Here is a 230,686-nt window from a genome sequence, read left to right on the forward strand (position 1 = left end):
CTCCGTGCACGAGCACGTCGAGCTCGAGCGACTCCTGTTCGCGGACGCTGCGTTCGATTTCAGCCTTCATTGCCATGCGATAGCCGGCTTCATCCAGCGCACCTGCCTTGAACTGGCTGCGCGCCTGGCGGATTTCGGCGGTCTGCGGGAACGAGCCGATCGTCGTCGTCGGGAAGGCCGGCAGGTTCAGCCGCGCCGACTGCTTCGGTGCGCGCTGCGTATACGGACTCACGCGCTTGCCGAGCTGCGCGTCGATGCGCGCGATCGCGGCCTTCACCGCCGGGTTGTTCACGCGCGGCGAGCGGCGGCGCGAGTCGATCACGGCGGCGTTCGCGGCAAGCGCATCGGCCACCTTGTCGCGGCCTTCGTTCAGCGCGGTCGCGAGCACCTTCAGCTCGTCGAGCTTCTGCAGCGCGAACGCGAGCCACGAACGGATCTCCGCGTCGAGCTTCTCCTCGCTCGCGAGATCGACCGGCACGTGCAGCAGCGAGCACGACGGCGCGAGCCACAGGCGATCGCCCAGTTGCTTCGCGAGCGGTTCGAGCCAGTCGAGCGTCGCGCTCAGGTCTGTCTTCCAGATGTTGCGGCCGTTGATCGCGCCAACCGACAGCACGCGCTCGGCGGGCAGCTCGCGCACCAGAGCGTCGATTTCGTCGCGTGCATTGATCGCGTCGACATGCAGGCCGTCGACCGGCAGCGAGCTCGCGAGCGTCAGGTTGTCCTGAAGCTGGCCAAAGTACGTGGCAAGCAGCAGCTTGATGCGGCGCGTCTCCAGTGCCGCATACGCGGTGCGAAATGCCTGCCGCCATTCGGCGTCGAGTTCGGTGACGAGAATCGGTTCGTCGATCTGCACCCATTCGACTCCCTGCGCGGTCAGCGTATCGAGCAGCGCGCCGTACACGGGCAGCAGCTTCGGCAGCAGCGCGAGACGGTCGGAATCGTCCTTCTCCTTGCCGAGCCACAGGTACGTGACGGGGCCGATGATCACCGGCTTGGCATTCACGCCCTGCGCGTTCGCCTCGGCCAGTTGCTGCAGCAGGCGCGACGGGTCGAGCGAGAAGTTCGTGTCCGCGTGGAATTCCGGCACGATGTAGTGGTAGTTCGTGTCGAACCATTTCGTCATTTCACCGGCCGCGACGCCACCGCAGCACGCCGCATGCTCTTGCGCCGACTGCGCCGAACGGCCGCGCGCAACGCGGAAATAGTTGTCGAGCACGTCGCCGTGGAAGCCCTGCACGCGCTTGGGCAGGTTGCCGAGCGTGAAGCTCATGTCGAGCACCTGGTCGTAGAACGCGAAATCGCCGATCGGCGCGAGATCGAGATCGCGCTGGTCGTGCCAATGGCGCTGGCGCAGCCCGGCGCCAAGCGCCTTCAGCTCGTCGCGCGACGATTCGCCCTTCCAGTAGCGTTCGAGACCGAACTTGAGTTCGCGCTTCGCGCCGATGCGCGGAAAACCGAGGTTGTGTGTCCTGACCATGAAGCTGCCGTCCAGATGAAATAGAAGATCCGGCAGCCATGATAGGGATTTCAAACCATGAAATAAAATGGCATTATTTCATTCATCCATTAAATTTGTTCATGCATCTGTTAGATAAGCGATATCCATGCTGGAACGATTCCATCTCGTCGTCATTCGTGAAGTCGAGCGCCAGGGCTCGCTGACCGCGGCCGCCAATGCGTTGCATCTCACGCAATCGGCGCTCAGCCACACCGTCCGGAAAATCGAGCAGCAGCTCGGCACGCCGATCTGGGATCGGGAAGGACGCGGCCTGCGGCTCACGCAGGGCGGGCACTATCTGCTGAAGCTCGCGAACCGGCTGCTGCCGCAGTTCGAGCTCGCCGAGGAGCGGATGAGGCAGTACGCGAAGGGCGAGCGCGGCACGCTGCGCATCGGGATGGAGTGCCACCCGTGCTACCAGTGGCTGCTGAAGGTCGTGTCGCCGTATCTGTCGCGCTGGCCCGACGTCGACGTGGACGTGAAGCAGCGCTTCCAGTTCGGCGGCATCGGTGCGCTGTTTGGCTATGACATCGACGTGCTCGTCACGCCCGATCCGCTGAACAAGCCGGGCCTGCGCTTCGATCCCGTGTTCGACTACGAGCAGGTGCTGGTGGTCGCCGACTCACACCGGTTCGCGAACGCCGACTACGTGACTCCCGAGCAACTGACCGACGAGATCCTGATCACGTACCCGGTCGAAACCGACCGGCTCGACATCTACAACCAGTTCCTGACGCCGGCCGGCATCGTGCCGAGGCGGCACAAGTCGATCGAGACGACCGACATCATGCTGCAGATGGTCGCGAGCGGGCGCGGCATGGCCGCGCTGCCGAGATGGCTCGCCGACGAATACGCGGACCGGATGCCGGTCGTGCCGGTCAAGCTCGGCAAGCAGGGGATCGCGAAGCAGATCTTCCTCGGCATCCGCGAAGCAGATGCATCGATCGACTATCTGGCCGCGTTCGTCGCGCTTGCGCGCGAATCGACGTGGAACGCGCCGCGCATGCTGCGCTAGGCGTGCCCCGTCGCGATACGTGTCAGGCGGCGCGCATGCCGATGCGTTCGCCGCGCTCTACCCATGCGCCGAACAGCAGGCCGATCGTCGTCCACATGATCGCCTGCATGCCGATGGCCGCGACGCGGAACTTCCACAGCACGGCGGCCGGGAACGCGGCCGGCACTTCGTCGATCGACGGCAGCCCGACCTGCACGGCCGCGATGATCGCGATGAACACGAGCCCCGCGACGATCGACGCATTCCATTGGCCGAGCTTCGCCAGCAGATGGCGGCGCACGCTGACCGAGAACGCCATCGTCGCAATCGAGATCGCGATCATCAGGAAGAACAGGCCCGTGCGATAGCCGATCGTGTCGGGATCGCCGACCGACGGCGGATTGGCCGGGTACTTGATGTTCGGCACGATCACGAGCGCGACGAACGCCGCCAGCGCAAGCCACGCGGCCAGCGGCCGTGCCGGGAGACGGCCGCCTCGCCCGTATGCATACGCAAAGACCAGCGAGAACAGCCCGCCGAATGCCGCGCCGTAGGTCACGACACCCGTCAACAGGCCGAGGCCGGCCTGCGTGTCGCGGCTGACCAGTTCGTGCTCGTGCTCCGGCACGTCGCCTTTGGCGGCCTCGAGCTTTTCTTCAAAGGAAATCGCCTGATCGACTTGCGGTTCGCCGACGATTTTCGCGAAACCGAACGTGAGGAGGCCCGCGGCGATGCCTGAGAGCATCCCGCGCATGAGCAGCTTTCCGACCATCGTGTACTCCGCGTCAGTGGCAGGGAAAGCCGAGCAGATGGCGGCCGTCGTGGACGAATTCATGCACGTACATGCCCGGCACGAGCGACGTCGCGCCTTGTTCCGCGCCGACGAAATAGAGTGCGAGCAGCAGGATCAGGCCGACGAACACGGCCCACGGCAACAGTTCACGGACGGGGATGGGTGCCGGCACGGCAACCGGCTTCAGCACTGCTTCGCTCATGGATGCACCTCAGGGGAATCGCGCCCCGACAAATGTTGGATGGGTACGAAGGCAGGTCTGGCTTCCGGGATCGGGATTCCCCGGTTACAGTGGCGCGACCGCGCCGGGATTGCACCGGCTTCCGCGTTTCGTATCGGGCGAATTGTACGCGCGAACGTCCGCGTATTGAAGTGAAGGTCTGCGGACGACCGCACAACCGCCCCGGCCCCTTTCGAAAACCGACATCAACATGCATGCCTCGCTGCGCCTGATCGCACACGCATCGACCCGGGCAATGCGCACCGGCGCGTTTCCCGACGACGATCCGCTCGACGCTCACGGGCTCGCGAACGCCGCTGCGCTGCGCGACCGGTGGGCAGGCGTCGCCGGCTCGCTCGTGCTGTGCAGCCCCGCACGCTGCGCGCGGCAGACCGCCGATGCGCTCGGGCTGCATGCCGACGTCGATGACGCGCTGCGCGACATCGACTACGGAAACTGGCGCGGCAAGCGGCTGCACGACCTCGCACGCGACCTGCCGGACGAACTGGGTGCATGGATCGCCGATCCATCCGCGTCACCGCATCGCGGAGAGTCGTTCGAAGCCGCCGCTCGCCGCGTCGGCGCATGGTTGAACGCGCTGCCGCCTGGCCGCGACATCGTCGCGGTCACCCACGCGGCGATCGTTCGCGCGGCCGTCGCACACGTACTGCGGATGAATCCCGACGCTGCAACCCGCATCGACGTCGCGCCGCTGTCGTGCATGACCTTCGTTGCATCACCGCACGGCTGGGCATTGATGACGAACGACGATCGGCGCGACACCGATGCGTAAGTCCCTGCCGTGTCGTGTTCACTATCTGGGCCGCGATACGGGCCGACGTGTCGCATCTCGGTCGCGCGCCGACATTCACCTTACGTCGCCGTAAGACATACCGTTCGTCATCCCGATTGTCATCAAACTGACTGCTGGCCGCAGCTAGGATCGGACGCGGTTCCCTCACGAGATGCCGTCATGAATCAACCTGCTTCGTCCGCCGCGAACAATCGCGGCTCCGTCGAGCGCAACCGGCAGGTCGGCTATGCCTTCTTCCTGCTGGTGCTCGCGATCGGCGCCGTCTATATCGCCACGCACCTGATCGACGATCTGTCGCCAGTCCGCGAAGGATCGCTGTTCCCGTACCTGATGCTCGGCGCCGCGCTGCTGATCGCGCTCGGCTTCGAATTCGTCAACGGTTTCCACGACACCGCGAACGCGGTCGCCACCGTGATCTATACGCACTCGCTGACACCGAACGTCGCGGTGATCTGGTCCGGCATGTGGAACTTCCTCGGCGTGATGGTTTCGAGCGGCGCCGTCGCGTTCGGCATCCTGCAGTTGTTGCCTGTCGAACTGATCCTGCAGGTCGGCAGCGGCGCGGGCTTCGCGATGGTGTTCGCGCTGCTGATCGCCGCAATCGTCTGGAACCTCGCGACCTGGTATTTCGGGTTGCCTTCGTCGAGCTCGCATACGCTGATCGGCTCGATCATCGGCGTCGGGCTGATGAACCAGTTGATGCACGGGCCGTCGGGCACGAGCGGCGTCGACTGGGGCCAGGCGCTCGGCGTCGGCAAGTCGCTGCTGCTCTCGCCGATCGTCGGTTTCCTGTGCGCGTCGCTGCTGCTGCTCGTGCTGAAGGCCATCGTGCGGATTCCCGAGCTGTACAAGGAGCCGCCGAAGGACCAGCCGCCGCCGTTCTGGATTCGCTGCCTGCTGATCCTCACCTGCACGGGCGTGTCGTTCGCGCACGGTTCGAACGACGGGCAGAAAGGAATGGGCCTCATCATGCTGATCCTGATCGGCACGGTGCCGACCGCGTATGCGCTGAACAAGGCCGTTACGCCCGCCGAATCGCAGACCTTCGTTGCGGTCGCGAACCAGGCCGCCGCGACGTTCGGGAAATACACGAGCGGCGTCGCGCCGTCCGCGAACCCGCGCGCCGACGTCGAGCACTACGTGCAGCGTCGCGAGCTGACGCCCGCCGTGCTGCCGGCCGTACAGCAGTTGTCGACGTCGCTCGCGACTGCGGTCGGCGCGTCGGGCTCGATGGCAGCCGTGCCGCAGCGCGACGTCGACAACGTGCGCAACACGATGTATCTGGTATCCGAAGCAATTCGCCTGATCGAGAAGTCGGGCCAGCCCGCGTTCGCCGCCGACGACAAGCTCGCGATCGACAACTATCGCAAGCAACTCGATCACGCGACCAAGTTCATTCCGACGTGGGTGAAGGTCGCCGTTGCGATCGCACTGGGCCTCGGCACGATGGTCGGCTGGAAGCGGATCGTCGTGACCGTCGGCGAGAAAATCGGCAAGCAGCATTTGACGTACGGTCAGGGCGCGTCGGCCGAACTCGTCGCGATGCTGACGATCGGCGCCGCCGACGTGTACGGGCTACCGGTTTCGACGACACACGTGCTGTCGTCGGGCGTCGCGGGCACGATGGCGGCGAACGGGTCCGGGTTGCAATGGAGCACGGTGCGCAGCCTCGTACTCGCGTGGGTGCTGACGCTGCCGGCGTCTATCGCACTTGCGGGCGGACTCTACTGGTTGTTCCGGTTGCTGGCCTGATCGGGGACGGGGCGGGTGGCCGGCGGAAGCCGGCCGCCTGCTGTTGGAGATTCGACCCTCGCTTCTTCGCTCCGACGTGGACGCATTCGGTGCGTCCATGCCACATCGCGAGCTTTCCTCTCTTCCTTTTCCGAATTGGAGCGCAAGATCTGGAGCGCGCCGGCGCACGGAAGTCGCTAGACTGGGTTCATCAACTTTCTTCGTGGACTCGACTGTGCGCGCGACGTTTCCTGAGCATTCCGAGCGACCGCACGGCGCCACACTGCTGACGAACGAGGTACGCCCGTGAACATCGCCGATCTGCAACCTGCCGTCGAATCGCTGGACATCGCGCAACGCGCCGACACGGTCGACTGGACGGCCGTCGATGCCGAACTCGATCGCTACGGATGCGCGCGCGTGCCGGGCCTGATCTCGGCAAGCGAGTGCGATGCGCTCGTATCGCTCTATCCGCGGGATGCGCTCTATCGTTCACGCATCGTGATGGCGCGACACGGATTCGGGCGCGGCGAATACAAGTATTTCGCATATCCGCTGCCCGCGATCGTCTCGGAACTGCGTACGACGATCTACCCGCATCTCGCGCCGATCGCGAATCGCTGGAACCAGGCACTCGGAATCGACGTCCGCTATCCGAAAGACCATGCTGCCTTCCTTGACCGCTGCCACGCCGCGGGACAAACACGACCGACGCCGCTGATCCTGCAATACGGTGCCGACGACTACAACTGCCTCCATCAGGATCTGTATGGCGAGCACGTGTTTCCGCTGCAGGTCGCGATCCTGCTGTCGGCGCCGGGCCGCGATTTCACGGGAGGAGAGTTCGTGTTGACGGAACAGCGGCCACGCATGCAGTCGCGTGCGGAAGTGGTGCCGCTGACGCAAGGCGACGCGGCGATCTTCGCCGTGCACGGCAGGCCCGTGCAGGGAACGCGCGGCGTCTATCGCGTCAACCTGCGCCACGGCGTAAGCCGGATCAGAAGCGGCCATCGCCACACGGTCGGCATCATCTTCCATGATGCCCAGTGACGGTAATCGGGACGAGCACGATACGGTCGTGCGGTTGATCGCACCAACGGGTTCGCGCGAGGAGCACCTCGCATCTGTCGCGCCAGTCGCGCGCGATCATTCCGGGGGCGTTACGACCACGCATCGCCGTGCGATCTGCCCGCTCGTCCGCTTTGACGGATGACAGCTTGCGCTCCCCGGCAAGTCATCACAGCCATGACGATTCGACGTTGCTGGCGAGCGACAGGAAACAAAAGCACTCACCTGTCGCGACACAAACGCGATTAGCCGTCCGTCCTACCCTCGCGCCACATTCGCCCGCAGCCGATCGCCTGCATCGGAGGCCAATCGCGCGTAGCCCGGCAACGTCAGCAGTGCGAGCACGCCCGCCGCGACGAATGCACAACGGAAATCGTCGAGCACGTAATGCATGCCGGCCGCATCGCCACGCACCAGTGCCGCGAGCCGCAGCGACAACGCGCCGAACGCGATCCCCATCCCGATCGTCATTTGCTGCGCAGCGCTCCACAACGTGCTGGCCGCGCTCGTCTGGTGAGCCGGGATATCCGCATAGGCCAGCGTCGCGAGCGTCGTGAACTGCATCGACCGCGTCAGCCCGTAGACGAATACGACGAACAGCGTGATCGCCAGCGGCGTCGATGCGGTCAACCAGCCGCACGCAATCGTGAAGATGCCGACGATCGTCACGTCGACGAGCGCGACGCGCCGGAATCCGTAGCGGTCGAGGATCCACGACGTTCCTGCCTTCATGCCGAGATTGCCGAGCGCACTCGCGAGCAGCAGCAAACCGGACTGGAACGGCGACAGCCCGAAACCGATCTGGAACAGCAGCGGCAGCAGGTACGGCACGGCGTTGATCGCCATCCGCGTGATCGAGCCGGTGATCACCGTCACCGAGAACGTCGGTATCTTCAGCGTCGTGAAATCGAGCAGCGGATGCACGCAACGCCGCGCATGCAGCCACGCAGCCATGCCGAACAACACGCTCGCGCCCACCAGGACGGCCGCGCGCGTGAAGTGGACGTCCTGCTGGCCGGCCGCCTCGGTGCCGATCAACAGACAGGTCAGTGCTCCGCCGGCCAGCACGAAGCCGACCCAATCGAGCGGCCGCTGCTCGTCGGCCCGCGTGTTCCGGACGATCAGCCAGGTACAGACGAGCGCGGCGATGCCGAACGGGACGTTCAACAGGAAGATCCATCGCCAGGACGCATAGGTCGTGATGAAGCCGCCGATCGGCGGCCCGACGACGGGCGCGACGATGCCCGGCCACGTGATCGTCGCGATCGCACGCATCAGCTTTGCTTTCTCGGTGCTGCGCACGACGATCATCCGCCCGACCGGCACCATCATCGCCCCACCGACACCCTGCAGCAGCCGCGCAGCCGTGAACGTCACCACGCCATCCGATAGCCCGCACAGCACCGACGCGCCGGTAAAGACGACGATCGCACTGGCGAACACGGTGCGCGATCCATATCGATCGGCAATCCAGCCGCTGATCGGGATGAACACCGCAAGCGCGAGCATGTAGGCTGTCATCCCGAGGCTCAGCGCGTTCGGCCCGACACCGAACGAGTGCGCCATTTGCGGCAGCGCGGTCGCGATCACGGTCGTGTCGAGGTACTCCATGAAGAACGTTGCGGCGACGAGGTACGGCAAGAAGTCGGTCGTCCGACCACCTTGAGCAGGGCTGTCAGTCATGAACGGTGCAGGAGACGGAATGCGGAAAACACCGACCGCCAATCGGCGCAGACAAGCACCGGGGGATCGGGGCGAATGGCGATATTACCTTGAAGGGCTTGGTCTCCGCTTTGCCGACTCATGTCGCACGACTGCACTTTATGCGCATAGATTTCCGGGACGGTTTCGTGCTGCGCTCGCCGAGTGACGCCCCCGGACAGTGAGGCTCGCCCAACGATGTCGACGCGCTCGATGCGTTGCTGGACGACGATCTGGTGTTCACCGTTCCAACCGGACAGGTCATCTCGAAGGAGGACGATCTGTCCACGCATCGCGCGAAGCTGCTGCGTCTCGACAGACTCGATTTCCATGAAACGCATGCACGCGCGATCGGCGAGATGATCCTGACCACGACAAAGGCGACGCTCGCCGGCCGTTTTAACGGCGCTGCGTTCGACGGCACGTTTGCCTATACGCGCCTGTGGCGTCGATCGGGCGCCGGCTGGCGCATTGTCGCCGGGCATGCATCGCAGATCATGTAACCCTCGCCAGATAGGTGAGGGAGAGGGAAGCGATATGGCTCACCGTGTCGCGCTCGAGAGAACCGAGGCGACCGACGGTCGTGAGTGAGTTGCTGTTGATGCGACGAAAAGGGCGCGCTACCCCCTGCGGGACGCGGCACGCATTTGCGCCGCGCCAATGCAAAAACCCCCGCCTTTTGGGCGGGGGTTCCTGGCTTAGGGAGCCTGACGATTACCTACTTTCACACGGGAATCCGCACTATCATCGGCGTAGAGTCGTTTCACGGTCCTGTTCGGGATGGGAAGGGGTGGGACCGACTCGCTATGGTCATCAGGCAAAGAGGGTTGTCGCGTTGCTTCGCAGCGCGACCAATCGGGAAGAAGCAGTAATTTTGGGGTTGTGAGGTTGTATCTCACACGTACGCGGCACTTCAACCGTCGTACGTCGAGTGCCTCGCACTCGACGCTCGATATCCGTAAGCGCTGAAGCGCTAACGGCTATCGAGACAGACTTGTTATAGGATCAAGCCTTACGGGCAATTAGTATCAGTTAGCTGAACGCATTACTGCGCTTACACACCTGACCTATCAACGTCCTGGTCTCGAACGACCCTTCAAGGGGATCTAGTCCCCAGGGATATCTCATCTTAAGGCGAGTTTCCCGCTTAGATGCTTTCAGCGGTTATCTCTTCCGAACATAGCTACCCGGCGATGCCACTGGCGTGACAACCGGTACACCAGAGGTTCGTCCACTCCGGTCCTCTCGTACTAGGAGCAGCCCCCTTCAAATATCCAACGCCCACGGCAGATAGGGACCAAACTGTCTCACGACGTTTTAAACCCAGCTCACGTACCTCTTTAAATGGCGAACAGCCATACCCTTGGGACCGGCTACAGCCCCAGGATGAGATGAGCCGACATCGAGGTGCCAAACACCGCCGTCGATATGAACTCTTGGGCGGTATCAGCCTGTTATCCCCAGAGTACCTTTTATCCGTTGAGCGATGGCCCTTCCATACAGAACCACCGGATCACTATGACCTGCTTTCGCACCTGCTCGACTTGTCGGTCTCGCAGTTAAGCACGCTTATGCCATTGCACTATCAGCACGATTTCCGACCGTACCTAGCGTACCTTCGTACTCCTCCGTTACGCTTTGGGAGGAGACCGCCCCAGTCAAACTGCCTACCATGCACTGTCCCCGACCCGGATCACGGGCCAAGGTTAGAACCTCAAACAAACCAGGGTGGTATTTCAAGGACGGCTCCACCGAAACTAGCGTTCCGGTTTCATAGCCTCCCACCTATCCTACACAGATCGGTTCAAAGTCCAATGCAAAGCTACAGTAAAGGTTCATGGGGTCTTTCCGTCTAGCCGCGGGTAGATTGCATCATCACAAACACTTCAACTTCGCTGAGTCTCGGGAGGAGACAGTGTGGCCATCGTTACGCCATTCGTGCAGGTCGGAACTTACCCGACAAGGAATTTCGCTACCTTAGGACCGTTATAGTTACGGCCGCCGTTTACCGGGACTTCAATCAAGAGCTTGCACCCCATCATTTAATCTTCCGGCACCGGGCAGGCGTCACACCCTATACGTCCACTTTCGTGTTTGCAGAGTGCTGTGTTTTTATTAAACAGTCGCAGCCACCAGTTTATTGCAACCCCTTCACCCTCCTGGCGCAGGCCAGTCAAGCTACAAGGGCGTACCTTATCCCGAAGTTACGGTACCAATTTGCCGAGTTCCTTCTCCCGAGTTCTCTCAAGCGCCTTAGAATACTCATCTCGCCCACCTGTGTCGGTTTGCGGTACGGTCATCGTTAGACTGAAGCTTAGAGGCTTTTCTTGGAACCACTTCCAATTGCTTCGCTCCCTAAGGAGCTCGCGCCACACCCTTGAATTACGCGCCCGGATTTGCCTAAGCGCCTTCTCCAATGCAGCGACCGGGACTTCCAACACCCGGACAACCTTCCGCGATCCGTCCCCCCATCGCATCTAACAATGGTGCAGGAATATTGACCTGCTTCCCATCAGCTACGCATTTCTGCCTCGCCTTAGGGGCCGACTCACCCTACGCCGATGAACGTTGCGTAGGAAACCTTGGGCTTACGGCGAGGGGGCCTTTCACCCCCTTTATCGCTACTCATGTCAGCATTCGCACTTCCGATACCTCCAGCACGCTTTTCAACGCACCTTCGCAGGCTTACGGAACGCTCTCCTACCATGCGAGCAAAGCTCGCATCCGCAGCTTCGGTATATAGCTTAGCCCCGTTACATCTTCCGCGCAGGACGACTCGATCAGTGAGCTATTACGCTTTCTTTAAAGGGTGGCTGCTTCTAAGCCAACCTCCTGACTGTTTTAGCCTTCCCACTTCGTTTCCCACTTAGCTATATTTGGGGACCTTAGCTGGCGGTCTGGGTTGTTTCCCTCTTGACACCGGACGTTAGCACCCGATGTCTGTCTCCCGTGATTGCACTCTTCGGTATTCGGAGTTTGCTATGGCGGGGTAATCTGCAATAGACCCCCCAACCATGACAGTGCTCTACCCCCGAAGGTGAGACACGAGGCACTACCTAAATAGTTTTCGGAGAGAACCAGCTATTTCCAAGTTTGTTTAGCCTTTCACCCCTATCCACAGCTCATCCCCTAACTTTTCAACGTTAGTGGGTTCGGACCTCCAGTACGTGTTACCGCACCTTCATCCTGGCCATGGATAGATCACTTGGTTTCGGGTCTACGCCCAGCAACTGAACGCCCTATTCGGACTCGCTTTCGCTACGCCTGCCCTATACGGTTAAGCTTGCTACTGAACGTAAGTCGCTGACCCATTATACAAAAGGTACGCCGTCACCCCTTACGAGGCTCCGACTGTTTGTATGCATGCGGTTTCAGGATCTATTTCACTCCCCTCCCGGGGTTCTTTTCGCCTTTCCCTCACGGTACTGGTTCACTATCGGTCGATCACGAGTATTTAGCCTTGGAGGATGGTCCCCCCATCTTCAGACAGGATTTCACGTGTCCCGCCCTACTTGTCGCACACCTAGTTCTTTCATACTGTTTTCGCCTACAGGGCTATCACCTGCTATGGCCGCACTTTCCAGAGCGTTCGGCTAACAATACAAATAAAGAGTGCAAGGCTCATCCCATTTCGCTCGCCACTACTTTGGGAATCTCGGTTGATTTCTTTTCCTGCGGTTACTTAGATGTTTCAGTTCACCGCGTTCGCTTCGCTGGACCTATGTATTCAGTCCAGGATGACCCAAAAGGGCCGGGTTTCCCCATTCGGACATCTACGGATCAAAGCTCGTTTGCCAGCTCCCCGTAGCTTTTCGCAGGCTACCGCGTCCTTCATCGCCTGTGATCGCCAAGGCATCCACCACATGCACTTGTTCGCTTGACCCTATAACGAGTCTGTCTCATCGACAGTCGCTACAGGTTGAGTTCTCGCGTTGTGCCGTATTCCAAATTGAGTCAAACATAGAGTTCGAATCATCTTGAGATACATCGATACAATCACAACCCGGATAACTTCCACGTCCATCTCAAGACGCTTCCGCTATCCAAATTACTTACTTCTTCCAGATTGTTAAAGAACGACAGCCGATACCTACTACGTATCACTCTGACTGGCTCAATCGCCAATGCAAAATTCTCGGTTCAGTCTCTGAACCAAGCCCTTAGCGTTGGTGATTGGTGGAGGCAGACGGGATCGAACCGACGACCCCCTGCTTGCAAAGCAGGTGCTCTCCCAGCTGAGCTATGCCCCCATATACAGAGAACTTCAGGGTACTACCGCCAGACAATGGTGGGTCTGGTTGGATTCGAACCAACGACCCCCGCCTTATCAAGACGGTGCTCTAACCGACTGAGCTACAGACCCCTGAGTCTGTCTTTAATTTACAGCCGATAAGCGTGAGCGCTCAACTTCGCGAGATAGCTCTGGAAAGGAGGTGATCCAGCCGCACCTTCCGATACGGCTACCTTGTTACGACTTCACCCCAGTCATGAATCCTACCGTGGTGACCGTCCTCCTTGCGGTTAGACTAGCCACTTCTGGTAAAACCCACTCCCATGGTGTGACGGGCGGTGTGTACAAGACCCGGGAACGTATTCACCGCGGCATGCTGATCCGCGATTACTAGCGATTCCAGCTTCATGCACTCGAGTTGCAGAGTGCAATCCGGACTACGATCGGTTTTCTGGGATTAGCTCCCCCTCGCGGGTTGGCAACCCTCTGTTCCGACCATTGTATGACGTGTGAAGCCCTACCCATAAGGGCCATGAGGACTTGACGTCATCCCCACCTTCCTCCGGTTTGTCACCGGCAGTCTCCTTAGAGTGCTCTTGCGTAGCAACTAAGGACAAGGGTTGCGCTCGTTGCGGGACTTAACCCAACATCTCACGACACGAGCTGACGACAGCCATGCAGCACCTGTGCGCCGGTTCTCTTTCGAGCACTCCCGCCTCTCAGCAGGATTCCGACCATGTCAAGGGTAGGTAAGGTTTTTCGCGTTGCATCGAATTAATCCACATCATCCACCGCTTGTGCGGGTCCCCGTCAATTCCTTTGAGTTTTAATCTTGCGACCGTACTCCCCAGGCGGTCAACTTCACGCGTTAGCTACGTTACTAAGGAAATGAATCCCCAACAACTAGTTGACATCGTTTAGGGCGTGGACTACCAGGGTATCTAATCCTGTTTGCTCCCCACGCTTTCGTGCATGAGCGTCAGTATTGGCCCAGGGGGCTGCCTTCGCCATCGGTATTCCTCCACATCTCTACGCATTTCACTGCTACACGTGGAATTCTACCCCCCTCTGCCATACTCTAGCCTGCCAGTCACCAATGCAGTTCCCAGGTTGAGCCCGGGGATTTCACATCGGTCTTAGCAAACCGCCTGCGCACGCTTTACGCCCAGTAATTCCGATTAACGCTCGCACCCTACGTATTACCGCGGCTGCTGGCACGTAGTTAGCCGGTGCTTATTCTTCCGGTACCGTCATCCCCCGACTGTATTAGAGCCAAGGATTTCTTTCCGGACAAAAGTGCTTTACAACCCGAAGGCCTTCTTCACACACGCGGCATTGCTGGATCAGGCTTTCGCCCATTGTCCAAAATTCCCCACTGCTGCCTCCCGTAGGAGTCTGGGCCGTGTCTCAGTCCCAGTGTGGCTGGTCGTCCTCTCAGACCAGCTACTGATCGTCGCCTTGGTAGGCCTTTACCCCACCAACTAGCTAATCAGCCATCGGCCAACCCTATAGCGCGAGGCCCGAAGGTCCCCCGCTTTCATCCGTAGATCGTATGCGGTATTAATCCGGCTTTCGCCGGGCTATCCCCCACTACAGGACATGTTCCGATGTATTACTCACCCGTTCGCCACTCGCCACCAGGTGCAAGCACCCGTGCTGCCGTTCGACTTGCATGTGTAAGGCATGCCGCCAGCGTTCAATCTGAGCCAGGATCAAACTCTTCAGTTTAAACCTGTTACTGTTTTCGGTTCTTTCGAACCGGTCGCTCACTCAAAGCTGACAGGAATATGAATTGCTTCATAAACCTGACTTACTTTAGTGTGAGACTCTTGATACTTTCGCTATCTGATCCGAGGATCAGCTCGCTTCCATCAAGCGCCCACACTTATCGGCTGTTAATTTTTAAAGAGCATTTCTGCGAGAAACTTCGTGTTTCTCAGCAGCGCTGCGTTTTCAGCAGCAGAGAAGCGAGATTATGAACCGTGTTTCGCAGCTCGTCAACAACTTTTTCAACCACTTCGTTGCGACTGCGGGGTTCATCTTCCTGCGCCAGCCGTGCACCCAACCTGCTGCACACCACCGGCTTCGCTTCCCCTCTTCCGCGCCGCGTTTCCGTTAGCGCGAAAGAGGCGTGATTCTATGCACCCCGCGTCGATCGCGCAAGGGGTTTCGCAAAAAATATAAGGCCCCGCACGCTGCCGCGTGCGGGGCCTTATATAGAAGCAACCGAACCGTCAGGCCGCGCGCACCTGGCGCGCGACGATCTCCATATAGTGATCGAGATTCGGCGTCACTTTTCCTGCTTCCTTCGCCGTATCGTCCCAGCGGCGCAGACGCAGCGCGTCCTCCGCAAACGGGCGCTGCAGGAACGCCGCCGTCTCCTCTTCGCTGAAGATGCCGCCCTGCAGCGCGAGGCTGCGCACCGAGTCCGGCGACAGGCTCTCGAAGTAGCGGGAGTCCGTGCGGCACAGGTAGCGCTTTGCATCGACGTGCAGCCGGATCGGCTCCAGCACCGCGTCGGAAAACAACGGCCGCAGAAACGGCAGCACGTAATACTGATGCAGGTCGTCGATCCCGCGCGCGCTCGGCGTCTCGCCCTGGCGATTCAGCAGATGCCCGAGGTCGTGCAAGAACGCCGCCGCCACCAGCGCTTCGTCGGCCCCCGCTTCTTCCGCCAGCAATCCGCTTTGCAACGCATGCTCGAGCTGCGTGACTGGTTCACCGCTATAGGCCGCATGGCCGTGCTCGCGATACAGCCCGTGGATCTCTTCCACCGTCAATGCCATTCGTTCACTCCCAGGGCAGCGAAAACGTCTTCAGGTTCGTGAAGCTCTTCATCGCCTCCTGAACGCCTTCCTTGTAACCGAGCCCCGAATCCTTGATCCCGCCGAACGGCGACAGCTCGATCCGATATCCGGGCACCTCCCATACATTCACGGTGCCGACGTTCAACTCGTTCACGAATCGCACGACGGCTGCCGTGCTGTCCGTACAGACACCCGACGACAGCCCGAACGCCGTCCCGTTGCTGATCCTGATCGCGTCGTCGATCGTGTCGAATGCGATGACGGGCGATACGGGGCCGAACGTCTCCTCGCGCACGAGCGCCATCGACGGATCGACGCTGTCGAGGACGGTCGGAGCATAAAGCGCGCCGCGCCGCACGTTGCCGGTCAGCAGGCGCGCGCCCCGCGCAACCGCCTCGTCGACCCGCGCCTCGAACAGCCGCGCTGCCGCCTCATCGATCACTGTGCCCATTTCGTTCGCGGGATCGAACGGATCGCCGTACTTCCACGCGCGCGTCTTCTCGACGAGCAGCTCGGTGAACGCGGGCGCGATCGAGCGCTGCACCAGCATCCGCTTGACGGCCGTGCAACGCTGGCCCGAATTCCGGTACGAGCCGACCACCGCCAGCGATGCCGCTCGTTCAAGATCGGCGTCTTCGAGAACGATCAGCGGATCGTTGCCGCCCAGCTCCAGCACGACGCGCCGGTAGCCGGCCCGCGCGACAATCGCCTTGCCGATTGCAACGCCGCCGGTAAACGTGATCAGCGATGCATGCGGATGCGTGACGAGTTCGTCCGCGATCTCGCGCGGATCGCCGGTCAGCACCTGCAGCATCGGCTCCGGCAGCCCGGCCTCATACAGCAGATCGGCCAGATAGAACGCCGACAGCGGCACCTTCTCCGACGGCTTCACGATCACGCGGTTGTTGGTCGCGATCGCCGGCGCGATCTTGTGCGCAACCTGGTTCATCGGATGATTGAACGGCGTGATCGCGACGATCACGCCGTCGAGCGGCTGCCGCTGCGAGAACACGCGCCGCGCCTTGCCGTGGGGCGTCAGGTCGCACGAGAAACTCTGCGCGTCGTCGCGCAGCGCCTCGACCGCCGCGAACTTCAGCACGTCGGCAACGCGGCCGATCTCGTAGCGGGAATCCCGTTTCGACAGCCCTGATTCGAGCGTGATCAGGTCGGACGCTTCCTCGGTGCGCTCACGCAGCAGCGCGGCAGCACGTTCGAGGATCTGCGAACGCTCGTAGCGCGTGAGCTTCGGCCGGTAGGCCATCGCATAACCGAACGCGGCGCGCACGTCGTCGACGCTGGCGAGCGGCGCAGTACCGACCCGGGCGCCCGTATAAGGATCGTCGATATCGAAGGTGCGCTCGCGCGTCGCACGCGTGCCGCGCCAGCGCAGCGCCGCGGCGCGAAACTCGGGATGGTCTTGCCGGGGGTGGGCCATCATGTCGCGATCCTGTTCAGCACGAAATCGAACACGTCGAAGTTGCGCGGGCGACGCGCGGGATCGTCCCGCTCGATGCGGCGATTGAACAGCAGCGGCACTTCCTGCTCCGACACGCCGCCATGCGAACGCAGCGGCACCGTGAGGCCCGACAGGTCGTGTTCGCGCTCGCGCGTGCCGAGCGTCATGTCGCGGCGGCCGATCACGACGAGATCGCCGATCCGGTCGGCCGGCAGCTCGAAACGTGCGGCGGCTTCCGCGTTGTCGAGCACGAGCTCGACACCGTCGAGGCCGCCGACGCGCCACATCGCCTCGGCACGGTCGACGCCCGGCGCCAGGTAGACGGTTGCAAACGAACCCAGCGCGCCGTGGTGCACGACGTACGGATCCGTGATCGGCAGAATCACGCGCGCAGCCTGAGCGCCGTACCAGCCGTCGAACGCATCCTGCAGATATACCACGTTCGGGCGGCCAGTCGCGGGATCGTGCTTCGCGTTCATCCCGTGGTCGGCCGTGAGCCCGATCGCCCAGCCGAGCGCGTCGAGCTGCGCGAGGTAACCGTCCATCATCGCGTAGAACGCGTTCGCGCCGGCGCTGCCCGGCTCGCACTTGTGCTGCACGTAGTCGGTGGTCGACAGGTACATCAGGTCGACCTGCCGCGTCTGCGCGAGCCGCACGCCGGCCGCGAATACGAATTCGGACAACGCCGCGCTGTAGACATCCGGCGACGGCAGGCCGACCCAGTCGAGCACGTCGGCGATGCCGTTTTCCGCGAGATTCGCCTGCGCGGCCTTCTCCGCGGAAAAGCAGATGCCGTTCATCTGCCAGCCGAGCAAACGGCGCAGCTTGTCTTTCGCTGTCACGACGGCCACCCGCGCTCCGGCGTCGGACGCCGCCGCGAGCAGCGTGCCGGCCCGCAGATAGGCCGGGTCGTTCATCATCACTTCGGCGCCGCGCCCGCCGTCGGCGGCCGCGTCCCAGAAATAGTTGCCGCAGATCCCGTGGACCGACGGCGGCACGCCGCAGACGATCGACAGGTTGTTCGGGTTGGTGAAGGTCGGCACGACGCAATCGGCGCGCCACGCCGTGCCTTCCGCGATCATCCGGCCGATGAACGGCGCGACGCCCGCTTCCACCGCACGTTCGAGATAGTCGTACTCGCAGCCGTCGACGCAGACGACGACGGTCGGCTCGACCGGCAGCCGGTAGCGCCGGCCGTTGACGTCGACCGAGCGTCCCGCGAGATCCGGCGAAGAGCCGGTCGCGGACGCTTCATCGGGACGGCGCAATGCGAACGCGGCGTTCATGATGCAGCCCGCGTGCCGCGCGGCACGCGCGCGGCGATCAGCAGCAGCGCCGCGAGCGACGCGCCGAGCATCAGCAGCGACAGCGCCGATGCCGGAAGGTAATAACCCCGCTCGACCTGGCCAATCACGACGATCGGCACGGTCGCGAAGCCGGGCGGATAAACCGTCAGCGTCGCGCCGAGCTCGCCGAGCGACAGCGCGAAGCCGAGCGCGAGGCTCGCGCGCAGCGCCGGCACGAGCTGCGGCAGCAGCACGCGGCGCAGCACCATCGCGGGCGGCGCACCGAGGCTCGCCGCGGCTTCGCGCAGCACGGTCAGCTCCGGACGCAGCGCGGCGGCCGCGCAGCGATAGCAGAACGGCAGAATCAGCGCGAGCTGCACGAGCACGACGATCGCCGCCGAGCTCGACAGGTCGACAGGCTTCTGGTGATACGCGATCAGCACCGCGAGCCCGAGCACGACGCTCGGCACACCGTTCGGCACCATCACGAGCGCGTCGACGACCGCGCCAAGGCCGCGCCGGTCGCGCCCTTCGAGCGCAAGCGCAAGCCACAGCCCGACGATCGTGCCGATCGCCGACACGCCGAAGCCGATTTCGAGGCTTGTCAGCAGCGCGTCGTATTCCGGCGAGCCGAGCCGCTCGAACCAGCGCAGGCTGTAGCCGGCCGGCAAGATCGTGCCAGACCATTGCGTCGACACGCTCGACAGCGCGACGACGATGACGGGCAGCGCGAACAGCCAGAAGCATGCGAACGCGGCCAGCGCGAGCGCGGCGCGCGACGCATGCTTGAGCAGCGCGTCGCTCCAGCCGATCCCGTGGCGCGGCACGGCCTGCCCGATACGGAATTCAGCGGACATCGCTCCCCCCATCGCACGCCGGTTCACCCGGCGATAAACCGTATACAGCGCCAGCGACAGCGCGAGCATCACGACCGCGCCGGCCGACGCGGTCGGCAGGTCGAGATCGACGGTCGCGCTGCTGTAGATCGCGACCGGCAGCGTCACGAGCCGCGCGCTGCCGAGCACGAGCAGGATCCCGAATTCGTTCAGCGTCAGCAGGAAACACAGCACGGTGCCGGCAGCGATGCCCGGCCACGCGATCGGCAGCACGACGCGGCGAGCGAGCATCCAGCCGGGCGCGCCGAGGCTGCGCGCGGCTTCGATCAGCCGCAGGTCGAGCGTCGCGAACGACGCGAGCGTCGGCCGCACGACGAACGGCGTATAGAACACGGTCTGCGCGAGAATCACGCCGCCGATGCCGAACAGGAAATCGAGCGGCGGATTCTCAAGATGGAACAGGTGCTGCAGCGCGATGCTGATCGACCCTTGCGAGCCGTACAGGAAGATCAGCGTGAACGCGACGAGGAACGACGGAAACGCGACGTACAGTTCCAGGAAGCGCGTGACCAGCGATGCACCCGGAAACGGCTTGAAGAACAGCAGCGCAGCCAGCAGCACGCCGAGCACCGATGCAGTGCCGGCGCTCGCGAACAGCACGCCGAGCGTCGTCAGCAGCACGTTGCGCGTGTCGGGGTTGCCGAAAAAGGTCCGGTACGCGGCAAAACTCAGCCCGTGATCGCCCGATACGCTCAGCAGCACGAGCCGCACCAGCGGATAGACGACGAGCGGGCCCAGCACGACGACCGCGAGCGCGGCCAGGTGCAGGTCGCCCATGCGCTTGCGGCGCCGCGCGACGGCAGCGTGCGCGGCGGCCGACGCGAGCACGTGCGGCGGCAGGCCAGCTTCAGGGCTCGATAAGGACGACATCGTCTGCCTCGCAGTGCAGGGAAACGCGCGCACCGCGCTCGGGAGCCGCGCCGCGGCCGCGTTGCATCGTGACGCGCACGGGTTCGTCGGGCGCCGCGTCGATCACGACCGCGATCGACAGGTCCGCGCCCTGCCATTCGACCGACGACACCGTGCCGTGCAGGCCGCCCGCCGCGAGCGGCATCACGGTCAGGCGCTCGGGACGCACGCACGCGACCTTGTCGCGCACTTCGTGACGCGGATCGCCCAGCGGGAAAATCACGCGCGGCGGCAACAGGTTCGCCTGGCCGAGATAGCGCGCGACGTAGCCGTCCTGCGGCGCGTCGTACAGCTGCTGCGGCGTGCCGAGCTGCGCGATGCGGCCGTCGCGCAGCAGCAGCGCGCGGTCGGACAGCACGAGCGCGTCGTCGCGGTCGTGCGTCACGCAGACGACGGTCAGGTTCGGTAGGCGCTCGTGCAGTGCCTTCAGTTCGCTGCGCACCGATGCGCGCAGGTTGGCGTCGAGCGCCGACAGCGGCTCGTCGAGCAGCAGCACGTCCGGCTCGATCACGAGCGCGCGGGCCAGCGCGACGCGCTGCTGCATTCCGCCCGACAGTTGCGCGGGCAGGTGGTGGCCCGCATCGCCGAGCTGCACGAGCTTGAGCGCGTCGGCGACGCGTCTCGTCACTTCCGACGACGCCATCCCGCGCGCGCGCAGCCCGAATGCGACGTTCTCGAACACCGACAGGTGCGGGAACAGCGCGTAATTCTGGAACAGCAGACCGAGATTGCGCTTGTGCGGCGGCGCATAGGTCAGGTCGCGTCCGGCAACGGTCAGCGTGCCTGTCAGGCCGTCGGCCTTCACGAACCCGGCGATGAAGCGCAGCAGCGTGGTCTTGCCGCAGCCGCTCTTGCCGAGCACGGTCAGAAATTCGCCGGCGCCGATCGACAGCGACAGATCTTCCAGCACCGTGCGTGCGCCGTAGCGCACGCTCAGGTGCTGGATCTGCACGCCGCCCGGCGCGCCGGACCGCAGCGTCGCGTGCGGTTCGGCGGCTCCGAATGCGCCGGGATGGGTCAGGGTGGTTTCCACCGGGTTCATCCTCTTGCTCGCTGATACAGGCGGCGTGCGCCGATCACTTCGGCTTGACGACGTCGAGCTGCTTGCCCGAGCTGCCGATCACGTCCTTCTTCCAGCGCTCGATCCACACCGGCTTCTTCGCCATCACCTGGGCCCAGTCGACCGGGATCAGCTTCACGCCGGCGATCGCCTTCTTGACCGCCTCGCCGTTCTTGCCGGCCAGCGGCACGTCCGTGCGGCCCGGGATGCCGTACATGTCCGGCACCTTCGACTGCACTTCCGTCGACATCAGGTAGTCGATCAGCTTCTTGCCGGCGTCCTGGTTCGGGCCGCTCTTGATCAGGCCGATGCCGTACGGGAGCTGGAACGTGGTCGGCTGGTCGCCTTCCTTCGCTGCCAGGAAGATCGGCTTGACGGACAGCGCGCCGTGTTCGGCATCGTCGAGGTCCATCTGCAGGTCGCCGTTCGCGACGCTGATCTCGTTACGCGACAGCAGCACGTTCAGGTAGCCCGTGCCCTTCGTGTGGAACTTCACGCTCTGCGACAGCTTCGCGAGGTAGTCGAACGCCTTGTCCTCGCCCATCAGCGAGGTCGTCAGGATCAGCACGGCCATCCCGTCGCCGGCCGTGGCCGGGTTCGAGTACGCGACCTTGCCGGCGTAGCTCGGCGACAGCAGGTCGGCGAACGTCTTCGGCTGGTTCTTCACGACGTCCGGGTTGATCGCGAACGAGAAGTAGTTGTTCACGAACGTCGCCCACGTACCGTCCTCGGCCTTCGCGATCGCCGGCACGTTCTTGTAGTTCACGCTCTGGTATGCCTGCAGCAGGCCCATCTGGCCGGCCTGCTGAATGAACGGCGGCAGCGTGACGATCACGTCGGCCTTCGGGGAATTCTTCTCGATGTTCGCGCGGTTGACGACCTCGCCGCTACCCGCCGTCACGATGTTGACCTTGACGCCTTCCTTCTTCTCGAAGGCCGGCAGCACATCGCGATAGAGGTTCTCGAGACCGTCCGCCGTATACAGCACGACCGCGTTTGCCGCATGCGCCGGCAGCGCGGCACCTTGCAGCAGACCGGCGGCGCAGGCGGCCAGCGCGAGCTTGCGGAACGCGCCGGCAGCGGCGCGCGAGGAATTCTGCAGTGTCATCTCACTTCTCCGTAGGCGGAATACCAAACGGCCGGGGCATGTCCGGCGCTGTCGGCCAGAGTCGTCGCTTCAGCACTTACCCTGGCCCCATGCTTCGCGGTCGGCCGGCGTTGGCGCTTCCGCACTTCCTCCGATCCCATGCAAGGCCTGTCATCTCCGGGCAGGCCGATAAGCGGCCCGCCTCGCCGCCGCGCTGCGATTGGTTTCGCGCGGCAACCGAAGGATCACAGCGTTCAATGACAAACCCGTGACGAGCGCCACAATTTCCAAAAAATGACACATTTTGCCAATATCATGCAAGTCATTCGGAAATGCCGCCCGGCGTTTCGTTCGCCCTTTGCTGGAGAAAAACCATGCCAGATCCGATCCTGCTCACGCCCGGCCCGCTCACCACGTCCGCCACAACCCGCCACGCGATGCAACATGACTGGGGCTCGTGGGACACCGCTTTCAACCAGATGACGGCCAGCGTCTGCACGGACCTCGTCGCGATCGCGCGCGGCGGCGGCGACTACGTGTGCGTGCCGATGCAGGGCAGCGGCACGTTCTCGGTCGAGGCCGCGCTCGGCACGCTGGTGCCGCGCGGCGGCGTCGTGCTCGTGCCCGACAACGGCGCGTATTGCGCGCGCATCCTGAAGATCCTCGGCCGGCTCGGCATCGATGCGATCGCGTTGCCGTTCGGCGAGGACGCGGCCGTCGACGCGGCCGCGGTCGAGGCCGCGTTCGCACGCGAGCCGCGCATCACGCACGTCGCCCTCGTGCACCTGGAGACGAGCGCCGGCATCCTGAACCCGCTGGACGCGATCGCGGCCGTGTGCCGGCTGCACGGCAAGCGGCTGATCGTCGATGCGATGAGTTCGTTCGGCGCGCTGCCGATCGCGCTGGCGGACAGCGGCATCGATGCGCTGATCTCGGCGAGCGGAAAATGCCTCGAAGGCGTGCCGGGGATGGGTTTCGCGATCGTGCGGCGCGACGCGCTCGACGCGAGCGAAGGCAACGCGCGGTCGCTTGCGCTCGATCTTCACGATCAATATGCGTACCTGCGCAAGACGGGCCAGTGGCGCTTCACACCGCCGACGCATGTGATCGCCGCGCTGCGCGCCGCGCTCGACCAGTACCTCGCCGAAGGTGGCCAGCTCGCGCGCGGCGCGCGCTATGCGGAGAATTGCCGGACGCTGGTCGAATCGATGCGCACGCTCGGCTTCGTGCCGTTCCTCGACGAGAGCGTGCAGGCACCCGTGATCGTCACGTTCCACGCGCCCGACCATCCGGCCTACGATTTCCGCCGCTTCTACGACGCGGTGCGCGACGCGGGTTTCATCCTGTATCCGGGCAAGCTCACGCAGCTCGAGACGTTCCGCGTCGGCTGCATCGGCGCGATCGATGCCGACGATATCCGGCGCGCGGTCGCGGCAATCGCGCAGGCGGTCGAATCGCTCGGCATCACCGTGCGGCGCGCATAACGCGGCACGGGAGCCGGGACTCAAGCCGGCACACCGGCGGGCGCCCATACAAAAAAGCCCGGCGGCCAACCGGCCGCCGGGCGAACGCACGAGATGTGCGTGGAGTTTGTGCTTACAGCTCGATCCGCTTGATGTCGCCGACGACGAAGATGTACGACAGCGCACCGGCCAGCGCGATCACGCCGATGAACACGAGCGCGCCGACGAACGAGCCGGTCGACGCGACGATGAAGCCGACGACGAGCGGCGTGACGATCCCCGCAAGGTTTGCCGCGAAGTTGAAGATGCCGCCCGTGACGCCGAGCAGGCCGTCCGGTGCAATGTCCGACACGAGCGTCCAGCCGAGCGCGGCCATCCCCTGCGCGAAGAATGCGACCGACATGATCGCGATCACGGCCTCGTTGCTCTGCACGTAGTTCGCGAGAATGATCGTCGATGCGAGCAGCAGGCCCGCGATGATCGGCAGCTTGCGCGCGAGGTTCGCGGACTTGCCGCGGCGCAGCAGCCAGTCGGAGAAGATCCCGCCGAACATCACGCCGACCGACGCGGCGATGAACGGCATCACCGCAAAGAAGCCGATCTTCAGCCAGCCCATGTGGCGCTCGGTCGCGAGATAGGTCGGGAACCAGGTCAGGAAGAACACGAGCGTCGAGTTGCCGGCGAACTGGCCGAGGCAGATGCCCGCGAGCTGGCGCTTCTTCAACAGCTGGCCGGCCATCGCCCAGCTGAACTTCTTCTGCTCGCCCTTGCCGCCGTTGTTGCCGTCCTTGCGTGCGCCGTGCACGAGACCGCCGCCCGCCTCGATATACGCAAGTTCCTCCGGGTTCGCGCCCGGATGATCACGCGGCTCGTGATAGAACTTCCACCAGACCAGGCCGAACGCGATGCCGACCGCGCCGACGACCCAGAACAGCGAGCGCCAGCCGAACGCGCCCATCAGCGCGAACAGCACGGGGCTGAAGAACGCGAGGCCGATGTACTCGCCGACGGTATAGGTGCCCGTCGCCATCGCGCGCTCGTTCTGCGGGAACCACGTCGCGACGACGCGGCTGTTGGTCGGGAAGCACGGCGCCTCCGTCACGCCGAGGCCGAGCCGGCATGCGAGCAGCGTCGCGATGCCCGGCACGAAGCCCTGCAGGAACGTGCACAGCGACCACAGCGTCATCGACCAGTAATAGGTGATCTTGCTGCCGAAGCGGTCGAGGAACAGGCCGCCGGGCACCTGCATCGCGACGTACGTCCACGAAAACGCGGAGAACATGATGCCCATCACGGCCGCGTTGATGCCGAGCTCCTTGGTGAGCTGCGGCGCAGCCACCCCCAGCACGGTGCGGTCGAGGTAGTTGATCATCGTGCCGATCGCAAGCAGCGCGAGAATCTTGTAGCGCGCCGAGGTGCGCCGGACCGTGCCGGCCGCCTGCGCCGGCGCGGCACTCGTATGGGTGGTGTGCTGCATGGTCGTCTCCTGGTCTTTCTTTCTATAAGGGGGTCAGCGCGCGACGAGCGACTGAAAGTGATCGAACATCCGCTCGGGGTCGGGCGTGCGTCCGGTGAAGATCTCGAACGCGTCGACGGCCTGATAGACGGCCATCCCGCCACCTGGCAGCGTGGCGCAGCCGGCCGCGCGCGCGGCGCGGATCAGTTCGGTTTCAAGCGGGAAATACACGATGTCGGCTACCCACATGCCCGCGTGGAGCAGCTCGGCCGGCAGCGGCAGGCCCGGGTGCTTGGTCATGCCGGTCGGCGTCGCGTGGATCAGGCCCGTCGCGGCGCGCATCGCGGCCGCGAGATCGTCGCCGGACGGAGCGCCGCCCGATGCAACGCGCGCGGCCGGGAAGCGCTGCTGCAGCTCGCCCGCGAGCGCGGTGGCGCGCGCGCCATCGACATCGAAAATCGTCAGTTCGGCCGCGCCCATCTGCAGCGCAGCATGGGCCACGGCCGCGCCCGCGCCGCCCGCGCCGAGCTGGACGACGCGTTCGAGCGACGCGCCGGGCAGCCCGCGGCGGAACGATTTCGCGAAGCCCGACCAGTCGGTGTTGTGGCCGATCCGCTTGCCGTCCTTGAACAGCACGGTGTTTACCGCGCCGAGCGCACGGGCGTCGTCCGACAGTTCATCGAGGTGTTCGATCACACGCTGCTTGCACGGGTGCGTGATGTTGAGCCCGTTGTAGCCCATCCGCTGCGCAGCATCGAGCAGTTGCGGCAGCGCGTCGGCGGTCACGCCGAGCACGTCGAGATCGATGCGTCGGTAGACGTAGCCGAAGCCCTGGCGAAAGCCTTCTTCCTCGTGCATCGCGGGCGACAGCGAACCGCCGATACCCTGGCCGATCAGGCCGATCAGAAACGACGGGCGGCTCATCGCGCGGCTCCCTGCGCAAACAGCGTCGACAGACGCTGCAGCGCGAACACGTAGCCTTCGGTGCCGCAGCCGCAGATCACGGCTTCGGCGACCGCCGACACATAGGAATGGTGGCGGAACGCCTCGCGGCGATGCACGTTCGAGATATGCACTTCGATCACCGGCTTCGCGATCGCGGAAAGCGCATCGGCCAGCGCCACCGACGTATGCGTATAGGCGGCCGGGTTGATCACGATGCCGTGCGTGTCGTGACGCGCCGCATGCAGCCAGTCGATCAGTTGGTGCTCCGCGTTCGACTGACGGAAATCGATCTCCAGCCCGAGCCCGTCGGCCGCCGCGCGGCAGCGCTGCTCGACGTCGGCGAGCGTTTCCGCGCCGTAGATATGGGGCTCGCGTGTCCCCAGCAGATTCAGGTTCGGGCCGTTCAGCACCAGCACCTTGTGCTTGCTCATGGTGATTCTGCTCCTAAAACGGGGGCGAATCGCTAGTCGACTTCGCACCCTGACGTCAAGATTTGGCGCTAGTGTGCGCTTGCGAAAGCGCAATGTCTTTTCGGGTTTTCGCTAATTTGTACCATCTAGTTAGTTTGTATAATCCATGTCACCTACCCAGTAAATTCGGGATATGGCGTGCGCCCGGAACTCAATGACTGGTTCATTCAGGGCCGGTTCGACCGACGCCATGCCCCGCTCGTCCGCAGGATTCGCCCATGCAGCGCTCGATCGCCACCGTGTCACTGTCCGGCACGCTCGCCGAGAAGCTCGCCGCCATCCAGGCCGCAGGCTTCGACGGCGTCGAAATCTTCGAAAACGACCTCGTCTACTTCGACGGATCGCCGGCCGACGTCCGGCGCATGGCCGCCGATCTCGGTCTCGACATCGTGCTGTTCCAGCCGTTTCGCGACTTCGAGGGCGTGAGCGCGGCACAGCTCGCACGCAACCTTGATCGCATCAAGCGCAAGTTCGACGTGATGCACGCGCTCGGCACTGACCGCATCCTCGTCTGCAGCAACGTGTCGGCCGACACGATCGCGGACGACGGGCTGCTCGTCGACCAGCTCGGCGTGCTCGCCGAAGCCGCCCGGGAGGCCGGCGTGGTCGCCGCGTACGAAGCGCTTGCGTGGGGCCGTGTCGTGAACCGGTACGGCCATGCGTGGAAACTCGTGAATGCGGTGAACAATCCGCATCTCGGCCTCGCGCTCGACAGCTTCCACACGCTGTCGCTCGACGATTCGCCGGATGCGATCGCCGCGATTCCCGGCGACCGCATCGCATTCGTGCAGATCGCCGATGCGCCGAAACTCGCGATGGACGTGCTCGAATGGAGCCGCCACTACCGCTCGTTCCCGGGTCAGGGCGACTTTGACCTCGCGCGCTTCACCGCGCGTGTGATCGAATCGGGCTACACGGGGCCGCTGTCGCTCGAGATCTTCAATGACGGCTTCCGCGCGGCGCCGACCGCGATCACGGCCGCCGACGGCCATCGCTCGCTGCTCTATCTGGAAGAACTGACACGCGCGCGGCTTGCGCAGGACGGCCGTGCGCCGGCCGCCGGCCAGCCGCTCTTCGCGCCGCCGGCGCCGCCCGCGCACGTCGGGTTCCAGTTCATCGAATTTGCGGTCGACGCGCAGGCGGCGGCGACCGTCGGCGAATGGCTTGGCAAGATGCGCTTCCGGCTCGCCGGCCGGCATCGCTCGAAGGACGTGACGCTGTTCCAGCACGGCGCCGCGTCGATCGTGCTGAACGCGGAGCGCGACTCGTTCGCCGATGTGTTCTTCCAGCGGCACGGGCTGTCGCTGTGCGCGTCGGCGTTCCGCGTCGACGACGCGAAAGTGGCATTCGAACGCGCGGCCGGCTTCGGCTATGTACCGTTCTCCGGCCGCGTCGGGCCGAACGAGCGCGTGCTGCCGAGCGTGCAGGCACCGGACGGCAGCCTCGAGTATTTCGTCGACGAAGCGCCGAACGCGCCGACGCTGTATGAATCGGACTTCGTGCTGACCGACATCGACGGCCCGAGCGAAGTCGGCCCGCTGACGGGCATCGACCATGTGTGCCTCGCGCTGCCGGCCGACGCGCTCGACACGTGGATCCTGTTCTTCAAGACGGCGTTCGGCTTCGAGGCCGAGCGCAGCTGGCTCGTGCCCGATCCGTACGGGTTGATGCGCAGCCGTGCGGTGCGCAGCGCCGACGGCTCGGTGCGGATCGCGCTGAACGCGTCGGTCGACCGTCACACCGCCGTCGCCGAATCGCTCGACCGTTACCACGGCACGGGGCTGAACCACGTCGCGTTCCGCACCGACGACATCGTGAAGACGATCGCCGCGTTCGCGGCCGACGGTGTACCGTTCCTGCGCATTCCGCCGAACTACTACGACGATCTCGCCGCGCGCTACGCACTGCCGGACGAACTGATCGACACGCTGAGCGCGCACCACCTGCTGTACGACCGCGACGAGCACGGCGGCGAATTCCTGCACGCGTATACGGAACTGGTCGACAACCGCTTCTCGCTCGAGATCGTCGAGCGGCGCGGCGGATACGACGGCTACGGCGCGGCGAACGCGGCCGTGCGGCTCGCCGCGCAGGCGCAGCGCAGGAAATAAGGGAAGGACGCGAATCAAGGGCTTGGGGCCGGAGCACGTCCCGGCCGCGGCCGACTCAAAGGGCCGCATCCGACATGCACCATCGTGGCGAATCGGGCGGCCGAGCACCAGCCCGCGCGGCTAACCGCGACCCGGCCGGGAGCCGCACTCCGTATGACGTTACATACGGTAACCCGTACCGCAGCGCAGCATCGCGTCGCCCGCCACGGTTTTAAGAATCGCTTAAGTCTTCGACGGCACCATCCGCAACCAGTACCCGATGGTTATCTCGAAAAGGAGCAAAGCGATGAGCGCCGTAGAAGCACCCGCGGGCCGCCAGGCCGCGCCCCCTGCAAAGAAGACGATGCTGCGCCGCCTGCTCAGTCATCACGAAATCGCGACGCTGCTCGTGCTGCTGCATGCACCGATCGGCGCGAACGCCAAAGCCGAATTGCCTGCGCTGCAGGAAGCCGGTCTCGTCGAGATGGTCAAGCTCGACCCCGATACGGCCCCGAGCTTTCGGCTGACCGAAGACGGCACGGCCGTCCTGAAAGGGCTCGGCTACCGCTGAACCGCAGCTGTTCCGCCCGCTCCCCGGTTTCACGCCCCCTCCCGCCCATTCGCCGCGTCGGCTTCGCCGGCCGGCACCTCGTCACCCCGCCCGCTCCTGCAGCATCAACCGGTATTCCGTCGGCGTCACGCCGACCGTCGCCTTGAACTGGCGCGTGAACGCGCTGTGATCCGTGTAGCCGCATAGCGCCGCGACGTCGGTCACCTTGTCGTGCGTGACGAGCAGCGCGGTAGCCGCATCGAGCCGCGTCTTCAGCAGCACCTGGCGCGGCGTCAGGTGGAACACCTTGTGGAAATAGCGTTCGAGCTGCGCGACCGACATCCCGGCCATCTGCGCGAGATGCTTCAGGTTCAGCGGCTGCACGTAGTGATCCTGGATATGCTGGACCACGTCGGCGAGCTTGCTGTAGGCCGGATGCGATCCCTCGTGCGCCTTCAGGTCGCGCGAGATGCCCGCGAGGCCGACCACCCTGCCCGCGGCGTCGCGCAGCGGCTCCTTGCAGGTCAGGCACCAGCCCGGCTGGCGGCCCGGATACAGGTGCAGCTCGAGCTGGTCCATCAGTTGCTGGCCGGCGTTGATCGTCGCCATGTCCTGCTCGAAATAGCTGCGGCCGAAGCGGCGCGGAAACACTTCGTCGGTCGTCTTGCCGAGCAGGTCGCGCTTGTCCTTGTAGCCGCAGCGCATCGCCAAAGTGCGGTTGACGAGCGCGTAGCGGCCGCTCGCATCCTTCACGAAGAACGCGACGTCCGGCAGCGCATCGAACACCGGTTCGAGCAGGCGGAAGTGCGCGAGCATCGCGCCGAAATCGGCGTTGTCGGGCTGGTAGCGCAACGTATCGGACAGGCTCATGGGCGGTACGGCAAGCAAGGTCGTCATCCCGGCATCCGCGAGGCGAGTGGCAGATGGCGTCGATTATAGGATCGCCCCTTCAATCGCGTCGCGCCGATCGCTGGGGCGGGCAAGCTGGCGGCAGCCGTCGCATCGCGCCGCCGATCGGCCGGCATCGGCAAGCGACATACGTTGCGCGCGCAACTACTGCGCTGCGGCTACGGCGGCCGGCCGCGAATCCGCATGCGCCGCCGCATTCAGCCACGCATGCGCCGATGCCGACCTGCCGTGTTGACGCACCGGCAACGCGCGCCCGAATCCACCATCCTAAAAAACATGGACGCACAGCGTCTTGGCGCGTTTGCGCACTCTGCATGACGATTTCGGCATATATCAGGGTTATCGACGATATGCCGATATCGTCGCCGGCCGCGCACCGAACGCGCAAGACGCGCGCATTTTCGCTGTCTAGACTTCGCTTCACGGTCACGAGACGACACCGCGCCGCTGCAGCAATCGGCGCGCACGGCCCGCCGCATCACCCGCAGCGCACGCCGATTCCGGCACAGCCCAGGCTGCATGCGACGAGTGGGTACGGCCCTCGCACCGGCCTGCCGACCGAGACGTCTCGCCCGGTTTACCGGCGCCGGCCCGCTAGCCGGCGGCGGCCCAACCACGCCATCAAGGGGAAGTGAAAGTGAAGCTGAAGGTATCGCACGTCGCGCTGGCTGCCGCCTGCGCACTGTCGGGCACGCACGCCATCGCCGCCGACGTCGTCAAGATCGGTTTCGCCGCACCGCTGACCGGCCCGCAGTCGAACTACGGCACGGACATGCAGAAGGGCGTGCAGCTCGCGATCGCCGACTTCAACGCGACGCGTCCGACGATCGGCGGCAAGCCCGTCACGTTCCAGCTCGACTCGCAGGACGACCAGGCCGACCCGCGCACAGGCACGACCGTCGCGCAGCGGCTGATCGACGACAACGTCCGCGGGATCATCGGCCACTTCAACTCGGGCACCAGCATTCCAGCATCCGACCTGTACGATCGCGCGGGGCTGCCGCAGATCTCGATGGCGACGTCGCCGCAATACACGGCGCGCGGCTACAAGACGACCTACCGGCTGCTGACAAGCGACGCGCAAGCGGGCCGCATCGTCGGCACGTACGCGGTGAAGACGCTACGCTTCAAGCGCATCGCGATCATCGACGACCGCACGGCCTACGGGCAGGGCATCGCCGACGAATTCGCGAAGGCCGTGGAGGCGGCGGGCGGCACGATCGTCAAGCGCGACTTCACGAACGACAAGGCGCTCGATTTCTCGGCGATCCTGACCAACCTGAAGGGCGTCAATCCGGACGCGGTCTTCTACGGCGGCGGCGACGCGCAATCGTCGCCGATGATCCGCAAGATGCGTCAGCTCGGGATGAAGTCGGCGTTCGTGACGGGCGAGATGTCGCGCTCGCCGACGTTCCTGAAGGTCGGCGGCGAAGCGGCCGAAGGCGCGATCGTGTACATGGGCGGGCTGCCGAAGGAAAAGATGCCGGGCTTCGCCGGCTACGCGGCCCGCTACAAGGCCCGCTTCAACGAAGACGTGGTCACGTACTCGCCGTACTCGTATGACGGCACGATCGCGCTGCTCACCGCGATGAAGGACGCGAACTCGACCGACCCGAAGGTATACACGCCGTATCTCGGCAAGGTGTCGGTCAAGGGTGTGTCGGCCCCCAGCATCGCGTACGACACGAAGGGCGACCTGAAGGATGCGCCGGTCACGATCTACAAGGTCGAGCACGGCACGTTCAAGCCGGTCGATACGATCGCCGGCAACTGATACGCGAGACCTGCCCCGCGCGGCGCGTGAGCGGCTCACCGGCCGCCCGCGCCGCGCACGCTTCGACTGGACGTCCGAAGCCTTCCTCGGCGCACGCCCGCGCTCGCGCATTTCGCGCTCCTGTAGAATCCCCCCACCCGCTTTGACGCTTCGTCTGCGCCGCGCCCCATCCCGGTGCGGCGGTGTGTGTTTCGTGCCCCATCCGGCACCCGGCACGCCTCGACGACGCAAGCCGCGCCTTGTCAGTCCATGCCGATAGCGGGCCCTGGAGACGCAGCACCGACAACAACATTCGAAAACCGATCGTCCTGACCATGCAAGCTTCCGAATTGAGCGGCGTGCCTCGCGCCGCCGAACGCGCGCTCACGCGCAGCGACTACAAGACCCTTGGCCTCGCCGCACTCGGCGGCGCCCTCGAGTTCTACGACTTCATCATCTTCGTGTTCTTCGCACCGGCGATAGGGCAGCTGTTCTTCCCGCACGACATTCCCGACTGGCTGCGCCAGTTGCAGACGTTCGGCATCTTCGCGGCCGGCTATCTCGCGCGTCCGCTCGGCGGCGTGATCATGGCGCACTTCGGCGACCTGTTCGGCCGCAAGCGGATGTTCACGCTGAGCGTGCTGATGATGTCCGTGCCGACGCTGCTGATGGGCCTGCTGCCGACCTACGACTCGATCGGCATCCTCGCGCCGGTGTTGCTGCTGCTGTTCCGCGTGCTGCAGGGCGCGGCGGTCGGCGGCGAAGTGCCGGGTGCGTGGGTGTTCGTGTCCGAGCATGTGCCGTCGCGCCATATCGGCTATGCCTGCGGCACGCTGACCGCGGGCCTCACGGCCGGCATCCTGCTCGGCTCGCTCGTCGCCGCCGGCATCAACAGCCGTTACTCGAGCGCCGAAGTCGGTGCGTTCGCCTGGCGCATCCCGTTCCTGCTCGGCGGCGTGTTCGGGCTGTTCTCCGTGTACCTGCGCCGCTGGCTGCATGAAACGCCGGTGTTCGCCGAGATGAAGGCGAAGAAGGCGCTCGCGGCCGAGATTCCGCTGAAGGCCGTGCTGCGCGACCACGGCCGCGCGGTGATCGTATCGATGCTGCTCACGTGGATGCTGTCGGCGGCGATCGTCGTCGTGATCCTGATGACGCCCGCGCTGCTGCAGAAGCAGTTCCACCTGACGCCCGCGACGACGCTGTTCGCGAACAGCGTCGCGACGCTGTGCCTGACGGCCGGCTGCATCACCGCGGGTTCGCTCGCGGGCTGGATCGGCGCGAAGCGCGTACTCGGCATCGGCGGCCTCGGGCTCGCTGCGTGCTACTACCTGCTGTTCGTGCAGGTCGCGGCCGACGCGTCGACGCTGCCGCTCTACTACGGGATCGCGGGTTTCATGGTCGGCACGATCGGCGCGGTGCCGTTCGTGATGGTCAAGAGCTTCCCGGCCGTCGTGCGCTTCTCGGGCATCTCGTTCTCGTACAACGTCGCGTATGCGATCTTCGGCGGCCTCACGCCGGTGATCGTGTCGCTGATGATGAAGTCGAATCCGCTCGCACCGGTCGTGTACGTCGCGGCGATCTGCGTGCTCGGCGCGATCGCCGTGCAGTTCTCGAAGGATGCGAAGGACGTGAAGGACGCGCACTGAACGCGGCGCACGCGCCCGTCCCATGAACAAAGGGCCGAATCCCGCGGCGTGCGGGATTCGGCCCTTTCGTTTTGCGTCAGCGCAACGGCGCCCGCGCGATCAGCGCAGGCCGCCGTACGACGAACTCGGACGACGCAGGCCGTCGATGCTCGCGCCGCCGGCGCCGGTGACGAACAGCAGCAGGAAACCGCCGGCTATCGAGATGTTCTTCCAGAAATGGATCACCATCTCGTGCTGGACCGCGGCGTCCGTCGCGTCCCAGAAATTGTGCCCGACCATCGCGGTCGCGACCGTATAGAACGCCATCAGCAGCGCGAGCGGCTTCACCTTGTAGCCGACGATCAGCAGCAGGCCGCCGAGCCCCTCGATCGCGACGACGATCGGTGCGACAACCTGCGGATACGGCACGTTCAGCCCGTGCAGGTAACCGACGAAATCGCCGTAGCCGAGCAGCTTCATCACGCCGCCCCACAGGAACAACGCCGCCAGCGCCAGGCGTGCAAAAAAAATGACGCCGGAATCGACGGAACGCGTCATGCCTCTCTCCTCGTATGCAGTTCGGCCGGCCGGACGTGGCGCGCCCACGCGGCTCGGGGCCGCGCGACCCTGCGGCGTCCGCGGCAAATGGGCCAGCATAGAGGGTCTTTCGGCCGTGTCCAAGAAAAAGGTTGTAGCAAATCTTTACACTGCGGCGGCCGCGCGGCCGGTGGTCGCGGCACGAAAACAGCGTTTAGCCCGCGTCGCTCAACAGCACGCCTTTCTTGAAGATGAAACAACCGTAGCCGCGCAGCTCGCCGGTGACGATCACCGCATACGCCTGCTGCGCGCGCTCGTAGAACGCGAAACGCTCGATGCCCGTGAGCGGCACCGCGCGCCCTTCCGCGCGGTCGATCTCGGCCTGCACCTCGCGCTGCACGGGCGGCACCGCGGCCGCGTCGCCGACGACTTCCATCCGCCATGCGGGCGTGTCGACGTACGTGTCGAGCGGCAGCACGGACAGCACCGCACGCGCGACGCGCGCCGAATCGGCGCCGTCGATCCGCAGCGCGCGGCCGACCACCGTGTGCTCCGCGACGGATTCCGCCGGAAAATTCGCGTCGCAGATCGCGATTTCGTCACCGTGGCCCATCGCGCGCAGCGTGTGCAGGATGTCGGCGTGCAGCAGCGGGTCGAGATTCTTCAGCATGTCGGCTTGTCTCCGGGATCAGGAACGAACGCATAACGTTACCCGATCCCGATCGCCGCCGGGCAGGTATCGCTCGCGTCACGACGCCGTGACCGGCATTTCGTCGATGAAACCCGTGACCGATGCGAGACGGCCTGACGCGTCGACGGTGCCGAAGTCCGAGCCCTTCACGATCGCCGCGCCGTCGGGCGACACGAGCGTCCACGAGAACCGCAGATGCTGGCCGAACGCGTCGACGTCGGTCGTGCGGCGGAAGCGGTACGCGGGGAAACGCTCCTGCACGGCCGCGATCATCGTGTCGATGCCCGCGTGGCCGTCGCCGGCCATCAGCGGATCGCGATAGGTCGCATCGCTCGCGTAGGTCGCCTCGATCAGCGCGCGGCGGCGCGCGACGTCGGGTTCGTTCCATGCGTCGAAGTAGCGGTCGATCAGGTCGGCGTGAGCGGACTGTGCGGATTGGGTGGTGTTCATTGCGAGGCTCCTTGCGTCGATGAGGGGACGATGTCGCGAACGTTTCGTGTCCGCGTGCAGCCATCGTCGCCGGCCTCGCGCGGGCGGTCGATTACGTGCGAGGTAAGGAATTCGCGCCGGCCGCGTACGACACGCATGCGCCGAATCGCGAACCAGCCGCCACAGCGAAAACGGGCGCCCGTGGGCGCCCGCATCGTCTGCCGTCACCACCGCGCGGTCAGGTCACCGGCGCCGGATTGAACAGCGTCAGCGCATTCGCGAGCTTCCATTGCTCGGCCCACGTGCGGCGCTTGCCGCTCGCGACGTCGAGCATCAGCCGGAACAGTTCCCAGCCCACGTCCTCGATCGTGGCCGCGCCAGTCGCGATCTGCCCGGCGTCGAGATCCATCAGGTCGTGCCAGCGGCGCGCGAGATCGCTGCGCGTCGCGACCTTGATCACCGGCACCTGCGCGAGACCGTACGGCGTGCCGCGGCCGGTCGTGAACACGTGCAGGTTCATCCCCGCCGCGAGTTGCAGCGTGCCGCAGATGAAGTCGCTCGCGGGCGTCGCCGCGTACAGCAGCCCTTTCTGCCGCGCGCGATCGCCGGGGCGCACGACGCCTGCGATCGGCGCGCTGCCCGACTTCACGATCGAACCCATCGCCTTCTCGACGATGTTCGACAGGCCGCCTTTCTTGTTGCCGGGCGTCGTGTTCGCGCTGCGGTCGACGCGGCCGCGCTGCAGGTAGCGGTCGTACCAGTCCATCTCGCGGATGATCTCGCGTGCGATATCCTCGTTCGCCGCGCGCGACGTGAGCTGCGCGACGCCGTCGCGCACTTCGGTCACCTCGGAGAACATGATCGTCGCGCCCGCGCGCACGAGCAGGTCGGCCGCGAAGCCGACGGCCGGGTTCGCGGTGAGCCCCGAGAACGCGTCGCTGCCGCCGCATTGCACGCCTACGACGAGATCCGACGCGGGGCACGTCTCGCGGCGACGGCGGTTCAGCCGCTCGAGATGCGATTCGGCCATCGTCATGATCGAGTCGATCATCGAGTTGAAGCCGACGTGCGCGGCATCCTGCAGGCACACGACGCCGCCGTTGTCGGTCGCACCGTCGGCGGCCACCGGAATCGTGCCGGGCGGCAGCAGGCGCTCGGGCTGCAGCTTCTCGCAGCCGAGGCTCACGGTCATCACCTCGCCGCCGAAGTTCGGGTTCAGGCTGATGTTGCGCAGCGTGCGGATCGGGATGTCGGCGTCGGGCGCATCGATCGCGACGCCGCAACCGTACGTGTGCTCGAGCCCGACCACGTCGTCGACGTTCGGGTAGCGCGGCAGCAGCTCGGCCTTGATCCGCTTCACCGCATGCTCGACGACGCCCGACACGCACTGCACGGTGGTCGTGATCGCGAGGATGTTGCGCGTGCCGACCGAGCCGTCGGCATTGCGGAAGCCCTCGAACGTATAACCTTCGAGCGGCGCCAGCGGCGGCGCGGCACGCGTCGCGAGCGGCAGGTCGTCGAGCCCCGGCGGCTCGGGCATGCGCATCGTGCGCTCGTTGACCCAGCTGCCGCGCCGCAGGTCGGTCAGCGCATAGCCGATCACCACGTTGTAGCGGACGATCGGGTCGCCGGCCGCGAGGTCGGCAAGCGCGACCTTGTGCCCCTGCGGCACGCCTTCGCGCAGCGTCAGCCCGTCGGCGAACGTCGCACCTTCGCGCAGGCCGCCGTCGTTGACGACGATCGCGACGTTGTCGTCCGGATGCACGCGGATATAAAGAGGAGAAGCAGTCATCGGAATTTCCTGGAAGCGGCCGGTCATATCGTTAGTCATCATACGACATTCGACATCAACCGGGGATTCTGCGTAAACCCGTATCCGGAAAGACCCTACTATCGGACGACCAGCAAACCGCTTGCGCCACCTTTTCCCTCGTTGTACGATGACATACAACGACATCGCCAATGTGGCTCGTATGCCGTTCCCGACGAACCCAGCACTCGCGCTAGACGGACGACCCCAACCATGACTTCACCGCAAGAACTCAAACAGATCATTTCCCACGGCCTGCTGTCGTTTCCGCTGACCGACTTCGCCGCCGACGGCAGCTTCCGCCCGACCACCTATGCCGAGCGCCTCGAATGGCTGGCGCCGTATGGCGCGAGCGCGCTGTTCGCGGCCGGCGGCACCGGTGAATTCTTCTCGCTCACGCAGCGCGAGTATTCGGACGTGATCCGCGTCGCGACGGAAACCTGCAAGGGCAAGGTGCCGATCCTCGCCGGCGCGGGCGGCGCGACGCGCGTCGCGATCGAATATGCTCAGGAAGCCGAGCGCCTCGGCGCGAGCGGCGTGCTGCTGATGCCGCACTACCTGACCGAAGCAAGCCAGGAAGGGATCGCCGACCACGTCGAGCAGGTGTGCCGCGCGCTGAAGATCGGCGTCGTGGTGTACAACCGCGCGAATTCGAAGCTGAACGCCGACATGCTCGAGCGCCTCGCCGACCGTTGCCCGAACCTGATCGGCTTCAAGGACGGCGTCGGCGAAATCGAAAGCATGGTCACGATCCGCCGCCGCCTCGGCGACCGGTTCGCGTACCTCGGCGGCCTGCCGACGGCCGAAGTCTATGCCGCCGCGTACAAGGCGCTCGGCGTGCCGGTGTACTCGTCGGCCGTGTTCAACTTCATCCCGAAGACGGCGATGGAATTCTACGAAGCGATCGCGAAGGACGACCACGCAACGGTCGGCCGCCTGATCGACGATTTCTTCCTGCCGTACCTGAAGATCCGCAATCGCCGAGCAGGTTATGCGGTCAGCATCGTGAAGGCGGGCGCGAAGCTCGTCGGCCACGACGCGGGCCCCGTGCGCGCACCGCTCGTCGACCTCACCGACGATGAAGCGGCGGAGCTCGACGTGCTGATCAGGAAGATGGGCCCGCAGTAAGCGGGGGTGGCCGGCGCGGCGCTTTTATCGGCGCCGCGGCCGGCTGTTCCTGCGTCGCGCGCCGGTTTGACCCTGCCGCGACCGTTTATATCGGTAACCGTGCACGCATCCGCCACGATGTGCGCTGCCCCCGCCGCTCCGTCCGACGCCGCCCCGCTTCGCAGGCCGGCCGCCTCCGTCACATCTGCGCGATGATCCCGACGATGCGGTAGCGCACGTTCCCCAGCTTGACCCGCGTTGCCTCGATCTGGTCCTGCGCGCCCGTACGCGCGCGCGCCTTCGATTCGCCGTCGAGAATCTGTCCGAGCACGTCGCGATCGACGACCGCATCGAAGAACCGGCCGACCGTGATCGTCGCCGACTGCTTCGCGGTCGCGAGCTGGCTGTTCGCCTGCGTCAACGCTTCGGCACGCAGGCCCTGGTCGCGTTCGTCGATGCTGCGCCGGTATTGGAGCGCGAACACGAGCGCTTCCATGTCCTGCCGGAAACGTCGGACGGCCTGCCCGAACATGAGCGAATGCGCGTCGGCGCCCGTGACGAGCCGCCCCTGGTTGATCGTCAGGTCGAATTCGCTGCCGCCCAGGTCGCGCTGGAATTCCAGCAGCGCATTCGCGAGCACGCGCCCTTCGCTGTATTGGCCGATCTGGGTGCGCACGGATTTCGCGACGTCGCCGATCGCTTTCCACAATCCGGCCGCGAACAGGTGATCGCCACGCTTGTTGATGTTCATCGGAGGGTTCCCTCGTTGTCTTTTGTCGGTCTCTCAGGCTCGCCCGCGGACCGGGCGGTCCGGGGCTTCGCTACTGTATGAGAAATTCGACGGACGCGGAAGACGGCAAGATCGACGTCGTGCCGCTTCATGGGCTCGGCATCGGTTACGTCGACGCACACCGGCTCGCTTCGGTTCGACTGACCAGCGGGCAGAGAGCTGTGGACACGCGACCGGCACCTGCTGGCCGCAGCCGACCGCCTGCAGCTCGCCGCTCACCCCGCCCACTGACCCGACGAGATCGGCGGCACGAACACCCGCCATGCAAAAAGGCGGAAGCGGCCCACCGGCCACTTCCGCCTTTCTGTTTCTCTGCCCCGGCGCACCGACCACCGGGTATCGCGCCGTCAATCGATCCGGCCCGTCACTCCGCCTTCCCGTCCCGCAGACGCGGAATCGCGAGCGGATTGCGTTCCTGCAGCCCTTCGGGCAGCAGGTCGTCCGGGAAGTCCTGGTAGCACACGGGCCGCAGGAAGCGCTCGATCGCCGTCGCGCCGACCGACGTGACGGCCGGGTTCGACGTCGCGGGGAACGGCCCGCCGTGCACCATCGCATCGCACACCTCGACGCCGGTCGGATAACCGTTGACGAGCAGGCGCCCGGCCTTGCGTTCGAGGATCGGCAGCAGCCGGCGCGCGAGCGGCTTGTCGCCGGCGTCCATCTGCAGCGTGGCCGTGAGTTGGCCTTCGAGCGCGTCGAGCACGCGCGCGACTTCGTCGAGATCGCAGCAGCGCACGATCAGCGACGCCGGCCCGAACACCTCGTGGCTGAACGCCGGCTCGGCCAGGAACGCCTGCGCGCCGACTTCGTACAGCGCGCCGCCCGCCTGGCATTCGGTTTGCGCGGCCTCGCCCGCGCCGATTTCGCGTACGGCCGGCAGTTCGGCCAGCTTGCCGCGGCCGTTGCGATACGCATCGGCGATGCCGCGCGTGAGCATCACGCCGGCCGGCTTCTTCGCGAGCGCCTGCGCGGCGACAGTCTCGAAGCGGTCGAGGTCGGGGCCGTCGATCGCGAGCACGAGGCCGGGGTTCGTACAGAACTGGCCGACGCCGAGCGTCAGCGAATCGACGAAACCCGTCGCGATCGCGTCGCCGCGCGCGGCGAGCGCGGCCGGGAACAGCACGACGGGGTTGATGCTGCTCATTTCCGCGTAGACGGGAATCGGCTGCGGGCGCGCATTCGCGAGCTGCACGAGCGCCATGCCGCCCTGCCGCGAACCCGTGAAGCCGACGGCCTGGACCGCCGGATGGCTGACGAGCGCCGCGCCGATCACGCGGCCGGGGCCGATCAGCAGCGAGAACACGCCGGCCGGCATCCCGCATTTCGCGACCGCGGCGCGGATCGCGCGGCCGACCAGCTCCGACGTGCCGAGGTGCGCTTCGTGCGCCTTCACGATCACCGGGCAGCCGGCCGCGAGCGCCGACGCCGTATCGCCGCCGGCCACCGAGAATGCGAGCGGGAAGTTGCTCGCCCCGAACACGACGACGGGCCCGAGCCCGACCTTCTGCAGCCGCAGGTCCGCGCGCGGCAGCGGCGTGCGCGCGGGCTGCGCGGGATCGATCGACGCGGCGAGGAAGCGCCCGTCGCGCACGACGCGCGCGAACAGCCGGAGCTGGCCGACGGTGCGGCCGCGCTCGCCCTGCAGCCGCGCGACGGGCAGGCCCGTTTCGGCGTGCGCGCGCTCGATCAGCGCGTCGCCGAGCGCGACGATCTCGTCCGCGATCGCGTCGAGAAACGCCGCGCGGGCCGCGAGCGGCTGCGCGCGGTACGCATCGAACGCGTCGCGCGCGAGTTCGCACGCGCGGTCGACATCGGCCTGCGTCGCGACGCCGAACGCCGGCGCATCGATCGGTTCGCCCTTCGTCGGGTCGAACGCGCGCAAGGTACCGGCCGAGCCGGCCACCGCTTCGGCGCCGATCAGCATCTCTCCTGTCAGTTGCATGGGGTGTGCTCCGTGGTTCGGGAATGGATTGTCCATTGTAGCTCAACAGATACGATGTCTGCCGACACCAATTCATCATTCGCGCCGACTTTCGGCCGTCCCGCGGCGCGCCTGAAATCCTTTTCCAGTCAACCTTATCACGGCATTCTCACTATCTGGCGTCACTCGTCAAAGGGAAAACCCGAGGTTTCTGCATCCGGGCATTGCCCATAAACTTCCGCCCATGTCATACGACGACGTACTACATTAACATGCCGAATCAGACCACCCCTCGCGATCTCCCGATCGACCTCGCGCGCACTGCGCGCCGGACCGCCGTGCGCTACTGGATCCTGGCGATGCTGTTCGTCGTCACGACGCTCAACTACGCGGACCGTGCGACGCTGTCGATCACCGGTACGCCGATCCGCAAGGCGTTCGGCATCGATCCGGTGACGATGGGCTACATCTTCTCGGCGTTCAGCTGGGCGTACGTGCTCGCGCAACTGCCGAGCGGCTGGCTGCTCGACCGCTTCGGCGCACGGCGCGTGTACGCGGCGAGCATCTTCCTGTGGTCGGCGTTCACGCTGCTGCAGAGCACGATCGGCCTCGGCGGCAGCGCCGCGTTCGCGGTCGCCGCGCTGTTCGCGATGCGCTTCGCGGTCGGCATCGCCGAAGCGCCCGCGTTTCCCGCCAATGCGAAGGTCGTCGCGAGCTGGTTCCCGACCGCCGAGCGCGGCACGGCGTCGGCGATCTTCAACGCCGCGCAATATTTCGCGGCCGTGGTGTTCTCGCCGCTGATGGCGTGGCTCACGCATGCGTACGGCTGGCACCACGTGTACCTGTGGCTCGGCCTCGCGGGCATCGCGCTCGCGTTCCTGTGGCTGCGCGTGATGAAGGATCCCGCCGACCATCCGGCCGTGAACCGTGCGGAACTCGATCACATCGAGCAGGGCGGCGGCCTCGTGCGGTCGAAGTCGCGCGGCACCGGTCCAGCGTCCGAAGGCAGCCGCGTCGCCGGCTGGTACTACGTGCGCCAGCTTCTGTCGAACCGCATGCTGATCGGCGTCTATCTCGGTCAATACTGCGTGAACGTGCTCACGTACTTCTTCCTCACGTGGTTCCCGATCTACCTCGTGCAGGCGCGCGGCATGTCGCTGCTGAAAGCCGGCTTCATGACGTCGCTGCCCGCGATCTGCGGGTTCCTCGGCGGCGTGCTCGGCGGGATGCTGTCGGACGCGCTGATCCGCCGCGGCGTGTCGCTGACGCTCGCGCGCAAGATCCCGATCGTCGGCGGGATGTTGCTGTCGATGGTCATCATCGGCTGCAATTACGTCGACAGCGAAGCGCTCGTGATCGTGCTGATGGCCGTGTCGTTCTTCGGCAAGGGGATCGGCTCGCTCGGCTGGGCCGTGGTCGCGGATACCGCGCCGAAGGAAGCGATCGGCCTGTCGGGCAGCCTGTTCAACATGTTCGGCAACACGGCCGGCATCGTCGCGCCGATCGCGATCGGCTACCTGGTCGGCGCGAGCGGTTCGTTCAACGGCGCGCTCGTGTTCGTCGGGCTGAACGCGCTCGTCACCGTGTTCAGCTATCTCGTGATCGTGAAGGACATCAGGCGCGTCGAGCTGCGTCATCGCGACGCTTGAGCTTTGGCGGAAAACTTCGGCGGAAAAGGATGGAAGACGACGGCGGCCGCGTAAAAGCGGCCGCCGTTCTTGCATCAGGTCGCGGAATGCACGACACGCAGCATGTCGTGCACGCCGGATGTCATCAGCGCGAGGAACGCGAGCAGGCCGACATAGCACAGCGCATACGTCGTCTTCGTCTCGATCGACGTCGCGTAGTACACGCGGTTCTCCGGCGCGTCGGGATCGTAGCGCCACGCGCGCTTCAGCTGCGGCAGCGCGAGGATCGCCATCACGATCAGCAGCGGGCTCGGGCGATATGCGAACAGCGCGATCAGCACCGGCACGCCCGCGAACCAGATGCGCGGCGACAGCACCGCGGTGATCCGGCCGCCGTCGAACGGCGACAGCGGAATCATGTTGAACAGGTTCAGGAAGAAGCCCGTGTACGACAGCGCGAGCAGCAGGTTGCTGTCATAGTGGCGCGCAGCCGCGTAGCAGGCCAGCGCACCGAGCGTGCCGACGAACGGCCCGGCGAGCCCGACGTACGCTTCGGTTTCCGCGTCGTGCGGCATCTCCTTCAGCTGGATCCATGCGCCGACGAACGGGATGAACGTCGGCAACCCGACGTCGAGCCCGCGCCGCTGCGCGGCCAGGTAGTGGCCGGCCTCGTGCACCAGCAGCAGCGCGACGAAACCGGCCGCGAACCGCCAGCCGTAGAACAGCGCGTAGACCGCGATCGACGCCAGCATGGTGCCCGCCGAAACGAGCACCTTGCCGAGCTTGAGGCCGCCGAAGATCAGCAGCAACAGCTTCGTCATTCCTTGCGCTCCGCACCGGACAAGTCGGACGCATCGGCGACGGCCGGCACCGCGGCCGCCTTCGGCTTGCGCCCGAAGAAGCGCTTCAGCGCCGCGCCGCCGGCCAGCAGCGCAACCGCGCCGATCTTGAAGAACTTCACCGCGAACGCGCCGATCAGCGCGAGCAGGCCGAGCTTCTTCGCGCCGACGCCGACGATCAGCGCCGCGAGGCCATACTCGGCGACATGGTCGGTCGACTTGTTGAAATCGGCATAGCGCTTGCCGTCGTTGAAGCTGATGTTCGACAGCAGGCCGTCGGCCGACGCCTTGTACTTCGGCAGATCGGCCAGCGTCGACGCCATCGTCAGCGACAGGTAGCCGTCGCGGCCGAGCACGAGCGTCCGGTAGTTCACGCCGTCGTTCGCGGCGTTCGGAGCCGCACCCTTGTCGCGGATGATCGCGGACCACACGAGCCGGTGCGTGGCCGCGTCGTACGCGGGCGCTTTTGCCCAGCCGACCACCTCGGTTTCGGGCAGGCCGCGTTCCTTGCGTGCCGGGTTGTTCTCCTCCGTGCCGGCCTGCAGGTTCTTCAGCAGTTCGTCGGGCTTCCAGTCCTTCGCGTCGTCGTCGCGGATGTAACCGCTCGGCTCGAACGACACGACCGAAATCCAGTCGGCGTCGGGATCGTCGGGCAGCACGAGGCCGACCAGCTTCGATTCGTCGACCGAGTTGCCCATCGAACGCAGGTAGCGGCCGGCTTCGGCGGCCGGCACGAACGACTCGCCGGCCTTCAGCTTCAGCACGGCTTCGTGCTTCACGTCGATGTCGGTCGGCCCTTTGACGACGGCCTCGTTGGCGGCCGCGGCGGCGGCCCTCATTTCCACCTGCGCAGCTTCGGTCTGCGCGTGGCCGCTGGTCGCGGCGAGTGCGAGCGTCGCCACGCAGACGAGCCGGACGGCAAGCTTTTTCATTTTCATTGTTGGATTCCCCTGGAATGCCTTGTTGTAAACGTGCGCGGAACCGGCCCATGCATTGTCGTCGCGGGTCCGGAATCGCCTCTCAGGCGGCACGGAAGCTATGGTAACGCAGCGTCGGGGTGCGCCCGGGGAACGGCGCGATGCTTACGTCGCAGGTAATGCCCAACGCGCGCGGGATTGCCTATCATCTGCTGCATGAACCCGACCGCCGCCCTCCATTCGCCCTCCCCGTCCGCCGGCCGCGCGTCCGGCATCGGCCCGCTGCTGCGCACGTGGCGCCAGCGCCGGCGCCTGAGCCAGATGGCGCTCGCGCTCGACGCGGAAGTCTCGGCGCGCCACCTGAGCTTCGTCGAATCGGGCCGCGCGCAGCCGAGCCGCGAGATGGTGCTGCATCTCGCGGAGCGGCTCGACGTGCCGTTGCGCGAACGCAATGCGCTGCTGGTTGCGGCCGGCTTTGCGCCGCTCTTTCGAGAACGGCCGTTCTCGGATCCGCAGCTGGATGCCGCACGCCATGCGGTCGAAGCCGTGCTGCGCGGCCATGAGCCGTACCCGGCGCTCGCGGTCGACCGCCACTGGACGCTGCTCGCCGCGAACCGGATGCTCGGCGCGCTGGTCGCGCAGGCCGATCCGTCGCTGCTGCAGCCGCCCGTCAACGTGCTGCGGCTGAGCCTGCATCCGGCCGGCCTCGCGTCGCAGATCGTCAACTGGCATGAATGGCGCGCGCACATCCTGCATCGGCTGCAGCGGCAGATCGATGCAAGCGGCGACCGCACGCTGCATGCGCTGCGCGACGAGCTCGCCGCGTATCCGGCGCCTGCCGGCCAGCCCGACGACGCGCAGGCGCGCACCGACTTCGCGGATATCGCCGTGCCGCTGCGGCTGCGCACCGTGGGCGGCGAGCTGACGTTCTTCAGTACGACGACAGTGTTCGGCACGCCGGTCGACGTAACGCTGTCGGAACTCGCGATCGAAGCGCTCTTTCCGGCGAATCCGGAGACGGTGGACGCGATGCGGAAGCTGGCGGACGCGTTGGCTGCGTAGTAGCAAGCGGGCAGCGGAGATTGACGGAAGCCGCCGCCCGAACGCCGGCTTCCTCGCCAGCACTGGTATGCCGGCGGTCGGCGCAACCGTCAAGACGACGAATTTTCCCCAAAGCATAGAGATCGGGCGCCATGGCAAACCTGGGCGCTGGTGAGTCCGATCAAAATGCGTCGTCGCATCTCAATGCTGCAGATCCGGGACGCGTCCGTGTTCCGGAAAACTCAAATGTAGCGGCACCTGTGCCATTTCCCCCATGACTCACTCAGCCGAATGTCAAATTTGTTTAGTACGTCTTTTCAATTTGACTGTACTCGAAAGAGGGCTTCGGTAAAGAAATCGCGAATGCATTGCGATCGGGAAATCGTGAGAACGACAAGCAAGCCACAACACAATTTTTATATCGAGCCTAGGAAAAACATGAGCAAGATGCATCGAGGGTTGGGGAATCCGGCATTGCGCGCGCCGGCGAAATCGAAAGCAGCGCTGGCCATCGCCGTGAGCGCAGCGGTTGTCGCATTCGCGGCTTCCGCACCCGCGCGCGCCGATTATGTGCAGAACGGGACGTCGACCGAAACGTCGGCCGGCTGTGTCGGCAACATCGCCATCTCGGGAAGCGGCACGTATCCGGCCGCGGCAACGGGTTGCGACAACGTGGCGATCGGCACTGCGGCAGTCGCGAATTCGGGCTCGTCGACCGGAGCCTATAGCGAAACCGTCGCGATCGGCCGCATGGCGGCCGCGACCGGTACGCTTGCGACGGCCGTCGGCGGAAATGCCGTGGCAACCGGCGACCAGGCGACGGCGGTGGGCGCGGCCTCAAGCGCGGCCGGAACCCAGGCGACGGCAGTCGGTAACGGAGCCATCGCGAACGGCGCGACGGCATCCGCCTTCGGCCAGGGCGCGTTTGCCGTCGACCAGTCGACGGCGGTCGGGCAAAGCGCCAGCGCCACCACGACATTCTCCACGGCCGTGGGCAAGGGCAGCATTGCGGCCGGCGGTACGTCACTCGGCTTTCAGGCAAACGCCGGCGCGAACGATGCGGTAGCGCTCGGCGTCGACAGTTCGGCCTCCGCTGTCGGGAGCATCGCCATTGCGCGTGCGACGGCATCCGCGGTGAATGCGGTCGCGATCGGCGAAGGCGCGAACGCCGCCGATGCGAATTCCGTCGCGCTGGGCTCGAACGCATCTACTCGCGCTTTCACCACCGTCAACAGCGTGACGCTCAACGGCGTCAGCTACGGCGGCTTCGCAGGCACGCCGGTAGGTGTGGTCAGCGTCGGCAGCGCGGGCGCCGAGCGTCAGATCGTGAACGTCGCGGCCGGCGCGATCAGCGCGACCAGCACGGATGCAGTCAACGGCTCGCAGCTCTTCTCGATCGCAAATCAGGTTTCCACGTTGACGGCGGATCTGGCAACGCTCACGACGACCGTCGGCAAAATTTCGACGAGCGTCCCGAGCGGCACTGTGACGGACGATACAGACACCGCAATCGGCAAAAATACGCGGGTCAGCGCGCCGAACGGGACCGCGATCGGCGACGGCTCCAATGTCTCGGGCGACAACGGTACGGGCATCGGCGTCAATTCCACCGTCACGGCGGCGAACGGAACCGCCATCGGCACGAATTCGAGAGTCACCGCGCCGAACGGAACGGCGATCGGCGCAGGGTCGAATGTCTCCGGCAAGGACTCTACCGCGATCGGCACGAACAGCCGCGCAACCGCCAGCAATTCGGTTGCGTTGGGAGCGAATTCGGTCGCCGACCGGGACAACACGGTATCGATCGGCGCGCCGGGCGCCGAGCGTCAGCTCACCAACATGGCCGACGGCACGGCGCCGACGGACGGCGTCAACGTTCGTCAGTTGAACGGCGCAATCAATTCGGTTCGCGAAGAAATGTCGAAGTATCGCAAAGACGCGAATGCGGGCACGGCAAGCGCGATCGCGATGGCGAACATGCCGCAAGCCGTGCTGCCGGGTGAAAAGGTGGTCGCGCTCGGCGGCGGCACGTATGGCGGTCAAAGCGCGATGGCGATCGGTCTTTCCGTCGCGACGGCGAAATGGCTGGTCAAGGGTTCGGTGACGACGGCGGTTTCCGGCCACGGCTCGTTCGGTGCGGGTGCGGGCGTCGGCTACCGCTGGTAAGCGTGCTCGGCCCGTGAAGCGTCAAGAGACGGTTGCTTGACGCTGCAAGGCAAGCCATCGGCGCGACGCGCCGATGGCGCCACGGTCTCACGCGGCACGCCGGTTTCCCGGTCGCCGCAGCAGGCTGCGCCGCCGTATCCGGAAACGTCGCGATCTGCCCTGCCGGCTGCCCGTTCAGCGCGCCGTCGCGCACGGCTATCTGCCCATGCACGACCGTATGCACGGGCCAGCCCGTGACCGCGCATCCGTCGTAAGGCGTCCAGGGGGCGGAACGAACGATGTGCCGGCATGCGCGGAGGGCACCGACGCTTGTCGGTCGGCGTGGAGCCGCCGCGAAGCGCCCCCGCCGCGGCCCCGTCGTCACGTATCACGTATACAGCGACGCCGGCGGCAATTCTCCCGTCAGCGCGAACCGGCCGACATCGCGCAGCCGATAGTCGAGCGGATCGTGCAGCGTATGCGTGCGCGCATTCCGCCAGAAGCGGTCGAGGCCGAGCGACGCGGCCGTCGCGCGCGCGCCGCATGCGTCGAACAGCGCTTCGCCGTTGTCGAGCGCCGCGCGCTGCGCGACGATCTTCGCGTCCGATACCGCGAGCGCCACCTCCGCTCGCTCGTCCGACGTCAGCGCATTGTGCCGCGCCCACGCGTGCTGCAGCGCGCCGGCCGCGCGATCGGCCAGCGCCGCTGCGGCAACGGCCCGCACGCGCATGTCGCCAAAGCGCTGCAGCGTGTACGGATCGTCGCTCGCCTGCGCCGCGTCCGAGTGAATCCACGGCCGGCCATGCTTCAGCACATAATCGCGAGCCTCAGCCAGCGCGCCTTCCGCGAGCCCGACGAACAGGTTCGTCAGCACGAGCTGCGACACGAGCGTGCGCAGCGTCGCACGCGGCGTCGGCGGCGCCTCGGAACGGTGCAGCACCTCGTCCGGGGCGAGCGTCACGCCGTCGAAGCGCACACTGCCGCTGTCGGTCTGGCGCTGGCCGATCGGGTCCCAGTCGTCGTTGACCGTGATCCCCGGGCGATCGGTCGGCACCACGCCGAACACGGTGCGGCCGGTTTCCGGATCGTGCGCGGACACGGTCATCCGCTGCGAGCCGCGCGTGCCCGAACAGAAGCCCTTCACGCCGTCGAGCCGGTAGCCGCCGTCCGGCGTCGCGGTGGCAACGAGGCGCGTGTCGAGCGGATTGACCGCATTGCCCCACCACCAGCGCTGCTCGACCGTGCCGCGCAGATAGCGTTCGCGCTGCGCGGCGCTGCCCCACACATCGACGCTCACCACCTGCAGGCACTGGAACCCAACGAGATGCGCAAGCGCGCTGTCGACGCGCGCGATCTGCCGGATCGCGTCGTAGATCGCGGGCCACGCGGCTTCCTGCCCGCCGAACGCGCGCGGCACCGCAAGCGTCAGCAGGCCCGCATCGGCGAGCCACTGCTTCTCCTGCGTCGCGTGACCGCCCGCGCGATCGCGTGCGGCGGCGGTTGCGCGCAGTGCGTCGATCGCGCGCGTCAATGCGCTCCGGTCGAACGCCGGCGCATCGTCGGTATTCGGCGCAAACGTCGCCAGGCCGCGTGGATCGTTCATGCGACGGCTTCCTGCCGAGCAGCTTCCTGCACAACGGCTTCGCCCGACAGCGGCACGAGCGCGCCGAGCGCGCCGAGCCGGCGGCCGGTCAGCCGCGACAGGATCTCGCGCCGCCAGTCGTCGTAGATCGCGCGATATTCGGCGATATCCGCACCGAACACATGCGCGGTATGCGCGTACTCGTCGTGCAGATAACCGTCGAGCCGCGCCTGCGTTTCCTCGTCGGCCGCGATCACGCGATCGATCAGCGCGTCGCGTTCCGCCGCCGGCAGCGCGGCGAGCTTGTCGAACCACCACTGGACGATCTGCACGCGATGCCATTCCTCGTCCGGCCGGATCCGGTTCTCGCCGTGCTCGCGCATCGCGCCGTCGCCGATGCGGCCGGTCTTGCGCTGGATCCACAGCTTCGCGAGGATGTGCAGCTCGTAATGCCATTCGAACGCGAGAAAACCCGCGACGTCGCGCACCGCGATATCGCCGATGCGCGCCCAGTGTGCAGCGACGAGCCGGTCGATTTCCGGCAGCGGATCGCGCCCCGTGAGTTCGGTCACGCGCTCGCGGCCGATCACCGCATGCGCGCCGTCGTCGCCGAGCTGGCGCGACAGGATCAGCTGGAAATGCGGATCGTCGCGGAACAGCGTGTCGATCGCCTTCGCGACGACCTGCACGATGAACAGGTCGTGCGACGCCATCTTCGTGTAGTAGTCGGCGACGGCAGCCAGCTCGTCCGCGTTGGCCGGCTCGCGCGGCGGCGTGGCGAGCTTGGTCGGGAAGCCGGGACGATGGCGTCGCGCCACGTCGATAAACAGCGCTTCCTCGAATTGTCCGTTCCATTCGCGCGGCGCGCCGATGGGCAAGGTCATAGGGTTCGTTCTCTCAGGATCATGAATGAAACGAGCGGATGCTTGTGGCACCGCTCAGGTACGCCGGGTCACGCGTCGGACCAGGCGGTCGCCCGTGATCTGCACGGCCGAGACGAGCGCGATCAGGATCACGATCACGGTCGCCATGACGGTGGTGTCGAAACGCTGGTAGCCGTAGCGGATCGCGAGATCGCCGAGCCCGCCCGCGCCGACGGCGCCCGCCATCGCGGTCGAGCCGATCAGCGCGACGACGGTGATCGTGAAGCCGCCGAGCATGCCGGGCAGCGCCTCCGGCAGCAGCACGTGCCACACGATATGGCGGCGCTTCGCGCCCATCGCGAGCGCGGCCTCGATCAGCCCGCGATCGACTTCGCGCAGGCTCACTTCGGCGATCCGCGCGAAGAACGGGATCGCGGCGATCGACAGCGGCACGACGGCCGCCCATACGCCGATCGTCGTGCCGATCAGCACGCGCGTGAACGGCAGCAGCGCGACGAGCAGGATGATGAACGGCGTCGAGCGGAACACGTTGACGAGCGCGCCGAGCACCGCGTTCACGCCGCGCCGCGCGTAGATGCCGCCGGGTGCGGTCGTCACGAGGATCACCGCGAGTGGGATGCCGATCAGCGCCGCGATCGCGGCCGACGCGGCGACCATCGACAACGTGTCGCGGATCGCGTCGAGCAGTTCGGGCCACCAGAGCTCAAACATAGCCGAGCACCTCCGCGTGATTCGCATGGCGGCGCGCGCGTTCGAGCAGCGCGGCAACCGCGCCGCCGCGTGCCGACGACTGGCCGGCGTCATCCGCGCGCGGCGCGGCCGCGATCACGAGCCGCCCCTGTGCATGCCCCTGGATGCGCTCGATCCCGCCGTGCAGGAAACGCACGGAACCGCCGAGCGCCGCCGCGAGCGCGCCGACGTCCGGCTCGCCGCCGCTCTCGCCCGTATAACGAACGTCGAGCACGACCTGCGCGCCGGCGGGCAATGCCGCCTGCTCGGGCAGCGGCTGCACGCGCGCAGCCAGCTCGGCCGGCAGGTCGTGCACCAGCGTGCTGAGCAGCGCGCGCGTCGCGCCGTGGCGCGGATCGCCGAACACGCGCCACACGGGGCCCGTTTCGACGACTTCGCCCTGTTCGATCACCGCGATCGTGTCGCACACCGCACGGATCACCTCCATCTCGTGCGTGATCAGCACGATCGTCAACCCGAGGCGGCGGTTGATGTCGGCGAGCAGCGCGAGGATCGACTGCGTCGTCTCGGGATCGAGCGCCGACGTCGCCTCGTCGCACAGCAGCACCTCGGGATCGTGCACGAGCGCGCGGGCAATGCCGACGCGCTGCTTCTGCCCGCCCGACAGGCTCGCCGGATACGCGTCGCGCTTCGCGGTCAGCCCGACGAGTTCGAGCAGCGCGTCGGCCTTGCGCGTACGCTCGGCCTTCGGCACACCGGCGATCTTCAGCGGCAGCACGACGTTCTCGAATACCGTCTTCGCGGACAGCAGGTTGAAATGCTGGAACACCATGCCGGTGCGGCGGCGCAATGCGACGAGCCCGTCTTCGTCGAGCGCGCCGACGTCGACGCCCTGCACGCGCACGCGGCCCGAGCTCGGTCGTTCGAGGCCGTTCAGGAGCCGCAGCAGCGTCGACTTCCCGGCGCCGCTGCGGCCGATGATCCCGAACACCTCGCCGCGCCGCACGTCGAGCGTCACATCGCGCAGCGCGGCGGCATGGCCGCGCGGCGTCGCGAACACCTTGCCGACCTGCTCCAGCGACACGGCAACGCCATCGGCCGGCGCAGCCGTTGTCTCATGCACCCTTGCAGCGGCGCCGGCGCGCGCGGCCGATGCGTCGATGAAACCCAGCGTATCGAACAATTGCGTCATCGCTTCGCTCCGTCACGTTCAGGCATGCGCGGGATGCGCGGGTTCGCGCGCGGCGGCCGGCCGATGCTGCGCGCCGGTGTGCCACGCAGGCAGGCGCGCGCCCGCGCCGAACAGTTTCTCGCGCAGCGTCGGCGCGGGATCGTAGTCTTCCTTGTAGACGCCGCGGTTCTGCAGCTCGGGCACGACCCAGTCGACGAAATCCTCGAACGACTCGGGCATCACGGTGCGCGTCAGGTTGAAGCCGTCGATGCCGGTCTCGTCGATCCACGACTGCAGTTCGTCCGCGACCTGCGACGGCGAACCGACGATCGGCGCATAACGTCCGCCGAGCGACATCTGTTCGAGCATCCGGCGCACGGTCCACGTGCCGGTCGTGCTCTTGCGCGAGATCGCGTCGACGGCCGACTGGATCGAATCGGTCTTCACGTACGAGATCGGTTCGTCGAGACCGTACTTCGCGAAGTCGATGCCGGTCGAGCTCGCGAAATGCGCGAGGCCGGCTTCGGGGCTCGCGTAGCGCCGGTATTCGTCGAATTTCTCGCGCGCGAGCCGCTCGGTCTCGGCCGTCACGACGCTCACGCCCGCGAAGATCCGGATCGACGCCGGATCGCGGCCCTGCCGCGCGGCGGCCGCGCGGATGTCGAGCGCCGCCGCTCGCGCGGCGGCCTTGCTCTGCCCGTTCACGAACACGCATTCCGCGTGCCGGCCCGCGAACTCGACGCCGCGCGCGGACGAACCGGCCTGATACAGCACCGGCGTGCGCTGCAGCGACGGCTCGCTCAGGTGGATCGCGTCGACCGAATAGAACGGCCCGTCGTGCTTCACGCGCCGCACCTTGCCCGGCTGCGCGAACACGCGTGCCTGTGCATCGCGGATCACCGCGTCGTCGTCCCAGCTCTGTTCCCACAGCTTGTAGACGACGTCCATGTAGTCGTCCGCGCGCTCGTAGCGGTCGTCGTGGCCGATCTGCTGCGCGAGGCCCATCCCGCGCGCGGCGCTGTCGAGATAGCCGGTGACGATGTTCCAGCCGACGCGCCCCTTCGTCAGGTGATCGAGCGTCGACATGCGGCGCGCGAACAGGTACGGCGGCTCGTAGGTCAGGTTCGCGGTCACGCCGAAGCCGAGATGCCGCGTGACCTGCGCCATCGCAGGCACGAGCAGCAGCGGATCGTTGACGGGCACCTGCACCGATTCGCGCAGCGCTGCGTCGGGGCCGCCGCCGAACACGTCGTACACGCCGACGATGTCCGCGAGAAAGATCCCGTCGAACTTGCCGCGTTCGAGCGTCTTCGCGAGATCGGCCCAGTAGTCGAGATCGGTGTAGTGCGCGGAGCGGTCGCGCGGATGCGTCCACAACCCGTGATTGATGTGCCCGACGCAGTTCATGTTGAATGCGTTGAGCAGGATCTTCCGGTTCGCCGTCGTCATGTCAGCCTCCGTCACCACGCGATCGCGTACAGCGAGCCGAACGCGTTGTCGAGCGCCTTGCGCACCGCCGGCGAGTGCTGGTAGATCGCGATGAACTTGCGGATGCGCGGGTCGTTCACGCTGTCGGGCCGCACGACCCACTGGATCGCGAAGATCTTGTTCTCGGTGCCGTCGAACAGCAGCGCGCTGTTCGGGTCGGTCGTGCCGGCGAGCTTGATGAAGCTCGGATAGCCCTGCGCAAGATCGACGTCGTCGAGCGAACGCGCGAGCTGCGACGCTTCGAGCGGAATGATCTTCAGGTGCTTCGGGTTGGACACGATGTCGTGCGTCGTCGCGCGGTAATCGGCGCCCGGCTTCAGCGTGATCAGCCCCGCACGCTGCAGCAGCAACAGCCCGCGCCCGCCGTTCACCGGATCGTTCGCGATCGCGACGCGCGCGCCGTCCTTCAGCTCGGCAAAGCTTTTCACCTTCTTCGAATAGAGGCCGATCTTCATGATCGTGCCGGGCGCGATCGACACGAAGTTGTAGCCGCCCTGCTTGTTCGCGTTCTCGAGAAACGGGATGTGCTGGAAGTAGTTGACGTCGATGTCCTTGTTCGCGAGCGCCGCGTTCGGCGTATTCCAGTCGGTGAACTCGACGATCTTCACGTCGAGCCCCTGCGCCTTCGCCTCCTTCGCGGCGATCTTCAGCGCTTCGATCTGCGGGCTGGTCGAGATGCCGACCTTCAGCGGCGCGGTGTCGGCGCGCGCGCCGTTCAGCAGCCCGACGCCGAACAACCCGGCGAGCAGCGCGGCCGCGAGCAGGCGGGCCGGCCGCGCGAAGCGGCCGGAGGAAAAGCGGGCGGAAAAAACGGCATGCAGCATGGGAACCACTCTCCTGTCCAAAGACGGTATCGATGGATGAGCGACACCGCGGCGAACGCGCGGGCGTTCTCCGGACGGTCGTCGTCGCATCGGAAAAGGATCAGCCGATGATAGAGAGCGGCGGGGGGGCGGTCTACGAAGCGATTGTGCGAAGAAAATCGCGCGCGGCGATATGGCGGGCGATCGGGCGCGGCCAGGTGCCTGGCCGGCCATCCGGCCGAAATCTCGGCCTGCCCGCCGCGCGAATTCCGAAATCTCGGAACGGCCTTCGCGCCGCCCTTTCCGCAGACGATACAAATCCCTTATGAATCAATGATCTGCAAACAAGCCGACAGGCCGGCGCCTTGGCACGGAGGTTGCGTAATAGTCGGCACACGATGCCGCGAAGCTATGCAGGCATTCCAACATCAGGAGACACGTCTTGCAGACCTCTATCCATACCCCGTCCCATCCCGAGCCGATTGCCGAAGCCGGCCCCGCCACGCGTGCACGCTTCTGGCCGGAAGGCTGGTGGAAGCTGATGGAAATCCGCATCGGCATCATCCCGCTGCCGGTCTACGTGATCCTGTTCGGGCTGATCGTCGGCTTCGCGGTGACGGGCAAGGTGCCCGGCGAGATCTCGATGGCGATCGCCGTGCTCGCGTTCTTCGGCTTCACGTGCGCCGAACTCGGCAAGCGCCTGCCGCTGCTGCGCAACATCGGCGCGGCCGCGATCTTCGCGACCTTCGTGCCGTCGGCGCTCACGTACTACCACCTGCTGCCGAAGCCGGTGCTGAACCTGACCGTCGAATTCACGAAGTCGACCAACTTCCTGTACCTGTTCATCGCGTCGATCATCGTCGGCAGCATCCTGAGCATGGACCGCCGCGTGCTGATCCAGGGCTTCGCGAAGATCTTCGTCCCGCTCGCGGCCGGCTCGGTCGCCGCGGCGATCGTCGGCACGGCGGTGGGCACCGCGCTCGGCCTCGGCGCGCGCCACACGCTGCTGTACATCGTCGTGCCGATCATGGCCGGCGGCGTCGGCGAAGGCGCGATTCCGCTGTCGATCGGCTATTCGGAACTGATGCACCTGCCGCAAGGCGAGATGTTCGCGATGGTGCTGCCGCCGGTGATGCTCGGCAGCCTGACCGCGATCATCCTGTCGGGCGCGCTCGACATGCTCGGCAAGCGCCTGCCGCACCTGACCGGCAACGGCCGCCTGCAGGTCGGCGAAAGCGGCGACATGACGCCGGAAAACGAAGAAATCCGCGGCCACGTCGACGTCACGCACATCGCGGGCGCCGGCATCACGGCGATCACGCTATACCTCGTCGGCCTGATGGCGCACAAGCTGTTCGGCCTGCCCGCGCCGGTCGCGATGCTGTTCCTCGCGGTGCTCGTGAAGCTCGCGCGCGCGGTGTCGCCGCCGCTGCAGGAGGGCGCGTTCGTCGTCTACAAGTTCTTCTCGACCGCCGTCACGTATCCGCTGCTGTTCGCGATCGGCGTCGCGATGACGCCGTGGGACAAGCTGACCGCCGCGTTCACGATCGTCAACGTCGTGACCATCGTGTCGACCGTCGCGACGCTGATGGGCACCGGTTTCGTGGTCGGCCGCCTGATGAAGATGTACCCTATCGACACCGCAATCGTGAACGCGTGCCATAGTGGGCAAGGCGGCACCGGCGACGTCGCGATCCTGACCGCCGCGAACCGGATGCAGCTGATGCCGTTCGCGCAGATCGCGACGCGCATCGGCGGCGCGATCGTCGTCACGGTGACCCTGATCCTGGTCGCGCACTTCGGGTGATGCGCCGCCGCGCGCCCCGTCGCGCCGGCTGTTTCGCACGCGCCGCCGCCGGCCTTGCCGGCGCGCGGCGCGCGTCGTTCAGGACGGCCGGTTGCGGACGGCCGGTTGCGGACGGCCGGTTGCGGACGACCGGTTGCGGACGGCCGGTTGCGGACGACCGGTTGCGGGCTTCGATGAGGGCGAACGTGCAGAAAAGCTTCAAGGGAATCCCGTGGTGGGGCTGGGCGTCGGCCGCCGTGCTGTATGTCGGCGTGGCCGGTGCGGCCGTCGATTTCGCGTGGGAACGCGCGATCGACGCGCTCGAGGAAACCGGCGCGCACCGGCTCGACCTGTATGCATCGAGCCTGAAGAGCGAGCTTGGCCGCTTCGAGATCCTGCCCGGGCTGGTCGCGCGGCAGGACGGCGTACGCGCGATGCTGAAGGCCGCGCCGCACGACGCGCCCGACCTCGTGCACAAGGTGAACACGTACCTCGAAGCCGTGAACCGCGACGCGGGCAGCGGCGCCGTCGACGTGATCGACCTGCAGGGCGAAGTGATCGCCGCCAGCAACTGGAACGAGACGATCAGCTTCGTCGGCACCAACGTGTCGTACCGGCCGTACTTCAAGGACGCGCTCGCGCGCGGCAGCGGCCGCTTCTTCGGCATCGGCACCAACACGGGCGTGCCGGGCGTCTACTTCGCCAGCGCGGTGCGCGACGACGGCGTGCCGATCGGCGTGGCCGCCGTGAAGATCAGCGTCGATTCGCTCGAATCGGCATGGCGCGCGCCGGGCGTCGCAGCGATGGTCGTCGACAGCAACGGCGTGGTCGTGATCTCGACCGAACCCGCCTGGAAATTCACCGCGCTGCGCCCGATCACCGCGCAGCAGCAGCACGACATCCAGGCGTCGCGCCAATACGCTGGCCGTACCGTCGACGCGCTGCCGTACCGCCGCATCGGCGATCGCAGCACGGCCGCGTGGCTCGGCGCGTTCCCCGATCCGCGCCGCGCCGGCCGCAGCACGCGCTATCTGGTGATGTCGCGGCCCGCGCCGCAGGCCGGCGATTCGCTGATGGTGCTGCTCGACATCGCGGGCGCGCGGCGCCAGCAGCAGACGGCGTTCGTGTTCGTCACGGGCGCGTTCCTGATCGCCGCGCTGCTGGCCGGCTACGCGATCCAGCGCCGCCGGGCGATCGTCGCGCGGCTGAACGCGCAGGATGCGCTGCGCCGCGCGAACGACCGGCTCGAACTGACCGTCGCGCAGCGCACGGCCGCGCTGACGGCCGCGAACGAGCGGATGCAGCGCGAGATCGACGAGCGCGAGCGCACCGAGCAGCGGCTGCGCGATTCGCAGCAGGAAGTCGTGCACGCGGGCAAGCTCGCGGTGCTCGGGCAGATGGCCGCCGGCCTCACGCACGAGCTGAACCAGCCGCTCGTCGCGATCCGCACGCTGTGCGACAACGCGCGCACGTTCTTCGCGCGCGGCCAGCCGGCGCAGGCGGATGCCAATCTCGAACGGATCGGCAAGCTCGTCGACAGCATGGCGGTGCTCACCGGCGAGCTGAAAACCTTCGCGCGCAAGCCCGACGTCGAGCGCGTCGCGGTGTCGCTGAACGAGGCCGTTGCGCATGCGCGGCTCATCTACGATGCGCGGATTCGCGACGAAGGCGTGCGGCTCGACGTGAACATCGCGCCCGGCACGGCGGTGTCGGCCGAATCGAGCCAGTTGCAGCAGGTGATCGTGAACCTGCTCGGCAACGCGCTCGACGCGGTGCACGACGCGCCCGTGCGCCGCATCGTCATCGAAGCGGCCGAAGCGGACGAAGCCGGCCGCGTGCGCTTCACGATCGCCGACAGCGGCGCCGGCATCGCGCCCGACGTGCTGCCGCACCTGTTCGAGCCGTTCGTCACGACCAAGCCGCGCGGCCAGGGCCTCGGGCTCGGCCTCGCGATCACGTCGCGCATCGTCGAGGCGTTCGGCGCGAAGATCGCCGCGACGAACCGCGACGAAGGCGGCGCGCAGTTCAGTATCGAATTCGCGGCGGCGACGCTGCAAAGGACAGAGCATGGAAGATGAGATTCGGGTGCTGGTCGTCGAGGACGATGAAAACGTCCGGATCGGCGTCGAGCAGGCCGTCGCGCTTGCCGGGTTCCCGGTCGACGCGTTCGCGTCGGCCGCCGACGCGCTCGCGCACGTCGCACCCGGCGCGCCGGTGGTGATCGTGTCGGACGTGCGGATGCCGGGCATCGACGGGCTGCAGCTGCTCGACCGCGTGACGGCTGTCGATGCGCAGATCCCGGTCGTGCTGATCAGCGGCCACGCGGACATCTCGACGGCCGTCGGCGCGATGCAGGTCGGTGCATACGACTTCATCGAGAAGCCGTTCTCGTCGGACCTGATCGCCGGCCGGGTCGCGCGCGCGGTCGAGAAGCGCCGCCTGACGCTCGAGGTGCAGGGGCTGCGCGCGGCGCTCAACAACTGGCAGGGCATCGAGGCGTACGTGCTCGGCAAGTCGCCTGCGATGGCCGACGTGCGCAAGAAGATCCTGCGCCTCGCCGATACGTCGGTGTCGGTGCTGATCACCGGAGAAACGGGCACCGGCAAGGAACTGATCGCGCGCAGCCTGCACGACTTCGGCGGCCGGCGCGATGCGCATTTCGTCGCGCTGAACTGCGGCGGCCTGCCCGAGCAGATCTTCGAGAGCGAACTGTTCGGCCACGAGGCCGGCGCGTTCACCGGTGCGATCAAGAAGCGCATCGGCAAGATCGAATGGGCGCACGGCGGCACGCTGTTCCTCGACGAGATCGAGACGATGCCGATTCCGCTGCAGATCAAGATGCTGCGCGTGCTGCAGGAGCGCGTGGTCGAGCGGCTCGGCGCGAACGAACTGATTCCGGTCGACTGCCGCGTGGTTGCCGCATCGAAGGCCGATCTCGCCGAACTCGCGGCCGACGGGCGCTTTCGTGCGGACCTGCTGTATCGCCTCAATGTTGCGCAGATCGAACTGCCGCCGCTGCGCGAGCGGCGCGAGGACGTGCCGCTGCTGTTCGAGCATTTCGTGCTCGCGGCCGCACGGCGCTTCGGGCAGCCGGCGCCGGTCGTCACGGCTGCGCAGGTGTCCGAACTGATGACGCACGCATGGCCCGGCAACGTGCGCGAGCTTCAGAACGTGGCCGACCGCTTCGTGCTCGGGCTGACCGGCGACAGCCTGCTGTCGTCGGCCGGCGCGCCTGCCGTCGGCGGCACGCTCGCGGAACAGCTCGCGTATTTCGAGCGGATGCTGATCGAGGACATGCTGCAGCGTCACCACGGCAACGTTGCGGATGCGAGCGTCGCGCTCGGCATGCCGAAGAAGACGCTCTATCACAAGCTGCGCAACCTGCGGATTCCCGCGCGCGGCGACGCGGCGGCCGACGGCGGCGAATGACGCGAAAGGATACGCACGGCATGGATCGCATCGACATCACCGCACGCGGCCGCATCGACGGCCACCTGATCCGCGGTGTCACTCGCGCACACAAGACGTTCCGCCCGAGCGACTGGCCCGAACGGCTCGCGGGCGTCATCACGCTGTTCGTCGGCGAGCGGCGGCCCGGCTGTCCGTGCGCGCTGTCGCGACTCGCGATGCCGGTCGTCGACGGCGGCGTCAAATGCCTGTTCGTGTCGGACGAATTGCGCGACGTATGCACCGACGCGTTCGACTTCGCGATGCAGTTCGCCGCCGACAACGATCTTCCCGTCGAGCTTCAGACCGCGCCGGCGTTGGTGGTGCGCTAGAAATTCCGCCGGCGTCTCCATCCAGCTTGCCCGCCGGTATTAGTTGAATGGCGATGGTTTCGGCACAGCCCGGTAGATCGTCGAGCACGCCTTCATCTGGCTGCACCACATCGGACGACCGCACCCGGCTCGGATGTATGGCGCCCCTCTGAAGCGCTCATGAAAAACCCCGCTCGCGTTATCTGCAAAAAAAACTCCGAAGGGTCGGATCATGTTTTGACTTTTTAGAAGTTTAGAGTCGGATGTCTGATCAGGATAAATATCTCAATAAATCCCAATAATTCTGACAGGCTATCAAGCACCAAAATCAATAACCATCGGCAGATAAACTCATCCAGCACACTTCGCGCATGGAATGTCTTTTGAATTTAATTTTCTTACAAAAGCTTGACATTCACATTTCATTTGGTGCACTCTCACATGGCGGGCAACCTCTCAATGAAAAACGAGGATGTGCGCACCACGTTGCATAAATTTCGTTTCGTTAAAAAGGAGCATCAATATGACAATTTCCTTGAAAAACATAACGAGAAGTAAAGAGTTGACCGCTGCTGAAATCGAGCCGGTCGTAGCCAACGTCAAATACGCCCAGCGTAATGACGTCGAAATCGAGCCAGTCGTGGCCAACGTCAAATACGCCCAGCGTAACGACGTCGAAATCGAGCCGGTCGTGGCCAACGTCAAATACGCTCAACGTAACGACGAGGAAGTCTCGGCTGTCGCAGAAGCTGCATGAAACCCGCAGTAATACGCATACACCGCTGAATCCGCTCCGTGGGCAAGGGCTTTGGCCTCTTGCTCACCTGCCCATGTTTCGCCGAATGGAGAGTCGAATATGGTCGCGTTGTTGTCGCCGAAATTTGTGAATGAATTATGGGGGAAGCAAGCGGCGGAGCTCACCATATCGCAGATCCCATTCAACGATAAAGATGTGCTGGATGCACTCAAGGAATATTCTACTTGCACGAACGACATTCGATCTCGCAACGCTCATTCTGAAGCCATAACCGCCTTCAATGGAAAGCGCACTCCAGAGCCGCGCCCTGACTTTCTCGTGCTTCCGACCGACACTACGTTTGACGGTTATGTATCGAGAATCGCGCGTCTTGCCGGCGACGACGAATGGACGGTCATGTACTATGGACTTCACGCGGCAAGCCCTGTCATTTGGGACGTCGCAAAGTCCTTCTCAGACCAGCTTGCCTCATCGATAGGCTATCGTCCAGGTGGCCGCGTCGATATTGATTGCTTTATTGGACGATATTCATCCACTTATATCGGAATTCATGCCGATCACGCGCATAATTTCGGATTCACCCTGCGCGACGGGAAAACGATGTTCACCTGGCCTGGAAGCAGGTCGGATCTCGCTGGAATACGATTTCCCGATTACGAACCATTCAAGCCCGAGAGCACTCCGCTCGAGAACAAAACGAATCGAGTAACCTATTTCCCCGAGAACTGGTTGCACGTTGCCGAAACACGATCCGACGTATCGGCAAACGTGAATATCGCTTTTTGGGAAACCGGCAGCGATACGCAGCAAAACGCAAACTACGTGAAGGGCCAGCTTCCGGTGCCCACTCGTACACGCCATGACGTGCGCTCCTCCGGCATCGTAAGCCTCAATCCCGATGACGAGCTGCTGCTTTCGTCCTTGCAGGCCTTGCTCGCCGGTGCATCTCTGAAAAGACGAATGATGATTTCCCAACTCATCTCGGATACCAGTAGCCGCTTGAATGCCGGTCGTCCGATCGTCGAAGTCGATGAACTGGACGACGTCATCTCCCTCAACGCCATCAGCACGCTGCAGTGGATGCCGGTATTGCAGGATGGCGAGATCCTGGTCGCGGCCAATGGCCACTGCAGCAGCTTCCGATACAGTCGCGTAATGCACGACTTTCTGAATCGCTTGTCCACCGGTCAACACGTGAACATTGCGGATATGTCACGCAAGCAAGACCCATCGCTGAATGATGACCTCCTGAGAGTCACCGCTTCGCTGGCGCAATGGGGTGCGCTTTGATGGGGCTCAGAGGTCGATGGGCACTCGTTTTTATCTGTATCTGCCTGTCGTTTGGCAGCTTCGCTGATGAAGCGGCTCAAGTGACCTTTGCCCTGAGACTGGCCGATCACACTTCCTCCGTATCGATGTTGCTCGCCGCGGGTCTCATCGGAGGCATTCTTTCCGGTCCGATCGCTCCGGTGATCCTCGAGCGAAGCGGGCCTCGCCAAACGATTCCTGCGATATTCGTCCTTCAGTCGCTTCTGATCGCGATCGCGTCCCTGGCCAATCAGTTCTGGGGCTACGTCGCCGTGTCAATGGCGCTCGGATCCACCGGGTCCCTGCTGTGGGCGGCAATCATGGTCGCCATTCCGACCTACGCAAGAGACGAACGATACATCGATCGCATCAACCGGATTACGCAATCGATGCGAAACATGGGTTACGTCGGTGGCCCGGCTCTCGGCGGATTGCTATACGGCATGGCCGAGCGTTCGCGGGGCTTGCTGCTGCTGGCGTTGTTGGTATTGGTCGCTGCGCCCGTCACCGCGCTCTGTTTCAATGCGCTGGATTCCTTCGTTCAAAAATCCGGCCAGTTGCCCAAGCAAGACAAGCAAAAGGGCCGGCTGGACCTGCCGGGCCTCTTTCGCACCGCCGGCGTGACCCGCGCGGTCGCCCCGTTGTGGGTGACTGTCGTGCTGACCTCCACGCTCAACGTTCTGTTGATATTTCGCATTCGCACCGATCTGCAGTTCAGTGCCGAAATATACGGATTGGTTGTCAGCGCGTTGAGTGTGGGGCTCATCGTCGGTCCCGTTGCTTGTTCCGGAGTGCTGGCGAGGTTCGGCGATGCAGCTGGCGCGTCCATTGCCGCTGGCGTCATCGGCTTCGGCATCTTGTGGCTCGCCTTGAGCGACACCGCGTGGATCATCATGTGCGCGACGTTTGTGATCGGCTTGGCCAATGGCATCCAAAACGCGCTCACGTCGAGTTTCATGATGAAGGCGATCCCTCCAAAGCAGCGGGTCAACCTGATGCCGGCCTATATATTTTGCATCCAGACTTCGGTATTTCTCGGTTTCATGAGCGCCGGCATGATCAGTACCGCGCATGTGAGCATGGCCCTCGTAGCAGTTGGAGTCGCAACGGCAATCACCGGCGCATGCGGCTTCGCGTTGAATGTCAGAAACCGACCCGGCATGATGACAAAAGGAGCTTGATGATGGATGCCATAGGACGCTTCGGATCAAAGCCAAGCGATACGAAATCGATCAACCTGCAAGCCCCGTTGGATCGCATCGTGTCATCGGGCGTGGCGGATCTCCGAGTCAGCCATTACTACTTCGACGAACCACTGTTCGACGAGTATGAATCGACAACAGTCCGCGCGACATGGGATTTCGCCGCCGCAGAATCCCTCGTCCGGGATGGGTACAGCATTCTCGATCTGGGCTGTGGCGACGGCAGACTGCTCCTGCACCTCGCCGAAAAATTCTCACTGCAGGAGAGTTTTGGCATCGACATCTCCCCCATCGCCATCGATCGATTCGAAGCGTCCATCAATCGCGGCCACATTCACGCGCTTCGGGGGGACATATTCGACCTTCCGACATCGATCACGCAACGCCGATTCGACGTCGTCACCTTCGGCGATGCAACCGTCAATTTCATTCTGGACGACAACAAGCTCGAAGCGTTGCTCTGTAGCGCGAAGGCGCAGCTGCGCGACTCCGAGTCGCGGATCATGGTCGCCGTCTTCGGCGACGGTACACCCGAGCGTCTTGCGTTCATGGACAAGCGCTGCACGGTTGTGCCATTTCGGCGCAGCAACGGCGAAGCCGCGCTCATCTGGTGGGCCTACAAATACGACAGTGACAAGCTGATCATGCATCGATCGGTCTTCGCGCAATCAGGACGGAACGAAAGCGGAGATATCGAAGGCGTGGTATGCGATCTTCGAGACCGGATGTGGACCCCCTCGACACTCGCTCCCATTGTGAAGGCAAGCGGCCTCACGATCGAGAAAGTCGTCGCATCCGAAGTGCAGGACGGCGCCGCCGTGGGCATGGCGACGGCAATTGTCATATTGAAATCGGCCTGAACCACCATGAGAACAGATCCGATTCGACCGAACTTCTATCGAGGCACGGGGGGATATGCGTGGCAGCTCGCCGAATATCTCCAGGGCGGCCACGCCCACGCCGACAGCAACTACACCCTCGGCAAATCAATGCCGCCGGAGTTACGGAACCCGCTTGCAACCTATCCGGAGTCCCTGCCGCCGGACTCGTCGGTCAGGTGGGCCAGGTCGGTGCGCATTACTCGCAGTGCGCCTCGACTTGTCGGCGCGCGAGGAATTCGATCGTCGCTTGTCGTGGTCGAAAGCGCGCAGGCGTTTGGAGGATTTCGCGATGAAGACGTTCAGGCGCTCGTCGAAGGAACGACGGTGAAGGCGTTGCCGCGTCTGGAGATCAATGGCGTGCCGCACAAAACCGGCACGCTGCTGATTGCGCTATATCGACACGGGTTCATCGAGACCGACCAGATATTTCCGGCATCGCCTCCGCTCCGCTATCTGATCGAGCCCACCTGTATCGTCTCCGACGCTCCGGGAATTGGACGCGTCGCCATCAACCAGCTCAACGGCCGAACCATCCGATTGAGCGAAGCGTCTCGACGTATCTTCTCACTGGACACGCTCTCGGAAGAGATAACGGAAACGCTGCCCCCCACCGTCGTGCATTTTGCGAAAGCCGGCATGTTGAGATTGATCTCCGGAGGAAACGCCCGTGCAACTGATTAGACCCGGAATGGGTACGGAGAATAGCGCTGCATTGATCTCCGCGCTCATCCGCATGGCCCGCCCCGTTACAGTCGTCGAGATCGGCGCCGGCGACAGCACGGTTTTCATCGCGAAGGCGCTCCAGCAGGCTCGGCAGGATTGGCTGCACGACAAGAATCTACTGGATAGCTCAGCATGGCAGGAGCGCAGCGCGCTTCTTGATCCGACAGGAATCCCCGATGTCTATCAACCCAGGCTGATCACCATCGACGACTTTACCGCGGAAGGCTCCTCGGCCGAAGAAGCGTGGGCTGTATTGAAGAATCATGATATCGACGAGCACCTCGTCACATTCGTCAAAAGCAACTTCTACGCACTCGATGAAGCCACCATCGCGTCATGGGGACCAGTCGATATCGCGTGGATCGATGCGGGCACACCCGCCGACGACGTCCGTTTCGTCGCGACACTGTGGGACCACATCGCGCCCGGCGGATACTTGTGCCTTCACGAGCCGACCATGTTGACCACCGTCAACATGGAGGGAACACAACGTGTTCGCAGAGTCAGAACGCCGATCTGGGAGGAGCTGTTTCGCAGGCAGGACAATTCATTCGAACTCGTCACGCTGCCGGAATTGCACAAATACCGCCAGAGCGGCCTGGGTATCCTCCGAAAGCGCCAACAAAGTGAACGTGTGCTCCGTTCGCAACCGCTGCAGTCCGAACTCGTCGCCTTGGGAGAGATTCCGATTCGCAGCGATTATTTGCCGATTGGCGAGGATGCATTGAAACTGCGTCTTCGCAAGGACGCCATCCTTGCCGCGATGACGTCGAGCGAAGCGCGCTCCGTTTACGCTGCGATCGTCCTCGGCAACAATCGTGTTGCCGATATCGAGGAAAAAGTGGGCCTCGATGCGAAGGTCGTCGGCAAAATCCTGACCCGATTGCTGAGCATCGGTCTCATTCAGCGCGACCAGAATGGGTTTTCGGATGTCGGTACGATATGGGGAGAGATGGTCGATCGCCAGCATCGCAACGCGGAAGATCTGAGCGATCGACAGCTGGAAACAGATATCTCCATCGAGAAGATCGCAACGGCTTTCGCGCCGGATACGCGTTACACCGAATCGGAGATATCCAAAATCTGTCAATTGTTCACAGCCGATTACGCCCGACTGAGGCGCTACCTGGTCGATCGCGGTGTCCTGCGACGTCAAGATAACGTATATCAACGGGTTCTATCGCAATAGCAAGCACTCACCCGATGGATGTCGAATCTGTCGCCGGTAGATGCGGCGTGGCCACGATCGGCCCGTACCAAAACTGGCGTTAGCCGCGGCCGCCCTGCTTGTCACGATGGTCGCCTCTTGAAGGCGCAGGCAATCGTTGCGGCTCTCTCTCGCCCTCTCCTTCCGCGGCGCGATGCGCATCCCCACAAGACGCCGCATGCTGCCTCCAGCTGCACTCTTAATCATCTGATGATTTGATGCGCTGGCGCACCTTCCCCCTGCGACAAGGGTTTTCAGCCGAACCATCAATAAAATTGATCGTGACGATGAAAATTATGCGTTTTCCTTGCAGCTTGCCGTGAGGCATAGTTGCGACGTGATGACGCACCCATTGAGTTTTCAGTCATGAACATGCGAATCGAGCCGTCGGTGCTCGCGAACCCGGACCTGCAATTTGCGACGCTTTCGTCGGGCATCAGCCTGCCGTATGTCGAGCGGGGGAGCGGCGCGCCGATGGTGTTCGTGCACGGATCGTTGTGCGACTACCGTTACTGGGAGCCGCAACTCGCGTCGCTGTCGGCCAACTACCGCTGCATCGCGCCAAGCCTGAGCCACTACTGGCCGGCCGTCGAAGCGGGCATTCAGGACGAGTTCAGCTGGCAGAACCACGTCGACGAACTCGCCGAATTCATCGACGCACTCGATCTCGGCCCCGTGCATCTCGTCGGCCACTCGCGAGGCGGCAGCGTCGCGTTCAACGTCGCCCGCCAGCATCCGCAACTCGTCGACACGCTGACGCTCGCCGATCCGGGCGGCCCGCTGCAACAGCCGGGCGTGCGCGAAGCCGCGCTGCCGGCCGCCGCGATCGCACTGCGCACGAAGGCCGTGAACCTGATCGGCGAAGGCGAAGTGGAAGCCGGCCTCGAGATGTTCGTCGATTCGGTGAGCCTGCCCGGCGCATGGAAGAAGAGCACGTCGCGCTTTCGCACGATGGCGATCGACAACGCGAGCACGCTGCCGAAGCAGCTTCAGGATCCGCTGCCCGCGTATTCGCAGCACTCGGCGTCGGACATCGCGTGCCGTACGCTGCTGATCGACGGCCAGCGCAGCCCGAAGATGTTCCGCAACAACGTCGACACGCTGTCGCAGTGGATCGGCGATGCGCAACGGCAGACCGTCGCCGGTGCGTCGCACGGAATGAACGCGGCGAGCCCCGCGGTGTTCAACCGTTACGTGCACGAGTTCGTCGCCGCGTAACGCTCGCGGGCGGCATTCGCGCCGCCCGTTGCTTACTCCCCTTTCTCATTCCAAGCGCTGCGATGCGGACTGCCTGCATCGCAGCGCTTCGTCCGCATGCGCGTTCGCGTCACATGATCGGTTCGGGCTTGCGCGTCACCGCATCCGGCAACCCGAACACGCTGTCGAACGACCAGTTGTACGCGAACGTGAAGATCGGGAAGAACACGATCAGCACCGCGTCGTACAGGAACGCCTGCACCAGCGACACGTCGAGCCACCACGCGATCAGCGGGATCAGGAACGTCACGAGCGCGACCTGAAAGCCGATCGCATGCACGACGCGCCGCGCGACGGTGCGCGTCGTTTCCGCACGCCGCCGCTCCCACGCCTCGAACCCCAGGTTGTACAGAAAATTGACGATGACGCCCGTCGTCGAGATCATCACGCCGAGCAGGCCGCTCGTCGTCGCGCTCGCGCCGCTCAGCATGCCGAGCACCGACGATGCGACGAGGATGCCGAGCACCTCGAACATCACGACGTAGACTATGCGTCTCTTCCATCCTTGCATGACCCACCACCTTCATATCGAACGAGGTGGCGAGACTACAGCGGGCACTTCGCCCGCAAAAGTCAGGTCCTTTCAATTTTTCTGACAGGAGGCAATGCATGCTGACCAGCGACCACATCGACATGCTGCTGACCGTCATCGACAAAGGATCGTTCTCGGCTGCCGCGCGCGCGCTCGGCCGCACGCCGTCGGCGGTCAGCATGGCGATCGCGAACCTCGAGGCCGAACTCGATCTCGTGCTGTTCGATCGCGGCACGCGCGAACCGACGCCAACCGCAGCGATGGCCGCGCTGCTGCCCGATGCACGCTCGATCGCCGAGCGGCTGCACGCGCTGCGCGCGCATGCGCAGCACCTGTCGGAAGGCGTCGAGGACACGCTGCGGCTCGGCCTCGCGGCGGAACTCGACGGCGCCCCCGTCGCCCGTGCACTGACGGCCGTCGCCGCGAAATATCCGGCGCTCGCGATCAGCATCGTCACGGCACCTCAGGACGCGATCGTCGACGCGCTGCATCGTGGCACCGTCGATCTGTGCGTTGCGTACGGCGGGCTCGACCTGCATCCGCAGGAACAGATCCATGCACTGTGGACCGAAACGCTCGTCGCGGTCGCCGCGCCGAGCCATCCGCTGATCGCCGAAGCCGCGCATCCTGAAGCGATCGAGCGACTGTCGGGCTTCCGGCAGATCGTGATCGCCGATCCGGAGCGGCCGCTGACCGACGTGCGGCCCGTGATCGGCAACCGCACATGGAAGGTGACCGACATGGCCACGGCGATCGCGCTCGTGACAGCCGGTCACGGCTGGGCGAACCTGCCCGCATCGATGATCGGCCGATACGTCGCGGCAGGCGAACTCGCACCGCTCGCGTTCGCGAACATCCGTAACGGGCTGCCGCTGCCTGTGTACCTGCGGCGGCCGAAGCACACGGGGCTCGGCAAGGCGGCGAGCGAACTCGTGCGCGTGCTGCGTGCTGCCGGCGAAACGACGTAACCGGTGCGGCGGCGACCGCCGCCGCACCGTCGGTCAACGCACGACCGCTTGACCGTTAGTTGCAATTGATACGCAACCACCGATGCGTCCGCCCGATATGCGGTGGTGATCGCGGAACGCACGGACGTGCAACTGGAGCAGCAGGCATAGCAGACGGCCGATAAAAGCCCAATAAAAAACCCCGATCCGCGTCATCGCGGATCGGGGTTCTTCGATCGACCACTTGCTACGGTGGTCCGTCGCGAGCCTATATCTCAACGCACGGCAACTTCCTGCTTGGCCGTCGCCGCATCGCCGACCGCCGTCGGCGCATCACCCCACCCACCGCCGAGCGCGCGAATCAGGTTCACGGTCGACACGGCCTGCGCACCGGTCAACTGGTTCGACTGCAACTGCGACTGCAGCACCGACCGCTCGCTGTCGATCACGTCGAGATACGCGACCTGGCCTTCCTGATACTGCGTGCGCGACAGCGTCGCCGCGCGGCGCGACGCATTGACGGCCGCATCCTGCGCGCGGATCTGGTCGTCGAGCAGGCGCAGGTCGGCGAGATTGTCCTCGACCTCGCGAAACGCGACGAGCACCTGCTGCCGGTAGTTCGCAACTTGTTCGTCGTACTGCGCACGCGCCTGCTGCACGCCGGCCGCACGGCGCCCGCCGTCGAACAGCGGCAGCGTCAGCGCAGTGCCGGCGAACGGCCCGAGCAGGAACGTGCGGCTCGACCACAGGAACAGGTTGCCGAGCGTCGACGCTTCATAACCGAACGCGCCCGTGATGTCGAGCTTCGGGAAGTACGCCGACTTCGCGAGGCCGATCCGCGCGTTCGCGGCCGCCATCGCGCGCTCGGCCGCCGACACGTCCGGCCGGCGTTCGAGCAGCGCGGACGGCAGGCCCGCCGGAATCTTCACACCGACCGGCACGATCGGCGTTTCCTTGAACGCGAAATCCGCAGGCGCCTTGCCGAGCAGGATCGCGAGCGCATGCTCGGAGGCCGCGCGCCGGCGCGCGACGCCGACCGCATCGGCCTGCGCGCTGGCCAGCTCGTTCTTCGCGCGCGACACGTCGAGCTCGCTGATATCGCCTTCGTTGAAGCGGCGCTGCACGAGCTTCAGCGCCTGATCGCGCAGCTCCACCGTGCGGCGGTACAGGTCCTGGTCCGAGTCGAGCTGGCGCAGTTCGAAGTAGTTCTGCGCGACGTCCGCCTGCAGCGCGAGCTGCACCGAACGGAACAGCGCTTCGCTCTGCGCCTGGTCGGCACGCGACGCCTCGACGTTGCGGCCGACGCGGCCGAACAGGTCGGCCTCGTAGGACACCGTGCCCTGCGCGCGCCACAGCGTCGCGTTGGTCGGGCCCGTGCCTTGCGGCTGCAACTGCGACGCCGACGACAGCCCTTCGCGCGTCGGCCCGAAACCGGCGCCGACCTGCGGGAACCATTGCGAGCGCGCCGAACGCGTCGCCGCGCGCGCTTCCTCGACACGCGCGGCCGCGGCCTTCAGGTTCTGGTTCGCGGCGAGCGCCTGCGTCTCGAGCGAATCGAGCACCGGGTCGCCGAACACCGTCCACCATTCGCCGCGATGCGCGCCGTCCGACGGCTCGGCCGTCTTCCACGTGCCGGCCTGTTCGCCCGCGGCGAGCGTCGGCGCTTCCTTGAACGCGGCGGGCGTCGACACATCCGGGCGCTTGTAGTCGGGGCCCACCGCGCACGCGGCGAGCAGCGTCGCGAGCAGGGTGCTCGCGGCCGCCACCTTCGCGAAGCGCATCAGGCCATTCGTGTTGTGCATGTTGTCCATCTTCTTATCCTCAAGCATCCGAAGCCGGTACGCCCTGGGCCGGCACGCCATATCCGGCCGAGTCCTTGCCGGCGACGTGGATCTTGCCGCCCGCAAGCGTACGCAGCACGACGTAGAACACCGGCGTCAGCATCAGCCCGAACAGCGTCACGCCGAGCATCCCGAAGAACACTGCGATACCCATCGCATGGCGCATCTCCGAACCCGCACCCGTCGACGTGACGAGCGGCACGACGCCCATGATGAACGCGATCGACGTCATCAGGATCGGGCGCAGCCGCAGCCGGCTCGCCTCGATCGCGGCCTCGAGCGGCGTTCGACCGTCGTGCTCGAGTTCGCGCGCGAATTCGACGATCAGGATCGCGTTCTTCGCCGACAGCCCCACCAGCACCATCAAGCCGATCTGCGTGAAGATGTTGTTGTCGCCCTGCGTGAGCCACACGCCCGTCAGCGCCGACAGAATGCTCATCGGCACGATCAGGATCACCGCGAGCGGCAGCGTCAGGCTTTCATACAACGCAGCGAGCACCAGGAACACGAGCAGCACGCTGATCGGGAACACATACATCGCCGAATCGCCCGCGAGGATCTGCTGGTACGTGAGGTCGGTCCACTCGAACCGCACGCCGCGCGGCAGCGTCTCGTGCGCGATCCGCTCGACCGCGGCCTGCGCCTGACCCGACGAGAAGCCCGGCGCCGGGCCGCCGTTGATGTCGGCCGCCGTGTAGCCGTTGTAGCGCACCACCATTTCCGGGCCGAACGTCGGCGTCACCGTGACGAGCGACGACAGCGGCACCATCTCGCCCTTGTCGTTGCGCGTCTTCAACTGCAGGATGTCGTCCGCGCGCTGACGGAACGGCGCATCGGCCTGCACGCGCACCTGGTACACGCGCCCGAAGCGGTTGAAGTCGTTCACGTACAACGAACCGAGATACACCTGCATCGTGTTGAACACGTCGGTGACCGGCACGCCGAGCTGCTTCGCCTTCACGCGGTCGAGATCGACGTTGAGCTGCGGCACGTTGATCTGGTAGCTCGTAAACAGCGGGCCAAGCTCCGGCGCCTGCTGCGCGCGCTTGATGAAGTCGTTGGTCGCATCCGCGAGCCGCGCATAACCGACCGCACCGCGATCCTCGATCTGCATCTTGAAACCGCCGAGCGTGCCGAGGCCGAGCACCGGCGGCGGCGGAAATACCGCGACGAACGAGTCCTTGATCGCGCCGTACTGCTGGTTCAGCGCGCCGGCGATCGCACCGGCCGACAGCGCCTTGCCGTGCCGTTCGGAGAACGGCTTCAGCGTGACGAACACGATGCCCGCGCTCGAGCTGTTCGTGAAGCCGTTCACCGACAGCCCCGGGAACGCCACCGCGCTCTCGACCCCCGGCTGCTTCAGCGCAATCGAGCCCATGTCGCGGATCACCTTCTCGGTGCGGTCGAGCGATGCGCCGTTCGGCAGCTGCGCAAACGCGATCAGGTACTCCTTGTCCTGCGCGGGCACGAAGCCGCCCGGCACGACCTTCGACACCAGCACGGTCGCGCCCACCAGCACGAGGTACACGCCCAGCATCAGCGTCTTGCGCGACAGCACGCCGCGCACGCCGCGGCCGTAGTTCTCCGCACCGCGATGGAACACCTTGTTGAAGCCGCGGAAGAAGCCGCCGAGCACGCGGTTCATCACGCGCGTGAGCCAGTCTTCCTTGTCGCCATGGCCCTTCAGCAGGATCGCGGACAAGGCCGGCGACAGCGTCAGCGAGTTGAACGCCGAGATCACCGTCGAGATCGCGATCGTCATCGCGAACTGCTTGTAGAACTGGCCGGTCAGGCCCGACATGAACGCGAGCGGCACGAACACGGCCACGAGCGTCAGCGCGATCGCGATGATCGGCCCGCTCACTTCCTGCATCGCCTTGTAGGTCGCCTGCCGCGCGTTCATCCCGCTCTCGATGTTGCGCTCGACGTTCTCGACGACGACGATCGCATCGTCGACCACGATCCCGATCGCGAGCACCATCCCGAACAACGACAACGCGTTGATCGAATACCCGAACGCGAGCAGCAGCGAGAACGTGCCGATGATCGACACCGGCACCGCAATCAGCGGAATCAGCGACGCGCGCCAGGTCTGCAGGAACACGATCACGACGATCACGACCAGCGCGATCGCTTCGAGCAGCGTGTGCACGACGGCCTTGATCGACGAACGCACGAACTGCGTCGGGTCATAGACGATCTTGTAGTCGACGCCCGCCGGCATGTCCTGCTTCAGCTCGGCCATCGTCTTGCGCACTTCGTCCGAGATCTGCAGCGAGTTCGCGCCCGGCGACTGGTTGATCGCCATCGCGACGGCCGGCTTGTTGTCGAGCAGCGAGCGCAGCCCGTATTCGGACGCATCGAGCTCGATCCGCGCGATGTCGCGCAGGCGCGTGACGCCGCCGTCCGGCGTCGTCTTCACGACGATGTCGCCGAACTCGTCTTCCGTCTGCAGACGGCCGCGCGCGTTCACCGACAACTGCAGCGGCGTGCCGGGCAGCGACGGCGACGCGCCGATCACGCCGGCCGCGACCTGCACGTTCTGCTCGCGGATCGCCTGCACGACGTCCTCGGCGGACAGCCCGCGCTGCGCGACCTTCTGCGGATCGAGCCACACGCGCATCGCGTAGTCGCCCGAACCCCACAGCTGCACCTGGCCGACGCCCTGGATCCGCGACAGGCGATCCTTCACGTTGATCAGCGCGTAGTTGCGCAGGTAGGTCATGTCGTAGCGGTTGTCCGGCGAGATCAGGTGCACGACCATCGTCAGCGTCGGCGAGCTCTTCACCGTGGTGATGCCGAGCCGCTGCACGTCTTCCGGCAGGCGCGGCAGCGCCTGGTTCACGCGGTTCTGCACGAGCTGCGTGGCCTTGTCAGGGTCGGTGCCGAGCTTGAACGTGACGGTGATCGTCATGTTGCCGTCGCTGTTCGCCTGCGACTGCATGTAGAGCATGTCCTCGACGCCGTTGATCTGCTCTTCAAGCGGCGACGCGACCGTCTCGGCGATCACTTTCGGGTTCGCGCCCGGGTACTGCGCCTTCACGATCACCGAAGGCGGCACGACTTCCGGATATTCCGAAATCGGCAGCAGGAACATCGCGATCACCCCGCCGAGCAGGATGATCACCGATAGGACTCCTGCAAAGATCGGCCGGTCGATAAAGAATTTTGATATGTTCATTTCTGGCTCTGTCTGGTTGAACGCGGATGCGAAGCGGCGTGCCGCTTACGAATCCGCCTTCGCCGGTGCGGCCGGCTTCGCGGTGCTCGCGAGCGGCGCGGACGGCGCATCGCCGCCCGTCATCGGGACCATGTGCGGCTTCACCTGCTCGCCGGGCCGTACGCGCTGCGTGCCGTTCACGATCACGCGGTCGCCCGCGGAAAGCCCGCTCACGATCACGCGCCGGTTGCCGTGCTGCATCCCCTGCTGCACTTCGCGGTACGACACGCGGCCTTGCTGGTCGACGACGAACACGAACTTCTTGTCCTGGTCGGTGTTGATCGCCGCGTCGTCGACGAGCAGCGCCTGGTGCGGCGCGCTGCCGCCCACCTTCACGCGTGCGTAGAGGCCCGGGACGAGCGCGCCGTCGGCGTTGTCGAAGCGCGCGCGCACGCGGATCGTGCCCGACGACGTGTCGAGCCGGTTGTCGACCGAATCGATCACGCCGCTGCGCGAGTAGCCGGTTTCGTTCGCGAGGCCGAGCTCGACCGGCACCTTGCGGCCGTCGCGCGCGCCGTTGATGTATTGCAGGTAGGTCTGCTCGTCCGCGTCGAACGACGCATAGATCGGCGACACCGACACGAGCGTCGTCAGCGGCGCGGCCGCCGCACCGGCCGACACGACGTTGCCGACCGTGATCTCCGCGCGCGACACGCGGCCCGACACCGGCGCGGTGATCCGCGTATAGCCGAGGTTGATGCGCGCCGTTTCCAGCGCGGCATCGGCCGCCTTCACGTTCGCCGCCGCCTCGCGGGCTGCGTTCTGCTTCTCGTCGTAATCGCGCTTCGCGATCGCGTTGTCGCCGATCAGCCGCTGCGCGCGCTGCCAGTCGGTCTGTGCATAGCCGTTGCGGGCCTGGGCAGCCGCGAGCTGCGCAGCCGCGCGGTCGACTTCGGCCTGGTACGGGCGCGGGTCGATCACGAACAGCACGTCGCCCTTCTTCACGAGCGCGCCGTCCTTGAAATTCACCGCGACGATCGTGCCCGACACCTGCGGGCGTACGTCGACCTTCTCGATCGCTTCGAGGCGGCCCGAATAACCTTGCCAGTCGGTCACGGTCTGCGGCACGACGGTCGCGACATCGACTTCGGGCAGCGGCGCGGCCGCTTTTTCGGGCGCGTTCGCGTTCACGCGCATTGCGCCGAACGTTCCGAGGCCGACGACGGCGAGCGTCACGATCGCCGCTGTCGCGATTCGGGAACGGGAGGTGCGTAGGATGGCCATGTGGATCTCCAATAAACGTGGATTGGTTCTGGTTATTCGGAACGGTTAGGCTGGCGCGCCTGGAAGCGGCACTGGAAGAAGCGCACGGCTTCCTCGAATGCGGCTTCGTGCGTCGCGAGCGCGGCGTGCGTGATGTCCGGATAGCGGATCACCTGCGTGAGCACGCCCGACGAGATCAGGCAGCCCGCATATTTCTCCGCTTCGACGTGCAGCACGTCGTTCTGCGCGGTGACGACGAGCGTCGGCGGCAACCCCGCGAGGCGCACCGATTCGATCGGCGCCGCATACGGATGCATGCGCTGCGCGGCCTGCGGCAGATACGCGCGATAACAGGCCGCGCATTCGCGCGCGGTGATGTCCGACGCGAGACGCTCGGCGTCGCCGATGCGCGTCATGCTCGGGTCGAGCATCGGCCCGAACAGCGCCTGCGCGGCGATCGACACTTCGCCGCGGTCGCGTGCGATGAATGCCAGACAGTTCGCGAGCTGCCCGCCCGCGTCGTGGCCCGCGACACCGATCTTCTTCGGATTGCCGCCGAACGCGCGGGCGCGCGTCGCGGCCCACACGGCCGCGCGATACGCATCCTCCGGCGCGGCCGGAAAAGGAAAGGCCGGCGCGAGCGAATAATCGACCGACACTACGAGAGCTGGTAAGCGTTCTGCTAAAAAACGCGCGGCGAAATCAGCGTCTTCGAGCGAACCGCGGACGAAACCGCCCCCGTGGAAATAAAGCACTACCGGCAACCCGGTCTTGTCCGGGCGGCGGTAGAGGCGCAGCACGATGTCCTGCGCGTAGCCGGGAATTTCCACTTCGGCGACCGTCAGCGCCGCGCCCGCCAAGGCTTGAGCGGGCAGCGCGGCTTTCAGGAATTTGCTGAATTCAGAAGCGTCCATGACGATGCAGCATCCATTTCGAGATGGAACGAATTCTGGGTCCGGCAGACATTGGGATAAATGCCTATAATCCGGCAACACAATTCAACGACCCCGAACAATCCGAGGCTGCGTTCACCCACGAGGTGGCGCAGCCTTCTTGTTCCGGCGGCAAATTAGATTGCGGAGGTTGTGATGGACCGGCTTCAGGCCATGCAGGTGTTTACTCGCGTCGTCGATACAAGCAGCTTCACCAAGGCAGCAGAAACGCTCGGCTTGCCGCGGGCGTCCGTCACGACGATCATCCAGAATCTCGAAGCGTTCCTCGGTGTGCGGCTGATGCACCGGACCACGCGCCGGCTGTCGCTGACGCCGGACGGCGCCGCGTACTACGAAAGATGCGTGCGGATCCTCGCGGACGTCGAGGAAACCGAAGCGAGCTTCCAGGCCAACAACCGGAAGCCGCACGGAAAGTTGCGTATCGACATGCCGGGTTCGATCGGGCGGCTGCTCGTGATTCCGTCGCTGTGCGAATTCCACACGCGCTATCCGGACATCGACCTGCAGCTCGGCCTGTCCGACCGCCCGGTCGACCTGCTGCAGGAAGGCGTCGACTGCGTGATCCGCGTCGGCGCGCTGCAGGATTCGTCGCTCGTCGCGCGCCGGGTCGGCCTGTTCGAAGGCGTGACGGTCGCCGCGCCCGCCTATCTCGAGCACTTCGGCGAGCCGAAGACGATCGAGGACCTGAGCCAGCACAAGGCCGTCAACTATTTCTCGAGCCGCACCGGCCGCACGATCGACTGGTCGTTCCTGATCGACGGCAAGGAAACCGAGATCAAGATGGAAAGCATCGTGTCGGTGAACGACGCGGATGCGTACGTGACCTGCGGGATCGAAGGTTTCGGGCTGATCCAGCCGCCGCTCTTCATGGTGCTGCCGCACCTGCGCGAAGGCCGGCTCAAGGAGGTTCTGCCCGGCATCAAGCCGCTGCCGATGCCGATCTCGGTCGTATATCCGCACAGCCGCCATCTGTCGCCGAAAGTGCGCGTGTTCGTCGACTGGATCGCCGAAGTGTTCGATCGCTGCCCGCTGCTGAGCGGCAAGGGCAGCCTCGACGCAACGTGCAGCAAGCGCACGTTCGAGGAAGCCGAACGCGCGCCGGCGCTCGATACGCCGGTCATCAACGAGTGGGTCGCGTAGGTCTGGCGCACCCTGGCGCCTTTTTCACTTCGCTCTCCACGCGCGCATGAATTCCGCGGCCCCCACGCCGGGTGCGCCGCGGCCGTACCGCTTCGCCCGCGCCAGTTGCGCGCGCTGCGCGCTCACGTGCCGCGCGCAAAAGCGGTCAATCATGCCGATCTGGTTTTCCGTGAACGCGATCGTCTGCTCGATGCTGCCGCGCACGTTCGCCTGAGAGCACGTGAGCAGCCGATATGCGGCGATCAGGGTGCGCGCGAGTTGCCGACGGCGCTGCACCAGTGCCTGCACGTACAGTAGTTGCGGGTCGGACAACGGCTCGACGAGTTGGACGCACGACGGATGCTGATCGAACTTGCAGGCCAGTTCCGTCGGCAAACGGGCACGCGCCCCTTTTCGTTCGAGCGGAATTTCGACCGCGCCCGCGGGGAAATCGCGGGCCTGATGCGGATAGACAACGGCCACCGCCAGTCGCGCGGCCTGCAGCGCGCAAGCCGCCTCGAATTCAGCGCCGCCGGACGACTCCAGCACGACGCGCGCAGGAGCCAATCCGGCAATTGCATCGGTCATCGACTCGATGCCGAACGTCTCGTTCCGGTAGCCGAGGATCACCCTCGGCGACGAGATGCGGACCTCGATCGTCTCGCACGTCACGCTGATGCCGACGAAGCTCCTCGAGACCGACATGACGAATCTTCAAAAATCCAATGATCAACAATCCTAATATTTGACAGGCGACATCGCATCGATCAGGAACCGGTTGCGATCGTGACCACGCAACCACGCCGGACCAGTCCGCCCGGTCCGCGGGATCGGGCTGACCCCACGCGAATTCGAGCTCGCCGTGCTGCTGTTCCGCAATCTCGGACGGATCATGCCGCGCGAAGCCTTGATACGCTCGCTCTGGGGCCGGGACATGGTCGGCGTGTCGCGCAGCCTCGACACGCACATCTATCGGCTGCGGATGAAGCTCGCGCTCCAGCCGTCGAACGGCGTGCGGCTCAGCGCGGTCTATAGCTCGGCTATCGTCTCGAAGCGATCTGACTGCCGCATGCGCGCTGCGATGCGTCGGGCCGGCCCGACGACCGATTCCCGCCCCGCACACCGCATGCTCCGCGCCGCCATTGTTCCGCCATGCGTAAAGGATCAGTGCGCCAGCGCGGAAGACCGCGCCGCGCACACGGCGCGCCCCCGCATGGCCAGCGGCCGGCAGCCCCGCGGCACAAGGCTCGCGACGATATCCTCACGGTCCGTGCGGATAACGATTGTTCCAGCCTGACGACAATTCAATTCGCGGCAGCGCCATTTATCGCGTTGCCGCCGCCCCCTAGAGTAAACCCTGTCGCGCACACACCGTTGCGCATCGAACCGATCCCTGGAGCAGGCGCCGACTCCGACGCAATGCAAGCACGGGATCCGAGTCGGCGCTGAAGCGCCGACCCATCTCGATACAGGAGTTACGTCATGAACCGCCGCACCCTTCTCTCCGCCGTCACCCTCGCACTCGCCGTGTCCGCACCGGCCTTCGCCGATTCCGGCACGCCGCACGCCGACGACTACGGCAACACGTCGCGGTACTCGCAGCACTACGGTCCGCGCACGCGCGCCGAAGTGAGCGCGGAAGTCGAGCAGGCCCGCCGCGACGGCACGCTCGCGTACCTGCGCAAGGCGAATTCGTATCCGCAAGGGCTCGAACTCGCACAAGGCCCGTATCGCTCGATGCCGGAAAGCAACCAGCTCGCCGGCGGAGGCCGGTAAACGCACAACGCCGCGCAGCGGGTCGCCCCGTGCGCGGCGTCGCGAAACACCCATCGACGACTCGCTGAGTCAGTTAGTTGCAAGAGCACATGATGAACGACCAACTTCCTTCGCCGCTCGATCACTGGGACGACACCACGCCGGTCTGGACGCCGTTCCGTTCGGCCCCGCATTCACATTGATCACCGGCCGAGTCATCGTCCGGCCGTCAGCGGCGCGGCACGCCGTCGCGCCATTCGCCCCAGTGGGTCACGATGTCCTGCACGAGCGGATTGCCCGCGCGGTACAGGTTTTCGGTCGCCGGGGCGAAGCCGCCCTGGTCCGCGTAGTTCAGCAGGTTGTCGGCGCTCGTCTGCCCCGCATACGGCCGGTCGAAATCGGACCCCGTGCGCAACACTGCGACGCGCGACAGGTCGACCCGCTTCACGCTCGCCGCGCGCTTGAGCGCTTCATACGTCGCGTTGTCTTCCTGCGCGGTCATGCAGTAAGTGCCCTTGCCGTCGGTCAGGATCTTCGTCCACTGGCGCGCGCGCTCACCGATCAGCGTGCCCGAGAACCACGTGTTGCCCGATGACGTGTCGCACTGGATCACCGTCGGCGGCCGGTTCGCCGGCGCATACGTGAACTTCGCGCGCGCGGCCTGCGCCTGCGCGCTGTCGGCGAGCACGACGTTGCGCGACAGCGCGTACGCGGCGTCGGTCAATTGCGGATTGAGCTGGAACACTTCGGTGCGGTAATCGAGCGGCGGCTTGTCGTTCGGGCTCTTCGTGTTGATGCCGAGAAAGCCGGTGTTCCAGCCGGACGGAATCTCGCGCGCATCGAGCTCCCACTGCAGGCTGAAATCGACGAGGTACTTCGACCACGCGGCGGACCCGACCGTGCCTTGCGCGGGGTCGACGCCCGCGATGCCGGAGATCAGGAAATACGTGCGGCGCAGATCGAAGCGCTGCGAGAACGTCAGCGCCATGATCGTCGCCGACGCGTTCGCATAACCCATGCCGGTCGTCACCACGCACACGTCCTGCTTGTTGCAGTGGACGGCCGGATAGTCGGGCGACAGGCCCGGCACGGCGATGTCGCGCCACGGGCCGATCCGGTCGAGCCAGGCCTGGCCCTCCGGACCGAACATCGTGATGATCATGACCTTGACCGGGCGGCCCTGTGCACCGGTCTCGGCAAATGCAGTGTTGCCCGCGTTGTTGCCCTGGTTGTCCTGCGCGATCGACGGCGCGGTCGCACAGGCCGCGAGCGAGAATGCGGCGGCGGAAAGAATGGAGCGAGTCAGCATCGGCGTTCCTTGTTTCGATGACGTTGGGTGAGAACGGCTCTCGGAGACTGCGCGAAGGAGTATAGAACGGGCCCGCGCGATGCGGAACCCGGTTACGAAACGGCTAGCCGTGTTTCGTGCGACGGTGTGCGTGTTGCGCAATGCGATGTGCTTCGTTGGATTCGCACCGTCGCCGTGCACGACAACCATCAGGAATGCTATCCGGTTGGCGGGAACGAACGCCCGCCGACGTGCCTCTGCGCATCGCCCCGTCGACGCCGCCTTCGGCCGGCTCCCGAACCGCTACGCGCGCACGAGCCCCGCAACGCCATAACCGAGCACCACGAGCGCGGCGACCACATGGCTCGCCGCGAGCCACCCCGGCGACTTCACGATGCGCCCGATCGCACTGCCGCCGAACGCGAATACGAGCTGCCCCGCGAGGCTGACCGCAAACACGCACGCGGCGCCGAGCAGCCAGTGTCGGGGCGCACCGACGGCGACCGTTGCATAGCCGTAGAACAGCAGGATCGTCAGCGGGTTCGCGAGCGTGACGAAAAACATCGACGTGAACGGGCGGCTGCCCGGCGGCGGCGCATCGCCGTCGAGCGTGCGGCGCCGGTTCCGCAGCGCCTGCCACAGCATCCATGTGCCCATCGCGAGCAACACGAGCGCACCGACGACACGGAACAGCAAAAGGTGCGACGCAAGCGTGCCCGCGAGCATCGCGCCAATCGTGAACGCGACGATCGCATAGCAACCGTCGGCCGTCGCGACACCGACTGCCGCGCGCACGCCGCTCGCGGTGCCGGCGCGCATCCCGTAGTTCGCGATCATCAGCGCGACGGGCCCGACCGACAGTGCGATCATCAGCCCGAACAGGAAATCGCTCATCGATCCTCGACGCCGTCAACGAAAGGCATCGATTCCAGCGGCAGCAAAAGTATCCGCATGACGAGCGGTGATCAAGCCACCTCGACCCGCGCCGCCCCATCCACCATCTCGCCGATCACGGCCGCGTGGTCGAAGCCGTCGGCACGGAAGCACGCGAGGACTTCGTCGACCGCTTCCGGCGCGCACGCGACGAGCAGGCCGCCCGACGTCTGCGGATCGGTCAGCAGTGCCTGCGCGACGGGCGGCAGGCCGTCGGCGAGCCGCACGTCGGTGCCGTACGCGGCCCAGTTGCGGCCCGATGCGCCGGTGAACACGCCGTCGGCGACGAACGCCTCGACGCCCGCGAGCCACGGCAGCGATGCGTAGTGCACACGCGCGGTGAGGTGCGCGCCGCGCGCCAGTTCGAGCGTATGGCCGAGCAACCCGAAGCCCGTGACGTCGGTCAGCGCGTGCACGCCCGGCAGCGCGGCAAGCTCGGCGCCCGGCCGGTTCAGCTTGGTGGTCGTCGCGACCATCTGCGCGTAGCCCGCGGCGTCGAGCTGGTTCTTCTTCAGCGCGGCCGACAGCACGCCGACGCCGAGCGGCTTGCCGAGCACCAGCACGTCGCCCGCGCGCGCGGCCGCGTTGCGCTTCACGCGCGACGGATGCACGACGCCGATCGCCGCGAGCCCGTAGATCGGTTCGACCGAATCGATCGAATGGCCGCCCGCGACCGGAATGCCGGCGTCCGCACACACCGATTCGCCGCCGCGCAGCACGGCCGCGATCGTTTCGTGCGGCAGCACGTTGATCGGCATCCCGACCAGCGCGAGCGCGAGGATCGGCTTGCCGCCCATCGCGTAGACGTCGGACAGCGCGTTGGTCGCCGCGATGCGGCCGAAGTCGAACGGATCGTCGACGATCGGCATGAAGAAGTCGGTGGTCGCGACGATCGCCTGCTCGTCGTTGAGACGGTAAACAGCCGCATCGTCGGACGTCTCGGTGCCGACCAGCAGGTCCGGGAACAGCGCGGGCGGCGTCGCGCGCTTCAGCAGTTCGGACAGCACGCCCGGTGCGATCTTGCAGCCGCAACCGCCCCCGTGCGACAGGCTCGTGAGGCGCGGAACGGCAGGCTGGGCTTGGGTGGCTTCGGTCATCGTCGGCATCCGGTGAATAACAACGCTCCATTATCGACAATTCCGCGCGAGCGCGCCCGATACCCACATAATTGTCGGCGCCCGCCTTCGTCCGCCCCTTCATTCATGGATCACCTGTTCATCGGCCTCGTGCTGTGCTCCGCGCTGCTGCATGCCATCTGGAATGCGTTCCTGCACATCAGCGAAGACCGGCTCGTCCAGCTCGGCACGATGTCGCTGCCGTATCTCGCGTTCGGCATCGCCGGCGCCGCGCTGCTGCCCGCGCCGGCGCCCGCCGCCTGGCCGTACGTCGCCGCATCGGCCGCGCTCGAGGTCGCGTACTGCTTCACGCTCGCGCGCGCATACCGCAGCGGCGAGTTCGGGCAGATCTATCCGATTGCGCGCGGGATGTCGCCGCTGCTCGTATCGGTGCTCGCGTTCGCGGTGCTGCACGAGCGGCCGACGCCGTTCGGCTTCGCCGGCATCGCGCTCGTGTCGTTCGGCATCATGTCGCTCGCGCTGCGCCGCGGCTTCAGGTTCTCCGGGGAAGGCGTGCCGTATGCGCTGCTCACGGGCGTGTTCATCGCCGCGTATTCGATCTGCGACGGGATCGGCTCGCGCGTGTCCGGCAGCGCGCTCGGCTACATCGCGTGGGTGTACCTGCTGTGGAGCGTGCCGCAGCTCGTACTCGTCTGCGCGCTGCGCGGCGGCCCGCGCGCAGTGCTCGGCTCGCGTACCGCGCTCACGCAGGGCGCGATCGCCGGCACGATCTCGCTCGCCGCGTATGCGATCGTGATCCTCGCGTACCGGCACCTGCCGGTCGCGACCGTATCGGCGCTGCGCGAAACGAGTTCGATCTTCGCGGTCGCGATCGGCTGGTTCGTGATGCGCGAGCGACCCGGCGCGCAGCGGCTCGCCGCGTGTGCGCTGGTCGTGGCGGGTGCGGCGCTGATCCGGTTGTAGGCGCGCGGGCCGACGATCTTCGTCGCGCCGACGCCCGCCCAGACGTTCTATCCGCACCGCGGAGAAGGTGGCGATCGACTCGCACTGCTCCGCGACGCGGCGACACCATCGACCATCAAGCAGCCACCGCCGCCCCGCCGAACGCCCGCTCGTCGATCGCCTCGGCAAGCGTCGAGAATGCCGGCGCGATCTCGTCCTCCGGCACGCATGCATAACCGAGCAGCAACCCCGACGCCGCGCGCCCGCGATCCGCGTAATAGCCGGACAGCGGCCGCACGACGATATTGCGTTCGAGCGCGGCCTGCGCGACCGCGCGATCGTCGACGCCTTCCGGCAATTGCGTGACGAGATGCAGCCCCGCGTCGCTGCCGAGCGCCTGCAGCGTGTCGCCGTAGCGGCGCGCGACCGCATCGAGCAGCACCTCGCGGCGTTGCCCGTACAGCGTGCGCATCTTGCGGATATGCGACACGAAATGCCCTTCCGCGATGAATTCGGCGAGCACGGCCTGCTGCAGCAACTGCCCTTCGCGATACAACTCGGCGCTCGCGGTCGCGAAGCTTTCCGCGAGCGGCTCCGGCGCGACCAGGTAGCCGACCCGCAGCCCGGGGAACAGCGTCTTGCCGAAACTGCCGACGTAGATCACCTGCCCGGCCGTATCGAGGCCCTGCAGCGACGCGAGCGGCCGGCTGCCGTAGCGGAATTCGCTGTCGTAGTCGTCCTCGATGATCCAGCAGCCGTGCTGGCGCGCGTATTCGAGCAGCATCCGCCGCCGCGCGAGGCTCATCACCATCCCGAGCGGATACTGGTGCGACGGCGTGACGAGCATCAGCTTCGGCGGTTCGGCGAGATCGGCGGCCGACGGCGCGATGCCTTCCTCGTCGACCGGAATCGGCCGCGTGGTCAGCCCCGACACGTTCAGCACGCTGCGCACGCCCCAGTAGCACGGGTCCTCGGTCCAGATCGCGTCACCCGGATCGGTCAGCAGCCGCACCGCGAGGTCGATCGACTGGTGGATGCCGGTCGTGATCACGATTTGCTCGGGCGTGCAGCGCACCGAGCGCGACGTGCGCAGGTAGTCGGCCAGCGCCTCGCGCAGCAGCGCGAGCCCGCCGCCCGGCGCATAGGTCAGCAGGTCGGGGCGCAGGCGCCGCCAGTACTTGTTGTGCAGCCGCGTCCACACGCGCGCCGGAAATCGCGACACATCGGGCACGCCCGGCATGAACGCGCCGCCCTGGCGCTTCGACACCCCTGCCCCGTCGACGAGCCGCGTGCCGCGTGCGGACAGCCGCCGCGCGGACGGCACCACGACGGCCGGGCCGGCCGCCGCGTCGGGCGGCGCACCGACGATCTCGTCCGGCGCGCTGTCGGCGACGAACGTGCCGCGGCCCGTCGCCGAGTTGACATAACCTTCGAGCGCAAGCTGTTCGTAAACCTGCGTGACCGTGTTGCGCGCGATCCCGAGCTCGGCGGCCAGGAGCCGCGACGACGGCACGCGCGTGCCGGCCGGCAGTTCGCGCGACAGGATCGCCTGTTGCAGCAGCCGGTGAAGCTGCCGGTAGATCGGCTGTTCGCCGCCGCGCACGAGGCGCTGCGCCAGCCAGTCCGACAACACGCTCGCGCGCATGATTGGCTCCTGAATATTTATTGAAATGGCTCTGATTGCCAGAGCCAAATATGATTATAGTCGCCTCCATGGGCTGTCAACGCGCCCGATTTTCTACTCACCGGAAAGAACATCAAGGAGATGACCGTGAAGAATGCCGACCTGCAGGCCCGCAAGAACGCCGCTACCCCGCGCGGCGTCGGCGTGATGTGCGATTTCTACGCAGCCCGCGCCGAGAACGCGGAACTGTGGGATGTCGAAGGCCGCCGCTTCATCGATTTCGCCGCCGGCATCGCGGTGCTGAACACGGGCCACCGCCACCCGAAGATCGTCAAGGCGATCTCCGATCAGCTGAACAGCTTCACGCACACCGCCTACCAGATCGTCCCGTACGCGTCGTACGTCGAGCTGGCCGAGAAGATCAACGCACGCGCGCCGGGCGACTTCCCGAAGAAGACCGCGTTCTTCACGACCGGCGCCGAAGCCGTCGAAAACGCGATCAAGATCGCGCGCGCAGCGACCGGCCGTCCGGGCGTCATCGCGTTTTCGGGCGGCTTCCACGGCCGCACGATGATGGGCATGGCGCTGACCGGCAAGGTCGCCCCGTACAAGCTGAACTTCGGCCCGTTCCCGGGCGACGTGTTCCACGCACCGTACCCGACCGCGCTGCACGGCGTGACGACGGCCGACTCGATCAAGGCGATCGAGATGCTGTTCAAGGCCGACATCGATCCGAAGCGCGTCGCCGCGATCATCTTCGAACCGGTCCAGGGCGAAGGCGGCTTCAACCCGGCGCCGGCCGAATTCGTGCGCGCGCTGCGCAAGATCTGTAACGAGCACGGCATCCTGCTGATCGCCGACGAAGTCCAGACCGGCTTCGCGCGTACCGGCAAGCTGTTCGCGATGCAGCACTACGACGTGCTGGCCGACCTGATCACGATGGCGAAGAGCCTCGCGGGCGGCATGCCGCTGTCGGGCGTCGTCGGCCGTGCGGACGTGATGGACGCGGCAGCGCCCGGCGGCCTCGGCGGTACGTACGCGGGCAACCCGCTGGCGGTCGCGTCGGCGCACGCAGTGCTCGAGATCATCGACGAAGAGAAGCTGTGCGAGCGCGCCACGCAACTCGGCGACGTGCTGAAGGCGAAGCTGAACGCGCTGCAGGCCGACGTGCCGCAGATCGCCGACGTGCGCGGCCCGGGCGCGATGGTCGCGGTCGAGTTCCTGAAGCCGGGCTCGGGCGAGCCGGACGCGGAATTCACGAAGCGCGTGCAGGCGCGTGCGCTCGAGCGCGGCCTGTTGCTGCTCGTGTGCGGCGTGTACTCGAACGTCGTGCGCTTCCTGTTCCCGCTGACGATCCCGCAAGCCGTGTTCGACGAAGCGCTCGTGATCCTCGAGGAAGTGCTGAAGGAAACGGTCGGCGTGCCGGCCTGAGTTCCCGCCCACTGAACGCGCCGCCGCCGTCGTCAAGACGGCGGCGGCCGTTTCGTCCTTCATCTTCAACGCAGGCTACATACACATGAGCACGGTTCAGGAAACCCTGGCACTGAAAGATCCGTCGCTGTTCCGCCAGCAGGCGTACGTCAACGGCGAATGGCAAAACGCATCGAACGGCGAGACGTTCGAAGTCCGCAACCCGGCGACGGGCGGCCTGCTCGGCACCGTGCCGGCGATGGGCACGGCCGAGACGCGTCATGCGATCGACGCCGCGAACGCCGCATGGCCGGCGTGGCGCAAGAAGACCGCGAAGGAACGCGCGGCGATCCTGCGCAAGTGGCACGACCTGATGATGGAAAACGCCGACGACCTCGCGCTGATCCTGACGACCGAGCAGGGCAAGTCGCTGGCCGAGGCGAAGGGCGAGATCGGCTACGCCGCGTCGTTCCTCGAGTGGTTCGCGGAAGAAGGCAAGCGCGTGTACGGCGACACGATCCCGACGCCGGCGAGCGACAAGCGCATCGTCGTGACGAAGGAGCCGGTCGGCGTGTGCGCGGCGATCACGCCGTGGAACTTCCCGGCGGCGATGATCACGCGCAAGGTCGGCCCGGCGCTCGCGGCAGGCTGCCCGATCGTCGTGAAGCCGGCCGAGGCAACGCCGTTCTCCGCGCTCGCGATGGCCGTGCTGGCCGAGCGCGCGGGCGTGCCGGCCGGCGTGTTCAGCGTCGTCACGGGCGACCCGAAGGCGATCGGCGGCGAACTGACGTCGAACCCGATCGTGCGCAAGCTGTCGTTCACCGGCTCGACGCCGGTCGGCCGCCTGCTGATGGCGCAATGCGCGGCGACGGTCAAGAAGGTATCGCTGGAACTCGGCGGCAACGCGCCGTTCATCGTGTTCGACGACGCCGATCTCGATGCGGCCGTGCAGGGCGCGATCGCATCGAAATACCGCAACAGCGGCCAGACCTGCGTGTGCACGAACCGCTTCTACGTGCATGAAGCCGTGTACGACCAGTTCGCGCAGAAGCTCGCGGCGGCGGTCGGCCAGTTGAAGGTCGGTCGCGGCACCGAGCCGGGCGTCACGCAAGGCCCGCTGATCAACGAAGCGGCCGTGCTGAAGGTCGAGGCGCACATCGAGGACGCACTCGCGAAAGGCGCGACCGTCGTGACGGGCGGCAAGCGCCACGCGCTCGGCCACGGCTTCTTCGAGCCGACCGTGCTGACGGGCGTCACGCCGGCGATGAAGGTCGCGAAGGAAGAGACGTTCGGGCCGCTCGCGCCGCTGTTCAAGTTCGGCAGCGACGACGAGGTGATCCGCCTCGCCAACGACACCGAGTTCGGTCTGGCCGCTTACTTCTACAGCCGCGACATCGGCCGCGTGTGGAAGGTCGCCGAAGCGCTCGAATACGGGATGGTCGGCGTGAACACGGGCCTGATCTCGAACGAAGTCGCGCCGTTCGGCGGCGTCAAGCAATCGGGCCTCGGCCGCGAAGGCTCGCACTACGGCATCGACGACTACGTCGTGATCAAGTACCTCTGCCTCGCGGTGTGACGGTTCAGGGCCTGTCGCTTCGGTGACAGGCCCTGACCGCCCGGCCGGAACCGGGCGGTCCGACGCGGGCCGGTGCCCCTCTCCGCCGCGCCCGCGTCGCCTCTCCTCCCTGCGATCAGCGGAACACGTTCACCGCATCCACGAGCCGCGTCGCCTGCTGCTTCAGGCTCTCCGACGCCGCCGTGCTTTGCTCGACGAGTGCCGCGTTCTGCTGCGTGATGTTGTCCAGGTGCACGACCGCCTGATCGACCTGCGCGACGCCCGTGCTTTGCTCGGCCGTCGACGAACTGATCTCCGCGATCAGGTCCGACACGCGCTTTACCTGCGTGACGATGTCCTCCATCGTCTTGCCCGCGCCGTCGACGATCCGCGCGCCCGACTCGACCCGCTCGACGCTCGCGCCGATCAGCGTCTTGATCTCCTTCGCCGCATTCGCGCTGCGCTGCGCGAGCGCCCGCACTTCGCCCGCGACCACCGCGAAGCCGCGCCCCTGATCACCCGCACGGGCGGCCTCGACTGCCGCATTCAGCGCGAGGATGTTGGTCTGGAACGCGATGCCGTCGATCACGCCGATGATGTCCGCGATCTTGCGCGAGCTGTCGGTGATGTCGTTCATCGTCGCGACGACCTCGCTCACCGCCTGCCCGCCGCGCTCGGCGGCCTCACTCGCCGACACCGACAACTGATTCGCCTGCAGCGCCGTCTCCGCGTTGCTCGACACGGTCGCCGTCATTTCTGCCATCGACGCGGCCGTCTGCTGCACGCTCGTCGACGCCTGTTCGGTACGCGCGCTCAGGTCGTTGTTGCCCTGCGCGATCTCGTTGCTCGCGCGCTGCACGTTGTGCACCTGTTCGCTGACGTCGTCGACGAGCCAGCGGAACATCAGCCCGAGCTGGTTGATCGTGCGCAGCGTCATCCCGATCTCGTCGACGCGGTTCATCCGCACGCCGCTGCGGCTCTCGCCGGTCGCGACGCGCAGCGCCTCGTCGCGCAACTGCATGAGCGGCCGCGCGATCTGCGCATCGAGCCACAGGCCCGCGGCAACGGCGGCGCCTGCCGTTACCGCCGCGAACGCAGCAAGCGGGCCGCCGGCCAGCCCGCAGGCCCAGCCGCCGGCCACCAGCACCGGCGCGAGTACGCACAGCGACGCATGAAGCCGCGCGCGCACCGACATCGTCTGGAACAGCGACGTGAAACCCGCAATGCCCTTGCGGACGATCAGCCCCTTGTGAAAATGCCGGTTGCCCGCGTGCCCTTCGCGGAATTCCTTGTACAGCGCCTCGGCAGCGGCGATTTCGTCGCGCGACGCTTTCGTGCGCACCGACATGTAGCCCTTCGGCTGCCCGTTGCGCATCACCGGCACCGCGTTCGCGCGCACCCAGTAATGGTCGCCGTTCTTGCGGCGGTTCTTCACGAGCGCGGTCCACGGCTCGCCGCCCTTGAGCGTCGCCCACATGTCGGCGAATGCCTCCTTCGGCATGTCCGGGTGGCGCACCACGTTGTGCGGCTGACCTTCGATCTCGTCGGGAGAAAATCCGCTGACCTGGATGAATGCCGCGTTCGCGTATGTGATATGGCTGTCGGCATCGGTTGTCGACATCAGCGTCGCATCGTCGGGGAAATCGAATTCGCGTTGCGTGACGGGCTGGTTATTACGCATGGTGTGGAGCTCCGGGTAGCGGATCTTGCGCCCGCTTGTCGATTGATTCGAGACGCCGCGCATTGCGGTCGATCCGCATGCGCGTGGGTCATGCTCCTGCGCTTTCGGCAAATTCGGCGAAAACATTATGCCGAATTCGCAAAAATATGCATTAAATGTGCATCAACTGGGTTTCACCAAATAATTTGTTTATTGATGAAATTAAACCCCAGGCCAGGCAACGGTTTGACGGGTATTCGTCTGATCATTGCCGGTACTCCCTTCGACTCGATTCAATGCATAAACGCAAAATATGAAATACAAATATTTCTCGTTTGGCGTATTTCGATTGAATCGGAAAACCTGAACGCGCATGGCGGGCGATGGCCGCAATTCATTGATCGGGCACGCACATCGCGCGCGCCCCCGACGATCACCTGAACACGTTCACCGCATCGACCAGCCGCGTCGCCTGCTGCTTCAGGCTCTCCGACGCCGCCGTGCTCTGCTCGACGAGCGCCGCGTTCTGCTGCGTGATGTTGTCCAGGTGCACGACCGCCTGATCGACCTGCGCGACGCCCGTGCTTTGCTCGGCCGTCGACGAACTGATCTCCGCGATCAGGTCCGACACGCGCTTTACCTGCGTGACGATGTCCTCCATCGTCTTGCCCGCGCCGTCGACGATCCGCGCGCCCGACTCGACCCGCTCGACGCTCGCGCCGATCAGCGTCTTGATCTCCTTGGCCGCGTTCGCGCTGCGCTGCGCGAGCGCCCGCACTTCGCCCGCGACCACTGCGAAGCCGCGCCCCTGTTCGCCCGCACGCGCGGCTTCAACCGCCGCATTCAGCGCGAGGATGTTGGTCTGGAACGCGATGCCGTCGATCACGCCGATGATGTCCGCGATCTTGCGCGAGCTGTCGGTGATGTCGTTCATCGTCGTGACGACTTCGCTCACCGCCTGCCCGCCGCGCCCGGCAGCATCGCTCGCCGACACCGCGAGCCGGTTGGCCTGCAGTGCGGTTTCCGCGTTGCTGTCGACGGTCGCCGTCATCTCGGCCATCGACGCAGCCGTCTGCTGCACGCTCGACGCCGCCTGCTCGGTACGCGCGCTCAGGTCGTTGTTGCCCTGCGCGATCTCGTTGCTCGCGCGCTGCACGTTGTGCACCTGCTCGCTGACGTCGTCGACGAGCCAGCGGAACATCAGCCCGAGCTGGTTAAGCGTGCGCAGCGTCATCCCGATCTCGTCGACGCGGTTCATCCGCACGCCGCGCCGGCTCTCGCCGGTCGCGACATTCAGCGCCTGGTCGTGCAGCCGCCGCAGCGGACGCACGATCTGTGCGTCGAGCCACAGCCCGGCCGCCGCCGCAGCGCCGACGGTCACGCCGGCAAACGCCGCGAGCCCGGCGCCGGCCAGCCCGCATGCCCAGCCCGCGCCGATGACAGCCGGCGCCAGCACGCACAGGGCCGAATGAACGCGCGCGCGCACCGACATCGTCTGCGACAGCGACGCAATGCGCAGCAGCCCGGTGCGGATGACCAGCCCCTTGTGGAACCGGCGCTGGCCGGCCTTGCCTTCGCGAAACGCGCGATACAGCGCGTCGGCGGACTCGGTCTCGTCGCGCGGCGCCCTCGTGCGCACCGACATATAGCCCTGCGGCTCGCCGTTGCGCATCACCGGGATCGCATTCGCGCGCACCCAGTAATGATCGCCGTTGTTGCGGCGGTTCTTCACGAGCGCGGTCCACGGCTCGCCGCGCCGGAGCGTCGCCCACATGTCGGCGAATGCCTCCTTCGGCATGTCCGGGTGGCGCACCACGTTGTGCGGCTGGCCGACGAGTTCCTCGTTCGAGAAGCCGCTCACGTGCGCGAACGTCGTGTTCGCGTACGTAATGGTGCCGTCGGCATCGGTCGTCGACATCAGCGTGACGTCGTCGGGAAAATCGAATTCTTGTTGGGTAACGGGCTGGTTGTTGCGCATGCAAGGCTCCGAAAGGCGGATCTGTCGTCCGCGTCGCGCTGAAATTGCGCTCAGTAGCCGAAAAACGGTTTATCGCTTTACGACGGTCTTCATTTTTACTGTCGGCAATCCGGCGGTAAACCTTACCCTTTCCGCACATAAAATATGCAATTCGGCCTGCACCATGATTTCGATCAAATAATCCGGCGATAATCGCTGCGCCCGCCGCCCCGCATGTCACAACTCGCCGCGCGGCGTGCCAATACCGGCATCCGTTGCGCGCGGCGAAACGATTCGGTCTATTCTGCTCAATTCAACCGATATTCGAATTCGATGAAAAATGCATTGCACGAACTGAATCGGCTGTCCCGGAATACGGCGACGGTCGCGCATAACAGCCACAAAGGCGATCAGCCCGCCTTTTTCCGCCATGGCGGTTCGACGCTGTTTCCGGAAGAACGCGAACTGCTCGGAGACGGCGCCGACGCGACGGGCGTCGACATCGCCGACGAAGCGATCTGCTTCGCGCGGCAGCTGTCAGCCGACGCGGGTCTGCCCGCGCGGTTCGAGCGCGCCGACGTGCTCGACCGGATACCCGAGGCCGCCGCGCGCGGCGAGCGCTTCAATCGCGTGTTCACGTCGTACGGTGCGATCTGCCGGCTGTCAGGCCAGAACGCATGGACGCGCGGGATCGCCCTGCATCGGGCGGCCGCATGACGCGCCGTACCGCCGCCGAACGCGACGCGCTTTGCGCACGCACGCTCGCACGCGACGAGGTGCCGCTCGTGTGGACCATCGACCGGCGCGAGATCATCGACCACCTGTACGTGCTGCGCGACGGCGCGCTGCATCTCGTTCCCGAGTTCTACGATGTCGCCGGCTGGCCCGCCGGCGAAGCCGATCACTACACGCCGATCCTGCTCGACTGCCACGATCGCGGCGGCTGGTTCCGCGGCATGTTCGACGGCGCGCGGCTGGTCGCGGCGGTCGTCGTCGACAGCCGGCCGGTCGGCCCGTGTCACGACATGCTGCAACTGAAGTTCCTGCATGTGAGCCGCGACTGGCGCGGCTGCGGGCTCGGCGAGCAGCTCTATCGCGCGGCCCACGCGCAGGCGCGCGCGATGGGCGCCGAACGCCTGTATGTGTCGGCGACGCCGTCGCAGCGCACGATCGACTTCTACCTGCGGCTCGGCTTCACGGTCAGCGCGTCGCCCGACCCGGCGCTGTACGCGCTCGAGCCGGAAGACATTCATCTGGAAGGGCCGATGGCCTGACGCACCGGCATGCGGGTGACGCGTAGAATTTCCCGCTTTGCCACAGCCGCCATCGGCCGACATGGGGAGCGAAATTGCAGAACGAACCACCGCCGCAGGCCATGCCGAGAATCCTCGTCAGCATGTGCGTGGTCGGTCATCCGGTGCGTTACAACGGCTCGGCCAAAACCGCCGCGCATGAGGCGCTCGCACGGTGGCAGCGCGAAGGGCGTCTCGTGCCCGTCTGCCCCGAGCTGGCGGGCGGCTTCAGCGTGCCGCGCCCGCCCGCCGAAATCGCGGACGGCGCATCGGGGCAGCGGGTGCTGTCGGGCGCCGCACGCATCGTCGACGTGAACGGAACCGACGTGACGGCGCCATTCGTCTCCGGCGCGCAAACCGCGCTGGCGCTCGCGCGCACGTACGATTGCCGCTTCGCGATCCTGGCCGACGGCAGTCCGTCGTGCGGCAGCACCTTCATTTATGACGGGAGTTTCGCGAACCGGCGGCATGCGGGGGCCGGCGTCACGGCGGCGTTGCTTCGCCAGCACGGCATCGAGGTGTTCGCGGACAGCGAGATCGACGCGCTCGACGCGCGCCTCCGGCAGATATCACAGGCCGGTTAACGACAATGCGCGGCACGACGATTGTCGTGCCGCGCATCGTTCGGGGAACGGAGAAGCGGCGCATGTCCGGTCGCTTCGCCGCGTCACGCGGGTCAGACGCGTTCGATCGCGATCGCGATGCCCTGGCCGACGCCGATGCACATCGTGCACAGCGCAAAGCGGCCGTTCGTGCGATGAAGCTGGTACATCGCGGTCGTCACGAGACGCGCGCCCGATGCGCCGAGCGGATGGCCCAGCGCGATCGCGCCGCCGTTCGGGTTCACGCGCGGATCGTCGTCGGCGACGCCGAGCATGCGCAGCACCGCGAGGCCCTGCGACGCGAACGCCTCGTTCAGCTCGATCACGTCGAACTGGTCGATCGTCATCCCGAGCCGCGCGAGCAGCTTCTGCGTGGCCGGCGCGGGGCCGATGCCCATCACGCGCGGCGCAACGCCGGCCGTCGCGATGCCCAGCACGCGTGCGCGCGGCGTGAGACCGAAGCGCTTCGCGGTTTCCTCGTTCGCGAGCAGCAGCGCAGCGGCGCCGTCGTTGACGCCCGATGCATTGCCGGCCGTCACCGAGCCGTCCGGGCGCACGACGCCCTTCAGCTTCGCGAGGGTTTCGAGCGACGTCTCGCGCGGATGCTCGTCGCGCGACACCACGACCGGATCGCCCTTCTTCTGCGCAATCGTGACCGACACGATTTCCTCGGCGAGCGTGCCGTCCTGCTGCGCGCGCGCGGCCTTCTGCTGGCTGCGCAGCGCGAACAGGTCCTGGTCGGCGCGGCTGATGTTGTAGTCGACCGCGACGTTCTCGGCCGTCTCCGGCATCGAATCGACGCCGTGAAGCTGTTTCATCAGCGGATTGACGAAGCGCCAGCCGATCGTCGTATCGTAGATGTCGGCCTGGCGCGCGAACGCGCTCGCGGCCTTGCCCATCACGAACGGCGCGCGCGTCATGCTCTCGACGCCGCCCGCGACCATCAGCGCGGCCTCGCCCGACTTGATCGCACGGGCGGCCACGCCGACCGCATCCATCCCGGAACCGCACAGCCGGTTGATCGTCGAACCCGGCACGCCCTGCGGCAGGCCCGCGAGCAGCAGCGACATGCGCGCGACGTTGCGGTTGTCCTCGCCGGCCTGGTTCGCGCAGCCGTAGATCACGTCGTCGATCGCCGTCCAGTCAACGCCGCGGTTGCGCTCGACGAGCGCCTTGAGCGGCACCGCGCCCAGGTCGTCGGCGCGCACGCCGGACAGCGCACCGCCGTAACGGCCGATAGGGGTACGGATCGCATCACACAGAAAAGCTTCGGTCATCAGTGTCTCCTGTCGATCGGACCTGGCGCTTTAGCACTTAGTCCGATCCCATGGCGTGGTTGGCTGGAGTTGGCGCTTTAGCGCTGGCTCCGGCCACATGCAAGGCTGGGAAATGAACGGGGCGCGCCCCTTGCATAACCCGCCGGGATGCGCTTAAATGTTCTATATACGAACATAAGATCGTGTATCGAACGTTCAACGCATCATAGGGAGTGCGGGGACGACCTGTCAAGCGCCCGGTCCACGTGCGGTTGGCGTGTCGGGCCCCATGCGCTATCTTCTCGGCTGCACGATATTCCAACCGCCCATGACAACCGAAGACACACAGAAACCCGGCGACTCCTATGTGCAGTCGTTCGCGCGCGGCCTCGCGGTGATCCGCGCGTTCGACGCGGCGCGCCCGGAGCAGACGCTCACCGAGGTCGCGTCGGCTACCGGCCTGACGCGCGCGGGCGCGCGCCGGATCCTGCTCACGCTGCAGACGCTCGGCTACGTCGAGGCCGACGGCCGGCTGTTCCGGCTCACGCCGAAGATCCTCGAGCTCGGCTTTGCGTACCTGACGTCGATGCCGTTCTGGAATCTCGCCGATCCCGTGATGGAGCAGTTGTCCGCGCAGATCCACGAAAGCTGCTCGGCCGCCGTGCTCGACCGCACCGAGATCGTCTACGTGCTGCGCGTGCCGACGCACAAGATCATGACGATCAACCTGTCGATCGGCAGCAGGCTGCCCGCGTACTGCACGTCGATGGGCCGCGTGCTGCTGTCCGCGCTCGACGACGCGGCGCTCGACGAAACGCTCGCGCAGAGCAACATCCGCGCGCACACGCCGCGCACGATCACTGACCTCGGCGAACTGAAGGCGACGATCGCACAGGTGCGCCAGCAAGGCTGGGCCGTGGTCGATCAGGAACTCGAAGTGGGCCTGATGTCGATCTCCGCGCCGATCCGCAACCGGCGCGGGCAGATCATCGCGGCGATGAACATCAGCGGCAACGCGCAGCGGCATACCGCGAAGCAGATGGTGAAGGAGTTTCTCGGGCCGCTGCAGCAGGCCGCGCAGACGGTGTCGGAGCTGGTGGCAAGGCGGGGGTGAGCGACGTGGCCGGGCGGAAACGTAGAGCCCGCCCGGCCATGCGTCGACGGCGTGCGCGCGTCAACCGTTACCGGTGAATGCCGCTCCCGCCGGCTTCGTCCGGATGCCCGGGGCCAACCGGGTCCATGGCAACTCGGCCGGATCGGCCGTCATCGGGCCCGGCGCCGTGGCAACGAGCACCGCGTGGGCGATGCCCTGAAAATCGGCGCGAAAGTGCACGGAGCTTTTGTTGACGAGGATGCGCATCGTTTCCGGCTCGACGCCGCCCACGCGATAGAGATTGCGGTCGAGCATCTGCGCCTTGCCGCTGCTCACCACGATCAGCACGCCATCGATCCGCAGGCAGGCAACAGGCCCGATATCCGCGCGCATGCCGTTCATCATCGGGCCGTCATACCGGCATACGCCGTCGGACAGCTTCACGACCTCGAAGCGCGCGTGATACGGCTCGTCGCCGGACACGCCGGAGACGCCGCCGAGCGCCACATCGATGAACGCACCGACACCGGCGCGATGAGCCGCCGCCGCGGCCGCCGGATCCCAGATCAGGCCGATCGCCGCATCTCGTGCGCCATTGCGCAGCAACGCCCGCAGCATGCCCATCGTGTTCGAGTCGCCGCCCGCGCCGGGATTGTCCTGCGTATCGGCGATGACGACCGGCTTGCCGGCCCCCTCGGCGAGCCGCATGGCTTCGCGCACGGCGGCATCGGGCGACAGGAACGGCACCTGCCACGCGGCCTCGTCCGCCAGCATCCTGTCGTAGAGTGCCTGCACGGCTTCCTCGGCCGACACCGCGTCATCACCGTAACCCCAGATGACGGGGCCGCATTCGGGAAAATCAGCCGCCGGAAAACCGGGCGCAAACGACAGCGACGCGACGGCCCCGGTTTCCAGCGCCGCGAGCTGCACGTACATGCCACGCGAAGGTTCGAGCAGCGTGCACATGGCGTTGATCGGGATCAGGAACGGCAGCCGGCGCGCCGCGCGATGCAGCGGGCGGCCACCCGCCGCCCGTGAGACGAGCAGGCGCTCGAGCAGCACGGCCGCGCGTTCGCCGGTCTCGGCCATGTCGACATGCGGATAGGTGCGGAAGGCGACCAGCGCGTCGGCCTCGCGCAGCATCTTCGCGGTGACGTTGGCATGCAGGTCGAGCGACGCGACCACCGGCACGGCCGGGCCGACCGCGGCGCGCACGCGCTCCAGCAACGTGCCTTCGCCGTCGTCGGTATGCACGGCGACCATCGCGCCGTGCAGGTCGAGGTACACCGCGTCGTAGCCTCCGTTGCGAACCGCCGCGAGGATTTCGCCGGCAATGCGCTCGAACGCATCCTCGGTCACGTGGGCCGACGGGCTTGCGCCCGCCCAGATGACCGGCAGCAGGGTCCAGCCACGCCGTTCCGCCGCGACGATGAATCCGCCCGCGGGAATATTGACGTCGCGCAGCGCAAGCACGTCGTCGCCCCGCACCATGGCCGGGAAGCCCTCGCCGCGCTCGAAGTTTGCGTAAGCCGCTTTCGACGGCGCAAACGTATTGGTTTCATGCTGAAAGCCGGCGATCAAAATGCGCGTATTCAAAAGCGTGTCTCCGGAAATAGTGAGTCAATGCACCCGCACAAAGCACCTTCAGTCCCGCGCCGCGATGGATGTCGCGGACGCTTGCGCGCCCGCGATGTCACGCCGTCGCCAACGCATCGTGCGGCGCGGGAAGCCGGTTCGCCACGAGCACCGCGGCGCCCGCGACCAACAGCGCGACCATGACCAGCAGGCCGGCTGCCATGCTGCCCGTCGCCGAGTGGATCGCACCGATGATGGTCGGACTCAGGAAGCCGCCGATCAGGCCGATCGTATTGATCAGCGCGATGCCGCCCGCGGCGGCATCGCCCTTCAGGTATTGCGACGGAATCGCCCAGAACACCGTGTACGCGGCCCAGATCATCGACGTGGCGATCGTCATGCCGACCAGCGAGACGACGAGATTGCCGTTGGCCGCCGTCGCCACGGCCAGCGCGATCGCGCCGATCAGGGCCGGCACCGCGCTGTGGAAACGGCGCTCGCCGCGGCGGTCCGACCTGCCGCCGATGACGACCATCGCGATCGCGGCGCAGACATACGGGATCATCGAGTACAGCCCGATCTGCATGGTATCGGTCACGCCGTCCGCCTTGAGGATCGACGGCAGCCAGAAACTCACCGCGTAGATCCCGCAGATGATCGTGAAATAGGCGAACGCCAGCAGGTACACGCGCGGGTCGCGCAACACCTGTCCGAACGAGTGATGACCGGCGCCGGGCGTGTGCAGCTCGGCGGCGAGCATCCGCTTTTCGTCGTCGGTCAGCCATGTCGCGTCGGCCGGCCGGTCGGACAGGACCTTGAGTGCGAGCACGCCGAACAGCACGCACGGCAGGCCTTCTACGACGAACATCCACTGCCAGCCGGCCAGGCCGTGGGCACCGGACAGCCCGGTCATCAGCCATGCCGACAGCGGCGAACCGAAGGCGCCGCCGATCGGGCCGGCGAGCATGACGACCGCCATCACGCCGGCCATGCGGCGCTGGCCATACCAGTAGGTCAGGTAAAAGATCATCCCCGGCGCGAAGCCGGCCTCGAACACGCCGAGCAGGAAGCGCATCGCGTAGAACGTGGTCTCGTCATGGACGAACATCATGCCGGCCGACGTCAGGCCCCACAACACCATGATCCGGCTGATGGTCTTGCGTGCGCCGATCCGCGGCAGCAGCAGGTTGCTCGGGATCTCGAACAGGACATAGCCGAGAAAGAAGATGCCCGCTCCCAGCCCGTACACCGCATCGGAGATACCCAGGTCGCTCTGCATGGAAAGCTTGGCGAACCCGATATTCACGCGATCGAGATAGGCGAACGTGTAGCAGAGCAGCAGAAAAGGCAGCAGGCGCCAGTTCAGTTTGCGGTACAGGGCCTGACGGGCCGGGCTGTCGGGCGCGACCGGGTCTTGAGGGGATGGAATGGCGGACATGCGCTCTCCTTTAGGGCGTATTGCTTCAAATCCCGCATCGATGTTCGACTCTGTTCGAATCGTCGAGGAGACGAAAAAGCCGCGCAAGAGCAACCTAAGCGAGTTATCGTTGCTCAACGAGCAACACTTCACCGGCAAACGGACCGACACCATGCGCGAACTGAACCAGCGCCGCTTGCGCTATTTCCATGAAGTCCTGACGCACGGTTCCATCCGCGGCGCGGCCGACAGCATCAACACGTCGCCGTCCGTCATCACGCGGCAGATCCGCCTGCTCGAGGAAGAAATCGGGGCCCCGCTGTTCGAGCGCCAGCCTCGCGGCGTGCAGCCGACCGAGGCCGCGGCGCACCTGCTCGAATACTGGCGCGGCTGCCGCTCCCAGCAGGAACTGTTCGAAGACCGCCTGCAGGCACTGCGCGGGCTGCAACACGGCCAGATCCGCATCGCCACCAGCGAAGGCTATATCGACTGCCTGATGGACGAGGTGCTCACCGATTTTTGCGCCCGCTATCCGAAGCTCGACGTTACCGTCGATATCCTTCCGGTCAGCACGCTGCTCCAGGAAGTCGCCGAAAGCCGCGCGCATATCGGCCTCGCCTACAATCCGCCGGCGCATCCGGACATCGAGTACGTCGCCACCGCGCCGCAGCCGGTGGTGGCGCTCGTGCATCCCGGGCACCCGCTCGCCGTGCGGGGCCGCGCCGTCGAAGTACGCGAACTGACCGAGTATCCGCTCGCCCTGATGCCGCCCGCGTTCGGTCTCGGACAAGCCGTGCAGATGCTCGCGTACGCGGAGAACATCCAGATCCACCCGACGCTCACCACCAACTCGCTTGCCGTGCTGCGCCACTTCGTCAAGCGCAACAACGGCGTCACGCTGCTCGCCGCCTTCGCTGCGTATCGGGAACTGGAGGCCGGCGAACTCGCCGCGCTGCCCGTCGTGCATCCATTGCTCGAAACGGCCAACGCGCGGCTGCTGGTCAAGGCGGGACGCACGCTCGGCGTGGCCGCCGACACGTTGCTGCGCGGCCTCCTGCGCGACATGAAGATGTTCTCGAACGCGGGCGGACGCAACGGCAAGACAACGGCGCGCGGCAAGGCCCGCAGGCGTGCGGCGGGGAATCACGGCGAGCCATGACCGTCCCCGCCGGCGATGCAGCCTGCCTCGTCGGCCATGGAGAGTCGGCCGCCCCAGCGCAAGCCGACATTGAGCGGCGAGTGATTATTTGAGGAAACCGAAATTTTTCGCCGACTTCGCACCGGTCAGGTGCGTCGCGCGCGCCGCTCACGCCCCAAGCAACATCCCCGTGCGCACCGGCACCGTGCCCGTCACGCGGCCGAGCGGCGCACCGGCCGTCACGAAACGGATCGCGCGCCGCATATAGAACACCCCATCGGTCCCGCTCGAGATTGTCGTGATCGCATCCGTCAGCGGATCGACGATGTCGAACAGCGGATCGCCGGCGCGGATCGTCGCGCCGATCGCCGCACGGTGCACGAGAATCCCGCTCACCGGCGCATAGAACTGCTCACTGCCTGCGAGCGGCGTGGCCGGCGCGGCAAGCGGCGGCAGCGGCGCGCGTTCGCGCTGCACCGCGCCGCACCACACCAGATAGTCGATGAGCGCATCGGCATCGCGTTCCGCATATTCATACGTCACGTCGCGCTGGCCGCGGCACTCGACCGTCACGGCCACGGCGCCGGCCGCCATCGGCGTGCCGGCCGGCAAGTGCTGCCGCAACCGCGACCACATCAGGTGATGCGCATCGTCGAACGCGTGCCCGCCCGAATCCTCGGCGAGCAGCGACACCTCCGAGCCGAGATAACGCGCCAGCGGCTCGACTTCCGGCCATGCGGTGTCGCTCGTGTACACGTGCATCACCGCTTCGAGCGAACAATGCAGGTCGATCACGACATCGGCGTCATGCGACAGCTTCAGCAGCGCGAGCTGCAGCGCGTCGAATTCGGCGCGCGGCGCGATATCGTCGAGCGCCGCGCCGACGCATTCGCGCACGATCGCGCGATTGCGTTCGGGGTCGTCGCCGAGCCGGTCGCGCGCACGCGCAGCAATTTCCGCGAGCGGCAGGAAGCCGCGATTGAAATTGCGGCCGCTCGCGAGGTCGAAACGGCCGATGAATTGCCCGAGCAGATGATGATCGAGGCCGACCGGGTTCGCGACCGGCACGAGCACGATCTCGGCCGCGAGCCGGCCTGCCTCATCGAGCTGCGCGAGACGCCGCTTCAGCACGAACGCCGCAAGCATCGCGGGCGTCTCGTCCGCGTGCAGCGCGGCCTGCAGGTAGATCTTGCGGCCGGTATCGGCCGGCCCGAAATGAAAGCTCGTCAGCGTGCGCTGCGTGCCGATCGACGGCGACAGGAGCGGCGTGGTGCGAATCTGCATCGATGGTCTCGAACGGATGAAAGCGGAGGAATCGGGGAACCCGGCATGCACGGCGCTCAGTCGCCGTACGGGTTGAAATCGAAGTACTGCTTCGCGATCCTGTCGTAGGTGCCGTCCTTCAGCATCGACGCGATCGCGCCATCGATCGACGCCTTGAGCGCCGTATCGGACTGCCGCATGCCGATGCCGACACCGCGATCGCCCATGTCGAGCGGCGCGCCGACAAACGCAAAGCCCTTGCCGCGCGGCTGGCGCAGGAACCCGTAATCGGCTTCCACCGTGCCGAGCAGCGCGGCGTCGAGCCGGCCGTTGACGAGATCGGCGAACACGTCGTCCTGGCTCTTGTACGGCATCACGCCGACGCCGGCCGGCGCCCAGTGCGCGAGCGCCCACGATTCGAACTGCGTGCCCGACTGCACACCGACGCGCTTGCCGACCAGCGACGCCGCCGAACTGCCAAGCCCGCTCTCGGGCCGCGCGACGAGCCGCGACTTGAAACGGAACAGCTTCGACGAGAACAGGATCTGCTTCTCGCGCTTCTCGGTGATCGCCATCGACGACAGGACCGCGTCGATCTTGCGCGCCTGCAGCGCGGGAATCATCCCGGAGAACTCGAGCTCGACCCACTGGCAGCGCAGTTGCGCGCGACGGCAGATCTCGTTGCCGAGATCGACGTCGAAACCCTTCAGGCTGCCGTCGGGCGCCTTCGCGTCCATCGGCGGATAGGTCGGGTCGATGCCGAGGCGCACGACATGCGCGTCGAGCGCGCTGGCGGACGTGGCCGCCAATCCAATGCACAGGGAAACGAGCGGGACGAGGAAGCGTTTCATGGTCGACGGGAGGCAGGAAGAGGGGCAAACGGCATGAGCCGGACTGCCAACGATCGTAGTGCGCACGCGCCGCCGCCGGAATCGTCGGCTGCCTTATCATGATCAGCATTTCCGATCACCGGCATCGCGCTTGCCCATGGCGTTCACGCTATCCCAGCTTCGCATCTTCCAGGCCGTCGTCGAACACGGCAGCCTGCGCGCCGCGGCGCGCGCGCTCGATCTCGCGCAAAGCGGCGTCACGCAGCAACTGCAAAGCCTCGAGGCGACGCTCGGCGCGACGCTGTTCACGCGCACCAATCGCGGCATCGTGCCGACGGCCGTCGGCCAGCGGCTGCTCGCGCGTTCCGGTTCGATCCTCGGCGAATGCGAGCAGGTCGAGCGGGAAATCCGACAACTGAGCGGCGCATACGAAGGCACCGTCACGCTCGGTCTCGTGACCGAACCGCTGATCGACGCGTTCGCGCCCGTGCTGACCGCGTTTCGCGCGCGCTTCGACAAGGTGGACGTGCACCTGCGCACCGGCACGTCGCGGATGATGATCGGCTGGCTGCGGGAAAGCGCGATCGATTTCGCGATCTCGCACGTTGCGAAGCAGACCGACACGACCGATCTCGCGGTCACGCCGCTGCATGCGTCGGCGCCGGTGGTCGTGTGCCGCACCGGGCATCCGGCGATGCATGCGCAATCGCTCGCCGAACTGGCCGGCTACGCGTGGGTGTCCACGCGCTCGCCGAACCTGAGCGCCGACCCGGTCGTCAACCGGCTGCTCGCGTACTTCGACGCGCATGGCCAGCCGCCGCCGAAGATCCTCGCGACCGTCGAAGGGATGTTCGAGACGCTGCAGCTCGTCACGCAGACCGATTCCCTCGCACTCGAAACCGAAGCCATCACGCGGCACGGCCCGTTCGCCGGCGCGCTCGCCAAGGTGCCCGTGCGCGAGCAGGCGGAATCGCAGGACGTCTGCCTGCTGCAGCGCGCGGCCGTGCCGCTGGCGCCGGCCGCGCAGGAACTCGCGACGATGCTCGCGTCGTACCTGCGGATGGTGCGCGGGCGGTAAGCGCGTATGGCCGCGCCGCCGCCCGCGCTGCCTGCCGTCTATGGTGTTTGGCAGGCCGAGGGGAAGGTCACGCATCTGATCGCGAGCAAGCCCGCCGACAGGACCGAGTTGCTCGGTGCACTGCCGACGACGTCACGGGAGTTTTGTTGACGACATCGTGCGAGTTCGATTGGACGCTGTCTCACTCTGCTTGCAACATCATACGAATTGGTTAGATACTAGTAAGGTTGATGAAGTCAAATTGGAAGAATAACCGAGTGGCAACAATCTCGGTCACGCGTGTCATGCCTCCTGCAACCCCCGAGGGCAAAGCGTGTTGACTTTGTCAACTTTAAAATCGGTTTGACTTTTTCGCAGAAAACCAAACGCTACTGGGACCATTAGATGAAGAGACGACACTTTCTTGGGGCCTCCACTGCTTTATTAGCAAGCAGTCCTATCCGAGCACTCGCGCAAGGGCACGGTCCGGCGGACGATCTTCTGCCGCCAATCAGCGTTACGGCACCGACCGAACTCGCCCTCCCCATAGCCACGCCCAATGGGCCCGCCGGGGGTTATCATTGAGCAATAAATGGAGATAATATTCGTGGCGGCATATTCCAAATTGGCAAATTCAGATTAGTCAATGGGAAAAAATTCTCGAAGCTGCTGGCGCCGGACGTTCGCGGGACGTGCTTTATGAATTTGGGTATGGGATGGAACTTGCAAGTAAACAAGTTGTGCAAGCGCAAATTTCAACTTATGCCCTTTTCACTTCGTGGATTGCAGACATGGGCTGGCAAGGCATTACTGGTGCGACCCAGTATGGCCTCTCCGATACGACGTTTAGTGGCCTCGCAACAGCATTTGGGTTGTTCAGTGACTATTATTTCAGTCACCTCCCGACTCCACCCATTGAGAGTTTTAAATTCTACGCCACTCCATTTTTCACCCTTTCAGCTTACTACAATTGGATTAGAGGAAACGGAGATCCAAAATCAGTCGACCTAAAATCTTTGAGACTTGGAATCGGCGTTCAGCAGATATCTCCGATAAGAGACATTATCGTCAACGATGCCATGGGATCTGGATCCTATCGGATCGATGCCCAGTTCAGCACGAATTTATTGAGCAACCAAGAATTAATTGTCGGATCGGCACTTGGACGAGTGAGCGGCCACATCCAAGGTGAGCTATTTTTAGGAAGTGATGACAGTTTCTATTTCAGAGGCGAATACACACTCAATCCAGACAAATTCGACTTTGATGCTTCGCGGTCTCGCCCGTCGATACAAGAGGCCTTGACTACGTTCGTCCGAAAAATTGGAGAATTCACTGATCATAAAGATTTCATGATCTATTTTACGGGATCGCAACCACTCAACGTCAACAGAACCAGAGCCAGAGCCAGAGCCAGAGCCAGCATCAAAGCATCGAATCCAGATGGAACGCCAGCGGCGGTCCATACGGCACGGCCGGGGGGGTTCGGGCGCAGACCATAAGTCAATTGCACTGGCCGTGAACCGACATGAGGAAAGCTCAAAAGCTTTCCTCACATCGACAAACCGGGTTTTTTGATTTCGGAGGGAATTTTGACAAAAAAAATACTCAAATACACGGCGGCCGTCAGTGGCGCATTACTAGTATGCGCATCGGTTTTATTTGCTATTCTAGTTTACGTTAGAAATTGGGACGGCGGAGATGGCACGTGCCCCGAAATGAGCCGTCGCGAAATAACGGGATTCGTCGAAAAATACGCCAAACAAAATGGCTTGTCTAAAATCATTTTTGATGAAAATTTCGAATACGTCACAGACCTCCATCAATGGAAGGTTCCGTATCGATCTGATGGCCATCGGTATATCGCAAAAATGACGTGCCTTGGAATCATTCTTGATAATGTGGGTCCGTATAATTGATTTCCAATTTCACCCCTTATAGCAGCTTGGCAGCGGCAAAACGATAGGTCCGCTCGGACAAGTCATGGTTCGCGGACTCGATAAAGTGGACCCGCTGCTGCCGCTACCAATGGCAGCCTGCAACCTGACGCTATCGAGATCGCTGGCCGCTTTGCCCCCGCACCTCGCGCTCGATCGACTGTAGCCGGCCGGCCCGCAACCTCGCGCACCGGCCAGCTCGCGCGGCCATGCGGATTGGTCACGGTACGGCAGCGTCCGGGCATGGCGAACGGCGTGGCCATAACGAAAGACTTCGTGATCGAGCAGGGAGTTACACCGAACGGGACTGGAGGCTGGCGACTGCATCACGAGTAGGTGAATGCCGCACCTCATTCGTGATGCTTGGGGCCGATCGTGCTACTGCCCACCATCGATCTTTCGAGTGACCACATAAACGTCGACACCACTCATCGAGCGCTCGCTGGAAGACGCTTCGCTGCTCGTGATGACCTGAAACTTCGCGCCCGACTTGTCGACGAACGTGATGTCGTAGATCTGGCGATACAGATCCTTGCCGGTCTTCTCCGACATGCCGACCTGGTTCTGTATCTGCGGATTGTTTTGTCCGGCTCCATGGCCGGAATATCCCCGCCCGACGACGGGACCGGTTCCTTGCGTCAACTGCCCGGTACCTTGGCTGTATTGCCACGGCACAGGTATTTTCTCCTGTTTTTGATGGCTGCTCTCAGACGGCCGGCCTATTGTCGTAGCGGCTCATTTTGGGGTGCAACCGCCCTACCTTCCTGCGGGAACGCCGTATTCGCGTACAGCGCAGGGATGGGCAGTAGCCAAGGCTGATGGCTTGGCGAGCGGTATGCTCGAGCCCGCGGTTTCGTCGGGGTCATCCAGCCCGTTCCGACCACCCTGCTCGGTAACTTCAGGCCACATCACGCATCAGTCCATCGACTCCTGGGCCGTCTCGCGCAGCATCGCGACCGCGATCAGCGACAACACCACGCACGCGGCCACATAGCCGGCCGGCGCGAGCTTGCTCCCGGTCGTCTTCACGAGCCAGGTCGCGATGAGCTGCGCGGTGCCGCCGAAGATCGTCACCGCGAGCGCATACGCGATCGAGATGCCCGTCGCGCGCACATGGCGCGGCAGCGACTCGCACATCAGCGCCATCTCCGACGCCGAGCCGAGCGAATAGAACAGCAGCATCAGCGCGGTCAGCGGCAGGATCACCGACAGCGTCGGATGATGGTTCATCAGCCAGAACGCCGGGAACAGCAGTACGACCAGCACGCCGCGGCCGACGAAGATCGGCAGGCGCCGGCTGCCGATCCGGTCCGACAGCCAGCCGAACAGCGGGCACGTGACCAGCATCACGCAGCCCGACGCGACGCCGACGAACATCGACAGCTTCATCGGCAGGCCGAGCGTATGGATCGCGTAGGTCGGCATGTAGAAGGTCAGGATGTAGGTCGACACCGTGCCGCCCATCACCGTGAGCATCAGCAGCAGCACCGTGCGCGTGTGCTTCGAGAACAGCTCGTGCAGCACGCCGCGCTCGATCGCGTGATGGCTGTTGCCGGGTGCATCGTCCGCGAGCCGGCGGCGCAGATACATGCCGACCGGCGCGATCAGCACGCCGACGAGGAACGGCAGCCGCCAGCCCCAGCTTTCGAGCGCATCCTTCGTCATCGTGTTCGACAGCAGCGCCGCGAAGCCCGAGCCCATCAGCGCGGCGCCGCCCTGCGTCGCGAGCTGCCAGCTTGCGCGGAACGCGCGGCGCGACGTGCCGCCCTGTTCGAGCAGCGTCGTGGTCGCCGCGCCGAATTCGCCGCCCTGCGAGAAGCCCTGCATCAGCCGCGCGAACACGACGAGCAGCGGCGCGGCCATGCCGGCCTGCGCATACGTCGGCGCGATCGCGATCAGGCCCGTGCCGAGCGCCATCAGCATGATCGTCAGGTTCAGCGCGGCCTTGCGCCCCTTGCGGTCCGCATAGACGCCGAGCACGACGCTGCCGAGCGGGCGCGTGAAGAAGCCGGCGGCGAACGTCGCGACCGACAGCAGCAGCGACGTGGTCGGATCGCTCGACGGGAAGAACAGCTTGCCGATCAGCACCGCGAAAAAGCCGTACACGGTGAAATCGAAGAATTCCAGCCAGTTGCCGATCACGGCCGCCGCGATCGCGCCGCGCTGCGTCACGGCGGGTGCGCCGGCTTCGACGGCCACCGCCGGTGCGGGGTGCAGTGCGAGATCGTCTTTCTGCATCATTCCGGTCTCCTTCTCAATACGGCCGGAAGCGCCGGCCGCGCGCCACCGCGATCACCGCCCCAGGTAACGCTCCACGAGACGCGTCCAGAACGCCGCGCCGATCGGCAGGTTGCGGTCGTTGAAGTCGTATTTCGGGTTGTGCACCATGCAGCCGTCCTCGCCTTCGCCGTTGCCGAGCCGCACGAACGAGCCCGGCCGCTGCTGCAGCATGAACGCGAAATCCTCGCTGCCCATCAGCAGGTCGGTCTGCTCGACCACGTGCGCGTCGCCGACGAGCTCGCGCGCGACCTGCGCGGCGAAATCCGTTTCGGCATCCGTATTGACGACGACCGGGTAGCCTTCGATGTACTCGACATTCGCGCTCGCGCCGTAGCTCGCGGCCTGCGTTTCGGCCAGCTCGACGATCCGGCGCTTGAGCAGCGCGCGCACGTCGGGGCTGAACGAGCGCACGCTGAGTTCGAGGCGCGCGCCGTTCGGGATCACGTTGTTCGCGGTGCCCGCGTGCATCGAGCCGACCGTGACGACCGCCGGCTGCGCGGGGTCGACGTTGCGCGCGACGATCGTCTGCAACGCCATCACGATGCTCGCCGCGACGACGACCGGGTCGACCGTCAGGTGCGGCCGCGCCGCGTGGCCGCCGACGCCTTCGATCGTGATGATCGCCTTGTCGCCGGCCGACATGAACGGGCCGCGCCGCGTGAGGAAGACGCCGGGTGCCGCACCCGGATGGTTGTGCATGCCGAACACGGCGTCGCACGGGAAGCGCTCGAACAGGCCGTCGTCGATCATCTTCTTCGCGCCGCTGTCGACGCCGTGCTCTTCCGCCGGCTGGAAATACAGGTGCACGGTGCCGGAGAAGTTGCGCGTCTTCGCGAGATGCTGCGCGGCGCCGAGCAGCATCGTCGTGTGGCCGTCGTGGCCGCACGCGTGCATCTTGCCGTGCGTGCCGCTCGCATACGGCAGGCCCGTCGCCTCGACGATCGGCAGCGCATCCATGTCGGCGCGAATGCCGATGCTGCGCGCGCCGTCGCCCACGCGCAGCGTGCCGACGACGCCTGTCTTGCCGACCCCGCGCGTCACCTGCCAGCCCCATTGCCCGAGCTTGTCCGCGACGAGCGCGGCCGTGTCGTGCTCCTCGTACGCGAGTTCGGGATGGTGATGGATGTGGTGACGGATCTCGCGCAGCCCGCCGGCGGCGGGCAGCAGATCCTCGATTTCGGTGAATCGGACGTCGGTGGTCATCAAGCGGCTCCTGCTGATCGTCAGCGTGTCAGCCGCACGCGGAGGTCGCGTGCGGGAAAGCGAGCCACTATATCGAGCCGATATCGGTTCAATAAGATGCGGAATTTTTCACCGCGATAAGGTTTATTAATCAGGGTTAGTACGGGGGCGATCGTGTATCGCGTCCTCGTCACAGCGGCCGGTATCCGCTTGTCCGGCCGCTCGCATCGGGGCTGCCGTTACGCACGACCCGCGCCGCCGCACGAGCGGCGCATGGCCGTGCTCGTTACACGCGCTTCAACGCGTCAAGCCCCTCCGGCAGCTTCGCATCCGGAAACTGCGTGGACAGCGTCGCATCCCGCCACCGGGCCGCCTCTTCCGCGCGCTGCGTTTCCGCCTGCTCGCACACGAACAGCGCATCGCCGCCGAGCAGCAGGCGCATCGGCACGTCGTCGCGACGCGACAGCTCGACGATCAGCTTCGCGATCCGCACCGGATCGCCGACCTCGTGGCCGCCATACGCGCCGAGCAATTCGAGAACCTTCCCGACCGACGGCTGGTAGTCGGGCAGCAGGTCGTCGACACTGCGCTTCGCCTGCGCGGCCCAGTCGGTACGCATCCCGCCCGGCTCGAGCGTGCACACGCGCACGCCGAACGGCGCAACTTCCTTCGACAGCACGTCGCTGAACCCGCCGACCGCCCACTTCGCCGCCTGGTACGCGGACAACCCGACCGTCGACGTGCGCCCGCCGACCGACGACACCTGGAAAATGTGCCCCGCGCGCTGCGCGCGCATCGTCGGCAGCACCGCGCGGGTCAGGTTGATCACGCCGAACAGGTTCGTTTCGATCTGGTCGCGGAAGTCATCGGCGCCCATCTGTTCGAACGGCGCCGTATGGCCGTAGCCCGCGTTGTTCACCAGCACGTCGATGCGGCCGAACGCTTCGCGTGCCGCCGTGACAGCCTGCGCGGCCGCCGCCTCGTCGGTGACGTCGAGCGCGACCGACAGCAGCCGGTCGCCATGACGCTCGGCCAGATCGGCCAGCCGCGCGGGATCGCGCGCACCGGCCACCAGCCGGTCGCCCGCCGCCAGCACGGCCGCCGAAATCGCTCGCCCCAGGCCGCGCGCGGCCCCTGTTACCAGCCAGACTTTCGACATTTTCCACTCCTCGAAAAGATGAAACCACGAAAATGAATGATTACTCACTCATTAATATCGACGATGCATCGATGATTAGCGCGATGCTTCGCCCTGCCTGAAACCGTCCTGCCTTCCGTCGTGCGGCGCACGCACCGCCTATGCCGTCGCGACGGCCACCCCTTTCGTCACATCGTTCGTCTCACGCTCACACCGCGTGCAGCACAGCCCACAACGCACGAAACCCGGCCTCCCGGTACGCATCGGCCCGCGCCGGATCGCGCGCGACCGACTCCATCGCCGTTTCCGCGATCGACGTAAACAGCGCCGCGCAGAACGCGTGCGCTTCGTCGGCCGTCAACCCGCGCGACGCGACGATCTGCTCCCGCAGCAGCGAGCGGATCGTGCCGAAGCCTTCGGCACCGGCCGCGCGATGCGCGTCGTCTATGCGCCCGCTCACGCCGAGCTGCTGCAGCGCGCGCCGCCCGTCCGGATTCGCGACGCCCCACGACACATAGCCGTTCCACGCGTGCCGCACGGCCTGTTCGGCCGGCGCGCCTTCCGGAAAACCGGCCATCATCGCTTCGCGCATGTCGGCCTTCAGGCTCAGGTACAGCGCGTTCAGCAACGCATCCTTGGTCTCGAAGTACGTGAACACCGTGCCTTCCGCCACGCCGGCGAGCCGCGCAATGCGCGCGGTCGTCGCGGTCGCGCCGTCCTCGGCAAGCGCGCGGGCTGCGGCGGCGAGGATGGCTTCGTGCTTGTCGGGACTGCGCGGTCGGGCCACGTTCGATTCCTTTAATGAGTGAGCGCTCAATCATAATCAAGCCGTTCAGCGGAATGCAAGCCCTGTTACATGTTGGGGGAACGCACACGCAATCCATCAAAACCGTGCACTATTATCGTTTTGCCGTACCGGTGTCGGCCATCCGGCACCCGATGCCTTCGACGTTCGTTTCACGTTCCCCGTTTCAAACCGCGAACCACTCATGACGAATCAGCCTACCCAGACCGCGGCCGACCGGCCCGTCGACATGATCATCTTCGGCGGCGGCGGCGACCTGGCCGCCCGCAAGCTGTTGCCCGCGCTGTACATGGCGCACCTGCACTGCAACCTTCCGCCCGACACGCGCATCATCGCCGTCGGCCGCCGCGACTGGGGCATCGACGGCTATCGCAAGTTCATGGACGAGCAGTCGCGCCCGTTCATCGACGAGAAGGCGTTCAACGCCGACGCATGGAGCCGTTTCCTCGACCTGTTCAAGTACGTGCTGATCGACGTGAACGCGCCGGACGACTACCTGCGGCTCGCCGAAGCGGCGCGCGGCGACGCGATCCGCGTGTTCTACCTGTCGACGTCGCCGGAGCTGTTCACGACGATCTGCGACAACCTGTCGGCCGCGCACCTCGTCGACGCGCGCTCGCGCGTCGTCCTCGAAAAGCCGCTGGGCCACGATCTCGCGTCCGCGAAGGCGATCAACGATGCGGTCGGCAAGCACTTCGAGGAATCGCAGATCTATCGGATCGACCACTATCTCGGCAAGGAAACCGTGCAGAACCTGATGGTGCTGCGCTTCGGCAACCCGATCTTCGGGCCGCTGTGGCAGGCGCCGAACATCCGCAGCGTGCAGATCACGGTCGCGGAAACGGTCGGCGTCGGCAGCCGCGCGGGCTTCTACGACCATACCGGCGCGCTGCGCGACATGGTGCAGAACCACCTGCTGCAGCTGCTGTGCATCGTCGCGATGGAGCCGCCCGTGTCGCTCGACCCGGACGCGGTGCGCGACGAGAAGCTGAAGGTGCTGCGCTCGCTGCGGCCGATGGCGCTGTCGGACGTCGCGCGCGATACGGTGCGCGGCCAGTACACGGCCGGCGCGGTCGACGGCCAGCCGGTCAAGGGCTATCTCGAGGAAGACAACGTGCCGGCGGACAGCCGCGCGGAAACCTTCGTCGCGCTGCGCGCGCACATCAACAACTGGCGCTGGGCGAACGTGCCGTTCTTCCTGCGCACGGGCAAGCGTCTGCAGCGCCGCCAGTCGGAAATCGTGATCGAGTTCGCGGACATGCCGTTCTCGATCATCCCGACCGGCCCGCGCCATTACGGCAACCGCCTCGTAATCCAGCTCCAGCCGGAAGAATCGATCCAGTTGCAGATGCTCGCGAAGGAACCGGGCAGCGGCATGAACATGGTGCCCGTGAGCCTGAACCTCGACCTGCAGCAGGCAATTCCGGAACGGCGCGCGGAAGCGTACGAGCGGCTGCTGATCGACGTGATCCGCGGCCGCCTCACGCACTTCATGCGCCGCGACGAGCTCGAAGCCGCATGGTCGTGGGTCGAGCCGATCCTCGACGGCTGGAAGCAGCTCGGCGACCGGCCGCGCCTGTATACGTCCGGCACGTTCGGGCCCGCGGCCTCGTCGGCGCTGCTCGCGCGCGACGGCATGTCCTGGTCCGAAGAAGCGTAACCGCAGCACGACGGCGTGCCGCCGCGCGGCACGCCGGGCCAATCGGGGCGTATGCCCGCCCCGTCTTCCCCGCCTTCCCCCGCAAGCCGCCCGCCATCGCTAGCGCGGCTCCAGCCACGCGGCCTTGCGCCGGGCCGGCGCATCGCTGCCGCTGCCACCGCCGCCCAGCACCTCGATCATGTAATCGACGAACGACGCGATCCGCGACGAAATCGCGGTATTGCGGTAGTACACCGCATGGATCGGCTGCTCGACGTCGAGCGTCTGGCGCGTGAGCACCTGCACGAGCCGCCCCGCTTCGCGATCCTGCGCGGTCATGAAATCCGACAGGCAGACGATGCCCGCGCCGTCCAGCGCGAGCTGCCGCAGCGTCTCGCCGCTCGACGACCAGATGCCCGGCTCGATGCGGCACGGCTCGCCGTCGGTGCCGAGGATCGGCCACACGTTCAGCGATTCGGGCTGCGTGAAGCCGAGCAGCGTGTGCTTGTCGAGATCCTCGACCTTGCGCGGCTGGCCGTGCGCTTCGACATACGCGGGGCTCGCGAGGATGCGTAGCCGGCTGTTGCCGATGCGCCGGCTGTGCAGCGTCGAATCCTTCAGGCGGCCGATCCGGATCGCGACGTCGGTGCGCCGCTCCAGCAGGTCGATGATCCCTTCGTTGCTGTTCAGCTCCAGTTCGACTTTCGGGAAGCGTTCGCGGTAGCCGCGCACGAGCGGCACGATCACGTGCAGCATGAACGGCGTCGCGGCATCGACGCGCAGGCGCCCCGACGGCATCTCGCGCCGCGCGAGCATCTGCTCCTCCGCGTTCTCGACCGACTCGATGATCGCGCGCGCGTCCTGCAGGAACGCGCGCCCTTCCTCGGTCAGTTCGAGCCGCCGCGTGGTCCGGCGCAGCAGCGTGGTCTTCAGCTTTTCCTCGAGCCGCGCGAGCGTGCGGCTCGCCGCCGAAACCGTGAGGTCGAGCTGCTGCGCGGCAGCGGTGATCGAACCGGTGTCGACCACGGCGGCAAAGGCCTGGAGTTCGTCGAGCGTGATTTTCATTGTTGATCTGAAATCAAAACAATTTGGTTTATAGACCAGTTTTTCCGCAAAAGTAAAGGCGGCACACTGCGATCCATCCTTACTGGAACCAGGATCCCATCATGCCACTCGCCCTGCTTGCGCTGACCATCAGCGCGTTTGCCATCGGCACGACCGAATTCGTGATCGTCGGGCTGATCCCGACGATCGGCGCCGACCTCGGCGTCAGCCTGCCGTCGGCCGGGCTGCTCGTCAGCCTGTACGCGCTGAGCGTCGCCATCGGCGCGCCGCTCCTGACCGCGCTCACCGGCCGCGTGCCGCGCAAGACGCTGCTCGCCGCGCTGATGGCGCTGTTCACCGTCGGCAACCTCGTCGCATGGCAGGCGCCCGGCTACGAATCGCTGATCGTCGCGCGCATCCTCACCGGCCTCGCGCACGGCGTGTTCTTCTCGGTCGGCTCGATCATCGCCACCACGCTCGTGCCGAAGGACAAGGCGGCCAGCGCGATCGCGACGATGTTCAGCGGGATGACCGTGGCGTTCGTCGCCGGCATTCCGCTCGGCACCTTCATCGGCCAGCACTTCGGCTGGCGTGCGACGTTCCTGATCGTGGCGCTGTTCGGCCTCGTCGCGTTCCTTGGCGCGGTCGCATTCGTGCCGCGCGCTCTGCCGCAAACGCCGCCGGCGCCGCTCGCCCGCCAGCTGCGCGTGCTCGCGCAGCCGCGCCTGCTGCTCGTCTATGCGATGACGGCCGTCGGCTACGGCGGCTCGCTGATCGCGTTCACGTACATGGCGCCGCTGCTCGAACAGATCGCCGGCTTCACGCCGTCGCAGGTGAGCCTCGTGCTCGTCGGCTATGGCGTGTCGGTCGCGTTCGGCAACGTATGGGGCGGCAAGCTCGCGGACGCCGTCGGCCCCGTGAAGGCGCTCAAGCGAATCTTCCTGCTGCTCGCGATCGTGCTGCTCGCGCTGACCTTCACGATCCACGTCAAATGGCTCGCGGTGCTGACGATGCTCGCGTGGGGCGCGGTCGCGTTCGGCAACGTGCCGGGGCTGCAGGTGTACGTCGTCAAGCAGGCGCGCCACTTCGCGCCGGACGCCACGGACGTCGCATCGGGCTTCAACATCGCCGCGTTCAACCTCGGCGTCGCCGGCGGCTCGTCGCTCGGCGGCCTGATCGTCGCGAACGTCGGCCTCGGCCACACGCCGTGGATCGCCGCGGTGGTCACGCTCGGCGCGTTCGCGCTCACCGCGCTGAGCGGCCGTCTCGACCGCCACCAAGGGCTGCCGGCACGCACGGCAGAACCCGTCGAACTCGCCCATTGAACGTCACACCTTTTTGCAGGAGCTGATCAGCATGAACGCATCGACCCGACGTCCGCCGTTCGCCGGCAAGACATTCGAAGTCCGTTACGACGGCCTCGCCGCGCTCAACGCGTATGACGAGGACGGCCGCCACATGCGCTACGAGATCACCGAAGGCGCATACGCCGGCGCGAAGGGCGAAGTCGCCTGCACGTGGCAGCACATCGCCGGCGAGACCTACGCGATCTCGTGGCAGGAAGCCGACCGCGCGACGGTCGTGCACATCGACGATTTCGCCGCCGGCACGTCGCGCTCGTTCTTCACCGCGTCGTCGCTCGATTTCTACCGGCTCGAAGGCAGCCTGCGCGCGGTCTGAACGGAGCCCGACCATGTCCACTTCACTCGACAAACTCGCCGACGGCGGCTTCAGCGTCGGCATCGAACTGCCGCTCGACAACGACTGGTCGCCGGCCGGCGACGCGAAGCGCCAGCATGACGGCCGCAGCCCCGGCGTACCCGACCTGGAAATCCACGCGGAGCTCGCGCAACTGGCCGACACGCTCGGCTTCCGCGCGCTCTGGGTACGCGACGTGCCGGTGTACGACCCGTCGTTCGGCGACGCCGCGCAGGTGTTCGAAACGTTCGCGTATCTCGGCTACCTCGCCGGCATCACGCGCGACATCCTGCTCGGCACGGCGGCCGTCGTGCTGCCGCTGCGCGAACCGCTGCTGACGCTGAAATCGGCCGCGACGATCCAGGAACTGAGCGGCGGCCGACTGCTGCTCGGCGTCGCGAGCGGCGACCGGCCGGTCGAATATCCGCTGTTCGGCCGCGACTTCGCATCGCGCGGCGCGAATTTCCGCGACCAGATCGCGCTGCTGCGCGACGGCGCGCGCGTGCACCTGCCGCCCGGCCTCGACGTGCTGCCGGCCGCCCGTTCGCCGGTGCCGCTGCTCGTCGCTGGCCTCGCACAGCAGACGCCCGCATGGATCGGCGAGCACATGGACGGCTGCCTCGCGTATCCGGGCACGCCGGCCGACCACGCGCAGCGCGCCGCGAACTGGCGTGCCGTGGCAGGCGACAAGCCGTATGTGAGCTTCATCCACCTCGACCTCGCGGAAGACCAGCACGAACCGCTGCAGCGGCACCGCTTCGGCGCCCGCGCAGGACGCATCGCGCTGACCGAAGAACTCGCTGCGATGCGCGACGCCGGCGTGCGGCACATCGGCCTGCATTTCCGCCGCAACCGCCGTCCGCTCGACGAGACGATGGCCGAGATCGCATCGGACGTGCTGCCGGCGTTCCATGCGAATGCGAACGCGAGCGCGCAAACGCGCGTCGCATAAGGCCGGCAACGGCCCTCAGCGGGCCCGGCTCACAACCGATATTTGAATTCAAATCAAATATTTTTGACCTCTAAAGGCGTTTATCTCATCAGTCTCAAACGCCAGAATGACTCGCATACCGCAACGGTTCCCCTTCTCCCAGGAGCACACGATGAGCAAGATTCCCGCATTCGGCCTCGGCACCTTCCGCCTGCAAGGCCAGGTCGTCATCGACTCGGTCCGCAACGGCCTCGAGGTCGGCTACCGCGCGATCGACACCGCGCAGATCTACGGCAACGAAGCCGAAGTCGGCGAAGCGATCGCCGCATCGGGCGTGCGCCGCGAAGACCTGTTCCTGACCACCAAGATCTGGGTCGACAACTACGCGCCGGACAAGCTCGTGCTGAGCCTCGAAGAGAGCCTGCGCAAGCTGCGCACCGACCATGTCGACCTGACGCTGATCCACTGGCCGGCCCCGGACAACGGCGTGTCGATCGACGCGTTCATGACCGCGCTGGCCGATGCGAAGGCAAAGGGCCTCACGCGCCAGATCGGCATCTCGAACTTCAACATCGAACTGACGAAGGAAGCGATCGCGGCCGTCGGCAAGGATGCGATCGCGACCAACCAGATCGAACTGAGCCCGTACCTGCAGAACCGCAAGCTCGTCGAATTCCTGAACGGCGAAGGCATCCACGTGACGTCGTACATGACGCTCGCGTACGGCAAGGTGCTCGGCGACCCGGTGATCGGCGCGATCGCGCAACGTCGCCACGCGACGCCCGCACAGGTCGCTCTCGCGTGGGCGCTGCAGCTCGGCTACTCGGTGATTCCGTCGTCGACGAAGCGCGAGAACCTCGCGAGCAACCTGCTCGCGCAGACGCTGCGCCTGACCGACGAAGACATGGCGCAGATCGCCGCGCTTGACCGCAACGGCCGCGAAGTCGACCCGGCCGGCCTCGCGCCGAAGTGGGACTAAGCGCGCCGCCCCCCTCAATCGACCCGTCCGCTGCCAGCCGGCCGCGGCACCGACAGGAATTCACCATGACCCAGGACCCGCTTTTCCAACCGCTGCGACTCGGCACGCTGACGCTGCCGAACCGCATCGTGATGCCGCCGATGACGCGTTCGCGCGCAAGCCAGCCCGGCGACGAAGCCAACGAACTGATGGCCGCGTATTACGCGCAGCGCGCGAGCGCGGGCCTGATCGTCAGCGAAGGCACCTATATCGCGCCGCTCGGCAAGGGCTACGCGTGGACGCCCGGCATTCACACGCCGTCGCAGGTCGCCGGCTGGCGCAAGGTGACGGACGCCGTGCATGCCGCGCACGGCCGCATGTTCGCGCAGCTGTGGCACGTCGGCCGGCTGAGCCACACGAGCCTGCTCGGCGGCCGGCAACCCGTGTCGTCGTCGCCGATCCAGGCGAAGGGCGTGAACGTGTTCATCGCCGGTGAAGACGGCAGCACGCCGGGTTTCGTGCAGGCGTCCGAGCCGCGCGCGCTGACGGTCGACGAGATCCGCGAGATCGTCGGCCAGTACCGCGCCGCCGCGCGCCACGCGATCGAAGCCGGCTTCGACGGCGTCGAGCTGCACGGCGCGAACGGCTATCTCGTGAACCAGTTCATCGACTCGAACGCGAATACGCGCACCGACGCGTATGGCGGCTCGCTGGAAAACCGGCTGCGCTTCCTGCGCGAAGTCGCACAGGCGCTGATCGAAGGCACCGGCGACGCGTCACGCGTCGGCATCCGCCTCGCGCCACTGACGACGCTGAACGGCTGCGTCGACGACGATCCGGAAACGACCTACCTCGCCGCCGCGAAGCTGCTCGGCGAACTCGGCGTCGGCTACCTGCACATCGCGGAAGCCGACTGGGACGACGCGCCGCTGATGCCGGTCGAATTCAAGCGGCAACTGCGCGCCGCGTACCCGGGCGTGCTGATCTACGCCGGTGCGTACACCGCCGAGCGCGCGCGCGAGGCGATCGCCGCCGGCTGGGCCGACCTCGTCGCATTCGGCCGCCCGTTCGTCGCGAACCCCGACCTGCCCGAGCGCCTGCGCACCGGCGCTGCGCTCACGCCGCACGACCGCAACACGCTGTTCGGCGGCGGCGCACAGGGCCTGACGGACTACCCGACCCTCGCGCAAGCCGCCGCGTGAACGATCCGCAGGAATCCGACATGAGAATCACGCTCCCTTCCCGCCTGGGTTTCGGCACTGCGCCGCTGGGCAACATGTATCGGGACATCCCGAACCAAGAAGCACTGGCCACGGTCGACGCGGCCTGGGAAAGCGGCATCCGCTACTTCGACGCCGCGCCGCTGTATGGCGCGGGCCTCGCCGAGCTGCGCCTCGGCGAAGCGCTCGCCGGCCGTCCGCGCGACGAATATTCGCTCGGCACGAAGGTCGGCCGGCTGGTCCTCGACGAACACGAGGACGCGTCGCAACGCGATCTCGGCGAGAAGGGCGGCCTGTTCCGCCACGGCCTGCCGAACAAGATCGTCTACGACTACACCGAGGACGGCACGCTGCGCTCGATCGAAGCGAGCCTCGAGCGGCTGCGCACCGACCGGCTCGACACCGTGTGGATCCACGATCCGGCCATCGACTTCCACGGCGAGCGCTGGCTCGACGTGTTCGACGTCGCGATGTCGGGCGCGGCCAGGGCGCTCACGCGGCTGCGCGACGAAAAGGTCATCAAGGGCTGGGGCCTCGGCGTGAACCGCGTCGAGCCGTGCGAGCTCGCACTCGAACGCTCGGATCCCGACGGCTTCCTGCTCGCCGGCCGCTACACACTGCTCGACCATGCGGGCGCGCTCGAACGGCTGATGCCGGAAAGCGTCGCGCGCGGGCTCGGCATCATCGTCGGCGGTCCGTACAATTCCGGTGTGCTCGCCGGCGGCACCCACTTCGAGTATCAGCCGGCGACGCAGGACATGCTCGATCGCGTCGCGCGCATCCGGCAGATCGTCGAACGCTTCGGTGTGGACGTCCGCGCGGTGGCGCTGCAGTTCGCGCTCGCGCACCCGGCCGTCGCGGCCGTGATCCCCGGCGCGAGCCGGCCCGATCGCATCGACGAGAACCTGCGGCTGGCCGCGGCGCCAATTCCGTCCGAACTGTGGGACGCGCTGAAGGCCGAGCGCCTGATCGCAGAACACGCGCCGACGCCGGCCGGCGCGGCCTGAGCCGCTTCCGCGCGACCGCCGCGACGAGCGGCCGCGCACATCCCTTCCGTCACAATCGCGGCAACTATCGCCGCGATTGCCATTTCCGAATTGCAGCCTGCGCAATCGGCGTCTAGCGTTTACGGGATCGACTCCGCACGACCGTCATCCGACCTGAAATCCATTTAATCAGTTTTCCTATCTTTGATGAATGGAAGCATGAAATCGTCCGCGCCATCGTTACGGTTGCGACGTGATCAGCGTATCCGCATCGACAACTCGACATCGCCGCCGAACGGCACCGACAGATAGCCGTTTTCCGGTGCGCGCACATAAGCGAGGTAGTCGGGGCTGTATTCCGCGTTGTCGGCAACGACGAACGCACCCGCCCCAAGCCGCGGTTCGACCAGCGCGAGTATCTCGGGATACAGCGCCTTCGCACCGTCGAGCAGCAGCAGATCGACCGTATCCGGAAGATCGGCGGCCAGCGTGCGCAGCGCATCGCCTTCGCGAATCTCCACGAGATCGGCGAGCCTGGCGGCCGTCAGGTTCGCCCGCGCGCGTACGACCTTCGACGGCTCGAACTCGCTCGTGATCAGCCGGCCGCCGCCGTTGTCGCGCAGCGCGGCCGCGAGATGCAGCGTCGAAATGCCGAACGACGTGCCGAATTCGACGATCGCCCGCGCGCCGCGGCTGCGCGCGAGCATGTATAACAGCGTGCCCGTGTCGCGCGATACGGCGAGCGGGTAGTCCTTCAGGCGCGCATAGAAATCGGTGTAGTCGGTCTTGCTGCGCATCAGCCGCGCGTGCTCGTCGTGCGACAGGTCGGCAAAGTCCGGGCTCGTCGCGGGCGACGACGCGTCGGCCTCGTCGAACAGGCGCTCCAGCAGCGAGGCAAGCGGATCGAGAATCAGGGTGGTCATGCGAATCTCCGGTATCGGGTTGAGTGCGTCGTTGCACCCGATTAGAATATGACGAACTATTCAGGTTTTACTATTCGCATTGGCAGACCGCTCATGACCGACCGCCGAAACACCCGGATCGCCACGCGCAAACAGCCCCAGCAGGCCCGCTCGACGCGTCTCGTCGAAGACGTCCTTCAGGCCGCTGTTCAGGTTTTGGCAAGCGAAGGCGCGCAGCGCTTCACGATGGCGCGCGTCGCCGAGCGCGCCGGCGTGAGCGTCGGCTCGTTGTACCAGTACTTCCCGAACAAGGCGGCCGTGCTGTTCCGGCTGCAGCACGACGAATGGCGGCAGACGTCCGAGATGCTGTGCGGAATACTGCAAGACACGCAGAAGACGCCGCCCGAGCGGCTGCGCACTGCCGTCCACGCGTTCATCCGTTCGGAATGCGACGAGGCGCGCATGCGCATCGCGCTCGACGACGCCGCGCCGCTCTATCGCGACGCGCCCGAGGCGCAGGAAGTGAAGGCCGAGGGCAACCGGATCTTCAGCGCGTTCATGCGCGAAGCGCTGCCCGACGTGTCCGACACCACCCATGCGCTCGCGTGCGAGCTGATCAAGACGACGCTCACGACGGGCGGCAAAGCGTTCTCCGAAACCGAGCGCACACCGGCAGAAATCGAAGCCTATTCGGTCGCGATGTCCGACATGTTCTGCGCGTATCTCGAGCAGCTCGCGCACAGCTGACGCATGGAAGGACGCAAGAAGCACATGGTCACGGCAACCGTATCGTCCGGATGCAGGTTGCGCGCGCCCGCGAATCGCGTCACGCACACCCATTTCCACCGGCCGTCGCGGCAGCAATGAAAGATATTTGCAATATTCGAGGCACCTCCCGCTTCAACCCTGCCCGCCGACCCCGCATTCAAATAGTCGCCTTAACGGATTCGAACTAGGCGTATACACGCGTTCCGGCACGACGAAGCCCCGTTTCACGCCGATATAAGCGCTGCGACATGCGCTGCATGCTCTTCCCCCAATGGGACGTGATGGGCGGTTCGCCTAACCTTCGCTACGGCAAAGCACACGTGACGGGGTCGACCATACCGCGCGTCGTACGACGCGACACGCTCGCGATCGTTTCGATTCGCGCGTAACGACACGGATCGCGCGCCATTCGTCCCCACGACGTTGCCGACAATTCCAACCAGATTCGAGACACCCTGACGACGGCTCGCTACGGGCCGTTTCAGCATGCTGATAAAGGAGCAAGCTCATGAGTGATACCCCGGTGCAGCCGACGGTCGGCGTCGGCGCGGAAGAAACTGACTTTGGCACCACGGGAGTCATCGACCGGTACTTCGGCATTTCGTCGCGCGGCAGCACGCAGCGCCGCGAAATCATCGCGGGCGTGACCACGTTCCTCGCGATGGTCTATTCCGTATTCGTCGTGCCCGGCATGTTCGGCAAGGCCGGCTTCGACACGAGCGCCGTGTTCGTCGCGGTCTGCCTGACCACCGCGTTCGGCTCGCTGCTGATGGGTCTATGGGCGAAGCTGCCGATCGCGATCGGCTGCGCGATCTCGCTGACCGCGTTCACCGCGTTCGGCCTCGTGCTCGGCAAGGGGCTGCATCCGACGGTCGCGCTCGGCGCCGTGTTCCTGATGGGCCTCGTGTTCACGGGCATCTCGGTCACCGGCGTGCGCTCGTGGATCCTGCGCAACCTGCCCGCGGGCGTCGCGCACGGCACCGGCATCGGCATCGGCCTGTTCCTGCTGCTGATCGCGTCGAACGACGTCGGCCTCGTGATCAAGAACCCGGGCGCCGGCCTGCCGGTTTCGCTCGGCCAGATCACCGCGCTCCCGGTCATCATGTCGGTCGTCGGCCTCGCCGCGATCTTCGGCCTCGAAAAGCGTCGCGTGCCGGGCGGCATCCTGCTCGTCGTGATCGCGATCTCGGTATTCGGCCTCGTGTTCGACCCGGCCGTGAAGTACCACGGCATCTTCGCGCTGCCGTCGCTGAGCGCGCCGGGCCACGCGTCGCTGATCGGTGCGATGGACATCAAGGGCGCGCTGTCGATGGCCGTGCTGCCGAGCGTGCTGGCGCTGGTGATGACCGCCGTGTTCGACGCGACCGGCACGATCCGCGCGGTCGCGGGGCAGGCCGGCCAGCTCGACGAGAACGGCCGCATCATCAACGGCGGCCGCGCGCTGACCGCCGATTCGATCAGCTCGATCTTCTCCGGCTTCCTCGGCGGCGCGCCGGCGGCGGCCTACATCGAGTCGAGCGTCGGCGTGGCCGCCGGCGCGAAGACGGGCCTCGCGGCGGCCGTGGTCGGCCTGCTGTTTCTCGTCGTGATGTTCTTCTCGCCGCTCGCGGGCCTCGTGCCGTCGTACGCCACGGCACCCGCGCTGATGTACGTCGGCCTGCTGATGCTCGGCAGCGTGAGCAAGCTGCACATGGACGACATGGTCGACGCGATGTCGGGCCTCGTGTGCGCGGTGTTCATCGTGCTGACCGCGAACATCGTGACGGGCATCATGCTCGGCTTCTCGACGCTCGTGATCGGCCGCATCGCGAGCGGTGAATTCCGCAAGCTCAACGTCGGCACCGTGCTGATCGCGGCCGCGCTCGTCACGTTCTATCTCGGCGGCTGGGCGATCTGACCGCGGATCGTGCGCGACGTCGCCGGTAGAAAGACGGCGCGCATCGGGACGACAACGTCTCCTCCACCATCATCGTTGATGGCCTCCCGGCCTGGGAACGCGAGTTTCCAGGCTTTTTTTGTCGATGCGGCGCGACGCGCATCGTCGAAGCGGCGCGGCGCGAATTCGCGCCCGGTGCTACGATCGAGCTTTGCCTTCAGGAGCCGCCATGAACGCGCTCGGCATCGTCTCCGAATCGAGCAGCCGGACCTCGGCGCGCAAACCGCCGTTCCTCCCGTCGTTCGGCTTCCACGAAGTGCATGAATCGCGGCCGATCGGCGCGCCGCCGGCCCGCATCATCGACGCGGTCGCGTCGCTCGACATGCGCGCCGATCCGGTCATCGATGCACTGATGACGGTGCGCGAATTCCCGGCGGCCGTCGTCGACACGCTTCGCAACGGGCCGGCCCGAAGCGAACGTGCGCGTTTCGGTTTCCACACATTCACGCTGCTTCACCGGGACGACACGTCGCTGTCGCTCGGTCTCGTCGGACGCTTCTGGCGCCCGACGACCGACGTGCGCGCCATCGCCGATGCAACGGCCTTCGTCCGGCACGACGACCCACGCGACGCGAAGCTGGTGCTCCGGTTCGAAGTCGTCGGGCTGGCATCGGGTGCGTACATCCTGCGTACCGAAACCTTCATCCACTGCCCGATCGCACGGACGCGGCGGCTGTTCACGCCGTACTGGCTCGCGATCCGGCTGGGGAGCGGGTGGATCCGGCGCCGCATGCTGGCGGCCGTCGAAACGGCGCTGGCGTAAGTCCACGCATCAAAACGGCTTGATCACGACCAGCCCGACGACGATCCCCGTCGCGACCACGACAGCGCCCGCTGCCTGCCCGAGCCATTGCGCGGGCACGACGACGAGATCGTCGCGCTCCATGCGCCGCAGCGTGCCGGCCAGCATCCCGTGCAGCGCCGACAGCGCGGTAACGACCGCCAGTTTCACCGACAGCCACACAGCGCCGAACCAGTGTCCGTTCAGCGCGATCGCAATCCCCGTGATCCAGACGATCGCGAGAGCGGGCGCCGTCACCGAACGATCCCAGCGCCGCACCTCGCGATGCACCGCGAGGTTGGCGATACGGACGCCGACGGACAGCATCAGCAGCCCGCCGACGAACGTGACGACGGCGACGACATGCGCAGCCTTGAGCAGCAGGTAGATCATTGCGCGTGCCTCCTGCGCGCGATCCATCCGGCGCTCGCCAGCCCCGCGAACGGCACGACGGCCGACAGCACGAGCCGCGCGACGTCGCCCTTGCTCCACAGCCCGCTCGACGCGGTGCCGACGACCGCCCACACGTACATCGCGAAAGCGATGCCGTGAATCGGGCCCATGATCGATACCGCCACCGGATAACCGGCCAGATGCTTGAGCGGCACGGCGATGCACACCAGCACGACGAGCGTGGTCGCCTCCAGCAGCGACAGGTACTGCAGGTTGCGCAACGCATTGCGATCGTCTTGTTTCATCGATGAGCCCCCAAGGTTGGTCAGCCGCAATTATGGCGTGTGGTACCGGCCCGATCCATTGGCTAGAATGCCATCTTTAAACGGATTCTGGCCACGACCTCGAACGCCATGCATACGGTCGCCGTCCTCGCTTTGCCCGATGTCGTCCCGTTCGATCTGGGCGTCGCATGCGACACGTTCGCGCGCGTGCGTTCGCCCGGCGTCGAGCATGCGTACCGCGTGCGCGTGTGCAGCGAGCATGCGCGCGTCGCCGGCGACCTGTTCGAACTGCGGCCCGCGTTTCGTCTCGATGCGCTCGCCGACGCCGACACGATCGTCGTCCCCGGCACGTCCGTGCCGCTTGCGCCGACGTCGCGCCGCGTGATCGCGGCCCTGCGCGCGGCGGCCGCGCGCGGTTGCCGGATCGCGTCGATCTGCAGCGGCGCGTTCGTGCTCGCGGAAGCCGGGCTGCTCGACGGCCTGCGCGCGACGACGCACTGGCTGGCGGCCGGCGAACTCGCGCGCCGCTACCCGAACGTGACGGTCGACCCGAACGTGCTGTTCATCGACAACGGGCAGATCCTGACGTCGGCCGGCGCAACGGCCGGCCTCGATCTGTGCCTGCACATGATCCAGGCCGACTACGGCGCGGCGGTCGCCGTCGACGCCGCACGCTACGCCGTGGCGCCGCGCGTCCGCGAAGGCGGGCAGGCGCAGTTCATCGCGCCGGAATGGCCGACGGGCACCGACGGGCTGCAAAGCCTGATGGACTGGCTGCAGGCCAACCTGCACAAGCCGCTCACGCTCGACGCGATGGCCCGCAAGGCGTCGACGAGCGTGCGCACGCTGACGCGGCGCTTTCAGGAGCAGACGGGCACGTCGCCGCGGCAATGGCTGCAGACCGCGCGCGTCAGGCATGCGCAGCAGTTGCTGGAAGTCACGGAGCTGTCGATCGAACATGTGGCAACGGAGGCCGGGTTCGGTTCGGTGACCGCGTTTCGCGAGCGGTTCGCGCGCATCGTCGGCACGTCGCCGCAGCGGTATCGTCACGCGTTCCGCGCGCGGTCCGGCGCATGATGCTCGCGCTGCGCATCGGCGCCCGATGCGTCGACCCGACGACGTGAACCCACGCGCACAACCGTCAGGATCGCTACCGGAAGCCGCCGCCCCCGCCACCTCGCCCGCCCAAGCCCCCTTTCGCGCCAACCGGACCCGACCGATGACCCGCATCCGCAATCCCCTGAACATCGCGCAGCTCCAGGCGTTCGTCTCCGCCGCGCATCTCAAGAGCCTGCGCGCCGCCGCGCGCGAACTCGGCGTCACGCAGCCCGCGATCACGCACACGATCCGCGAACTCGAAACGGCGCTCAACGCGGAACTGCTCGCGCGCAGCGTGCGCGGCGTCGAGCTGACCGCCTGCGGCCATGCGCTGCTGCCGCGCGCCGAGCAGTTGCTCGGCGACATCCGCCGCACGGTCGAGGCCGTCGAGCAGGTAAAAGGCGAGATGTCGGGGCGCGTCGCGGTCGGCACGATGCCGTCGATCGCGCTGACGGCGCTGCCGCACGCGGTGACGGCGTTCCGCCGGTCGATGCCGAACGTCAGCCTGCATCTCGAGGAAGTGACGGTGCCCGACGCGCTCGCGCAGTTGCGCAACGGCACGCTCGACATCGCCGCGATGCACCATGTGCCCGCGCTCGACCGCGATTTCACGCAATCGCCGCTGCTGTCGACCGAATTCACCGTCGTGATGCGCGAAGGCCACCCGCTCGCGCAGGCGCGCCGTTTAGAGGAATTGCTCGACGCCGAGTGGATCGTCACCGTCGGCGCCGAGCAGTTTCCGCACAGCGTGATGGTCGGGATGTTCGAGGCGCGCGGGCTGCCGCTGCCGAAACGCCTGCTGAGATCGCCGATGTCGTTCGCGGTGACGCTCGGGCTCGTCGCGCGCTCGGACGTGATCGGCTGCTTCACGCGCCCGCTCGCCGCGATGGTCGCGCCGCTCGGCATCCGCACGGCCGAACTCGACGAAAGCATGCCGCGCTTCGACCTGTCGATCATCGCGCGGCGCGACATGCTGCCCACGCCCGCCGTTTCGCAATTCGTCACGTGTCTGCAGCGGGCGGTCAACGAAACGCTCGGCTGAATCGTTCCTGTGCCTGAAACGGTCGCGCGCTCCCGCGCGCTGCCGCCGGGCCCGGTATCGGGGCTTGTCCTAGGCGCCCTGCCGGTATTTTGTCTTGATAATCTCCGCACGTCGCGCGCCCGCATCGGGCGGGCGAAACGGACAGTCCGGCGCGAAGCCGTGCCGGACCGAAGGCTTACGGCGCGGCACAACCGCGCACCCATCGAACAAAACGAGGAGTCACCGAGTGAAAAAGATTCTTGCGGCTGTGACCGTTGCCCTGCTTGCCGTATCGGCCGGCAGCGCGTACGCGAAGGACTGGACGACCGTGCGGTTCGGCGTCGACGCAAGCTACCCGCCTTTCGAATCGAAAGGCCCCGACGGCAAGGTGGTCGGCTTCGACGTCGATCTCGGCAACGAAATCTGCCGCCGCATGAACGCGAAGTGCGTGTGGATCGAAAACGACTTCGACGGGATGATTCCGGCGCTGAAGGCGCGCAAGTTCGACGGCGTGCTGTCGTCGATGTCGATGACGCCGGCGCGTCAGGAACAGATCGGCTTCTCGTCGAAGCTGTTCAACACGCCGACGCGCCTCGTCGCGAAGAAGGGCGCCGGCCTGCTGCCGACGGCCGAATCGCTGAAGGGCAAGTCGATCGGCGTCGAACAGGGCACGATCCAGGAAACCTACGCAAAGACCTACTGGGCGGCGAAGGGCGTGAAGGTGGTCCCCTACCAGAACCAGGACCAGGTCTATGCCGACCTGATCGCGGGCCGTCTGGACGGCGCGCTGCAGGACGCGGTGCAGGCCGAGATCGGCTTCCTGAAGACGCCGCGCGGCGCGGGCTTCGATTTCGCCGGCAAGGATATCGACGATCCGAAGACGCTCGGCAACGGCGCCGGCATCGGCCTGCGCAAGGAAGACACCGACCTGAAGGCGAAGATCGACAGCGCGATCGCCGGCATGCGCAAGGACGGCACGTACGACAAGATCGCGAAGAAGTACTTCGATTTCGACGTCTACGGCAAGTAATACGGCAAGCAAGCGAGCAATTCGCTTCGACGCAAACGGGCTCCACGGGGAGCCCGTTTTTTTTCCGCGCCAACCCCATGATTCTCAAGGAGAAACAACGCGTTCCGGTACCGGTTTGATGGCGGCGACGCAGGCAACGTACAATCGATCTTCCACGCACACCGGATCATTCGCGGCTGCGCCGCACTCCCCTCATCATGCAAACGCAGACCCATCCGCTGATTTCCCCCGCCGTCGGCACCGAACGCCAGATCACGAGCTTCCACTACGGCCCGCGCGGCGGCAAGAAAGTCTATATCCAGTCGTCGCTGCACGCGGACGAACTGCCCGGCATGCTGGTCGCCGCGCTGCTGCGCCGCAAGATCGCCGCGCTCGAGACGGCCGGCAAGCTGCGCGGCGAAGTCGTCATCGTGCCCGTGCCGAACCCGATCGGCCTGTCGCAACACGTGTTCGGCGATCACCTCGGCCGCTTCGAGCTCGGCTCGATGCAGAACTTCAACCGCAATTTCTACGATCTCGCGGCGCTCGTGCTGCCGCGCGTCGAAAGCCGGCTCACGAAAGACGCGCAGCACAACCTCGTCGCCGTGCGCGCCGCGATGCGCGAAGCGCTCGACGAGCAGAAGCCGCGCACCGAGCTCGACTCGCAGCGCCTCGCGCTGCAGAAGCTGTCGTTCGACGCCGATATCGTGCTCGACCTGCACTGCGACAGCGATGCGGTGATGCACCTCTATACGAATCCCGATCTGTGGCCGGACGTCGAGCCGCTGTCGCGCTATCTCGACGCGCAGGCGTCGCTGCTCGCGCTGAATTCGGTCGGCAACCCGTTCGACGAGATCCACAGCTTCTGCTGGTCGGATCTGCGCAGCCGCTTCGGCGATCGCTTCCCGATCCCGAACGGCGCGATTTCCGTCACGGTGGAACTGCGCAGCGAACGCGACGTGTCGTACGAGTTCGCCGAAAAGGATTCTCAGGCGATCGTCGAATACCTGACCGAGCGCGGCGTCGTCGACGGCACGCCGGCGCCGCTGCCGCCGCTCGCGCATCCGGCCACGCCGCTCGCGGGCACCGATCCGCTCGTCGCGCCGGTATCGGGCGTGATCGTGTTCCGCACGCCGGTCGGCGCGATGATCGAGGCCGGCCAGGAAGTGGCCGACATCGTCGATCCGCTGACCGATCGCGTCGTCACGCTGAAGAGCAGCGTGTCGGGCGTGTTGTACGCGCGCCAGATCGTGCGCTTCGCGACGGCCGGCATGGAAGTCGCGCGAATCGCCGGCGCGACCGCGATCCGCACGGGTTCGCTGCTGTCGGCCTGAGATCGGCCCGCGCGCCGGGTAACGGCGCGCATCGACGCGCTCCAACATGCACCAATGAAATCGCCCGCTTGCGCGGGCGATTTGCTGTCCGACAGGCCCGGCGATCCGGCCGGGCGGCAGCACGCGTGGACGCTCAGAACGCCGGCACGATCGCGCCGCTGAACTTCCGGTCGATGAACTTGCGCACGTCGTCCGATTCATAAGCCGCGACGAGCTTCTTCACCCACGGCTTGTCCTTGTCCTGCGTGCGCACCGCGATCAGGTTCGCGTACGGCCCGCGCAGATCCTCGATCGCGATCGCATCCTTCACCGGCGTGAGCCCCGCCTTCACCGCGTAGTCGGTGTTGATCGACGCGGCATCGACATCGGGCAGCGCGCGCGGCAACTGCGCGGCGTCGAGCTCGACGATCCTGATCTTCTTCGGATTCTCGGCGACGTCGAGCGGCGTCGCGTTCACGCCGTTCGTGCCGGCGCCCGGCTTCAGCTTGATCACCCCGTATTTCTGCAGCAGCAGGAGCGCGCGGTTGCCGTTCGACGGATCGTTCTGGATCCCGACCTTCGCACCGACCGGCAAGTCCTTCAGCGACTTGATCTTCTTCGAATAGAAACCCATCGGCGCCGTGTAGGTGAGCCCGACGTTGACGATCCTGTAGCCGCGCTGCTTGATCTGGCTGTCGAGGAACGGCTGGTGCTGGAAGCCATTCGCGTCGAGGTCGCCCGAATCGAGCGCCGCGTTCGGCTGCACGTAGTCGTTGAATTCGATGACCTTGATCGCAAGCCCTTCGCGCGCGGCCACTTTCGTCACTTCGGTCCAGATCTGCGCGTCGGGGCCGCTCATCGTGCCGATCTTCAGCGTTTGCGGGTCGGCGTGCGCGCCGGGCGCCGCGAATGCCAGCGCCGCGGCGAGTGCGCCGAGGCCGGTCAGGATCGAACGTCGCATGGTGTCCTCTTGTCCCGTGTCGTTGTTGGAGCACGGATCGTGGCACGGGGCCCTAACACCGCCAACCAAGCTTATTTCATGTGCATATTCCCGCTTCGGATCGAATCTCAGCCGAAATCGGTATAACTCCCTGCTATACAACCGGGCAGAATCCAGTGTCGCATCGGCACCACACATTCTTCATATGACAGTCGCTGTCATATTCATTACGTGGCCCGCCGATAAAGTTGCCGCCGGTCCGTGAAAGCGCCCACAGAGAGCGCCGGAACCGCAACTGGACACGCCATTTATTCGCTCGGAGAATCCTTTGAACAAGAAACTGTTGACCATCGCCGCCCTCGCAGCAACGGCCGGCACGGCACACGCGCAAAGCAGCGTGACCCTGTACGGCGTCATCGATGCCGGTATCAGCTACGTGAACCACAGCAAGACCGCAAACGGCGGCTCGGGCAAGCTGTTCAAGTACGACGACGGCGTTGCCCAGGGCAGCCGTTGGGGCCTGCGCGGCACCGAAGACCTCGGTGGCGGCCTGAAGGCGATCTTCGTGCTCGAAAACGGCTTCAACAGCGGCAACGGCACGATCGGCCAGGGCGGCGCGATCTTCGGCCGCCAGGCTTACGTCGGCCTGAGCCAGTCGCAATACGGCACGGTCACGTTCGGCCGCCAGTACTCGTTCTCGACCGACGTCCTCGGCTCGAACTACTCGACGGGCGGCAACACGGTTGCAGGTAACTACGCGTACCACGTGAACGACGTCGACCAGCTCACGTCCAGCCGCATCAACAACTCGGTGAAGTTCCAGAGCGCGAACTACGCCGGCTTCACGTTCGGCGCGTTGTACGGCTTCTCGAACTCGACCGACTTCGCCGGCGCACCGGCCACGACGTCGGGCACGACGACGACGGCAGGCTCGTCGCGCGCATACAGCTTCGGCCTGAACTACGCGAACGGCCCGTTCGCCATCGGCGCCGCGTACACGGACATCCGCTTCCCGAGCCAGTCGACGCCGGCGTTCTCGACGACGATCGCGAACATCAGCACGGGCAACATCCGCGACCTGCGCACGTACGGCGTCGGCGGCCGCTACATCTTCGGCCCGGCGACCGCATGGCTGCTGTGGACGCGCACGCAGTTCACCCCGCTCGCGAGCGGCGCATCGGGCACGTTCTACAACGCATACGAAGCAGGCCTGAAGTACGCGATCACGCCGGCCCTGTCGGCAGCCGCCGGCTACACGTACACGAACGCAACGCAAAGCGGCAGCTCGGCGCACTGGAACCAGGGCAACCTGGCGCTCGACTACGCGCTCAGCAAGCGTACGGACGTGTACGGCCTCGTCGTCTACCAGAAGGCGTCGGGCAACAACGTGCAGGCGCAGATCGGTTCGAGCACGAGCTACTTCAACACGTCGGGCAACGGCTCGTCGAACCAGCTCGCCGCTCGCGTCGGCATCCGTCACAAGTTCTAAAGCATCCGCTTAACTCGCGGATCACGACGGCAAGAAGCGCCCCGCTCCACGCGGGGCGCTTTTTTATCTGCTTTTAAGTTTCGCTTAATTCTGGGCTGAGAGGATGCTCTCACCCCCCCTGTTGGCCGCCTGAGCATCGGCGGCTTTTTTTTTAATGCCGACGGCGCCGCCATCGATTGCCCACAAGACAGGATCGGAGGCCATGATGATCGAAGATACCGTTTTCAGCCATCTGCACGCGATTCTGACGTGCCAACACTCGCTGCCGGTCCAGAGTTGCCGCGTATCGGTAGAAATGCAGCGCCCGTGGGGCCGCCCGTACCGGCTCGTCGAATGGACGATGCATCTCGACGCGCCCGCGCGGCGCCAGATCGTGCCGGCCGAATCGACCGACGAAGAGATCGCCGAGGTCGTCGCGTCGCACGTGCCGGGCCGGCTTTACGGCGACGGCCGGCTGCAGTTCTGAACGCCTTCCTGTTCCACCCGTTTCCCGTATTTCGGCCGTCCCGCACGCATCGTGCGGCAGTCGGTCTCGTTTGACGCGGCAACGAAACCTGCTACGCTGCGCGTTTTCGTCCACGCAACACACGATGGAAAACGCATTCAACGAACGCGGCGTCATGATCACGCGCAACGGCCTGTCGGCCGCCGGGCAAGTATTCGCACTGCGTGACATCCGCCACGTCGACGTCGTCAAGATTCCGAAGAACCGCATCGTTCCGTCGCTGATCTCGCTGATCGGCGCGGCTGCCGCCATCGCAGGCGGCTTCGGCGCATCGAGCGCCGCACTCGTCGTCGGCGTGATGCTCGCCGTCGTCGGTTATCTCGCCTGGACCACGCAGGACGTCACGTATCGCCTGATGGTCGAGATGCCCGACGGCAAGCGCGAAGCGCTGTCGAGCGTCGACGCCGAATTCGTCGAACGCGTCGCGCAGGTCGTGCGCGATGCGCAGGCCGCGACGGCTGCAGGCTGATTCCGCTTCACATCGCTGCACGCTCCGGTTCGCGGTCTGCTGGTGTGCGCGGCACGTTTCGGCTCGTGCGGTGCATGGCTGCATCGGGCCGAAGCGTCCTTATCGAATCGCGTTCCCGCCGCATCCTCGCAAGCCCCGCGCCTGCGCTGCGTACGCCGACCGCCTAGTATGGAAAGAGCGGCCCGCCGCCGCATCGTCCGAGGAGGTCGGCATGAACGTTCAATTGCTGTCCGGCATGCTTCGCGCGCAGGAACTGCTGCTCGTGTCGATGATCCGCGCGCTTCCCCTTGACGAACGCCGCGCGCTCGTCGATCTCTACACCGAACAGATCGCGTTCGCCGAACAGGCGGGCCTCGAAAGCCACAGCGATCGCGCAACGCACGATGCGTTCATCGCGCATGCGCGCAACCTGCTGATCCGCATCGAAGCGTTGGCTTAGGGCCGGCGCGCCGGCACGTCTCCCGACTTTCCGCCCGCGGCTCGCTCGAGCCGCGCAGGTAAGCGCTCACCCGCACGGGCCGCTTTCCTTTCTTGTATTGAGAATAATTCTCATTTACACTGGTAAAATTATCAGTTTCCTTTCAATTCACCGTTCGCCGCATCCCGCGCGCGGACGGGCCAGCCAGGTGAACGCGTCACCCAGCCAGCCTTCGGGCTTGTTTTCGTCTATGGGAGACCACCTGTGCATTGCTATCCGCTGGCGCGGCGGCCGATCTGCGTCGCGCTGTTCGGCGCGTTCGGCCTGTCCGCCGCCCCGGCTCACGCCGACTCGTCGCCGCAAGGCGCCACCCCGCCTCCTGCCGTCCTCGTCGCCGCGTCCACGCACGGCGATGCAGCGCTGCTCGACCCCGTCACCGTCACGGCCACCCGCACCGCCACCGCCGCGAGCCGCACCGCGGCGTCGGTGTCGGTGATCACCGACGAAGATCTCGAGGAGCAGCAGGCCACCAACATCAAGGACGCGCTGCGCTACGAGCCGGGCATCACGGTGCGCCGCACCGCTTACCGGCCCGGCAGCGCCGCGCTCGGCGGCGGCCGCGACGGCGATTCGAGCATCAACATCCGCGGCCTCGAAGGCAATCGCGTGCTGCTGATGGAAGACGGCATCCGCCTGCCGAACGCGTTCTCGTTCGGGCCGCTCGAAGCGGGGCGCGGCGACTACGCCGATCTCGACACGCTCAAGCGCATCGAGATCCTGCGCGGGCCGGCCTCCGCGCTCTACGGCAGCGACGGCCTGACCGGCGCCGTGAACTTCATCACGAAGGATCCGCGCGACCTGCTGTCGATCTACCACAAGCCCTATTACTTCTCGTTCCGGCCGAGCTACGACTCGGCCGATCGCAGCATCGGCGCGACCGTGTCGGCCGCGGGCGGCAACGACCGCGTGCAGGGAATGATCATCGCCGACGGCCGGCGCGGCCACGAGGTCGACACGCGCGGCGGCAACAACTCGGCGAGCACGCTGCGCACGACGTCGAACCCGCAGGACGTCTATTCCGAATCGCTGCTCGGCAAGCTCGTGCTGACGCCCACCGCGCGCGACACGATCAAGTTCACCGCGGAAACCGTGCAGCGGCGCGTGCGCACCGACGTGCTGTCCGCGATCAATCCGCCGACCACGCCCGGTCTCACGACGAACGACCGGCTCGAGCGCAACCGCTTCAGCGTCGACTACGACTTCCGCGACGACGCGTTCCGCTGGTTCCAGACCGCGCACGTGCAGTTCTACTACCAGGACGCGAAGCAGGACCAGTACGCGTTCGAGACGCGCAGCGCGCCGCTGCGTTCGCGCTCGCGCGACAACCAGTACAAGGAACGCACGTTCGGCGGCTCCGCGTTTGCCGAAAGCGGCTTCGCGACGGGCCCGCTCGTGCATAAGCTGCTGTACGGCGTCGACGGCAGCCTGTCGCGCGTGACGAACATGCGCGACGGCACGGTGCCGGGCGTCGGCGAAGCGTTCCCGAACAAGGCGTTCCCCGACACCGACTACACGCTGTTCGGCGCGTTCGTGCAGGACCAGATCGGCTACGGCCGCCTGCTCGTCACGCCGGGCCTGCGCTTCGACACGTACCGGCTGAGCCCGACCGGAAACGATCCGCTGTTCACCGGCAAGGCCGTGTCGACGAGCGCGAACGAACTGTCGCCGCGCGTCGCCGTGCTCTACGAGATCACGCCCGCAGTCATTCCGTACGTGCAGTACGCGCACGGCTTCCGCGCGCCGACACCCGACCAGGTCAACAGCAGCTTCTCGAACCCGGTGTACGGCTACACGTCGATCGGCAACCCGAACCTGAAGCCCGAGACGAGCGACACGTTCGAAGCGGGCCTGCGCGGCAAGGCCGGCACCGGCTACGGCGTCGTGCGCTACAGCGCGGCCGCGTTCACGGGCCGCTACCGCAACTTCATCTCGCGCACGACGATCGCCGGCAGCGGCCGGCCGACCGACCCGTCCGTATTCCAGTACGTGAACTTCGCCGACGCGCGCATCCACGGCCTCGAAGGCCGCGCCGAATGGGCGATGCCGAACGGCATCACGCTGAAGACGGCGATGGCGTTCACGAAGGGCTCGACGCAAAACGACGGCGCGGCCAGCCAGCCGCTCAACACGGTCAACCCGTTCTCTGCCGTGTTCGGCGTGCGCTACGAGCCGGGCGAGCGCTGGTTCGTGCAGACCGACCTGCTGTTCCAGGCCGCCAAGCGCGACAAGGACGTCGACAAGTCCGACTGTTCGAACAAGGCGTGCTTCACGCCGCCGTCGTCGTTCGTCGTAGACCTGCGCGGCGGCTACCGCTTCAACAAGCACGTGAGCGCGACGATCGGCATCCGCAACCTGTTCGACCGCAAATACTGGAACTGGTCGGACGTACGCGGCATCGCGGCCGATTCGCAGGTGCTCGATGCGTATACGTCGCCCGGACGCACGGTCGCCGTCAGCATGAAAGTGGATTTCTGATGCGCGACGCCCGCGCTGCCACCCCAACCGTTACTTGAAGGAGTCCGACATGATGCAATCCGCCCTTCCCGGTCAACCGGCCAGCCCGGCCCGCGCGGCCGCCGCACTGCGCGACGCGTTCATCAAGCTCAAGACCGAGCGCCAGCTGCGCAACCGCGACGTCGCGCAGGCGCTCGGCGTCAGCGAAGGCGAGGCGCTCGCCGCGTTCGTCGGCGAGCACGTCGTACGGCTCGACGCGCGCTTTCCGGCGATGTTCGAGGAAATGCCGCGCCTCGGCCGTGTGATGGCGCTCACGCGCAACGACACGGCCGTCCACGAAAAGGACGGCGAATATGCGCAGATGAGCCATGACGGCCCCGTCGGCCTCGCGCTCGGCGACATCGACCTACGGATCTTCTATCGCCACTGGGTATCGGCGTTCGCGGTGCGCGACGAGACCGCGCACGGCCCGCTGAAGAGCCTGCAGTTCTTCGACGCGCAGGGCCGTGCGATCCACAAGGTCTACCTGCGCGCGCACAGCGACCACGCCGCGTACGACGCATTCGTCGAACGCTGGCGCGCACCGTTGCAGGAGCCGGGCCTCGACGTCGCGCCCGCCGCGCCGAAGACGCCCGAGCGCGCCGACACCGAGATCGACGTCGCGGGATTCCGCGCCGCGTGGGATGCGATGACCGATACGCACCAGTTCTTCGGCATCACGCAGCGCTTCGGCGTGAGCCGCATGCAGGCGCTGCGCCTCGCCGATCCGCAATACGCATATCCGGCCGAAACCGCGCATGCGCTGCGTCACGTGCTCGAGCGGGCCGCGCAAAGCGGCCAGCCGATCATGGTGTTCGTCGGCAATGCGGGGATGATCCAGATCCATACGGGCCCCGTCGCGAACGTGCGCGAAGTCGGCGCGTGGATCAACGTGCTCGATCCGGGCTTCAACCTGCACGTGCGCGAAGACCTGATCGCCGCCGCATGGGTCGTGAAGAAGCCGACGAGCGACGGCATCGTCACGTCGCTCGAACTGTTCGACCGCCAAGGCGACCACGTCGCGCTGCTGTTCGGCGAGCGCAAGCCCGGCAAGGTCGAGCGCGACGACTGGCGCGCGCTCGTCGCGACGCTGCCGCCGGCCGCACACGGAGGCGCGCGGTGAGCGCGCGATCGTTCGATCCGCGGCGCCGCACGGTGCTGGCGGGCGCGGCTGCCGGCGCGCTCGCCAGCGCGCTGCCGGGCCGCGCGCTCGCACAAGCTGCGCAGGCCGCGCCGAAACGCGTGGTCGTGATCGGCGGCGCGCTCGCGGAAGCCGCGTTCGCGCTCGGCGGCGCCGAGGCGCCGCGCTACCGGCTCGTCGGCGCCGACACGACCTGCACCTACCCCGACGCCGCGAAGCGCCTGCCGAAGGTCGGCTACCAGCGCGCGCTGTCGGCCGAGGGGCTGCTGTCGCTGCGGCCCGATCTCGTGCTCGCGTCGGCCGAAGCCGGCCCGCCCACCGCGATCGCTCAGGTGAAAAGCGCCGGCGTCGCGGTGACGACGTTCGACGAACGCCACGACGTCGAGTCGGTACGCGCAAAGATCATCGGCGTCGCGCAGGCGCTCGACGTGCGCGATGCGGGCGCCGCGCTGTTGCAGCGCTTCGATCGCGACTGGCAGACCGCGCGCGACGCGGTCGCCGCGCGCGCACCCGGCGGCGCGCAGCCGCCGCGCGTGCTGTTCGTGCTGAACCATACCGGCAACCAGGCGCTCGTCGCCGGCCAGCGCACGGCCGCCGACGCGATGATCCGCTACGCGGGCGCGCGCAACGCGATGCAGGGCTTCGATCACTACAAGCCGCTGACGACCGAGGCGCTCGCGGCCGCCGCGCCCGACGTCGTGCTGATCTCCGACGAAGGGCTCGCGGCCGTCGGCGGCCGCGCCGCGCTGCTCGCCACGCCCGGCTTCGGCGCGACACCGGCCGGCCGCGCGCAACGCGTCGTGTCGCTCGATGCGCTGTTCCTGCTCGGGTTCGGCCCGCGCCTGCCGCTCGCCGTCACGACCCTGCACCGACGCCTGTCTGATGCGCTCGCCTGATTCCGGACTGCCCCGATGCCCGCTCACGCCTCGCCTTTCCCCGCACCGTCGCCCGCGTCGCGCTCCGGCGCCGCGCGCGTCGGCACGTCGCGCCGTTTCGCGCCGTTCGCGCTGGCCGCGCTTGCGTGCCTCGTGTGCGCAATGTCCGTCGTCGCGCTGTGCGTCGGCGCGTACCGCATTCCGCTCGCGGAGGCATGGGCCGCGCTGACCGGCGATGCGGCCGCGCGGCAGGCACGCGCGGTGCTGCTCGACATCCGTGCGCCGCGTGTCGCGCTCGCGCTGCTGGTCGGCGGCGGCTTCGGCGCGACCGGCGCCGCGATGCAGGCACTGTTCCGCAATCCGCTCGCGGATCCGGGGCTCGTCGGCGTGTCGAGCGGCGCCGCACTCGGCGCGACGACGATGATCGTGCTCGGCCCCGCTCTCTTTGCCGCGCACGTGAGCGCGGCCGCATTGCCCGTCGCGGCCTTCACGGGCGCGCTCGCGGTCGCGGCGCTCGTCTACCGGCTCGCCGCATCGCGCGGCCGGCTCGCGCTGCCGCTGCTGCTGCACGCCGGCATCGCGATCAACGCGCTGGTCGGCGCGGCGATCGGGCTGCTCACGTTCGTCGCCGACGACGCGCAGCTGCGCTCGCTGACCTTCTGGAGCCTCGGCAGCCTCGGCGGCGCGCAATGGTCCGCGCTGGCGGCTGTCGCGCCGTGCGTCGCGATCGGCTGCGTGCTGCTCGCACGTGAACGCGACGCATTGAACGCGCTGCAGCTCGGCGAAACCGAGGCGCTGCATCTCGGCGTGCCGGTGCAGCGGCTGAAGCGGCGCGTGCTCGTCGCGGTCGCGCTCGCGGTCGGCGCCCTCGTGTCGTGCGCGGGCATCATCGGCTTCATCGGGCTCGTCGCGCCGCATTGCGTGCGGCTCGCGTGCGGCCCCGACCAGCGCGTCGTGCTGCCCGGCGCCGCGCTGCTCGGCGCGTTGCTGACGCTCGCCGCCGATCTCGCCGCGCGCACGGTCGCCGCGCCCGCCGAAATCCCGCTCGGCGTGCTGACCGCGCTGCTCGGCGCGCCGTTCTTCCTCGCGCTGCTGTGGAAAAGCCGCGGCGCGCTCGGCTAGGGCCCGTTCCCGCTAATAGCGAAAACAGGCCCTTAACCCTTACGTCACGACGACCATGCTGACCGCCCACCATCTCGACGTCACCCGCCGACACACCGCCATCCTTCGCGACCTGTCGCTGTCGATCGAGCCCGGCCGCGTGACCGCGCTGCTCGGCCGCAACGGCGCGGGCAAGAGCACGCTGCTGAAGACCTTCGCCGGCGAACTGACCGGCAGCGTCGCGCCGAACGGCGTGCGCGTGACGGGCAACGTTACGCTGAACGGCGAACCGCTCGCGCGCATCGACGCGCCAAGGCTCGCGTGCCTGCGCGCGGTGCTGCCGCAGGCCTCGCAGCCGGCCTTCCCGTTCAGCGTCGACGAAATCGTGCTGCTCGGCCGTTATCCGCATGCGCGGCGCAGCGGTGCGACGTCGCACCGCGATCGCGACATCGCGTGGCGCGCGCTCGAACGCGCGGGTGCCGAAGCGCTCGTCGGTCGCGATGTCACGACGCTGTCGGGCGGCGAGCTCGCACGCGTGCAGTTCGCGCGCGTGCTCGCGCAGCTATGGCCGGACGAAGACGGTGCGGCAAGCTGCCCGCGCTACCTGCTGCTCGACGAGCCGACCGCCGCGCTCGATCTCGCGCATCAGCACCGCTTGCTCGATACCGTGCGCGCGGTCGCGCGCGAATGGCAGCTCGGCGTGCTCGCGATCGTGCACGACCCGAACCTCGCCGCGCGACACGCGGATATGATCGCGATGCTCGCCGACGGCACGATCGTCGCGCACGGCGCGCCGCGCGACATGATGACGCCCGCGCATATCGCGCTGTGCTACGGATTCGCGGTGAAGATGGTGGAAACCGGTGACGGTACGCCGCCGGTGATGGTGCCTGCGTAGCGTAGGCAAATACTCCACGGTCGTTGCGTCGCTCTATGTCCTACGCTGCCGTCAACTGCGACTTTCACCCAATATCATTCGCGCATCCCTTTCGAGGAGCCTCTCGTGCCGCTTCCGATGACCCGCATCATCCTGTACGTCCGCGACGTCGCGTTGCTGAAGGCGTTCTACCAACGGCATTTCGATCTGCCCGTCATCGAGGAAATCGACGGTGCATGGGTCGTGCTCGATGCGGGCGCGATCGAACTGGTGCTGCATTTGGCAGGCCCGGCGTTTCGCCAGGCAGCCTTGTCCGCGCATGCGAATGCCGATGCAAGCACCATGAAGCTCGTCTTCTCGATCGATGCCGATATCGCCGCGCATCGCGACCGGCTCGCCCGCGATGGCATGACAGTGCGCGATCTCAAGCGCTACGACGGCTTCGCGTACCGGATGTATAACGGCCTCGATCCGGAAGGCAACGTCTTCCAGGTGATGCAGCCGGACTGAATTTCGGCGCGCGGGCCGTGCTCAATGCCCGACGTCCGCCGCGCCGAAGGTCCGCATCTTCCACCCGAGCCGCACCGCAAGCATCCGCATCGCGAAACCGACCGCCAGCGCGACCACCGTCGCGAAACCCGCATCGATGCCGAGATGCTGGATCCCGACATACAGCGTGCCCGTGACGAACGCGACGCTCGCGTACAGTTCCTCGCGCAGGATCAGCGGCATCTCGTTGCACAGCAGGTCGCGCAGCATCCCGCCGCACACGCCCGTGATCGCGCCGGCCAGCACGACGATGATCGGCGCCGTGCCGGCCGATGCGCCGATGTCGCAGCCGATGATCGTGAACGCCGCGAGGCCGATCGCGTCGACGGTGACGAACAGTGTCTTCATCCGCGCGACATGCCGTGCGACCCACGACGCGACGGTCGCCGCGACGAGCGTGATCACGAGGTATTCGGGATGCGCAATCCAGCCGAGCGGATAGTGGCCGAGCAGCACGTCGCGCACGGTGCCGCCGCCGAGCGCCGTCACCGCGCCGACGAGCGCGAGCCCGAAGCGGTCCATCCCGCGCCGCATGCCCATCAGCGCCCCCGACATCGCTTCCGCGACGATCGCAATCAGATAGAGCGTATGCATCGCGCGCGTCAGTCGTCGGTCCGGAACAGGTCGAGCACGCGTTCGCGCTCGGCCGCATCGACCGCGCCGGGCATCGGCTCGTCGGGCTTGCCGCTGTCGGCAGGCGCGTCCGACGCGTCCTGCACCGCCGCACCGCCGCATGCGAAGCGGCTGCGGATATACGACGGCACGTCGGCCGTGCACGAGCCGCGCGTGTATTCGGCGTAGACGAAGTCGCCGTCGACGAGCGCGACGTCCTGCGGCGGCGAAGCATCGACCGGCGTACGCCCGTCGACGGCCGTCTTCATGTAGTCGAGCCAGACCGGCAGGGCCAGCGTCGCGCCGGTCGCGCGCCCCATCGGGCGCGGCGTGTCGTAGCCGAGCCATGCGACCGCGACGATGCCCGACGAATAGCCGGCGAACCACACGTCCTTCGCCCCGTTCGACGTGCCCGTCTTGCCGGCCGCGTCGTCGCGGCGCAGCGCCAGCGCGCCGCGCGCGGTGCCGGCCCGCACGACGTCGCGCAGCATGCTGTCCATCACGAACGCGTTGCGTGCCGACACGACGCGTTCGCCTGCCGGTGCGGTCGCCTCGTACATCGCGCCGCCGTGACGCTGTTTCACCGACAGGATCAGGCGCGGTTCCATCCGCGTCCCGCCGTTCGCGAACACGCCGTATGCGCTCGCGAGCTCGAGCGGCGTCACCGCGCCCGCGCCGAGCGCGAGCGGCAGCGACGCCGGATTGCGCTGCGCGTCGAAACCGAAATGCACCGCGTGCTGCTGTACGTAACGTGCATCGGTAGCCTGCATCAGGCTGACCGCGACCAGGTTCTTCGAGCGCACGAGCCCGCGCCGCACCGGGATGAAGCCCTCGTAGCGATTGCCGAAATTGCGCGGACGCCACGGCCGCGCGCCGGTTTCGGCATGCGTGAGCGTGCGCTGAGTATCGTCGACGAGCACGCCGGGGAAGTAGCCCTTCTCCAGCGCCGCCGAATAGACGAACGGCTTGAAGCTCGAGCCCGGCTGGCGATACGCCTGCAGCGCATGATCGAACACGTTGCGATTGAAATCCGCGCCGCCGACGAGCGCGAGCATGTCGCCGGTGGCCGCATCGAGCGACACGAGCGCGCCTTCGAGCCCGTTGCGCGCATCGCGCTTCGCGCGCGCCTGGCGGCTCAACGTGCGGTCGAGCGCGGCTTCGGCCGCGCGCTGGTCGCGCATCGAGACCGTCGTCGTCACGTCGAGGCCGAGCGTATAGGCATCGTCGTGAAAACGCTCGACCATCATGCGGCGCGCGCGCTCCGCGACATACGGCGCGGCGACGATCCCGGGCGGCGGCGTGGTCGCCAGCGCGATCGGCGCGTCGACGGCCGCGCGGTACGTCGCGTCGTCGAGCTGGCCGAGCGCGTGCATCCGGCCGAGCACATAGTTGCGCCGCGCCGTTGCGCGCGCCGGATTGACGACCGGGTTGAACGCGGACGGCGCCTTCGGCAGCCCCGCGAGCACGGCCGCTTCGCCCGCACTCAGCGCGTCGAGCGGCTTGCCGAAATACACGTTCGCGGCCGCCGCGAAACCGTACGCGCGCTCGCCCAGATAGATCTCGTTCATGTACAGCTCGAGCAGCTTGTCCTTGCTGTATTCGCGTTCGAGTTTGGCCGCCATCAGGATCTCGGCGAGCTTGCGGCTCAGCACCTTGTCGCGCGTCAGGTAGAAGCTGCGCGCGACCTGCATCGTGATCGTGCTGCCGCCCTGCCCAGGCTGCCCCGTCACGACGTTCGCGAACGTCGCCCGCGCGAGGCCGCCGACATCGACCGCGCCGTGCTGGTAGAACTTCGCGTCCTCGGCCGCGAGCAGCGCCTGCCGCATCAGCGGCGGAATGCGCTCGAGCGGCACGAACTCGCGCCGCTCGATGCCGTATTCGGCCAGCAAGTCGCCGTCGCGCGAGAAAATCCGCAGCGGCAGCGCGGGACGATAGACGGCCAGATGCTCGACGGACGGCAACTGCGTCCAGATGCGCTGGATCGTCCATGCGCCGATGCCCGCGCACGCGAGCGTCAGGCCGAGCAGCGCGCCCGCGAGCGTGCGCCATGCGCGTCGGCGGCGCGGCGGCGCGGGTTGCGGCGGAGGGGAAGCGGTGTGGTCGGTCATGTCGGGCTCCTTCTTCGATGCCGCGACGGCCGGTGCGCGACAGGCGCCTGCCGATCGCAGAAGGCGCGCATTGTCGAAGGGATGGCGCGAAACCGGAACATTCTTTAGCCAAAGTTTGGCAGGCTGAATTTTATTTAGGAAAGCGCGCCGGGCCGTTCGCGCAACGCATGCGGGCCTGCGGCGCACCGTCGGACAAACCGCGCGGCATGCGGTCCGGTTCGCCTGTACCATCGCGTGATGTTCGATCGATACATCGGCCTGTGGGGCCTCGTTCCCGACGGCGGCCCGATCCTGACCGCGAGCGGCAGCCTGCTGCCCGTTCTCTGGCACGCGTGGCCCGCGATGCTGAAAGTCGCCACGTGCGACGAAGAGCGTCGCGGCAACGCGCTGATGACCTGGTGGAGCGGGCAAGGCACCGCGCAGGTGTGGCAGCACGACAGCGACGCGATCCTGCTCGAACGCGCGCAGCCGGCGCCGTCTCTGGCCGGCTTTTCGGCTTCGGGTCATGACGACGACGCGATGCGCATCGCGTGCGACGTCGTCGCGCGGCTGCATGCGCATCGTGCGCCGGAGCCGCCTGCGGTCGTGCCGCTGCACGACTGGTTCCATGCGCTGCTGTCGGATGCCACGGCCAACGACGTGCTGCGCCGATCGGCCGCAACGGCGCGCGCGCTGCTGTCGGTACAGTCCGTCGATGAAGTCGTCCTGCACGGCGACATCCATCACGACAACATCCTGCATTTCGGCTCACGCGGCTGGCTCGCGATCGACCCGAAGGGGCTGCGCGGAGAACGCGGCTTCGACTACGCGAACCTGTTCTGCAATCCCGCGCACGACATCGCGACCGACCCGGTGCGCTTCGAGCAGCGCATCGCGTGCGTGGCCGACGCCGCGAAACTCGACCGCCGCCGGCTGCTGCAGTGGATTCTCGCGTGGGCGGGCCTGTCGGCCGTATGGCTGATCGAAGACGGCCTGCTGCCCGATACGCGGCTGCAGGTCGCGACGCTGGCCGCGACCGCTCTCGGCCTGTAGCGAGCACGACGCCGGCCGCACCGTCCATGAAAAAAAGCCCGCCGGCATGCACCGACGGGCTTTCGTATTCGACTGCCGGCGCGGCGCTTAGCGCGCGGGGTTCAGCGTCAGGTTCATGTGACGATTCACATCCTTGTACAGCAGGTAGCGGAAGCGGCCAGGGCCGCCCGAATAGCATGCCTGCGGGCAGAACGCGCGCAGCCACATGAAGTCGCCCGCTTCCACCTCGACCCAGTCCTGGTTCAGGCGATAGACGGCCTTGCCTTCGAGCACGTACAGGCCGTGCTCCATCACGTGCGTTTCAGCGAACGGAATCACGCCGCCCGGCTCGAACGTCACGATGTTCACGTGCATGTCGTGGCGCATGTCGCTCATGTCGACGAAGCGCGTCGTCACCCACGCGCCGTTGGTGCCCGGCATCGGGATCGGCTCGACGTCCTGCTCGTTGGTCACGAAGGCTTCGGGGAGCGGGATGCCGTCGACGGCCTGGTAATGCTTGCGGACCCAGTGGAAGCGCACCGCGGTATCGCTGACGTTGTGCAGCGTCCAGTCCGCGCCCGGCGGAATGAACGCGTAGCCGCCCGGCTTCAGCACGTGCTTCGAGCCCTGCAGCTCCAGCTCGGCTTCGCCTTCGACGACGAACAGCACGGCTTCGGCGTTCTTGTCCTGCTCCGGCTTGTCGCTGCCGCCGCCCGGGTTCACTTCGACGATGTACTGCGAGAAGGTTTCGGCGAAACCCGACAGCGGGCGGGCGATCACCCACAGGCGCGTGTTCGTCCAGAACGGCAGCCAGCTCGTGACGATGTCGCGCATCACCCCCTTCGGGATCACCGCGTACGCCTCGGTGAACATCGCGCGATCGGTCAGCAGATCGGTCTGCGGCGGGTGGCCGCCGTGCGGCGCGTAATACGTTGTCTTAGACATAAGCATCCAGGCAATGGGTTGGTCCGGCCCCGGGCGCAAACGGCATCGGGCGGCACGCATGCGCGTGGGGCGCGCATGCGGCGGCGGGACATCGTTGCCGGGGTGGCTTGAAAGCGCATGCGCCTTCGTTCGGTCGGCCAGGCTTCGCGACGGATCCGTCCGTTCGATCGGACGCGTCGACCGATGCTGGCGGAGCCGGTGGCCGGGCCGCGGCGCTCGCGATGATGCGACGAGGCGAGACGCGGCGGATGGCTCGGTTCGATTCCGTACGCGGGCGCCGTTGACGATAGCGAAGTCGATCGCAATCGACCAATTAAATGTTGCGATGCTATCCATTCGATTTCCCACTACCCGCCGGCGCCCGCGATGCGCGGCGAAGCGGCGTGGCGCGGCGGTCTGCATATCGGGCAAATCCTGACGGTCGGGGTGATGCGAACGGTCGCCCGAACGTTGGCGATACGACGCGTCCGATCGCGGCAACACCGGTTGCACGCGCGGGTCGCGATACATCTGGTTACGCAGATCGTGGATGGTCAATGCGCGCGCGGCCGCGAAGCACTCCGCCCCGGTCGCGAACCATCGTCAGGCTGGAACCGGCAGACTTGTCGAACGGAATCTGAGTAATGGCGTTCGCCGATCTTGCGCTGACGCATTCAGGCGCGGCAGGCTTTGTAGTCGGGAAGCGGGGAAATACGGCGCGGAGAGAAATTGCCGGCCCGTCGGTCGGGTGTATGGCAGCGGCCAATGAAGCCGGAAAGGGTCGCCGGGCTAGCCGGCGATGGTGGCCCGGCAGGCCGCCGGGCCGATTCTCGCGTCGGGTGCCGACGCCGTCGGCGCGACGGTGCGCGGGTCGCGCACCGTGCCGCGCCAGCGGCGATCAGTCCCAGTCGCGGTGGTGATGATGCTTGTGGCGACGATAGCCGCGATCGCCCCGATAACCGCGATCGCCGTAATCGCGTTCGTACGAGCTGCGCGACATGTTGCCGCCGAGCGCCGCGCCCGCGCCGCCGCCGACCGCCGCGCCCAGCAGGCCGCCCGTGCGGCCGCCCATCGCGTTGCCTGCCGCGGTACCTGCGCCGCCGCCGAGTGCGCCGCCGATGATCGCGCCGGTACGCTCGCGACGGTTCGACGTCACCGCGCCACCCGCGCCGCCGCCGATGGCGCCGCCGATTACCGAGCCGGTGCTGCCGCCGACCGCGCCGCCGACCGCTGCGCCGGCAACCCCGCCGAGCGCGCCGCCAAGCGCATTGTTCAAGTCACCGGCCAATGCCGGCAGTGCAGTCGTGCCGGTCAGCGCGGCGACGACGAGAGCGGGGGCGATTTTCTTCCACATTCCCGTATTCTTCCTTGTTCGCAATCTGGTTATCGAAGGTCCGCTCGGTACGACGATCTGAATCGATCGATGTCGGTTCAGGCATTGTGCCGAACCCCGGACCAATTCATTTCATTGAGCTTGCGGCGAAGAATAGCATCGGTCCCACACCCCTGCCGTGGACATTCTGGTAACAAGTTGTTTACGAATAACGGACGTCGAACGCACTCCCCGAAATCGCCTGAAACCCTTTCCGGCATTGACTTCCACGAGGGTCCGGCCCGGTGGAACGGCACGCTGGCCACGTGCAACGTCGCACGTTCGAGACACACGTGGCAACACATCGGGCACGTGTCGTAAGCGCGCGCCGAAACGATGGTCAGGCGGCGCGATGAGGGGTCAGTACACGCCGGGCAGCAGCCGCCAGGTCCGCGCGCAATACGCGTCGTATTCGGCACCGAATTGCGAATGCAGCAACGCTTCCTCTGAGCGGATACGCGCGACGAGCGGCACCATCATCAGCGCGACCAGCAGCACGCCGACGCCCGAGCGGAACGCGAGCGCCCAGCCGACCGAATTGACGAGCAGGCCGAGATAGCTCGGATTGCGGATGCGGCGGTAGATGCCGTCGGTCACGAGCGTATGGCCCGGCTGGATCGCGACGAGCCCGCTGAAGCGCTTGCCGAGCACGAACACGGGCCAGAGGCGCAGCACCCCGCCCGCGATGTACAGCGCGACGCCGAGCCACCGCACCGTATCGCCGCCGAGGGTCCAGACATCGAGCCGGTCGGTCAGCGCGGGCAGATACGCGAGCAGGAAACCACTCACCGCGAATGCCGCGAGCACCCAGCGGTTGTCGCGGTTCTCGCGCTCGCCGGCGCTCAGGTTGCCTTCGGTGAACATCGCGGCGACGGCCATCGCGAGTGTCGCGACGACGATCACGGTCAACGGCGGATGCGAGAAAAAGGCAGCGAACCCGCCGATGCCGAGCACCGCGAGCCCGAGATAGACGAGCGTCGATACGCCCGACAGGACAGCGACCTTGCGTGTGACGGACATGGCTGCCTCACCGAATGCACTTTCCTGTGAAGTATAGGAACCGTGCGCACGATGCGCAGCGTGCCGTCGTCATGCGGCGCGCGAATCCGCGCGAATCTTCCGGCGAAGGGCAGCGGACCGGTGCGGGCAAGGCCCGCGCCGGGGGCCCGATCAGCGGATGCGGAAGTTGCCGCCGATCCCGATGCTGACGGGCGGCGCGTAATACGCCGGCGCGTAGCCGTAGTAGGCCGGCGCGGGCGCGTAACCGTACGGCGGCGCGACGTAGCAGCCGGACAGGCCGCCGATCAGGGCAAGCGTGATGAGAAGTCTGGACATGGCTCGATTCCCGGCGCGAAAGACGAATGACACCTTGCGAAGACCCTGCCGCCGCGAGCGGCGGCGGCCGGCACGAAGAGGCGATCCGCTCTTCCTGTCGCTCGATGAAACAATGCGCCGAGTCTAGCGCGCGGCTTGCCGGGCCGAGTTTCGTGCGCGGTTACACGTGTTACCCGACGTGACTGCTGAAACAGACTGCCGCAGCGCGACGGCCGGCATGTGCGCCGCCGCGCCGCATGCGAACGCGCTTCTTACACGAAACGCGCACGAATGCGCTGCGCGATCGATTCGAGCGTTGCCGCGTCGGCGATGTCGCGCGCATGCATCCGCAGCTCGACGCCTTCCCGGCGCGGGATCACGTGGAAGTGCACATGCGGGACCGTCTGGCCCGCCGCCGCGCCGTTGAACTGGCCGATGAACACGCCGTCCGGCTCGAGCGCCGCGCGCACCGCCGCCGCGACGCGCTGCGTCATCCGGATGCCGGCCGCGGCCGCGTCGCCGGACAGCTCGAAGATCTGTGCGGCCGGCTCCTTCGGGATCACGAGCACGTGACCGTCGGCCTGCGGCATCAGATCCATGATCGCGAGGGTCGCGTCGTCTTCCGCGACCTTCACGCACGGCAGTTCGCCGCGCAGGATTTTTGCGAACGGGTTGTTGTTGTCGTAAGACATGGCGCGTTCCGATAACGGTTGGACAGGGTAAGCATTCTATGCCGGACGACTATCGGCCGACGGCGCTCGATATTTCAACTTGTCAGGCCGTGTTGCCATTGCAGCGAACAATGGCTGCCGACGCGCATGCAACGTGCGCAGCGGGATGGAATAAGCAGCCGTCGCCATCCGTTTATTTCGAGCGCGGGTTCGCGCGGCTAGATCGCGAACCCGCGCCGGACACCCGTCGGCTGCGCTGGCCGGCAGCCGGGATGACTGCTCGTTCATCAACCGGAGTCATGCCATGGACCCTCTCCCCACCTGTCGTTCCCCCGCCCCGCCCGTCTTCGCCGCGCCCCCGCCGGCATACGCGCGCGCCTCGCACGCGCTGGCGCGCACGTTATGCCGCGCGGCTTGCGCCGCCGGGCTGGCCGCCTTGTCGTCGACGTTCGCGTGGGCCGGCGGCAACGACGTCATCCTGCCGCCTTCGTCGGTCACCGCATCGACCGTGCCGGCCAACGGCGATCTCAATCCGTACGGCATCGCGTTCGTGCCGCGCGGCGTGCCGACCTGGAGCACGCTGAAACCGGGCGACGTCGTCGTGTCCAACTTCAACGCGGCGTCGAACGCGCAAGGCACCGGCACGACGATCGTCAAGCTGTCGCCCGGCAATACGCCGGCGACGTTCTTCCAGGGCCGCAATCTCGGCCTGACGACCGCGCTCGCGGTGCTGCGCAGCGGCTTCGTGCTGGCCGGCAACGTACCGGCGCCGGACGGCAAGACCGTCGTCGCGCCGGGCTCGCTGCTCGTCATCAATCCGCAAGGCAATCTCGTCACGCAACTGGTCAGCGCCACACTGCTCGACGGGCCGTGGGACATGACCGTGATCGATCGCGGCCAGCGCGTGACCGCATTCGTGTCGAACGTGCTGAACGGGACGGTCGCGCGGATCGAACTGGCGATCGGCAACGACGGCGTCACGATGCTGCCGAGCTCGCACATCATCGCGTCGGGCTACGTGAACCGGACCGACCCCAACGCACTCGTCGTCGGCCCGACCGGCCTCGCGTACGACCCGAACGTCGACGTCCTGTATGTCGCTTCCACCGGCGACAACGCGGTGTTCGCGATCCAGAACGCCGCGTCGACGAACCGCAACGGCGGCGTCGGCCGGATGATCTACTTCGACACGAAGCACCTGCACGGCCCGCTCGCGCTGGCGCTCGCGCCGAACGGCCATCTCGTGACCGCGAACGGCGACGCGGTCAACGCCGACCCGCAGCATCCGAGCGAAATCGTCGAATTCACGGTGGACGGACGCTTCGTCGCGCAGATGCAGGTCGATATCGTGCCGGGCGCGGCATTCGGCCTTGCATTCGGGCGAGGCAGCAAAGGCCAGTCGCAATTCGCGGCCGTCAACGACAACACGAATACCGCGACGGTCTGGACACTGCGTTTGGACAACGACAACAACAACGCACAATGACGCGCCATGTGAACGGGCTGCATGCGGCCCGTTCGAACCTCGCGATCGACACATACGATTCGCACCCGCCGCGCAACATGCGTCCGATCGACACCGCCGGGCGTCGCCGGCGCCCGCGATTGCCAGCGCTCGCCCGAACCTGCGACACTGCCGGTTCATCGCCCGCCTGCAGACAACCGAGGACGCTCGCGCATGACGACACCCATCAAGACGTTGATCCGACGGGGCGCCGCCCTCGTGCTGCTGGCCGCGGTCGGCTATGCCGGATACATGCTGTCGCGGCTTGCGCCGATCGCCACAGGCTATGCCGCCAAGGCGCTGTGTTCCGGCGTGTACGTGTCGGGCCGCCCGGCCGCGTCCGTGATCGACGTCGACATCATGGCCGGCGTGCATCCGCTGCTGAAACTGGTACGTCCGTCGCTCGATCCCGACCATCATCGTGCGGTAGCGACGTTCGCCGGCTTCGCCGGGCGCGAAGCCGACTTCCGGCCCGGGCTCGGCTGCACGCTCGTGCTCGGGCCGTCGTCTGCCACATTGCCGGCCGCGTTGCCCCTTCTTCCCGACCCGCCGCCCGCGCAGCCCGCGCCCGCCGCGCCGCCCGCCGGCATCGACGCGCACAAGCTGCAGACCGCGCTCGACCGCGCATTCGACGAGCCCGAACCGGCACGGCCGCGGCGCACGCGCGCGGTCGTCGTGATGTGGCGCGGCAAGGTGATCGCCGAACGTTATGCGCCCGGCTTCACGGCCGACACGCCGCTGCCCGGCTGGTCGATGACGAAGACCGTGACGGCCGCGCTGGTCGGCATGCTCGTCGCGCAGCACAAGCTGTCGCCCGACGCATCGGCGCTGCTGCCCGAATGGCGCGGCAGCGGCGACCCGCGCGCGGCCGTCACGCTCGACGAACTGCTGCGGATGACGAGCGGCCTGCAATTCAACGAGGACTACGACGACCCGCTGTCCGACGTCGCCGTGATGCTGTTCACGCAGCCCGATACCGCGCGGTTCGCGTCGGCGAAACCGCTCGCTTCGACACCCGGCACGCAGTGGTATTACTCGAGCGGCACGAGCGCGATCGTCGCGCGCGTGATGCGCGAAGCGATGGGCGGCAGCAACGATGACTACCTCGCATTTCCGCGCCGCGCGCTGTTCGCTCCGCTCGGGATGCGCAGCGCGGTGTTCGAGCCCGATGCGTCCGGCACGCTCGGCAGCTCGTCGTACATGTATGCGAGCGCGCGCGACTGGGCGCGCTTCGGGCAGTTTCTGCTGCAGGACGGCGAGTGGAACGGGCAGCGGCTGCTGCCGGCGGGCTGGGTGCGCTACCTGACGCGCGCGACGCCGCAGTCGCCGCGCCAGGAATTCGGCGCGCATCTGTGGGTCAAGGTGCCGGAGCCGTTCAACGATCGCGATCCGCATGCGAGCGCGATGCCGGCCGACGCGTTTCATGCGGTCGGCCATGAAGGCCAGTTCGTCAGTGTGGTGCCGAGCCGTCAGCTGGTGGTCGTGCGGCTCGGGCTGTCGCGGCCGGAGTCCGCATGGAATCACGAAGCGTTTCTCGCGCGCGTGCTCGACGCGGTGCCGGCGCCCGGCGCGTGACGACAGGCCGGCGAGCCCGAGGCCCGTGCGTGCCGGCGGCGACGCGGCGACGCGGCGGCGATTGCAACGCCGCCGCGCCGCGCGCTACCTGCGATGCGTCACGGATTCGCGCTGCCGGCGTAGGTCTTGAAGCCTTCGCGAGTCGCAAGACGCTCGAGATAGCGCGACACCGCCGGGAAATCCGGATGCTCGAACGGCGTGCCGAACCAGCGATTCACCGACAGGCCGATCGGAATGTCCGCGAGCGTGAAGGTGCCGCCGGCCACGAACGCGCCGGTCGATTCGAGCTGCGCATTCAGCACGCGCATGTGCTTCGTCCAGCCTGCGATCGACTGCGCGATGGCGTCCGGATCCTGATGATCGGGCGATTTCCGCACGAGGCCGAGGAACGCGCCGACCCACGAGCGGTTCAGGTCCGCACCCTGCCAGTCGATCCATTGATCGACCCGCGCGCGCGCCTGCGGCTCGGCCGGATAGAGCGCATCGCCGCCATAGCGGTTTGCGAGGTAGCGAATGATCGTGTTCGATTCCCAGAGCACGAAATCGTCGTCCTTGATGACGGGCACGAGCGCGTTCGGATTCAGCGCGAGATAGGCCGGATCGTTGGTCGTGCGGAAACCCGCGCCCCAGTCTTCCTGTTCGAACGGCAGGTTCAACTCGGTGCACAGCCACAGCACCTTGCGGACATTGATGGACGGGATCTTGCCGAGGATGTGCAGCATGCAGTCTCCTTGTGAGGTCGGATGCGGAGCGTTCGGGACGCACGACACGTCCCGGGCGCGGTCACGTCGAATTTATACACGACCTTGGGGGAAACAACAGGCCGGGCCCGCAAAATCGGCGTGCGGCCGATTCGTCAGGTCGCGCAGCGCGTGCTCCGCCGTCGGGAACCGGAACATGAACCCGTCCTGATGCAGCCGGGCCGGCATCACTCGCTGCCCGTCCAGCAGCAGCTCGGCCATCTCGCCCATCGCACAGCGCAGCGGCGCGGCCGGCACGTGCAGCCATGCGGGGCGGCGCAGCACTTTCGTCACGACCTGCACGAACTCGCGCTGGGTCAATGACCCGGGCGCCACCGCGTTGTAGACGCCGTGCATGCCCTCGCTCGACATCGCGCGCGCGATGATCCGAAGTACGTCGTCCCGGTGAATCCAGCTCATGACCTGTGCGCCGTCGCCGAATCGCCCGCCCATCCCGAAGTAATGCGGCAGCAGCATCGGACGCAACGCCCCGCCGGGGCCGAACACGACGCCCAGCCGCAGCACCACCGCGCGCACCCCATGGCGTTCGAGGGGCTGTGCGGACCGTTCCCACTGCCGGCACAGCTCGGACATGAAGCCGGAGCCGGCGCTGCTGCCCTCATCGAGCCGTTCGTCGGCCGGCCGCACGCCGTAGTAGCCGATCGCGGATGCCTGGATCCACGTGCTCGGCTTGACCTCGGCGGTCTCGACCCAGCGCATCAGCGACTGCGTGACGCCGACGCGGCTGGCGAGCAGCAGCGCCTGCCGGCGCTTGCTCCAGCGCGCGCCCAGCACCGGCGCCCCCGCGAGATTGATCACCGTGTCGAAGTGCTCGTGCGGCTGCAACTGTTCGACGGACGTCACGCTGCGCACGCGGCCCTGGAACTGGTAGGCCGCGCGCAGCGGATCGCGCGCCAGCAACGTGACCGTATGCCCCGCATCGAGCAGCCGGTTCACGAGGGTTTCGCCGATAAAACCCGTGCCGCCGGTGACGAGCACGTTGCCGGCCGGCTGCCCCGCGAACGGATTGGCGACCGGGGCGTGTCGCGCGATCCGGCACGCGGCAATCCCGTCGCGGATACCCGATATCGTCACGCCGACGGCGAACAGGCTGAGTAGCCAGCCGCGCCAGCCGACGTGGATCGCGTGCAGCGCGGTCGGTTCGTGCGCCCAGACGGCCAGTTGCATCGCGAGCATCCCGAACAGCGCGCCGCCGTTGACGGCCAGCAGCGTGTGCAGCACGCGCTCGGTCGCCGGCAGCTTGCGGCTTTGGTCCTCGACGACGAAGTCCCACAACGTCAGCGCCACTTCGACGAGCACCACCGCCGCGATCGCCGCGACCCAGGCGCCGTGAAACGCGACGTTCGCGATCGATGCGAACACGAGGCCGTAGAGCACGGAACGCACCGCATGAATCGCCAGCTCGAGCCGCGCGCGCGGGCTGTGCGGCAGGTCCTGCGTGAGCTCGTGGTGATAAAGCGTATCGAATGCGCCCATCGCGCCCTGCACGATCAGCAGGTTGAGCGCCCAGTCGTAGGCAGGCAAGGTGTTCACGCGGTATCCCTCCTCAACAGCCAGACAAGCGGCGGAACCATCGCGACGAGTGCGGCCGCGTCGATCGCCACGTGGCCCCATACACGGGCCTGCAATGAAAACAGCATGTCCTGCGGCGCCCAGACCAGCAGGCCGGCCAGCAGCCATCCCCACGTTTCCCCCTTGCGCAACCGGTTGCCGAGGTGGACGAGCGCGAGCATCCAGACCGACGCGCACTGCACCGTCGCGGCGATCAGCGACATCCACCATATCTGCTGGGCACGCGCCGGTTCGGGTGCCACGCCCGCCCAGAAATGCAGCTCGATGCCGCGGTGATACGCATCGACGAACGGAGCACCGGCGAGCCACGGAGCGGCCACGCCGACGAGCAGATGCACGATCGCCGCGGCATACATCCAGCGCACGACGATGCGGCGGATGCTGTCGCGCGCAGGACGATCTGCCGCCGTGTTTTCAGCGGCCTTGCCGATGCGACACGCCGGCCCTTCGCAGTGCGCTTCGGCGTGATAGCCGAGCCAACTGGAAACGGCATGCCGGTTGCGTGCGATGCGGCGATACAGCGGCGCGAGCGCGGCGCGCATGGCCGGCACGCGAAGCGGCCAGACGAGCCAGCGGCGCCCGACCAGCGTATAGGCGGCCAGGATGCTGTCCATGCCGGTCAGCATGCGTCCGTCGGGTAGGCGCGCATGCAACTCGCTGTTCAGCGCGGGCAGGTCGACGCCCAGCGGCGCCGGATCGAATCCCGGCTCGGCGATATCGACGAAAGCCAGCCGGTCTCGCGTATTCCAGGCCGCGAGACGCCGAATTTCCGCGACGCATAACGGACACCGTCCGTCGAAGTACAGCACTAGTTCACTTGAGTCCATGATTTGCACTCCTTCTTGTTATCGCAAGCATCATGAATCGATCGATTGACTGCTTTCAGGTGCGCCGCACCGCTGCTCCGCGCGGCGGCGACGGCCCTACACCGGCTTGAGCACCATCAGGAAGTAGACGGACAGCATCGCGCAGAACGCCGGATAGCCGAGCAGTTCCCAGCGCTTCGCATAGCGCCAGTAGCGTTCCGGCAATGCGGCGTCGCCGTTCACGTGCGCGAGCTTCGCCATCGCGGCGAGTTCGACCTGCAGCCACACGACCGGCAGCCAGCATGCACCGGCGATCGCATACAGCACGATCGACGCGACGAGCCACGGCGTATGCCACGGCCAGCCGGCCGTATGCGCGAGCCACAACCCCGACGCCGGCTGGAAGATCACGGCCGGTGTCGTGAACCACCAGTCCGCGCGCACCACGAGCCGCGACACGGCCGCGATCGCGGGCACCGAGCGCGTGCGGTTCGCGAAAAACAAGTAGAACGCGGTGCCGAACCCCGTGCCGACCAGCAGCACCGAGGACAGGATATGCAACGCCTTGACGACGAGATAGGTATTCATACGTGTTCTTCTTCTGAAAACAGGATCAACAGGATCGCGAGAATCGGCACGTTCTTGAGCACGGGGCCGAACGGTTCGGCCAGCAGGCCCGGCATCGTGACCGCGATGACGGCCGAATACGCGACGATCAGCACGGCTTGCGCGGCCCACAGGCGGCGCGACGGTGCGGCAACGGTCGCGATGCCGAACGCGAAGTCCAGCGCGCTAGCCGCATAGAGCGCGGCCAGCGCAGGCAACCCCGTCAGGTGCGCATGCGCAAGCAGCGCGAGGCTCGCGTGCAGCGGATGAATGAACGCGCTTGCGATGGCCGTCCAGATCCACACGATCGCGAGTGCGCCCAGCAGCAACGGACGCCGCCACATCGCAAGCGCGTCGCGACGCAGCGCGGCCGCGTCCGCGCCGATGAAACCGCCGATGCCGCGCGGCGGCCGGCCGAGCACGGCCGTGGCTGCCGCCGGATCGCCGGTGTTCCCGCCGCGCAGCATCGTCCACGTATCGCGCGTCAACATCGCACCCGGCAGCGTGCCGAGCAGCGCGGCCGCCGCGCCGACCAGCGGGCCCGGCAGCGTCACGCCGGCGGCCGGCGGAAACCCCAGCGCGGCCCGGTAGCGGGCCAGCATCTCGCGGTATTCGACCTCGTCGTTGCCGACCACGTCGATCACCGCGCCGCCGGCCGCCGGCGAATCGAACGACTGCATGACCAGCCGCGCGACGAGTTCGGCGAGATCGTCGACATGCACGGGGCGCAGCCGCTGATGGCCGCCCGCCGGCAATACATGCACGGGCAGGCTCGCGAGCATCCGGAAAAACCGCGCCGACGTACCGGCCGCGCCGTAGACCAGCGCGGGGCGCACGATCCGGAAGTCGATCGGCAGCGTCTGCAGGAAGCGATCGGCTGCGTGCTTGCTCGCGAAGTACCGCGTATCGCCGCGCTCGACGCCGAGCGCCGAGATCTGGATCACGCGCCGCACTCGCGCACGGCAGCACGCGGCGAAAAGCGCGCACGGCGCGGCACGATGCACGGCGTCGAGCGTCGCGCCGCGTCGATCGGCGAGGATGCCGACCGCATTGATCACCACGTCGACGCCCTCCAGCCGCGTCAGCCACGCGTCGGGATCGATGTCCTTCGCGAAGTCGATCGCGACGTCGCGCGGGCCGGCCGCATCGCGCACGCCGCGCAGCACGCGATGGCCGCCGGCTTCGAGCTGCGCGCACAGTGCCCGCCCGATGAAGCCGTTCGCGCCGCAGACGAGGACGGTCACGCTGCGTTCCCCGGTGCGGTCGCTCTGGCACGTCGACGGCATGACTGCATTCATTTTCATCCTCTTATTACAGTTATTTCTGTACAGACAGAAATATCAATTCCGAAAAAAGCGGGCTGCCTGCCCGCACTTCCGCTACCGCCTACTTCGACGACTTGCGCCTGACCGTCTGGCTGATCTTCGCACCGATGCCGAGCGCCTTCATCAGCGTATCGGGCTTGAGCCGCAGCATCTCGTCCGACCAGGTCGTGAGCGTCTCGACGAACTGCAGCGTGTCGCGGATACGCTGTTCGGTCTCGCGGCTCTCGTTGGCGATCTCCGGGCTCGTCAGGCAATCGCGCAGCACCGTGAGCGTCGGCTCGATCTCGCGCTGCCGCCGCCCTTCGACGATCAGCTTGAACAGTTCCCAGATGTCGGTCGACGTCTCGAAATGGTCGCGGCGATCGCCCAGCACATGCACGACCTTCGCGAGCCGCCACGCCTGCAGTTCCTTCAGGCTGGTGCTGACGTTGGAGCGCGCGACGTTGAGCGTCTCGGCAATCTCGTCGGCCGCGACCGGCCGGCCGGCCAGGTAGAGCAGCGCGTGAATCTGCGAGACGGTTCGGTTGACGCCCCACCGCGAGCCCATTTCGCCCCAGTGGAGAATGAATCGTTCGGCAATCGGTGTGAGTTCCATGTCGGGAAATTTATTCATTTCAGTTATTTCTGTCAAGAGAGAAATAACCGGACGATCCGGCACCTTCCTGCCGCGCGCGCCCGCGATCGGCCGCTTCCTTTACAATGCGCGGGATTTTTCCGATTTCAGGCCGTTTCCGCCTTTCTGACAAGAGGTTTCCATGATCATCAAACCGCGCGTGCGTGGCTTCATCTGCGTGACGACTCATCCCGTCGGCTGCGAAGCCAACGTCAAGGAACAGATCGACTACGTGACTTCGCACGGCCCGATCGCCAACGGCCCGAAGAAGGTGCTCGTGATCGGCGCGTCGACCGGCTACGGCCTCGCCGCCCGGATCTCGGCCGCATTCGGCTCGGGCGCGGACACGCTCGGCGTGTTCTTCGAGCGCGCCGGCAGCGAATCGAAGCCCGGCACGGCCGGCTGGTACAACAGCGCCGCGTTCGAGAAATTCGCCGCGGAAAAGGGGCTCTATGCGCGCAGCATCAACGGCGACGCATTCTCCGACAAGGTCAAGCAGGTCACGATCGACACCATCAAGCAGGATCTCGGCAAGGTCGATCTCGTCGTCTACAGCCTCGCGGCACCGCGCCGCACGCACCCGAAGACGGGCGAAACGATCAGCTCGACGCTCAAGCCGATCGGCAAGACGGTGTCGTTCCGCGGGATCAATACCGACAAGGAAGTGATCCAGGACACCGTGCTCGAGGCCGCCACGCAGGAAGAGATCGACGGCACCGTCGCCGTGATGGGCGGCGAGGACTGGCAGATGTGGATCGACGCGCTGGATGAAGCCGGCGTGCTGGCCGACGGCGCGAAGACGACCGCGTTCACGTATCTCGGCGAGCAGATCACGCACGACATCTACTGGAACGGCTCGATCGGGGAAGCGAAGAAGGATCTCGACAAGAAGGTGCTGTCGATCCGCGACAAGCTGGCCGCGCACGGCGGCGATGCACGCGTGTCGGTGCTGAAGGCCGTCGTCACGCAGGCCAGCTCGGCGATCCCGATGATGCCGCTGTACCTGTCGCTGCTGTTCAAGGTGATGAAGGAAACCGGCACGCACGAAGGCTGCATCGAGCAGGTGTACGGGCTCCTCAAGGACAGCCTGTACGGCACGACGCCGCACGTCGACGATGAAGGCCGGCTGCGCGCGGACTACAAGGAACTCGATCCGCAGGTGCAGGCGAAGGTCGTCGCGCTGTGGGACCAGGTGACGAACGAGAACCTGTACGAGCTGACCGACTTCGCCGGCTACAAGACCGACTTCCTGCGGCTGTTCGGCTTCGAGATCGCCGGCGTCGACTACGACGCGGACGTGAACCCGGACGTGAAGATCCCGGGCATCATCGATACGACGGCCTGACGGCACGACCCGCCGCGCGCACCGCGCGGGCGGCGGGTCGTGCTTCCCGGCGGCATCAACGCGGCGCCGGTTCTTCCAGATACACACCTGACGACAGCGTGGCCTTCACGCGCCGCGTGAACTCGTCGGTCGACACTTCCTCCGCACCCGCTTCGATCGCGTCGTACGCCTGGCGCACGACGTCGTCCGGCGTGGCCTTCGGCACGTCGAGGCCGCGCGTCAGGTCGGTGTCGATGAAGCCGGCATGCAGCCCGACGACCTGCGTGCGCTGCTCGCGCAGCGAATGGCGCAGCCCGTTGGTCAGCGCCCACGCGGCCGATTTCGACACGCCGTAGCCCGACAGGATCGGCCGGTTCACCCAGCTCGCGACAGACAGCACGTTCAGGATCGCGCCGCCGCCATGGCCGGCGAGGATTCCCGCAAACGCCCGCGACATCGCCAGCATCCCGAACACGTTGGTTTCGAAGTGATCGCGCAGCGCGTCGGGCGCGCCGTCGTCCGTCAGGCTGCCGAGCCGCGCGATGCCTGCGTTGTTGATCAGCAGCGTGACGTCGCGCGCCGCGTCGGCCGCCGCGGCAACGGCCGCCGGATCGGTCACGTCGAGCTTCACGGGCACGACGCCGGGCAGCGTCACGGTGGCCGGATCGCGCGCCGCCGCATAGACCTTCCGCGCGCCTCTCGCGAGCGCCTGCTTCGCAAACTCGAGCCCGAGCCCGCGGTTTGCGCCCGTCACGAAAACGACTGCACCTTCGATCTTCATGATCGTTCCTTTCGCATGATGAATCGCCTGTGCGCCGGCTCGTCGCGCACGTGAGATCCGGTGGAAAACGACGCTGCCATTGCGTACCGAATCGCTGCGCCGCCGGAGGCAGACGGCGAGCCGTCCGCTGCCCGTCACCCTGCGGCGCCAAAGACCTTGACCGATTGCCATCCGTATTCCGGCCGTGGCTTCGCACCATCCGCCAAGTCGGCTACACTCGATATCAATGTCGATCACCATTGTCTTTGCGGTGCATTGTGTTCGCGCCGCCCGGGCGTGTCAATTGTGATCGCCATTGTGTTTTTCAATCGACGCGATCAGCAGAATCAGGGAGGGATCGATGGGGGTGTCAAGACAGCAGGCTGCCGAGAACCGGAGCGCGATCGTCGCGGCCGCCGAGCGGCTGTTCCGCGTACGCGGCGTCGACGCCGTGGGGCTGACGGAGCTGATGAAGGAAGCCGGTTTCACGCAGGGCGGGTTCTACAACCACTTCAAGTCGAAAGATGCGCTGGTCGCCGAGGTGATGGAAAAGGCGATGCAGGACCGCGCGGATTCGCCGAATGCCGGCAATCTCACCGCGCAGGTGGCGTCGTATCTGTCGGCGGCGCATCGCGACAATGTCGAGGCCGGGTGCCCGCTGTCCGGTTTCGCGGGCGACGCGCCGCGACTGACCGAGGCGGCGCGCGCGTGCTATGCGCGCGGCCTCGCCGCGTATCTCGACCGGCTGGAAAAGATGGTGGGGACCGAAGGCGCGACGCCGGAACAGACGCGTCGCGACGCGCTCGCAGTCTTCAGCCAGATGGTCGGGGCGCTCGTGCTGTCGCGCGCGATCGCCGGCACCGATCCCGCGCTGGCCAATGAGATCCTCGACGCGGGACGGGATATGCTCGTCGACGGACGCGACGGTCCGGTTGTGCCGGCATAAGGGTGCGCCCGGCGGCTCGCCGCGCTTTCCGCGCTCCCGCGCTACTCGACCGCCCGCGCGGCATCCCACAGCGGCTGCCCGCCCAGCGCCGCATGCCACGCATCGAAATGCGTGCGCCACGATTCGAACGGCTCCGTCAACGGATGGCGCGGATCTTCGCTGAGCGAATACGCCATCCCTTCGATCAGCCAGCGCGGCTTGATCGCGACGGCCAGGTTGCCGAGCACTTCCGCCTGGCGGTGATGGATCAGTTCGTGCGCGAGAAAGTAGGTCTGCCAGCCGCGCGGCGCGATGACCACGCCGAAATTCCCGAGCGTCAGCGCCGCACGTTGGCCGAGGCCGAATGCGTCGGCACACGCGCGCGTCGAACAGAACACGACGCGCGGCGCGTCGCGGAACCCGCCGACAGCCGCCGCCGCGCGCGCATAGCCGTCGCGATAGAGCTGCTGTGCATCGCCAAGCTTCGCGGCATCGTCCGTGCAGATGTCGGCGCGTGGGCAGGACACGCCGGGGATCAGCGAGGGCGCGACGATGCGCAGCGGCTTGACGAGCGCATACGCGGCAATCGGCAGTGCGACGAGCAGGCCCATGAGGGCGAAAGCGACATGCGAGCGTTTCATCGAGGCAGCGGTTCCGTGGCGTTTTGCTGGAGTTCTTCCGGCGTGAATATATCGGACCTGCACGGTTGCAGGCCCTGTTTTTCTTTCGGACCGGCATGCGGCGCCGACCGGCTCTCGACTCTCAGCGCGACCGGCGACACGTCCCGGCGCTCGCCGGCATCGCCATCGCCATCGTCACGACCGGCATGGCCTTGAGCCTCGCCAGCCGGCGGCGAACCGCAGAACGGCCGGCGATCCGGCGACCGAACCGCGCCGCGCAAGGCTGAAACAGGCGACGCGCGTCACGCGGCGTGCCCGGTACGCGCGTCGCTGGCGCTTGCCTCCCACCGGCTCCAGCGAATGGCCCGCCACAGGATCGCGCCGCTGCACGCGAACAGGATCGCCTCGACCAGCACGGTATCGACATGCCAGTACCGCGTCAGCAGCACGACGACGAGGTCGAACATGAAATGGATCGCGATCGCATACGCGAGCCAGCGCTTGGTGCCGCGCACAAATGCCTGCAGCACGATCAACGACAGCCCGACATGCGCGGCCAGCGCGCTCGTGCGTTCGAGCAGCGCGAGAAACGGCGACGCGAGCGTCATGCCCGCGAACTGCGACCCGATCAGCGACTGCACGCCCTCAGGCACGACGACGCCCGCGTGCGCGAGCAGGTAGCCCGTGCCGAGCGCGAGAAACCCGACGCCGACCAGCAGCATCGCCTCCAGCCCGCCGTGCCCGAGCCCGAGCATCACGGCCGTCTGCGCGTCGCGCCGCTTCGGCAGCAGATACCGGAATGCGATCCAGCGCCCGCATTCCTCGAAGAGCCCGGCCGTCAATGCCGCGAACACCAGCATCGGCACATGCCAGCGCGGGTCGTGAGCGAGCCAGCGGTACAGCGGAACCTGCCACCACACGCGCAGCACCGGCTGGAACACGAAGAAGGTCAGCATGCCGTAGAAAAACACGCGCCACGGCACCTGCGTGCGGCGTCGCCACGCGGCCGCGAGCACCGCAGGCGCAAGCAACGCGACGACACCGGCCGCAAGCGTGAGGAACAGGAGAGCCGGGGCGACGGGATGCATGGCGGATGCCGACGAGCGCCGCTACGCGAGCTGCTTGTGGAAGAACGTCGTTGCGCAAAGCGCGCCGTCGGGCATCAGCGCATAGTTCGGCACGACGCCGACGCGCTGCCAGCCGGCCCGCTCGTACAGCCGCTCGGCGTCGCCGCCCGTCACGGTGTCGAGCACGAGCACGGTCTTGCCGGCGTCGCGCGCGGCCGCGTCGGCCGCCGCCATCAGCCGCGCGGCGACGCCCTGCCGGCGCGCGTGCCGCGACACCAGCATCTTCGCGATGTCCGCGCGATGCGGCTGGTTCTCGGGCTGCGCGATCACGACCTGCACGGTGCCGACGATCCGGCCTTCGGCGTCCTCGGCGACGAGCAGGATGCGTTCTCCGTTCTCCACGCCGTCGGCCACGCGCGTCCAGAACGCGACGGCGGTCGGCCGTTCGATCGGCAACATGAAGCTCACGGACGCGCCGCCCTCGACGCAATCGATCAGCACGTCGGCCAGCGCGTCGACGCAGGCCCTCGCGTCGCGCGCGCCGACGCGGCGGACGGTAACAGGTTCGGTCATGCCATCTCCAGTCGTCAGCCAGGCCGCACGCGGTCGTTCGCGATGCGTCCGGATTGAAAAGAATGCCGGCCCGTCGTCGAGGCTTGCGTGCAACGGCAGCAGGCGTCCGGCAACGCGGCGCAGGTTGGCGTGTGTTACCGCCCCATCATCCCACGCGACGAAAATTTCCGCTGCATCGCCTATACTTAGCCGCATGGCTAACTTTCAACCCGGCATCAGCGACGTCTTCCACGCCCTCGCCGACCCGACGCGCTGCGCGATCGTCAGCGCGCTCGGCCAGGGCGAGCGGACCGTCTCCGCGCTGGCCGCGCCGTTCGACATGGCGCTGCCGTCGTTCATGAAGCATGTCGCCGTGCTCGAGCGCAGCGGCCTCGTCCAGACCCGCAAAACCGGCCGCTCGCGCACCTGCGCACTGGTCGGCAGCCGGCTGACCGAGGCCGAGGAATGGCTCGCCGCGCAGCGTGCGCTGTGGGAAGCGCGATCCGATCGTCTCGTCGAATTCGTCGAACGCCGTCACCAGGAGGATCAAGATGTCAGCAAGCCACGTCGAACCCGCTGAAGCCCACGATCTCGTCATCACGCGCACGCTGCGCGCGCCGCGCCACGCGCTGTGGCGTGCGTGGACCGACCCCGAACTGTTGAAGGAATGGTGGTGCCCGAAGCCGTGGACTACCGAGGTGCGCGCGTTCGACCTGCGGCCGGGCGGCGCCTTCCATACGTTCATGCGCGGCCCCGATGGCGGTACGAGCGACAATCCCGGCTGCTTCCTCGAAATCGTGCCCGAAGCGCGCATCGCGTTCACGTCGATGCTCGCGGGCGGCTGGCGGCCGCAGGTGCCGTGGCTGGGCTTCACGGCGATCATTACGATGGCCGACGACGCTGCGGGCTGCCGCTACGAGGCGCGCGTGATGCACCCCGACGCCGCGACGCGCGAGCGCCACGAAGCGCTCGGCTTCTTCGAGGGCTGGAACACCTGCATCACGCAGCTCGACGCATTCGCGGCCACGTTGCGCTGAACGGCTGAACAGCTGAACGCGGGCGAGCGCGCGGTCATTGCATGCCGCCCCGCCCGCGCCTACGATTCCTGAAGGAAGCGTGACGACACGCCGGCATCCGGCGTGCACCGTCGCGCGCGCTCCGCGGGAGGCGACATGTTGCATACGCACACGCATTCGACCCGGGTCAGCCGGCACCTGAACGCACCGCGCGGGCGCGTCTATCGCGCGCTGCTCGATCCGCACGCGGTCGAGCAATGGAAGGTGCCCGACGGCATGACGTGCCGCGTGCATGCTTACGATGCACGCGAAGGCGGCGCGCTGCGCGTGTCGCTGAGCTACGACGCGCCGTCGGCCGACACCGGCAAGACCACCGCACGCACCGATACCTATCACGGCCGCTTCGTCACGCTCGTGCCGGACCAGCAGATCGTCGAGATCGACGTGTTCGAAACCGACGATCCGATGCTGCGCGGCGCAATGACGATCACGATCACGCTGTCCGACGAAGCGGACGGCACGCGCGTGGACGCCGTGCACGACGGGATACCGCCCGGCGTGCCGGTCGCCGACAACGAGACCGGCTGGCGCATGGCGCTGGCGAAGCTCGCGGCACTGGTCGAGGCAGGGTAAGCACGCGCGGGCGTGCCGTGACGCGCGTCAGCCGAGCCGGTAAGGCTTCAGTTCGGCCGGGCCGGAATCACGGTAGCGCGTCTGCGCCTGGATGTAGACGGACGCCTGGATGTTGTGGCCCGAGCGCGCGTCCTGCAGATAGTCGTCGAGCATGTAGATCCAGCCCGGCCGTTCATAGAAATGGGGATGAGCGCCGACGCGAGCCAGTCGGGGCGGACGGCGAGATAGTTGCCTTGCATCGTCATGCGGGAAACTCCATCTTGGGCCGGTGCGGGCGTATCGGCGAACGCGGGCACCGCGAGCGACGCGGCGGCAGCGGACGACGCCGCGGGGTCGTAGCCGGCCGGGCGAGCGTCCGGCGGCGCGACAGCGCAAAAGGCGGCCACATGCGACACTGGCCGCCGATGCACGCATCGCACGCCGCCCGTGTGCGCACCATGCGTGCAACCGTCAACCGGCCATGCACAAGAGGGGCATCCGCCATGAACGCCGCGCACACCGCCACCTGGTATTTCGATTTCGTTTCGCCGTTCGCCTACCTGCAGCAGGAACAGTTCGACCGGTTGCCGCCCGCCGCGGCGTTCGAGCCGCGGCCGATCGTGCTCGGTGCGCTGCTCGCGCACTGGGGCCAGAAAGCGCCGGCGGAGATCGCGGCGAAACGCGTCTTCACCTATCGCCACGCGCAATACCGCGCGGACAAGCTCGGCATCCCGTTCCGGATGCCGCCGGCCCACCCGTTCAACCCGATCAAGCCGCTGCGCCTCGCGATCGCGATGGGCAATTCGCTCGATGCGATCCGGCGGATCTTCCGGCATATCTGGCGCGACGGCCATGACGTGTCGACGACGGAGGGTTTCGCCGCGCTGTGCGAAGCCGTCGGCTTTCCGGAAGGCGTGACGGCCGTCGAAGCACAGCCGGTGAAGGACGCATTGCGCGCGAACACCGATCGTGCGATCGCGCACGGCGTGTTCGGCGTACCCACCTTCGAGCTCGACGGCGACCTGTTCTGGGGCGAGGATGCGACCGGCATGTTCGCCGACTGCGCTACATCCCGCGCATGGCTCGATTCGCCCGAGGTGCGCCGCATCAGCGCGCTACCCGAAGGGATCCGGCGCAGCTGACGGCGCAGCCCGTGTCAGACTTCGCGCCCTTCGACGAGCCCCGGCACGGCCTCGCGCATCATTGCGGCGAACCGCACGAGCCGCGACGGATAGAACTGCGCATGCGGATAGACCAGGTAGACGGGCAGCGGCGCGGCCTGCCACTCGGGTGCGAGATGCACGAGCTCGCCGCGCGCGAGATGGTCGGCCAGCATCCATGTCGAACCGACGCACGCGCCGACGCCCAGCAGTGCCGCGCTGCGCAGCGCGTACAGGTTCGCGGTCGTGATGCGCGGGCGGATCGCGATGCGCCGCGTCTCGCCGGTGACGGCGTGCGTCAGCGCCAGCTCGGTGCGGTAATACGTGCGCAACGCGAGCCATGGCAAAGCGGCCAGCGCGTCGGGGTCGGCCGGCAGGTCGGCGCCGTTCAGCACCGACGGCGCGGCGACCACGAAGCGCGGCACCTTCGTCAGCCGAATCGCGACGACGGACGGATCGGCCGGCTCGCCGACCAGGATCGCGCAATCGATGCCGCTGCCGACGAAATCCCGCACTTCGTCCTGCAGCAGCCACTCGACCGACACGCGCGGATAGTCGCGCAGGAACTGCGCAAGCGGCCCGATGAAACGCTCCTGCCCGAACGCGTGCGGCACCGCGACCCGCAGCAGCCCGTCCGGCTCCTCCTGCGCGCCGCGCAGATCGGCCTCGAACGCCGCCCAGTTTGCCAGCAGTTCCTTCGCGCGCGTGAAACAGCGCTCGCCATCGACGGTCAGCCGCATCGTGTGCGTCGTCCGTTGCAGCAGCCGCATGCCGAGCGAGCGTTCGAGCGCCTGCAGCCGCCGGCTGATCGTCGGCTGCGTCGTATGCAGTTGTGCGGCAGCGGCCGACAGGCTTCCGGCCTCGACTATGCGTACGAAGGTTTCCATCAGCTCGAAACGATAGCCGGCGCCGTCCGCCGGCACCGCCTGAATGCGCGGAGAGCCGCCAGCAGTGGGGGAAATTGAAGATTCTTCGTTCATTCGTGGAGCGTATAACAAATCTTCGCGAGGCGGCACTACCGTCGCCGGCCGCGCACCGCCACACTCGCGTCCATCCCGTTATCCAAACCAGGATGCACGCCATGTCCACTCCGACCCGTCTCGACGCCACGTCCCGCGTGGCGCACACCGCGGCCCACCCGGCCGCCCATTCGATGCCCGATCGCCGGCTCGTGCTGCTGCTCGCGGCGGCTGCCGGCCTCGGTGTCGCACCGCTCTACTACGCGCAGCCGATGCTCGGCGCGCTCGGGGCCGATCTCGGCGCGTCGGCGCGCGCGATCGGCTTCGTGCCGACGCTCACGCAGCTCGGCTATGCGCTCGGCATCCTGCTGCTCGCGCCGCTCGGCGACCGCTTCGACCGGCGCCGCGTGATCGTGACCAAGGCCGCCGCGCTGGTCGCCGCACTGCTGCTCGCCGCCGTCGCGCCGTCTCTCGGGCTGCTGCTCGCGGCGAGCTTCGCGATCGGCCTCACCGCGACGATGGCGCAGGACGTCGTGCCGGCCGCCGCGACGCTCGCCCATGACACGCATCGCGGCCGCATCGTCGGCACGGTGATGACGGGGCTGCTGCTCGGCATCCTGCTGTCGCGCGTCGTGGCCGGCTTCGTCGCCGACACGGCCGGCTGGCGCGCGATGTTCGCGCTCGCGGCCGCCAGCGTCGCCGCGATCGGCATCGTCGCCGCGCGCGGGCTGCCGCGCTTCGAACCGACCACGCGCCTACCGTATCGCGCGTTGATCGGCTCGCTCGGCGCGTTGTGGCGCGATCATCCGGCACTGCGCCGCGCCGCGCTCGCGCAGGGGCTGCTGGCCATCGGGTTCAGCGCGTTCTGGTCGACGCTCGCGGTGATGCTGCACGGCGCGCCGTTCCACCTCGGCAGCGCGGCCGCGGGCGCATTCGGCCTCGCGGGTGCCGCCGGCGCGCTGGCTGCACCCATCGCCGGGCGCCTGGCCGACCATCACGGTCCCGAACGCGTCACGCGCATCGGCATCGGCATCGCGATGCTGTCGTTCGCGTCGATGGCCGCCGCGCCGCTGATGCCGCCGCACGCGCAGCTCGTGCTGCTCGCAGTCGCGACGATCGGCTTCGATCTCGGCGTGCAGGCGACGCTGATTGCGCACCAGGCAATCGTCTACCGGATCGATCCCGCGTCGCGCAGCCGCCTCAACGCGGTGCTGTTCGTCGGCATGTTCGTCGGGATGGCAGCCGGTGCCGCGATCGGCAGTTTGTTGCTCGCGCAACTGGGCTGGAATGCGGTGACCGCGCTGGCCGTCGCGACGTCGCTGGCCGCGCTCGCCGCGCGGGTCTGGCGCAACTGAAATTCGACGTCGCTCGGCCGAGGCGGGCAGGCCCACAGGGCTTGCCCGCCTTTTCTTTTATTTTCGACCGGCGCATGCATCATGCTGCGTGGCCTGACAGATTCGCACAGCGCGTAACCCGCATTCGTTCATCCGGCGCAAGGTCCGCACCAGCCTGCGGCATTGTCCAGTTCAACCAATTATTTTTCCGGCGATTGCGCGCATCGACGCACAAACGTCGGACGATTCGGCCGTGCCCCGCCGCTCGGCGCTCCGCCATCCGGCCCTACCGCGCAACCCCGTTTTATCAGGGGATTCCCGGTATTTTTTTGCATTTTCTTCGAAATAACGGGTGACATACTTGCCCCCCGTTGCGCTCCGGTGCGAGCGCGCTTCCAGATCCTGCCGGCCGTACGTCATGCGCTGCGCGCCCGCCGGGGTCACAGAACATGAACAACTTCGACACCACGATCCAGATCTTCCTCACCCACGTGACGCTCGGCCCGCTGATGAATCACGCGGTCCGCGTGATCGCCGGCCTGTACACGTTCAAGGGCTTCGTGCTCATTCCCGTGCTGTGCTGGCTGTGGTTCCAGCCGGGCCCGGACCGCGAGCGGCAACGCGAGCTGGTCATCGCAACGATCGCGAGCGGGCTCATCGCGCTCGCGATCGGCCGGCTGCTTGCGCAGGTGCTGCCGTTCCGCGTGCGGCCGATCTACAACCCCGACCTGCACCTGCACTTCCCGTCGGCCGAACTACGTGCGGCCACGCTGCAGGCGTGGAGTTCGTTTCCGAGCGATCACGCGATGCTCTGGATGGCGATCGCGACCGGCATCTTCATCATCGCGCGCCGCGCCGGCGTGTTCGCGCTGCTGTATTCCGTCGTGTTCATCTGCGTGCCGCGCGCATATCTCGGCTTTCACTACCCGACCGACCTGATCGCGGGCGCCGCGATCGGCATCGCGATCGCATGGCTGCTGACGCGCGACACGGTCCGGTCGCGCTTCGCACCGCAGGTGCTGGGAATGATCCGGCGCTTCCCCGCGCCGGCCTATACGCTCGCGTTCCTGCTGTGCTTCGAGCTGATCACGCAGTTCGACGAACTGCTGACGCTCGCGCAGTCGGCCACGCACACGATGTGACGGGCGGGCGCCGCGATGCTGCCGCTGCTTTCTTTCCGTCGCCCCGGCACGCGCTGCCGGCCGTGCGCGGCGGCAGCACGCCGCGCGACGGCCGCGCAGATCAATCGCGATCGGGCGCGCCGAGCGGAAAGAACGAGCGATACGGCCGCGCCTCGTCGACCGCGCGCGCAAACGACGGCCGCGCAAGCAGACGCTTGCGGTACGCGATCACGTTCGCGAACGACGGATCGATCCGGTGCGTCCAGTCCGCGTAGAACAGGAACGGCGCCGCGCCGCAATCGGCGAGGCTGAAGCGCTCGCCGGCCGCCCATTCACGATCAGCCATCTTCTGGTCCAGCCACGCATACGACGTTTCGAGCATCGCGCGCGCATCGGCGACACCCCGCGCATCGCGCTCGGCTTCCGGCCGCAATGCGTCGTGCACGACCTTCTGCTGCGGCGTGGACACGTAGTTGTCGAAGAAGCGATCCATCATCCGCACCTCGAGCGCCGCGTGCGGATCGTCGGGCAGCAGGCGCACGGGGCCCGGATGGTTCAGGCCGAGATACTCGATGATGATCGACGCCTCGACCACGGTGCGGCCCGCATCGACCAGCACCGGAAAACGCTTCAGCGGCCACAGCGCGGTCAGTTCCTGCATCGGCTTCGGATCGTCGTGCGCGAGCACGCGATACTCGAACGGCGTGCCGTTCTCGTACAGCGCGGTCAGCACTTTCTGGCAGTAGGACGAAAACGGATGGGCGTAAAGCGTCGGCATCATCGTGCGGTCTCTCAGGGTTTCGGCGCTGCGGCATGCGGCGCCACATGATCTCGGATACCTTGACGACGAACGGCGGCCGGCCGTTTCGACATCAGTCCGAAATTTTTTTGCGCGGCCTCGGCGCGCTACGACCGGCCGTCCATCACGATGCGCCCTTCGGCGCGCCAGCGCAGCATCCCGCCGCCGAGATTCGCGACCGCGTCGAAGCCGGCTTTCTGCAGGATCACGTTCGCCTGCGCGGACCGCCCGCCGGCCCGGCACACGGTCACGACCGGCCGGTCGCGCGCGATCTCGCCGGTGCGCGCGGCCAGTTCGCCGAGCGGAATCGGCATCGCGCCGGGCAGGTGGCCGAGCGGGCCCGTGAATTCGTCCGGTTCGCGCACGTCGACGACCTGCACCGCCGGCAGGTGATCCTCGAGCCATTGCGGATCGATTTCCCAGAAGCCGGCGAACGTATAGACGAGCGGCGCCCAGTCGGGCGACGCCTGCGCATCGGGCGCGTTCGCGGCAACGCCGCACTGCAGGTTCGCCGGCACCGCGACGTCGATCTGGCGCGGGTGCGCGAGCCCGAGGTTGCGCATGTAGCCCGCGAAATCGTCTTCGCTGAGATCGCCGCCGAGGCGCGGATTGAAGCGCCGCTCCTCGCCGACGCTCGTCACCGTGAGCCCGCGATAGTCGTGCGCCGGATACAGCAGGCATGCGGCCGGCAGCGTGAAGAGCCGGCCGTGCACCGCGCGATACAGCGCGCGCGGGTCGCCCTGCTGGAAGTCGGTGCGGCCCGTGCCGCGGATCAGCAGGCAGTCGCCGGTGAACGCCATCGATTCGTCGTCGAGCACGAGGCTGATGCAGCCGTTCGTGTGGCCGGGCGTCGCGCGCACGGTCAGGTAGCGCGAGCCGAATGCGCAGCGGTCGCCGTCGTTCAGGTAGCGGTCGGCGCCCTGCGCGCCGCTCGCGGCCGAGATCGCGATCGCGCTACCCGTGCGCTGCTTCAGCAGCCACGCGCCCGTCACGTGATCGGCATGCACGTGCGTGTCGACGGTCGTGACGAGCCGCAATCCGAGCTCGTCGAGCAGCGCGGCGTCGCGGCGCACCTGCTCGAACACCGGATCGATCAGCAGCGCTTCGCGCGACGCGCGGTCGGCGAGCAGATACGTGTATGTCGACGATTGCGGGTCGAAAAGTTGCCGGAAGATCATCACGAAGTCGCTCCGTCGCCTGTTCAGGTTGGTGTTGTGCGGCCCATGTGCCGTACGTCGCCGACGAGTGGCCAAGAGGATGCGAATGCAGCCCCTTCCGTATGCCTGCCGCGCCGCATGATCCGGAAGTTCACGGCTGCGTCCGCTGCGCATCGTCGTCCGGCACCGGCGTCGGCATGATGACATCGACGCCGGGCAATCAGCATCGCACCTGCCGCGTTTCACACATCCATATAGCGTAGATCAAAATGCATGCGCCGCCGGCATCCCATACGCGGCAACCGATTCCGACGACGAATGACGTGCGGCGGGACGATTCGCCGCGCCCGGACGGCGGCGCGCGCTGCCTTACACTACGGCCTGTTCTCGTCCCCGTTCACAGGAATTCCGTCGACATGTCGCTGACGATCGATCCGAAGCAGGCCGCCGCGCTGCTGGCCGTCGCCGACACGGGCAGCTTCGAGCAGGCCGCCGTGCGCCTGCACGTGACCGCGTCCGCCGTCACGCAGCGGGTCCGCGCGCTGGAGGCGAGCCTCGGCACGCCGCTCGTGCTGCGCACGCGGCCGTGCCGCCCGACGGTGGCCGGGCAGCGCGTGCTGCAGCACCTACGCCGCGTCGCACTGCTGCAGGCCGACCTGCAAAGCACGCTCGCGACCGAGCGCGAATCGCCGATCTCCGTGACGATCGCGCTAAATTCCGACAGCCTCGGCACGTGGTTCCTGCCCGCGCTGACGTCCGTGCTCGCTGGCGAGCGAATCCTGTTCGAGCTGATCGTCGAGGATCAGGACCACACGTTCGCGCTGCTCGAAAGCGGGATGGCGGTCGGCTGCGTGACGACCGAGCCGAAGCCGATGCGCGGCTGCGTCGCGACGCCGCTCGGCACGATGCGCTACCGGCTGCTCGCGGCCGCCGCGTTCGCGGTGCGCTGGTTTCCGCGCGGGCTCAACCGCGCGAGCGCGCGCAACGCGCCCGTCGTCGCGTATTCGCGGCGCGACACGCTGCAGTCGTCGTTCCTGAAGGAGAAGTTCGGGTTGCCCGAAGGTGCATACCCGTGCCATTACGTGCCGGGCACCCATTCGCACTTCGCGGCGGTGCGGCACGGGCTCGGCTACGCGATGGTGCCGGAGCCGCTGATCGGCACCGCGCCGCTCGACGCGCAGGGGCTCGTCGATCTCGCGCCCGCGCATCCGACCGACGTCACGCTGTACTGGCACGCATGGACCGTGCAGTCGCCGACGATGGCGTCGCTGTCCGCTCGGGTCGTCGAAGCGGCGCGCCGGTTGCTCGCGCCGCTGCCGAAATGACATGAGCCGGTGACGGGCCCGGCTCGCGGCGATTATGCGCGCCGCTGCGAGAAATACGCGCCGACCGCGTCGACGAACGTATCGATGTCCGCGCGCGACACGTCGCAGTGGGTGGCGAAGCGCGACGCGTACAGCATCTGCGTGAGGATCCCGCGCTCCTTGAGCCACGCCTCGAGCGGCGCGCAATCGGCTTCGGGGAATTGCGCGAACACCATGTTCGTCGCGTGCGACAGCACCTTCACGGATTCGATCCGCGCGAGGCCTGCCGCGAGATGCGCGGCGTTCGCGTGATCGTCCGCGAGCCGCTCGACGTTGTGGTCGAGCGCATACAGGCACGCCGCCGCGAGAATGCCCGACTGCCGCATCCCGCCGCCGAGCACCTTGCGCCAGCGCTGCGCGCGCTCGATCAGCGCCCGGCTGCCGACCAGCACCGAGCCGACCGGTGCGCCGAGCCCTTTCGAGAAGCAGATCGATACGGTATCGAACGGTGCGCACAGCTCGGCGATCGGGCGCCCCGACGCAACGGCAGCGTTGCATACGCGCGCGCCGTCGAGGTGCGTCGACAGCCCGCGGCTGCGCGCGAATGCGACAGCTTCCTGCACATAGCCTTCCGGCAAGACCTGGCCGCCGATCGTGTTCTCGAGCGCGAGCAGACGCGTGCGGGCAAAGTGATTGTCGATCGGCTTGATCGCCGCGGCGATCTTCGCGAGCGGCAGCGTGCCGTCCGGCGCGTTCTCGATCGGCTGCGGCTGGATGCTGCCCAGCACGGCCGCGCCGCCACCTTCGTACTTGTAGGTATGCGCGAGCTGGCCGACGATGTACTCGTCGCCGCGCTCGCAATGGGACATCAGCGCGGCCAGGTTGCTCTGCGTGCCGCTCGGGAAGAACAGGCCGGCTTCCTTGCCGGTCCGCTCGGCCATGGCCGCCTGCAGGCGCAGCACGGTCGGGTCGTCGCCCCATACGTCGTCGCCGACTTCGGCGGCAGTCATCGCGGCCAGCATCGCCTGGCTCGGACGTGTCACGGTATCGCTGCGTAAATCGATCATCTTCGTGCCCTGAGTGAACGCGGACCGGAACCGATGCGCCCGGCCCTGCCGAAACGAGACTCAGAGTGTACGCAATTCGTGCAGCGCGTGCCGACGGTCGAGAACCGATCGCGCACCGGCGGCCACCGGCGCGTGCGTTGCGCACACGTCGGCGCAACCGGTGAACGCACCCGTCAATACCGCGGCGGCGGCGGCTGGACACCCGCCGGCGGCATCGGCGGCGCCGCGCGCGGCGCGCCGCCATGTCCGCCGCCCCCGCCGCCGCTCATCCCACCCGGCACCGGCACGCGGTTGCCCGTCGCATACATGCATTGCAGGTACGCGTAGTCGTAGCGGCGCTGGATGTCGTAGGCCGAGCCCTGCGCGGCGCCCGCGCCGACGACGCTGCCCGCGAGCAGCCCCGCGCCGGCGCCGACGGCCGCACCGGTACCGCCGTTGAACGCGGCGCCGGCCGCCGCACCGAGGGCGGTGCCGACGGCCGCGCTGCCGACCGCGCTCGCGGTCGACGCCTGCCCGGCACTCACGCCGCCCGATTGCCCGAACGCGTACTGGCGGCAGTTTCCATCATCGGCACGGAACTGGTCGAACGACTTGCCGGTGCCGGGCAGCGCCATCACGCTCGGCCCGGTCGGCATGTATGCGCACGCGCCAACGAGGCCGGCCAGCGCCAGCACGACCGGCACGCGCAAAGGTCGAAATGCGGATTTCATCGTCGCGCCTCCGTCACTGCGGCCGCGCCGGCACCGATCGCCAGCCCGACTTGCAGGTCTTCACATACGGGTAGTAGTGTCGCGACGCGTCGCAGTAGTACCAGAGGTCCGCATCGCCATCGTCCTGCGGCTGCCCCTTCTCGACATACTCGGGTGACGGGCCGGGAGCGACAGGCACCACGACGACTGGCGGCGGGTAGTAATACGGCGCGGGCACGACGGGGTAGTAATACGGGTAGCCAGGGCCGATGTAGACCCCGACCCGGGCGGCATGCGCCGCGCCGCCCGTCACGAGCACCACCGCGGCCGCCGCGGCCAGCGCGAGCTTCGATCCATTCACGTCACGTTCTCCGGCAGACCGGTTCGTCGATGCGAACCCGACATCTCGAACGCTACGCCGCGCGCCGTTCGGCATCCATCACGGGTGAACACGCGAATGTTGCGCGGCGTTACCAACGTGACAGACCCCATCTGCCACGCCCCTCCCGCGCGTCGCCCGCATTACGGGCTAACGCGTCGAAACGGATCGGCCGCGCACGGTGGCGCGCCGGTGGTTCCGCGCGGTACGAGCGTGCGGATCGAATCGCTCCGATGACGCGACGCGCCATATTGCCGCACGTGCGTCAGACCGCCACGCCGCAGCCGCGCGCGCCGCGAACGGCGTTCTTGATACGAATCAATGATTTATCCCGAAATCGCGCGCGGCAAGCTGGACATCTGCGACGAGTTGGCGCATTTCGCGGTGCAACATCGCGGCACATACTCCAGCCAACCCCGCCGCCTGTCGGCCGGGGTCCGCCGGCACCCGCCGGCGGGTATCGTCAGCTTCGGTCATCTGGTATGGACACCGCACTTTCGGCCCTCGATCTGGCCCGCCTGCAATTCGCGTTCACCGTCTCCTTTCACATCGTCTTTCCGGCGCTGAGCATCGGCCTCGCCAGCTTCATCGCCGTGCTCGAATATCGCTGGCTCAAGACCGGCAAGCAGTACTACAAGACCCTCTGTCTGTTCTGGTCGAAGATCTTCGCGGTCGCGTTCGGGATGGGCGTCGTCTCCGGCGTCGTGATGAGCTACCAGTTCGGCACCAACTGGTCGGGCTTCTCGAGCTTCGCCGGCGCCGTCACCGGGCCGCTGCTGATGTACGAGGTGATGACCGCGTTCTTCCTCGAGGCCGGCTTCCTCGGCATCATGCTGTTCGGCTGGAACCGCGTGAGCCCGCGCGCACACTTCGGCGCGACGCTGATGGTCGCGATCGGCACGCTGATCTCGACGTTCTGGATCCTCGCGTCGAACAGCTGGATGCAGACGCCGCAGGGCTTCGAGATCGTCGACGGCCGCGTCGTGCCGACCGACTGGTTCGCGATCATCTTCAACCCGTCGTTCCCGTACCGCCTGTTCCACATGGCGATCGCTGCGTTCATCGTCGCCGCGCTGGTCGTGGCCGCGACGGGCGCGTGGCACCTGCTGAAGGGCCGCCGCGACAAGGGCGTGAAGAAGATGTTCTCGATGGCGCTGTGGCTGCTGCTCGTGCTCGCGCCGCTGCAGGCCGTGATCGGCGACCAGCACGGCATCAACACGCTGAAGCACCAGCCCGCGAAGATCGCCGCGATCGAAGGGCTGTGGGAAACTGAGAAGGGCGGCACGCCGCTCAACCTGTTCGGGATTCCGGACATGCAGGCGGAAACGACCCGCTACGCGGTGAAGGTGCCGCACCTCGGCAGCCTGATCCTCACGCACAGCTGGGACGGCGAGATCCGCGGTCTGAAGGAATTCCCGCCCGAGGACCGCCCGAACTCGACCGTCGTGTTCTGGAGCTTCCGGATCATGGTCGGCCTCGGCTTCGCGATGATCGGCCTCGCCGCGCTCGCGTGGTTCCTGCGCCGCCGCGGCCGCCTGTATGAATCGAAGTGGTTCCAGCGCTTCGCGCTCGTGATGGGCCCGACCGGCTTCGTATCGCTGCTCGCGGGCTGGGTGACGACCGAAGCGGGCCGCCAGCCGTGGGTCGTGTATGGCGTGATGCGCACCGCGCAGGCCGTGTCGCCGCTGTCGGTGCAGCAGGTCAGCCTGTCGATGATGACGTTCGTGATCGTGTACTTCCTCGTGTTCGGCACCGGCGTGTACTACATGCTGAAGCTGATGAAGGCCGGCCCCGCGCTGCCCGACGACACGCCCGACACGCGCCCCGATCACACCGCGCGCCGCCCGATGTCGGCCGTCGACGAGCTGATCGAGACCGTCTGAGCCCACCCCATCCGCAAACGAGAAAACCTATGGACGTCACCGTAATCTGGGCCGCGATCATCGCATTGGGGCTCTTCATGTACGTCGTGCTCGACGGCTTCGACCTCGGCATCGGCATCGTCTTCCCGTTCTTTCCGGACGAGAAGGAACGCGACCTGATGATGAACACCGTCGCGCCCGTGTGGGACGGCAACGAGACGTGGCTCGTGCTCGGCGGCGCCGGGCTGTTCGCGGTGTTCCCGATCGTCTATTCGACCGTGCTGTCGGCGCTGTACCTGCCGCTGATCTTCATGCTGGTCTGCCTGATCTTCCGCGGCGTGTCGTTCGAGATCCGCGCGAAGGCGCGACGCACGAAGCAGCTGTGGGATCTTGCGTTCATCGGCGGCTCGGCCGGCGCGACGTTCTTCCAGGGGATCGCGCTCGGCGCGTTCCTGCAGGGCATCAACGTGAAGGACGGCGTGTTCGCGGGCGACGCGTTCGACTGGCTCACCCCGTTCAGCCTGCTGACGGGCCTCGGCCTGATCGTGACCTATGCGCTGCTCGGCTGTTGCTGGCTCGTCGCGAAGACCGAAGGCGACCTGCAGCGCCGGCTGCATCGCGTCGTGTGGCCGCTGACCGTCGTGCTGCTCGGCTTCATCGCCGTCGTCAGCCTGTGGACGCCGCTGCAGGATCCGGCCATCGCGCAGCGCTGGTTCGATACGGGGCTGTTCTGGCGCCTGCTGCCGGTGCCGTTCCTGGTCGCCGGGTGTGCGGTGTGGATGCGTCGCGCGGTGCGCGACCGGCACGACATGACGCCGTTCGCGCTCGCGCTGGCGCTCGTGCTGCTCGGCTATGTCGGCCTGCTCGTCACGCTGTTCCCGTATGCGATTCCGCAGACGATGACGATCTGGGAAGCAGCGGCGCCGCGTTCCAGCCAGACCTTCACGCTGGTCGGCGCAGCGGTTATCCTCCCGATCATCATCGCCTACACGACGATGGGTTATTGGGTATTCCGAGGCAAGGTGCGCCATGAAGACCAGCATTACTACCACCACTGATTCCGCCGATCGCCCGCCCGAGGCACCCCGGCCGCGGATGCGCGGCTGGATGTGGTTCGTCGTGCTGTGGGCGGGCGGCGTGGTCGGCGCCGTCACGCTCGGTTATGCGTTCAAGATCTTCATGAATCTGACGCTGTTTGCGGTGAAGTAAACGAAGCGGCTGCCCGGATCGAACGACGTTCCGGGCGACCGTTTTCTCGTCGCCGGGCGATTTCGCCCGTACGCAACGGCGGACGCCTGCCGGATGCACGACGCCGCGCCTCCTCCCTCTCCCGCCGCTTACCGCCGCTCGCGCAGCGCCGCTTCGATCTTGCGATCGGTCTTGTACTGGCTCAGCGCATACACCGACCAGATCGCGGCCGGCAGCCAGCCGACGATCGTGAGCTGCAGGATCAGGCAGATCACGCCGGCGATCGGGCGGCCGATCGTGAAAAACTGGAACCACGGCAGCAGCAGGGCAAGCAGAAGGCGCATCGGGAATCCTCTGGAGGCGTCGTTGAAAGTTCATGCGCTGCCAATATGGCGGTTGCTCTCCCCATTTCAAGTCCGGCCCTGCATGATCCGGGCGATCGACCGGACGAAAAAAGGCCCTCGCGACATGCGAGGGCCAATCGAATTCGCCGGAGCGCGATCGCGCGACGATCAGAACGTATGGCGCATGCCGATCCGCACGAGCGTCTGCGTGTTGCCCGCTGACGAGATGCCGTTGCCGACGTCGCCGACCGATGCCGTCGCGGCGACGACGTTGCCGTACGGGTCGAGCGTCTTGCCGCTCGCCTTCTGGTAGCCGACGAGACCGTAGAGCGCGGTCCGCTTCGTCAGGTAGTAGTACGACGCCAGATTCAACTGGTGATACTTCGGTGCGGCTTCACCGCCGACCGAACTGCCGCGCGTGAAGTCGTAGCCGGCCGCGACGCGCAGCGCCGGCGACACCTGCCACGACGCCGTGCCGCCGACCGAGTTGTAGGTCGCGTTGCCCCGGAACGTCGAGAACGCACCGGCCCGATACTGAGTGTTGCTGTACGACAGGCCCAGCGTCACCGCGCCGATCTGGTAGGTCGACGCGGCCGCGACGATCTGCATGCTCTTCGACGACGCAAAACCCTCGTTGATCGACGACGCGAACGTGCCGTCGTACGAGCCGGTCCATGCGCCGCCGTTCGCGCCGAATGCGTTGGTCGCATACAGGTAGGCCGCGCCGAACGCGAACGGCCCGTTCACGTACTGGCCGCCGACGCTCCACGTGTTCTGGTTCTTCGCGCTGCCCGCCTGGTTGCCGAAGCCGTACAGCCCGCCGAACGTGAAGCCGCCGAACGACGGGCTCACGTATTTGACAGAATTGTTCTCGCGCGACTGGTTGTCGATGTTGTCGAGATCGCCCGGATGCGCACCCATGCCGGTCAGGAACGAGCCGGGCCCGATCGAGCCGACGAAATCGACGATCGGATCGTACTGGCGGCCCATCGTCAACGTACCGTAGCGCGTGCTCGACAGCCCCATCCATGCCTGGCGGCCGAACATCCGCCCGCCCTGGCCGAGCTGCCCGGTGCCGATGTTGAAGCCGCTCTCGAGCTGGAAGACGGCCGCGAGCCCGTCGCCGAGATCTTCCTTGCCCTTCAGCCCCCAGCGGCTGCCGGACCACGTGCCGCTCGCGAAGCTGTAGCTCGACGCGCCGCGATACGCGACCGGCGAACCGGACGCCCCCTTGCTCGTCGCGACGCGCTGGTTGCTCGTATACCCCAAACCCGCATCGACGATCCCGTAGAGCGTGACGGTGCCTTGCGCATGCGCCGCCGTGCAGACGCCGCCGGCAACGCAAAGCGCAAAAGTGATCTTCTTCATATAGAGGATTCCTATTTAGTAAATCGATACCACCCGAAACGATGCATCCGGTTACCCGGAATGCCGACCTACGCCGAACCGGACAGCCACTGCGCGACCCGTGCGACGAGCAGGTCCGCTTCGTCGAAGTTCTCGACGCCCGCCACCTGCGGTGCGTCGCAAATCGTGAACACCGGCTTGCCCCATTGCAGCCCGAGCGCGACTTCGGACAGCGTGCCGAGGCCGCCGCCGACCGCGATCAGGCACAGCGACGCGCGAGCGATCAGCGCGTTGCGCGTGATGCCGAGCCCGGTGGGCAGCGCGACGCTCAGATACGGATTCGCGTGCTGCGCATCGTCCTCGGGCAGCAGTCCGATCGCGCAGCCGCCTGCCGCATGCGCGCCGCGCGCGGCGGCCTCCATCACGCCCTGCTTGCCGCCGCCGACGATCGCGACGCCCGCCGCCGCGAGCCCGTGCGCGATCCGCTCGGCGATGGCGAGCTGGACGTCCGTCGCATCGCGCGGGCCGATCACGCCGACGGGCATCCGGTGCCGGTCGGCGCCGCGCTGCCGTTGCGCGAGTTGCTCCAGCGCGTCGCGCGCCTGGTTCGACCATTCAATGATGTCGTTGCCGTGCAAGTCCTTCCCCCAATGCAAGAACGCAGGTGCAGAGCGCCGTCAGCACGATCGACAGTACGGCGGCCTGCGAGAAATCGGTCTGTCCGTCGGACAGCTTCAGGTACATCAGCAGCGGCAGGATGTTGATCTGCGTGCCGGCCAGCGCGAGCGCCGTGCCGTACGTGCCGAGCGCGATCGCACTGACGAGGCACCACGCCGACGCGATCGACGGCCACAGCTCGCGCCACGCGACATCGAACCACGCGCGCCACGGCCGCGCGCCGAGCGTCAGCGCCGCCTCGAGCGGCCGCCGGTCGAGATTCGCGAGCGCCGGGTAGAGAATCAGCGCGACGCGCGGGATCAGGTAGTACGCGTAAGCGAAAGCGAGCCCCGGCATCGTGTAGATCGCGCCGCCGACCACGGTCGGATCCGCGCCGAGCGACGCCAGCAGCGTCGTCACGAAACCGGCGCGGCCGAACACGAGGATGAAGCCGTACGCGATCACGAGGCCGGAGAACGCAAGCGGCACGCCGAGCAGCGCGAGCGACCAGCGGCGGCGCGCCGGCGACTGCCGGGCCAGCACGAACGCGACCGGCACGCCGACCGCGACGGACAGCGTGCCGGCGCCGATCGCGAGCGCCAGCGAACGCACGATTGCGTCGGCGACGAGGGGATCGCCGAATACCGCGGAGAACGCACGACCGCCGCCGTCGAACGCGGCGCCGACGAGCGCGGCAAGCGGCAGCGCGAAGCACACCGCGAACAGCCCGGCCGCCGGCACCGCGCCGTAGCGGCGCAGGACACCGCGCTGCATGGAAGAGACCCGCATCGCGCGCCCCTTACTTGCCGAGCGTGGCCTGCGACCAGAGCTGGTCGACCTCGGCCTTGCGCGTCGCGGCCTTCGCGATGTCGAGCGGACGCACCTGCGGCGCGTTCGGCAGCTTCGCGGCAAGCTCCTGCGCAACCGGCGTGCCGGGTACGGCCGGGCGCACGTAGCCCTGCGCGAACAGCGCCTGGCCGACATCGCTCATCACGAGGTTGAGCCACAACTGCGCGGCGGCCGGGTTCGGGCCGTTCTTCACGAGACTCATCGCGTACGGCGCCGATACGCTGCCGTCCTGCGGAATCACGACTTCGGCCGCGTCGCCCATGCCGTCCGTGTACTTGGCCTTGAGCCCGTCGTTCTCGTAGCCGATCAGGATCGGAATCTCGCCCTTGACGAACTTTGCGTACGGCGTCGTCCCCTCGACGCGCAGCACGTTGCCCGCCTGCTTCAGCTTGCCGAAGAAATCCGCGCCCGGCTTCGGGTTGTCGACGCCGCCGCCGTTCGCATAGGCGGCGGCGAACACGGCGACCTGCCCCTGCCCGGTCGAGCGCGGGTCGAGATAGACGACCGCATTGCGATATTCGGGCTTCAGCAGGTCGGACCAGCGCTGCGGCACGTTTTTCACGAGCTTCCGGTTGACGAGCAACGCGATGTTCAGCGAGTGCACGGCGAACCAGCGGCCGTCGGCCGCGCGGAACACCGGCGGCAGCTTGTCGAAATTGACCGGCTTGAACGGCGCGACGACGTCCTTGGCCGTCGCATCGAGCGCCGATGCCGCGAAGTAGTACGCGGTGTCGGCCTGCGGGCGTCGCCGCGACTTGTCGAGCGCGACGACCGTTGCCGCCGAGCCGATGTCGTTGTACGTGATCTCGACCTTCGGGTAGCGCTTGCGGAATTCGGCGAACAGCGATTTCCAGTTCGCCCATTCCGGGCCCGTGTCGAACGACACGACGAGCCCTTCGTCGGCGGCCTTCTCGTACAGCGCGTCCTCGCCGGGATACAGCGGCGCGGCATGGGCCAGCGCCGGCGCGAGGGTCGCGAACGCGCAGAGCGCCAGCAGGCGGCGGCGCGTCGCAAGAAGGAAGTGGCGGCGTGCAGACATCGTGATTCTCCGTTGAATGAATAGGGTCGCCCGCGCTTACGCGGCGGGCAGCACGAGCAGGTGGCGCGGCTCGATCGACACGCAGCGCGCGGGAAGCTCGCGCCCTTCGCCGAGCAGCGCGTCGGTCGCGCCGGCCGGCACGAAGTCGAAGCGCTGCGTCGCGCCGAAATAGCGCACCTCGTCGACCCGGCCGTCGATGCGGTTCGGGACGTATTCGGGCGGATCGGGCTGCAGGTGTTCCGGCCGGACCAGCACGTCGACCGTGTCGCCCGGCCGGTGCGCACCCGTATCCGCGCACAGCGTGGCGAACCGCACGTCGACCGCGCCGTGCGCGAGCACGCGGCCGCGCAGCAGCGTCGAATGGCCGACGAAGCGGGCGACCTGCGCGGTCGCCGGACGCTCGTACAAATCGCGCGGGGTGCCGGCCTGCAGTACGCGTCCGCCGTCGACGATCGCCACGCGATCGGCCATGCTGAGCGCCTCGTCCTGGTCGTGCGTGACGAGCAGCGTCGTCGCGCCGCACGCGCGCTGCAGCGCGCGGATCTCGTCGCGCAGCTGGTGGCGAATGCCGGCATCGAGCGCCGCGAGCGGTTCGTCGAGCAGCAACAGCTTCGGTTCGATCACGAGCGCGCGGGCCAGCGCGACGCGCTGCTGCTGGCCGCCGGACAGCAGCGCCGTACTGCGGTCGGCCTGCGCGGCGAGGCCGACGCGTTCGAGCATCTCGAGCGCGCGGCGCCGGCGTGATGCCGCCGTCATGCCGCGCATCTTCAGGCCATAGCCGACGTTGTCGACGACCGACAGGTTCGGAAACAGCGCGTAATGCTGGAACACCATCCCGATCTCGCGCTGCCACACCGGCACGCCGGCCATGTCGCGGCCGACGATCGCGATGCGTCCGCGGTAGCCGTCGAGCAGCCCGGCGGCGAGGCGCAGCAGCGTCGATTTGCCGGAGCCGCTTCGGCCCATCACGGCGAGCAGTTCGCCCTGGGCCGCGGACAGCGTGACCGCGTCGACGCCGTGACGGGCGCCCGGATACTGAAAGCTGACGTTTTCGAAATCGAGACTCATGACGGTTTCACTTCAGGCGTTGCACGGTGAAGACGGAGGCGAGCGTCGCGAGCACGGCGAGGACCAGCAGCACGACGGTCGCCGCGCAGGCCATCCCCGACGCACCGTAGAACGCCTGCAGCAGCACGATCGGATAGTTGCGATAGCGGAAACCCGCGATCAGGTTCGAGATCTGGAATTCGCCGGTCGACAGCGCGGCGACCATCACGAGGCCGGAAAACAGGCTGTGCCGCAGGTTCGGCACCACGATCGTGAAGAACTGCCGCAGCGGCGTCGCGCCGAGCGTTGCCGCACACGCCTCGAGATGGGCGAGGCCCAGGTGGCGCAGGTCGCTCAGCAGCGTCTGCAGCAGGTACGGCAGCGTCAGCACCGCGTGCGCGGCGATCATCAGCGGCAGCGTGCCGAGCCACGGCAGCGCATCGCCGCTGAAGATCGCGATGTAGCCGAACCCGAGCGTCAGCGCCGGCACCGCGATCGGCATCAGCATCACGACGCGCGCCGCGAAGCCGCGGCCGGCCAGTGCGCGGTGATGCAGCGCATACGCGAGCGGCAGCGCCAGCACGGCATTGATCGCGCAGCAGGCGAGCGCGACGACGAGGCTCACGCCGAATGCGCGGGTAAAGCTGCGGTTCGCGGCCAGATCGGCGAACCAGTGCGATGTGATGCCGGACGGCAGCAGCGTGTTCGTCCACGACTGGCCGACCGAGCCGATCAGCAGCAGCGCGATCGGCAACGCGAGATACAACGCGAAGGCCGCGACGAATGCCTGCAGCAGCAGGCGTCCCGCCAATGCGCGCGGCCGTTTGTTACGACGAATCGGAATAGCTTCGGCGGGGGCCGGAGCGGATGGCGGATGCATGGCGAAACTCGCTGACGAATACGGAATGGGTCACGCAACGCCCGCCGGACAGGGCCGGCATGCATTGTCGTGACGGACGCAGTGTGCGGATCCGACATGGCATCGTCATGAAAAAAACGTACAACGCCCGCATCGATCTGTGCGCGCAAGGAATAGTTCGCCGTGAAGCACCTGTTTCCCAACATCGCGGAGCTGCACGCGTTCGCGAGTTCCGTGAAGTACCTGAACTTCTCGTATGCGGCCCGCGAGCTCGGCCTGACGCCCAGCGCGGTCAGCCGGCAGATCGCGAATCTCGAGGCGCTGTTCGGCGTCAGGCTGTTCGTGCGCGAGGGGCGCAATCTCGTGCTCACGCGGGCCGGACAGGTCTATCACGCACGCGTGATCGGCCCGCTGCGCGAGATCGGCAACGCGTCGATCGAATTGCTGAGCGCGCGCGAGAACAGCGATCTGCTGACGATCGCGAGCGTGCCGACCTTCACGACCAAGTGGCTGGTGCCGCGGCTCGCGCGCTTTCTGGCCGCCGCGCCGGGCGTCACGCTGAGTTTTCGCCGCCACCTGGCCCACGGCGACGTGTTTCCGTTCGGACTCGACGCGGCGATCCGCTACGGCGACGGCGCATGGGAAGGCGTGCGCTGCGATTACCTGGACGGCCGGACGTTCGTGCCGGTCTGTTCCCGTGAATTCGCGGCGCGGCATGCGCTGCGCACGCCGGCCGACGCGGCATCCGCGCCGCGGCTCGTGCACGAGCAGGCGGAGATCGCATGGTCCATGTGGGCGGAACGCCATCGCGCGGCACACATGAACGCGCTATCGGGGCCGCGCTTCGAACAGTATTCGGTGCTGATCCAGGCCGCGCAGGCCGGGCTCGGGCTCGCGCTCGTGCCACGTTTCCTGATCGTCGACAATCTCGCGACCGGCGCGCTCGTCGAACCGTTCGACGCCCCCGTCGACGTCGACGCGCAAGGGCACTACCTGTGCTACGCGCCGGAGCGCCTGGAGACGAGCGCTGCGTTGCGGCGCTTCAGGGAATGGATGCTCGACGAATGCGCGAACGGATGAGCCTGTCCGGCATAGCCGGACAGGCTCGGGCGGCACGGGACCGGGCAAGCCCGGGCGACATCGCCGGACAGGCTCGGACGGCACGGGACCGGGCAAGCCCGGGCGGCATAGCCGGACAGGCTCGGACGGCACGGGGCCGGGCAAGCCCGGGCGGCATCGCCGGACAGGCTCGGACGGCACGGCGGCGCCGGCATCGCGGCACCGCGCCGCCCGTCACGCTCAACGCCCGATACCGAGCCCCGGCAGCACGCGCGTGTTCTCGGCCACGACCGCATGCAGCAGGCGCGGATCGGCGCCGAGCAGTTCGAGGATCGTCGGCGCGACCTGCTTCGTGCCGACGAGATCGTTCACGGTGCGCGCGCGATGGATGCCCGGGTAAGACACGAGCAGGCCGAGGTGGCTGTCGTCCGGCGCGTTGCCGCCGTGCTCCTCGTCCTTCTTCGTGCTCGACGTGTAGATCACGCCCGGATTCGGCTGGACGATGATGTCCGGCGTACGGCCGTTGGCCGGATCGCCGAAGCGGTCGGCGAGCGCCGCGCCGTACAGGATGTACGCCTGCGAACCGTCCGCGCAGATCCCCGGCGCGTTGCAGCCGAGGTTCGCCTTCAGCGTCTGCACGACGGCCGTGCGCTGGCTGCGGTCGCGCAGCCAGATCAGGCCGACGTCGTCGGTCTGCACGAAGCCCGTGCCGACCAGGCCCGACCCGTCGTTCAGGTTGCCCGTCGACGTATTGTTCTGGCCGAAGTTGCCGTTCGGGTCGAGGTAGTTGTTCGCTTCGAGCAGCTTCGTCAGCGTATCGCCGTTCTTCACGAGCTTCGTGTGATCGGTCGGCGACTGGCCATGCTTCGCCGTCACGATCACGGCCGTCGACGTGTACAGGTTGGCCTGCTTCAGCGCCGCGACGACATGGCCGATCGAGTTGTCGACATACGTGATCGCGTTCGCGACCTGGCCGTTCGGCGTGAAGTCCGCGTCGAGATACCCGCCGCCCTTCGCGACCGGCGACTTCTGCGCGACGCTCAGCGTCTGGAAGTTGGCGCCGAACAGCGTCGGCACCGGTGCGCTCTTCGTGCCCGTCGAATCGCGGCCTTCAATCTGGTTGATCAGCGCCTGCACGTGCAGGTTGTCGAAGCGCGCGGTGTGCGAATAGACGTCCGTGTAGTCGGTGTTCGTCGCCGGGTCGATCGAGTTGATCTCGGTGCGCATCAGGTCGTCGACGCCGGTGCCCGACGGGCCGTTCAGCCAGTCGTAGCCCCACGCGTGCTTGTCGGCCCACGCGGTGTGCGCATTCGGCACGCCGGCCTTCACGGCCTCGAACACCGTGTTGGTCTTCAGGTAGTTGTGCGGATAGACCGGCACGCACTGGCCGCCCACGCGCGCATGCGGGATCGCCTGCGGGTTGAACGCGCCGCCACCGTCGAGGTGCACGAGCTTGCCGCCGTTGATCGCGTCGATGCCGGTCGTTTCGTCGAACACGACGTTCCAGCCCTGCTTGCCCGAACACGTCGTATCGCTCGGCGCATACAGGTTGCGGTCGTACGATACGTCGTAGAACAGGCCGGCCGTCTTCGGCGAGCCGCCCGTCACGAGCGCCGCGAGGCCCGGGAACGAATCCGACAGGCCGGGCGTGTACGCATTCGTGTACGTCACGCCGCTCTTGGCGAGCACCGCGATGTTCGGGCACGTGTTCGCGCCGATGCAGCGCGCGAGATCCTGCTCGTGCAGGCCGTCCACGCTGATCAGCAGCACGTGCTTCACGACGCGGCGCGCGTGGCCGTCGTTCCCGCCCTGACTGTCGCCGTCCTGCTGCGCCGCGTACGCGCCCATGCTTGCGAGCGCCAGCGCGCCCGCCACCATCGCGGCCATCTTCCGCTGCTTACCGAAGAACGAAATCATCACCCCACCTCATCGATTGATGTTGAACTGCGTGACTTGCCATCAGGCGCGCAAAATATCGCCGGATCGTGCGGCGGTCGGATGAAGCGGGGCTTTCTGTTCTCTGTCAAACGTAACCAAACGCAAGCGACATGAAGCGGTCGCAATGCGGTCCGCTCCGTGCGTCGGCGTGCGCGGCCGGAATTTTTTTTCGGCTTGGCCCGCGACTATTGGCGTGTGATAAAGGGTTTTCCCTGACCCGGAGCACGACTATGTCGACCCTGGAAGCTCTCCGGTTCGTGCTGGACGATGCACGCACCCCCGAAATCATTCGCCATCACGTCGTCGACGCGCTGCAGTACGCGCTGCGCAACTACGGACAAGTGTTCACCGCGAAGGAAGTCGAATGGCTGACGCAGTGGGACGACGCGCGTCTGCCGCTGGCCGCGAGGAAGGAACTGGACAAGCGCGAACCGGCGATCGTCGCGCGCTGAAAAAAAGCCGCCGTGCCCGGCTTGTGCGGACGCGGCGGCAGCGGATGAAACGACGCCTTACTGGAGCCCGAAGTCGACGCGGGTCGTCGCGCCCTTGTCTTCGATGCCCTTCGCATCGAGCTTCGGCGCGACGACGAACACGCGGCTCGAATCGATCTTTCCTTCGAGGTACTGTCGCACGGCCTGCGCGCGCTGCTGCGCGAGCGCACGCAGCGCGTTGTCGTCGGCCGGCGCGTGATCGGCCAGCGCCTGCTTCATGTCCGCATCGGGCAGCGTCTTCTGCAGGCCGACCAGGTTGCGCGGCTTCTTGAAGTCGGCTGCCTTGTACGCACGCGTCAGGTATTTGGAATATTCGGCCTGGTCGACCTTCACCGACATCGGATCGATGCTCTCGCCCTGGCCGATCACATCCCTCAGCTTCTGCTGGCGCACCAGCCGCTCGACATACGCGTCGCGCAGCCCCGGCGTGTCCTTCGCCGGATCGACGCGGCCGATCAGGTCGAGGCGGATCGACGGCTTCTCGGTCAGCATCTTCACGACGGTATCGAGCTTCTGCTGTTGCGCGTCGGTCAGCGCGTACGTCCCCGGCGCGAACTCGACGTAGCCGAGATCCTCGCCGCCGCCACCGCCGAATGCATTCGCGAGCAGCGTGAACGGCGACGTGACGGCCTTCGCGATCAGGTTCAGCACCGCATGCCAGATCAGCCCGCCGATGCTGAACTCCGGATTCGACAACGAACCCGACACCGGCAGGTTCACGTCGATCTGGCCGCGCGTGTTCTTCAGCAGCGAGATCGCGAGCTTCACCGGCAGCTTCGTCGCCGTGTCGTTTTCGACGTGATCGCCGAACGTGAGCTGGTCGATGAAGATGTGGTTGTTCGCCGTCAACTGGTCGTTCGCGAGCTGGTAGTGCAGGTCGACGTTGAGCTTGCCCTTCGTGATCGGATAGCCGGCGTACTTCGCCGAATACGGCGTCAGGTTGGTCAGCTCGATGTCGTGCGCGGTCGCCGTGAGGTCGAGCGCGGGTTTCTCGATCAGCGGGTTCACCGAACCCTTGATCGAGATCGGTCCGTTGCCCGCGAGGTTCGCGGCGACATCGACCGGCGCGGACGTCGTCGAATCCGTGCCGAACGCGCCGACCGTGCCCTTGATCGCGATCAGGTTCGCCGTGTAGTTCGGCTTGATGAAGTTGTCGGTATACGTGACGCGGCCGTTCTGCAGCAGCAGCTCGCCGAAGTGCATCCGCACCGGGTGCTGCGGCGGCTGTGCGGCCTTCACGACCGCCGGCGCGGACGCGGCCGATGCGGCCTGGGCCGCGGCCGGCGTCGATGCGGCCTGCGGCGACAGCGGCACCGGCTCGCCCTTGCTTGCGTCGCGCGTCAGCGACTGCGCGGGGCCCGACTCCTTCGCGACGACGTCCTTCAGGTTCAGGCGCCCCTGCGCATCGAGCAGCACGCGGCCGTAGAAATTCGAGAACGTCACGCGCGCGGCGTCGACGTCGGTGCCCTTCTCGTCGTAGTTCGCCTTCAGGTTCGACAGCGCGAGCGAGCGCCAGCCCGCGAACGGGTCGGACGTCGCCTTGTCGAGCATCCGCACGTCGACGAGCGCGACGTCGCCGCGATAGGTCGCGCGCGGCGTGTCCTTCATCTGCGCGAACGTCAGGTTGCCCTGCGCGTTGAGCAGCGCGCTCGCAATCGTCGCGTTCAGCACGCTGCCGAAATACGGCTCGAATGCGGCCGCGTCGAGGCGGTTGCCGTCGATCTTCAGGCCGACCTTCAGCGGCTGCGCGGTCACGTCGCCCGCGACGTTCAGCGAGCCCTTGCGGTTCAGCGTCGCCTTCAGCTGCACCGGCAGCGGCTTGGTCATGTCGTCGCTGAGCTTCTGCACCGACAGATCCAGCGGCTTGATCGCCAGCTTCACCGGGCGCGGCGTCGACAGATCGGTGAAGTTCGCGGACGAATCCTTCACATTCAGCGCGTCGATCCGGTAGTGCCACGACGGCGCGGCGGCCTCGGCCTTGCGCGCGACCGTGCGCTTCGGCACCGCTGCCTGCGCGGGTTCGCCCAGCGCCGCGAGGTCGATCTTGCCGTCCTTCAGGCGCTTCACGTCGAGCGCGAGCCCGCTCGCGTCGACGCTCGCGATCTCCGCGGTGCGCGCGGCAACGTCGACCTTCGTGATCTTCGCGCTCGCGTCGGGCAGCACGATCGCGGGCGCCTTTGCGTCCGGCGTCGCGATCTTCAGCGATTTCAGGCTGACCGTGCTGTCGGCGACCTGCGCGGCGAGCGGCGTCTTGCCCCAGTCGGCCTGTGCGTTGACGGTCGCACCGAGCGTGCCGTCGAGCACGCGCGCGCGCGTCGCCTCGCCGAGGTACGGCTGCAGCGCCGGCAGCGCGAGCGCAGCGACCGTCAGCTTCGTGCCGGCCTGCTTCGCCGCGAGATTGAAGGCGCCCTCGGCCGTCACGTCGCCGCCGCGCGACAGCAACGTCGACAGCGTGTACTTCGCGGGCGTCTTGCCCTGCAGCGAGAAACCGTCGAGCGTCGCGGCGAGCTTCGTGAGCGACAGCGCGGTCGGCGGCGCCGGCACGCGGTCGTCGACGTTGACCGTGCCGCCGTCGATCGTGAAATGACGGATCGTCAGGTCGAGCGGCGGCGCCTCCTTCGCGGCGGCGGTTTCTGCCTTCGCACCGCTGGCTGCCGCGATGGCGATCCCGGAAGCGGCCGCGACGCCCGACGCGGCCGGCTTGCCGGCTTCCGCCTTCGGTGCGGCGCCCGGCTGCGCGGCGAGCTTCTCGACGTTCAGCACACCCTGCTTGTCGCGCGCCAGGTCGACCACCGGCTGGTCGATCCGGATCTCGTCGAAGTGCATCGCATTGCGCAGCGGCTCGAGGCTGGCCGCAGCGACATGCACGCCGCGCGCGGCGAACAGCGGCGCGGACGCATGGTCCGTCACCTTCGCGTCGTTCAGGTCGACGGTGCCCGACACGCGCAGCGCGGGCGTCTCGCCGCTCATCACGAAATTGATCGCGAGGTTGCTGCTCAGCAGGCCGCTCGTCACGGCCACCGGCAGCTTCGCCGGCACGTACGAGATCAGCTTCGGTACGTCGAGACGGTCGAACTTCAGCGCGATCTCCGACTCGCGCGACTGCGCGAACGGCTTGGTCCTGCCGTCGATCGCGATCGGGCTGCCGTCGAAACGCATGCGCAGCTTCGGCTCGACGAAGATGTCGGTCTTCGACGCCAGCGTCGCGATATACGGGATGCCGAGCGTCCAGTTGTCGACGACGTGCTTTTCGTTCAGCAGGCGATCGTCGAAGTCGATCCGGCCGTTGTTCACCTGGATGTTCGACACCGAGAACTGCGTCGGCTTGCTTTCGGGTTTGGACGGCGTCGAGAACTTCTCGATCAGGTCGGTGAAGTTGAAGCGCTGCGCGTCGTAGCGGACGATGTGAAAGCGCGGCGAATCGACGCGGATTTCGTTGACGATCGGCGCGCCGCGGAACAGCGACGACCACGACGGCCTCACGACGAGCTTGCTGATGTCGATGAAGTCGCCCTGGCCGCCGCGCTCGCCGAGGTGGATGCCGTCGGCTTCGAGATTCAGCGTGTACGGGTTCAGCGCGATGCGCTGGATCGTGGCCGGCCGGTCGAGCTGCTTGCTCAACTGCTGTTCGGCGACATGGCGGATCAGCGGCGGCGCCGCGAAGAACCCGAGCAGTCCGAATAAAACCAGGAAGATCAGTACGCCGATACCGATACGCCGGGTTCGGCGCGAGCGTGCAACGCCACCGAGGGCATGGAGGGTCGAGGATACGGTTTTCTTGTCTGCGCTTGCCATGCTTGAATATCTCGGGAATGGATGCCGGGCCGCACCGGAAAACCGGGCGGCCGCGCACGCTATCCCGAAAGTATAGGCTCAGGAGGTGACGGTACGGACGTCGGGCGCCGCCGCCGCGCCCGCGGGTCGGACAACGACGGCGGTCAACCGTTCATTTCCGGACGACGACGGGCGGCATCCACGAGCCGTCGCTCGCCTGCGGCTTCGGCGCGTACAGGCGCAATGCGAGCGCGAAATCGGTGCGCGGCGCCGGCAGCCAGTTGCCCGCATACGCGCCGCCCGGGGACGCCGACACGACGATGTCGATCGAGCCGTCGTGGTTGCGGCGCAGCCGGTCGCGATCGCCGAGCGAGCGGCGCGCCGACCCGAGGTCGGGCAGCGCGCCGTTCGTCGTGTAGGGCGTGAGCGTCCAGAACGCGCGCGCCGGCGGCAGCGCGCCCGGCGCGAAATGCAGCACGTAGCGGTTCGCGCCGTTCAGCGGATGGCCGTCGCTGTCCACGCGAACGACCGCGAGCGTTTCGTCGTCGCGCGTCGCGGTGCCGAACTGCGTGTAGGCCGCGTACGCGCGCAGCGCGTAATCCTGGCCGTACTTGCCGGCTGTGTCGCCGATCCAGCTCCAGCCGTTCGCGTTCAGCAGGTTCGACGGCGGCGTCGCGAGCCGCGCGCGCGCCTCGGCGACGCCCGCCGTCGCGGCCGCGAGGCGGTCGCCCGTCCACAGCACCGGGTAGCCGGCCGACACGCCGATGTCGCCGAGCAATTCCTGCGCGTGCGCGTCGTCGGCCGGCGGCGGGTTGTCCTGCAGCGCCTGCGCGAAGCGCGCGAAGAACGCCTTCGGGTCGAGCGCGGCGACCTGCTCGGCCGGCGTGCCGCCGCCCACCGCTTCGGACGGCGCGCTGCCCGCATGGACCGCGACCGACGCGCCGCGCGCGGCGCCCGTGTAAACGGACAGCGGCACCACGCGGATCGCACGCTGCAGCTTCTTCACGTTCGTGAGATCGCGCCCGCCGCTCGTCTGCAGCCGCACTTCGAGCCACGCATTGCCCGACGGCACGTCGACGCGCTGCACGCCCTTCGGCAGCGTGCCCTGCCAGCCCTTCGCGGCAAAGGCAATCGTTTGCGATCGCGCCGCGCTGCGGGCACCGCGTGCCGGCACGCTCGACGACGACCACAGCACGTTCGTCCACATGTCGAGTGCGCGCGCGTCCCAGTAGCGGCCGCGCGTGTCGGGCAGCGTGACGATCACGGGTTCGGCGGCGACGTCGAGCCAGCCGGTCGAGTCGAGCGTGTCGACGCCCGGCAGCGGCGGATTGACCGCGCCGACGGGCGGCAGCGCCTGCGCGTGGCGCAGCGTGTTGAGCGGCGCCTGCCCCGGTTGCGCGCCGTCGCCGCCCGTCGCCGCTTCCTTCGCGACGTCCATCAGCACGAGCGGATACGCATAGATATAGGAGTCGGCGGCTTCCGCACGCATCCAGCCGGTTTTCCGCTGGATCGCATCGGGTTGCGACGCGCATCCCGCAAGCAATGCCGCCATGGCCAGCGACGCGCACGCGCGCCGCAGAGAAACTGATTCTCGCTGGTTTTCAATCATCGATTACTGGCCGAATATCGTTCTTTTCAGTCAACGCCCTGCTCCACTCGCGAACGGCGAACGCAAGGCACCTCAGCCTGCCCGCATGTCCGTTTCGCGACGGTGGGCGCTGATGTCAGGCCGGTATCATAGCGCCTAAGGGCATCCCCCAATATGCCGAATAGAGGGGCGAGCGCTAGTTCCTTGACCGTCAGGCCCCACTTCGGCGGTTTGGGGCGATGCGACGCCGCATCCGGACGATGCGTCGCATCGTCGCCACCGCTTGACCTTACCATCGTGGGAATGTTGACACTGGAACCATTCGCGGCACGAACCGCGCTTTTGGGAAATCCGATATGACTGAACCACTTGCCTCCGCAGCGCTGCAAACGATCGAACTGACCGTCGACGGCATGCACTGCGGCGGCTGCACGGGCCGCGTGCAGCGCGCGCTGGCCGCCGTGCCGGGCGTCGTCGATGCGGCGGTCGATCTCGACTCGCATACGGCGACGGTGACCGCGCAGGAATCGGTCGAACCCGGCCGGCTCGTCGACACGGTCGGCGAGGCCGGCTACCGCGCGGCCGTACGTGAAGCGGCGGTCGAAGCCGTCGCGACCGCGCATGCGGCGCACATGCTGCGCGACGAAACGCCGCCCGTGTCGGCGGCAGCACTTCCTGCAACCACGACCGCGATCGAACTCGATATCGACGGGATGACCTGCGCGTCATGCGTGTCGCGCGTCGAGAAGGCACTCGCGAAAGTGCCGGGTGTCACGCGAGCATCGGTCAACCTGGCGACCGAGCGCGCCACGGTCGATGCCGCGGCCGACGTTTCCGCCGCGCGGCTCGCCGAAGCCGTAAAACAGGCCGGCTATGGCGCGACGCCGGTCGCCGGCGCCGCCGCCATCGCCACCCCACCGACAAAATCCACCGCCTCCGCCGATCTCGAACTCGACATCGGCGGCATGACCTGCGCGTCCTGCGCCGGCCGCGTCGAAAAGGCGCTGGCCGCCGTGCCGGGCGTCACGCGCGCGTCGGTCAATCTCGCGACCGAGCACGCATCGGTGCACGGCGCCGGCGCACTCGACGCTGCTACGCTGATCGCTGCGGTCACGACGGCCGGCTACCGCGCATCGCTCGCCGCCGCGCCGTCGGCCGATGCAACGCCCGGCGCAGACGCGCAATCAGCCAGCCCCGCGCAGGATCCCGACGCCCGCAAGCGCCGCGAAGCGGTTCGCGAACGCAACCTCGTGATCTGGTCGGCGGCGCTGAGCGCGCCGCTCGTCGCGCCGATGCTCGTCACGCCGTTCGGCATCGACCTGATGCTGCCCGGCTGGCTCCAGCTCGCGCTCGCGTCGATCGTGCAGTTCGGCTTCGGCGCGCGCTTCTACCGCGCGGCCTGGCATGCGGTGAAGGCGCGCGCCGGCAACATGGACCTGCTCGTCGCGCTCGGCACGTCGGCCGCGTACGGGCTGAGCCTGTGGATGCTGCTGCGCGATCCCGCGCATCCCGGCCACCTGTATTTCGAGGCGTCGGCCGTCATCGTCACGCTCGTGCGCTTCGGCAAATGGCTCGAATCGCGCGCGAAGCGCCAGACCACCGAGGCGATCCGCGCGCTGAACGCGCTGCGTCCCGATCGCGCGCGCGTCGTCGAACAAGGCGTCGAACGCGACGTGCCGCTGTCGCAGGTGCGCGTCGGCACGAACGTCAGCATCCGCCCCGGCGAGCGCGTACCGGTCGACGGCCGGATCGTGTCGGGCCGCTCGCATATCGATGAATCGCTGATCACCGGCGAAAGCCTGCCCGTGCCGAAGGACGACGGCGACGCCGTCACCGCCGGCTCGATCAACGGCGAAGGCGCGCTCGTCGTCGAAACCACCGCGATCGGCGCGGAGACGACACTCGCGCGCATCATCCGCCTCGTCGAATCCGCGCAGGCCGAGAAGGCGCCGATCCAGCGGCTCGTCGATCGTGTCAGCGAAGTGTTCGTGCCGACGATCCTCGGCATCGCACTGCTGACGCTGGCCGGCTGGCTGATCGCCGGCGCCGGGACGGAAACCGCGATCCTCAACGCGGTCGCGGTGCTCGTCATCGCGTGCCCGTGCGCGCTCGGCCTCGCGACACCCGCCGCGATCATGGCCGGCACGGGCGTCGCAGCACGGCACGGCGTGCTGATCAAGGACGCGCAGGCGCTCGAACTCGCGCAGCGCGCTACCGTGATCGCGTTCGACAAGACCGGCACGCTGACCGAAGGCAAGCCGTCCGTGACGGCATTCGAAGCCGTCGGCATGCCGCGCAACGAAGCGCTCGCGCTCGCGGCGGCGGTGCAGCGTCAGAGCGACCATCCGCTCGCTCGCGCCGTGGTCGCCGCGCACGATGCGGACGTGTCCGCACGCGGTGCTGCAGCGCCGCCGGCCATCGCAGCCGATGCGCGCGCGGTGGCCGGACGCGGTGTGGAAGCACGCGTCGGCGGACAGTTGCTCGCGCTCGGCAGCACGCGCTGGCGCGACGAGCTCGGCTTGTCAGTGTCGCCCGCGCTCGACGCTCGCGCGGCCGAGCTCGAACGCGCGGGCAACACGATCTCGTGGCTGATGCGCGCCGATGCGCCGCGCGCGCTGCTCGCGCTGATCGCGTTCGGCGACACCGTGAAGCCGGGCGCCCGCGACGCGATCGCGGCGCTGTCGGCGCGCGGCGTCGCGAGCGTGCTCGTGACGGGCGACAACCGCGGCAGCGCGGCGGCCGTCGCGGCGTCGCTCGGTATCGGCGAAGTGCATGCGCAGGTGCTGCCCGACGACAAGGCGCGCGTCGTCGCCGAACTGAAGCGCACGCACGGCGGGATCGTCGCGATGGTCGGCGACGGGATCAACGATGCGCCCGCGCTCGCCGCGGCCGATGTCGGCATCGCGATGGCGACCGGCACGGACGTCGCGATGCACACGGCCGGCATCACGCTGATGCGCGGCGATCCGGCGCTCGTCGCCGACGCGATCGACATCTCCAAACGCACGTACCGGAAGATCCAGCAGAACCTGTTCTGGGCGTTCGTCTACAACCTGGTCGGCGTACCGCTCGCGGCGCTCGGCTTGCTGAATCCGGTGATTGCCGGCGCGGCGATGGCGTTTTCCAGCGTCAGCGTCGTGACCAACGCGCTGCTGCTGCGGAGATGGAAAGGGCGGGCGCGCTGATGCGTGCCGGTGACGCCAGCCGGACTTGCGTTCGGCGTTCGGCGCCTGGAGAACAGGAAGGATCGGGAGGGGGGCCGGCGTTTGCCGTCTGCGGCGCGTCGAATCGGCAGCGCGTGACGACGGAGCACCCGCCAGCGGATTCAGCCCGGGATTACCGGCTTGATCAACGTCGTCGTGATCGGCGCGAAGCCGCACGCACGATACAGCGCGCGGGCCGCCGCGTTGTGATTGAACACCGACAGCCCGATCTCGGTGATGCCATACCGGCGCGCCTCTGCGTCGAGCGCATCGAGCGCGCGCGTGGCCCAGCCCTGGCGGCGCCGGGACGGGACGATGTCGAGGTCGTAGATGAACAGCGTACGGTTCGGCCCTTCGGGCACGATCGCGTACCAGAGGTCGCCCACCGCGTCGCCGCTGGCGCCGTCGATGAGCATGACGAGGATCTGGCCGGATGTCCGCAGGCCGTCCGGCAGCAGCATGTCGAAACAGGCGCGCGCACGATCGGCCGCGTCTTCGACAGCGTTTTGTCCGGATGAAACGAGATCGCGCGCGTAGCCGTCGATGGCTCGCGTGCGGTACGCGTGGAATTCACCGGCCGTCATCGGCCGCATCTGCAGCATGGCCCGGTCGCCGTGAGAGGAATCCAACTTCCAGTGTAGCGGGACGGTCGCGCCGGCGCGCGGGGCAGCGGCGGAAAACAAGCGGGCAGGTGTAGCAGGCGCCGCGCCGAATCAGCGAATCAGCGAATCAGCGAATCAGCGAATCAGCGAATCAGCGAATCAGCGAATCAGCGAATCAGCGAATCAGCGACGATACAGGACGATCGGCACGAGATGCGCACGGCGCACGCGCTCGGCTTCGGCATGACGCGCAGCGTACGAGTAATCGGCGTCGAGCGGCAGGTGCGGCGATACGAACAGGTCGTCGATCTTTTGCAGCAGAGCAAGGATGAAGCTCATGTGAGACTCCTGACAGTTGTATCTAGGGTTTTCCCTTAGACAAGCTCCATTCTAAGGGTTTTCCCTGAACTCTGCCAGTACGCCGCATCAGTTTGCCGCACGTGCGCCGCCACCGATCGCAGGCGCGGAGCGGCGATCCTTGCCCCGTCGGGCTTCCAGGATAGGGTCGGAACTATTAGCGCGTGCGGCGGGCACGCTTCGCGACGGCCGCGTCGCGGTTCGCATTGCGCTGAAGCCGGTCGACCTGCGACAGGAGCGCTTCGTGGTGCTCCTCGAGCGTCATCAGCGTTGCCTGTTGCGTCGACAGATCGGCCGCCAGGCGATCGATCCGCTGCTGCTTGGTGGCCGCGTCCTGCTTCAGGTGCGCGATCTGCCGCGTTTGCAGCATCAGCGCGACGAGCCCCGCCAGCACGACGACGGCCAGCGCCAGCAACAGGCGATTGACACGGCGCATCTCGCGATCGGCCGCGCGCGTCAAACCGTCCATGTCGGCCTGCAGCGCGGCGAGCCGGTCCGTGAGCGGACGCAGGTGCGTGTCCGGATCGAAGGCCGGCGCGGCCGGCTGCGTGCGTTCCGACGACGACTTCGTCACGAAGGACGCGGCGGAAGCGACAGGCTGCGTGACCTGCGATGGCGAGGCGTTGGTCAGGGCAGCGTCACGGGTGTTCGCGGTGTTCGCGGGCTCGACCGGTTGTGCCGGCGTCTGCGGCTCGACCGTCGAAACGGCGTCCGCCCCCGGGTTCGATCCGGTCGCGTCCGGCGCCTTGTCGACGCTCGTCGCAACCGGTGCGGATTGCACCGACGTCGCGTCGCTTGCGCCGGCAGCCGCCCGGCGCTTGCCACCCGACGACGAGCGGCGCTCCTTCACCGCATCACCGGAAGAGCGCCCTTCGCGGGATTTGACGGCCGCGACGCCGGCCGCCGCTTCGATAGCAGCTTTCGCAACTTCGTCATCAGCCGCTTGTCGATCGGCCGTCTTCGCCGCAGCGCCATCTGCCGCTTGCAGCTCGCCTACCGCCACCGTGCCGCCATCGGCCTCACGCACATCGGCTGCCTTCGCTGCAACGCCATCGGCCGCAGGCACATCGACCACTTTCATCACAACGCCATCAGCCGCAGTCACACCGTCCGCGGTCGCAGCATCGCCGCCTTCGGGCGCCGAAACACCGTCAACCGCCGCCGCGACTTCCGGCTTCACCGCGCCTTCAGCTTCCGCATGCCCCGGCGCACTTGCGGCCTCCGGTGCGCTGAACCCGTCCAGCGAGGCCTGCCGCCCGGCGGCCGCATCGTCCGCGACACCGGCCGCCGCTTCGACTTGCGCAACCGCTTCGTCGCGTGCCGTGACCGGCACCCGCTCGCCCGGCTCGAGCACCGGATCGCCGAACAGGTCGAGCGTCAGTTCGTCCCGCGGCGCATCGCCGGCCGGCGTGCTGCCGGGCCGCGACGTCGCCCTCGCGGACGTGCTGCCCGCGGCAGCCGCCGAGCGCTGGCGGGAACGGGCCGACGAACGATTGGAACGGGAACGGGAGCGAGGCGTGGAAACGGATTCGGTCATGTCTGCCAAATTATTGTCCAATAACATCCATCGAAATCCGATTATCTTTCAACAAATCAATAGCTTGCATCATCAACCCGGCCATTTTACCCAGACACCATCCAGCCCTGTCCAGTGATCCTCGATGGGCTACTTGATGGGCCAGAAACCGATGCTAACCGACAAACAAGCCAAAGCGCTCAAACCAACCGACAAACCAGTCTTCGACGGCAAGGTGACCGGACTGCTCCTAACCCCGACGTGCTCGACGCGTATCAGGACGCGGCGAACGAAAGCGAGTTGAAGGAGGCACTCGATGCAGAGAGCTCTCCTGAGACCTTGAGCCTGCCGACAGCGCAGCAATCCACTCTGGCGGACGTCATGGCGGGGGCTACGTTCTCTGAAGAGGTTATTCGAGACGGGGGCCTGCCCGTGATGATGATGTTGCATCAGCATGCCCTGACCGCCTTCCCAGTCGATGCCCAGGCCAACTACCAATCGCTATATGAAGCCTTCAAGAATTATTTGAAGAACACTGCACAGTGGTCGACGAAGGACGCTGCTTTCGTGTGGAGGGCGACGTCTATTTCTGAAAGAAGTACGTCATTCGTCTTGACGAAGACCTGGCCGCGAGCTGGCCCGGCTACCGTTTCTTCGTCTGTCGCCTATTACGTCCGACGTCCAGACGAGACCGCCGTCCGCTCCGACGCTGCTTCGTCAGCGCAATCTCAAGGCGCACCTTTGCGAAGGCACTTGTAGTACCGTCGATAAGCAGCGCATCAAAAATCCCGGTCAATTGTCTCGCTGGCACCTATGAGCGTCTGGACGCGGGTCAATGGGCTGTTGGTCCCAGCACGATTGCTGAGGTCGGGGAAGACCGCAAGCCACGCTGAAGTCCACCTCCATCCAGCACCTCCGAGCCTGCCGGTCGAAGAAGATGTTCGAACTCGGTTCAGCGATGACCATCCTCTACGGTCTCGATAGAACGTCGACCGCGCGGCGCTTCAGCGTGATGGGCTCGGCAACGCACCGCGTACGTCGGCCAGCATCACATCAGCAGGCGGGTCAGATGGGTCACGATTGCCGCGACGGAGCGGTGGGTCGTGTCAACCGTGAGATCAGCACAGGCTTCGTAGAGCTCGTGCCGCTGCTGCATCAGACTTTGAAGCGTAGCAACCGGATCGTCGGTCTGCAGAAGCGGGCGGGATCGGTCGTGCCGCGTTCTGGCGTGGATTTCGTCGACGGTGGCGGTCAGGTGCACGACAGTGAAGCGGCGCTTCAGCGTCGAACGGGTGCGTGCGCAAAGCACGGCACCGCCGCCGGTCGAAAGCACGACATCGGGCCAGCGGGCGATTTCCTCGATCACCTCCGACTCCCGGGCGCGGAAGGCCCGTTCACCGTCGCGCGCGAAGCATTCCCGGATCGGGTAGCCCAGCCGCACTTCGAGCAGGGCGTCGGCGTCGACGAAGTCGATTGACAGGCGCTCTGCCAGATGCCGTCCCACCGTCGTCTTGCCGGTGCCCATCAGGCCGACGAGACAGAACCGGCGGCCGCTTTCGCGGTCCGTCCCGGGCGCACCAGGGTGGTTCGGCGCCGCCGCGTTCTCGGCGGCCAGGCCGTCGTGCGGCCGGGAAGCGTGAGCCATGTTCAGGCCTTGTCGGTAATGCGGCCCGATCCCGAAAAGCTGCGTCAGCGACCGGGATCGAGCCAGCGTGGTACGGCAGCCGATCGTCTGGAGGGTGCACACTGGCGTACCGACAGACAGGTCGGCCGAATCGACGGCTGCGATTACAGGCTGCCCTGATAGGCGAGCACGCCCGCCTTCAGGTCGTCCGGCAGCGGAATCGATACGTTGTTTCCGTAATCGAACGTGACGTGGGTCGACAGGCCGCGTGCGACCAGATGCTCATCGTTGTCCCGGCGTGCCAGCAGATACTCGATGTCGAAACTCCGTGTGCCGAACCGGACGACGCTTGCGCGCAGATTCAGCACCTCGCCGAGCCGCACCTGATCGACGTACTCGCATACCGTCTTCACGGTGATCTGCGAGATGCGTTCGCTGAACGGTGCCTCGAGCAACCCGTACATAAACTTCACGTACGCGTCCTGCAGGTACTGGTAATAGACCGCGTTGCTGACGTGCCCCATGTAATCGATGTCCGAATAGCGGACGACGATCTGCTGAGTGAAATAGCGTTTCGTCATGATGCTCGACCTGCTCCTCATGAAAATGAAATGGCGCGTGCGTCACGCATGCCGGAACACGGGCGCTCGCTTCGCGAGAAACGCGGCCATGCCTTCTCGTCTGTCCTCGAACGCGAAAGTCGAGTAGAACAGGCGTTTTTCGAAATCGAGGCCGGCCGACAATGGCATCTCGGCCGTGCGGTTGATCGCTTCCTTTAACAGGATCAGTGCCGGAAGCGAGTAGGCCGCCACCTCTTGCGCGTACGCGATCGCGTGCGGGACGACGTTCTCGTCAGCGACCACCTGCGTGACGAGGCCGGCGTCGTGCGCTTCCCGTGCCGTGACGATGCGGGCGCGCAGGCACCAATCCAGCGCGCGCATTCTGCCGATGCAGCGCGGCAGGCGTTGCGTGCCGCCGAGCCCGGGAATCGTGCCGACAGCCAGTTCCGGCTGTCCGAAGCGGGCCGACTCGCCCGCGATGATGGCGTCGCAGGCCTGGACGAGTTCGCACCCGCCTCCGGTCGCATAGCCTGTCACCGCGGCGACGACCGGTTTGCGTACGCGCCCGACGCATTCCCACGCGCCGGTGAGAAAGCGTTCGCGCATCACGTCCGCGGCGTCGAGCTCGACCATCGCAGCCAGGTCCGCGCCGGCGGCGAAGAACTTCGGATGCCCTGAGATGACGATTACGCTGACTTCATCATCGCCATCGAGGTGCGCCAGGTGGGCAGACAGGGCCGCCATCAGTTCCGCGTTGAGTACGTTCGCCTTCGTCGGTCGGTTGAGTTGCAGATGGGCAACCCGACCGATCCGTTCCGCGACGACGAGCAGCTCTTGCATGGGGTGCATGTTGATCTCCAGTCGGGATGGATCGAGGCGCTCAGTTCGCGAATGCGCTCAGGCCGGTGATCGCCTTGCCCAGCACGAGCGCGTGGATGTCATGCGTGCCCTCGTACGTATTCACGACTTCGAGATTGAGCAAGTGACGGATCACGCAGTACTCGTCGGAGATGCCGTTGCCGCCGAGCATGTCGCGCGCGACGCGGGCAATGTCCAGCGCCTTGCCGCACGAGTTGCGCTTCAGGATCGACGTCAGTTCGACGCTCGCGATGCCGTCGTCGGTCATTCGGCCGAAGCGAAGGCAGCCGAGCATCCCGAGCGAGATTTCGGTCAGCATGTCGGCGAACTTCTTCTGGATCAGTTGGTTGGCGGCGAGCGGCCTGCCGAACTGGCTGCGGGCGAGCGTGTAATCGCGCGCGGTCTCGTAGCAGGCAGCCGCGGCGCCAAGTGCGCCCCAAGAGATCCCATAGCGGGCGGAATTCAGGCAGCTGAAGAGATCGGACAAACGCTTCACTCCGGGCAGCACCTGTGCATCGGGGATCATCACGTCGTCCAGCACGATCTTCCCTGTCGTCGACGCGCGCAGTGCCATCTTGCCTTCGATGACGGGCGTCGACAGCCCAACGGCATCTCGTTCGACGATAAATCCGAGCACGCTGCCGTCCTCCGCCTTCGCCCAGACGACCAGCACATCCGCGATCGGTGCGTTCGTAATCCAGTTCTTCTCGCCGATCAGACGATAGCCACCCGGCACCTTGACTGCGCGCGTCTGCATCGCACCGGGATCGGAACCGAGGTTCGCCTCGGTCATCCCGAAGCAGCCCACCCATTCGCCGGATACGAGTTTCGGCAGATACCGCTCCCGCTGGGCGTCGGAACCGAAATGCAGGATCGGGAAGATGACGAGCGACGCTTGGATCGTCAGCAGCGACCGGTAGCCCGAATCCACGCGTTCGATTTCGTGCGAGGCAACTCCGTAGCAGACGGCATTGCGCGCTTCGCCGCCGTACTGCTCGGGCACCATGCAGCCAAACAGGCCGTGCGCGCCCATTTCGCGGAAGATCGCGCGGTCCTCGTGCTCGTGCCGGAACGCGCTGCGCACGCGCGGCATAAGTACGTCGGTCGCGAACGCGCGCACCCGTCCGCGATACGTGTTTTCGTCGTCCGACAGTTCGCGGGTGAGCAGCAGCGGATCGAGCGGATCGAATTTCACCTTTGCCTTGGTCGTCGTCATGTTGTCGAATCCTTGATAGAGACGTGAATCGAGAGGTGAAAGGGAGCGGCGGCGGGAACGTCGGTGTCCGCCTGTCCGCTTCCGGGGACTACAAGCGCCGCCATAGCGATCGGCTTGCGCGTGTGTAGGTCGCGATGCGGCAATGCGTAACGACGTTCGCCAGTTCGTCGAGCAGCGCCTTGGTAGTGTCGAGATGGACGCACGCGTCGTGTGATGACGGCGCGGGCGGCATGCGCAGGTCGACCAGTTCGCGCAGATCGAGCACCGCGCCGCCCAGCAGGTCACGATGCGAGCCGATCGATTCGGCCGCCAGTCGGGTATGCCGGAGCATGCGCATGCCGCTTGCACCGTGTGCGCGCAGGTCGACCAGCAGGCGCCGGCCGCCGGCCGGCAGCGCGCCGTCGGCGAGCGCGGCCAGGCGTTCCGTCAGGCAATCGCCTTCGGCGAGCGGCAGTGCCCAGCCAAGTTCCGGCAGGGAGACAGCCGGACAGAGCGTCGCGATGAGCGGCGCATCGGACGGGGTTCGCAGCGGCGCGCGGCCGTCCCACAGCCACCACGCGGACGGCAAGCCGGACCCGCGCATGGCGTCGTGCTCGACGGCCAGCGAGAAGTCGGTGCGGCGCACCCGGCGGCCGAGCGTTCGTTCGACGGCCTCCGGCAACGTGCGCCGGCAACTCGCCGCGAGAAACGGCACGATTTCCAGATCGTCCTCGTAAGCGGAGCGCAGCGTGTTGAGGCACTTCATCGTGTCGCGACGCGCGAGCGTGTGCGGCGTGCAGCGAAGCAGCACGATCAGGCGGTCGTCCAGCGATGTAAAAATCCGCTTGATGCGGTGCATTGCATGGTCAGCGGGCCGGTTCATTGCGCGCGCTCCTTGGCAGGGTCGGTCGGGAGCGGTGCGGCGGGTGCCACGCACGCGGTCGAGCGCGCATACGAACCGAGCACCGCAAACGCCGACGCCCGTCGCGTCATCTCCGCCAGCGCTGCCGCAACCGGCGCCTCGTGAGGAAAGCCCGCAAGCTCGAGATAGAAGCAATACGTCCATACGCCGTTGCCGAGCGGGCGTGTTTCGAGGAATTCGACCGAGACGCCGTGGGCTTGCAGGGGAGCAAGCAAGCGGGCGAGACTGCCGGCGTGATGCTCGATCTCGGCCCGTATCAGCGTTTTGCCGTTGCTCGCCTCGACGCGCGGCGCGTCGCCGATGATCAGGAACCGTGTGCGATTCGACGGCTGGTCCTGAATTGCGCGATGCAGCACCGCAATGCCGTATAGTTGCCCGGCGCGCTCGCCGGCGAGCGCTGCGTGGGTGGCGCTTTCGCTGGCCGCCTTCACCGCCGCAGCGTTGCTCGAGACAGCGCGTCGCTCGACGCCGGGCAAGTGGCGATCGAGCCAGTTCCTGCATTGCGCGAGCGCCTGCGCATGCCCGAGCACGCAGTCGACCGCGCTCAGATCCCGCGCATGCGACAGGAGACAGTGCACGATCGGCAGGACGACTTCCCCGCTGGCGGGCAGGCCGGTGCGGGCGAGCAGATCGAGCGTGTCCGCGACGCAGCCGTGCGCGGAATTCTCGAACGGCACGACTGCGCTGGGTGCGGCACCTGACGCAACCGCGTCGAATACGTCATCGAGCGTCGCGCAACCGATGCGCAAGGCCGCGTCGCCGAAAAACCGGATCACCGCATCTTCGCTATACGTACCGCTGGGCCCGAGGAAGGCAATCGGTGCGGCCTGCTGCAGGCTCCTCGATGCGGAGAAGATCTCCCCCCAGATCTGTTCGACCTGCGCAGGCCGCAGCGGCCCCGGGTTGAGCTGCTTGAGTTGGTCGAGAATCCGTTGCTCTCGCAACGGCTGCAGAATCGCGAGCCCCGCGCGCAGCTTCAATAAGCCGATCTGTTGCGCATGCTCGCTGCGACGATTGAGCAACCGGAGCAATTCGTGGTCGATCGCTTTGATCGACCGCCGGTGCCGGTCGACCTCGCGTTCATCGGGCGCGTGCGTGAGGTTGTCCATGGAGCGAAAAGAGAGTGTGTCGGGTTTTGCCGCACCGGGGTGCGCGTACTCGGCTTGGCGGCCGAGCGACGCGACCGGCGGTGGCCATCGGTCATGCGGTCGAAGAGAGCGGCGCCAGATCGGCGCGGGCGCCGGCGGACGGGCGCCGGCGAGCGCGGGTCGCGGCGGCGAGCCGCTCGAGCGTCGCGACCGTGTCGTTCCAGCCGATGCAGGCATCGGTAACACTCTGGCCGTAGACGAGCCCAGCGCCGGCGCCGAGCGACTGGTTGCCGGCGATGAGGTTAGACTCGATCATCACGCCGGCGACACAGGCATCGCCGGCCGCGACGCGCGCGGCAATCGATGCGCACACGGGCAACTGGTTCTCGTGCTGCTTGCCGCTGTTGCCGTGGCTCGCGTCTATGACGACGCGGGGCGCTAGCCCGTGCGCCACCAGCTGCTCGCAGGCAGCGCCCACGCTCTGCGCGTCGTAGTTGGGCACCTTCCCGCCGCGCAGGACCAGATGACCGTGGCCATTTCCGCCCGTCGACTGCCTGACGAACCGGCCATCGCCATCGACGCCGAGAAAGCGATGGCGGCTGCGTGCCGAGCGGATCGCATCGATCGCAACCTTCAGGTCGCCGTCGGTGCCGTTCTTGAATCCGATCGGGCAGGCTAGCCCGGACGCCATTTCACGGTGGATCTGCGATTCGGTCGTGCGGGCTCCGATCGCGCCCCACGATACGAGGTCCGCGAGATAGTGCTGGCTCAGGACGTCGAGGAACTCAGTGGCAACCGGCAAACGCAGCGACGTGACGTCCAGCATCAACTGGCGCGCGATCCGCAGCCCGGCATCAATGTCGTGAGATTCGTCCAGATGCGGATCGTTGATCAGGCCTTTCCAGCCGAGACAGGTTCTCGGCTTCTCGAAATAGACTCGCATCACGATTTCCAGGTCGCGATGCAACGTGCGCCGAACCTCGGACAGGCGCGCCGCATAATCTAACGCAGCGGTGCGCTCGTGCACCGAGCAGGGGCCAACGATCACGAGAAGCCGGTCGTCGTCTCCATCCAGAATGCGGCGGATCGCATCCCGCGATTCGGCGACGAAGCGCACCTCGTCGCGATCGGCCGGCAGTTCGCACCGCAGGCGTGCAGGAGGGGAGACGAACACGGGGGGATCGCGTTGCTCGTTCATGGCTTCCTCGCTAATCATTGGTATTGCAAATTGATGAATAGGCTGTCTAACCGAAGTAGACGGATTGCGTTACGTCATATTTTCAAAAATCCGGCAATGCACTCCGGCGGGCTTATTGATCGATTAAATCCGTCCGATACGCAATTGGGCGAAATTCTGGTCGCACCAATCCATCTCCATGAATATTCGATGGAGTAGCAAGTGCAATTCGAAAGCTTTCTGAATGCAATTCGTCAAAAACGAGCGTAATCAAAAAGCGGGCCCCGCCGTCCCGGCAAATTTCCGGAGCAGCGTGAATCATGCGATCTCGATTGCAGGATCCCGGAAGGCAAATCGGTCTGCACCATATCGCCGGACCGACTCCGTCATAGCTGCCGGCGCGCGCATGGTATGCCCGGCGCAAACCTGCGCCAGCGGTTTACCCGGTGCGAAAGAGGCCCGATTGCGATAAAGCCGTTCGGTTGGTGGCGCAGATAGAGTTATTCATGTGGCCCTCTCAATAATATCCGTTCTCAATCACTATCACTCGTGGCGAGTTGACAGAATTATGGAGTTCCCTGAGTATGTGTTGAATATCGAAATAATTATTTCAATCACAACAAATCTGGATGATTGGCCATGGCTACACTCGATGTCGACGCCGTTCGCGCATTTCTGCTGGTTGCCGAATTGGAAAGCTTTACGAAGGCGGCAGATTTTCTCGATACGACACAGGGCGTGGTCAGCGTGAAATTGAAACGCCTCGAGGAGCGCCTGGGATACCGGTTGCTCGATCGCACGCCGCGCAGCGTGAGACTGTCGCGGGAAGGGAATGCATTCGTCGAGTCCGCGCGCGATTTCGTCGCCGCGCATGACCGCGCGCTGCGTGGGCTGACGCTACCACCCGCGCGTCTGATGCTCGGCGTGAGCCATAATCTCGTCGGTACGGAATTGACGGCATTGCTGTCGATGCTTCATGTGTTCGATCCCGGGCTGACGATCGAAGTGCGCGTCGACAATTCCCGCCGGCTGCTCGCCGAACTCGATGGCCGCAATCTCGACGCCGCGATCGTCCGGCACGTCGACGGACGCGACGACGGCTGCGTGATCGCCAACGAACAGATCGGCTGGTACGCCGCGCCGAGCTTGCATTACGAGCCGGGAACGCCGCTACGTGTTGCTTCGTTGCCCGCCACGTGCAGGGTCCGCGCGATGGCGTCGCGGGCGCTCGACGACGCGGGCATTCCCTGGCTTGAGGTCTTCGTGGGTGGGGGCGTGAATACGGTCGCGGCCGCCGTATCCGCGGGTCTGGCCGTCGCAGCGCTGGCCCGGCCCGCGGCGCCGGCCGGATCCGTCGAGGTCGGCCCCCGTTTCGGATTGCCGCCGCTGCCGAGTTCCGATGTCATGTTGCACAGCGGCTCGCTGGACGAGCGCGCGAAACAGGCGCTGCGCGTCATTGCCGCTTCGTATGGCGGCAAGGATCGCGTCGCGGACACGGCGTGAGCGCCCCGTGCCGCACGCGGGCAAGCCCGCCCCGGGACCTCGCGCGCCGGGTCACATGCCACGCACGGCGCTCGTCGTCCGATCGCGACGCTGCACCATCCAGACGCTAACCAGGAACCCCGCGACGAGCGGCACGAGCATCCATTCGAGGCCGATGCGCATCGCATGCGCGTGCGCTGCCGCGCCGCCGCCCTCGCCGAGCGCGCCGAAGAACGCACCGCCGATGCAGGCGGCCGCGAAAGCGGCGCCGATATAGAGCATCGCGACAATTGCTCCGGCGGTCATGCCGGCATGGCGCGTGTCGACGTCCGCAAGTACGATCCGCTGCAGCGACGGCAGCGCCAACCCTTGCCCAGTCCCGGCAATCAAGAGACCGATATAAAACGGCAGTTCCGGCGCACCATGGCCCAGTTGCGATGCGCAGAGCCCGAAGCCGCCGGCGAGGCAACCGAACCCAAGCGGCATCAGGCCCTCGCCGATGCGGCGGGCGAGCCATGGCGTCGCGAGCGGCCCGAGCAGATAGCCAGCACCGTAGGGAGCAAGGCCGAGGCCCGATTGCAGCGGGGTCCAGCCGAGCCCCTCCTGCAGGTAGATGCCATAAGTGAGAAAGAACGCCGCGATACTGTAGAAGAGGAACGCGAGCAGCAAGCCGATTGCCACGACCGGCTGGCTCAACACCGCCACATCGACGAGCGGATCGCGCGCCTGCCGCGCAATCCAGCGCTCGATCCGGATGAACGCAACGAATGCCGGTATGCACAGGCCGAGACTCCAGAACGTCCATGCGGGCCAGTGCAGCTCGCGGCCGACAGTCAGCGGATAGATCAGCAGCATCAGCGCAATTGTCAGCGCGACCATGCCCGGGACGTCGATGCGCGCGCCGCGCTCCGCACGGCTCTCGGGCAGATACCGCCAGGTTCCCACCAGCGCGAGCATGCCGATCGGCACGTTCACGAGAAATACCACGCGCCAGTCGAGTCCCCAGGGATGCAGATCGATCAGCGCGCCGCCGCCGACTTGCCCTGCCACCGACGCGAGCCCGAACACGAACCCGTAGAGGCCCATCAGGCGCGCCTGCATCTGCGCAGGAAAGACAGTGCGGATCGACGCGAGGACCTGCGGCGTGATCAGTGCCGCGCTGATGCCCTGCACGACGCGGCTCGCGACCAGCACCTCGCCGCTCATCGCCATGCCGCACAGCGCCGATGCAACGACGAAGGCTGCCATGCCGATCATGAAGATCCGCCGGCGTCCGTACAGATCGCCCAGGCGCCCGCCGGTGATCAGGACGACGGCATATGCGAGCGCGTATGCGGAGACCGTGAGCTGGATCTGCGCGTCGCTGGCTTTCAGGCCGACGTGAATCGCAGGCAGCGCTAGATTGACGATGAAGTAATCCAGCGGCGGCAGGAATACGCCCGTATAGAGCGACGCGAGCGCGAGGCCGCGGCGCAGGGAAGACGCTTCGATAGTCATGCGCGTGATCGGGAAAGGAATGACATGGTTTGCACGATAGCAACAAGTGGCACTATTATCTAAGCCCACTTTCGGAAACTGAATCACTCCACTTTCAGGCAATGAGCAAACGCGCCACTCCGCCCGTCTGGGGCGCTTTCGCCGTCGATCCCGCAGCGGCGCTGCCGTTTCAGGAGCAGATCGCCCGTCACCTGCGCGAGGCGGTGCTGCGCGGCCACCTGCGTCCCGGTGCGCGCCTGCCGTCGACGCGATCGTTCGCGGCCGAACTGGGCGTGTCGAGGCAGACCGTCGTGCTGGCGTACGACAGGCTCATCGCGGAGGGCTATGCGCGCGGGCAGCGCGGCTCCGGCATCTACGTGCCGGACGTATTGCCGGAGGATCTGGCGCCGCCCGTCGCCACGGCGCCGCTGTCCGTTACCGCAGCGCGCGGCGATGCGTACCCGGCGCTGTCCGAGCGGGGCCGCCGTCTGGCCGGGCTGCCTGTCACGCCGGTGCCGCGCGGGCCGGGCCTGCTCGCGCCCGGCACCCCCGCGTTCGATGCGTTCCCGTACGACACGTGGACTCGACTGTCCGCCCGCTTCTGGCGCAGCCGGCCGACCGTCGACCAGCTCGGCTACGCCGATTCGGCCGGATACCGCCCGCTGCGCGAGGCGATCGCCGAACATCTGGGCGTGACGCGCGGCCTGCCGTGCGATGCCGACGACGTCGTGATCACGTCCGGCTCGCAGCACGCGATCGAGCTAGCCGCACGCCTGCTGATCGACGCAGGCGATACGGTGTGGATCGAGAACCCGGGATTCGTCGCGGGACACAGCGCGGTCGAAAGCGCCGGCGCACGAGCGGTGCCGGTGCCGGTCGACGCGGAGGGCCTCGACGTCGAGGCCGGTACACGGCTGGCCGCGGACGCGCGCCTCGCGGTGGTTACGCCGTCGCATCAGTACCCGCTCGGCGTGACGATGAGCCTGCGGCGCCGGCTCGCGCTGCTGGACTGGGCCGAGCGTACGGACGCCTGGATCATCGAGGACGATTGCGACGGCGACTACCGCTACGCCGGCCGGCCGCTGCACCCGCTGCGCGCGCTCGGCCGGCAATCCGCCGCGAATCGCGTGATCTACGTCGGCACGTTCGCGAAGGTCCTCGCGCCCGGGTTGAGGATCGGCTTCCTGATCGCGCCGCCGGGGCTCGCCGGGGCTTTTGCGCACGCCCGCGCACTGGTTGACCGGCAATCGCCGACGCCGTTGCAGGTCACGCTCGCGGAATTCATCGGCGAAGGGCATTTTGCGACGCACCTGCGCCGCATGCGGATGCTTTATGCCGAGCGTCGGGATGCGCTGCTGGCCGCGCTCGAATGCCACTGCGCGGACGTGCTCGATTGGGGAGGCGCGCCCGATGCCGGCCTGCATCTCGTCGCGGAGCTGCGTGGCGCGGCTGCACCGGACGCGGATCTCGTGGTGTGGAGAGCCGCCACGGCGCTCGGGCTGCAGACGCCACCGCTGTCTGCGCATTACCGTGGCGGCGGCAAGGCCGGGCTCGTGATCGGTTTTGGCGCGACGCTGCCCGGCAACATGCGGGACGCAGTGCTGCGGCTGCGGCGCGCCATCGTGGCCTGACGGCGCGACGCCAGACAGTACACCCGAAACGTTGCGCAAGATTTGTCTCCTGTTTGCGCCATTCGATGGTGGTTTTTGCTTGTGGTGGCGGCCGGCGGCAGAGATCAGAAAAAAAAATCTCCCTCCGTCACTGAAAAATAGCCGCATTGAACGGCCGCGATGCACGGTCGCGTTGCACCGGTTTCAAGACCGCGCCAGTGAAAGAACAGAAACAGGACACCTCCCCATGACCGCCCGCTTGCCCGTCGACGGCCCGCCCGCCCTGTCCGACTACCGCCTGACCGACAACCTGACCGCGACGCGCGGCCGGATCTTCCTGACCGGCACGCAGGCGCTGGTCCGCCTGCTGCTGATGCAGCGCGCGGTCGACACCGAACAGGGGCTCAACACGGCCGGCTTCGTCAGCGGCTATCGCGGCTCGCCGCTCGGCATGGTCGACCAGCAGTTGTGGAAGGCGAAGAAACTGCTCGACGGCAGCGGCGTGCGCTTCCTGCCCGCGATCAACGAGGAACTCGGCGGCACGGCCGTGCTCGGCACGCAGCGGGTCGAGGCCGATCCCGAGCGCACGGTCGAGGGCGTGTATGCGATGTGGTACGGCAAGGGCCCGGGCGTCGATCGCGCCGGCGACGCGCTGAAGCACGGCAACGCGTACGGTTCGTCGCCGCACGGCGGCGTGCTCGTCGTCGCGGGCGACGACCACGGCTGCGTGTCGTCGTCGATGCCGCACCAGAGCGACTTCGCGATGATCGCGTGGCACATGCCGGTCGTGAACCCGGCGAACATCGCCGACATGCTCGAATTCGGCCTGTACGGCTGGGCGCTGTCGCGCTACTCGGGCGCCTGGGTCGGCTTCAAGGCGATCTCGGAAACGGTCGAGTCGGGCTCGACCGTCGACCTCGACGGGCTGCAGACGCAGTGGCCGGCGCCGGCCGGCTTCACGCCGCCGGCCGGCGGCCTGCATAACCGCTGGCCCGACCTGCCGAGCCTCACGATCGAGGCGCGCCTCGCCGCGAAGCTCGACGCGGTCCGCCATTTCGCGCGCACCAACAGCATCGACAAGTGGATCGCGCCGAGCGCGCAGGCGAACGTCGGCATCGTCACCTGCGGCAAGGCGCACCTCGACCTGATGGAAGCGCTGCGCCGTCTCGACCTGACGGTGGCCGACCTCGACGCGGCCGGCGTGCGGATCTACAAGGTCGGCCTGTCGTATCCGCTCGAGATGACGCGCATCGAGACCTTCGTCGACGGGCTCGCCGAAGTGCTCGTGATCGAGGAGAAAGGCCCGGTCATCGAGCAGCAGATCAAGGATTACCTGTACAACCGCACCGAAGGCGCGCGCCCGCGCGTGCTCGGCAAGCACGACGCTGCCGGCGCCTGCCTGCTGTCCGAACTCGGCGAGCTGCGCCCGTCGCGCATCCTGCCGGTGTTCGCCGACTGGCTCGCGCGGCACAAGCCGGCGCTCGACCGCCGCGAACGCGTCGTCGAACTCGTCGCGCCGCAGATCCTGTCGAACGAGGCCGACGCGGTGAAGCGCACGCCGTACTTCTGCTCGGGCTGCCCGCACAACACGTCGACGAAGGTGCCGGAAGGCTCGATCGCGCAGGCCGGCATCGGCTGCCACTTCATGGCGTCGTGGATGGAGCGCGACACGACGGGGCTGATCCAGATGGGCGGCGAGGGCGTCGACTGGGCCGCGCATGCGATGTTCACCAACACGAAGCACGTGTTCCAGAACCTCGGCGACGGCACCTACTTCCACTCGGGCATCCTCGCGATCCGCCAGGCAGTCGCCGCGAAAGCGAACATCACGTACAAGATCCTCTACAACGACGCGGTCGCGATGACGGGCGGCCAGCCGGTCGACGGCAGCATCTCGGTGCCGCAGATCGCGCGGCAGGTCGAGGCGGAAGGCGTGTCGCGCTTCGTCGTCGTGTCCGACGAACCGGAGAAGTACGACGGCCATCACGGGTTGTTCCCGAAGGGCACGACGTTCCACCACCGCAGCGAGCTCGACACGGTGCAGCGCGAGTTGCGCGAGACGCCGGGCGTCACCGTGCTGATCTATGACCAGACCTGCGCGGCCGAGAAGCGCCGCCGCCGCAAGAAGGGCGAATTCCCCGACCCGGACAAGCGCCTGTTCATCAACGACGCGGTGTGCGAAGGCTGCGGCGACTGCGGCGTGCAGTCGAACTGCCTGTCGGTCGAGCCGCTCGAGACGCCGCTCGGCCGCAAGCGCCGCATCGACCAGTCGTCGTGCAACAAGGACTATTCGTGCGTGAACGGCTTCTGCCCGAGCTTCGTGACGGTCGAAGGCGCGGCGCTGAAGAAGGCCGCGGGTGCCGCGTTCGACGAAGCGGCGCTCGCCGTGCGTGTCGACGCGCTGCCGGTGCCGGCGACGCATCTCGATGCGGCGCCGTTCGACATGCTCGTGACGGGCGTCGGCGGCACGGGTGTCGTGACGGTCGGCGCGCTGATCAGCATGGCCGCGCACCTCGAAGGCAAGAGCGCATCGGTGCTCGACTTCATGGGCTTCGCGCAGAAGGGCGGCTCGGTGCTGTCGTTCGTGCGGATCGCCGCGAGCGACCGCTGGCTGAACCAGGTGCGCATCGACACGCAGCAGGCCGATGTGCTGCTCGCGTGCGACATGGTCGTCGGCGCGAGTGCGGAAGCGCTGCAGACGGTGCGTCACGAGCGTTCGCGGATCGTCGTCAACACGCACCGGATCCCGAACGCGTCGTTCGTGCAGAACCCTGATGCGAACCTGCATGCGGACGCGCTGCTCGAGAAGATGCGTCACGCGGCCGGCGACGGCTATCTGTCGAGCTGCGACGCGCAGGCGCTCGCCGCGAAATTCCTCGGCGACTCGATCGGCGCGAACATCCTGATGCTCGGCTACGCGTGGCAGCTCGGCCTCGTGCCGGTGTCGCTCGCCGCGATGATGCGCGCGATCGAGCTGAACAACGTCGCGGTGCCGATGAACAAGCTCGCGTTCTCGATCGGCCGGATGGCGGCCGGCGACGCGGCGGGCCTCGACGCGTTGTGGAACGCGCGTCACGCGGTGGCCGCGCACGCCGCGCCGGAGACGCTTGCCGAACTGATCGCCGATCGCGAAGCGCGTCTCGACGCGTACGGCGGCGCCCGCTACGTCGAGCGCTACCGGGCGCTGGTGAACGCGGCGCGCGCGAAGGGCGACGACGCGCTGACGCGTGCAGTCGCGACGACGTTCTACCGGCTGCTCGCGGTGAAGGACGAATACGAGGTCGCGCGGCTTTACACGGACGACGCATTCCGCACCGCGCTCGAAGCGCAGTTCGAAGGCGTGCCGGGTCACGCGTATCGCGTGAAGTTCAACCTCGCGCCGCCGACGATCGCAAAGGCCGGCCGCGACGGCGGCGTGCCGAAGAAGCGCGTGTTCGGCCAATGGATGTGGCCGGTGTTCGGCATGCTGGCGCGCGTGCGCAGCCTGCGCGGCACGTGGCTCGATCCGTTCGGCCGCACGGTCGAGCGCAGGATGGAGCGCGCGCTCGCCGACGACTACGAGACGACGCTCGCCCGAGCGCTCGCCGCGACGACGGCCGGCAATGCGGCGCAGGTCGTGCAGCTGGCCGACCTGCACGCACGCGTGCGCGGCTTCGGTCACGTGAAGGTGCGCAACCTGGCCGGCGTGAAGCGCGCGGAGCGCGAGCTTGCGCTGCAGCTCGGCATCGACGCGGCGACGAGCGCGGCCGTGCAGCACGCGCTCGACGAGATGAAGGGCGCGGGCATGCTGAAGGGAATTCCCGTCGTCGTCGCGAAGTAACGCGAACGCGGGCGGATGTGAAAACGGCGACGCTTCGGCGTCGCCGTTTTTTTATGGACCTCGGCGGCTGCGCGCGGGCCGCAACCGGTCTTTCAAAGAATGCCTTTCTTGCGCAGAACGGACGCTACACCGTCACCGTACTAAACGCGCGGAGCAGGTCAGCCGTCCCTGCCTTTGTGCTGATCGGCCTGGGCCTCGTGCTCGTCGCAATGTTTGCGGCGGGCTTTTATTGGCTCGCCACTATGGACCGGCCGATACCCCCACACTCCCAGTAGCTTCCTCGCCGACTCCCAGCACTACCGTCCCGCATTGCGTCGATATCGACGAATTCGACGAATGGGAAGCGTTCGCGCCGTATCCCGATCACATGGTCCACGCCGCGCAAGAAGCCAGCGCCGAATTGAGCAATAACTATCCACCGTTCGGCCGGCGTGAAGAATTCGCCCGCGCATCCCCTGATACGGAAGCTCGCCACGACCTACACGACGCGATCGAATCGTTGATGGGCAAGCCGGGCAAGCCCGATCCGGCGCCGACCAAGGCCGCTGCACCGTCGCCTCCAAGATCGGCAATCCGCTGTCCGCGTTGTCTGTCCTCGCGTATCGACACGCGCAATCGCGCCCGCAAGGCTGGTTCTACGATTGGCAGCGTCGCTGGAGCGACCGGTGGCATGGCCGCCGCGCTCGCTGGCGCAGAGACTGGCGCCGTCGTGGGCTCGATCGCCGGACCACTCCGCACGGTCTTGGAAACTAGCTCGCCCCGAAACAACCGCTCGAAGTCTGGAGGCGTGCCGCCGGCATGGACTGGCGGATCGAAGAAGCCGAAGTGCGCTTCGTCTCCGCTGGCAATCGAAGCCTCGGCTCGATTCACGCGTTTCCCGAACAGAAGGTGTTGTACCGGTCGGACACCAAGGCACCGCTGTCCGTCGTTTCCGCTCGTTATCAGGTCGTGCAACCTGAACAGATTTTGGAGTTTTATCGAGACCTGACGGAGATCGGCGGCTTCCAGCTCGAGACCGCGGGTGCGCTCAAGGAAGGCCGCAAGCTCCGGACCCTCGCCCGCGCGGGGCAATCGGGCACCCTCAAGGGCAAAGACTCGATCAACGGTTATCTGCTCTTGGCCACCGCCTGCGACGGGACGTTGGCCACTACCGCGCAGTTCACGTCGGTGCGCGTCGTCTGCAACAATACCTTGCAGATCGCCCCGGGCGACAACGCTGGCGCAATCAAAGTCTCACACCGCTCGCAATTCGACGCGACTGCCGTCAAACGCCAGCTCGGTATCGCCGTCTCCACATGGGACGCGTTCATGGTCCGGGCCAAGGCGTTGTCCGAACGCAAAGTAACCGACTCGGCAGCCGAAGCATTTCTGCGGCGCGTCCTGACTTACTCGACGATCAATCTCCCCGATCGCGAAGCGGTGGCCGTCAACGAAAGAGCCGTCAAGGCGGTCAGTCAGCTCTATGCCGGACATGGAAAAGGCTCGGTTCCGGCTTCGGCGTCCGGAAAAGCATGGGGCCGTAGCGCCCCGCCGCTGTAAGGCGACCGCCGAAATACCGCCCGTCGCTCCTGCACCAAGTATCAGAATCCGCATAATCGCGCCAATCTCTCCGTATCGTCATTGCATCGACGACGCCGATGTCGCGATGCATCTGAGCGAAAAAGTGGCGCAAATTGCGATTGCGTGCCGGCGGCCCGGCGCGCCGCCTAGGGTCGGGCTATCGGAGTCGCGCCGACCCGATTCGCGGCGCGAGCGCGCGTGCCGTGGCGCGCGGAGACCGCCTCGATGCCGCGCCCGACGATCCGCGCGGCGGCATCGCCCATCTTGCGCGGCGCCGCGTAAAATGCGCGTAGACGCGCGTGCCCCACCAGCAACGCCTGAAGAAAATAGGCGTCGATTTCGGTTTCGCCCGACGATGCATTCGCGCCGTTTTCGCCGGCGTCGCCGGGTTTGTTCAGGATCGCGACGAGCGTCTCATGCATCTCCTGAAACAGCTCGATCGCGAGGTGCGCCGTCAACGGCTCGGCGAGGAAAATCTCGTCGTGCGGGAGCAGCTTGCCGCGGGGTCGGCAGAACGCCTTCGCTTCGGCGCAGCGCGCGCCGCCCGACAATAACAGGCGGCAGAACGCCTTGATGCTCGCGCGCCGATTGCCGCGCCGCGCAAGTGCCAGTAACTGGCCGCGAAACGACTCCCGCGCACGGACAAAGAGCGCCAGTAGCAAATCGCTCTTGCCCTTGAAGTGCCAATACACCGCGCCGCGCGTGACACCGGCCGCCTCGGCAATGTCCTCGAGCGACGCGGCACCATAGCCGCATGCATCGAAAAGGCGCTCGCTCGCGTCGAGAATGGCTTCCCGGGTCAAGAGCGCCTCTTCCTTGGTTTTGCGAACCATTTTTCGTCGCCCTCGCGGTCAGTTCGCCCGCGCCGCCGTGGCCGAAGCGAACGGTACGGCCGCGTTGCCGTAGTCGACCGGCTCATCCGGCGCGCGCGGCGTCTCGCCGGCGCGCTGGACCCAGCCGCCGCCCAGCGAGCGGTACAGGTCGACGAGGTTTGTCCAGCGCGCCAGACGCGCGCTGATGAGCGTCTGCTGCGCCGAGTACAGATCCGTCTGCGCGGTCAGCACCGACAGGTAGCTGTCGACGCCGTTCTTGTAACGCAGGTCCGACAGGTCGAAGCGGCGCTGCTGCGCGTGCTCGTTGCGCTCGAGCGCGGCGATCTGCTGGTCGTACGTGCCGCGTGCGGCCAGCCCGTCCGACACTTCGCGGAATGCCGACTGGATCGCCTTCTCGTAGTTCGCGATCTCGATGCGCTTCTGCACGTGCGCGAGATCGAGATTGGCGATGTTCGAACCGCCCTCGAAGATCGGCAGCGCAATACTCGGCGCAAACGACCACGCCGCCGTACCGGCCTTGAACAGGCCGCCGAGCGTCGGGCTCGCGGTGCCGAATGCCGCCGTCAGCGAGATCTTCGGGAAGAACGCCGCGCGTGCCGCGCCGATGTTCGCGTTCGCGGCCAGCAGCGTCTGCTCGGCCTGCATCACGTCCGGACGACGCGTCAGCAGGTCCGACGGCAACCCGGCCGGCACGTCCGTCAGCAGGTTCTGCGCGTCGAGCGGCATGCCCGGCGGCAGATCGTCCGGCAGCGGCTCGCCGATCAGCAGCACCAGCGCGTTCAGCGCCTGCGCACGCGCACGCGCCTGCGCCTGCTGGTTCGCGAGCGCCGTCTCGACCACCGTCTGCGCCTGACGCAGCTCGAGCTCGGAGCCCGTGCCGTTGTCGAACTGCAGCTTCGTCAGGTCGTACTGCGCCTGAGCGGACTTCAGCGTGTTCTCCGTGACCTTCAGCAGATCGTCGGTCGACAGCAGCGTCAGGTACTGGTCAGCCACCGACGACACCAGCGAGATTTCCTGCGCCTGCCGCGCGTACGCGGTCGACAGGTACTGCGCGAGCGCCTGGTCCTTCAGGCTCTGCACGCGGCCGAACAGGTCGAGTTCCCACGACGCCGAAAGCCCGACGTTGTAGGTGCGCGTGATCAGCGGCTGGCGCGTCGTCGATACGCCGGCCGGGAATCGCTGGATGCTGCCCGTACCGGTGCCGTCGAGCGTCGGGAACAGGCCCGCGCGCGTGATCTGGTACTGCGCGCGCGCCGCCTCGATGTTCAGCACCGACACGCGCAGGTCGCGGTTGTTCTTCAGCGCGATCTCGATCAGCCGCTGCAGGCGCGGATCGACGAAGAATTCGCGCCAGCCGATGGCGGTCGCCGCCTGGCCGTTCGCGCTGCGCGCGCCGGCAGCGCCCGGCTGCGTCGCGTAGACGCCGCCGGCCGGGTACGCCTGTGCGACGGGCGCGTCGGGCCGCTTGTAATGCGGCGCCATCGTGCAGCCCGTGGCAAGGAGCGCGGTGGCGAGTGCGACCGCGCTTGCAGTCATAGCGTGTTTTTGCATCATCAATGTCCGTTGTTGCCGGCGTCTTCGTCGTTGTGCTGTCGATCTTCGTGACGCGAATGCGCCTGCGCGAGACGCAGTGCGAGATCGGCATCTTCCTGCTCGCCGCTGAAGATCTGGCGCACCTTCACGAAGAACATCGGGATCATGAAGATCGCGAGGAACGTCGCGGTGATCATCCCGCCGATCACACCGGTGCCGATCGCGTGCTGGCTCGCCGAGCCCGCGCCGTTGCTGATCGCGAGCGGCAGCACGCCGAGAATGAATGCGAGCGACGTCATCATGATCGGCCTCAGCCGCAGGCGCGCCGCTTCCAGCGCGGCCTCGATCGGCCCCATCTTCTCCGCTACCTGCAGCTCGCGCGCGAACTCCACGATCAGGATCGCGTTCTTCGCGGACAAGCCCACGGTCGTCAGCAGACCGACCTGGAAGAACACGTCGTTCTCGAGGCCACGCAGCGTCGTCGCGAGCAGTGCGCCGACCACGCCGAGCGGCACGACCATGATCACCGAGAACGGGATCGACCAGCTTTCATACAGCGCCGCGAGACACAGGAACACGACGAGGATCGAGATCGCGTACAGGATCGGCGCCTGCGAGCCGGACTGGATTTCCTGGAACGACAGACCCGTCCACGAATAGCCGACGCCTTCCGGCAGCTTCTTCGCGAGCGCTTCCATCGCGGCCATCGCCTGGCCGGTCGACTTGCCTTCCGCCGCCTGCCCCTGGATCTCGAACGACGAGACGCCGTTGTAGCGCTCCAGCTTCGGCGAACCGTAGGTCCAGCGGCCGGTCGCGAACGCGCTGAACGGCACCATCCCGCCCGACCCGTTGCGCACGTACCAGACGTTCAGGTCGTCCGGCGTCATCCGGAACGGTGCGTCGGCCTGCACGTACACCTTCTTGATCCGGCTGTCGGTGTCGAGGAAGTTGTTCACGTACTTCGACGCCCACGCGATCGAGAACGTCTGGTCGATCGCGTCCGGCGTCACGCCGAGCGCATCCGCCTTCTCGCGGTCGATGTCCACCTTGTACTGCGGCGTGTCGTTCAGGCCGTTCGGGCGCACCAGCGCGAGCAGGGGGTCCTTCGACGCCATCCCGAGCAGCTGGTTGCGTGCCGCCATCAGCGCGTCGTGGCCGAGACCGGCGTTGTCCGTCAGCTCGAAGTCGAAGCCGGACGCGTTGCCGAGTTCCCGAATCGACGGCGGGTTGAACGGAATCACCACCGCATCCTTGTACTTCGCGTAATGCGCAGCGGTCCTTCGCAGCAGCGCCTGGACCTTCTGGTCCGAACGCCGGCGCGCCGAGAAGTCCTTCAGCTTCACGAACACGAGACCCGAGTTCTGGCCGCGACCCGCGAAGCTGAAGCCGTTGATCGTGAACACCGAGTCGACCACATCCTTCTCCGCGGTAGTCAGGTACGTGTTGATGTTGTCAAGCGTCTTGCCGGTCGTTTCCTGCGTCGAGCCGGACGGCGTCTGCACGATCACGAACATGTAGCCCTGGTCTTCGTCCGGCAGGAACGACTTGGGCAGGCGCGCGAACAACAGGCCGACCGCGACAAGCACGGCCAGGTAGATGACGAGCCAGCGACCCGAGCGCTTGATCACGTGTTGCACGCCGACGTGGTACTGATCGCGGCTCTTGTCGAAGGTCCGGTTGAACCAGCCGAAGAAACCCTTCTTCTCTTCGTGGTGGCCCTTCGGGATCGGCTTGAGGATCGTCGCGCACAGCGCCGGCGTCAGGATCAGCGCGACGAGCACCGACAGCACCATCGCCGACACGATCGTCAGCGAGAACTGACGATAGATCGCGCCGACCGAACCGCCCGAGAATGCGACCGGCACGAACACCGCCGACAGCACGAGCGCCACGCCGACGAGTGCACCGGTGATCTGGCCCATCGCCTTGCGGGTCGCTTCCTTCGGTGACAAGCCCTCCTCTACCATCACCCGCTCGACGTTCTCCACCACCACGATCGCGTCGTCGACCAGCAGGCCGATGGCGAGCACGAGGCCGAACATCGACAGCGTGTTGATCGAGAAGCCGACCGCCGCCATGATCGCGAACGTGCCGAGCAGCACGACCGGCACCGCGATCGTCGGGATGATCGTCGCACGCAGGTTCTGCAGGAACAGGTACATCACGAGGAACACCAGCACGATGCCTTCGAGCAGCGTCTTGACCACTTCCTCGATCGACAGGCGCACGAACGGCGTCGTATCGAACGGATAGTGGACGACCAGCCCGTGCGGGAAGTATCGCGACAGCTCAGCCACCTTCGCCTGGATCGCGCTCACGGTCGCCAGCGCGTTGGCGCCGGTCGCGAGCTGGATGCCGAGCCCGGCCGTGGGTTGCCCCATGTACTTCGTGTCGAAGTTGTAGTTTTCCGTCCCCAGGGACACCCTGGCGACATCCTTGACGCGCACTTGCGAGCCGTCCTGGTTGACCTTCAGCAGGATGTTGCCGAACTGCTCGGGGGTGCGCAGCAGCGTCGCCTCGGTGATGGTCGCCTGCAGCACGGTGCCCGGCTTCGCCGGCGTGCCGCCGATCTGGCCGCCCGCGACCTGCACGTTCTGCGCGTTGATCGCGGCCGTCACGTCGGACGGCGTGAGGCCGTAGTTCGTCAGCTTCGTCGCATCGAGCCATACGCGCATCGCATATTGCGAACCGAGCAGCAGTGTCTGGCCGACGCCGTTGATGCGGCTGATCGGATCGAGGACGTGCGACGCGACGTAGTTCGTCAGGTCGTCCTTCGACATGCTGCCGTCTTCGGAGTTGAACGCAATCCACATCAGGAAGCTGCTGCTCGACTTCGTCACCGACATGCCGAGCTGCTGCACGACCTGCGGCAGGTTCGGCGTCGCGAGCGACAGCTTGTTCTGCACCTGGACCTGCGCGATGTCCGGGTTCGTGCCCGGCGCAAACGTGATCGTGATGGTCGCGTTGCCCGAATCGTCGCTCGTCGACGACATGTACAGGAAGTTGTCGAGCCCGCTCATCTGCTGCTCGATCACCTGCGTCACCGTGTCTTCCACCGTCTTCGCGGAAGCGCCCGGATAGTTCGCGGTGATCTGCACGGCCGGCGGCGCGATCGTCGGATACTGCGCGATCGGCAGCGTGAAGATCGACGCGACGCCGGCCAGCATCAGCACGATGGCGATCACCCATGCAAAGATCGGGCGATCGATAAAAAACTTTGCCATGAAACAGGCTCCCTGTTAATGAGCACTCGACGCGGCGGCGGCGCTCGCCGGGGCGGCAGCCGACGCTGCAGCCGACGAGGCGGCCGGCGCTGCAGCCCCTGCGGCGGCGCCGACCGCCTGCGCAAGCTGGGCCGCAACGGTCTTCACGGTCGCGCCCGGACGCACCTTGTCGACGCCCTGCACGATCACCCGGTCGCCCGCCTGCAGACCGCCTTCGACGATCCAGTTCTGCCCCTGCATGCCCGTCGTCTTCAGCGGACGCGGCGCGACCTTGTTGCTGGCGTTCACCACCATCGCGATCGCCTGGCCCTTCTGGTCGTGCGTAACGCCGATCTGCGGCACCAGGAACGCGTTCTCGTTCACACCTTCCTCGATCCGTGCGCGCACGAACATCCCCGGCAGCAGTACGCGGCCCGGGTTCGGGAACACCGCACGGATCGTCACCGAGCCGGTGGTCTGGTCGACCGTCACGTCCGAGAACTGCAGCTTGCCCGGCTCCGAGTAGGTCTTGCCGTCCTCCAGGATCAGCGACACCTTTGCCGCGCCCGGGCCGCTCGTCTTCAGGCGGCCGCTCTGCACGTCCTGGCGCAGCTTCAGGCCTTCGAGGCTCGATTGCGTGAGGTCCACGTACACCGGGTCCAGCTGCTGCACCGTCGACATCAGCGTCGCCTGGCTCGCCTGCACGTACGCGCCCGGCGTCACTTGCGAAATGCCGACGCGGCCCGTGATCGGCGAGACCACGTCCGTGTAGCCGAGGTTGATCTGCGCGGTATCGACCGCCGCCTTGCCGGCCGCGACGTCCGCCGCGGCCTGCCCTTGGGTGGCGACCGCGTTGTCGTAGTCCTGCTTGCTGACCGCGTTCGCGGCGACCAGCACCTTGTAGCGCGCGACCAGCGCGTTCTGCGTGACGAGGTTCGCCTGCGCCTTCGCGAGCGTCGCCTTCGCGCTGTTCAGCGCGGCGATATACGGTGCCGGATCGATCTTGTACAGACGCTGGCCGGCCTTGACGTCGGTGCCTTCGGTGAATTCACGGCGCAGCACGATGCCGTCGACCCGCGCGCGAACCTGCGCGACGAGGAATGCACTGGTGCGGCCCGGCAGTTCGGTGAAGACCGGTACGGCTTGCGGCTGGACGGTGACGACGCCGACTTCCGGCGTTTGCGGCGGCGGTGCCGATTCTTTTTTCCCGCACGCGGCCAGGAAAACGGCGGCCGTCGCGACAGTGATTAAGCGGTATGGAACCCGTTCGACGCACATGGAGCGACCTCTCACAATCAATGAATAACAACCACTCGGTTCTGGCTTTTCTTCAACAACGCCTATGCCTGCCGGTTCCATCCGGAACCCTGCATGCGAATTTCCTTCTGGCACATCCTTTCCGGAACGCATTGCTCACGCAATTCGGCCAATTCCTTTGCGGAATCAGGCAATTCAGATAGCGTCACTTATAATTTCAGCAATCCTTATGTAATGTTCGGCGATCATAGAATCGCCAGCACAAATGGAGGGGCGCCGGAAATCAAATATGGCATTTCAATCATCCTTGTGGCTCGATTGAGCGGTTGTGAATGAACTGATCGGCATGACGACTGGCTGTCCATCGCGTATTCGAACGGGTTTTGGTTGCGCCAGGCCGTTTTCGGGACGGGATGTCGACCGGATGCACGGCAGCCCCCCCCCGATGTCAGGGACCGCTGGTTGAAATACTTGACCAGCCGACACGTGGGTTGCCTGTCGGCGTGTGCGCATTACAGACGCGGGGCGATTGAGCACGTCGACGGTATCGTCCCAACCGATGCAGGCATCGGTAATGCTCTGGCCATAGACCAGCGCACGATGAGCAGATACGACCTGAGCGCCGGCGACAAGATTCGACTCGAGCAAGAGCCCTGCGATGTGAACGTTGCCGGCAGCTATCTGGGCGCCGATCGATGCGCAGACCCGCAACTGGTTCTTGTGCAACTTGCCGCTGTTGCCACGACTCGCGTCGATCGCAATCTCCAGCGCGCCGTCGGTACTGTTCTTGAATCCGATCGGACACAGCAAGCCGGAGGCCATTTCACGATGACCCTGCGATTCCTTCGTACGCGCGCCGATCGCCCCCACCAGATGAGATCCGCAAGATAGTTTCGACTACCGATACTGGGGAACTCGGTTGCAATGGGAAGCGCGAGCGACGTCACATCCAGCAGCAGCTTTCGGGCGATTTGCAGGCCGACGTCAATGTCGTGGGCCTCGTCGAGATGTGGAGCGTTGACAAGACCTTTCCGGCCGAGACGGCTTCTCGGCCTTTCGTGGTAGACGCGCATGACGATTTCGCGATCCTGATGCAGCGCCAGTCTCGCCTGCGACAGGTGCGCCGCGTAATCGGGCGCCGCCGCCGGGTCGTGTATCGAGCACGGTCCGACATTCACGAGCAACCGGTCGTCGCCGCCATGCAGGATCCGTCGGATGGCAGTTCTCGAGGTGACGAGGCGTTCGTTCTTGGGCGTCGCCGGAAGCTCGCCTTTCAGGAACGCCGTAGTTTTCACGAGATTACTTCCACCAATGATTTCATTCAACGAAGTTCTCTCACGAATAGCTTTTAAAAAATCAGTCGTGAGCGGCCGGCTTTATGTTTTCTATCGGAATACTCGTTCATGACTGATGTCCGCATGCCATCGGCGTTGCAGTGCGAGCTGACATTCAGGGGCTGGGCTGGGGCGAACATTTGATTCAGGCGCGACCTATCAATCCGGTCGGACACCGAGCTGCAATTCTTGACAGGTTGGCGCCACTTCATATCCGATGGATAGCGGGGATTTTCTTCGCGAGCCTCTTGTCCTGGCTCTACAAAGATTGCAGACAAACTTCCGCCCACACGGCCGAAAGCAAGCCTCGCGCGAGCAAGACATCTTCGACCCCGTTGAATTCTTGCTCGAATCGCATAAATCACGGGTTCCACGAAAATCTCGGCGCGCCACACGTAGTATCGAGCGGATCTGCGTATCCGCGCATATCCGCCATGAATATCGTGCCACAAGACAATTACCGCATCCGGAGATCATCGATAAAGAGCGGGATGATGGGCGCAAGCAATTGATGGCTCTACGAATACATATCCGCCAAATAAACCTCATCTGATGTTGATCGATGGAATTATGAGGTTCCGTGAAATTTTTTAAAATATCAATAATGCTATTTCAAACACAACAAATTCGGATGATCGGCAAGGATCGCGCTTGACGTAGATGTCGTTCGTACCTTTCTATTGGTTACGGAATTTGGAAGCCTTACGAAAGCGGCGGACTACCTGGATACCACACAAGGCGTGGTCAGCGTCAAGGTGAAGCGGCTGGAGGAACCGCCGGGATTCCGATTGCTTGGTCGCAACCCAAGAAGCGTCGGGCTGTCGAGAGAGGGGGCGCCTTCATCGATGCGGCGAGAGAATTCATCGAGGAGCACGATCGTGCGTTACGCAGGCCGGCTTGTCCGCCCGCCCGACTTTCGCCGGCATCGCGCATCATCTCGTCGACTCGAAATTGCTGGCGCCATTGTCGACGCTTCACTCGTATGGCCCGGCATTGACGATCGAGGTACAAGCGAGTGGTTCTCGACGGCTATGGCCGCGCGGTGAGCCAGTGTTTCGCCATCCAACCTTCGGCTGTTGCCGACGGGGTCTGCGAGAGCGCCGTAGGTCCATCCGCCACCGTGAGCGGCTCCAACGGCTTTGGCGCTGCATTGTGTTCTGCTACAGAGGGTGTTCGAATAAGTCCCCCCGTCAATGCAGTCAATTCCGTGCAAGCCTTCTGTCGGCCAGACTGCCTGTGCAATGGCTGAACAGAGGTCCCAAACGTCAATTGTTGGTCCCGACGGCAATTTAACTGCCACCAGCACCCCAGTCCTCCGATCTTTGCTTGTGAAGATCTGACGAGTATAGAGTCAATAGAAATAGGTTCGCATCGCAGGAACTGCAGGCTGAGCCCAAAATCCGAGAAGGGGTCAGTTCGACGCGCGAGACGGCACTTCTCGTTTGACCCTGTCATATTGCGTCTCTCCGATAAAACGAAGCGGAGTGATTCGCCACCGAATGCCGCTCGGACATGTTGTCCCAGCCAAGCCCAGCGCCGACGATGGGCTGGCCGAGGGGCCAAAAATCCAACCCATCGCCAACCCATTGAATTCATTGATCTTATCGAAATAATTCGGCAGAGGTCATGGAGATCGGATAACGGGCCCCGCGAGCGCGGAACCGGAAGTCGAACGGAATCGGTGGCCGGCCATTGCCGCACGCCCCGCAACCGATTCAGCCTATTCGTCGCCCGACAGCCCGTTCCCTTCTTCGAAACGCGTGACGCCCTGCAACGCGCGCAGCTTGTCGCAGATCGCCCGGTATTCGAGTTCCGACACCCGCGCGAGCGCGATGCGCACCTCGTCGTGCTCGCCCGTGTCGTCGGCACGCTGCAGGATGAACTGCTTCACGCGCGCGCTGTCGGGGCCGAGCGCCGCATGCAGCGAATCGAACGTCAGCGCGCCGCTCACGACCGTCAGCGCAAGCTGGCGCCGCTGGCGCACCGTGAAATAGCGCCGCTCCAGCGGCTTGATGCCGGCCAGGATGATCAGGATGATGATCGTCGCCGAAATCGACGCCACATAGAGGCCGCCGCCCACCGCGAGGCCGATCGCGGCGACCGACCACAGGCTCGCTGCCGTCGTCAGCCCGCGCACGATCTCGCCGCGCAGCAGGATCGAGCCCGCGCCGAGGAAGCCAATGCCCGACACGACCTGCGCGGCGATCCGCGACGGATCGAGCACGATGTGCTCGCTGCTGCCGAGCACGTCGGCGAAACCGAACGCCGACACGATCATGATCAGCGTCGAGCCAACGCACACGAGCATGTGCGTGCGCAGGCCGGCCGCCCACGACAGGCGCTCGCGCTCGAAGCCGATGACGCTGCCGAGCGCCGCCGCAAGAACGAGCCGCATCACGAGTTCCAGGTTGCTGAGCATCCGATTTATCTCCTTTTTTTTGTGCCGGCCGCGCGGAATGTTTTATCCTTGGCCCCGGCCGCGCCGATCCTCCGGGCCGCGCCGACACGATTCGATCCAAGCGCTCAACCCCGTCATGTCCGTTTCCGACTCCGCTTCCACCCAGGCCGCCCAGTTGCGCCACCATTTCGCGCACGTCGTCTTGCCGATCTGGCGGGGTTCCGGGTTCGACCACATGTTGCGGCTGCCGTTCGAGGCCGTCGATCCAGCCACCCACGCGCCGCTGCCCGTCACCCGTTATCGCGCAATGGCCTGCGCGCGGCAACTGTTCGTGTTCGCGCAGGCCGGCGACGCAGCACATGCGGCCACGCTGTTCGCCGCGCTGTGCAGCCGCTTCCGCGACGCGCGCCACGGCGGCTGGATCTACAGCGTCGACGCGCAGGGCGCGCCGCTCGATACGACCAAGGATCTCTATACGCACGCGTTCATCGTGTTCGCGTGCGCCGCATGGCATGCGGCGTCGGGCGACGCCGCCGCGCGCACGGTGGCCGAGGAAACCGCCGCGCTGATCCAGGACCGCTTCGCGCCGCGCCGCGGCGACGCGCTTCTCGATGCGGCGCGCCACGCCGATTTCTCGCCATCCGGCAGCGGCGCGCTGCAGAATCCGCTGATGCATCTGACCGAAGCATGGCTCGCAGCCGCCGACGCCTTCGGCGACGCGGCGTTCGACGATGCGCTCGCTAGCACCGCGCAGGCCGTCGAGCGCACGTTCGTCGACGCGGCGACCGGCTGCGTCGCCGAGCTGCCGCTCGGGGCGGCCGACAACCGTTTCGAGCCCGGCCATCAGTTCGAGTGGTTCTATCTGGTCGATGCGGCCGGTGCACGGCTCGCGCAGACCGGGCTCCCCGACGCGCTGTCGCGCGCGTTCACGTTCGCGGAGCAATACGGCGTCGATGCGCAGACGGGCGGCGTCTGCGCGGCGCTCGACGCGCAAGGCGCGTGCATCGACGGCACGCAGCGGATCTGGGCGCAGACCGAGTACCTGCGCGCGCTCGCGACGCACGGCGGCACGCCGGCCTCCGCGCCGCTCGCGCAGCAGATCGAGCGCTTCGCCGCGCGCTTCCTGCATCCGCGCGGCTGGTTCGAGTGCAAGACGGCGGACGGGCAGGTGTCGCGCGCCGACATGCCGTCGACGACGCCCTACCATCTCGCGACTGCCTACGCGGCGCTGCCGGCCGGTTCGTAACCTGCGTCGGCGAACGACGGCGCCGCGCGTTCGCCGAGTCCCGCTCGTTCGCCGCGCGCATCGCCGAGCTCGAACACCGACACCGCCTGCATCAGGTGCGCGGTCTGGTCGTTCAGCGACGCGGCCGCCGCCGCGACTTGCTCCACCAGCGCCGCGTTCTGCTGTGTCAGCTGATCCATCTGCGTGACGGCCTGGTTCACCTGCTCGATCCCGACGCTCTGCTCGACAGACGCGGCCGTGATCTCGGACATCGTCTGCACGACGCGCGTGATCGATGCCGACACCGTCCGCATCGCGTCGCCGGCACGCTCGACAAGTTCCGCGCCGCCGTTGATCTGCGCGACCGAATCCTCGATCAGCGCCTTGATCTCCTTCGCCGATTGCGCGCTGCGCTGCGCGAGCGAGCGCACTTCGCCCGCGACGACCGCGAAGCCGCGCCCCTGTTCGCCGGCCCGCGCGGCCTCGACCGCCGCGTTCAGCGCGAGGATGTTGGTCTGGAATGCGATGCCGTCGATCACCGAGATGATCTCCGCGATCCGCCCCGAGCTCTGCGCGATGCCGCGCATCCGGTCGATCACGCTGTCGACCACGCCGCCGCCGTGGCTCGTCGCTTCGAGCGCTGCGTCGGCCAGCGCGCTGGCCGCGCGTGCGCTGTCGGTGTTCTGCCGGACGGTCGCGGTCAATTCCTCCATGCTCGCGGCCGTTTCCTCGAGCGATGCGGCCTGCGTGCCCGTGCGCGCCGACAGGTCGGCGTTGCCGCCCGCGATCTCGCCCGCGCCGAGGTGGATCGCGTCGGACGCGTGGCGCACCGTGCGCACGGTGCCAGCGATGCTCGCCTGCATCGCGGCGAGGCCGCGCAGCATCCGGTCGATCTCGAATACGCCGCCCGCCCGCACGGCTTCGTCGAGCCGGCCCTGCGCGATCCGCTCGAAATGGCGGCCCGCTTCATCCAGCGGCGCGACGACCGCGCGCCGCGCGGCCGCGTAGATCGCGGCGCTCGCCGCGAGCATCGCCACCAGCAGCGCGATGCCGACCGACTTGAACCAGAGCATGCCGCCGTCGATCGTGTCGAGCGCCGTGCGGCTCGATGCGCTGCCGTATTCGGCGAAGCGATGCAGTTCGGCGATGTAGGCGTCCTGGATGCCTTGCGTCGGCTGGTCGAGGAAGGCCTGGATGTTGTCGGCGTCGAGGAACTGCACGAGTTCGCCAAGCGCGCCGCGCAGCGCGCGATAGCGCTCCGCGAGCGCCGCGACGCGCGTGCGGTTCGTGTCGTCGACCGGCTGCGCGGCCGTCAGCGCGGCGAACGCCTTGTCCGCTTCGGCAAGCGAAGCGCCGGCATGGCGGATGATGTCCTCCGGCTTCGGGCCGCCGCGCACCATCCGCGTGCCGGCGCGCGACAGGTTGATGCGCGCGTCGAGCAGGTGCTCGGTCGCCTGGTTGGCCGCGTTGACCTGCGCGATCGCGACGTTCGACAGATCGTCGACGCCGCTGCGCGTCGACGCGAGCGCCCGGAAGCCGAGCGCTTCGATCGCGAACAGGAAGAGGCAAAACACGGTCAACACGCCGAGCAGACCCGACGCGAGCTTGATTTTTCCGAACATGGGGAGATTCCTGGAGAGCAGACGAGGAGGCAATGCCCCGGCATTAGCGGCATTTCTTCGTCGGACTTTAGGAGCGGGGGTTCAGGTGCAGCCGGCGAGGCGCGGCCAGCAACGCGGGCCTGTGACGTGCATCGCTTGGACATTCGCGCCGAATCGCCCGCAAACAAGGACGTCTCCGGCATTCAACGCAATAATCGCGTCACATCACGCCTGCAATCGCATGAATCGCGGACGAATTTCCTTGCTTATCCGCAGCCCCCTTCCTAGAGTTCAGCGCAAGCGGGCACTCATTTCGAGGAAAGTCGATGACCGACATCACGGACCACGCGCGCGGCGCATTGCGTGCGCAACCGTTCAGCATGCTGCTGGGCACGGAGCTGATGCATATCGGCGACAACGAGGTGTCGCTGTGCCTGCACGTGCGTGACGAGCTGCGGCAGCAGCACGGTTTCGTGCACGGCGGCGTCATCAGCTATCTCGCCGACAACGCGCTGACGTTCGCCGGCGCGCTCGTGCTCGGCCCGCGCGTGATCACGGCCGAATACAAGATCAACTACCTGCGGCCGGCCGTGAACGGCACGCTCGTCGCCCGCGCGAAGCTCGTCTACGCGGGCCGGCACCAGGCGACCTGCCAGTGTCATGTGTTCGTCATCGACGGCGATCACGAGCGGCTCGTCGCGATCGCGCAAGGCACGATCAATCGCGTCGGCGACGGCAAGATGCCGGATACGCCGGAGGAAACGGCCTGAGCGGCTGCCCGGCCCGAGGTCAATGAGAGAACGCCGAACACGCAGCGCGTGTCGCGCTAGCGTTTCATTGCGGCGAGATAGACCGCATCGCGCTCGCGACGCCCCACCGCGACAACCAGTACGACGATCTGCGCATCGCGCACTTCGTACACGAGGCGATAGCCGACGCTGCGCAGCTTGATCTTGTAGCGGTCCGGATGACCGTGCAGCTTCGCCGACGGAATGCGAGGATTCTCGAGCCGTTCGGCGAGCCTGGCCTTGAACTGATCGCGAACGGTGCGATCGAGCTTCTTCCACTCCTTCAACGCAGCTTCGAGAAAGGCGAGTTCAAAGGTCATTCAGCTTGACCTTGACGGCTTTCTCCTTGGTGCGCGAGTCGGCCAGCGCGTTGTCTTCGATATCTTCGAGACGCTCGACCATCGCCTCCCATGTCTTCGCCGGGATGCAATAGAACGCGGGTTCGTTGTGATTCAGGATCGCGACCGGGAAGCCCTCTCCCGCCGCCACGGTTCCCATCGGGTTCCGCTTCAGCTCCGAGACGCTCGCCGTCACGCTGGCCAGGATGGTGTGGGGCATGTCCGCTCCTTTTTCGATCGAATTTTAATTGTACCTTATTTAGCACCCTATTTAGTACGATTGCGGGTGCCATACAGGCGATACCGAATTCGCTCTCGCGCCGTGAAGTTCGACACGCCTACTCTGCCCCATCGCCCGCCAAAGGCAGGAACCGCGGCGCCACGCGCGCCCGCACGTTGCCGTTCTCGTCGGTCCGATAGATCTCGCGCGCCGCGTTGTGCGGATGCGCGGCCGCGTCGGCGACGCTCAATACCGGCGCAAAACACGCGTCGGTGCCTTCGAGCAGCGCGCGCCAGTGCGCGGACGGCTGTTGCGCGAACACGTCGGCGAAACGTGCCTTCAGCGCGGGCCAGCATGCGCGGTCGTACTGCGACGCCGGATCGACGTCGGTGAGCCCGAGCCGTTCGATCAGCAGCGCGTAGAACGGCGGTTCGAGCGCGCCGATCGTCACGCATTCGCCGTCCGCGCAGCGATACACGTCGTAGAACGGCGCGTCATGAAAGAGGCTCGGCTGCGCGCCGTCGAGCTGCCCGTTCGCGCGCGCCCACAGCGCGAGCGAACCGAGCATCGACACGATGTCGACGATCGCGCCGTCGACCACGCGCCCCGGCCCGCCGCCGCGCACGTCGAACAGCGCGCAGACGATCCCGAACGCGAGCCCGAGCGCGCCGCCCGCATCGCCGACGACAGTCGGCGGCAAACCCGGCCGGCCGTCGTTCGGTGCCGATAGCGACAGCAGCCCCGTCAGCGCGACATAGTTCAGGTCGTGCCCGGCCGCGGCCGCGAGCGGGCCGTGCTGGCCCCAGCCGGTCATCCGCCCGTACACGAGCTTCGGGTTGCGGCGTGCGCAATCTTCGGGCCCGAGGCCGAGCCGCTCCATCACGCCGGGCCGCAGCCCCTCGATCAGCGCGTCCGCCTGCGCGATCAGTTCGAGCGCGGCATCGCGGCCGGCCGCAGCCTTCAGGTCGAGCTCGACGATCGCCTTGCCTTCGCGCAGCAGATCGCCGTCGCGGCCCCGCAGCGCGTCCGGCGCGCTCGTGCGGCCGGACGGCCGCGCGATCAGCGTGATCCGCGCGCCCATCCCGGCGAGCATCCAGCCTGCGAGCGGGCCGGGGCCGAGACCTTCGAATTCGACGATGTGGATGCCGGCAAGCGGCGCATCGAGCGGCATGCGATTCTCCTGTCGACCAGCGTTAGCGCTTTAGCGCTTACACTGGTCCCATGCGTTGCGGTCGACCAGCATCCGCGCTTAGATATGTACGCCGGTCCCATGCATTGCGCACCGGATCGCGTCCGTCATGCGCGCATCAAACGAAAAATCCCTGCGCGGCGGAATCCGCTTCGCAGGGATCGGAGCGAGCGTCGCTCGTACCGGTTGGCACGCCGGAACCGGCATGCGTCAGAACGCGTCGCCCGGCACCCGCACCCAGCCTTCCATCAGCACGCGCGCACTGCGGCTCATGATCGCCTTCGTGACGGTCCACTCGCCGTTCTCCTGCTGCTGCGCTTCCGCGCCGACGCGCAGCGTGCCCGACGGATGCCCGAAGCGCACCGCGTTGCGTTCGCCGCCGCCCGCCGCCAGATTCACGAGCGTGCCGGGAATCGCCGCGGCCGTGCCGATCGCGACCGCCGCCGTGCCCATCATCGCGTGATGCAGCTTGCCCATCGACATCGCGCGCACCAGCAGGTCGACGTCGCCCGCGTTCACGCGCTTGCCGCTCGATGCGACGTAATCGGCCGGCTTCGCGACGAACGCGATCTTCGGCGTGTGCTGCCGCGTCGCGATTTCGTCGAGCGTATCGATCAGCCCCATGCGCAGCGCGCCGTGCGCGCGGATCGTCTCGAACTTCTCGAGCGCCTTCGCATCGCCGTTGATCGCGTCCTGCAGCTCGGTGCCCGTATAGCCGATCGCCTCCGCCTCGACGAAGATCGTCGGGATCCCCGCATTGATCATCGTCGCCTTCAGCGTACCGACGCCCGGCACCGCGAGATCGTCGACGAGGTTGCCGGTCGGGAACATCGACCCGCCCGCACCCTCTTCCTCGGCAGCCGGATCCATGAATTCGAGCTGCACTTCGGCGGCCGGGAACGTGACGCCGTCCAGCTCGAAGTCGCCCGTCTCCTGCACCGCGCCGTTCGTGACCGGCACGTGCGCGACGATCGTCTTGCCGATGTTGGCCTGCCAGATCCGCACGGTCGCGATGCCGTCGCGCGGCACGCGCGCGGGATCGACGAGCCCGCCGCTGATCGCGAACGGGCCGACCGCCGCCGACAGGTTGCCGCAGTTGCCGGTCCAGTCGACA

195 protein-coding genes, 2 tRNA genes, 3 rRNA genes, 8 pseudogenes and 1 riboswitch (2 of these 209 running past the window's edge) are annotated in these 230,686 nt (G+C 66.5%); of the genes and pseudogenes, 89 read left to right on the plus strand and 119 right to left on the minus strand.

Going from position 1 to position 230,686, the window contains the following annotated elements; genetic code table 11:
• A protein-coding gene (gene metE, locus DM992_RS24060) for a 5-methyltetrahydropteroyltriglutamate--homocysteine S-methyltransferase (protein ID WP_111018944.1) crosses the window boundary here: on the minus strand, positions 1 to 1,477 show its 5' portion. It extends 818 nt beyond the left edge of the window; only the first 1,477 of its 2,295 coding nucleotides appear in the window; it begins with the start codon at positions 1,475 to 1,477; its stop codon lies off the left edge, out of view.
• Positions 1,478 to 1,604: 127 nt separating this feature from the next.
• Between metE and DM992_RS24065 the strand changes: the two genes are divergently transcribed.
• Positions 1,605 to 2,513, plus strand: a complete 909-nt coding sequence (locus tag DM992_RS24065) for a LysR family transcriptional regulator (RefSeq protein ID WP_111018945.1) — start codon at positions 1,605 to 1,607, stop codon at positions 2,511 to 2,513.
• 22 nt (positions 2,514 to 2,535) lie between these two features.
• On the opposite strand, the gene DM992_RS24070 is transcribed toward DM992_RS24065, so the two are convergent.
• Together DM992_RS24070 and DM992_RS24075 are read right to left on the minus strand one after the other, a co-directional pair.
• Positions 2,536 to 3,264, minus strand: coding sequence for a CbtA family protein (locus DM992_RS24070; RefSeq protein WP_111018946.1), 729 nt, complete (start codon positions 3,262 to 3,264; stop codon positions 2,536 to 2,538).
• A gap of 13 nt (positions 3,265 to 3,277) precedes the next feature.
• The gene (locus DM992_RS24075) at positions 3,278 to 3,487 is read right to left on the minus strand and encodes a CbtB-domain containing protein (protein ID WP_111018947.1); all 210 of its coding nucleotides are present in this window, start codon (positions 3,485 to 3,487) and stop codon (positions 3,278 to 3,280) included.
• A gap of 32 nt (positions 3,488 to 3,519) precedes the next feature.
• Positions 3,520 to 3,662: riboswitch (cobalamin riboswitch) on the minus strand.
• A gap of 48 nt (positions 3,663 to 3,710) precedes the next feature.
• On the opposite strand from DM992_RS24075, the gene DM992_RS24080 reads away from it, so the two are divergent.
• The 3 genes from DM992_RS24080 to DM992_RS24090 all read left to right on the plus strand — a co-directional run bounded on the left by DM992_RS24080 (position 3,711) and on the right by DM992_RS24090 (position 7,100).
• The gene (locus tag DM992_RS24080; RefSeq protein WP_111018948.1) at positions 3,711 to 4,298 is read left to right on the plus strand and encodes a histidine phosphatase family protein; all 588 of its coding nucleotides are present in this window, start codon (positions 3,711 to 3,713) and stop codon (positions 4,296 to 4,298) included.
• A 180-nt stretch (positions 4,299 to 4,478) separates the two neighbouring features.
• Complete coding sequence (locus DM992_RS24085; RefSeq protein ID WP_111018949.1) at positions 4,479 to 6,071, plus strand: inorganic phosphate transporter; 1,593 nt, start codon at positions 4,479 to 4,481, stop codon at positions 6,069 to 6,071.
• A 285-nt stretch (positions 6,072 to 6,356) separates the two neighbouring features.
• On the plus strand, positions 6,357 to 7,100 hold the full coding sequence (locus DM992_RS24090) for a 2OG-Fe(II) oxygenase (RefSeq protein ID WP_111018950.1): 744 nt from the start codon (positions 6,357 to 6,359) through the stop codon (positions 7,098 to 7,100).
• Positions 7,101 to 7,376: 276 nt separating this feature from the next.
• Here DM992_RS24090 and DM992_RS24095 read toward each other — a convergent pair whose 3' ends face one another.
• Entirely contained in the window at positions 7,377 to 8,801 is a 1,425-nt protein-coding gene (locus DM992_RS24095; protein WP_111018951.1) for a DHA2 family efflux MFS transporter permease subunit, read from the minus strand.
• Positions 8,802 to 9,013: 212 nt separating this feature from the next.
• Between DM992_RS24095 and DM992_RS24100 the strand changes: the two are divergent.
• Positions 9,014 to 9,322 (plus strand): annotated as a pseudogene (locus tag DM992_RS24100) (nuclear transport factor 2 family protein); the annotation flags it as partial.
• A gap of 202 nt (positions 9,323 to 9,524) precedes the next feature.
• On the opposite strand, the gene rrf reads toward DM992_RS24100, so the two are convergent.
• The 12 genes and pseudogenes from rrf to phnS all read right to left on the minus strand — a co-directional run bounded on the left by rrf (position 9,525) and on the right by phnS (position 22,572).
• A 5S ribosomal RNA gene (gene rrf / locus DM992_RS24105) occupies positions 9,525 to 9,637 on the minus strand.
• Positions 9,638 to 9,820: 183 nt separating this feature from the next.
• Positions 9,821 to 12,702: ribosomal RNA gene (locus DM992_RS24115) — 23S ribosomal RNA — on the minus strand.
• 291 nt (positions 12,703 to 12,993) lie between these two features.
• Positions 12,994 to 13,069 (minus strand) — tRNA-Ala (locus DM992_RS24125).
• A 36-nt stretch (positions 13,070 to 13,105) separates the two neighbouring features.
• Positions 13,106 to 13,182: transfer RNA gene (locus DM992_RS24130), tRNA-Ile, on the minus strand.
• A gap of 63 nt (positions 13,183 to 13,245) precedes the next feature.
• Positions 13,246 to 14,778 (minus strand): 16S ribosomal RNA (locus DM992_RS24135).
• The 16S, 23S and 5S rRNA genes sit together here with 2 tRNA genes alongside, the layout of an rRNA operon.
• A 506-nt stretch (positions 14,779 to 15,284) precedes the next feature.
• Positions 15,285 to 15,836, minus strand: coding sequence for a phosphonate degradation HD-domain oxygenase (locus DM992_RS24145; protein WP_111018953.1), 552 nt, complete (start codon positions 15,834 to 15,836; stop codon positions 15,285 to 15,287).
• A 4-nt stretch (positions 15,837 to 15,840) separates the two neighbouring features.
• A complete protein-coding gene (phnY, locus tag DM992_RS24150; protein WP_111018954.1) occupies positions 15,841 to 17,295 on the minus strand; it encodes a phosphonoacetaldehyde dehydrogenase in 1,455 nt (484 codons plus the stop codon).
• On the minus strand, positions 17,292 to 18,599 hold the full coding sequence (phnA, locus tag DM992_RS24155; protein ID WP_162631723.1) for a phosphonoacetate hydrolase: 1,308 nt from the start codon (positions 18,597 to 18,599) through the stop codon (positions 17,292 to 17,294). Before phnA ends, phnY begins: the two co-directional genes overlap by 4 nt.
• Positions 18,596 to 19,456 carry a 2-aminoethylphosphonate ABC transport system, membrane component PhnV gene (phnV, locus tag DM992_RS42360; protein WP_204356180.1) on the minus strand — a complete coding sequence of 287 codons (861 nt, stop codon included), beginning with the start codon at positions 19,454 to 19,456 and terminating at the stop codon, positions 18,596 to 18,598. Before phnV ends, phnA begins: the two co-directional genes overlap by 4 nt.
• Positions 19,457 to 19,459: 3 nt before the next feature.
• A pseudogene (gene phnU / locus DM992_RS42365) lies at positions 19,460 to 20,365 on the minus strand (2-aminoethylphosphonate ABC transporter permease subunit); the annotation flags it as partial.
• Positions 20,343 to 21,446, minus strand: a complete 1,104-nt coding sequence (phnT, locus tag DM992_RS24165; protein WP_111018956.1) for a 2-aminoethylphosphonate ABC transport system ATP-binding subunit PhnT — start codon at positions 21,444 to 21,446, stop codon at positions 20,343 to 20,345. The gene phnT and the pseudogene phnU, both read right to left, overlap by 23 nt.
• A 34-nt stretch (positions 21,447 to 21,480) precedes the next feature.
• On the minus strand, positions 21,481 to 22,572 hold the full coding sequence (gene phnS, locus DM992_RS24170; protein ID WP_111018957.1) for a 2-aminoethylphosphonate ABC transporter substrate-binding protein: 1,092 nt from the start codon (positions 22,570 to 22,572) through the stop codon (positions 21,481 to 21,483).
• Between the two features lie 353 nt (positions 22,573 to 22,925).
• On the opposite strand from phnS, the gene DM992_RS24180 reads away from it, so the two are divergent.
• Positions 22,926 to 24,035: a 2-aminoethylphosphonate--pyruvate transaminase gene (locus tag DM992_RS24180; protein WP_111018958.1), complete on the plus strand. Its 1,110-nt coding sequence runs from the start codon at positions 22,926 to 22,928 to the stop codon at positions 24,033 to 24,035.
• A 112-nt stretch (positions 24,036 to 24,147) separates the two neighbouring features.
• Here the strand turns inward: DM992_RS24180 and DM992_RS24185 are convergent, their stop codons facing one another.
• From DM992_RS24185 to aroQ, 3 genes are read right to left on the minus strand one after another with little or no spacing between them, the layout of a single operon-like run.
• Positions 24,148 to 25,491, minus strand: coding sequence for an MFS transporter (locus DM992_RS24185; RefSeq protein ID WP_111018959.1), 1,344 nt, complete (start codon positions 25,489 to 25,491; stop codon positions 24,148 to 24,150).
• A 33-nt stretch (positions 25,492 to 25,524) separates the two neighbouring features.
• Positions 25,525 to 26,394, minus strand: a complete 870-nt coding sequence (locus DM992_RS24190; RefSeq protein ID WP_111018960.1) for a shikimate dehydrogenase — start codon at positions 26,392 to 26,394, stop codon at positions 25,525 to 25,527.
• The gene (gene aroQ / locus DM992_RS24195; protein ID WP_034181783.1) at positions 26,391 to 26,846 is read right to left on the minus strand and encodes a type II 3-dehydroquinate dehydratase; all 456 of its coding nucleotides are present in this window, start codon (positions 26,844 to 26,846) and stop codon (positions 26,391 to 26,393) included. Before aroQ ends, DM992_RS24190 begins: the two co-directional genes overlap by 4 nt.
• A 257-nt stretch (positions 26,847 to 27,103) precedes the next feature.
• On the opposite strand from aroQ, the gene DM992_RS24200 reads away from it, so the two are divergent.
• Both DM992_RS24200 and DM992_RS24205 read left to right on the plus strand, forming a co-directional pair.
• The gene (locus DM992_RS24200; RefSeq protein WP_111018961.1) at positions 27,104 to 28,996 is read left to right on the plus strand and encodes a sugar phosphate isomerase/epimerase and 4-hydroxyphenylpyruvate domain-containing protein; all 1,893 of its coding nucleotides are present in this window, start codon (positions 27,104 to 27,106) and stop codon (positions 28,994 to 28,996) included.
• Positions 28,997 to 29,282: 286 nt separating this feature from the next.
• Positions 29,283 to 29,546 carry a hypothetical protein gene (locus DM992_RS24205; protein WP_034181781.1) on the plus strand — a complete coding sequence of 88 codons (264 nt, stop codon included), beginning with the start codon at positions 29,283 to 29,285 and terminating at the stop codon, positions 29,544 to 29,546.
• 81 nt (positions 29,547 to 29,627) lie between these two features.
• On the opposite strand, the gene DM992_RS24210 is transcribed toward DM992_RS24205, so the two are convergent.
• Entirely contained in the window at positions 29,628 to 30,422 is a 795-nt protein-coding gene (locus DM992_RS24210; protein ID WP_111018962.1) for an AraC family transcriptional regulator, read from the minus strand.
• A 649-nt stretch (positions 30,423 to 31,071) separates the two neighbouring features.
• On the opposite strand from DM992_RS24210, the gene DM992_RS24215 reads away from it, so the two are divergent.
• A complete protein-coding gene (locus tag DM992_RS24215) occupies positions 31,072 to 32,208 on the plus strand; it encodes a branched-chain amino acid ABC transporter substrate-binding protein (protein WP_111020369.1) in 1,137 nt (378 codons plus the stop codon).
• A 314-nt stretch (positions 32,209 to 32,522) separates the two neighbouring features.
• Positions 32,523 to 33,833, plus strand: coding sequence for an MFS transporter (locus DM992_RS24220; RefSeq protein ID WP_111018963.1), 1,311 nt, complete (start codon positions 32,523 to 32,525; stop codon positions 33,831 to 33,833).
• A 99-nt stretch (positions 33,834 to 33,932) separates the two neighbouring features.
• Here the strand turns inward: DM992_RS24220 and DM992_RS24225 are convergent, their stop codons facing one another.
• The 4 genes from DM992_RS24225 to garD form a co-directional block, all read right to left on the minus strand.
• Positions 33,933 to 34,370 carry a DoxX family protein gene (locus DM992_RS24225; protein WP_072444614.1) on the minus strand — a complete coding sequence of 146 codons (438 nt, stop codon included), beginning with the start codon at positions 34,368 to 34,370 and terminating at the stop codon, positions 33,933 to 33,935.
• A 193-nt stretch (positions 34,371 to 34,563) separates the two neighbouring features.
• The gene (locus DM992_RS24230) at positions 34,564 to 35,019 is read right to left on the minus strand and encodes an RbsD/FucU family protein (protein WP_111018964.1); all 456 of its coding nucleotides are present in this window, start codon (positions 35,017 to 35,019) and stop codon (positions 34,564 to 34,566) included.
• 78 nt (positions 35,020 to 35,097) lie between these two features.
• Positions 35,098 to 35,490 (minus strand): nuclear transport factor 2 family protein, encoded by a 393-nt coding sequence (locus tag DM992_RS24235; protein WP_111018965.1) that lies wholly within the window; start codon positions 35,488 to 35,490, stop codon positions 35,098 to 35,100.
• A 217-nt stretch (positions 35,491 to 35,707) separates the two neighbouring features.
• On the minus strand, positions 35,708 to 37,261 hold the full coding sequence (gene garD, locus DM992_RS24240; RefSeq protein WP_105391105.1) for a galactarate dehydratase: 1,554 nt from the start codon (positions 37,259 to 37,261) through the stop codon (positions 35,708 to 35,710).
• Between the two features lie 231 nt (positions 37,262 to 37,492).
• Here garD and kdgD point away from each other — a divergent pair, with 231 nt between their 5' ends.
• The gene (gene kdgD / locus DM992_RS24245) at positions 37,493 to 38,407 is read left to right on the plus strand and encodes a 5-dehydro-4-deoxyglucarate dehydratase (RefSeq protein WP_111018966.1); all 915 of its coding nucleotides are present in this window, start codon (positions 37,493 to 37,495) and stop codon (positions 38,405 to 38,407) included.
• A 178-nt stretch (positions 38,408 to 38,585) separates the two neighbouring features.
• On the opposite strand, the gene DM992_RS24250 is transcribed toward kdgD, so the two are convergent.
• Positions 38,586 to 39,137, minus strand: a complete 552-nt coding sequence (locus DM992_RS24250) for a hypothetical protein (RefSeq protein ID WP_034181774.1) — start codon at positions 39,135 to 39,137, stop codon at positions 38,586 to 38,588.
• Positions 39,138 to 39,540: 403 nt separating this feature from the next.
• On the minus strand, positions 39,541 to 41,118 hold the full coding sequence (locus tag DM992_RS24260) for an aldehyde dehydrogenase (NADP(+)) (RefSeq protein WP_111018967.1): 1,578 nt from the start codon (positions 41,116 to 41,118) through the stop codon (positions 39,541 to 39,543).
• Positions 41,119 to 41,369: 251 nt separating this feature from the next.
• Between DM992_RS24260 and DM992_RS24265 the strand changes: the two genes are divergently transcribed.
• Positions 41,370 to 42,746, plus strand: a complete 1,377-nt coding sequence (locus DM992_RS24265; RefSeq protein WP_111018968.1) for an MFS transporter — start codon at positions 41,370 to 41,372, stop codon at positions 42,744 to 42,746.
• 74 nt (positions 42,747 to 42,820) lie between these two features.
• Here the strand turns inward: DM992_RS24265 and DM992_RS24270 are convergent, their stop codons facing one another.
• Both DM992_RS24270 and DM992_RS24275 read right to left on the minus strand, forming a co-directional pair.
• Positions 42,821 to 43,546 carry a site-2 protease family protein gene (locus DM992_RS24270; protein ID WP_111018969.1) on the minus strand — a complete coding sequence of 242 codons (726 nt, stop codon included), beginning with the start codon at positions 43,544 to 43,546 and terminating at the stop codon, positions 42,821 to 42,823.
• Complete coding sequence (locus DM992_RS24275; RefSeq protein ID WP_111020370.1) at positions 43,543 to 44,496, minus strand: DUF2167 domain-containing protein; 954 nt, start codon at positions 44,494 to 44,496, stop codon at positions 43,543 to 43,545. The genes DM992_RS24270 and DM992_RS24275 overlap by 4 nt, the downstream gene beginning before the upstream one ends.
• 201 nt (positions 44,497 to 44,697) lie before the next feature.
• Here DM992_RS24275 and DM992_RS24280 point away from each other — a divergent pair, with 201 nt between their 5' ends.
• Positions 44,698 to 45,543 (plus strand): helix-turn-helix transcriptional regulator, encoded by an 846-nt coding sequence (locus tag DM992_RS24280; protein WP_111018970.1) that lies wholly within the window; start codon positions 44,698 to 44,700, stop codon positions 45,541 to 45,543.
• A gap of 417 nt (positions 45,544 to 45,960) precedes the next feature.
• The gene (locus DM992_RS24285) at positions 45,961 to 47,688 is read left to right on the plus strand and encodes a YadA family autotransporter adhesin (RefSeq protein ID WP_111018971.1); all 1,728 of its coding nucleotides are present in this window, start codon (positions 45,961 to 45,963) and stop codon (positions 47,686 to 47,688) included.
• A 367-nt stretch (positions 47,689 to 48,055) separates the two neighbouring features.
• Here DM992_RS24285 and DM992_RS24295 read toward each other — a convergent pair whose 3' ends face one another.
• From DM992_RS24295 to DM992_RS24320, 6 genes are read right to left on the minus strand one after another with little or no spacing between them, the layout of a single operon-like run.
• The gene (locus DM992_RS24295) at positions 48,056 to 49,270 is read right to left on the minus strand and encodes an acyl-CoA dehydrogenase family protein (protein WP_111018973.1); all 1,215 of its coding nucleotides are present in this window, start codon (positions 49,268 to 49,270) and stop codon (positions 48,056 to 48,058) included.
• Entirely contained in the window at positions 49,267 to 50,133 is an 867-nt protein-coding gene (locus tag DM992_RS24300; RefSeq protein WP_111018974.1) for a hypothetical protein, read from the minus strand. The genes DM992_RS24295 and DM992_RS24300 overlap by 4 nt, the downstream gene beginning before the upstream one ends.
• 54 nt (positions 50,134 to 50,187) lie before the next feature.
• Entirely contained in the window at positions 50,188 to 50,844 is a 657-nt protein-coding gene (locus DM992_RS24305) for a methionine ABC transporter permease (protein ID WP_027781522.1), read from the minus strand.
• Positions 50,837 to 52,015 carry an ATP-binding cassette domain-containing protein gene (locus tag DM992_RS24310; RefSeq protein WP_111018975.1) on the minus strand — a complete coding sequence of 393 codons (1,179 nt, stop codon included), beginning with the start codon at positions 52,013 to 52,015 and terminating at the stop codon, positions 50,837 to 50,839. The genes DM992_RS24305 and DM992_RS24310 overlap by 8 nt, the downstream gene beginning before the upstream one ends.
• 18 nt (positions 52,016 to 52,033) lie before the next feature.
• Positions 52,034 to 53,443: an LLM class flavin-dependent oxidoreductase gene (locus DM992_RS24315; protein ID WP_111018976.1), complete on the minus strand. Its 1,410-nt coding sequence runs from the start codon at positions 53,441 to 53,443 to the stop codon at positions 52,034 to 52,036.
• An 11-nt stretch (positions 53,444 to 53,454) separates the two neighbouring features.
• Positions 53,455 to 54,306 (minus strand): MetQ/NlpA family ABC transporter substrate-binding protein, encoded by an 852-nt coding sequence (locus DM992_RS24320; protein ID WP_111018977.1) that lies wholly within the window; start codon positions 54,304 to 54,306, stop codon positions 53,455 to 53,457.
• A 421-nt stretch (positions 54,307 to 54,727) separates the two neighbouring features.
• On the opposite strand from DM992_RS24320, the gene DM992_RS24330 reads away from it, so the two are divergent.
• The 11 genes from DM992_RS24330 to DM992_RS24385 all read left to right on the plus strand — a co-directional run bounded on the left by DM992_RS24330 (position 54,728) and on the right by DM992_RS24385 (position 67,125).
• The gene (locus tag DM992_RS24330) at positions 54,728 to 56,092 is read left to right on the plus strand and encodes a 2-hydroxycarboxylate transporter family protein (RefSeq protein ID WP_111018979.1); all 1,365 of its coding nucleotides are present in this window, start codon (positions 54,728 to 54,730) and stop codon (positions 56,090 to 56,092) included.
• Positions 56,093 to 56,265: 173 nt separating this feature from the next.
• The gene (locus tag DM992_RS24335; protein ID WP_111018980.1) at positions 56,266 to 58,149 is read left to right on the plus strand and encodes an ATP-binding protein; all 1,884 of its coding nucleotides are present in this window, start codon (positions 56,266 to 56,268) and stop codon (positions 58,147 to 58,149) included.
• Complete coding sequence (locus DM992_RS24340) at positions 58,139 to 59,500, plus strand: sigma-54 dependent transcriptional regulator (protein ID WP_111018981.1); 1,362 nt, start codon at positions 58,139 to 58,141, stop codon at positions 59,498 to 59,500. The genes DM992_RS24335 and DM992_RS24340 overlap by 11 nt, the downstream gene beginning before the upstream one ends.
• A 20-nt stretch (positions 59,501 to 59,520) precedes the next feature.
• A complete protein-coding gene (locus DM992_RS24345) occupies positions 59,521 to 59,850 on the plus strand; it encodes a DUF3579 domain-containing protein (RefSeq protein WP_111020371.1) in 330 nt (109 codons plus the stop codon).
• Positions 59,851 to 60,352: 502 nt separating this feature from the next.
• Complete coding sequence (locus tag DM992_RS24350; RefSeq protein WP_060346242.1) at positions 60,353 to 60,586, plus strand: hypothetical protein; 234 nt, start codon at positions 60,353 to 60,355, stop codon at positions 60,584 to 60,586.
• 99 nt (positions 60,587 to 60,685) lie between these two features.
• Positions 60,686 to 61,876, plus strand: coding sequence for a hypothetical protein (locus DM992_RS41795; protein ID WP_162631724.1), 1,191 nt, complete (start codon positions 60,686 to 60,688; stop codon positions 61,874 to 61,876).
• Positions 61,876 to 63,075, plus strand: a complete 1,200-nt coding sequence (locus DM992_RS24365; protein WP_111018983.1) for an MFS transporter — start codon at positions 61,876 to 61,878, stop codon at positions 63,073 to 63,075. Before DM992_RS41795 ends, DM992_RS24365 begins: the two co-directional genes overlap by 1 nt.
• Complete coding sequence (locus DM992_RS24370; RefSeq protein ID WP_239511435.1) at positions 63,075 to 63,956, plus strand: class I SAM-dependent methyltransferase; 882 nt, start codon at positions 63,075 to 63,077, stop codon at positions 63,954 to 63,956. Before DM992_RS24365 ends, DM992_RS24370 begins: the two co-directional genes overlap by 1 nt.
• Positions 63,957 to 63,962: 6 nt before the next feature.
• Entirely contained in the window at positions 63,963 to 64,658 is a 696-nt protein-coding gene (locus DM992_RS42860) for a hypothetical protein (protein WP_239511436.1), read from the plus strand.
• Between the two features lie 7 nt (positions 64,659 to 64,665).
• On the plus strand, positions 64,666 to 65,889 hold the full coding sequence (locus tag DM992_RS24380; RefSeq protein WP_111018985.1) for a DUF2087 domain-containing protein: 1,224 nt from the start codon (positions 64,666 to 64,668) through the stop codon (positions 65,887 to 65,889).
• A gap of 384 nt (positions 65,890 to 66,273) precedes the next feature.
• Positions 66,274 to 67,125, plus strand: a complete 852-nt coding sequence (locus tag DM992_RS24385) for an alpha/beta hydrolase (protein ID WP_111018986.1) — start codon at positions 66,274 to 66,276, stop codon at positions 67,123 to 67,125.
• Positions 67,126 to 67,234: 109 nt separating this feature from the next.
• On the opposite strand, the gene DM992_RS24390 is transcribed toward DM992_RS24385, so the two are convergent.
• Positions 67,235 to 67,675: a PACE efflux transporter gene (locus tag DM992_RS24390; RefSeq protein WP_059528471.1), complete on the minus strand. Its 441-nt coding sequence runs from the start codon at positions 67,673 to 67,675 to the stop codon at positions 67,235 to 67,237.
• A gap of 98 nt (positions 67,676 to 67,773) precedes the next feature.
• Here DM992_RS24390 and DM992_RS24395 point away from each other — a divergent pair, with 98 nt between their 5' ends.
• Positions 67,774 to 68,664, plus strand: coding sequence for a LysR family transcriptional regulator (locus DM992_RS24395; RefSeq protein WP_111018987.1), 891 nt, complete (start codon positions 67,774 to 67,776; stop codon positions 68,662 to 68,664).
• A 254-nt stretch (positions 68,665 to 68,918) separates the two neighbouring features.
• Here the strand turns inward: DM992_RS24395 and opcM are convergent, their stop codons facing one another.
• From opcM to DM992_RS24415, 4 genes are read right to left on the minus strand one after another with little or no spacing between them, the layout of a single operon-like run.
• On the minus strand, positions 68,919 to 70,454 hold the full coding sequence (gene opcM, locus DM992_RS24400; protein ID WP_111018988.1) for a multidrug efflux transporter outer membrane subunit OpcM: 1,536 nt from the start codon (positions 70,452 to 70,454) through the stop codon (positions 68,919 to 68,921).
• Between the two features lie 10 nt (positions 70,455 to 70,464).
• On the minus strand, positions 70,465 to 73,665 hold the full coding sequence (gene ceoB / locus DM992_RS24405) for a multidrug efflux RND transporter permease subunit CeoB (protein ID WP_111018989.1): 3,201 nt from the start codon (positions 73,663 to 73,665) through the stop codon (positions 70,465 to 70,467).
• Positions 73,666 to 73,710: 45 nt separating this feature from the next.
• Positions 73,711 to 74,928, minus strand: a complete 1,218-nt coding sequence (gene ceoA, locus DM992_RS24410) for a multidrug efflux RND transporter periplasmic adaptor subunit CeoA (RefSeq protein ID WP_111018990.1) — start codon at positions 74,926 to 74,928, stop codon at positions 73,711 to 73,713.
• Between the two features lie 32 nt (positions 74,929 to 74,960).
• The gene (locus tag DM992_RS24415; protein WP_027781544.1) at positions 74,961 to 75,821 is read right to left on the minus strand and encodes an alpha/beta hydrolase; all 861 of its coding nucleotides are present in this window, start codon (positions 75,819 to 75,821) and stop codon (positions 74,961 to 74,963) included.
• Between the two features lie 174 nt (positions 75,822 to 75,995).
• Between DM992_RS24415 and ceoR the strand changes: the two genes are divergently transcribed.
• Positions 75,996 to 77,000: a putative multidrug efflux transcriptional regulator CeoR gene (ceoR, locus tag DM992_RS24420; RefSeq protein ID WP_072444546.1), complete on the plus strand. Its 1,005-nt coding sequence runs from the start codon at positions 75,996 to 75,998 to the stop codon at positions 76,998 to 77,000.
• A 24-nt stretch (positions 77,001 to 77,024) separates the two neighbouring features.
• Here ceoR and DM992_RS24425 read toward each other — a convergent pair whose 3' ends face one another.
• The gene (locus tag DM992_RS24425; RefSeq protein ID WP_111018991.1) at positions 77,025 to 77,684 is read right to left on the minus strand and encodes a hypothetical protein; all 660 of its coding nucleotides are present in this window, start codon (positions 77,682 to 77,684) and stop codon (positions 77,025 to 77,027) included.
• Positions 77,685 to 77,841: 157 nt separating this feature from the next.
• On the opposite strand from DM992_RS24425, the gene DM992_RS42865 reads away from it, so the two are divergent.
• Together DM992_RS42865 and DM992_RS24435 are read left to right on the plus strand one after the other, a co-directional pair.
• The gene (locus tag DM992_RS42865; RefSeq protein WP_239511437.1) at positions 77,842 to 78,276 is read left to right on the plus strand and encodes a helix-turn-helix domain-containing protein; all 435 of its coding nucleotides are present in this window, start codon (positions 77,842 to 77,844) and stop codon (positions 78,274 to 78,276) included.
• Positions 78,277 to 78,461: 185 nt separating this feature from the next.
• Complete coding sequence (locus DM992_RS24435) at positions 78,462 to 78,755, plus strand: DUF4148 domain-containing protein (protein ID WP_111018992.1); 294 nt, start codon at positions 78,462 to 78,464, stop codon at positions 78,753 to 78,755.
• 208 nt (positions 78,756 to 78,963) lie between these two features.
• Here DM992_RS24435 and DM992_RS24440 read toward each other — a convergent pair whose 3' ends face one another.
• The 3 genes from DM992_RS24440 to selD form a co-directional block, all read right to left on the minus strand.
• A complete protein-coding gene (locus DM992_RS24440; RefSeq protein WP_034181744.1) occupies positions 78,964 to 80,043 on the minus strand; it encodes a purine nucleoside permease in 1,080 nt (359 codons plus the stop codon).
• Positions 80,044 to 80,325: 282 nt separating this feature from the next.
• On the minus strand, positions 80,326 to 80,916 hold the full coding sequence (locus DM992_RS24445; protein ID WP_111018993.1) for a LysE family transporter: 591 nt from the start codon (positions 80,914 to 80,916) through the stop codon (positions 80,326 to 80,328).
• Between the two features lie 71 nt (positions 80,917 to 80,987).
• Complete coding sequence (selD, locus tag DM992_RS24450; protein WP_111020374.1) at positions 80,988 to 82,052, minus strand: selenide, water dikinase SelD; 1,065 nt, start codon at positions 82,050 to 82,052, stop codon at positions 80,988 to 80,990.
• Between the two features lie 105 nt (positions 82,053 to 82,157).
• Here selD and DM992_RS24455 point away from each other — a divergent pair, with 105 nt between their 5' ends.
• The gene (locus DM992_RS24455) at positions 82,158 to 82,994 is read left to right on the plus strand and encodes a DMT family transporter (protein ID WP_111018994.1); all 837 of its coding nucleotides are present in this window, start codon (positions 82,158 to 82,160) and stop codon (positions 82,992 to 82,994) included.
• A 115-nt stretch (positions 82,995 to 83,109) separates the two neighbouring features.
• On the opposite strand, the gene DM992_RS24460 is transcribed toward DM992_RS24455, so the two are convergent.
• Entirely contained in the window at positions 83,110 to 84,618 is a 1,509-nt protein-coding gene (locus DM992_RS24460; protein WP_111018995.1) for a PLP-dependent aminotransferase family protein, read from the minus strand.
• A 126-nt stretch (positions 84,619 to 84,744) separates the two neighbouring features.
• On the opposite strand from DM992_RS24460, the gene DM992_RS24465 reads away from it, so the two are divergent.
• Entirely contained in the window at positions 84,745 to 86,028 is a 1,284-nt protein-coding gene (locus tag DM992_RS24465) for a 4-aminobutyrate--2-oxoglutarate transaminase (RefSeq protein ID WP_105391109.1), read from the plus strand.
• Between the two features lie 85 nt (positions 86,029 to 86,113).
• On the plus strand, positions 86,114 to 87,583 hold the full coding sequence (gene gabD, locus DM992_RS24470; protein WP_111018996.1) for an NADP-dependent succinate-semialdehyde dehydrogenase: 1,470 nt from the start codon (positions 86,114 to 86,116) through the stop codon (positions 87,581 to 87,583).
• A gap of 115 nt (positions 87,584 to 87,698) precedes the next feature.
• On the opposite strand, the gene DM992_RS24475 is transcribed toward gabD, so the two are convergent.
• On the minus strand, positions 87,699 to 89,243 hold the full coding sequence (locus DM992_RS24475) for a PAS domain-containing methyl-accepting chemotaxis protein (protein WP_111020375.1): 1,545 nt from the start codon (positions 89,241 to 89,243) through the stop codon (positions 87,699 to 87,701).
• A gap of 412 nt (positions 89,244 to 89,655) precedes the next feature.
• Complete coding sequence (locus DM992_RS24480) at positions 89,656 to 91,200, minus strand: PAS domain-containing methyl-accepting chemotaxis protein (RefSeq protein WP_111018997.1); 1,545 nt, start codon at positions 91,198 to 91,200, stop codon at positions 89,656 to 89,658.
• A gap of 312 nt (positions 91,201 to 91,512) precedes the next feature.
• Between DM992_RS24480 and DM992_RS24485 the strand changes: the two are divergent.
• The 3 genes and pseudogenes from DM992_RS24485 to DM992_RS24495 form a co-directional block, all read left to right on the plus strand.
• Positions 91,513 to 91,875, plus strand: a pseudogene (locus DM992_RS24485) (class I SAM-dependent methyltransferase); the annotation flags it as partial.
• 17 nt (positions 91,876 to 91,892) lie between these two features.
• On the plus strand, positions 91,893 to 92,453 hold the full coding sequence (locus DM992_RS24490; protein WP_111018998.1) for an N-acetyltransferase: 561 nt from the start codon (positions 91,893 to 91,895) through the stop codon (positions 92,451 to 92,453).
• A 74-nt stretch (positions 92,454 to 92,527) separates the two neighbouring features.
• Positions 92,528 to 93,055 (plus strand): DUF523 domain-containing protein, encoded by a 528-nt coding sequence (locus DM992_RS24495; protein WP_111018999.1) that lies wholly within the window; start codon positions 92,528 to 92,530, stop codon positions 93,053 to 93,055.
• Positions 93,056 to 93,147: 92 nt separating this feature from the next.
• Here DM992_RS24495 and pcaF read toward each other — a convergent pair whose 3' ends face one another.
• Positions 93,148 to 94,350 carry a 3-oxoadipyl-CoA thiolase gene (pcaF, locus tag DM992_RS24500; protein ID WP_111019000.1) on the minus strand — a complete coding sequence of 401 codons (1,203 nt, stop codon included), beginning with the start codon at positions 94,348 to 94,350 and terminating at the stop codon, positions 93,148 to 93,150.
• A gap of 307 nt (positions 94,351 to 94,657) precedes the next feature.
• Here pcaF and DM992_RS24505 point away from each other — a divergent pair, with 307 nt between their 5' ends.
• Positions 94,658 to 95,443, plus strand: a complete 786-nt coding sequence (locus DM992_RS24505; RefSeq protein ID WP_072445226.1) for an IclR family transcriptional regulator — start codon at positions 94,658 to 94,660, stop codon at positions 95,441 to 95,443.
• Positions 95,444 to 95,503: 60 nt separating this feature from the next.
• Here DM992_RS24505 and DM992_RS24510 read toward each other — a convergent pair whose 3' ends face one another.
• Positions 95,504 to 97,018, minus strand: a complete 1,515-nt coding sequence (locus tag DM992_RS24510) for a M81 family metallopeptidase (protein ID WP_111019002.1) — start codon at positions 97,016 to 97,018, stop codon at positions 95,504 to 95,506.
• A 97-nt stretch (positions 97,019 to 97,115) separates the two neighbouring features.
• Complete coding sequence (locus tag DM992_RS24515) at positions 97,116 to 98,435, minus strand: MFS transporter (protein ID WP_111019003.1); 1,320 nt, start codon at positions 98,433 to 98,435, stop codon at positions 97,116 to 97,118.
• 151 nt (positions 98,436 to 98,586) lie between these two features.
• Here DM992_RS24515 and DM992_RS24520 point away from each other — a divergent pair, with 151 nt between their 5' ends.
• Complete coding sequence (locus DM992_RS24520) at positions 98,587 to 99,573, plus strand: LysR family transcriptional regulator (RefSeq protein WP_111020376.1); 987 nt, start codon at positions 98,587 to 98,589, stop codon at positions 99,571 to 99,573.
• A 147-nt stretch (positions 99,574 to 99,720) separates the two neighbouring features.
• Here the strand turns inward: DM992_RS24520 and DM992_RS24525 are convergent, their stop codons facing one another.
• Both DM992_RS24525 and DM992_RS24530 read right to left on the minus strand, forming a co-directional pair.
• The gene (locus DM992_RS24525; RefSeq protein WP_111019004.1) at positions 99,721 to 100,836 is read right to left on the minus strand and encodes a succinylglutamate desuccinylase/aspartoacylase family protein; all 1,116 of its coding nucleotides are present in this window, start codon (positions 100,834 to 100,836) and stop codon (positions 99,721 to 99,723) included.
• Positions 100,837 to 100,892: 56 nt separating this feature from the next.
• Positions 100,893 to 101,666 (minus strand): transporter substrate-binding domain-containing protein, encoded by a 774-nt coding sequence (locus DM992_RS24530; protein WP_111019005.1) that lies wholly within the window; start codon positions 101,664 to 101,666, stop codon positions 100,893 to 100,895.
• Between the two features lie 136 nt (positions 101,667 to 101,802).
• Between DM992_RS24530 and DM992_RS24535 the strand changes: the two genes are divergently transcribed.
• The 3 genes and pseudogenes from DM992_RS24535 to DM992_RS42870 form a co-directional block, all read left to right on the plus strand.
• Entirely contained in the window at positions 101,803 to 102,723 is a 921-nt protein-coding gene (locus DM992_RS24535; RefSeq protein WP_111019006.1) for a LysR family transcriptional regulator, read from the plus strand.
• Positions 102,724 to 103,418: 695 nt separating this feature from the next.
• Entirely contained in the window at positions 103,419 to 104,204 is a 786-nt protein-coding gene (locus tag DM992_RS24540; protein WP_239511438.1) for a lipid II-degrading bacteriocin, read from the plus strand.
• Between the two features lie 445 nt (positions 104,205 to 104,649).
• A pseudogene (locus DM992_RS42870) lies at positions 104,650 to 104,805 on the plus strand (IS5/IS1182 family transposase); the annotation flags it as partial.
• A gap of 212 nt (positions 104,806 to 105,017) precedes the next feature.
• Here the strand turns inward: DM992_RS42870 and DM992_RS41800 are convergent.
• The 5 genes from DM992_RS41800 to DM992_RS24565 all read right to left on the minus strand — a co-directional run bounded on the left by DM992_RS41800 (position 105,018) and on the right by DM992_RS24565 (position 110,026).
• Positions 105,018 to 105,314, minus strand: coding sequence for a hypothetical protein (locus DM992_RS41800; protein ID WP_162631681.1), 297 nt, complete (start codon positions 105,312 to 105,314; stop codon positions 105,018 to 105,020).
• Positions 105,315 to 105,554: 240 nt separating this feature from the next.
• Positions 105,555 to 106,877, minus strand: a complete 1,323-nt coding sequence (locus DM992_RS24550; RefSeq protein ID WP_111020378.1) for an MFS transporter — start codon at positions 106,875 to 106,877, stop codon at positions 105,555 to 105,557.
• A gap of 54 nt (positions 106,878 to 106,931) precedes the next feature.
• Positions 106,932 to 108,122 (minus strand): M20 aminoacylase family protein, encoded by a 1,191-nt coding sequence (locus DM992_RS24555; RefSeq protein WP_111019007.1) that lies wholly within the window; start codon positions 108,120 to 108,122, stop codon positions 106,932 to 106,934.
• 265 nt (positions 108,123 to 108,387) lie between these two features.
• Positions 108,388 to 109,260, minus strand: coding sequence for an SDR family NAD(P)-dependent oxidoreductase (locus DM992_RS24560; RefSeq protein ID WP_111019008.1), 873 nt, complete (start codon positions 109,258 to 109,260; stop codon positions 108,388 to 108,390).
• Between the two features lie 187 nt (positions 109,261 to 109,447).
• Complete coding sequence (locus DM992_RS24565; RefSeq protein ID WP_111019009.1) at positions 109,448 to 110,026, minus strand: TetR/AcrR family transcriptional regulator; 579 nt, start codon at positions 110,024 to 110,026, stop codon at positions 109,448 to 109,450.
• Positions 110,027 to 110,228: 202 nt separating this feature from the next.
• Between DM992_RS24565 and zwf the strand changes: the two genes are divergently transcribed.
• Positions 110,229 to 111,704 (plus strand): glucose-6-phosphate dehydrogenase, encoded by a 1,476-nt coding sequence (gene zwf / locus DM992_RS24570; RefSeq protein ID WP_111019010.1) that lies wholly within the window; start codon positions 110,229 to 110,231, stop codon positions 111,702 to 111,704.
• 99 nt (positions 111,705 to 111,803) lie between these two features.
• Here the strand turns inward: zwf and DM992_RS24575 are convergent, their stop codons facing one another.
• Positions 111,804 to 112,748 carry a LysR family transcriptional regulator gene (locus DM992_RS24575; RefSeq protein WP_111019011.1) on the minus strand — a complete coding sequence of 315 codons (945 nt, stop codon included), beginning with the start codon at positions 112,746 to 112,748 and terminating at the stop codon, positions 111,804 to 111,806.
• A gap of 101 nt (positions 112,749 to 112,849) precedes the next feature.
• On the opposite strand from DM992_RS24575, the gene DM992_RS24580 reads away from it, so the two are divergent.
• The 6 genes from DM992_RS24580 (at position 112,850) to DM992_RS24605 (ending at position 118,541) form a co-directional block, all read left to right on the plus strand.
• Complete coding sequence (locus DM992_RS24580) at positions 112,850 to 114,052, plus strand: MFS transporter (RefSeq protein WP_072440232.1); 1,203 nt, start codon at positions 112,850 to 112,852, stop codon at positions 114,050 to 114,052.
• A gap of 31 nt (positions 114,053 to 114,083) precedes the next feature.
• Positions 114,084 to 114,407 (plus strand): adenylate cyclase, encoded by a 324-nt coding sequence (locus DM992_RS24585; RefSeq protein ID WP_111020379.1) that lies wholly within the window; start codon positions 114,084 to 114,086, stop codon positions 114,405 to 114,407.
• Positions 114,408 to 114,420: 13 nt separating this feature from the next.
• Positions 114,421 to 115,377 (plus strand): LLM class oxidoreductase, encoded by a 957-nt coding sequence (locus DM992_RS24590; RefSeq protein WP_111019012.1) that lies wholly within the window; start codon positions 114,421 to 114,423, stop codon positions 115,375 to 115,377.
• 151 nt (positions 115,378 to 115,528) lie between these two features.
• Positions 115,529 to 116,335 carry a 2,5-didehydrogluconate reductase DkgB gene (dkgB, locus tag DM992_RS24595; RefSeq protein ID WP_111019013.1) on the plus strand — a complete coding sequence of 269 codons (807 nt, stop codon included), beginning with the start codon at positions 115,529 to 115,531 and terminating at the stop codon, positions 116,333 to 116,335.
• 65 nt (positions 116,336 to 116,400) lie between these two features.
• Positions 116,401 to 117,516, plus strand: coding sequence for an alkene reductase (locus tag DM992_RS24600; RefSeq protein ID WP_111019014.1), 1,116 nt, complete (start codon positions 116,401 to 116,403; stop codon positions 117,514 to 117,516).
• Positions 117,517 to 117,536: 20 nt separating this feature from the next.
• Entirely contained in the window at positions 117,537 to 118,541 is a 1,005-nt protein-coding gene (locus DM992_RS24605) for an aldo/keto reductase (RefSeq protein WP_111020380.1), read from the plus strand.
• A gap of 236 nt (positions 118,542 to 118,777) precedes the next feature.
• Here the strand turns inward: DM992_RS24605 and DM992_RS24610 are convergent, their stop codons facing one another.
• Positions 118,778 to 119,443: a class I SAM-dependent methyltransferase gene (locus DM992_RS24610; protein WP_111019015.1), complete on the minus strand. Its 666-nt coding sequence runs from the start codon at positions 119,441 to 119,443 to the stop codon at positions 118,778 to 118,780.
• Between the two features lie 48 nt (positions 119,444 to 119,491).
• Between DM992_RS24610 and DM992_RS24615 the strand changes: the two genes are divergently transcribed.
• The 3 genes from DM992_RS24615 (at position 119,492) to DM992_RS24625 (ending at position 122,889) form a co-directional block, all read left to right on the plus strand.
• Entirely contained in the window at positions 119,492 to 120,169 is a 678-nt protein-coding gene (locus DM992_RS24615; protein WP_111019016.1) for a TetR family transcriptional regulator, read from the plus strand.
• Between the two features lie 529 nt (positions 120,170 to 120,698).
• Positions 120,699 to 122,087 (plus strand): NCS2 family permease, encoded by a 1,389-nt coding sequence (locus DM992_RS24620; RefSeq protein ID WP_111019017.1) that lies wholly within the window; start codon positions 120,699 to 120,701, stop codon positions 122,085 to 122,087.
• A gap of 208 nt (positions 122,088 to 122,295) precedes the next feature.
• On the plus strand, positions 122,296 to 122,889 hold the full coding sequence (locus DM992_RS24625) for a hypothetical protein (RefSeq protein WP_111019018.1): 594 nt from the start codon (positions 122,296 to 122,298) through the stop codon (positions 122,887 to 122,889).
• Between the two features lie 9 nt (positions 122,890 to 122,898).
• Here DM992_RS24625 and DM992_RS24630 read toward each other — a convergent pair whose 3' ends face one another.
• Positions 122,899 to 123,300 (minus strand): CopD family protein, encoded by a 402-nt coding sequence (locus DM992_RS24630; protein ID WP_111020381.1) that lies wholly within the window; start codon positions 123,298 to 123,300, stop codon positions 122,899 to 122,901.
• Positions 123,297 to 123,605: a DUF3817 domain-containing protein gene (locus DM992_RS24635; protein WP_111019019.1), complete on the minus strand. Its 309-nt coding sequence runs from the start codon at positions 123,603 to 123,605 to the stop codon at positions 123,297 to 123,299. The genes DM992_RS24630 and DM992_RS24635 overlap by 4 nt, the downstream gene beginning before the upstream one ends.
• Before the next feature lie 108 nt (positions 123,606 to 123,713).
• On the opposite strand from DM992_RS24635, the gene DM992_RS24640 reads away from it, so the two are divergent.
• From DM992_RS24640 to DM992_RS24655, 4 genes are all read left to right on the plus strand, one after another.
• A complete protein-coding gene (locus DM992_RS24640; RefSeq protein ID WP_111019020.1) occupies positions 123,714 to 124,661 on the plus strand; it encodes a helix-turn-helix domain-containing protein in 948 nt (315 codons plus the stop codon).
• A gap of 142 nt (positions 124,662 to 124,803) precedes the next feature.
• Positions 124,804 to 125,724, plus strand: coding sequence for a LysR substrate-binding domain-containing protein (locus DM992_RS24645; RefSeq protein ID WP_162631725.1), 921 nt, complete (start codon positions 124,804 to 124,806; stop codon positions 125,722 to 125,724).
• Positions 125,725 to 125,950: 226 nt separating this feature from the next.
• A complete protein-coding gene (locus DM992_RS24650) occupies positions 125,951 to 126,733 on the plus strand; it encodes an ABC transporter substrate-binding protein (protein ID WP_111019021.1) in 783 nt (260 codons plus the stop codon).
• 197 nt (positions 126,734 to 126,930) lie between these two features.
• Positions 126,931 to 128,046 carry a succinylglutamate desuccinylase/aspartoacylase family protein gene (locus DM992_RS24655; RefSeq protein ID WP_111019022.1) on the plus strand — a complete coding sequence of 372 codons (1,116 nt, stop codon included), beginning with the start codon at positions 126,931 to 126,933 and terminating at the stop codon, positions 128,044 to 128,046.
• Between the two features lie 133 nt (positions 128,047 to 128,179).
• On the opposite strand, the gene DM992_RS24660 is transcribed toward DM992_RS24655, so the two are convergent.
• Complete coding sequence (locus DM992_RS24660; RefSeq protein ID WP_111019023.1) at positions 128,180 to 128,986, minus strand: MetQ/NlpA family ABC transporter substrate-binding protein; 807 nt, start codon at positions 128,984 to 128,986, stop codon at positions 128,180 to 128,182.
• Between the two features lie 307 nt (positions 128,987 to 129,293).
• On the opposite strand from DM992_RS24660, the gene DM992_RS24665 reads away from it, so the two are divergent.
• From DM992_RS24665 to DM992_RS24710, 10 genes are all read left to right on the plus strand, one after another.
• Positions 129,294 to 130,454: a porin gene (locus DM992_RS24665; RefSeq protein ID WP_111019024.1), complete on the plus strand. Its 1,161-nt coding sequence runs from the start codon at positions 129,294 to 129,296 to the stop codon at positions 130,452 to 130,454.
• Between the two features lie 205 nt (positions 130,455 to 130,659).
• Entirely contained in the window at positions 130,660 to 130,920 is a 261-nt protein-coding gene (locus DM992_RS24670) for a DUF2866 domain-containing protein (RefSeq protein WP_011548992.1), read from the plus strand.
• Between the two features lie 124 nt (positions 130,921 to 131,044).
• Entirely contained in the window at positions 131,045 to 131,428 is a 384-nt protein-coding gene (locus DM992_RS24675) for a DUF6232 family protein (protein WP_111019025.1), read from the plus strand.
• Between the two features lie 211 nt (positions 131,429 to 131,639).
• Positions 131,640 to 131,867: a hypothetical protein gene (locus DM992_RS24680; RefSeq protein ID WP_034181704.1), complete on the plus strand. Its 228-nt coding sequence runs from the start codon at positions 131,640 to 131,642 to the stop codon at positions 131,865 to 131,867.
• Positions 131,868 to 132,110: 243 nt separating this feature from the next.
• The gene (locus DM992_RS24685; protein ID WP_111019026.1) at positions 132,111 to 134,381 is read left to right on the plus strand and encodes a TonB-dependent hemoglobin/transferrin/lactoferrin family receptor; all 2,271 of its coding nucleotides are present in this window, start codon (positions 132,111 to 132,113) and stop codon (positions 134,379 to 134,381) included.
• A 49-nt stretch (positions 134,382 to 134,430) separates the two neighbouring features.
• Positions 134,431 to 135,522: a ChuX/HutX family heme-like substrate-binding protein gene (locus DM992_RS24690; protein WP_111020383.1), complete on the plus strand. Its 1,092-nt coding sequence runs from the start codon at positions 134,431 to 134,433 to the stop codon at positions 135,520 to 135,522.
• On the plus strand, positions 135,519 to 136,436 hold the full coding sequence (locus DM992_RS24695; RefSeq protein ID WP_111019027.1) for a helical backbone metal receptor: 918 nt from the start codon (positions 135,519 to 135,521) through the stop codon (positions 136,434 to 136,436). The genes DM992_RS24690 and DM992_RS24695 overlap by 4 nt, the downstream gene beginning before the upstream one ends.
• A 15-nt stretch (positions 136,437 to 136,451) precedes the next feature.
• Positions 136,452 to 137,537, plus strand: coding sequence for an iron ABC transporter permease (locus DM992_RS24700; protein ID WP_111019028.1), 1,086 nt, complete (start codon positions 136,452 to 136,454; stop codon positions 137,535 to 137,537).
• A 55-nt stretch (positions 137,538 to 137,592) separates the two neighbouring features.
• Positions 137,593 to 138,414: a heme ABC transporter ATP-binding protein gene (locus tag DM992_RS24705; protein WP_111019029.1), complete on the plus strand. Its 822-nt coding sequence runs from the start codon at positions 137,593 to 137,595 to the stop codon at positions 138,412 to 138,414.
• 105 nt (positions 138,415 to 138,519) lie between these two features.
• Positions 138,520 to 138,903, plus strand: a complete 384-nt coding sequence (locus tag DM992_RS24710) for a VOC family protein (protein ID WP_204356172.1) — start codon at positions 138,520 to 138,522, stop codon at positions 138,901 to 138,903.
• Between the two features lie 21 nt (positions 138,904 to 138,924).
• Here the strand turns inward: DM992_RS24710 and DM992_RS24715 are convergent, their stop codons facing one another.
• Complete coding sequence (locus DM992_RS24715) at positions 138,925 to 139,536, minus strand: trimeric intracellular cation channel family protein (RefSeq protein ID WP_111019031.1); 612 nt, start codon at positions 139,534 to 139,536, stop codon at positions 138,925 to 138,927.
• 8 nt (positions 139,537 to 139,544) lie between these two features.
• Positions 139,545 to 141,662: a PBP1A family penicillin-binding protein gene (locus tag DM992_RS24720; RefSeq protein ID WP_111019032.1), complete on the minus strand. Its 2,118-nt coding sequence runs from the start codon at positions 141,660 to 141,662 to the stop codon at positions 139,545 to 139,547.
• Positions 141,663 to 141,899: 237 nt separating this feature from the next.
• Here DM992_RS24720 and DM992_RS24725 point away from each other — a divergent pair, with 237 nt between their 5' ends.
• Complete coding sequence (locus DM992_RS24725; protein ID WP_111019033.1) at positions 141,900 to 142,694, plus strand: aminoglycoside phosphotransferase family protein; 795 nt, start codon at positions 141,900 to 141,902, stop codon at positions 142,692 to 142,694.
• 87 nt (positions 142,695 to 142,781) lie between these two features.
• Here the strand turns inward: DM992_RS24725 and DM992_RS24730 are convergent, their stop codons facing one another.
• The 5 genes from DM992_RS24730 to DM992_RS24745 all read right to left on the minus strand — a co-directional run bounded on the left by DM992_RS24730 (position 142,782) and on the right by DM992_RS24745 (position 146,975).
• Positions 142,782 to 143,618 (minus strand): bifunctional allantoicase/(S)-ureidoglycine aminohydrolase, encoded by an 837-nt coding sequence (locus DM992_RS24730; protein WP_111019034.1) that lies wholly within the window; start codon positions 143,616 to 143,618, stop codon positions 142,782 to 142,784.
• Positions 143,619 to 144,495: 877 nt separating this feature from the next.
• The gene (locus tag DM992_RS24735; protein ID WP_034181694.1) at positions 144,496 to 144,951 is read right to left on the minus strand and encodes a hypothetical protein; all 456 of its coding nucleotides are present in this window, start codon (positions 144,949 to 144,951) and stop codon (positions 144,496 to 144,498) included.
• Positions 144,952 to 145,329: 378 nt separating this feature from the next.
• Positions 145,330 to 145,989: an isoprenylcysteine carboxylmethyltransferase family protein gene (locus DM992_RS24740; RefSeq protein WP_111019035.1), complete on the minus strand. Its 660-nt coding sequence runs from the start codon at positions 145,987 to 145,989 to the stop codon at positions 145,330 to 145,332.
• Positions 145,990 to 146,139: 150 nt separating this feature from the next.
• Positions 146,140 to 146,304: a hypothetical protein gene (locus DM992_RS42370; protein WP_167347856.1), complete on the minus strand. Its 165-nt coding sequence runs from the start codon at positions 146,302 to 146,304 to the stop codon at positions 146,140 to 146,142.
• Positions 146,305 to 146,555: 251 nt separating this feature from the next.
• Positions 146,556 to 146,975 (minus strand): HIT domain-containing protein, encoded by a 420-nt coding sequence (locus DM992_RS24745; protein WP_111019036.1) that lies wholly within the window; start codon positions 146,973 to 146,975, stop codon positions 146,556 to 146,558.
• A 283-nt stretch (positions 146,976 to 147,258) separates the two neighbouring features.
• Between DM992_RS24745 and DM992_RS24750 the strand changes: the two genes are divergently transcribed.
• Both DM992_RS24750 and DM992_RS24755 read left to right on the plus strand, forming a co-directional pair.
• Positions 147,259 to 148,440: a hypothetical protein gene (locus DM992_RS24750; RefSeq protein ID WP_204356173.1), complete on the plus strand. Its 1,182-nt coding sequence runs from the start codon at positions 147,259 to 147,261 to the stop codon at positions 148,438 to 148,440.
• Positions 148,441 to 148,632: 192 nt separating this feature from the next.
• On the plus strand, positions 148,633 to 150,033 hold the full coding sequence (locus DM992_RS24755) for a serine hydrolase (protein ID WP_111019037.1): 1,401 nt from the start codon (positions 148,633 to 148,635) through the stop codon (positions 150,031 to 150,033).
• 98 nt (positions 150,034 to 150,131) lie between these two features.
• Here DM992_RS24755 and DM992_RS24760 read toward each other — a convergent pair whose 3' ends face one another.
• From DM992_RS24760 to DM992_RS24785, 6 genes are all read right to left on the minus strand, one after another.
• A complete protein-coding gene (locus DM992_RS24760; RefSeq protein ID WP_111019038.1) occupies positions 150,132 to 150,755 on the minus strand; it encodes a glutathione S-transferase in 624 nt (207 codons plus the stop codon).
• Between the two features lie 72 nt (positions 150,756 to 150,827).
• The gene (locus DM992_RS24765) at positions 150,828 to 152,327 is read right to left on the minus strand and encodes a TIGR01777 family oxidoreductase (protein ID WP_111019039.1); all 1,500 of its coding nucleotides are present in this window, start codon (positions 152,325 to 152,327) and stop codon (positions 150,828 to 150,830) included.
• Entirely contained in the window at positions 152,324 to 153,193 is an 870-nt protein-coding gene (locus DM992_RS24770) for a DUF393 domain-containing protein (protein ID WP_111019040.1), read from the minus strand. The genes DM992_RS24765 and DM992_RS24770 overlap by 4 nt, the downstream gene beginning before the upstream one ends.
• A gap of 96 nt (positions 153,194 to 153,289) precedes the next feature.
• On the minus strand, positions 153,290 to 153,760 hold the full coding sequence (locus DM992_RS24775) for a DUF2269 domain-containing protein (RefSeq protein ID WP_111019041.1): 471 nt from the start codon (positions 153,758 to 153,760) through the stop codon (positions 153,290 to 153,292).
• Complete coding sequence (locus tag DM992_RS24780; protein WP_111020385.1) at positions 153,757 to 155,076, minus strand: SDR family oxidoreductase; 1,320 nt, start codon at positions 155,074 to 155,076, stop codon at positions 153,757 to 153,759. Before DM992_RS24780 ends, DM992_RS24775 begins: the two co-directional genes overlap by 4 nt.
• Before the next feature lie 88 nt (positions 155,077 to 155,164).
• On the minus strand, positions 155,165 to 155,698 hold the full coding sequence (locus tag DM992_RS24785) for a MarR family transcriptional regulator (protein WP_047902276.1): 534 nt from the start codon (positions 155,696 to 155,698) through the stop codon (positions 155,165 to 155,167).
• 160 nt (positions 155,699 to 155,858) lie between these two features.
• Between DM992_RS24785 and fabV the strand changes: the two genes are divergently transcribed.
• Entirely contained in the window at positions 155,859 to 157,061 is a 1,203-nt protein-coding gene (fabV, locus tag DM992_RS24790) for an enoyl-ACP reductase FabV (RefSeq protein ID WP_111019042.1), read from the plus strand.
• A gap of 55 nt (positions 157,062 to 157,116) precedes the next feature.
• Here fabV and DM992_RS24795 read toward each other — a convergent pair whose 3' ends face one another.
• Positions 157,117 to 157,821 (minus strand): SDR family oxidoreductase, encoded by a 705-nt coding sequence (locus tag DM992_RS24795; protein ID WP_111019043.1) that lies wholly within the window; start codon positions 157,819 to 157,821, stop codon positions 157,117 to 157,119.
• Between the two features lie 340 nt (positions 157,822 to 158,161).
• Between DM992_RS24795 and DM992_RS24800 the strand changes: the two genes are divergently transcribed.
• Positions 158,162 to 158,746, plus strand: coding sequence for a TetR/AcrR family transcriptional regulator (locus tag DM992_RS24800; protein WP_111019044.1), 585 nt, complete (start codon positions 158,162 to 158,164; stop codon positions 158,744 to 158,746).
• A 41-nt stretch (positions 158,747 to 158,787) separates the two neighbouring features.
• Here the strand turns inward: DM992_RS24800 and DM992_RS24805 are convergent, their stop codons facing one another.
• A complete protein-coding gene (locus DM992_RS24805) occupies positions 158,788 to 159,366 on the minus strand; it encodes a hypothetical protein (protein ID WP_111019045.1) in 579 nt (192 codons plus the stop codon).
• Between the two features lie 23 nt (positions 159,367 to 159,389).
• On the opposite strand from DM992_RS24805, the gene DM992_RS24810 reads away from it, so the two are divergent.
• A complete protein-coding gene (locus DM992_RS24810; RefSeq protein ID WP_111019046.1) occupies positions 159,390 to 159,632 on the plus strand; it encodes a hypothetical protein in 243 nt (80 codons plus the stop codon).
• A 15-nt stretch (positions 159,633 to 159,647) separates the two neighbouring features.
• Here the strand turns inward: DM992_RS24810 and DM992_RS24815 are convergent, their stop codons facing one another.
• Both DM992_RS24815 and DM992_RS24820 read right to left on the minus strand, forming a co-directional pair.
• Positions 159,648 to 160,433, minus strand: a complete 786-nt coding sequence (locus tag DM992_RS24815) for a YhfC family glutamic-type intramembrane protease (RefSeq protein ID WP_111019047.1) — start codon at positions 160,431 to 160,433, stop codon at positions 159,648 to 159,650.
• A gap of 21 nt (positions 160,434 to 160,454) precedes the next feature.
• A complete protein-coding gene (locus tag DM992_RS24820; RefSeq protein ID WP_111019048.1) occupies positions 160,455 to 160,985 on the minus strand; it encodes a GNAT family N-acetyltransferase in 531 nt (176 codons plus the stop codon).
• A gap of 193 nt (positions 160,986 to 161,178) precedes the next feature.
• Here DM992_RS24820 and DM992_RS24825 point away from each other — a divergent pair, with 193 nt between their 5' ends.
• The 3 genes from DM992_RS24825 (at position 161,179) to DM992_RS24835 (ending at position 162,613) form a co-directional block, all read left to right on the plus strand.
• Positions 161,179 to 161,544, plus strand: a complete 366-nt coding sequence (locus DM992_RS24825) for a metalloregulator ArsR/SmtB family transcription factor (protein WP_111019049.1) — start codon at positions 161,179 to 161,181, stop codon at positions 161,542 to 161,544.
• Entirely contained in the window at positions 161,516 to 162,001 is a 486-nt protein-coding gene (locus DM992_RS24830) for an SRPBCC family protein (RefSeq protein ID WP_111019050.1), read from the plus strand. The genes DM992_RS24825 and DM992_RS24830 overlap by 29 nt, the downstream gene beginning before the upstream one ends.
• Before the next feature lie 135 nt (positions 162,002 to 162,136).
• On the plus strand, positions 162,137 to 162,613 hold the full coding sequence (locus DM992_RS24835; RefSeq protein ID WP_034181826.1) for an SRPBCC family protein: 477 nt from the start codon (positions 162,137 to 162,139) through the stop codon (positions 162,611 to 162,613).
• Positions 162,614 to 162,655: 42 nt separating this feature from the next.
• Here DM992_RS24835 and DM992_RS24840 read toward each other — a convergent pair.
• Positions 162,656 to 162,858 (minus strand): annotated as a pseudogene (locus tag DM992_RS24840) (amidohydrolase); the annotation flags it as partial.
• A gap of 237 nt (positions 162,859 to 163,095) precedes the next feature.
• Between DM992_RS24840 and DM992_RS24845 the strand changes: the two are divergent.
• Positions 163,096 to 163,734 (plus strand): 2-hydroxychromene-2-carboxylate isomerase, encoded by a 639-nt coding sequence (locus DM992_RS24845; protein WP_111019051.1) that lies wholly within the window; start codon positions 163,096 to 163,098, stop codon positions 163,732 to 163,734.
• 14 nt (positions 163,735 to 163,748) lie between these two features.
• Here the strand turns inward: DM992_RS24845 and DM992_RS24850 are convergent, their stop codons facing one another.
• On the minus strand, positions 163,749 to 164,732 hold the full coding sequence (locus DM992_RS24850) for a LysR family transcriptional regulator (protein ID WP_111019052.1): 984 nt from the start codon (positions 164,730 to 164,732) through the stop codon (positions 163,749 to 163,751).
• A 101-nt stretch (positions 164,733 to 164,833) separates the two neighbouring features.
• On the opposite strand from DM992_RS24850, the gene DM992_RS24855 reads away from it, so the two are divergent.
• Positions 164,834 to 166,066 (plus strand): MFS transporter, encoded by a 1,233-nt coding sequence (locus tag DM992_RS24855; RefSeq protein ID WP_111019053.1) that lies wholly within the window; start codon positions 164,834 to 164,836, stop codon positions 166,064 to 166,066.
• A gap of 428 nt (positions 166,067 to 166,494) precedes the next feature.
• The gene (locus DM992_RS24860; protein WP_111019054.1) at positions 166,495 to 167,187 is read left to right on the plus strand and encodes a phosphatase PAP2 family protein; all 693 of its coding nucleotides are present in this window, start codon (positions 166,495 to 166,497) and stop codon (positions 167,185 to 167,187) included.
• A 100-nt stretch (positions 167,188 to 167,287) separates the two neighbouring features.
• On the opposite strand, the gene DM992_RS24865 is transcribed toward DM992_RS24860, so the two are convergent.
• Entirely contained in the window at positions 167,288 to 167,947 is a 660-nt protein-coding gene (locus DM992_RS24865; protein ID WP_111019055.1) for a glutathione S-transferase family protein, read from the minus strand.
• A gap of 125 nt (positions 167,948 to 168,072) precedes the next feature.
• Positions 168,073 to 169,143: an MBL fold metallo-hydrolase gene (locus DM992_RS24870; RefSeq protein WP_111019056.1), complete on the minus strand. Its 1,071-nt coding sequence runs from the start codon at positions 169,141 to 169,143 to the stop codon at positions 168,073 to 168,075.
• 395 nt (positions 169,144 to 169,538) lie between these two features.
• On the opposite strand from DM992_RS24870, the gene DM992_RS24875 reads away from it, so the two are divergent.
• On the plus strand, positions 169,539 to 170,447 hold the full coding sequence (locus DM992_RS24875) for an HTH-type transcriptional regulator ArgP (protein WP_111019057.1): 909 nt from the start codon (positions 169,539 to 169,541) through the stop codon (positions 170,445 to 170,447).
• A gap of 32 nt (positions 170,448 to 170,479) precedes the next feature.
• On the opposite strand, the gene ltaE is transcribed toward DM992_RS24875, so the two are convergent.
• From ltaE to DM992_RS24890, 3 genes are all read right to left on the minus strand, one after another.
• Entirely contained in the window at positions 170,480 to 171,493 is a 1,014-nt protein-coding gene (ltaE, locus tag DM992_RS24880) for a low-specificity L-threonine aldolase (protein ID WP_111019058.1), read from the minus strand.
• Between the two features lie 173 nt (positions 171,494 to 171,666).
• Positions 171,667 to 172,203, minus strand: coding sequence for a YMGG-like glycine zipper-containing protein (locus DM992_RS24885; RefSeq protein WP_111019059.1), 537 nt, complete (start codon positions 172,201 to 172,203; stop codon positions 171,667 to 171,669).
• Between the two features lie 13 nt (positions 172,204 to 172,216).
• Entirely contained in the window at positions 172,217 to 172,543 is a 327-nt protein-coding gene (locus DM992_RS24890; RefSeq protein ID WP_111019060.1) for a hypothetical protein, read from the minus strand.
• A gap of 500 nt (positions 172,544 to 173,043) precedes the next feature.
• Between DM992_RS24890 and DM992_RS24895 the strand changes: the two genes are divergently transcribed.
• Genes DM992_RS24895 through DM992_RS24905 form a run of 3 tightly spaced genes read left to right on the plus strand, consistent with a single transcriptional unit; the run spans position 173,044 to position 175,632 of the window.
• Positions 173,044 to 174,444: a cytochrome ubiquinol oxidase subunit I gene (locus DM992_RS24895; RefSeq protein WP_111019061.1), complete on the plus strand. Its 1,401-nt coding sequence runs from the start codon at positions 173,044 to 173,046 to the stop codon at positions 174,442 to 174,444.
• A 29-nt stretch (positions 174,445 to 174,473) separates the two neighbouring features.
• The gene (gene cydB / locus DM992_RS24900; protein WP_111019062.1) at positions 174,474 to 175,481 is read left to right on the plus strand and encodes a cytochrome d ubiquinol oxidase subunit II; all 1,008 of its coding nucleotides are present in this window, start codon (positions 174,474 to 174,476) and stop codon (positions 175,479 to 175,481) included.
• Entirely contained in the window at positions 175,453 to 175,632 is a 180-nt protein-coding gene (locus tag DM992_RS24905) for a hypothetical protein (RefSeq protein WP_034181658.1), read from the plus strand. The genes cydB and DM992_RS24905 overlap by 29 nt, the downstream gene beginning before the upstream one ends.
• 128 nt (positions 175,633 to 175,760) lie before the next feature.
• Here the strand turns inward: DM992_RS24905 and DM992_RS24910 are convergent, their stop codons facing one another.
• The 7 genes from DM992_RS24910 to DM992_RS24940 form a co-directional block, all read right to left on the minus strand.
• Positions 175,761 to 175,955, minus strand: a complete 195-nt coding sequence (locus DM992_RS24910) for a YqaE/Pmp3 family membrane protein (protein WP_105390536.1) — start codon at positions 175,953 to 175,955, stop codon at positions 175,761 to 175,763.
• Positions 175,956 to 176,123: 168 nt separating this feature from the next.
• The gene (locus DM992_RS24915) at positions 176,124 to 177,323 is read right to left on the minus strand and encodes a porin (RefSeq protein WP_111019063.1); all 1,200 of its coding nucleotides are present in this window, start codon (positions 177,321 to 177,323) and stop codon (positions 176,124 to 176,126) included.
• A 68-nt stretch (positions 177,324 to 177,391) separates the two neighbouring features.
• Entirely contained in the window at positions 177,392 to 177,940 is a 549-nt protein-coding gene (locus DM992_RS24920) for an LOG family protein (protein ID WP_162631726.1), read from the minus strand.
• Positions 177,918 to 178,748, minus strand: a complete 831-nt coding sequence (locus DM992_RS24925) for an ABC transporter permease subunit (RefSeq protein ID WP_111019064.1) — start codon at positions 178,746 to 178,748, stop codon at positions 177,918 to 177,920. Before DM992_RS24925 ends, DM992_RS24920 begins: the two co-directional genes overlap by 23 nt.
• A 10-nt stretch (positions 178,749 to 178,758) precedes the next feature.
• Complete coding sequence (locus DM992_RS24930) at positions 178,759 to 179,847, minus strand: extracellular solute-binding protein (RefSeq protein ID WP_111019065.1); 1,089 nt, start codon at positions 179,845 to 179,847, stop codon at positions 178,759 to 178,761.
• A 36-nt stretch (positions 179,848 to 179,883) separates the two neighbouring features.
• Complete coding sequence (locus DM992_RS24935; RefSeq protein ID WP_111019066.1) at positions 179,884 to 180,915, minus strand: ABC transporter ATP-binding protein; 1,032 nt, start codon at positions 180,913 to 180,915, stop codon at positions 179,884 to 179,886.
• 7 nt (positions 180,916 to 180,922) lie between these two features.
• Entirely contained in the window at positions 180,923 to 181,774 is an 852-nt protein-coding gene (locus DM992_RS24940) for an ABC transporter permease subunit (RefSeq protein WP_111019067.1), read from the minus strand.
• A 162-nt stretch (positions 181,775 to 181,936) separates the two neighbouring features.
• On the opposite strand from DM992_RS24940, the gene DM992_RS24945 reads away from it, so the two are divergent.
• Positions 181,937 to 182,833, plus strand: coding sequence for a LysR family transcriptional regulator (locus tag DM992_RS24945; protein WP_111019068.1), 897 nt, complete (start codon positions 181,937 to 181,939; stop codon positions 182,831 to 182,833).
• 219 nt (positions 182,834 to 183,052) lie between these two features.
• Here the strand turns inward: DM992_RS24945 and DM992_RS24950 are convergent, their stop codons facing one another.
• On the minus strand, positions 183,053 to 184,729 hold the full coding sequence (locus DM992_RS24950; RefSeq protein WP_111019069.1) for an alkaline phosphatase family protein: 1,677 nt from the start codon (positions 184,727 to 184,729) through the stop codon (positions 183,053 to 183,055).
• Positions 184,730 to 184,980: 251 nt separating this feature from the next.
• Between DM992_RS24950 and DM992_RS24955 the strand changes: the two genes are divergently transcribed.
• A complete protein-coding gene (locus DM992_RS24955) occupies positions 184,981 to 185,202 on the plus strand; it encodes a hypothetical protein (RefSeq protein ID WP_034181647.1) in 222 nt (73 codons plus the stop codon).
• Positions 185,203 to 185,259: 57 nt separating this feature from the next.
• On the opposite strand, the gene DM992_RS24960 is transcribed toward DM992_RS24955, so the two are convergent.
• Both DM992_RS24960 and DM992_RS24965 read right to left on the minus strand, forming a co-directional pair.
• A complete protein-coding gene (locus DM992_RS24960; protein ID WP_111019070.1) occupies positions 185,260 to 189,036 on the minus strand; it encodes a DUF748 domain-containing protein in 3,777 nt (1,258 codons plus the stop codon).
• Between the two features lie 151 nt (positions 189,037 to 189,187).
• Positions 189,188 to 190,624, minus strand: coding sequence for a DUF1254 domain-containing protein (locus DM992_RS24965; protein ID WP_111019071.1), 1,437 nt, complete (start codon positions 190,622 to 190,624; stop codon positions 189,188 to 189,190).
• 335 nt (positions 190,625 to 190,959) lie between these two features.
• Between DM992_RS24965 and DM992_RS24970 the strand changes: the two genes are divergently transcribed.
• Complete coding sequence (locus DM992_RS24970) at positions 190,960 to 193,788, plus strand: heavy metal translocating P-type ATPase (RefSeq protein WP_111019072.1); 2,829 nt, start codon at positions 190,960 to 190,962, stop codon at positions 193,786 to 193,788.
• A gap of 140 nt (positions 193,789 to 193,928) precedes the next feature.
• On the opposite strand, the gene DM992_RS24975 is transcribed toward DM992_RS24970, so the two are convergent.
• The 11 genes and pseudogenes from DM992_RS24975 to DM992_RS41805 all read right to left on the minus strand — a co-directional run bounded on the left by DM992_RS24975 (position 193,929) and on the right by DM992_RS41805 (position 204,027).
• Positions 193,929 to 194,408, minus strand: coding sequence for a GNAT family N-acetyltransferase (locus DM992_RS24975; RefSeq protein ID WP_111019073.1), 480 nt, complete (start codon positions 194,406 to 194,408; stop codon positions 193,929 to 193,931).
• A gap of 183 nt (positions 194,409 to 194,591) precedes the next feature.
• Positions 194,592 to 194,747, minus strand: a complete 156-nt coding sequence (locus DM992_RS42375) for a hypothetical protein (RefSeq protein WP_175959995.1) — start codon at positions 194,745 to 194,747, stop codon at positions 194,592 to 194,594.
• A gap of 175 nt (positions 194,748 to 194,922) precedes the next feature.
• Positions 194,923 to 196,302, minus strand: a complete 1,380-nt coding sequence (locus tag DM992_RS24980; RefSeq protein ID WP_111019074.1) for a flagellar hook-length control protein FliK — start codon at positions 196,300 to 196,302, stop codon at positions 194,923 to 194,925.
• 1,027 nt (positions 196,303 to 197,329) lie between these two features.
• Positions 197,330 to 197,926, minus strand: coding sequence for a shikimate kinase (locus tag DM992_RS24990; RefSeq protein WP_111019076.1), 597 nt, complete (start codon positions 197,924 to 197,926; stop codon positions 197,330 to 197,332).
• A 143-nt stretch (positions 197,927 to 198,069) separates the two neighbouring features.
• Complete coding sequence (locus tag DM992_RS24995) at positions 198,070 to 198,486, minus strand: thioesterase family protein (protein WP_111019077.1); 417 nt, start codon at positions 198,484 to 198,486, stop codon at positions 198,070 to 198,072.
• Between the two features lie 42 nt (positions 198,487 to 198,528).
• A complete protein-coding gene (locus DM992_RS25000) occupies positions 198,529 to 199,314 on the minus strand; it encodes an enoyl-CoA hydratase-related protein (protein ID WP_343212472.1) in 786 nt (261 codons plus the stop codon).
• A 31-nt stretch (positions 199,315 to 199,345) separates the two neighbouring features.
• Positions 199,346 to 200,539 carry an acyl-CoA dehydrogenase family protein gene (locus tag DM992_RS25005; RefSeq protein WP_111019079.1) on the minus strand — a complete coding sequence of 398 codons (1,194 nt, stop codon included), beginning with the start codon at positions 200,537 to 200,539 and terminating at the stop codon, positions 199,346 to 199,348.
• An 88-nt stretch (positions 200,540 to 200,627) separates the two neighbouring features.
• Entirely contained in the window at positions 200,628 to 201,401 is a 774-nt protein-coding gene (locus DM992_RS25010; protein WP_162631727.1) for a hypothetical protein, read from the minus strand.
• Entirely contained in the window at positions 201,398 to 202,549 is a 1,152-nt protein-coding gene (locus DM992_RS25015) for a bifunctional chorismate mutase/prephenate dehydratase (protein WP_162631728.1), read from the minus strand. The genes DM992_RS25010 and DM992_RS25015 overlap by 4 nt, the downstream gene beginning before the upstream one ends.
• A gap of 91 nt (positions 202,550 to 202,640) precedes the next feature.
• Positions 202,641 to 203,636: pseudogene (locus DM992_RS25020) on the minus strand (3-deoxy-7-phosphoheptulonate synthase); the annotation flags it as partial.
• A 202-nt stretch (positions 203,637 to 203,838) separates the two neighbouring features.
• Positions 203,839 to 204,027 (minus strand): hypothetical protein, encoded by a 189-nt coding sequence (locus DM992_RS41805; RefSeq protein WP_162631729.1) that lies wholly within the window; start codon positions 204,025 to 204,027, stop codon positions 203,839 to 203,841.
• A gap of 317 nt (positions 204,028 to 204,344) precedes the next feature.
• Between DM992_RS41805 and DM992_RS25025 the strand changes: the two genes are divergently transcribed.
• Positions 204,345 to 205,208 carry a LysR family transcriptional regulator gene (locus DM992_RS25025; RefSeq protein WP_111019083.1) on the plus strand — a complete coding sequence of 288 codons (864 nt, stop codon included), beginning with the start codon at positions 204,345 to 204,347 and terminating at the stop codon, positions 205,206 to 205,208.
• Positions 205,209 to 205,259: 51 nt separating this feature from the next.
• Here DM992_RS25025 and DM992_RS25030 read toward each other — a convergent pair whose 3' ends face one another.
• Positions 205,260 to 206,771: an MFS transporter gene (locus DM992_RS25030; RefSeq protein ID WP_162631730.1), complete on the minus strand. Its 1,512-nt coding sequence runs from the start codon at positions 206,769 to 206,771 to the stop codon at positions 205,260 to 205,262.
• A 14-nt stretch (positions 206,772 to 206,785) separates the two neighbouring features.
• Here DM992_RS25030 and DM992_RS25035 point away from each other — a divergent pair, with 14 nt between their 5' ends.
• The 3 genes and pseudogenes from DM992_RS25035 to DM992_RS25050 form a co-directional block, all read left to right on the plus strand.
• Positions 206,786 to 208,294, plus strand: a complete 1,509-nt coding sequence (locus DM992_RS25035; RefSeq protein ID WP_111019085.1) for a PLP-dependent aminotransferase family protein — start codon at positions 206,786 to 206,788, stop codon at positions 208,292 to 208,294.
• A 226-nt stretch (positions 208,295 to 208,520) separates the two neighbouring features.
• The gene (locus DM992_RS25040) at positions 208,521 to 212,093 is read left to right on the plus strand and encodes an indolepyruvate ferredoxin oxidoreductase family protein (protein ID WP_111019086.1); all 3,573 of its coding nucleotides are present in this window, start codon (positions 208,521 to 208,523) and stop codon (positions 212,091 to 212,093) included.
• A 735-nt stretch (positions 212,094 to 212,828) separates the two neighbouring features.
• Positions 212,829 to 213,611, plus strand: a pseudogene (locus DM992_RS25050) (DUF932 domain-containing protein); the annotation flags it as partial.
• 188 nt (positions 213,612 to 213,799) lie between these two features.
• Here DM992_RS25050 and DM992_RS43420 read toward each other — a convergent pair.
• The 7 genes and pseudogenes from DM992_RS43420 to DM992_RS25085 all read right to left on the minus strand — a co-directional run bounded on the left by DM992_RS43420 (position 213,800) and on the right by DM992_RS25085 (position 224,232).
• On the minus strand, positions 213,800 to 214,486 hold the full coding sequence (locus DM992_RS43420) for a TetR family transcriptional regulator (protein ID WP_111019088.1): 687 nt from the start codon (positions 214,484 to 214,486) through the stop codon (positions 213,800 to 213,802).
• Positions 214,487 to 214,504: 18 nt separating this feature from the next.
• Positions 214,505 to 216,040 (minus strand): efflux transporter outer membrane subunit, encoded by a 1,536-nt coding sequence (locus tag DM992_RS25060; protein WP_111019089.1) that lies wholly within the window; start codon positions 216,038 to 216,040, stop codon positions 214,505 to 214,507.
• Positions 216,040 to 219,243: an efflux RND transporter permease subunit gene (locus tag DM992_RS25065; protein ID WP_111019090.1), complete on the minus strand. Its 3,204-nt coding sequence runs from the start codon at positions 219,241 to 219,243 to the stop codon at positions 216,040 to 216,042. Before DM992_RS25065 ends, DM992_RS25060 begins: the two co-directional genes overlap by 1 nt.
• A gap of 15 nt (positions 219,244 to 219,258) precedes the next feature.
• Positions 219,259 to 220,500 carry an efflux RND transporter periplasmic adaptor subunit gene (locus DM992_RS25070; protein WP_111019091.1) on the minus strand — a complete coding sequence of 414 codons (1,242 nt, stop codon included), beginning with the start codon at positions 220,498 to 220,500 and terminating at the stop codon, positions 219,259 to 219,261.
• 276 nt (positions 220,501 to 220,776) lie between these two features.
• Complete coding sequence (locus DM992_RS43545; RefSeq protein ID WP_343212473.1) at positions 220,777 to 221,349, minus strand: hypothetical protein; 573 nt, start codon at positions 221,347 to 221,349, stop codon at positions 220,777 to 220,779.
• A 38-nt stretch (positions 221,350 to 221,387) separates the two neighbouring features.
• Positions 221,388 to 221,774: pseudogene (locus tag DM992_RS43550) on the minus strand (3-deoxy-7-phosphoheptulonate synthase); the annotation flags it as partial.
• 1,759 nt (positions 221,775 to 223,533) lie between these two features.
• Positions 223,534 to 224,232 (minus strand): MgtC/SapB family protein, encoded by a 699-nt coding sequence (locus tag DM992_RS25085; RefSeq protein ID WP_111019093.1) that lies wholly within the window; start codon positions 224,230 to 224,232, stop codon positions 223,534 to 223,536.
• A gap of 115 nt (positions 224,233 to 224,347) precedes the next feature.
• Here DM992_RS25085 and DM992_RS25090 point away from each other — a divergent pair, with 115 nt between their 5' ends.
• Entirely contained in the window at positions 224,348 to 225,457 is a 1,110-nt protein-coding gene (locus DM992_RS25090; protein WP_111019094.1) for an AGE family epimerase/isomerase, read from the plus strand.
• On the opposite strand, the gene DM992_RS25095 is transcribed toward DM992_RS25090, so the two are convergent.
• Positions 225,430 to 227,058 carry a methyl-accepting chemotaxis protein gene (locus tag DM992_RS25095; protein ID WP_111019095.1) on the minus strand — a complete coding sequence of 543 codons (1,629 nt, stop codon included), beginning with the start codon at positions 227,056 to 227,058 and terminating at the stop codon, positions 225,430 to 225,432. The genes DM992_RS25090 and DM992_RS25095 overlap by 28 nt on opposite strands.
• Positions 227,059 to 227,363: 305 nt before the next feature.
• On the opposite strand from DM992_RS25095, the gene DM992_RS25100 reads away from it, so the two are divergent.
• Positions 227,364 to 227,807: a PaaI family thioesterase gene (locus tag DM992_RS25100; protein ID WP_034181638.1), complete on the plus strand. Its 444-nt coding sequence runs from the start codon at positions 227,364 to 227,366 to the stop codon at positions 227,805 to 227,807.
• 56 nt (positions 227,808 to 227,863) lie between these two features.
• On the opposite strand, the gene DM992_RS25105 is transcribed toward DM992_RS25100, so the two are convergent.
• The 4 genes from DM992_RS25105 to prpF form a co-directional block, all read right to left on the minus strand.
• On the minus strand, positions 227,864 to 228,145 hold the full coding sequence (locus DM992_RS25105; protein WP_111019096.1) for a type II toxin-antitoxin system RelE/ParE family toxin: 282 nt from the start codon (positions 228,143 to 228,145) through the stop codon (positions 227,864 to 227,866).
• Positions 228,135 to 228,383: a type II toxin-antitoxin system prevent-host-death family antitoxin gene (locus tag DM992_RS25110; RefSeq protein ID WP_111019097.1), complete on the minus strand. Its 249-nt coding sequence runs from the start codon at positions 228,381 to 228,383 to the stop codon at positions 228,135 to 228,137. The genes DM992_RS25105 and DM992_RS25110 overlap by 11 nt, the downstream gene beginning before the upstream one ends.
• 118 nt (positions 228,384 to 228,501) lie before the next feature.
• Positions 228,502 to 229,554 carry a CaiB/BaiF CoA-transferase family protein gene (locus tag DM992_RS25115; protein WP_111019098.1) on the minus strand — a complete coding sequence of 351 codons (1,053 nt, stop codon included), beginning with the start codon at positions 229,552 to 229,554 and terminating at the stop codon, positions 228,502 to 228,504.
• Between the two features lie 228 nt (positions 229,555 to 229,782).
• Positions 229,783 to 230,686, minus strand: partial view of a 2-methylaconitate cis-trans isomerase PrpF gene (gene prpF / locus DM992_RS25125; RefSeq protein ID WP_111020387.1) — the 3' portion only. Its footprint extends 290 nt past the window's final position; only the last 904 of its 1,194 coding nucleotides appear in the window; its start codon lies off the right edge, out of view; the stop codon is at positions 229,783 to 229,785.

Source organism: Burkholderia sp. JP2-270 (genome assembly GCF_003233675.1).
Taxonomy (GTDB): Bacteria; Pseudomonadota; Gammaproteobacteria; order Burkholderiales; family Burkholderiaceae; genus Burkholderia; species Burkholderia pyrrocinia_C.

Bases quoted from the DNA above. Each gene is read 5' to 3' on its own strand.
- DM992_RS24065 (WP_111018945.1), top strand. From the start codon at position 1,605: ATGCTGGAACGATTCCATCTCGTCGTCATTCGTGAAGTCGAGCGCCAG.
- DM992_RS24070 (WP_111018946.1), bottom strand. From the start codon at position 3,264: ATGGTCGGAAAGCTGCTCATGCGCGGGATGCTCTCAGGCATCGCCGCG.
- DM992_RS24075 (WP_111018947.1), bottom strand. From the start codon at position 3,487: ATGAGCGAAGCAGTGCTGAAGCCGGTTGCCGTGCCGGCACCCATCCCC.
- DM992_RS24085 (WP_111018949.1), top strand. From the start codon at position 4,479: ATGAATCAACCTGCTTCGTCCGCCGCGAACAATCGCGGCTCCGTCGAG.
- DM992_RS24095 (WP_111018951.1), bottom strand. From the start codon at position 8,801: ATGACTGACAGCCCTGCTCAAGGTGGTCGGACGACCGACTTCTTGCCG.
- DM992_RS24145 (WP_111018953.1), bottom strand. From the start codon at position 15,836: ATGGCATTGACGGTGGAAGAGATCCACGGGCTGTATCGCGAGCACGGC.
- phnY (WP_111018954.1), bottom strand. From the start codon at position 17,295: ATGATGGCCCACCCCCGGCAAGACCATCCCGAGTTTCGCGCCGCGGCG.
- phnA (WP_162631723.1), bottom strand. From the start codon at position 18,599: ATGAACGCCGCGTTCGCATTGCGCCGTCCCGATGAAGCGTCCGCGACC.
- phnV (WP_204356180.1), bottom strand. From the start codon at position 19,456: ATGTCCGCTGAATTCCGTATCGGGCAGGCCGTGCCGCGCCACGGGATC.
- phnT (WP_111018956.1), bottom strand. From the start codon at position 21,446: ATGAACCCGGTGGAAACCACCCTGACCCATCCCGGCGCATTCGGAGCC.
- phnS (WP_111018957.1), bottom strand. From the start codon at position 22,572: ATGACACTGCAGAATTCCTCGCGCGCCGCTGCCGGCGCGTTCCGCAAG.
- DM992_RS24180 (WP_111018958.1), top strand. From the start codon at position 22,926: ATGCCAGATCCGATCCTGCTCACGCCCGGCCCGCTCACCACGTCCGCC.
- DM992_RS24185 (WP_111018959.1), bottom strand. From the start codon at position 25,491: ATGCAGCACACCACCCATACGAGTGCCGCGCCGGCGCAGGCGGCCGGC.
- DM992_RS24190 (WP_111018960.1), bottom strand. From the start codon at position 26,394: ATGAGCCGCCCGTCGTTTCTGATCGGCCTGATCGGCCAGGGTATCGGC.
- aroQ (WP_034181783.1), bottom strand. From the start codon at position 26,846: ATGAGCAAGCACAAGGTGCTGGTGCTGAACGGCCCGAACCTGAATCTG.
- DM992_RS24200 (WP_111018961.1), top strand. From the start codon at position 27,104: ATGCAGCGCTCGATCGCCACCGTGTCACTGTCCGGCACGCTCGCCGAG.
- DM992_RS24205 (WP_034181781.1), top strand. From the start codon at position 29,283: ATGAGCGCCGTAGAAGCACCCGCGGGCCGCCAGGCCGCGCCCCCTGCA.
- DM992_RS24210 (WP_111018962.1), bottom strand. From the start codon at position 30,422: ATGACGACCTTGCTTGCCGTACCGCCCATGAGCCTGTCCGATACGTTG.
- DM992_RS24220 (WP_111018963.1), top strand. From the start codon at position 32,523: ATGCAAGCTTCCGAATTGAGCGGCGTGCCTCGCGCCGCCGAACGCGCG.
- DM992_RS24225 (WP_072444614.1), bottom strand. From the start codon at position 34,370: ATGACGCGTTCCGTCGATTCCGGCGTCATTTTTTTTGCACGCCTGGCG.
- DM992_RS24230 (WP_111018964.1), bottom strand. From the start codon at position 35,019: ATGCTGAAGAATCTCGACCCGCTGCTGCACGCCGACATCCTGCACACG.
- DM992_RS24235 (WP_111018965.1), bottom strand. From the start codon at position 35,490: ATGAACACCACCCAATCCGCACAGTCCGCTCACGCCGACCTGATCGAC.
- garD (WP_105391105.1), bottom strand. From the start codon at position 37,261: ATGACTGCTTCTCCTCTTTATATCCGCGTGCATCCGGACGACAACGTC.
- kdgD (WP_111018966.1), top strand. From the start codon at position 37,493: ATGACTTCACCGCAAGAACTCAAACAGATCATTTCCCACGGCCTGCTG.
- DM992_RS24250 (WP_034181774.1), bottom strand. From the start codon at position 39,137: ATGAACATCAACAAGCGTGGCGATCACCTGTTCGCGGCCGGATTGTGG.
- DM992_RS24260 (WP_111018967.1), bottom strand. From the start codon at position 41,118: ATGCAACTGACAGGAGAGATGCTGATCGGCGCCGAAGCGGTGGCCGGC.
- DM992_RS24265 (WP_111018968.1), top strand. From the start codon at position 41,370: ATGCCGAATCAGACCACCCCTCGCGATCTCCCGATCGACCTCGCGCGC.
- DM992_RS24270 (WP_111018969.1), bottom strand. From the start codon at position 43,546: ATGACGAAGCTGTTGCTGCTGATCTTCGGCGGCCTCAAGCTCGGCAAG.
- DM992_RS24275 (WP_111020370.1), bottom strand. From the start codon at position 44,496: ATGAAAAAGCTTGCCGTCCGGCTCGTCTGCGTGGCGACGCTCGCACTC.
- DM992_RS24280 (WP_111018970.1), top strand. From the start codon at position 44,698: ATGAACCCGACCGCCGCCCTCCATTCGCCCTCCCCGTCCGCCGGCCGC.
- DM992_RS24285 (WP_111018971.1), top strand. From the start codon at position 45,961: ATGAGCAAGATGCATCGAGGGTTGGGGAATCCGGCATTGCGCGCGCCG.
- DM992_RS24295 (WP_111018973.1), bottom strand. From the start codon at position 49,270: ATGAACGATCCACGCGGCCTGGCGACGTTTGCGCCGAATACCGACGAT.
- DM992_RS24300 (WP_111018974.1), bottom strand. From the start codon at position 50,133: ATGACCTTGCCCATCGGCGCGCCGCGCGAATGGAACGGACAATTCGAG.
- DM992_RS24305 (WP_027781522.1), bottom strand. From the start codon at position 50,844: ATGTTTGAGCTCTGGTGGCCCGAACTGCTCGACGCGATCCGCGACACG.
- DM992_RS24310 (WP_111018975.1), bottom strand. From the start codon at position 52,015: ATGACGCAATTGTTCGATACGCTGGGTTTCATCGACGCATCGGCCGCG.
- DM992_RS24315 (WP_111018976.1), bottom strand. From the start codon at position 53,443: ATGACGACGGCGAACCGGAAGATCCTGCTCAACGCATTCAACATGAAC.
- DM992_RS24320 (WP_111018977.1), bottom strand. From the start codon at position 54,306: ATGCTGCATGCCGTTTTTTCCGCCCGCTTTTCCTCCGGCCGCTTCGCG.
- DM992_RS24335 (WP_111018980.1), top strand. From the start codon at position 56,266: ATGAGGGCGAACGTGCAGAAAAGCTTCAAGGGAATCCCGTGGTGGGGC.
- DM992_RS24340 (WP_111018981.1), top strand. From the start codon at position 58,139: ATGGAAGATGAGATTCGGGTGCTGGTCGTCGAGGACGATGAAAACGTC.
- DM992_RS24345 (WP_111020371.1), top strand. From the start codon at position 59,521: ATGGATCGCATCGACATCACCGCACGCGGCCGCATCGACGGCCACCTG.
- DM992_RS24350 (WP_060346242.1), top strand. From the start codon at position 60,353: ATGACAATTTCCTTGAAAAACATAACGAGAAGTAAAGAGTTGACCGCT.
- DM992_RS41795 (WP_162631724.1), top strand. From the start codon at position 60,686: ATGGTCGCGTTGTTGTCGCCGAAATTTGTGAATGAATTATGGGGGAAG.
- DM992_RS24365 (WP_111018983.1), top strand. From the start codon at position 61,876: ATGGGGCTCAGAGGTCGATGGGCACTCGTTTTTATCTGTATCTGCCTG.
- DM992_RS24370 (WP_239511435.1), top strand. From the start codon at position 63,075: ATGATGGATGCCATAGGACGCTTCGGATCAAAGCCAAGCGATACGAAA.
- DM992_RS42860 (WP_239511436.1), top strand. From the start codon at position 63,963: ATGAGAACAGATCCGATTCGACCGAACTTCTATCGAGGCACGGGGGGA.
- DM992_RS24380 (WP_111018985.1), top strand. From the start codon at position 64,666: ATGGGTACGGAGAATAGCGCTGCATTGATCTCCGCGCTCATCCGCATG.
- DM992_RS24385 (WP_111018986.1), top strand. From the start codon at position 66,274: ATGAACATGCGAATCGAGCCGTCGGTGCTCGCGAACCCGGACCTGCAA.
- DM992_RS24390 (WP_059528471.1), bottom strand. From the start codon at position 67,675: ATGCAAGGATGGAAGAGACGCATAGTCTACGTCGTGATGTTCGAGGTG.
- DM992_RS24395 (WP_111018987.1), top strand. From the start codon at position 67,774: ATGCTGACCAGCGACCACATCGACATGCTGCTGACCGTCATCGACAAA.
- opcM (WP_111018988.1), bottom strand. From the start codon at position 70,454: ATGGACAACATGCACAACACGAATGGCCTGATGCGCTTCGCGAAGGTG.
- ceoB (WP_111018989.1), bottom strand. From the start codon at position 73,665: ATGAACATATCAAAATTCTTTATCGACCGGCCGATCTTTGCAGGAGTC.
- ceoA (WP_111018990.1), bottom strand. From the start codon at position 74,928: ATGGCCATCCTACGCACCTCCCGTTCCCGAATCGCGACAGCGGCGATC.
- DM992_RS24415 (WP_027781544.1), bottom strand. From the start codon at position 75,821: ATGGACGCTTCTGAATTCAGCAAATTCCTGAAAGCCGCGCTGCCCGCT.
- ceoR (WP_072444546.1), top strand. From the start codon at position 75,996: ATGGACCGGCTTCAGGCCATGCAGGTGTTTACTCGCGTCGTCGATACA.
- DM992_RS24425 (WP_111018991.1), bottom strand. From the start codon at position 77,684: ATGTCGGTCTCGAGGAGCTTCGTCGGCATCAGCGTGACGTGCGAGACG.
- DM992_RS24435 (WP_111018992.1), top strand. From the start codon at position 78,462: ATGAACCGCCGCACCCTTCTCTCCGCCGTCACCCTCGCACTCGCCGTG.
- DM992_RS24440 (WP_034181744.1), bottom strand. From the start codon at position 80,043: ATGCTGACTCGCTCCATTCTTTCCGCCGCCGCATTCTCGCTCGCGGCC.
- DM992_RS24445 (WP_111018993.1), bottom strand. From the start codon at position 80,916: ATGAGCGATTTCCTGTTCGGGCTGATGATCGCACTGTCGGTCGGGCCC.
- selD (WP_111020374.1), bottom strand. From the start codon at position 82,052: ATGACCGAAGCCACCCAAGCCCAGCCTGCCGTTCCGCGCCTCACGAGC.
- DM992_RS24455 (WP_111018994.1), top strand. From the start codon at position 82,158: ATGGATCACCTGTTCATCGGCCTCGTGCTGTGCTCCGCGCTGCTGCAT.
- DM992_RS24460 (WP_111018995.1), bottom strand. From the start codon at position 84,618: ATGCGCGCGAGCGTGTTGTCGGACTGGCTGGCGCAGCGCCTCGTGCGC.
- gabD (WP_111018996.1), top strand. From the start codon at position 86,114: ATGAGCACGGTTCAGGAAACCCTGGCACTGAAAGATCCGTCGCTGTTC.
- DM992_RS24475 (WP_111020375.1), bottom strand. From the start codon at position 89,243: ATGCGTAATAACCAGCCCGTCACGCAACGCGAATTCGATTTCCCCGAC.
- DM992_RS24480 (WP_111018997.1), bottom strand. From the start codon at position 91,200: ATGCGCAACAACCAGCCCGTTACCCAACAAGAATTCGATTTTCCCGAC.
- DM992_RS24490 (WP_111018998.1), top strand. From the start codon at position 91,893: ATGACGCGCCGTACCGCCGCCGAACGCGACGCGCTTTGCGCACGCACG.
- pcaF (WP_111019000.1), bottom strand. From the start codon at position 94,350: ATGACCGAAGCTTTTCTGTGTGATGCGATCCGTACCCCTATCGGCCGT.
- DM992_RS24505 (WP_072445226.1), top strand. From the start codon at position 94,658: ATGACAACCGAAGACACACAGAAACCCGGCGACTCCTATGTGCAGTCG.
- DM992_RS24515 (WP_111019003.1), bottom strand. From the start codon at position 98,435: ATGTCCGCCATTCCATCCCCTCAAGACCCGGTCGCGCCCGACAGCCCG.
- DM992_RS24520 (WP_111020376.1), top strand. From the start codon at position 98,587: ATGCGCGAACTGAACCAGCGCCGCTTGCGCTATTTCCATGAAGTCCTG.
- DM992_RS24525 (WP_111019004.1), bottom strand. From the start codon at position 100,836: ATGCAGATTCGCACCACGCCGCTCCTGTCGCCGTCGATCGGCACGCAG.
- DM992_RS24530 (WP_111019005.1), bottom strand. From the start codon at position 101,666: ATGAAACGCTTCCTCGTCCCGCTCGTTTCCCTGTGCATTGGATTGGCG.
- DM992_RS24535 (WP_111019006.1), top strand. From the start codon at position 101,803: ATGGCGTTCACGCTATCCCAGCTTCGCATCTTCCAGGCCGTCGTCGAA.
- DM992_RS24540 (WP_239511438.1), top strand. From the start codon at position 103,419: ATGGAACTTGCAAGTAAACAAGTTGTGCAAGCGCAAATTTCAACTTAT.
- DM992_RS24550 (WP_111020378.1), bottom strand. From the start codon at position 106,877: ATGCAGAAAGACGATCTCGCACTGCACCCCGCACCGGCGGTGGCCGTC.
- DM992_RS24555 (WP_111019007.1), bottom strand. From the start codon at position 108,122: ATGACCACCGACGTCCGATTCACCGAAATCGAGGATCTGCTGCCCGCC.
- DM992_RS24560 (WP_111019008.1), bottom strand. From the start codon at position 109,260: ATGTCGAAAGTCTGGCTGGTAACAGGGGCCGCGCGCGGCCTGGGGCGA.
- zwf (WP_111019010.1), top strand. From the start codon at position 110,229: ATGACGAATCAGCCTACCCAGACCGCGGCCGACCGGCCCGTCGACATG.
- DM992_RS24575 (WP_111019011.1), bottom strand. From the start codon at position 112,748: ATGAAAATCACGCTCGACGAACTCCAGGCCTTTGCCGCCGTGGTCGAC.
- DM992_RS24580 (WP_072440232.1), top strand. From the start codon at position 112,850: ATGCCACTCGCCCTGCTTGCGCTGACCATCAGCGCGTTTGCCATCGGC.
- DM992_RS24585 (WP_111020379.1), top strand. From the start codon at position 114,084: ATGAACGCATCGACCCGACGTCCGCCGTTCGCCGGCAAGACATTCGAA.
- DM992_RS24590 (WP_111019012.1), top strand. From the start codon at position 114,421: ATGTCCACTTCACTCGACAAACTCGCCGACGGCGGCTTCAGCGTCGGC.
- dkgB (WP_111019013.1), top strand. From the start codon at position 115,529: ATGAGCAAGATTCCCGCATTCGGCCTCGGCACCTTCCGCCTGCAAGGC.
- DM992_RS24600 (WP_111019014.1), top strand. From the start codon at position 116,401: ATGACCCAGGACCCGCTTTTCCAACCGCTGCGACTCGGCACGCTGACG.
- DM992_RS24605 (WP_111020380.1), top strand. From the start codon at position 117,537: ATGAGAATCACGCTCCCTTCCCGCCTGGGTTTCGGCACTGCGCCGCTG.
- DM992_RS24610 (WP_111019015.1), bottom strand. From the start codon at position 119,443: ATGACCACCCTGATTCTCGATCCGCTTGCCTCGCTGCTGGAGCGCCTG.
- DM992_RS24615 (WP_111019016.1), top strand. From the start codon at position 119,492: ATGACGAACTATTCAGGTTTTACTATTCGCATTGGCAGACCGCTCATG.
- DM992_RS24620 (WP_111019017.1), top strand. From the start codon at position 120,699: ATGAGTGATACCCCGGTGCAGCCGACGGTCGGCGTCGGCGCGGAAGAA.
- DM992_RS24625 (WP_111019018.1), top strand. From the start codon at position 122,296: ATGAACGCGCTCGGCATCGTCTCCGAATCGAGCAGCCGGACCTCGGCG.
- DM992_RS24630 (WP_111020381.1), bottom strand. From the start codon at position 123,300: ATGATCTACCTGCTGCTCAAGGCTGCGCATGTCGTCGCCGTCGTCACG.
- DM992_RS24635 (WP_111019019.1), bottom strand. From the start codon at position 123,605: ATGAAACAAGACGATCGCAATGCGTTGCGCAACCTGCAGTACCTGTCG.
- DM992_RS24640 (WP_111019020.1), top strand. From the start codon at position 123,714: ATGCATACGGTCGCCGTCCTCGCTTTGCCCGATGTCGTCCCGTTCGAT.
- DM992_RS24645 (WP_162631725.1), top strand. From the start codon at position 124,804: ATGACCCGCATCCGCAATCCCCTGAACATCGCGCAGCTCCAGGCGTTC.
- DM992_RS24655 (WP_111019022.1), top strand. From the start codon at position 126,931: ATGCAAACGCAGACCCATCCGCTGATTTCCCCCGCCGTCGGCACCGAA.
- DM992_RS24660 (WP_111019023.1), bottom strand. From the start codon at position 128,986: ATGCGACGTTCGATCCTGACCGGCCTCGGCGCACTCGCCGCGGCGCTG.
- DM992_RS24670 (WP_011548992.1), top strand. From the start codon at position 130,660: ATGATCGAAGATACCGTTTTCAGCCATCTGCACGCGATTCTGACGTGC.
- DM992_RS24675 (WP_111019025.1), top strand. From the start codon at position 131,045: ATGGAAAACGCATTCAACGAACGCGGCGTCATGATCACGCGCAACGGC.
- DM992_RS24680 (WP_034181704.1), top strand. From the start codon at position 131,640: ATGAACGTTCAATTGCTGTCCGGCATGCTTCGCGCGCAGGAACTGCTG.
- DM992_RS24690 (WP_111020383.1), top strand. From the start codon at position 134,431: ATGATGCAATCCGCCCTTCCCGGTCAACCGGCCAGCCCGGCCCGCGCG.
- DM992_RS24700 (WP_111019028.1), top strand. From the start codon at position 136,452: ATGCCCGCTCACGCCTCGCCTTTCCCCGCACCGTCGCCCGCGTCGCGC.
- DM992_RS24705 (WP_111019029.1), top strand. From the start codon at position 137,593: ATGCTGACCGCCCACCATCTCGACGTCACCCGCCGACACACCGCCATC.
- DM992_RS24715 (WP_111019031.1), bottom strand. From the start codon at position 139,536: ATGCATACGCTCTATCTGATTGCGATCGTCGCGGAAGCGATGTCGGGG.
- DM992_RS24720 (WP_111019032.1), bottom strand. From the start codon at position 141,662: ATGACCGACCACACCGCTTCCCCTCCGCCGCAACCCGCGCCGCCGCGC.
- DM992_RS24725 (WP_111019033.1), top strand. From the start codon at position 141,900: ATGTTCGATCGATACATCGGCCTGTGGGGCCTCGTTCCCGACGGCGGC.
- DM992_RS24730 (WP_111019034.1), bottom strand. From the start codon at position 143,618: ATGTCTAAGACAACGTATTACGCGCCGCACGGCGGCCACCCGCCGCAG.
- DM992_RS24735 (WP_034181694.1), bottom strand. From the start codon at position 144,951: ATGTGGAAGAAAATCGCCCCCGCTCTCGTCGTCGCCGCGCTGACCGGC.
- DM992_RS24740 (WP_111019035.1), bottom strand. From the start codon at position 145,989: ATGTCCGTCACACGCAAGGTCGCTGTCCTGTCGGGCGTATCGACGCTC.
- DM992_RS42370 (WP_167347856.1), bottom strand. From the start codon at position 146,304: ATGTCCAGACTTCTCATCACGCTTGCCCTGATCGGCGGCCTGTCCGGC.
- DM992_RS24745 (WP_111019036.1), bottom strand. From the start codon at position 146,975: ATGTCTTACGACAACAACAACCCGTTCGCAAAAATCCTGCGCGGCGAA.
- DM992_RS24750 (WP_204356173.1), top strand. From the start codon at position 147,259: ATGGACCCTCTCCCCACCTGTCGTTCCCCCGCCCCGCCCGTCTTCGCC.
- DM992_RS24755 (WP_111019037.1), top strand. From the start codon at position 148,633: ATGACGACACCCATCAAGACGTTGATCCGACGGGGCGCCGCCCTCGTG.
- DM992_RS24760 (WP_111019038.1), bottom strand. From the start codon at position 150,755: ATGCTGCACATCCTCGGCAAGATCCCGTCCATCAATGTCCGCAAGGTG.
- DM992_RS24770 (WP_111019040.1), bottom strand. From the start codon at position 153,193: ATGGACTCAAGTGAACTAGTGCTGTACTTCGACGGACGGTGTCCGTTA.
- DM992_RS24775 (WP_111019041.1), bottom strand. From the start codon at position 153,760: ATGAATACCTATCTCGTCGTCAAGGCGTTGCATATCCTGTCCTCGGTG.
- DM992_RS24780 (WP_111020385.1), bottom strand. From the start codon at position 155,076: ATGAATGCAGTCATGCCGTCGACGTGCCAGAGCGACCGCACCGGGGAA.
- DM992_RS24785 (WP_047902276.1), bottom strand. From the start codon at position 155,698: ATGGAACTCACACCGATTGCCGAACGATTCATTCTCCACTGGGGCGAA.
- fabV (WP_111019042.1), top strand. From the start codon at position 155,859: ATGATCATCAAACCGCGCGTGCGTGGCTTCATCTGCGTGACGACTCAT.
- DM992_RS24795 (WP_111019043.1), bottom strand. From the start codon at position 157,821: ATGAAGATCGAAGGTGCAGTCGTTTTCGTGACGGGCGCAAACCGCGGG.
- DM992_RS24800 (WP_111019044.1), top strand. From the start codon at position 158,162: ATGGGGGTGTCAAGACAGCAGGCTGCCGAGAACCGGAGCGCGATCGTC.
- DM992_RS24805 (WP_111019045.1), bottom strand. From the start codon at position 159,366: ATGAAACGCTCGCATGTCGCTTTCGCCCTCATGGGCCTGCTCGTCGCA.
- DM992_RS24815 (WP_111019047.1), bottom strand. From the start codon at position 160,433: ATGCATCCCGTCGCCCCGGCTCTCCTGTTCCTCACGCTTGCGGCCGGT.
- DM992_RS24820 (WP_111019048.1), bottom strand. From the start codon at position 160,985: ATGACCGAACCTGTTACCGTCCGCCGCGTCGGCGCGCGCGACGCGAGG.
- DM992_RS24825 (WP_111019049.1), top strand. From the start codon at position 161,179: ATGGCTAACTTTCAACCCGGCATCAGCGACGTCTTCCACGCCCTCGCC.
- DM992_RS24830 (WP_111019050.1), top strand. From the start codon at position 161,516: ATGTCAGCAAGCCACGTCGAACCCGCTGAAGCCCACGATCTCGTCATC.
- DM992_RS24835 (WP_034181826.1), top strand. From the start codon at position 162,137: ATGTTGCATACGCACACGCATTCGACCCGGGTCAGCCGGCACCTGAAC.
- DM992_RS24845 (WP_111019051.1), top strand. From the start codon at position 163,096: ATGAACGCCGCGCACACCGCCACCTGGTATTTCGATTTCGTTTCGCCG.
- DM992_RS24850 (WP_111019052.1), bottom strand. From the start codon at position 164,732: ATGAACGAAGAATCTTCAATTTCCCCCACTGCTGGCGGCTCTCCGCGC.
- DM992_RS24855 (WP_111019053.1), top strand. From the start codon at position 164,834: ATGTCCACTCCGACCCGTCTCGACGCCACGTCCCGCGTGGCGCACACC.
- DM992_RS24860 (WP_111019054.1), top strand. From the start codon at position 166,495: ATGAACAACTTCGACACCACGATCCAGATCTTCCTCACCCACGTGACG.
- DM992_RS24865 (WP_111019055.1), bottom strand. From the start codon at position 167,947: ATGATGCCGACGCTTTACGCCCATCCGTTTTCGTCCTACTGCCAGAAA.
- DM992_RS24870 (WP_111019056.1), bottom strand. From the start codon at position 169,143: ATGATCTTCCGGCAACTTTTCGACCCGCAATCGTCGACATACACGTAT.
- DM992_RS24875 (WP_111019057.1), top strand. From the start codon at position 169,539: ATGTCGCTGACGATCGATCCGAAGCAGGCCGCCGCGCTGCTGGCCGTC.
- ltaE (WP_111019058.1), bottom strand. From the start codon at position 171,493: ATGATCGATTTACGCAGCGATACCGTGACACGTCCGAGCCAGGCGATG.
- DM992_RS24885 (WP_111019059.1), bottom strand. From the start codon at position 172,203: ATGAAATCCGCATTTCGACCTTTGCGCGTGCCGGTCGTGCTGGCGCTG.
- DM992_RS24895 (WP_111019061.1), top strand. From the start codon at position 173,044: ATGGACACCGCACTTTCGGCCCTCGATCTGGCCCGCCTGCAATTCGCG.
- cydB (WP_111019062.1), top strand. From the start codon at position 174,474: ATGGACGTCACCGTAATCTGGGCCGCGATCATCGCATTGGGGCTCTTC.
- DM992_RS24905 (WP_034181658.1), top strand. From the start codon at position 175,453: ATGAAGACCAGCATTACTACCACCACTGATTCCGCCGATCGCCCGCCC.
- DM992_RS24910 (WP_105390536.1), bottom strand. From the start codon at position 175,955: ATGCGCCTTCTGCTTGCCCTGCTGCTGCCGTGGTTCCAGTTTTTCACG.
- DM992_RS24915 (WP_111019063.1), bottom strand. From the start codon at position 177,323: ATGAAGAAGATCACTTTTGCGCTTTGCGTTGCCGGCGGCGTCTGCACG.
- DM992_RS24925 (WP_111019064.1), bottom strand. From the start codon at position 178,748: ATGCGGGTCTCTTCCATGCAGCGCGGTGTCCTGCGCCGCTACGGCGCG.
- DM992_RS24930 (WP_111019065.1), bottom strand. From the start codon at position 179,847: ATGTCTGCACGCCGCCACTTCCTTCTTGCGACGCGCCGCCGCCTGCTG.
- DM992_RS24935 (WP_111019066.1), bottom strand. From the start codon at position 180,915: ATGAGTCTCGATTTCGAAAACGTCAGCTTTCAGTATCCGGGCGCCCGT.
- DM992_RS24940 (WP_111019067.1), bottom strand. From the start codon at position 181,774: ATGCATCCGCCATCCGCTCCGGCCCCCGCCGAAGCTATTCCGATTCGT.
- DM992_RS24950 (WP_111019069.1), bottom strand. From the start codon at position 184,729: ATGATTTCGTTCTTCGGTAAGCAGCGGAAGATGGCCGCGATGGTGGCG.
- DM992_RS24955 (WP_034181647.1), top strand. From the start codon at position 184,981: ATGTCGACCCTGGAAGCTCTCCGGTTCGTGCTGGACGATGCACGCACC.
- DM992_RS24960 (WP_111019070.1), bottom strand. From the start codon at position 189,036: ATGGCAAGCGCAGACAAGAAAACCGTATCCTCGACCCTCCATGCCCTC.
- DM992_RS24965 (WP_111019071.1), bottom strand. From the start codon at position 190,624: ATGATTGAAAACCAGCGAGAATCAGTTTCTCTGCGGCGCGCGTGCGCG.
- DM992_RS24970 (WP_111019072.1), top strand. From the start codon at position 190,960: ATGACTGAACCACTTGCCTCCGCAGCGCTGCAAACGATCGAACTGACC.
- DM992_RS24975 (WP_111019073.1), bottom strand. From the start codon at position 194,408: ATGCTGCAGATGCGGCCGATGACGGCCGGTGAATTCCACGCGTACCGC.
- DM992_RS42375 (WP_175959995.1), bottom strand. From the start codon at position 194,747: ATGAGCTTCATCCTTGCTCTGCTGCAAAAGATCGACGACCTGTTCGTA.
- DM992_RS24980 (WP_111019074.1), bottom strand. From the start codon at position 196,302: ATGACCGAATCCGTTTCCACGCCTCGCTCCCGTTCCCGTTCCAATCGT.
- DM992_RS24990 (WP_111019076.1), bottom strand. From the start codon at position 197,926: ATGGCTCACGCTTCCCGGCCGCACGACGGCCTGGCCGCCGAGAACGCG.
- DM992_RS24995 (WP_111019077.1), bottom strand. From the start codon at position 198,486: ATGACGAAACGCTATTTCACTCAGCAGATCGTCGTCCGCTATTCGGAC.
- DM992_RS25000 (WP_343212472.1), bottom strand. From the start codon at position 199,314: ATGCACCCCATGCAAGAGCTGCTCGTCGTCGCGGAACGGATCGGTCGG.
- DM992_RS25005 (WP_111019079.1), bottom strand. From the start codon at position 200,539: ATGACGACGACCAAGGCAAAGGTGAAATTCGATCCGCTCGATCCGCTG.
- DM992_RS25010 (WP_162631727.1), bottom strand. From the start codon at position 201,401: ATGAACCGGCCCGCTGACCATGCAATGCACCGCATCAAGCGGATTTTT.
- DM992_RS25015 (WP_162631728.1), bottom strand. From the start codon at position 202,549: ATGGACAACCTCACGCACGCGCCCGATGAACGCGAGGTCGACCGGCAC.
- DM992_RS41805 (WP_162631729.1), bottom strand. From the start codon at position 204,027: ATGATTCACGCTGCTCCGGAAATTTGCCGGGACGGCGGGGCCCGCTTT.
- DM992_RS25025 (WP_111019083.1), top strand. From the start codon at position 204,345: ATGGCTACACTCGATGTCGACGCCGTTCGCGCATTTCTGCTGGTTGCC.
- DM992_RS25035 (WP_111019085.1), top strand. From the start codon at position 206,786: ATGAGCAAACGCGCCACTCCGCCCGTCTGGGGCGCTTTCGCCGTCGAT.
- DM992_RS25040 (WP_111019086.1), top strand. From the start codon at position 208,521: ATGACCGCCCGCTTGCCCGTCGACGGCCCGCCCGCCCTGTCCGACTAC.
- DM992_RS43420 (WP_111019088.1), bottom strand. From the start codon at position 214,486: ATGGTTCGCAAAACCAAGGAAGAGGCGCTCTTGACCCGGGAAGCCATT.
- DM992_RS25060 (WP_111019089.1), bottom strand. From the start codon at position 216,040: ATGATGCAAAAACACGCTATGACTGCAAGCGCGGTCGCACTCGCCACC.
- DM992_RS25065 (WP_111019090.1), bottom strand. From the start codon at position 219,243: ATGGCAAAGTTTTTTATCGATCGCCCGATCTTTGCATGGGTGATCGCC.
- DM992_RS25070 (WP_111019091.1), bottom strand. From the start codon at position 220,500: ATGTGCGTCGAACGGGTTCCATACCGCTTAATCACTGTCGCGACGGCC.
- DM992_RS25085 (WP_111019093.1), bottom strand. From the start codon at position 224,232: ATGCTCAGCAACCTGGAACTCGTGATGCGGCTCGTTCTTGCGGCGGCG.
- DM992_RS25090 (WP_111019094.1), top strand. From the start codon at position 224,348: ATGTCCGTTTCCGACTCCGCTTCCACCCAGGCCGCCCAGTTGCGCCAC.
- DM992_RS25095 (WP_111019095.1), bottom strand. From the start codon at position 227,058: ATGTTCGGAAAAATCAAGCTCGCGTCGGGTCTGCTCGGCGTGTTGACC.
- DM992_RS25100 (WP_034181638.1), top strand. From the start codon at position 227,364: ATGACCGACATCACGGACCACGCGCGCGGCGCATTGCGTGCGCAACCG.
- DM992_RS25105 (WP_111019096.1), bottom strand. From the start codon at position 228,145: ATGACCTTTGAACTCGCCTTTCTCGAAGCTGCGTTGAAGGAGTGGAAG.
- DM992_RS25110 (WP_111019097.1), bottom strand. From the start codon at position 228,383: ATGCCCCACACCATCCTGGCCAGCGTGACGGCGAGCGTCTCGGAGCTG.
- DM992_RS25115 (WP_111019098.1), bottom strand. From the start codon at position 229,554: ATGCCGCTCGATGCGCCGCTTGCCGGCATCCACATCGTCGAATTCGAA.